This is a genomic window from Moritella sp. PE36 (assembly GCF_000170855.1).
GTDB lineage: Bacteria > Pseudomonadota > Gammaproteobacteria > Enterobacterales > Moritellaceae > Moritella.
In genome coordinates, this window is sequence record NZ_ABCQ01000001.1 from 57,672 (window position 1) to 288,357 (window position 230,686).

Annotated in this window: 189 protein-coding genes, 14 tRNA genes, 6 rRNA genes and 1 riboswitch (1 of these 210 running past the window's edge); of the genes, 89 read left to right on the top strand and 120 right to left on the bottom strand. The window is 41.9% G+C overall.

Annotated features, from left to right (window positions below; genetic code table 11):
- Positions 1 to 91: 91 nt before the first annotated feature.
- Together mpl and PE36_RS00270 are read right to left on the bottom strand one after the other, a co-directional pair.
- Positions 92 to 1,507 carry a UDP-N-acetylmuramate:L-alanyl-gamma-D-glutamyl-meso-diaminopimelate ligase gene (mpl, locus tag PE36_RS00265; RefSeq protein ID WP_043993532.1) on the bottom strand — a complete coding sequence of 472 codons (1,416 nt, stop codon included), beginning with the start codon at positions 1,505 to 1,507 and terminating at the stop codon, positions 92 to 94.
- A 4-nt stretch (positions 1,508 to 1,511) separates the two neighbouring features.
- Positions 1,512 to 2,225 carry a hypothetical protein gene (locus tag PE36_RS00270; protein ID WP_006029932.1) on the bottom strand — a complete coding sequence of 238 codons (714 nt, stop codon included), beginning with the start codon at positions 2,223 to 2,225 and terminating at the stop codon, positions 1,512 to 1,514.
- A 102-nt stretch (positions 2,226 to 2,327) separates the two neighbouring features.
- On the opposite strand from PE36_RS00270, the gene serB reads away from it, so the two are divergent.
- Positions 2,328 to 3,512 (top strand): phosphoserine phosphatase SerB, encoded by a 1,185-nt coding sequence (gene serB, locus PE36_RS00275; RefSeq protein ID WP_006029933.1) that lies wholly within the window; start codon positions 2,328 to 2,330, stop codon positions 3,510 to 3,512.
- A 166-nt stretch (positions 3,513 to 3,678) separates the two neighbouring features.
- Here serB and PE36_RS00280 read toward each other — a convergent pair whose 3' ends face one another.
- The 10 genes from PE36_RS00280 to PE36_RS00325 all read right to left on the bottom strand — a co-directional run bounded on the left by PE36_RS00280 (position 3,679) and on the right by PE36_RS00325 (position 19,151).
- Complete coding sequence (locus PE36_RS00280; RefSeq protein ID WP_006029934.1) at positions 3,679 to 6,036, bottom strand: PilZ domain-containing protein; 2,358 nt, start codon at positions 6,034 to 6,036, stop codon at positions 3,679 to 3,681.
- Between the two features lie 122 nt (positions 6,037 to 6,158).
- Positions 6,159 to 7,778 carry a GGDEF domain-containing protein gene (locus PE36_RS00285; protein ID WP_006029935.1) on the bottom strand — a complete coding sequence of 540 codons (1,620 nt, stop codon included), beginning with the start codon at positions 7,776 to 7,778 and terminating at the stop codon, positions 6,159 to 6,161.
- A gap of 265 nt (positions 7,779 to 8,043) precedes the next feature.
- Positions 8,044 to 9,714 (bottom strand): energy-dependent translational throttle protein EttA, encoded by a 1,671-nt coding sequence (ettA, locus tag PE36_RS00290; RefSeq protein ID WP_006029936.1) that lies wholly within the window; start codon positions 9,712 to 9,714, stop codon positions 8,044 to 8,046.
- A gap of 198 nt (positions 9,715 to 9,912) precedes the next feature.
- Positions 9,913 to 10,626: a purine-nucleoside phosphorylase gene (deoD, locus tag PE36_RS00295; RefSeq protein WP_006029937.1), complete on the bottom strand. Its 714-nt coding sequence runs from the start codon at positions 10,624 to 10,626 to the stop codon at positions 9,913 to 9,915.
- Between the two features lie 95 nt (positions 10,627 to 10,721).
- The gene (locus PE36_RS00300; RefSeq protein WP_006029938.1) at positions 10,722 to 11,936 is read right to left on the bottom strand and encodes a phosphopentomutase; all 1,215 of its coding nucleotides are present in this window, start codon (positions 11,934 to 11,936) and stop codon (positions 10,722 to 10,724) included.
- 117 nt (positions 11,937 to 12,053) lie between these two features.
- A complete protein-coding gene (deoA, locus tag PE36_RS00305) occupies positions 12,054 to 13,385 on the bottom strand; it encodes a thymidine phosphorylase (RefSeq protein WP_006029939.1) in 1,332 nt (443 codons plus the stop codon).
- A 171-nt stretch (positions 13,386 to 13,556) separates the two neighbouring features.
- Complete coding sequence (gene deoC, locus PE36_RS00310; RefSeq protein ID WP_006029940.1) at positions 13,557 to 14,330, bottom strand: deoxyribose-phosphate aldolase; 774 nt, start codon at positions 14,328 to 14,330, stop codon at positions 13,557 to 13,559.
- A gap of 677 nt (positions 14,331 to 15,007) precedes the next feature.
- Entirely contained in the window at positions 15,008 to 16,231 is a 1,224-nt protein-coding gene (locus tag PE36_RS00315; protein ID WP_006029942.1) for a NupC/NupG family nucleoside CNT transporter, read from the bottom strand.
- Between the two features lie 709 nt (positions 16,232 to 16,940).
- Positions 16,941 to 18,164 (bottom strand): NupC/NupG family nucleoside CNT transporter, encoded by a 1,224-nt coding sequence (locus tag PE36_RS00320; RefSeq protein WP_006029943.1) that lies wholly within the window; start codon positions 18,162 to 18,164, stop codon positions 16,941 to 16,943.
- A gap of 219 nt (positions 18,165 to 18,383) precedes the next feature.
- The gene (locus PE36_RS00325; protein ID WP_043993535.1) at positions 18,384 to 19,151 is read right to left on the bottom strand and encodes a TatD family hydrolase; all 768 of its coding nucleotides are present in this window, start codon (positions 19,149 to 19,151) and stop codon (positions 18,384 to 18,386) included.
- Between the two features lie 125 nt (positions 19,152 to 19,276).
- Here PE36_RS00325 and PE36_RS00330 point away from each other — a divergent pair, with 125 nt between their 5' ends.
- A complete protein-coding gene (locus PE36_RS00330) occupies positions 19,277 to 20,308 on the top strand; it encodes a GGDEF domain-containing protein (protein WP_043993537.1) in 1,032 nt (343 codons plus the stop codon).
- 82 nt (positions 20,309 to 20,390) lie between these two features.
- Here the strand turns inward: PE36_RS00330 and PE36_RS00335 are convergent, their stop codons facing one another.
- The 6 genes from PE36_RS00335 to dauA all read right to left on the bottom strand — a co-directional run bounded on the left by PE36_RS00335 (position 20,391) and on the right by dauA (position 32,569).
- Positions 20,391 to 23,465 carry an efflux RND transporter permease subunit gene (locus tag PE36_RS00335; protein WP_006029946.1) on the bottom strand — a complete coding sequence of 1,025 codons (3,075 nt, stop codon included), beginning with the start codon at positions 23,463 to 23,465 and terminating at the stop codon, positions 20,391 to 20,393.
- A 9-nt stretch (positions 23,466 to 23,474) separates the two neighbouring features.
- On the bottom strand, positions 23,475 to 24,566 hold the full coding sequence (locus PE36_RS00340) for an efflux RND transporter periplasmic adaptor subunit (protein ID WP_006029947.1): 1,092 nt from the start codon (positions 24,564 to 24,566) through the stop codon (positions 23,475 to 23,477).
- A 232-nt stretch (positions 24,567 to 24,798) separates the two neighbouring features.
- Entirely contained in the window at positions 24,799 to 26,868 is a 2,070-nt protein-coding gene (locus PE36_RS00345) for an oligopeptidase B (RefSeq protein ID WP_006029948.1), read from the bottom strand.
- Between the two features lie 115 nt (positions 26,869 to 26,983).
- Positions 26,984 to 28,831 (bottom strand): DEAD/DEAH box helicase, encoded by a 1,848-nt coding sequence (locus tag PE36_RS00350; RefSeq protein ID WP_006029949.1) that lies wholly within the window; start codon positions 28,829 to 28,831, stop codon positions 26,984 to 26,986.
- A gap of 346 nt (positions 28,832 to 29,177) precedes the next feature.
- A complete protein-coding gene (prfC, locus tag PE36_RS00355) occupies positions 29,178 to 30,764 on the bottom strand; it encodes a peptide chain release factor 3 (RefSeq protein ID WP_006029950.1) in 1,587 nt (528 codons plus the stop codon).
- A gap of 80 nt (positions 30,765 to 30,844) precedes the next feature.
- Positions 30,845 to 32,569 (bottom strand): C4-dicarboxylic acid transporter DauA, encoded by a 1,725-nt coding sequence (dauA, locus tag PE36_RS00360; RefSeq protein ID WP_006029951.1) that lies wholly within the window; start codon positions 32,567 to 32,569, stop codon positions 30,845 to 30,847.
- Positions 32,570 to 32,886: 317 nt separating this feature from the next.
- Between dauA and PE36_RS00365 the strand changes: the two genes are divergently transcribed.
- Complete coding sequence (locus PE36_RS00365; RefSeq protein WP_043993539.1) at positions 32,887 to 33,804, top strand: manganese-dependent inorganic pyrophosphatase; 918 nt, start codon at positions 32,887 to 32,889, stop codon at positions 33,802 to 33,804.
- Positions 33,805 to 33,913: 109 nt separating this feature from the next.
- On the opposite strand, the gene PE36_RS00370 is transcribed toward PE36_RS00365, so the two are convergent.
- The 9 genes from PE36_RS00370 to PE36_RS00410 form a co-directional block, all read right to left on the bottom strand.
- The gene (locus PE36_RS00370) at positions 33,914 to 35,701 is read right to left on the bottom strand and encodes a long-chain fatty acid--CoA ligase (protein WP_006029953.1); all 1,788 of its coding nucleotides are present in this window, start codon (positions 35,699 to 35,701) and stop codon (positions 33,914 to 33,916) included.
- Between the two features lie 163 nt (positions 35,702 to 35,864).
- On the bottom strand, positions 35,865 to 36,305 hold the full coding sequence (rimI, locus tag PE36_RS00375) for a ribosomal protein S18-alanine N-acetyltransferase (RefSeq protein ID WP_006029954.1): 441 nt from the start codon (positions 36,303 to 36,305) through the stop codon (positions 35,865 to 35,867).
- Between the two features lie 10 nt (positions 36,306 to 36,315).
- Complete coding sequence (locus PE36_RS00380) at positions 36,316 to 36,717, bottom strand: DNA polymerase III subunit psi (protein ID WP_006029955.1); 402 nt, start codon at positions 36,715 to 36,717, stop codon at positions 36,316 to 36,318.
- A 35-nt stretch (positions 36,718 to 36,752) separates the two neighbouring features.
- Positions 36,753 to 36,828, bottom strand: a tRNA-Trp gene (locus PE36_RS00385).
- Positions 36,829 to 36,905: 77 nt separating this feature from the next.
- Positions 36,906 to 36,981 (bottom strand) — tRNA-Trp (locus tag PE36_RS00390).
- Positions 36,982 to 37,052: 71 nt separating this feature from the next.
- A 5S ribosomal RNA gene (gene rrf, locus PE36_RS00395) occupies positions 37,053 to 37,168 on the bottom strand.
- Positions 37,169 to 37,303: 135 nt separating this feature from the next.
- Positions 37,304 to 40,198, bottom strand: a 23S ribosomal RNA gene (locus PE36_RS00400).
- 221 nt (positions 40,199 to 40,419) lie between these two features.
- Positions 40,420 to 40,495 (bottom strand) — tRNA-Glu (locus PE36_RS00405).
- A gap of 120 nt (positions 40,496 to 40,615) precedes the next feature.
- Positions 40,616 to 42,160, bottom strand: a 16S ribosomal RNA gene (locus PE36_RS00410).
- The 16S, 23S and 5S rRNA genes sit together here with 3 tRNA genes alongside, the layout of an rRNA operon.
- Positions 42,161 to 42,717: 557 nt before the next feature.
- Here PE36_RS00410 and rapA point away from each other — a divergent pair.
- The 3 genes from rapA (at position 42,718) to PE36_RS00425 (ending at position 47,277) form a co-directional block, all read left to right on the top strand.
- A complete protein-coding gene (gene rapA / locus PE36_RS00415) occupies positions 42,718 to 45,630 on the top strand; it encodes an RNA polymerase-associated protein RapA (protein ID WP_006029956.1) in 2,913 nt (970 codons plus the stop codon).
- A gap of 132 nt (positions 45,631 to 45,762) precedes the next feature.
- Complete coding sequence (locus PE36_RS00420; protein ID WP_006029957.1) at positions 45,763 to 46,452, top strand: pseudouridine synthase; 690 nt, start codon at positions 45,763 to 45,765, stop codon at positions 46,450 to 46,452.
- A 27-nt stretch (positions 46,453 to 46,479) separates the two neighbouring features.
- Entirely contained in the window at positions 46,480 to 47,277 is a 798-nt protein-coding gene (locus tag PE36_RS00425) for a DUF3530 family protein (protein ID WP_006029958.1), read from the top strand.
- Here PE36_RS00425 and djlA read toward each other — a convergent pair.
- The gene (gene djlA, locus PE36_RS00430) at positions 47,274 to 48,065 is read right to left on the bottom strand and encodes a co-chaperone DjlA (RefSeq protein WP_006029959.1); all 792 of its coding nucleotides are present in this window, start codon (positions 48,063 to 48,065) and stop codon (positions 47,274 to 47,276) included. The two genes, PE36_RS00425 and djlA, sit on opposite strands and share 4 nt — an antisense overlap.
- Positions 48,066 to 48,255: 190 nt before the next feature.
- Between djlA and lptD the strand changes: the two genes are divergently transcribed.
- From lptD to putP, 7 genes are all read left to right on the top strand, one after another.
- Positions 48,256 to 50,655, top strand: a complete 2,400-nt coding sequence (gene lptD / locus PE36_RS00435; protein ID WP_232286507.1) for an LPS assembly protein LptD — start codon at positions 48,256 to 48,258, stop codon at positions 50,653 to 50,655.
- 309 nt (positions 50,656 to 50,964) lie between these two features.
- Positions 50,965 to 52,251, top strand: a complete 1,287-nt coding sequence (surA, locus tag PE36_RS00440; RefSeq protein ID WP_006029961.1) for a peptidylprolyl isomerase SurA — start codon at positions 50,965 to 50,967, stop codon at positions 52,249 to 52,251.
- A 12-nt stretch (positions 52,252 to 52,263) separates the two neighbouring features.
- Positions 52,264 to 53,247: a 4-hydroxythreonine-4-phosphate dehydrogenase PdxA gene (pdxA, locus tag PE36_RS00445; protein WP_006029962.1), complete on the top strand. Its 984-nt coding sequence runs from the start codon at positions 52,264 to 52,266 to the stop codon at positions 53,245 to 53,247.
- Complete coding sequence (gene rsmA, locus PE36_RS00450; protein WP_006029963.1) at positions 53,244 to 54,062, top strand: 16S rRNA (adenine(1518)-N(6)/adenine(1519)-N(6))-dimethyltransferase RsmA; 819 nt, start codon at positions 53,244 to 53,246, stop codon at positions 54,060 to 54,062. Before pdxA ends, rsmA begins: the two co-directional genes overlap by 4 nt.
- 14 nt (positions 54,063 to 54,076) lie before the next feature.
- On the top strand, positions 54,077 to 54,454 hold the full coding sequence (locus PE36_RS00455) for an ApaG domain (protein WP_006029964.1): 378 nt from the start codon (positions 54,077 to 54,079) through the stop codon (positions 54,452 to 54,454).
- A 59-nt stretch (positions 54,455 to 54,513) separates the two neighbouring features.
- The gene (locus PE36_RS00460; protein WP_006029965.1) at positions 54,514 to 55,338 is read left to right on the top strand and encodes a symmetrical bis(5'-nucleosyl)-tetraphosphatase; all 825 of its coding nucleotides are present in this window, start codon (positions 54,514 to 54,516) and stop codon (positions 55,336 to 55,338) included.
- Between the two features lie 209 nt (positions 55,339 to 55,547).
- A complete protein-coding gene (gene putP, locus PE36_RS00465) occupies positions 55,548 to 57,038 on the top strand; it encodes a sodium/proline symporter PutP (RefSeq protein ID WP_006029966.1) in 1,491 nt (496 codons plus the stop codon).
- Positions 57,039 to 57,171: 133 nt separating this feature from the next.
- Here putP and folA read toward each other — a convergent pair whose 3' ends face one another.
- From folA to PE36_RS00495, 6 genes are all read right to left on the bottom strand, one after another.
- Entirely contained in the window at positions 57,172 to 57,660 is a 489-nt protein-coding gene (folA, locus tag PE36_RS00470) for a type 3 dihydrofolate reductase (RefSeq protein ID WP_043993544.1), read from the bottom strand.
- 13 nt (positions 57,661 to 57,673) lie between these two features.
- Positions 57,674 to 58,141 carry a threonine/serine exporter family protein gene (locus tag PE36_RS00475; protein WP_006029968.1) on the bottom strand — a complete coding sequence of 156 codons (468 nt, stop codon included), beginning with the start codon at positions 58,139 to 58,141 and terminating at the stop codon, positions 57,674 to 57,676.
- Positions 58,138 to 58,950 (bottom strand): threonine/serine exporter ThrE family protein, encoded by an 813-nt coding sequence (locus PE36_RS00480; RefSeq protein WP_006029969.1) that lies wholly within the window; start codon positions 58,948 to 58,950, stop codon positions 58,138 to 58,140. Before PE36_RS00480 ends, PE36_RS00475 begins: the two co-directional genes overlap by 4 nt.
- Before the next feature lie 69 nt (positions 58,951 to 59,019).
- The gene (locus PE36_RS00485; protein ID WP_232286508.1) at positions 59,020 to 59,799 is read right to left on the bottom strand and encodes a heme ABC transporter ATP-binding protein; all 780 of its coding nucleotides are present in this window, start codon (positions 59,797 to 59,799) and stop codon (positions 59,020 to 59,022) included.
- Between the two features lie 13 nt (positions 59,800 to 59,812).
- Positions 59,813 to 60,865 carry an iron ABC transporter permease gene (locus PE36_RS00490; RefSeq protein WP_006029971.1) on the bottom strand — a complete coding sequence of 351 codons (1,053 nt, stop codon included), beginning with the start codon at positions 60,863 to 60,865 and terminating at the stop codon, positions 59,813 to 59,815.
- 8 nt (positions 60,866 to 60,873) lie between these two features.
- Positions 60,874 to 61,740 carry a hemin ABC transporter substrate-binding protein gene (locus PE36_RS00495; RefSeq protein WP_006029972.1) on the bottom strand — a complete coding sequence of 289 codons (867 nt, stop codon included), beginning with the start codon at positions 61,738 to 61,740 and terminating at the stop codon, positions 60,874 to 60,876.
- 215 nt (positions 61,741 to 61,955) lie between these two features.
- On the opposite strand from PE36_RS00495, the gene hutX reads away from it, so the two are divergent.
- Together hutX and hutZ are read left to right on the top strand one after the other, a co-directional pair.
- Positions 61,956 to 62,513 carry a heme utilization cystosolic carrier protein HutX gene (gene hutX / locus PE36_RS00500; protein ID WP_006029973.1) on the top strand — a complete coding sequence of 186 codons (558 nt, stop codon included), beginning with the start codon at positions 61,956 to 61,958 and terminating at the stop codon, positions 62,511 to 62,513.
- A 24-nt stretch (positions 62,514 to 62,537) separates the two neighbouring features.
- Positions 62,538 to 63,077: a heme utilization protein HutZ gene (hutZ, locus tag PE36_RS00505; RefSeq protein ID WP_006029974.1), complete on the top strand. Its 540-nt coding sequence runs from the start codon at positions 62,538 to 62,540 to the stop codon at positions 63,075 to 63,077.
- A gap of 137 nt (positions 63,078 to 63,214) precedes the next feature.
- Here the strand turns inward: hutZ and tilS are convergent, their stop codons facing one another.
- The 18 genes from tilS to rpsB all read right to left on the bottom strand — a co-directional run bounded on the left by tilS (position 63,215) and on the right by rpsB (position 84,183).
- A complete protein-coding gene (gene tilS / locus PE36_RS00510) occupies positions 63,215 to 64,639 on the bottom strand; it encodes a tRNA lysidine(34) synthetase TilS (RefSeq protein WP_006029975.1) in 1,425 nt (474 codons plus the stop codon).
- A gap of 128 nt (positions 64,640 to 64,767) precedes the next feature.
- A complete protein-coding gene (gene accA / locus PE36_RS00515) occupies positions 64,768 to 65,718 on the bottom strand; it encodes an acetyl-CoA carboxylase carboxyl transferase subunit alpha (protein WP_006029976.1) in 951 nt (316 codons plus the stop codon).
- A gap of 66 nt (positions 65,719 to 65,784) precedes the next feature.
- A complete protein-coding gene (dnaE, locus tag PE36_RS00520) occupies positions 65,785 to 69,264 on the bottom strand; it encodes a DNA polymerase III subunit alpha (protein ID WP_006029977.1) in 3,480 nt (1,159 codons plus the stop codon).
- Between the two features lie 81 nt (positions 69,265 to 69,345).
- Positions 69,346 to 69,945: a ribonuclease HII gene (gene rnhB, locus PE36_RS00525; protein WP_006029978.1), complete on the bottom strand. Its 600-nt coding sequence runs from the start codon at positions 69,943 to 69,945 to the stop codon at positions 69,346 to 69,348.
- A 1-nt stretch (position 69,946) separates the two neighbouring features.
- Complete coding sequence (gene lpxB / locus PE36_RS00530) at positions 69,947 to 71,122, bottom strand: lipid-A-disaccharide synthase (protein WP_006029979.1); 1,176 nt, start codon at positions 71,120 to 71,122, stop codon at positions 69,947 to 69,949.
- 25 nt (positions 71,123 to 71,147) lie between these two features.
- Entirely contained in the window at positions 71,148 to 71,918 is a 771-nt protein-coding gene (gene lpxA / locus PE36_RS00535; protein ID WP_006029980.1) for an acyl-ACP--UDP-N-acetylglucosamine O-acyltransferase, read from the bottom strand.
- Positions 71,918 to 72,373 carry a 3-hydroxyacyl-ACP dehydratase FabZ gene (fabZ, locus tag PE36_RS00540; protein ID WP_006029981.1) on the bottom strand — a complete coding sequence of 152 codons (456 nt, stop codon included), beginning with the start codon at positions 72,371 to 72,373 and terminating at the stop codon, positions 71,918 to 71,920. Before fabZ ends, lpxA begins: the two co-directional genes overlap by 1 nt.
- Positions 72,374 to 72,403: 30 nt before the next feature.
- The gene (gene lpxD, locus PE36_RS00545) at positions 72,404 to 73,414 is read right to left on the bottom strand and encodes a UDP-3-O-(3-hydroxymyristoyl)glucosamine N-acyltransferase (protein ID WP_006029982.1); all 1,011 of its coding nucleotides are present in this window, start codon (positions 73,412 to 73,414) and stop codon (positions 72,404 to 72,406) included.
- 108 nt (positions 73,415 to 73,522) lie between these two features.
- Positions 73,523 to 74,020, bottom strand: a complete 498-nt coding sequence (locus tag PE36_RS00550) for an OmpH family outer membrane protein (RefSeq protein WP_006029983.1) — start codon at positions 74,018 to 74,020, stop codon at positions 73,523 to 73,525.
- Positions 74,021 to 74,096: 76 nt separating this feature from the next.
- Positions 74,097 to 76,550 (bottom strand): outer membrane protein assembly factor BamA, encoded by a 2,454-nt coding sequence (gene bamA / locus PE36_RS00555; RefSeq protein ID WP_006029984.1) that lies wholly within the window; start codon positions 76,548 to 76,550, stop codon positions 74,097 to 74,099.
- A gap of 36 nt (positions 76,551 to 76,586) precedes the next feature.
- The gene (gene rseP / locus PE36_RS00560) at positions 76,587 to 77,942 is read right to left on the bottom strand and encodes a sigma E protease regulator RseP (protein ID WP_006029985.1); all 1,356 of its coding nucleotides are present in this window, start codon (positions 77,940 to 77,942) and stop codon (positions 76,587 to 76,589) included.
- Positions 77,939 to 79,135: a 1-deoxy-D-xylulose-5-phosphate reductoisomerase gene (gene ispC / locus PE36_RS00565; RefSeq protein ID WP_006029986.1), complete on the bottom strand. Its 1,197-nt coding sequence runs from the start codon at positions 79,133 to 79,135 to the stop codon at positions 77,939 to 77,941. Before ispC ends, rseP begins: the two co-directional genes overlap by 4 nt.
- Before the next feature lie 12 nt (positions 79,136 to 79,147).
- Positions 79,148 to 80,044 carry a CDP-archaeol synthase gene (locus PE36_RS00570; RefSeq protein ID WP_006029987.1) on the bottom strand — a complete coding sequence of 299 codons (897 nt, stop codon included), beginning with the start codon at positions 80,042 to 80,044 and terminating at the stop codon, positions 79,148 to 79,150.
- A gap of 58 nt (positions 80,045 to 80,102) precedes the next feature.
- A complete protein-coding gene (uppS, locus tag PE36_RS00575; RefSeq protein WP_043993547.1) occupies positions 80,103 to 80,873 on the bottom strand; it encodes a polyprenyl diphosphate synthase in 771 nt (256 codons plus the stop codon).
- Between the two features lie 69 nt (positions 80,874 to 80,942).
- Positions 80,943 to 81,500, bottom strand: coding sequence for a ribosome recycling factor (gene frr, locus PE36_RS00580; RefSeq protein WP_006029989.1), 558 nt, complete (start codon positions 81,498 to 81,500; stop codon positions 80,943 to 80,945).
- A 153-nt stretch (positions 81,501 to 81,653) separates the two neighbouring features.
- Positions 81,654 to 82,391 (bottom strand): UMP kinase, encoded by a 738-nt coding sequence (gene pyrH, locus PE36_RS00585; protein ID WP_006029990.1) that lies wholly within the window; start codon positions 82,389 to 82,391, stop codon positions 81,654 to 81,656.
- A 77-nt stretch (positions 82,392 to 82,468) separates the two neighbouring features.
- Entirely contained in the window at positions 82,469 to 83,347 is an 879-nt protein-coding gene (tsf, locus tag PE36_RS00590; protein ID WP_006029991.1) for a translation elongation factor Ts, read from the bottom strand.
- Between the two features lie 107 nt (positions 83,348 to 83,454).
- Positions 83,455 to 84,183 (bottom strand): 30S ribosomal protein S2, encoded by a 729-nt coding sequence (gene rpsB, locus PE36_RS00595; RefSeq protein WP_006029992.1) that lies wholly within the window; start codon positions 84,181 to 84,183, stop codon positions 83,455 to 83,457.
- A gap of 481 nt (positions 84,184 to 84,664) precedes the next feature.
- On the opposite strand from rpsB, the gene map reads away from it, so the two are divergent.
- From map to PE36_RS00615, 4 genes are all read left to right on the top strand, one after another.
- Entirely contained in the window at positions 84,665 to 85,504 is an 840-nt protein-coding gene (gene map, locus PE36_RS00600) for a type I methionyl aminopeptidase (protein ID WP_006029993.1), read from the top strand.
- Positions 85,505 to 85,616: 112 nt separating this feature from the next.
- Positions 85,617 to 88,232 carry a bifunctional uridylyltransferase/uridylyl-removing protein GlnD gene (gene glnD, locus PE36_RS00605; RefSeq protein ID WP_006029994.1) on the top strand — a complete coding sequence of 872 codons (2,616 nt, stop codon included), beginning with the start codon at positions 85,617 to 85,619 and terminating at the stop codon, positions 88,230 to 88,232.
- 134 nt (positions 88,233 to 88,366) lie between these two features.
- Positions 88,367 to 89,398: a 2,3,4,5-tetrahydropyridine-2,6-dicarboxylate N-succinyltransferase gene (gene dapD / locus PE36_RS00610; RefSeq protein ID WP_006029995.1), complete on the top strand. Its 1,032-nt coding sequence runs from the start codon at positions 88,367 to 88,369 to the stop codon at positions 89,396 to 89,398.
- 223 nt (positions 89,399 to 89,621) lie between these two features.
- Positions 89,622 to 90,725, top strand: coding sequence for a Fic family protein (locus PE36_RS00615; RefSeq protein WP_006029996.1), 1,104 nt, complete (start codon positions 89,622 to 89,624; stop codon positions 90,723 to 90,725).
- 147 nt (positions 90,726 to 90,872) lie between these two features.
- Here PE36_RS00615 and ptsG read toward each other — a convergent pair whose 3' ends face one another.
- From ptsG to PE36_RS00630, 3 genes are all read right to left on the bottom strand, one after another.
- Positions 90,873 to 92,333: a PTS glucose transporter subunit IIBC gene (gene ptsG / locus PE36_RS00620; RefSeq protein WP_006029997.1), complete on the bottom strand. Its 1,461-nt coding sequence runs from the start codon at positions 92,331 to 92,333 to the stop codon at positions 90,873 to 90,875.
- Between the two features lie 441 nt (positions 92,334 to 92,774).
- Positions 92,775 to 93,530, bottom strand: a complete 756-nt coding sequence (gene truC, locus PE36_RS00625; RefSeq protein WP_006029998.1) for a tRNA pseudouridine(65) synthase TruC — start codon at positions 93,528 to 93,530, stop codon at positions 92,775 to 92,777.
- Positions 93,531 to 93,571: 41 nt separating this feature from the next.
- Positions 93,572 to 93,901 carry a YqcC family protein gene (locus PE36_RS00630; RefSeq protein WP_006029999.1) on the bottom strand — a complete coding sequence of 110 codons (330 nt, stop codon included), beginning with the start codon at positions 93,899 to 93,901 and terminating at the stop codon, positions 93,572 to 93,574.
- Between the two features lie 191 nt (positions 93,902 to 94,092).
- Between PE36_RS00630 and PE36_RS00635 the strand changes: the two genes are divergently transcribed.
- The 5 genes from PE36_RS00635 (at position 94,093) to PE36_RS00655 (ending at position 96,960) form a co-directional block, all read left to right on the top strand.
- Positions 94,093 to 95,154: a DUF3549 family protein gene (locus tag PE36_RS00635; RefSeq protein WP_006030000.1), complete on the top strand. Its 1,062-nt coding sequence runs from the start codon at positions 94,093 to 94,095 to the stop codon at positions 95,152 to 95,154.
- A 31-nt stretch (positions 95,155 to 95,185) separates the two neighbouring features.
- Positions 95,186 to 95,482 (top strand): DUF3301 domain-containing protein, encoded by a 297-nt coding sequence (locus PE36_RS00640; RefSeq protein ID WP_006030001.1) that lies wholly within the window; start codon positions 95,186 to 95,188, stop codon positions 95,480 to 95,482.
- Positions 95,483 to 95,543: 61 nt separating this feature from the next.
- Positions 95,544 to 95,774, top strand: a complete 231-nt coding sequence (locus PE36_RS00645; protein WP_006030002.1) for a DUF2789 domain-containing protein — start codon at positions 95,544 to 95,546, stop codon at positions 95,772 to 95,774.
- A 64-nt stretch (positions 95,775 to 95,838) separates the two neighbouring features.
- Positions 95,839 to 96,168, top strand: coding sequence for a hypothetical protein (locus PE36_RS00650; RefSeq protein WP_006030003.1), 330 nt, complete (start codon positions 95,839 to 95,841; stop codon positions 96,166 to 96,168).
- An 18-nt stretch (positions 96,169 to 96,186) separates the two neighbouring features.
- Positions 96,187 to 96,960, top strand: a complete 774-nt coding sequence (locus tag PE36_RS00655) for a Zn-ribbon-containing protein (protein WP_006030004.1) — start codon at positions 96,187 to 96,189, stop codon at positions 96,958 to 96,960.
- 108 nt (positions 96,961 to 97,068) lie between these two features.
- Here the strand turns inward: PE36_RS00655 and syd are convergent, their stop codons facing one another.
- The gene (syd, locus tag PE36_RS00660) at positions 97,069 to 97,638 is read right to left on the bottom strand and encodes a SecY-interacting protein (RefSeq protein WP_006030005.1); all 570 of its coding nucleotides are present in this window, start codon (positions 97,636 to 97,638) and stop codon (positions 97,069 to 97,071) included.
- Between the two features lie 111 nt (positions 97,639 to 97,749).
- On the opposite strand from syd, the gene queF reads away from it, so the two are divergent.
- From queF to PE36_RS00695, 7 genes are all read left to right on the top strand, one after another.
- Positions 97,750 to 98,604 (top strand): NADPH-dependent 7-cyano-7-deazaguanine reductase QueF, encoded by an 855-nt coding sequence (gene queF / locus PE36_RS00665; protein ID WP_006030006.1) that lies wholly within the window; start codon positions 97,750 to 97,752, stop codon positions 98,602 to 98,604.
- 461 nt (positions 98,605 to 99,065) lie between these two features.
- Positions 99,066 to 101,315 (top strand): lipopolysaccharide assembly protein LapB, encoded by a 2,250-nt coding sequence (locus tag PE36_RS00670; RefSeq protein ID WP_006030007.1) that lies wholly within the window; start codon positions 99,066 to 99,068, stop codon positions 101,313 to 101,315.
- 89 nt (positions 101,316 to 101,404) lie between these two features.
- Positions 101,405 to 102,922 (top strand): diguanylate cyclase, encoded by a 1,518-nt coding sequence (locus PE36_RS00675; RefSeq protein WP_006030008.1) that lies wholly within the window; start codon positions 101,405 to 101,407, stop codon positions 102,920 to 102,922.
- Between the two features lie 97 nt (positions 102,923 to 103,019).
- Positions 103,020 to 104,381 carry a nucleotide 5'-monophosphate nucleosidase PpnN gene (ppnN, locus tag PE36_RS00680; RefSeq protein WP_006030009.1) on the top strand — a complete coding sequence of 454 codons (1,362 nt, stop codon included), beginning with the start codon at positions 103,020 to 103,022 and terminating at the stop codon, positions 104,379 to 104,381.
- A gap of 18 nt (positions 104,382 to 104,399) precedes the next feature.
- Entirely contained in the window at positions 104,400 to 105,179 is a 780-nt protein-coding gene (gene xni, locus PE36_RS00685) for a flap endonuclease Xni (protein WP_006030010.1), read from the top strand.
- Positions 105,180 to 105,411: 232 nt separating this feature from the next.
- Positions 105,412 to 106,419, top strand: coding sequence for an isocitrate dehydrogenase (locus tag PE36_RS00690; protein WP_006030011.1), 1,008 nt, complete (start codon positions 105,412 to 105,414; stop codon positions 106,417 to 106,419).
- Between the two features lie 227 nt (positions 106,420 to 106,646).
- The gene (locus PE36_RS00695; RefSeq protein WP_006030012.1) at positions 106,647 to 107,150 is read left to right on the top strand and encodes a hypothetical protein; all 504 of its coding nucleotides are present in this window, start codon (positions 106,647 to 106,649) and stop codon (positions 107,148 to 107,150) included.
- Positions 107,151 to 107,245: 95 nt separating this feature from the next.
- Here the strand turns inward: PE36_RS00695 and rlmM are convergent, their stop codons facing one another.
- The 8 genes from rlmM to hemA form a co-directional block, all read right to left on the bottom strand.
- Positions 107,246 to 108,382 (bottom strand): 23S rRNA (cytidine(2498)-2'-O)-methyltransferase RlmM, encoded by a 1,137-nt coding sequence (gene rlmM, locus PE36_RS00700; protein ID WP_006030013.1) that lies wholly within the window; start codon positions 108,380 to 108,382, stop codon positions 107,246 to 107,248.
- Positions 108,383 to 108,612: 230 nt separating this feature from the next.
- Positions 108,613 to 109,521, bottom strand: a complete 909-nt coding sequence (locus PE36_RS00705) for a transcriptional regulator GcvA (protein ID WP_006030014.1) — start codon at positions 109,519 to 109,521, stop codon at positions 108,613 to 108,615.
- Positions 109,522 to 109,849: 328 nt separating this feature from the next.
- Positions 109,850 to 110,704: a 3-deoxy-8-phosphooctulonate synthase gene (gene kdsA / locus PE36_RS00710; RefSeq protein ID WP_006030015.1), complete on the bottom strand. Its 855-nt coding sequence runs from the start codon at positions 110,702 to 110,704 to the stop codon at positions 109,850 to 109,852.
- A gap of 39 nt (positions 110,705 to 110,743) precedes the next feature.
- Complete coding sequence (locus PE36_RS00715) at positions 110,744 to 111,655, bottom strand: SirB1 family protein (protein WP_006030016.1); 912 nt, start codon at positions 111,653 to 111,655, stop codon at positions 110,744 to 110,746.
- Positions 111,656 to 111,657: 2 nt separating this feature from the next.
- Positions 111,658 to 112,032, bottom strand: coding sequence for a SirB2 family protein (locus PE36_RS00720; RefSeq protein WP_006030017.1), 375 nt, complete (start codon positions 112,030 to 112,032; stop codon positions 111,658 to 111,660).
- A 2-nt stretch (positions 112,033 to 112,034) separates the two neighbouring features.
- Positions 112,035 to 112,874, bottom strand: a complete 840-nt coding sequence (gene prmC / locus PE36_RS00725) for a peptide chain release factor N(5)-glutamine methyltransferase (protein ID WP_006030018.1) — start codon at positions 112,872 to 112,874, stop codon at positions 112,035 to 112,037.
- Positions 112,875 to 112,888: 14 nt separating this feature from the next.
- Positions 112,889 to 113,977 (bottom strand): peptide chain release factor 1, encoded by a 1,089-nt coding sequence (prfA, locus tag PE36_RS00730; protein ID WP_006030019.1) that lies wholly within the window; start codon positions 113,975 to 113,977, stop codon positions 112,889 to 112,891.
- A 321-nt stretch (positions 113,978 to 114,298) separates the two neighbouring features.
- A complete protein-coding gene (gene hemA, locus PE36_RS00735; protein WP_006030020.1) occupies positions 114,299 to 115,552 on the bottom strand; it encodes a glutamyl-tRNA reductase in 1,254 nt (417 codons plus the stop codon).
- 151 nt (positions 115,553 to 115,703) lie between these two features.
- On the opposite strand from hemA, the gene lolB reads away from it, so the two are divergent.
- The 15 genes from lolB to PE36_RS00810 all read left to right on the top strand — a co-directional run bounded on the left by lolB (position 115,704) and on the right by PE36_RS00810 (position 123,813).
- A complete protein-coding gene (gene lolB, locus PE36_RS00740; protein WP_006030021.1) occupies positions 115,704 to 116,315 on the top strand; it encodes a lipoprotein insertase outer membrane protein LolB in 612 nt (203 codons plus the stop codon).
- Entirely contained in the window at positions 116,299 to 117,159 is an 861-nt protein-coding gene (ispE, locus tag PE36_RS00745) for a 4-(cytidine 5'-diphospho)-2-C-methyl-D-erythritol kinase (protein WP_006030022.1), read from the top strand. Before lolB ends, ispE begins: the two co-directional genes overlap by 17 nt.
- Positions 117,160 to 117,316: 157 nt before the next feature.
- Positions 117,317 to 118,261 (top strand): ribose-phosphate pyrophosphokinase, encoded by a 945-nt coding sequence (locus PE36_RS00750; protein WP_043993555.1) that lies wholly within the window; start codon positions 117,317 to 117,319, stop codon positions 118,259 to 118,261.
- Positions 118,262 to 118,507: 246 nt separating this feature from the next.
- The gene (gene pth / locus PE36_RS00755) at positions 118,508 to 119,098 is read left to right on the top strand and encodes an aminoacyl-tRNA hydrolase (RefSeq protein ID WP_006030024.1); all 591 of its coding nucleotides are present in this window, start codon (positions 118,508 to 118,510) and stop codon (positions 119,096 to 119,098) included.
- An 88-nt stretch (positions 119,099 to 119,186) separates the two neighbouring features.
- Positions 119,187 to 120,278 (top strand): redox-regulated ATPase YchF, encoded by a 1,092-nt coding sequence (gene ychF, locus PE36_RS00760; RefSeq protein WP_006030025.1) that lies wholly within the window; start codon positions 119,187 to 119,189, stop codon positions 120,276 to 120,278.
- A gap of 406 nt (positions 120,279 to 120,684) precedes the next feature.
- A tRNA-Met gene (locus tag PE36_RS00765) sits at positions 120,685 to 120,761 on the top strand.
- A 16-nt stretch (positions 120,762 to 120,777) separates the two neighbouring features.
- A tRNA-Gln gene (locus PE36_RS00770) sits at positions 120,778 to 120,852 on the top strand.
- 103 nt (positions 120,853 to 120,955) lie between these two features.
- Positions 120,956 to 121,040, top strand: a tRNA-Leu gene (locus PE36_RS00775).
- A gap of 53 nt (positions 121,041 to 121,093) precedes the next feature.
- Positions 121,094 to 121,168, top strand: a tRNA-Gln gene (locus tag PE36_RS00780).
- Between the two features lie 96 nt (positions 121,169 to 121,264).
- Positions 121,265 to 121,349 (top strand) — tRNA-Leu (locus tag PE36_RS00785).
- A gap of 48 nt (positions 121,350 to 121,397) precedes the next feature.
- Positions 121,398 to 121,472 (top strand) — tRNA-Gln (locus PE36_RS00790).
- Between the two features lie 48 nt (positions 121,473 to 121,520).
- Positions 121,521 to 121,597: transfer RNA gene (locus PE36_RS00795), tRNA-Met, on the top strand.
- Between the two features lie 23 nt (positions 121,598 to 121,620).
- Positions 121,621 to 121,705 (top strand) — tRNA-Leu (locus tag PE36_RS00800).
- A 41-nt stretch (positions 121,706 to 121,746) separates the two neighbouring features.
- Positions 121,747 to 121,821 (top strand) — tRNA-Gln (locus PE36_RS00805).
- Between the two features lie 381 nt (positions 121,822 to 122,202).
- On the top strand, positions 122,203 to 123,813 hold the full coding sequence (locus PE36_RS00810; protein WP_006030027.1) for a methyl-accepting chemotaxis protein: 1,611 nt from the start codon (positions 122,203 to 122,205) through the stop codon (positions 123,811 to 123,813).
- Between the two features lie 20 nt (positions 123,814 to 123,833).
- Here the strand turns inward: PE36_RS00810 and PE36_RS00815 are convergent, their stop codons facing one another.
- The gene (locus PE36_RS00815; protein ID WP_006030028.1) at positions 123,834 to 125,006 is read right to left on the bottom strand and encodes an FAD-dependent oxidoreductase; all 1,173 of its coding nucleotides are present in this window, start codon (positions 125,004 to 125,006) and stop codon (positions 123,834 to 123,836) included.
- Between the two features lie 224 nt (positions 125,007 to 125,230).
- Here PE36_RS00815 and miaB point away from each other — a divergent pair, with 224 nt between their 5' ends.
- The 5 genes from miaB (at position 125,231) to lnt (ending at position 130,720) form a co-directional block, all read left to right on the top strand.
- On the top strand, positions 125,231 to 126,658 hold the full coding sequence (gene miaB / locus PE36_RS00820) for a tRNA (N6-isopentenyl adenosine(37)-C2)-methylthiotransferase MiaB (RefSeq protein WP_006030029.1): 1,428 nt from the start codon (positions 125,231 to 125,233) through the stop codon (positions 126,656 to 126,658).
- Between the two features lie 55 nt (positions 126,659 to 126,713).
- Positions 126,714 to 127,733 (top strand): PhoH family protein, encoded by a 1,020-nt coding sequence (locus tag PE36_RS00825; protein ID WP_198138565.1) that lies wholly within the window; start codon positions 126,714 to 126,716, stop codon positions 127,731 to 127,733.
- The gene (gene ybeY / locus PE36_RS00830; RefSeq protein WP_006030031.1) at positions 127,730 to 128,191 is read left to right on the top strand and encodes an rRNA maturation RNase YbeY; all 462 of its coding nucleotides are present in this window, start codon (positions 127,730 to 127,732) and stop codon (positions 128,189 to 128,191) included. The genes PE36_RS00825 and ybeY overlap by 4 nt, the downstream gene beginning before the upstream one ends.
- 41 nt (positions 128,192 to 128,232) lie before the next feature.
- Positions 128,233 to 129,117 carry a CNNM family magnesium/cobalt transport protein CorC gene (gene corC, locus PE36_RS00835; protein WP_006030032.1) on the top strand — a complete coding sequence of 295 codons (885 nt, stop codon included), beginning with the start codon at positions 128,233 to 128,235 and terminating at the stop codon, positions 129,115 to 129,117.
- Positions 129,118 to 129,208: 91 nt separating this feature from the next.
- The gene (gene lnt / locus PE36_RS00840; protein WP_255348854.1) at positions 129,209 to 130,720 is read left to right on the top strand and encodes an apolipoprotein N-acyltransferase; all 1,512 of its coding nucleotides are present in this window, start codon (positions 129,209 to 129,211) and stop codon (positions 130,718 to 130,720) included.
- A 92-nt stretch (positions 130,721 to 130,812) separates the two neighbouring features.
- Here lnt and PE36_RS00845 read toward each other — a convergent pair whose 3' ends face one another.
- On the bottom strand, positions 130,813 to 131,187 hold the full coding sequence (locus PE36_RS00845; RefSeq protein ID WP_157517729.1) for a SirB2 family protein: 375 nt from the start codon (positions 131,185 to 131,187) through the stop codon (positions 130,813 to 130,815).
- Positions 131,188 to 131,400: 213 nt separating this feature from the next.
- On the opposite strand from PE36_RS00845, the gene PE36_RS00850 reads away from it, so the two are divergent.
- Together PE36_RS00850 and PE36_RS00855 are read left to right on the top strand one after the other, a co-directional pair.
- Positions 131,401 to 132,030, top strand: a complete 630-nt coding sequence (locus tag PE36_RS00850) for an MBL fold metallo-hydrolase (protein ID WP_006030035.1) — start codon at positions 131,401 to 131,403, stop codon at positions 132,028 to 132,030.
- 27 nt (positions 132,031 to 132,057) lie between these two features.
- Positions 132,058 to 132,432 (top strand): hypothetical protein, encoded by a 375-nt coding sequence (locus PE36_RS00855; protein WP_006030036.1) that lies wholly within the window; start codon positions 132,058 to 132,060, stop codon positions 132,430 to 132,432.
- A 131-nt stretch (positions 132,433 to 132,563) separates the two neighbouring features.
- On the opposite strand, the gene PE36_RS00860 is transcribed toward PE36_RS00855, so the two are convergent.
- The 5 genes from PE36_RS00860 to PE36_RS00880 form a co-directional block, all read right to left on the bottom strand.
- Positions 132,564 to 132,640 (bottom strand) — tRNA-Asp (locus PE36_RS00860).
- A 58-nt stretch (positions 132,641 to 132,698) separates the two neighbouring features.
- Positions 132,699 to 132,814: ribosomal RNA gene (rrf, locus tag PE36_RS00865) — 5S ribosomal RNA — on the bottom strand.
- A 135-nt stretch (positions 132,815 to 132,949) separates the two neighbouring features.
- Positions 132,950 to 135,843: ribosomal RNA gene (locus PE36_RS00870) — 23S ribosomal RNA — on the bottom strand.
- A 221-nt stretch (positions 135,844 to 136,064) separates the two neighbouring features.
- Positions 136,065 to 136,140, bottom strand: a tRNA-Glu gene (locus PE36_RS00875).
- Between the two features lie 120 nt (positions 136,141 to 136,260).
- A 16S ribosomal RNA gene (locus tag PE36_RS00880) occupies positions 136,261 to 137,801 on the bottom strand.
- Between the two features lie 671 nt (positions 137,802 to 138,472).
- Here PE36_RS00880 and PE36_RS00885 point away from each other — a divergent pair.
- Positions 138,473 to 140,269 (top strand): methyl-accepting chemotaxis protein, encoded by a 1,797-nt coding sequence (locus PE36_RS00885; protein ID WP_006030038.1) that lies wholly within the window; start codon positions 138,473 to 138,475, stop codon positions 140,267 to 140,269.
- 20 nt (positions 140,270 to 140,289) lie between these two features.
- On the opposite strand, the gene PE36_RS00890 is transcribed toward PE36_RS00885, so the two are convergent.
- The 3 genes from PE36_RS00890 to PE36_RS00900 all read right to left on the bottom strand — a co-directional run bounded on the left by PE36_RS00890 (position 140,290) and on the right by PE36_RS00900 (position 142,554).
- On the bottom strand, positions 140,290 to 140,826 hold the full coding sequence (locus PE36_RS00890) for a DUF924 family protein (protein ID WP_006030039.1): 537 nt from the start codon (positions 140,824 to 140,826) through the stop codon (positions 140,290 to 140,292).
- A gap of 217 nt (positions 140,827 to 141,043) precedes the next feature.
- On the bottom strand, positions 141,044 to 142,267 hold the full coding sequence (locus PE36_RS00895; protein ID WP_006030040.1) for an HlyD family secretion protein: 1,224 nt from the start codon (positions 142,265 to 142,267) through the stop codon (positions 141,044 to 141,046).
- Positions 142,261 to 142,554, bottom strand: a complete 294-nt coding sequence (locus tag PE36_RS00900; protein ID WP_006030041.1) for a hypothetical protein — start codon at positions 142,552 to 142,554, stop codon at positions 142,261 to 142,263. The genes PE36_RS00895 and PE36_RS00900 overlap by 7 nt, the downstream gene beginning before the upstream one ends.
- Before the next feature lie 233 nt (positions 142,555 to 142,787).
- On the opposite strand from PE36_RS00900, the gene PE36_RS00905 reads away from it, so the two are divergent.
- Positions 142,788 to 143,990, top strand: coding sequence for an ATP-binding protein (locus tag PE36_RS00905; protein WP_043993560.1), 1,203 nt, complete (start codon positions 142,788 to 142,790; stop codon positions 143,988 to 143,990).
- Positions 143,983 to 144,576 carry a response regulator transcription factor gene (locus PE36_RS00910; protein WP_006030043.1) on the top strand — a complete coding sequence of 198 codons (594 nt, stop codon included), beginning with the start codon at positions 143,983 to 143,985 and terminating at the stop codon, positions 144,574 to 144,576. The genes PE36_RS00905 and PE36_RS00910 overlap by 8 nt, the downstream gene beginning before the upstream one ends.
- A 254-nt stretch (positions 144,577 to 144,830) precedes the next feature.
- Here the strand turns inward: PE36_RS00910 and PE36_RS00915 are convergent, their stop codons facing one another.
- From PE36_RS00915 to rluD, 4 genes are all read right to left on the bottom strand, one after another.
- On the bottom strand, positions 144,831 to 146,306 hold the full coding sequence (locus PE36_RS00915; protein ID WP_006030044.1) for a sodium:alanine symporter family protein: 1,476 nt from the start codon (positions 146,304 to 146,306) through the stop codon (positions 144,831 to 144,833).
- A 125-nt stretch (positions 146,307 to 146,431) separates the two neighbouring features.
- Positions 146,432 to 146,527: riboswitch (glycine riboswitch) on the bottom strand.
- Positions 146,528 to 146,805: 278 nt separating this feature from the next.
- On the bottom strand, positions 146,806 to 149,379 hold the full coding sequence (clpB, locus tag PE36_RS00920; protein ID WP_006030045.1) for an ATP-dependent chaperone ClpB: 2,574 nt from the start codon (positions 149,377 to 149,379) through the stop codon (positions 146,806 to 146,808).
- 99 nt (positions 149,380 to 149,478) lie between these two features.
- A complete protein-coding gene (gene pgeF, locus PE36_RS00925; RefSeq protein WP_006030046.1) occupies positions 149,479 to 150,234 on the bottom strand; it encodes a peptidoglycan editing factor PgeF in 756 nt (251 codons plus the stop codon).
- 6 nt (positions 150,235 to 150,240) lie between these two features.
- A complete protein-coding gene (rluD, locus tag PE36_RS00930; RefSeq protein WP_006030047.1) occupies positions 150,241 to 151,221 on the bottom strand; it encodes a 23S rRNA pseudouridine(1911/1915/1917) synthase RluD in 981 nt (326 codons plus the stop codon).
- A 137-nt stretch (positions 151,222 to 151,358) separates the two neighbouring features.
- On the opposite strand from rluD, the gene bamD reads away from it, so the two are divergent.
- A complete protein-coding gene (bamD, locus tag PE36_RS00935) occupies positions 151,359 to 152,096 on the top strand; it encodes an outer membrane protein assembly factor BamD (RefSeq protein WP_006030048.1) in 738 nt (245 codons plus the stop codon).
- Between the two features lie 130 nt (positions 152,097 to 152,226).
- On the opposite strand, the gene hemE is transcribed toward bamD, so the two are convergent.
- Positions 152,227 to 153,291, bottom strand: coding sequence for a uroporphyrinogen decarboxylase (gene hemE, locus PE36_RS00940; RefSeq protein ID WP_006030049.1), 1,065 nt, complete (start codon positions 153,289 to 153,291; stop codon positions 152,227 to 152,229).
- A gap of 506 nt (positions 153,292 to 153,797) precedes the next feature.
- Between hemE and PE36_RS00945 the strand changes: the two genes are divergently transcribed.
- Positions 153,798 to 154,286: an Rsd/AlgQ family anti-sigma factor gene (locus tag PE36_RS00945; RefSeq protein ID WP_006030050.1), complete on the top strand. Its 489-nt coding sequence runs from the start codon at positions 153,798 to 153,800 to the stop codon at positions 154,284 to 154,286.
- Between the two features lie 147 nt (positions 154,287 to 154,433).
- Here the strand turns inward: PE36_RS00945 and PE36_RS00950 are convergent, their stop codons facing one another.
- Complete coding sequence (locus PE36_RS00950) at positions 154,434 to 155,186, bottom strand: FKBP-type peptidyl-prolyl cis-trans isomerase (RefSeq protein ID WP_006030051.1); 753 nt, start codon at positions 155,184 to 155,186, stop codon at positions 154,434 to 154,436.
- Positions 155,187 to 155,439: 253 nt separating this feature from the next.
- Between PE36_RS00950 and PE36_RS00955 the strand changes: the two genes are divergently transcribed.
- On the top strand, positions 155,440 to 155,661 hold the full coding sequence (locus PE36_RS00955) for a SlyX family protein (RefSeq protein WP_006030052.1): 222 nt from the start codon (positions 155,440 to 155,442) through the stop codon (positions 155,659 to 155,661).
- 164 nt (positions 155,662 to 155,825) lie between these two features.
- On the opposite strand, the gene slyD is transcribed toward PE36_RS00955, so the two are convergent.
- Together slyD and PE36_RS00965 are read right to left on the bottom strand one after the other, a co-directional pair.
- Positions 155,826 to 156,434 (bottom strand): peptidylprolyl isomerase, encoded by a 609-nt coding sequence (gene slyD, locus PE36_RS00960; protein ID WP_006030053.1) that lies wholly within the window; start codon positions 156,432 to 156,434, stop codon positions 155,826 to 155,828.
- 56 nt (positions 156,435 to 156,490) lie between these two features.
- Positions 156,491 to 156,694 (bottom strand): YheV family putative zinc ribbon protein, encoded by a 204-nt coding sequence (locus PE36_RS00965; RefSeq protein WP_006030054.1) that lies wholly within the window; start codon positions 156,692 to 156,694, stop codon positions 156,491 to 156,493.
- Positions 156,695 to 156,883: 189 nt separating this feature from the next.
- On the opposite strand from PE36_RS00965, the gene PE36_RS00970 reads away from it, so the two are divergent.
- Positions 156,884 to 158,797 carry an ABC transporter ATP-binding protein gene (locus PE36_RS00970; protein WP_006030055.1) on the top strand — a complete coding sequence of 638 codons (1,914 nt, stop codon included), beginning with the start codon at positions 156,884 to 156,886 and terminating at the stop codon, positions 158,795 to 158,797.
- A gap of 96 nt (positions 158,798 to 158,893) precedes the next feature.
- On the opposite strand, the gene PE36_RS00975 is transcribed toward PE36_RS00970, so the two are convergent.
- From PE36_RS00975 to PE36_RS01005, 7 genes are all read right to left on the bottom strand, one after another.
- The gene (locus tag PE36_RS00975; protein WP_006030056.1) at positions 158,894 to 159,253 is read right to left on the bottom strand and encodes a nuclear transport factor 2 family protein; all 360 of its coding nucleotides are present in this window, start codon (positions 159,251 to 159,253) and stop codon (positions 158,894 to 158,896) included.
- Positions 159,254 to 159,527: 274 nt separating this feature from the next.
- Positions 159,528 to 160,919 carry a M48 family metallopeptidase gene (locus PE36_RS00980; RefSeq protein ID WP_006030057.1) on the bottom strand — a complete coding sequence of 464 codons (1,392 nt, stop codon included), beginning with the start codon at positions 160,917 to 160,919 and terminating at the stop codon, positions 159,528 to 159,530.
- Positions 160,906 to 161,610 carry an energy transducer TonB gene (locus PE36_RS00985; RefSeq protein ID WP_006030058.1) on the bottom strand — a complete coding sequence of 235 codons (705 nt, stop codon included), beginning with the start codon at positions 161,608 to 161,610 and terminating at the stop codon, positions 160,906 to 160,908. The genes PE36_RS00980 and PE36_RS00985 overlap by 14 nt, the downstream gene beginning before the upstream one ends.
- Positions 161,582 to 161,980 carry a biopolymer transporter ExbD gene (locus tag PE36_RS00990; protein WP_006030059.1) on the bottom strand — a complete coding sequence of 133 codons (399 nt, stop codon included), beginning with the start codon at positions 161,978 to 161,980 and terminating at the stop codon, positions 161,582 to 161,584. Before PE36_RS00990 ends, PE36_RS00985 begins: the two co-directional genes overlap by 29 nt.
- Positions 161,981 to 162,487: a MotA/TolQ/ExbB proton channel family protein gene (locus tag PE36_RS00995; protein WP_006030060.1), complete on the bottom strand. Its 507-nt coding sequence runs from the start codon at positions 162,485 to 162,487 to the stop codon at positions 161,981 to 161,983.
- On the bottom strand, positions 162,488 to 163,930 hold the full coding sequence (locus PE36_RS01000; RefSeq protein WP_006030061.1) for a MotA/TolQ/ExbB proton channel family protein: 1,443 nt from the start codon (positions 163,928 to 163,930) through the stop codon (positions 162,488 to 162,490).
- On the bottom strand, positions 163,930 to 164,724 hold the full coding sequence (locus tag PE36_RS01005) for a DUF3450 domain-containing protein (protein ID WP_006030062.1): 795 nt from the start codon (positions 164,722 to 164,724) through the stop codon (positions 163,930 to 163,932). The genes PE36_RS01000 and PE36_RS01005 overlap by 1 nt, the downstream gene beginning before the upstream one ends.
- Positions 164,725 to 164,912: 188 nt before the next feature.
- On the opposite strand from PE36_RS01005, the gene PE36_RS01010 reads away from it, so the two are divergent.
- Positions 164,913 to 165,140 (top strand): YheU family protein, encoded by a 228-nt coding sequence (locus PE36_RS01010; protein WP_043993617.1) that lies wholly within the window; start codon positions 164,913 to 164,915, stop codon positions 165,138 to 165,140.
- Between the two features lie 85 nt (positions 165,141 to 165,225).
- Positions 165,226 to 166,095, top strand: coding sequence for a phosphoribulokinase (locus PE36_RS01015; protein ID WP_006030064.1), 870 nt, complete (start codon positions 165,226 to 165,228; stop codon positions 166,093 to 166,095).
- A 100-nt stretch (positions 166,096 to 166,195) separates the two neighbouring features.
- Here PE36_RS01015 and PE36_RS01020 read toward each other — a convergent pair whose 3' ends face one another.
- Complete coding sequence (locus PE36_RS01020; RefSeq protein ID WP_006030065.1) at positions 166,196 to 167,095, bottom strand: lysine exporter LysO family protein; 900 nt, start codon at positions 167,093 to 167,095, stop codon at positions 166,196 to 166,198.
- Positions 167,096 to 167,116: 21 nt separating this feature from the next.
- On the bottom strand, positions 167,117 to 168,061 hold the full coding sequence (locus tag PE36_RS01025; protein ID WP_043993564.1) for a bifunctional precorrin-2 dehydrogenase/sirohydrochlorin ferrochelatase: 945 nt from the start codon (positions 168,059 to 168,061) through the stop codon (positions 167,117 to 167,119).
- Positions 168,062 to 168,257: 196 nt separating this feature from the next.
- Between PE36_RS01025 and PE36_RS01030 the strand changes: the two genes are divergently transcribed.
- Positions 168,258 to 168,845, top strand: a complete 588-nt coding sequence (locus PE36_RS01030) for a super-infection exclusion protein B (RefSeq protein ID WP_006030067.1) — start codon at positions 168,258 to 168,260, stop codon at positions 168,843 to 168,845.
- A 217-nt stretch (positions 168,846 to 169,062) separates the two neighbouring features.
- On the top strand, positions 169,063 to 169,671 hold the full coding sequence (gene ribA, locus PE36_RS01035) for a GTP cyclohydrolase II (protein WP_006030068.1): 609 nt from the start codon (positions 169,063 to 169,065) through the stop codon (positions 169,669 to 169,671).
- Positions 169,672 to 169,788: 117 nt separating this feature from the next.
- Here the strand turns inward: ribA and PE36_RS01040 are convergent, their stop codons facing one another.
- The 13 genes from PE36_RS01040 to PE36_RS01100 form a co-directional block, all read right to left on the bottom strand.
- On the bottom strand, positions 169,789 to 170,253 hold the full coding sequence (locus tag PE36_RS01040) for a methylglyoxal synthase (RefSeq protein ID WP_006030069.1): 465 nt from the start codon (positions 170,251 to 170,253) through the stop codon (positions 169,789 to 169,791).
- A gap of 196 nt (positions 170,254 to 170,449) precedes the next feature.
- Positions 170,450 to 171,187 carry an aldehyde dehydrogenase family protein gene (locus tag PE36_RS01045; RefSeq protein WP_006030070.1) on the bottom strand — a complete coding sequence of 246 codons (738 nt, stop codon included), beginning with the start codon at positions 171,185 to 171,187 and terminating at the stop codon, positions 170,450 to 170,452.
- A 31-nt stretch (positions 171,188 to 171,218) separates the two neighbouring features.
- Positions 171,219 to 174,335, bottom strand: a complete 3,117-nt coding sequence (putA, locus tag PE36_RS01050) for a bifunctional proline dehydrogenase/L-glutamate gamma-semialdehyde dehydrogenase PutA (protein WP_006030071.1) — start codon at positions 174,333 to 174,335, stop codon at positions 171,219 to 171,221.
- 185 nt (positions 174,336 to 174,520) lie between these two features.
- Positions 174,521 to 174,973 (bottom strand): YbaN family protein, encoded by a 453-nt coding sequence (locus PE36_RS01055; protein WP_006030072.1) that lies wholly within the window; start codon positions 174,971 to 174,973, stop codon positions 174,521 to 174,523.
- 246 nt (positions 174,974 to 175,219) lie between these two features.
- A complete protein-coding gene (locus tag PE36_RS01060; RefSeq protein WP_006030073.1) occupies positions 175,220 to 176,524 on the bottom strand; it encodes a TRAP transporter large permease in 1,305 nt (434 codons plus the stop codon).
- A 4-nt stretch (positions 176,525 to 176,528) separates the two neighbouring features.
- On the bottom strand, positions 176,529 to 177,137 hold the full coding sequence (locus tag PE36_RS01065; RefSeq protein WP_006030074.1) for a TRAP transporter small permease: 609 nt from the start codon (positions 177,135 to 177,137) through the stop codon (positions 176,529 to 176,531).
- An 85-nt stretch (positions 177,138 to 177,222) separates the two neighbouring features.
- A complete protein-coding gene (gene dctP / locus PE36_RS01070; protein ID WP_006030075.1) occupies positions 177,223 to 178,245 on the bottom strand; it encodes a TRAP transporter substrate-binding protein DctP in 1,023 nt (340 codons plus the stop codon).
- Positions 178,246 to 178,609: 364 nt separating this feature from the next.
- On the bottom strand, positions 178,610 to 179,536 hold the full coding sequence (locus PE36_RS01075) for a LysR family transcriptional regulator (RefSeq protein WP_006030076.1): 927 nt from the start codon (positions 179,534 to 179,536) through the stop codon (positions 178,610 to 178,612).
- 250 nt (positions 179,537 to 179,786) lie between these two features.
- Complete coding sequence (locus tag PE36_RS01080) at positions 179,787 to 181,289, bottom strand: CoA-acylating methylmalonate-semialdehyde dehydrogenase (RefSeq protein ID WP_006030077.1); 1,503 nt, start codon at positions 181,287 to 181,289, stop codon at positions 179,787 to 179,789.
- A 44-nt stretch (positions 181,290 to 181,333) separates the two neighbouring features.
- A complete protein-coding gene (locus tag PE36_RS01085; protein ID WP_006030078.1) occupies positions 181,334 to 182,668 on the bottom strand; it encodes an aspartate aminotransferase family protein in 1,335 nt (444 codons plus the stop codon).
- Between the two features lie 340 nt (positions 182,669 to 183,008).
- Positions 183,009 to 183,644 carry a trimeric intracellular cation channel family protein gene (locus tag PE36_RS01090; RefSeq protein WP_043993567.1) on the bottom strand — a complete coding sequence of 212 codons (636 nt, stop codon included), beginning with the start codon at positions 183,642 to 183,644 and terminating at the stop codon, positions 183,009 to 183,011.
- Positions 183,645 to 183,909: 265 nt separating this feature from the next.
- Entirely contained in the window at positions 183,910 to 185,310 is a 1,401-nt protein-coding gene (locus PE36_RS01095) for a hypothetical protein (RefSeq protein WP_043993569.1), read from the bottom strand.
- Between the two features lie 208 nt (positions 185,311 to 185,518).
- Positions 185,519 to 186,103 carry a cache domain-containing protein gene (locus PE36_RS01100; protein ID WP_006030082.1) on the bottom strand — a complete coding sequence of 195 codons (585 nt, stop codon included), beginning with the start codon at positions 186,101 to 186,103 and terminating at the stop codon, positions 185,519 to 185,521.
- A 310-nt stretch (positions 186,104 to 186,413) separates the two neighbouring features.
- Here PE36_RS01100 and PE36_RS01105 point away from each other — a divergent pair, with 310 nt between their 5' ends.
- From PE36_RS01105 to PE36_RS01130, 6 genes are read left to right on the top strand one after another with little or no spacing between them, the layout of a single operon-like run.
- On the top strand, positions 186,414 to 187,463 hold the full coding sequence (locus tag PE36_RS01105; RefSeq protein WP_006030083.1) for an ABC transporter substrate-binding protein: 1,050 nt from the start codon (positions 186,414 to 186,416) through the stop codon (positions 187,461 to 187,463).
- A gap of 31 nt (positions 187,464 to 187,494) precedes the next feature.
- Positions 187,495 to 188,361: an alkaline phosphatase family protein gene (locus PE36_RS01110; RefSeq protein WP_006030084.1), complete on the top strand. Its 867-nt coding sequence runs from the start codon at positions 187,495 to 187,497 to the stop codon at positions 188,359 to 188,361.
- 8 nt (positions 188,362 to 188,369) lie between these two features.
- Entirely contained in the window at positions 188,370 to 189,263 is an 894-nt protein-coding gene (locus PE36_RS01115) for an ABC transporter permease subunit (protein WP_006030085.1), read from the top strand.
- Positions 189,250 to 190,041 (top strand): ABC transporter permease, encoded by a 792-nt coding sequence (locus PE36_RS01120; RefSeq protein ID WP_006030086.1) that lies wholly within the window; start codon positions 189,250 to 189,252, stop codon positions 190,039 to 190,041. Before PE36_RS01115 ends, PE36_RS01120 begins: the two co-directional genes overlap by 14 nt.
- The gene (locus PE36_RS01125; protein ID WP_006030087.1) at positions 190,038 to 191,054 is read left to right on the top strand and encodes an ABC transporter ATP-binding protein; all 1,017 of its coding nucleotides are present in this window, start codon (positions 190,038 to 190,040) and stop codon (positions 191,052 to 191,054) included. The genes PE36_RS01120 and PE36_RS01125 overlap by 4 nt, the downstream gene beginning before the upstream one ends.
- Before the next feature lie 13 nt (positions 191,055 to 191,067).
- On the top strand, positions 191,068 to 191,742 hold the full coding sequence (locus tag PE36_RS01130; RefSeq protein ID WP_043993570.1) for an HAD family phosphatase: 675 nt from the start codon (positions 191,068 to 191,070) through the stop codon (positions 191,740 to 191,742).
- 152 nt (positions 191,743 to 191,894) lie between these two features.
- Here the strand turns inward: PE36_RS01130 and PE36_RS01135 are convergent, their stop codons facing one another.
- The gene (locus PE36_RS01135; RefSeq protein WP_006030089.1) at positions 191,895 to 193,001 is read right to left on the bottom strand and encodes an acyl-CoA desaturase; all 1,107 of its coding nucleotides are present in this window, start codon (positions 192,999 to 193,001) and stop codon (positions 191,895 to 191,897) included.
- A 10-nt stretch (positions 193,002 to 193,011) separates the two neighbouring features.
- Positions 193,012 to 194,136 carry a ferredoxin reductase gene (locus PE36_RS01140; protein WP_006030090.1) on the bottom strand — a complete coding sequence of 375 codons (1,125 nt, stop codon included), beginning with the start codon at positions 194,134 to 194,136 and terminating at the stop codon, positions 193,012 to 193,014.
- 412 nt (positions 194,137 to 194,548) lie between these two features.
- Between PE36_RS01140 and PE36_RS01145 the strand changes: the two genes are divergently transcribed.
- From PE36_RS01145 to PE36_RS01180, 8 genes are all read left to right on the top strand, one after another.
- Positions 194,549 to 194,902, top strand: a complete 354-nt coding sequence (locus tag PE36_RS01145; RefSeq protein WP_006030091.1) for a multidrug efflux SMR transporter — start codon at positions 194,549 to 194,551, stop codon at positions 194,900 to 194,902.
- 121 nt (positions 194,903 to 195,023) lie between these two features.
- Positions 195,024 to 195,920 carry a LysR substrate-binding domain-containing protein gene (locus PE36_RS01150; RefSeq protein ID WP_006030092.1) on the top strand — a complete coding sequence of 299 codons (897 nt, stop codon included), beginning with the start codon at positions 195,024 to 195,026 and terminating at the stop codon, positions 195,918 to 195,920.
- An 85-nt stretch (positions 195,921 to 196,005) separates the two neighbouring features.
- A complete protein-coding gene (locus tag PE36_RS01155) occupies positions 196,006 to 196,902 on the top strand; it encodes a carbohydrate ABC transporter permease (RefSeq protein ID WP_043993572.1) in 897 nt (298 codons plus the stop codon).
- A gap of 11 nt (positions 196,903 to 196,913) precedes the next feature.
- Positions 196,914 to 197,852 (top strand): carbohydrate ABC transporter permease, encoded by a 939-nt coding sequence (locus PE36_RS01160; protein ID WP_006030094.1) that lies wholly within the window; start codon positions 196,914 to 196,916, stop codon positions 197,850 to 197,852.
- Positions 197,853 to 197,858: 6 nt separating this feature from the next.
- On the top strand, positions 197,859 to 199,139 hold the full coding sequence (locus tag PE36_RS01165; RefSeq protein ID WP_006030095.1) for an extracellular solute-binding protein: 1,281 nt from the start codon (positions 197,859 to 197,861) through the stop codon (positions 199,137 to 199,139).
- Positions 199,140 to 199,207: 68 nt separating this feature from the next.
- Positions 199,208 to 200,689, top strand: a complete 1,482-nt coding sequence (locus PE36_RS01170) for a CehA/McbA family metallohydrolase (protein WP_043993573.1) — start codon at positions 199,208 to 199,210, stop codon at positions 200,687 to 200,689.
- Positions 200,679 to 201,416: an HAD family hydrolase gene (locus tag PE36_RS01175; protein WP_006030097.1), complete on the top strand. Its 738-nt coding sequence runs from the start codon at positions 200,679 to 200,681 to the stop codon at positions 201,414 to 201,416. Before PE36_RS01170 ends, PE36_RS01175 begins: the two co-directional genes overlap by 11 nt.
- A 36-nt stretch (positions 201,417 to 201,452) precedes the next feature.
- On the top strand, positions 201,453 to 202,598 hold the full coding sequence (locus PE36_RS01180; protein ID WP_006030098.1) for an ABC transporter ATP-binding protein: 1,146 nt from the start codon (positions 201,453 to 201,455) through the stop codon (positions 202,596 to 202,598).
- 99 nt (positions 202,599 to 202,697) lie between these two features.
- Here PE36_RS01180 and PE36_RS01185 read toward each other — a convergent pair whose 3' ends face one another.
- The 4 genes from PE36_RS01185 to PE36_RS01200 all read right to left on the bottom strand — a co-directional run bounded on the left by PE36_RS01185 (position 202,698) and on the right by PE36_RS01200 (position 207,180).
- The gene (locus PE36_RS01185) at positions 202,698 to 203,516 is read right to left on the bottom strand and encodes a TauD/TfdA family dioxygenase (RefSeq protein WP_006030099.1); all 819 of its coding nucleotides are present in this window, start codon (positions 203,514 to 203,516) and stop codon (positions 202,698 to 202,700) included.
- Complete coding sequence (locus PE36_RS01190; protein ID WP_006030100.1) at positions 203,516 to 204,613, bottom strand: hypothetical protein; 1,098 nt, start codon at positions 204,611 to 204,613, stop codon at positions 203,516 to 203,518. The genes PE36_RS01185 and PE36_RS01190 overlap by 1 nt, the downstream gene beginning before the upstream one ends.
- A 521-nt stretch (positions 204,614 to 205,134) precedes the next feature.
- Positions 205,135 to 205,383: a DUF3297 family protein gene (locus tag PE36_RS01195; protein WP_006030101.1), complete on the bottom strand. Its 249-nt coding sequence runs from the start codon at positions 205,381 to 205,383 to the stop codon at positions 205,135 to 205,137.
- A gap of 240 nt (positions 205,384 to 205,623) precedes the next feature.
- Entirely contained in the window at positions 205,624 to 207,180 is a 1,557-nt protein-coding gene (locus PE36_RS01200; RefSeq protein ID WP_006030103.1) for a diguanylate cyclase domain-containing protein, read from the bottom strand.
- A gap of 450 nt (positions 207,181 to 207,630) precedes the next feature.
- Between PE36_RS01200 and PE36_RS01205 the strand changes: the two genes are divergently transcribed.
- The 3 genes from PE36_RS01205 to PE36_RS01215 all read left to right on the top strand — a co-directional run bounded on the left by PE36_RS01205 (position 207,631) and on the right by PE36_RS01215 (position 210,653).
- Positions 207,631 to 208,788 (top strand): DUF1611 domain-containing protein, encoded by a 1,158-nt coding sequence (locus PE36_RS01205; protein ID WP_006030104.1) that lies wholly within the window; start codon positions 207,631 to 207,633, stop codon positions 208,786 to 208,788.
- Positions 208,785 to 209,864, top strand: coding sequence for an alanine/ornithine racemase family PLP-dependent enzyme (locus PE36_RS01210; RefSeq protein WP_043993576.1), 1,080 nt, complete (start codon positions 208,785 to 208,787; stop codon positions 209,862 to 209,864). Before PE36_RS01205 ends, PE36_RS01210 begins: the two co-directional genes overlap by 4 nt.
- Before the next feature lie 303 nt (positions 209,865 to 210,167).
- Positions 210,168 to 210,653, top strand: coding sequence for a hypothetical protein (locus PE36_RS01215; protein ID WP_006030106.1), 486 nt, complete (start codon positions 210,168 to 210,170; stop codon positions 210,651 to 210,653).
- A 213-nt stretch (positions 210,654 to 210,866) separates the two neighbouring features.
- Here the strand turns inward: PE36_RS01215 and PE36_RS01220 are convergent, their stop codons facing one another.
- Positions 210,867 to 211,178: an AzlD family protein gene (locus tag PE36_RS01220; RefSeq protein WP_006030107.1), complete on the bottom strand. Its 312-nt coding sequence runs from the start codon at positions 211,176 to 211,178 to the stop codon at positions 210,867 to 210,869.
- Positions 211,168 to 211,881: an AzlC family ABC transporter permease gene (locus PE36_RS01225; protein ID WP_157517730.1), complete on the bottom strand. Its 714-nt coding sequence runs from the start codon at positions 211,879 to 211,881 to the stop codon at positions 211,168 to 211,170. Before PE36_RS01225 ends, PE36_RS01220 begins: the two co-directional genes overlap by 11 nt.
- A gap of 107 nt (positions 211,882 to 211,988) precedes the next feature.
- Between PE36_RS01225 and PE36_RS24505 the strand changes: the two genes are divergently transcribed.
- Entirely contained in the window at positions 211,989 to 212,510 is a 522-nt protein-coding gene (locus PE36_RS24505) for a LysR family transcriptional regulator (RefSeq protein WP_006030109.1), read from the top strand.
- 876 nt (positions 212,511 to 213,386) lie between these two features.
- Positions 213,387 to 215,357: a methyl-accepting chemotaxis protein gene (locus PE36_RS01235; RefSeq protein WP_006030111.1), complete on the top strand. Its 1,971-nt coding sequence runs from the start codon at positions 213,387 to 213,389 to the stop codon at positions 215,355 to 215,357.
- Between the two features lie 348 nt (positions 215,358 to 215,705).
- Here the strand turns inward: PE36_RS01235 and ykgO are convergent, their stop codons facing one another.
- Positions 215,706 to 215,849, bottom strand: a complete 144-nt coding sequence (gene ykgO / locus PE36_RS01240) for a type B 50S ribosomal protein L36 (RefSeq protein WP_006030112.1) — start codon at positions 215,847 to 215,849, stop codon at positions 215,706 to 215,708.
- Between the two features lies 1 nt (position 215,850).
- A complete protein-coding gene (locus tag PE36_RS01245) occupies positions 215,851 to 216,111 on the bottom strand; it encodes a type B 50S ribosomal protein L31 (RefSeq protein WP_006030113.1) in 261 nt (86 codons plus the stop codon).
- 258 nt (positions 216,112 to 216,369) lie between these two features.
- On the opposite strand from PE36_RS01245, the gene PE36_RS01250 reads away from it, so the two are divergent.
- Positions 216,370 to 217,407, top strand: coding sequence for an alpha/beta fold hydrolase (locus PE36_RS01250; RefSeq protein WP_006030114.1), 1,038 nt, complete (start codon positions 216,370 to 216,372; stop codon positions 217,405 to 217,407).
- A 53-nt stretch (positions 217,408 to 217,460) separates the two neighbouring features.
- Here the strand turns inward: PE36_RS01250 and PE36_RS01255 are convergent, their stop codons facing one another.
- Both PE36_RS01255 and PE36_RS01260 read right to left on the bottom strand, forming a co-directional pair.
- Positions 217,461 to 218,516 (bottom strand): AraC family transcriptional regulator, encoded by a 1,056-nt coding sequence (locus PE36_RS01255; protein WP_006030115.1) that lies wholly within the window; start codon positions 218,514 to 218,516, stop codon positions 217,461 to 217,463.
- A gap of 871 nt (positions 218,517 to 219,387) precedes the next feature.
- Positions 219,388 to 219,783, bottom strand: coding sequence for a hypothetical protein (locus PE36_RS01260; RefSeq protein WP_043993578.1), 396 nt, complete (start codon positions 219,781 to 219,783; stop codon positions 219,388 to 219,390).
- A gap of 210 nt (positions 219,784 to 219,993) precedes the next feature.
- On the opposite strand from PE36_RS01260, the gene PE36_RS01265 reads away from it, so the two are divergent.
- The 5 genes from PE36_RS01265 (at position 219,994) to PE36_RS01285 (ending at position 224,791) form a co-directional block, all read left to right on the top strand.
- Positions 219,994 to 220,752, top strand: a complete 759-nt coding sequence (locus tag PE36_RS01265) for a helix-hairpin-helix domain-containing protein (protein WP_006030116.1) — start codon at positions 219,994 to 219,996, stop codon at positions 220,750 to 220,752.
- A gap of 1,216 nt (positions 220,753 to 221,968) precedes the next feature.
- On the top strand, positions 221,969 to 222,268 hold the full coding sequence (locus PE36_RS01270) for a hypothetical protein (RefSeq protein WP_006030117.1): 300 nt from the start codon (positions 221,969 to 221,971) through the stop codon (positions 222,266 to 222,268).
- Between the two features lie 5 nt (positions 222,269 to 222,273).
- Complete coding sequence (locus PE36_RS01275; protein ID WP_006030118.1) at positions 222,274 to 222,870, top strand: hypothetical protein; 597 nt, start codon at positions 222,274 to 222,276, stop codon at positions 222,868 to 222,870.
- Positions 222,867 to 223,103 (top strand): ABC-three component system middle component 6, encoded by a 237-nt coding sequence (locus PE36_RS24945; protein WP_006030119.1) that lies wholly within the window; start codon positions 222,867 to 222,869, stop codon positions 223,101 to 223,103. The genes PE36_RS01275 and PE36_RS24945 overlap by 4 nt, the downstream gene beginning before the upstream one ends.
- Positions 223,094 to 224,791 (top strand): DUF2326 domain-containing protein, encoded by a 1,698-nt coding sequence (locus tag PE36_RS01285; RefSeq protein ID WP_006030120.1) that lies wholly within the window; start codon positions 223,094 to 223,096, stop codon positions 224,789 to 224,791. Before PE36_RS24945 ends, PE36_RS01285 begins: the two co-directional genes overlap by 10 nt.
- Positions 224,792 to 225,011: 220 nt before the next feature.
- Here PE36_RS01285 and PE36_RS01290 read toward each other — a convergent pair whose 3' ends face one another.
- The 4 genes from PE36_RS01290 to PE36_RS01305 form a co-directional block, all read right to left on the bottom strand.
- Positions 225,012 to 226,574: a hypothetical protein gene (locus PE36_RS01290; RefSeq protein WP_006030121.1), complete on the bottom strand. Its 1,563-nt coding sequence runs from the start codon at positions 226,572 to 226,574 to the stop codon at positions 225,012 to 225,014.
- Positions 226,575 to 226,855: 281 nt separating this feature from the next.
- Positions 226,856 to 227,458 carry a hypothetical protein gene (locus tag PE36_RS01295; RefSeq protein ID WP_006030122.1) on the bottom strand — a complete coding sequence of 201 codons (603 nt, stop codon included), beginning with the start codon at positions 227,456 to 227,458 and terminating at the stop codon, positions 226,856 to 226,858.
- A 97-nt stretch (positions 227,459 to 227,555) separates the two neighbouring features.
- On the bottom strand, positions 227,556 to 228,242 hold the full coding sequence (locus PE36_RS01300; protein ID WP_006030123.1) for a hypothetical protein: 687 nt from the start codon (positions 228,240 to 228,242) through the stop codon (positions 227,556 to 227,558).
- A 172-nt stretch (positions 228,243 to 228,414) separates the two neighbouring features.
- Positions 228,415 to 230,686: the 3' portion of a hypothetical protein gene (locus tag PE36_RS01305; RefSeq protein ID WP_006030124.1), read on the bottom strand. Its footprint extends 407 nt past the window's final position; only the last 2,272 of its 2,679 coding nucleotides appear in the window; its start codon lies beyond the right edge, outside the window — the gene reads right to left on this strand; its stop codon occupies positions 228,415 to 228,417.

Genomic DNA, 230,686 nt, shown 5'->3' on the forward strand with positions numbered 1-230,686 from the left:
TAATTATCTAATTATCTAATTATCTAATTATCTAATTATCTAATTATCTAATTATCTAATTATCTTTTTATTTTTTTAACTAGCATTCAAGTTATAGCGTTGCTAACAATTTATCATGAATACCGGCAAAACTACCATTACTCATAATTAATACATGGCAAGGTTCATTCCGTGCATGCGCGCGCTTGCTGATCTCGCTAATCAATGTATCAATCTGCGAATGAATAACCGCTTTATCACGGTTATCAACACCCTGTCTCAAACTATGCTCAGCACACAATTCGTCAGCAACAGGCTGTAGATCCCAATCTAACCCTTCAGGTTGATATAGTAATACATCATCAGCTAGTGTTAACGATTGTGCTAACGCTTGTTGATGCGTGCCCATACGCATGGTATTCGAACGGGGCTCTAATACCGCAATAATACGTTCATTACCGACAGCTGCACGTAATCCCGCTAATGTAGTAGCGATCGCCGTTGGGTGATGAGCAAAGTCATCATAAACACGGATACCCTGCACTTCACCTTTGACTTCCATACGACGTTTTGGGGTTTTGAACTCCCCTAACCCAGTAATTGCTTGGCTTAATTCAACGCCCGCATAATGTGCAGCGGCGATCGCCATCATGCCATTTTGTAAATTATGCTCGCCAATCAAATTCCACTTAACCACACCCGCTAATTCACCTTTACAGTAAACTTCAAATTGACTGGCATCGGCACGTAATTTCTTCGCTTGCCAATGACTGCCATCAACACCACGATATTCGGCACCTAAGCATTGCACAGGCGTCCAGCAACCTTGGGCTTTGACTTCATCCAATGCAGGTACATTGTCTGGCATTAAGATCAGGCCATTACTCGGCACCGTTCTTACTACGTGATGGAATTGACGCTGGATCGCGGCTAAATCAGGGAAGATATCGGCGTGATCATATTCAAGGTTATTCATGATCAAGGTATTTGGCTGATAATGCACAAACTTAGACCGCTTATCAAAAAAGGCGGTATCGTATTCATCCGCTTCGATAACAAAGAAGTAACCACCGCCCAAACGAGCCGATTCAGTAAAGTTCTGTGGCACTCCGCCAATTAAGAAACCCGGCTCTAACCCGGCATATTCTAAGATCCACGCCACCATAGCCGCAGTCGTGGTTTTGCCATGGGTACCAGAAGCCGCGATCACATAGCGATGTTGTAATAAATGTGTCGATAACCACTGTGGTCCAGAGGTATACGCTAACTTGCGGTTTAACATGTATTCGACACAAGGATTACCGCGTGACATGGCATTACCGACAATCACCATATCTGGCGCCGGATCAAGCTGGCTGGGATCATAACCTTCTATCAGTTCGATACCTTGCGCTGCTAACTGGGTGCTCATTGGCGGATACACATTGGCATCTGACCCCGTGACTTTATAGCCAAGCTGTTTAGCCAGTACCGCTATGCCACCCATGAAAGTGCCACAAATCCCGAGAATATGTATATGTTTAGACATCAGATCACCTTTTTGAACGAAATTTATGATGCACGCGGTTGATCGTCACACCGATAATGACACCAAACAGCAATAACAACAGAAACAAGATTAAAATAGATTTAGTGGCATCAAACTGGAAAATAGTGAAGGTTTTAAGCATTTGTTGATAACCAAAATGCAACTGTAAAAAACCCACTGGTTTGTTGTCCGCTAATATCGGCTTTAAATATACCCGTACACCCGCTGGCGCAACATAGTGTTTGTTCGCCATTAACGCTTCGACATAATCGTCTTGTGAAGAACTTAATAATTTACCATTTTCAGCAAAAATGTGCAGGCTAGTCACATATTGATTTTCGCTAACCTCATCCACCAGCTGTTGCAGCTGTTTTTTACTGTTAATACGGATAATACGATCAGTCGAGCTGCGCGCTACAATCAGATTAGCCGCCATTTTAGTCGGATAATCCAATAATGAATGCACCAACATATCGACTTGTTGATAACGAGAAGCCGTGACATTGTTATATAACGAGATAGCAATGAAAATGAAAAATGTGCTCAGACTTAATGCGATCAGTAATGAGGTTTGACCTTTCAGAAATTTATTCCGGCGATTAGACTTATTATCCTCAGTGTCGGGACTGTCTTTGCTCATCTGATGCGTTGCTAAGTGCGGTTCATGCCCAGCGAGCGCTGTGTCTGTAGGCTTGTCATTATTCTTACTTTTAACCACAACGAACTCCTTCCTGAATAGCGTAATTACGAATCGCAATTTTAAGTCGAATGCGTTATCTTTGCTAGTAGTAACCTATCGATTACAAGGATTAGTAGCAAAATGACTCAACTCGCTGAGACTTTATTTAGTAATACCCCGCCAATAGCATGGCCACAATTGTTAACCTTGCACTGTTCTCAAAAAAATACCCAAATCAAACAAGTCACTTACTGTCAGGGTCAATTTAATATTTCTGCGCAAGAACGGCAAGTCATGAATGAGAGTAATAGTCATTATCTCACCTTAATCGGCCCGACTATAGCAAGTGATGCCTTACTCAATTTATTGTCAGCATTAAGTCAGCTACAAGTATCCGCGCAAAGCAGCGGTGATATTATCATTTATCCACCAGCGACCTATTCATTAGAAAATAGCCCATTAACCCACGATGCTTCGGCGGACACTCAAGCCTGTACGCAGGGCGATATCGTTGTTTTAGGCTTTGCTGAGTTATTCACCGAACGCTCAGCTGAACTCTCAGCTAAGCTCTTAAATAAACAGCGCCAGCAATTTAACGATACACTAGCGAGCTGGAGTAACGATTACCACATTGATTATGCACTTAGTCAAACATTACCGAGTTTAAAGCAACCCGGCGTGGTATTAATGGATATGGATTCAACCACCATTCAGATTGAATGTATTGATGAGATCGCCAAGCTAGCTGGTGTCGGCGAGCAAGTTGCAGCAGTGACCGCAAAGGCCATGAATGGCGAGTTAGATTTTTCAGAAAGCTTACGTTCACGTGTTGCCACACTGACTAACTGCCCAGAAGCGGTATTAACGCAAGTTGCAGATGCGATGCCTCTGATGCCAGGGCTAGAGTTATTGATTGCCACCTTACACCAAGCCAATTGGAAAGTGGCGATTGCGTCAGGTGGTTTTACTTACTTTGCTAAGCGTCTACAGGATGATTTAGGTTTTGATGCCGTTTATGCGAATGAACTAGAGATAGTCGATGGCATCTTAACGGGTAAGGTCATTGGCGATATTGTCGATGCACAGGTAAAAGCCGATACGCTGCAAGCATTAGCACAACAATATCAGATAGCGCCACAACAAACTGTGGCAATTGGCGATGGTGCCAATGATTTAATCATGCTTAAGAGTGCGGCATTAGGGGTAGCCATTCATGCTAAACCGATTGTCCAGCAACAAGCTCAAGTGGCATTGAATTATCACGATTTAGAAGGTTTGGTCGGGTTATTACAGGCGGCAAACTGTGTGGAAGCCAGTTGGTCTTAGTACTGTTAATAACTTGCTTTTAGTTCTACTAATAAATCGACCTTAGTACTATTCATGACTTGAGCCTAGTACTAATAGCAAATGGTGTACGCCCACGTTAATGATACTTAAATTACGCTAAGTACAACGTGGGCCTTGTTTAACATGAACCAGTTATCACAACGCCTTAACGCATGCGCCGCAGACCAAGTCGATACAATAACTCCTCTGACACGTCAATCAAGTCAACCACACCCCGTACGCTCCACAGTTCATCTTCCAGTTTTTGCGCTCTGTGCACGGCATAATGACTGACATAGTTAAGTTCTTTTTCAATGTATTCCATATCCGGTCGTCCAGTACGTGACAACATCAATTGAATAGCAAAAAAAGCGCCTTTTTGTAAACTATGGCTAATAAATTGGCGGCGTTCATGGTCATCACTAAAGTCTTTTTCAAATCGGGTGTTAACCTCACTGTCACTTGCCGCAACGGTGATATAAAGTACCTGCTGCCAAGGCCGATAAGTAGACTCTAAACTTGATAATGCCTCATCAAAAACCTGCTTAATACTGCTGTCAGCAAACAAAGGATAAAGGTTATAGGGCGCTTCGGGTTGGCCAAATAGTTCAAATAATGGTAATAAGCTATTTTTATTCTGACTAATGCCGATCCTATCTACCTGATAGCTGTTGTTTACCTTATGGATATACAGGGGCACGGTCGCCAAATTATGGCAATACATATTCCGTAATACCGCAGTGACACCCGGTGATTGACTCGGCTCTGGCATACTTTTTAACTTATCTTTATTACTGCTAATTAACAAATTAAAAAACTGACAACCAATATGATTGTCTTTATCACCGGCGATCTGCAGGTGCAACACGGTGTTGGCTTTATTACAACCAACCACACTGTAGGGTAAATCAACCAGAGCCACTTTCTTGGATAGTTTTTGCAGCATAGGTAATTCAAGGTAAATACGATGGCCTATCTGTACATCCAGAGGTTCTTCTAACTCGATCTGTAAGCCTTCGGTAGAAAAATCATTGCTCCAGCCTTTCATACTACGCTCGGAATTACTGGCTATAATCGCGGTTTTATAACTGAATCGTGCTTCTTTGCGTAATTGTACAAATTTGAACTGGGATAATACTGCGCTTTGCTTTGCGACAGGCAGGCGATATTGGTGCAGTTGATTAAAGTCACTGCCCTGCTGCGTATACGCCTTATAGTCATTCAAAATGTTTTCATTGGTAATATCTTGCAGTAACCCAACCCAACGAATATGTTGTAATGCCTCGATCGTTCTTGTGCCGAGTGGCTGCTGACTTTCTGCTGCGAGCAAATGTTTTTTTTCATCAAATACAGACGGGTTTAACGATAGTTTAAATACCCGAAAGTTAGGACGTTGACAGGCAAACGATAAAAACAAGGCTTTTGAACCGGATTTGGCCAGACTAAACGCATCTGCCGCATAAAAAAACAGGCGGCCATTTTGGCTATAATAAAAGCTGTAGATCGTCGTTTCAATACGTTGCTTCGCTTGTAGCAAGGCTTGCATCCAAGGGGTTTGCCAACATGCTTCTAACTGACTCTTAGACTCTTCATTGACCCAATAATCATACACACCACGGTTATTTTCATTCACTAATAAATGACTCAACACTGGTTTATCATCATTTGCTACATATAACGGCAAACCAGACATACGCGGTAAAAAGAATTGTTCATAGCCTTTAACAACAACATTCTCTTCCTGATAACGCACATTAACTTTATATTTACTCTTATTTTGCGCGATCAACTTACTAATAAAAACATTCAATTCGTTGTTATCATCAATACGCATTAAGCGTAAATAATCAAATTTATCTTCTTCGTCTACCCCCATCAACTTGTAAGCAAAAAAGTCGCGCAGCAAGTGATTGGCATATTCTTGGCGTAAACTAAAAAAGTTCACACTGATTAAACTACCAGCAGCAATATTATGGTCTTTCTCAATTTTAACTTTAATGCCACTAGTTGATATATCTGACGTCATTGCATCGACAAGGCGATCACCAAACCGTAGTTTGATCCCCGAGCTATAATGCATACGTTCTTCATTACGGATAAAATAAGACGCATACTGGACGGGTTCAACGGTAAATGGGGCGGCTGGGTCCATCACTGCAACATCACGTTCAGCGGCGGGTTTACTGCGTTCACTTTGGTGGTAAGCTAATACTTGTTCGTAGATGCCTAAGGTATAATGACCTTGGTGCTGACCTAGCAGGGTTTCTAATAATTTAATTTCGGTCGGGGTCATGTGATGTAAAATACCATCGCATTCATAACCGATCACATCACTATTAACACGTTGGCGAAAATCAAGAATACGTCGTGTGGGCACAGAAAGACGCTTGACCTCCATCTTGATCAAAAAACGGGTACTTTTAGTTTCACCTTCCGTCAACTGTTCCAACAAACGGTTAAAGTCAGGTTCATAATACAAGGTTGCTAATTTTTTAATTACGTCGGCGTAATTAGATAATTCCATGCGGTTGATCACTGCTCAAATTTGAAAATGGATACAATTACGGTTAGCGATAGTACGATAAAGTGCATAGCCAAACCGTCAATAAATAGATAATAACGTTAACCAAGCAAAATAAGTGCCATTTAACAGACTATTTTCTTTCTTTTTTGATGGTGCTCACTTTTTATCGCGTACATTTCATTATCCGCCCCCGTCAATAGCTCATCAGCACTCATATTGGAGTGATAAACACTATAACCAATGCTAATACCGATAGATACATTACACACGGATAAGGCAAATGATTGCAATAAAGTGCGTTCAATTTTGTCACTTAGCTGGGCAGCATACTGCAGATCCGCATTCGGCAGTAAGATCACAAACTCATCACCGCCTAAACGTGTTAGTAGCTCACCAGGCGCACCGAGTAAACGAGAAATACGCAGCGCAACGGCAATTAATAGTTCATCCCCTGCCGCATGACCATAGCGATCGTTGACCTGTTTAAAGCGATCCAGATCCATAAACAATAATACCGGACTAATCTTACCTTTTTTAGCCAAAGGCAAAATATGCTCTAGGGTATCCATGAGTAGCGCTCGGTTCGCTAACCCAGTTAAATTATCATGCATTGCCGCATACCGTACATGTTGCTCCGCGCGTTTTCTTTCCAGTACCTCGCGTTTTAAGCGTTGATTAATCATCAATAAATAACATAACCATAAGCCATTAAATAGCAACGCCGCGACAATCACCTTTGCCCAGACACCCCACACCTGCCAGTCTATTTTCGCCCGTGGTGGAATATAAATAAATTGACTAAAATCACTGCCTTTGGCAATTAAATCGAAATCAATCAACTGCTGTTGCATATCCCGTAAATGCTGCTGATTGATATACCCTAGCGGCACAAAATCTGGCAAGATAAAATCCCGCATGGTAATTAATTGGTATTTCATTTTATTACGCGATGACGAGGACGGTAACTGACTTAACCCGAGCAGCACATCGAGCGTCTCTTCAGTATGGGTTAAGGCATATTCCCAGCCTTGTAATACCGCCGCTCGCACCGCAGCAACACGCTCAGGATTGGCGTTGGCTTCTTGTTCGTTGGTAAATAAGAAACCACTATAAAAATCGATGCCATACTCTTTGGGCATAAAAATAATCGGATCAACCCCCTGACGAACAGCATTATAAGGTCCACGGGTTAAATTAATGCTTAAAGCGTCGAATTGATTATTCACCAAGGTGGTCATATCCCGCGTCACCGAAGGCGATGAGATATTAATGGATTGGATATGGTATTTACGTAATAAACTGATCACTTCAATATCTTGAAATTCGGGTAATAACAATACCCGTTTATCATTTAAGTCCGCTAACTTATTAATACCCTTGTTTTTTAGTACCAATAGCGCCGCCGGAGAATGCTGAAATAGCACCGCAACTGCAACCAATGCTCGACCTTTGGCTTTTTCAATCAATACATCGGCATTGCTGACACCGTATTCAGCGTCACCGTCATCCACGGCTTGGGTGATTGATTGGCGAGAGCGCGAGGAACGTAAATCAACGTCGAGTCCTTGCTGCTTAAAAAAACCTTTATGCAGAGCCATATAATAACCAGCCGATTGGACCATCGTGGTCGATGGCAACAAAATACGAACATGCTCAACATTATGCTCGGCTCGCACTGCAAAAGAGATGATCCCGAAATACAGCGGCAGGATGATAAAAATAGCGTATTTAATTAAAGTCACTGGGAATAAAACAATCCATTGTTTATAGTGTGTCGCTATTTTGCCAACTTGTTAAATCGAAAGCAAAATTTCATTGCGAACAATGACCTAGCAACAACTAATTAACGACTTCTACCCAGAGTAATGATGACATTTTGTCGCACTTTAAAGACAAAGCCATTATCGGTGGTAATGAAACAAGCAAAAAAAAGCCTGTAATATCATAATTACAGGCTTTTAACCTTAATTTGTCTGGTCTGGAATGTGTATCCCATTTAGGACAATATTAGCTAATGCGTTTGTATTTAATACGGTGTGGTTGCATCGCTTCAGGCCCTAGCGTTTTCTTCAACCATGCTTCGTAATCTGTGTAGTTACCTTCGTAGAAGTTCACTTGACCTTCATCACGGTAATCTAAGATATGGGTAGCGATACGATCAAGGAACCAACGGTCATGGGAAATAACCATGGCACAACCAGGGAACTCGAGAATGGCTTCTTCAAGTGCTCGTAATGTCTCGATATCCAAGTCATTGGTTGGCTCATCCAGCAGTAATACGTTACCACCAGCCTGTAGCAATTTAGCTAAATGTAAACGACCACGTTCACCACCAGAGAGCTGACCGACACGTTTTTGCTGATCGGTGCCTTTGAAGTTAAAACGGCTACAATAAGCGCGTGATGACATTTCAAAGTTACCGATCTTGATCGTATCCAGGCCATCGGATAATTCTTGCCAAACGGTGTTATCGCCGTTCATGTGATCACGGAACTGATCAACACTGGCAAGTTTCACACTTTCACCCACAGAGATAGACCCTGAGTCTGGTGATTCGCTGCCATCTAGCATTTTGAATAGCGTTGATTTACCGGCACCATTGGGACCAATAATACCGACGATCGCGCCTTTTGGCATCGAGAATGATAAGTTATCAATTAACACCCGGCCATCATAGGCTTTACATAAGTTTTCAACTTCAATCACTTTGTCGCCTAAACGCTCACCCGGTGGGATGTACAGTTCATTGGTTTCGTTACGACGTTGATAATCTGATTGGTTAAGTTCTTCAAAACGCGCCATACGCGCTTTGCTTTTCGCTTGACGACCCTTTGGATTTGAACGTACCCATTCCAATTCTTTTTCAATCGATTTTTTGCGGGCACTTTCTTTTGATGATTCTTGCGCTAAGCGGGCATCTTTTTGCTCTAACCATGAAGAATAGTTACCTTCCCATGGAATACCTTCACCACGGTCAAGCTCTAAGATCCAACCGGCGACATTATCCAGGAAGTATCTATCATGGGTAATAGCAACAACAGTGCCTTCATAATCATGGAGGAAGCGTTCTAACCAAGCCACAGATTCTGCATCCAAATGGTTGGTTGGTTCATCAAGGAGTAACATGTCTGGTTTTTCAAGCAACAAACGACAGATAGCCACACGGCGACGTTCACCACCCGATAGCAGTTTAATTTTTTTGTCCCAGTCTGGTAAACGTAATGCATCCGCAGCACGCTCAAGTTGGTTTTCGATGTTGTGACCATCGTGTGCTTGAATGATAGCTTCGAATTTTTCTTGTTTCTTCGCTAGCTTATCAAAATCTGCATCCGGTTCTGCGTAGTCAGCGTAAACTTGGTCAAGACCGGCCATTGCATCTTTAAGTTCTGAAATCGCTTCTTCAACGACTTCACGTACTGTCTTTTCTAGATCCAATACTGGTTCTTGCGGCAAGTAACCGATTTTAGTACCGGCGAGTGGACGCGCTTCACCTTCAAAATCTTGATCTACGCCAGCCATAATACGTAACAGGCTTGATTTACCAGAGCCGTTTAGACCCAATACGCCGATCTTGGCACCAGGATAAAAACTAAGTGAGATATCTTTAAGAATGTGACGCTTCGGGGGCACAATTTTGCCAACACGATGCATCGAATAAATAAACTGAGGACCAGCCATTATGTTCTCTTTTAACAAGGAATAAGGAATGTGGGATTAGTGTAAACCTTGCATGCGGTTGATACAAGTATTCATCAGCACCACACAGGAGAGCAGTGATATTCAGCACTATATGTAGAACACAAAGTACAGAGTAAAGCAGAGATAAAAATGCCCACCAATTTACATTAGTGGGCATTGTTCAACAATAAGTTTGTATTAATCTTCGATTAACACAGACTCTAATGCCATGATGATCATGTCATTGAAGGTTAATTGACGTTCTTCAGCTGTTGTAACTTCACCAGTACGGATGTGATCAGATACAGTACAGATACAGATAGCATTTGCGCCGAATTCAGCAGCAACGCCGTATAGACCAGCCGCTTCCATTTCTACGCCAAGTATGCCTAATTTTTCCATTGAATCAAATAATTCTGGTTTTGGTGTATAGAATAAATCTGCAGAGAAGATGTTACCTACTTTCACATCGATTTTACAGGCTTTAGCAGCACGGGTTACTTTGCTTAGCAGTTCCCATGATGCGATTGCTGCGAAATCATAACCGTCAAAACGTGCACGGTTAACAGCAGAATCGGTACATGCACCCATGCCGATCACGACGTCACGTACTTTAACGTCAGTGCTGATTGCGCCACAGCTACCAATACGGATAAGGTTTTTAACACCGTATTCAGTAATTAATTCTTTGGCATAGATAGAGCAAGATGGGATACCCATACCTGAACCCATCACAGAGATACGTTTACCTTTGTAAGTGCCAGTGAAACCTAACATGTTACGCACGTCATTGACTTGTTTCACGTCTTCTAAAAATGTTTCTGCGATGTATTTAGCACGTAGTGGATCGCCTGGGAATAATACCGTTTCAGCGAAATCACCTTTTTCTGCATTAATATGTGGAGTTGCCATTATTTTTACCTTCTTATTTGTTTGTAATGCTCAACATTAAGTAGCTGAGCAACGTTATTTATCGATATGTTCGAGCGCTTAAATATACACTCAATTTATAAAAAGCTGGTACCGTAATCGAGTTTTGGTAACCCGTGATACGCCGCAATTGATTGACCAATATCGGCAAATGTTTCACGTAAACCCAGTGGACCTTTTGGTACATTCTGACCATAAAAGATGACAGGGATATGTTCACGGGTATGGTCCGTACCTGGCGCTGTTGGATCACAACCGTGATCGGCGGTTAATACCAGCACATCACCTTCATCTAGAATGGCTAATAACTCAGGTAAACGCGTATCAAAATACTCTAAGCCTCTTGCATAACCAGCGACGTCGCGACGGTGACCCCATGATGAGTCAAAATCAACAAAGTTAGTGAATACGATAGTCTGATCACCCGCTTGTTTGACTTGCTCTAACGTCAAGTCAAACAGCGCTTCCAGACCCGTTGCTTTGACTTTTTTAGTAATACCTTGGTGAGCATAAATGTCAGCAATTTTACCGACACTCACCACTTCACCACCCGACTCAGCCATACGATCAAGTAAGGTTGGTGCTGGCGGTAACACTGAATAATCTCGACGATTACCAGTACGGGCGAAATCACTCTTATCATTACCGATAAATGGACGCGCAATAACACGACCAATATTGTACGGTTCTAATAGTTCACGGGCTAATTCGCATAACTTAAGTAAACGCTCAAGACCAAAGCTCTCTTCGTGACAAGCAATTTGGAATACACTGTCTGCCGAGGTATAGAAAATTGGTTTGCCAGACGCCATGTGCTCTGCGCCCAACAGATCTAAGATCTCAGTACCAGAAGAATGGCAGTTACCTAAATAACCTGGTAAGTCTGCTTGCTCAACTAATTGATCAAGTAATTCTTGTGGGAAGCTGTTTTCCTTATCAGAAAAATAACCCCAATCAAATAGTACTGGTACACCCGCTATTTCCCAGTGACCACTTGGCGTATCTTTACCACTTGAGATCTCTTGTGCGTAACCGTATGCGCCAATAACCTCTGCACTTTCATCTAAGCCTGCTGGGAATGAACCCACACTATCGGCACATGCATGCGCAAGCCCAAGTTTAGTTAAATTAGGAATATGCAGCGGGCCTTCACGACCGTCATTAGCTTTACCCTCTGCACACCACTGGGCGATGTGACCAAAGGTATTGCTGCCTACATCACCAAATTTATCCGCATCGGCCGAAGCACCAATGCCCAATGAATCCAGCATTAATATAATTGTACGTTTCATCATTCTGACCTATTTCAATTACTATTCGTTATAAACAGTACTATTCGTTATAAACCGTACTGTTCGTTATCGATTTCTATCTATTCGCCATTAACTCAGTTAGCTATTCACTAAACGTTAGACATCAGAAAGTCGAATTTGTTGATAAACATCTGCACTTACTGCAGGTTGTGTATCGCCGATATGGATTGCTTTCAAGATCTCTGCTTGTGCGGCATCAAATTGTGCTTCACTGCGAGCATGCACCATAGCAACTGGGGTATGTGCATCTAAACGCTGGCCCAGTGCAGCAATAGCAGATAAACCCACCGCATAATCGATTTGATCTGTCGCCACCCGACGGCCACCACCCATAGCAACCACCGCCATACCGAAACCACGGGTATCCATTGCGGTTAGATAGCCACTTTGCGTTGCAAATACTGGGCGAATAATATCTGTTTTTGGTAAGTGTAGGTCATAGTTGTCAACAAAATCTGCTGGACCGCCTAAACCTGTCACCATAGAGCCAAATAATTCTGCGGCTTTACCGTTATCTAATACCGCTTGTAATTTATGACGGGCATCATCCGCATTTGTCGCCAGATTTGCTGACACTAACATTTCAACACACAGCGCCATCGTTACAGCAAGCAAACGTGGGTTACGGTATTCACCCGTTAAGAATCGCACCGCTTCACGCACTTCAACTGCATTACCGGCACTGCTTGCCAATACTTGATTCATATCGGTAATCAATGCCGATGTTTTACAACCTGCACCATTAGCAACAGAAACAATGCTCTTAGCAAGTTCAACGGATTGCTCGTGAGTAGGCATGAAAGCGCCACTGCCCGATTTAACATCCATCACTAATGCATCAAGACCAGCAGCGAGTTTCTTCGATAAAATTGACGCGGTGATCAGCGAGATAGACTCTACCGTCGCAGTAATATCGCGAATACCGTAGAAGCGTTTATCTGCAGGGGCTAAGTTTGCCGATTGACCGACAATCGCCACCCCACTGTCTTTTACTACTTGACGGAATTGCGCATTATCAACGGTTGTTTGATAACCCGGGATCGCATCCAGTTTATCTAATGTACCACCGGTATGACCTAGGCCACGGCCTGAGATCATCGGCACAAAACCACCACATGCCGCAACCATAGGACCAAGCATCAGTGAAATAACATCACCAACGCCACCCGTTGAATGTTTATCAACGATTGGGCCATTAAGTTGCATTGCATCCCAATTTAATACTTCACCTGAATCACGCATTGCCGTGGTGATCGCAATACGTTCATCCATGGTCATATCATTAAAATACGTTGCCATCGCAAAGGCGGCAATTTGTCCTTCCGAGATACTGTTATCAGCAATACCATTAACAAAATATTCAATTTCAGCACGACTTAATTCTTCACCATTACGTTTACGGCGAATAATTTCTTGCGGTATAAACATAATTATCTAATCCTTTAATTGGGGAAATCTTAGCTTTAAATACAGAAAGTTAGGATCGAATAAGCACATGTTGTATTGATTAAACCTATCAGTTATTACCAATATGGGTCTTAATCAATAGCAAACACTTTGTTTGTGGATATTGCTATGTCGAGCCTGATAACTAGATAATTAGTAACCGCTGCTATCTGCAGGTTTGTCCGCTAATTCAAGTTCAGCTAATAAGTTAGCAAGTAAACTTGAAGCACCGAAACGGAATTTTGCTGGAGAAACCCAGTCTTGACCTAGAATTGATTCTGCGAGTGCAAGGTATTCACCTGCTTGCTCAGCATTTTTAACACCACCAGCTGGTTTGAAACCAACATCGGTATTTTTCTCGCTGATCACAGTAAGCATGATCTTAGCAAATTCGAGAGTGGCATTAACAGGCACTTTACCTGTTGATGTTTTAATGAAGTCTGCACCGGCATCAATCGAGATCTCACTCGCTTGACGGATGAGTGCTTCAGTCTTAAGTTCACCAGTTTCAACGATCACTTTAAGTTGTACGTTAGCAGGACATGCGGCTTTACAGGCTTTAACAAGTTCAAAGCCAACTTCGGCATTACCAGCCATCAGGGCGCGGTATGGGAATACTACGTCAACTTCATCTGCGCCGTAGGCAACAGCGGCTTTGGTTTCTGCCACTGCGATAGCAACATCGTCGTTACCGTGTGGGAAATTGGTTACTGTGGCTATTTTTACGGTTTCAGCACCAATTGCATTAAGCGTTTTACGGGCGATAGGAACAAAGCGAGGATAAATACAAACAGCAGCAGTATTACCCGCTGCACTCTTTGCTTTATGACACAGTTCAATGACTTTTGCATCGGTATCATCATCATTAAGTGTAGTTAGGTCCATCATGCTTAATGCACGTTGCGCTGCTACTTTAAAGTTACTCATATTAAGTCTCCAAACTCATTAATTTTTTTATAAACCAATAGTAAATCATAGCAATGAATGTCATTGCTAGCGGTAGCTATTCTGGAATAATTTTAATAAAGATGTGTTTAACCTAAGGTAACGACCTAAGCTAAAGGGATGACGTATAATGAGTAAGACTTACTATTACCGTAAAAAAACAGTATTAACTATTACTCTAACTATCAACATAACTATCTTTATGACAAATATCCATGAAGAATAACTATGCGGACTTGGTTCCGTGAAGACTTGATATGACTATCAATTAACATCCTTGTAACCGCGCTAATACAACTAACCAATGCTATATCTAAGCTTAAAGGTCAGTAGTATTTAACGAAAAACACCAAAAGTACATCATGTACGATTAGTTAAAACTACATAATCAAAGTTACGCTAAGTGACAAATAAATCAAGCAATAAATGCCATCATAACCGACCTAGTTCTCACAACGTGTAAATAAACAACAATAAAACAATATATTAAATGTATGGCTATTTAAGCTTATCTTTTATTGAATCTAAGGTTATAAAAATGATCTTTTATTCTATCCAAAAAATGCCCCCAGCTGTCAGTAAAATCACCTGGAGGCTGCTATTATTTTATAACCGTCATGACAACGGTTACAAATTATCACTATTTTAAACGAAGCCTATTAAGCCAAGAACAGACCCGCTAGTGCAGCACTCATTAAGTTAGCGAGAGAAGCCGCAAGTACCGCTTTTATACCCATGCTGGCAATATCGGCACGACGTGAAGGTGCTAAGCTACCTAAACCACCCAGTAAAATGGCAATCGATGAGAAGTTAGCAAAACCACACAGTGCAAATGAGATGATGATTTGGGTATGCTCAGATAGTTCGTTGTTTTTAATGTAGCTAACGAAGTCTAGGAAAGCAACAAACTCATTCACCACCAGTTTTTGACCGATGAAACTACCCGCAGCAACCGCTTCATGCCATGGCACACCGATGACGAATGCTAATGGTGAGAAGATCCAACCTAAGATCATTTGAATCGTTAATTCAGGCATATCGAACCAAGCACCGATACCACCTGTGATACCATTTGCTAATGCAATCAAACCAACGAATGCAATTAACATGGCACCTACGTTAAGCGCTAACATCATACCTGAAGAAGCACCCGCAGCTGCAGCGTCTAGTACGTTTGCTGGTTTGTCTTCATCACTATCATCAAGATCATCAAGCGATACTTTTGGTGTTTCTGTTTCTGGTTTAATGATTTTAGCCATTAATAAACCACCCGGAGCAGCCATGAATGACGCTGCTACCAAGTACTCAATTTTAATACCCAAACCAGCGTAACCCGCTAATACTGAACCAGCAATTGAAGCCAGACCACCCACCATCACCGCAAATAGCTCTGATTTAGTCATTGATTTAATGAACGGACGCACAACCAATGGCGCTTCAGTTTGACCAACAAAGATATTTGCTGTTGCAGAAAGTGATTCTGAGCGGCTCGTACCGAGAAATTTTTGTAGACCGCCACCAACGAAGTTGATCACTACGCTCATCACACCGATATAATATAATACCGCAATCAATGAAGAGAAGAACACGATAACGGGCAATACGTTAATCGCAAAGATGAAACCAAGTTTGAATCTGGCTAAGTCACCAAATAAGAATTGAATACCTTCATTACCATAAGCAATGACGTTTGCTACACCCGTTGATAGACCTTGCAGTAACTCTTTACCGAAAGGAACGTACAAAATAAAGGCACCAATAACGACCTGGATAGCAAATGCGCCACCAACAGTGCGAAGGTTAATTGCTTTTCTGTTATCAGATAACAGTACCGCCAAACCGAGTAGGACAAATACGCCTACAATACCCATAATAAAATTCATTAGGAACAATCTCCAATTTTCGCTGTTAAAGCGTTCTTCAATAGTAAAATCATAGCAATTAATGTTAATTGCTAGCGGTAGCTATTCTGGAATTATTCTAATAAATAGAAGTGCGTAATTGCAGGTAATTGGTGATGAATCTAATGATTAATACAACAATTAATCTAACTATCAACATAACTATTTTTAAGGCAATATCCATTAAGAATAACTATGCGGACTTGGTTCCGTGAAGACTTGATATATACCCAAATTACTTCAAGATGCTATATCAGAAGTAGCTTGGGTATAACTATCAATTAACATCCCTATAACCGCGCTAATAGCACTTATCTATCACCTCTATCCTAGGTCAAAGAGTCCGTGGTATCGAACGAAAAACACCAAAAGTACGTCGTGTACAATTAGTCTAAATACTCAATTAAGGTTACGCCCAACGACAATAAAATCAAGCAATAACCCCCCAGCAGAAACGACCTACCTCTCACAACGAGAATATATATAACAACAAAGCAACTTATTAACGATAGGTATGTCTGAGCATCCTATTTATGACGTTCTGGAGAATAAGCGGATGATAAAAAATAATGATTTATGCCGCTCAAAAAAAATGCCCCCAAACTGTCTATTAAACAATTTGGAGGCATCTATTATTTTATAACCGTCATGACAACAGTGTATAAATTATCACTATTTTAAACTAAGCACATTAAGCCAAGAACAGACCAGCTAATGCAGCACTCATTAAGTTAGCAAGAGAAGCAGCAAGTACCGCTTTCAGACCCATGCTTGCAATATCTGCACGGCGTGTAGGCGCTAAGCTACCTAAACCACCCAGTAAGATTGCAATCGATGAGAAGTTAGCAAAACCACACAGTGCAAATGAGATGATGATTTGTGTATGCTCAGACAATTCGTTATTTTTAATGTAGTTAACGAAGTCTAGGAAAGCAACAAACTCATTCACAACCAGTTTTTGACCGATGAAGCTACCAGCCGCAACCGCTTCGTGCCATGGCACACCGATTACGAATGCTAATGGTGAGAAAACCCAACCTAAGATCATTTGGATTGTTAGCTCTGGCATATCGAACCAAGCACCGATACCACCTGTGATACCATTTGCTAATGCGATTAGACCAACGAATGCGATTAACATTGCACCAACGTTAAGTGCTAACATCATACCCGAAGATGCACCTGCAGCAGCAGCGTCTAGTACGTTTGCTGGTTTTTCTTCATCTGAATCATCAAGATCATCTAACGTCGATTTTGGTGTTTCTGTTTCTGGTTTAATGATTTTAGCCATTAATAGACCACCCGGGGCCGCCATGAATGACGCAGCAACCAAGTACTCAATTTTAATACCAAGACCAGCATAACCCGCTAGCACTGAACCAGCGATAGAAGCAAGACCACCCACCATCACAGCGAATAGCTCTGATTTAGTCATTGATTTAATAAACGGACGCACAACAAGTGGTGCTTCAGTTTGACCAACAAAGATATTTGCTGTTGCAGAAAGTGATTCAGAACGACTTGTTCCTAATAATTTCTGTAAGCCACCACCGATAAAGTTAATTACCACACTCATTACACCGATATAGTATAAAACAGCGATTAATGATGAGAAGAACACGATTACTGGTAATACGTTGATTGCAAAAATGAAACCAAGTTTGAATTTCGCCAAGTCACCAAATAAGAATTGAATACCTTCATTACCATAAGCAATGACGTTAGCAACACCAGTAGAAAGACCTTGCAGTAACTCTTTACCGACAGGAACGTATAAAATAAAGGCACCAATAGCAACCTGGATAGCAAATGCGCCACCAACAGTGCGAAGGTTAATTGCTTTTCTGTTATCAGATAACAGTACAGCTAAGCCGAGTAGAACGAAAACGCCTACAATACCCATTACAAAATTCATCAGGAATAATCTCCAAGTTTCGCTTCAGAAGTGTTTTTGTGTATTTATGTCACAATCAAAATAGTAGATAGAATTGTAATGAATAGTAAATTTACGATTTTATCATTGATTATAATAATTGGCGCGATTATAACTGTTATTAGCCACTTGTTAAATACTTGAGATCAGACCTCCAAAAAAAGTTTCAAAAAATTACGCTTTATTACAGATTGAATCAATTTAAGACAAAAACAGCTCAACAAATGAACTAAGATTGGCTTTTGCAATTAATTCTTCCGGCTCTTGCCGTAGTTTTGTCAACGTCTGTAACACTTTTGTAATGTTAGCGGGTTCATTTCGACCTCCTTGATAACCCGATATAGGCATATCTGGCGAGTCTGTTTCTAGCAATAATGAGGATAACGGTAATTCACTGACCGCTTGCCGCGTTTTTGCCGCTCTTGGGTAGGTAATCACCCCGCCAATCCCCAATTTAAAACCGAGTTTTATATATTGCATACCCAATTGACTGCTGCCACTAAAACCATGGAGCACGCCACCACGGGGTAATTTCACCTGCTGTAATAATTGAATCAATTCGTTATGAGCTTTACGGCAATGTAAAATAACCGGTAAATCATATTGCTTAGCTAACAATAGTTGCTGCTTACAAATTTGCAATTGTTGTTCGAACGGAAAATCGACCGCTTTATCGAGCCCAAACTCACCAACAGCAACAATATCTTTCTCTGTTGCTAAATATTCATCAAGTAATTGCAAATGATTGACGTCGAAGTCAGCAAGAAAATACGGATGGATACCTAACGCTGGATAAACGCCCTCATGCTGATTGGCCAGCGCCAAGACAGCCTGCCAATTATGCGCGCCAATACCAGGCACCAAAAAGTGTTGAACCCCCTTATCCCTCGCTCGGTCTAAGACCTCTATTAGATCGGTATTAAAGTCGGCGAAATCTAAATGGCAGTGACTGTCGATTAGCTCTTTCACGATATATTCAGCCCTTCTTTAATAGTTCATTAAAAATTGTGACATAAAGAGATAGTGTAACTTGGTGCATAATTTGATTTAATAGCAGGGTTAATCATTCGTTAAGAACCTCTATGGAAAGTTGCATGTCGAAAAAACTCTTTGCTTTATCTGCTCAATATTTCAAAAAAGCCATGCCGCTGATGATCCAGTATCAGATTCCAACGACGCCAACAAACTACGCGCTGTGGTATCACTATGTTTCTGATAATAATAGTGCATTAAAAAAGCAGCTCGATGAGAAAATTGCCCGACACGGCACTTGTACACCGGCAGCGAGTGAAGAACTGTACCAACGCTTTATTGTTGATAAACGTGAACAAGAGCTCACCCAATTACGCAGTGAACTCGATTCGATGACCAATGAATTGAGTAGCTCGTTACACGATACCCTGAATGATACCAATGAATTTGATCGAATGTTGAACAAATGTTTGAACGAATTATCTTGTGTTGAAGAAGATGGATTTTCGATCGAAAAAACATTATCTGCAGTCCGTGAGCTAGTAAAAGAATCCCATGATGTACGCTCATCAACACGCCATTTCAAAAGCCAATTACACGAAGCCCAAGCCGAAATTGCACAATTACGTGAAACCTTATTAGAAACGCAACATGATGCCATGCACGATAGCCTAACAGGGCTGCTTAATCGCCGGGTATTTAGTAAAGAAATTGAAACGTTTTGCAGCAACCCAACTTTAAACCGTAATTTTTCGATCTTAATGGTCGATATCGATAACTTTAAAGCCTTTAACGATGATTTCGGCCACCAGCTCGGAGATCAAGTATTAAAAGCCATCGCCAAACGTATTGCCGACAGTTGCCAAGAAGGTGAGCAAGTGTTCCGCTATGGTGGCGAAGAGTTTGTACTTATCTTGCCAAATAAAACCTTTACCATTGCCCGTCAGAATGCCGAATCTATTCGCCGTGCGATTGAACGTTTAAGTATTCGAGATAAAAGAACGGGTAAAGTAATTGATAACATTACTGTTTCTATCGGGGTAAGTGAGAATAAACCGCGCGATACCAGTCATGAGATCCTAACGCGTGCCGATCTGCAGCTATATGAAGCAAAACGTCTTGGCCGTAATCGGGTCATGCCAATGCCACGTTAGTTTTATTGATTAAACATCATATAATAGCAATGCCCCTCTCAATTTGAAGAGGCATTACGAAGTGTTAACGCGTTGCTATTACCTAAATATTTATCACCAATTTCGCTTGCTGCTGAATATCTTGTGAACGATAGAATAAACTGTACAACACAGGTACCACACCTAAAGTGAGCACGGTTCCCACCGCCATACCAAAGGTCATCACAATCGCCATCGAATACCAGAATTCGCCACCCCAAATAGCCAATGGAATAAGACCAAGGATAGTGGTTAATGTGGTCATTAAAATCGGTCGTAAACGCGCTTTACCCGCTTCAATCAGCGCATCATTAACCAACATGTTGGCCTTACGATTAGTTTCTATCTGATCGATAAGCACAATACCATTATTAATGATCACCCCAGCTAAACTAAACATCCCCAACATCGCCGGGAAAGTGAAGTACGCCCCTGTCACTGTCAAACCCAATACCGCACCAATCAAGGACAGTGGGATCGTCATTAAGATAATAGCGGGACGGCGGAATGAATTTAACTGCAGTACCAATAGCAAGGTTATCAACGCAAAACAATGGGGCATATAGGCAAATAATGCACTGCTCGCTTCATCTGCACCACGTAACTCACCACCTAAACGTAAACGGTAGCCACTTGGTAAATTAAGCTGCGCTAATTCTGGTTGCATCAATTGATGTAGCTCACTGGCCTGTAACTGTCGGTGCTTCGCACTTATCACTAAAGTACGCTGTTGATCCTCACGACGGATAATAGCAGGCTCGCTTTCACCGCCAAAATCCGCAACCTGGATCAAGGGTACCGTCACGCCAGTCTGCCCTGAGGTCACTTCCACACTCCGTAACTTATCAAAATCATTACGTGATTGATTACCCCTTAACAACACAGGAATAACCCGGTCACCGTCACGGAAATCAGTCACCTTGTAACCATCAAAGAAACCATTTAACGACAACGCAATATCACGACTGCTAATACCAGCACGGCGGGCTCGATCTTGATCCACTTCCACCAAGATCTTCGGAATGTTATTTTCCCAATCATTAGTGATACCAACAACACCATCAATCTCTGCAAAAGCAGCTATTAACAGCTTGGCTTTTTGCTGTAATAGCGCACCATCTGGGCCTTGCAGTTTATATTCAACCAAGCCTAACTCACTGCCGCCTAGCCACATACGTTTAGCTTGACCTGACGCTTCGGGTAGTTGTTGCTGAATATAATTGTTGGTTTTTTCTATCATCACCAAGGCAGAATCAAGATCACGGGTATTCACCACCACAAAAGATTTATTCGATGCCCGATCTACCGGCGCTAATGCGAGGAAGAAACGGGGGCCACCATCACCGATATAAGTAATATGGCTGGTAACATCCGGGTTTTCAGTCTCGTCATTTAACCAAGTTAAAAAGCGTTGGGTGACTTTAGCGGTTTCCGAGGTAGGTGTGCCTGTGGGTAGATTGAGATAAACGAGATACTGATTACGCTCTGAGCCCGGCATAAATTGCACGGTAATAAACTTAAAGCCATACACCGCCAGCATTAATAGCACTAACATCATCGCCATAAAGCTAACACGATAATTAAGTAATATTTTTAACACACGGCCGTACCATTGATTAACCACAATTACCCAAGTTGGCATTGCGGTTTGCTGCGTGGCTTTGGCTGAAAAAAACCACACACACATTAACGGGGTGACTAATAAACTTAACAACCAAGATGACATCAACGCAATAATAATAACTTGTGATAATGAACGTAAATACTCACCCGCGACATCCTGCGCTAGCATTAACGGCATAAAGGCTAGAATGGTGGTTAATGAAGAGGTTAACAATGGAATAGCTAATGTTTTACTGGCCGCAAGCGCAGCCGCTTCGCGTTTCATGCCTTGGATAATACGGGTATTAATATTCTCTGCGATCACAATACCGTTATCGACCAACAAACCCAGCGAGACAATAATCGCGGCGATCGACATACGCTGTAATGATACATCCCATATTTGCATACCAATAAACGACAACATCATGGTTAGCGGTACAATCGTGCCCACGATCATGCCCATACGGAAACCTAAAAACAGCATCACCACAGTTAATACAATGGCAACCGTTTGAAATAAGTTTGACGTCGCCGATGAAATTGCCGCCGCGACTTTATCCGGTTGGAAGGTTGCCAGCTCAAAGTGCAATCCTGCCGGTAATAATTGTTGTTCTAGACGCACAAATTCACTGATATCAGCGCCGAAACTATCACTGGTGATCCCTGATAGCATAGACACAGCTAACACGACACTGGGTTTACCATTATAGTAAACTGGCGTATTTTGTGGTTCCACATAACCGCGACGCACAGAGAGTAAATCACCTAGGTAGATATTCTGCCCGCTTTCAGGCTCTAATATGACCAAGTTTTCAATATCCGCTAGCGTTTCAAAATTACCACTTGGTTCAATAGTAAGTTCTAACTTACCGGTATTAATTTTACCCCCAGGCAAGACGATATTTTGATTTTGTAACGCCGCGACTAACACTCCTGGCGAAACCCCTAATCGACTCATTGCGTCGGTATCTGGCTCTAACCAAATACGTTCATCTTGAACGCCGTAGATATCCACCTGTGATACTGTCGACAAGGCACTAATGCGGTCTTGAATTGACTCCGAAACCAGGTCCAGTTCACGCAACGAATAATCATCACCATAAAGCGCAATCGTTGCAGACGCCACGCGGCCGAATTCATCATTGACGATAGGACCAATCGTGCCCTCTGGTAATGATGACTGCAGATCATTCATGCGATTACGCAGATTATCCCAGATCGGCTGTAAGTTAAAATGCTTATCAGCAACCGTCACTTTAATCTGGGTATAACCAGTACGGACTAATGATTTTAGTTCACTGACCTCTGGGATCTGTTTTGCTTCACGCTCTATGGGTTTTGTTAATAAACGTTCGATACGCTCAGGTGACATGCCTGGGAGCTGTGCCACAATAACCGCGGTTCGCACCAAGATCTCAGGATCTTCTTTACTCGGTGCATTTAAAAATGATGCACTGCCGATAATGATAATCAGCACTAATAATAACTGAGTAAAGCGATTATTTCTTAATGCAAATAGGGTTAACTTATCCATATCGAATTCCTAATTTGCTTGCCATAAAGTAACTGCCATACCATCGCGTAAAAATGGAATACCAGCGACGACGATCGCTTCATTCTCAGAGATACCGGAATACACTTCGATGCGATTAGCACGGATATGACCCACTTTCACTTTACGCCGCTCTAATAACATCGTTTGCTCATTAATCACGTATAGCGACGCAGCTTGGACTGATTCGGCCGTTGCAGAATAGGTAAAGTCTAAGGCTGTTAAAGGGACTAAATAAGCGGGGATACTGCTGTTGTTTACCGTGAACTTAACCGAACCAGACATGCCATTGCGTAACTTGTCACTGCTTTGATGCAAACGGATGGTAACGGGAAAAGCATTACCATTTTCAACTCGAGAGCCAATTTCACTGACTTCCCCAGCAAACACTAGATCTCGCAGTGCCGAGACTGTCACCGTTACCGCTTGTTGGTAATTAATGTTACCTATCATAGATTCAGGTAATAACACTTCAACTTCATAAGCATCGCCATCAATCAGTTCTATTATCTCTTGACCATTAGCCACTTTAGAGAAATTATCCACATTAACCGCGGCAATTTGACCGTCAAATGGAGAACGTAAGATCGTGCGTTGTAATTCCAGTTTAGCGCGGGCTAAATCAGCTTCAAACACTTTCACTTGTTGCAGTGCGGATTCAGCGTTATTACTGAGTTGTTCCAGCTCAGCCAACGAGATGATGCCCTCAGGTAAACGAGTCGCACGTTGCAATTGATCGTTCGCGGCTTTTGCTGAAGCACGAGATGAACCTAATGAAGCTTGAGTTTTGTTTAATGCCACCGAGAAGTCTGAATCATCGAGTTGGGCCAGCGGTTGTCCAGTCACAACACGGTCACCTTTATTGACATAGATATCTTGCAGTACGCCATTAACACGAAAACTTAGACTCGATTGTTCTGCGCTGCGGATCTGCCCCGATATTTCGCGAAAGATAGAGCCAGTAGATTCATTAACACGTTGGAATTTAACTGCTTTAGGGTGCTCAACAGAGACTGTATCTAGTTCTTTATTACAACCAGACAAGAGTAATACAGCTGCCAGTAACAGCGTTAATTTAGACATAATTCAACCTCAGGACATAATACAAAAAGCTTTAAATAAACTATTTTATTAAATATACACATTACAATTAAATGTTTTAATTCAATAATTTAACTATAAAGTCAAGGCTGCAATATACCCTTGGTTGATAATGAAGAGCAAGTGTAAAAGCCACGAATAGCGGCTTAGATCACTTACCCATTATTTATTTTACAACGTTATACTCTTTACTAAATCAACTCAGTACTCTTTACTAAATCAACTCAGTACTCTTAGCAAGATCCAGCATGAAAGCATATTCTTTCGCGGTATCATGGTAATGCTGGAAGCGACCTGATTTACCGCCATGGCCAGTATCCATATCAGTATGCAGCAACAATACATTGGCATCAGTTTTTAATTCACGTAGTTTAGCAACCCACTTAGCCGGCTCCCAATATTGCACTTGAGAATCATGTAACCCTGTTGTCACCAGCAGGTGGGGATAAGCTTGTGCGATGACCTGATCATAAGGACTGTATGACAACATATAATGGTAATACTCCGCTTCATTGGGATTACCCCATTCATCATATTCGCCGGTAGTCAGTGGTATTGATTCATCAAGCATAGTGCTGACTACGTCAACAAAGGGTACAGCAGCAATAACACCATGATATAACTCAGGTGCTATGTTGATGACTGTCCCCATCAATAGACCGCCAGCCGAACCGCCCATCGCATAGACTCGCTTAGGATCGGCATAACCTTGTGCGATTAAACCTTTGGTTACCGCGGTAAAATCCGTGAAGGTATTCATTTTCTTCAGTAGTTTACCGTTTTCATACCAATCACGACCTAACTCTTCACCACCACGGATATGGGCAATAGCATAAACAAAACCACGGTCGAGTAAACTCAGTAGCGACGCGCTAAAGTACGGGTCAATACTTGAGCCATAAGAGCCATAAGCGTATTGCAGTATTGGATTGGCGTTGGTTTTCGAAAATAACGCAGTTTTATATACTAAAGATACTGGGATCTTAACGCCATCGTCAGCCGTTATCCAAACGCGTTCACTCTGGTACTCTTGCGCACAAAAATCACCAACAACCGTTTGCTGTTTTAATACTTCGCGTTCATCGCTATCGAGGTTTAATTGATAGGTTGTAGCTGGTGTGGTTAGGCTTGAATAACCATAACGTAGTTTATCGGTATCTGGATCCGGGTTTGTGCCTAACCAAGCGGTATAGGTAGGATCATCAAACTTAATGATTTTCTCTGCATTGCTTTGCCAGTTAATTTGACGTAAAAACGTTAAACCTTGCTCACGCTCTTCAACGACTAGCCAGTCACGAAATAATTCATAACTTTCTAATAATGTTTCATCACGTGCAGGAATAATGGTTTGCCATTGCTGCGTATCCGCTATCGTCGCTAATGTTGCAGACATCAAGGCAAAGTTTTTACCGGTTTTATTACTGCGAATATAAAATTGCTGACGATAATGATCAACACTATATTCATGTCCGCGCTCACGACCACGTAATAATGAAAATGCCTCAGTGGGCTTATCTGCAGATAATGCGTGCACCTCTGTCGTCATGGTACTACTTAGCGACAACATGATGTAATCATCGGAGGTTGATTTATAGATGTCTGTATAAAAGGTATCGTCAGACTCTTCGTATATCAATACATCAGTACTGATATCGGTACCCAGTTGATGACGATAAACCTGATAAGGTAATAAGGTTGTTGGGTGCTTTTTTACATAAAAGAACGTTTTGCTGTCATTCGCCCACACCACAGATTCAGTATCTTCGATTTCTTCCGGGTACGCTTTACCGGTATCAAGATTAAGGAAACGTAAACGATATTGGCGACGACTCACGGTATCTTCAGAAAAAGCCAATACTTGATGGTTTGGGCTTATGGCTAATTCACCTAACTGATAATACTCATGGCCTTTAGCACGTTCGTTAGCATCGAGTAATACCTGCCACTCGGCATCGGTATTATCCTTACGCCAACTATATACTGGATATTCCTTACCTTCTGAAAAGCTGGTTTGATACCAATAACCTTTCTTCAAATACGGCACTGACGCATCTTCTTGTTTTACCCGCGCCACCATTTCATCATAAAGTTCGGTTTGTAATGACACTAACGGTGATAATACCGCTTGTGTATAGTTATTTTCTTGCTCTAAATAGCTTAAAACTTGCTTGTTTTTACGTTCATCGTCGCGTAACCAAAAATAGTCATCTTGACGTGTATGCTGATGAATAGTCATTGAATGCGTTTGTTTCATCGCGACGGGCGCAGTGGTAGAGAGGTCCATTTTCACAAGAAGAAGTCCTATAAATTAACTGAATTATGATGAGTACTAATATCCCAGATGCAAAAAAGGAGCGCAAGCGCTCCTTTTCATATATTTAACTATTAACTAGCTAAAATTAGTCACGACGTGGACGACGTGGACGACGTTCTTCGCCACCAGTCGATTCACGACGTTGACCGCGATGTCCGCGATCATTGTCACGTGCTGGACGATCGTTATCACGTGCTGGACGGCTACGCTCTTGACGACCTTCAGCTGCAACACCTTCAAGTTTGCTCATGCGTAATGCTTTGTTACAAACATAAACTTGTTGTAGTTGTTGTAACTGCTCGCTTGGCATACCTTTTGGTAATTCAATTGTTGAGTAGTCATCATGTAGACGGATACCGCCGATGTTACGGCTGTTGATATTCGCTTCATTAGCAATAGCGCCAACGATGTTCTTAACTTGAACACCATCTGCACGACCAACTTCAATACGGAAAACTTCCATTTCTGCAGCTGGACGACGCTCACCACGTTCGCCACGTTCAGGACGGTCACCACGATCACGGCGTTCGCCACGGTCGTTGCGATCACGGCCACGATCACCACGGTCATCATCACGGAAGCTACGTTCACGACGTGGCGCTTCTGGTGGTAATACTAATGGTTTTTCTTTCTGGGCCATAAATAATAACGCAGATGCAAGATCCAATTCGCTTAGTTCTAACTCTTCAGAAAGTTGACCAACTAAGTTTTTGTAGAAATCTAGATTTTCTTTACCAGAAGAAAGTGCAGATAACTGATCACGGAATGATGAAATACGTTTTTTCGTCACATCATCACGTGAAGGTAGATCCATCATAGTTAATGGCTGACGTGTAGCACGTTCAATCGCTTTTAATAAACGACGTTCGCGTGGTGCTGCAAATAAGATTGCAGTACCTTTACGTCCAGCACGGCCTGTACGGCCAATACGGTGAACGTATGATTCTGTATCAGTTGGGATATCGTAGTTAATAACTAGGTCAATACGAGGAACGTCAAGACCACGTGCCGCAACGTCAGTTGCGATAACAATATCTAACTGGCCACTTTTCAGACGACTTACAGTGCGTTCACGCATTGCTTGGTTTAAGTCACCGTTTAGTGCAGCAGCAGAATAACCGCGCGCTTCTAATTTCTCAGCAAGTTCAACAGTCATTGTTTTAGTACGAGCAAAGATGATCACGCCATCGTAGTCTTCAGTTTCAAGAATACGTGTTAGGCCGTCAAGTTTTGCTTGTAAACCACCAATGATTAAACATTTTTGTTCAATGTTTTCAACAGTTGATGTTTTATTTGCAATTTTAACCGAAGTTGGGTTAGTCATAAAACGTTTCGTAATACGACGAATTTCTTCAGGCATAGTTGCAGAGAACAACGCCATTTGACGTTCTGCAGGTGTTTTAGACAGAATTGATTCTACATCGTCAATAAAGCCCATGCGTAGCATTTCATCAGCTTCATCAAGTACTAACGCTTTAATACCAGAAAGATCAAGCGTACCACGGTTAATGTGATCAATCACACGGCCAGGAGTACCAACAATCACTTGTGGGTTGCGTTTAAGTGCTTTTAGCTGAATAGGGTAGCTTTGACCACCGTAGATAGGTAGCACATGGAATCCACGCATATGACGTGAGTATGTTTGGAACGCTTCAGCAACTTGAATCGCTAACTCACGAGTTGGTGCTAGCACCAATATCTGTGGTTTAGTCAATGCAGTATCAATGTTACTCAATAATGGTAGTGCAAACGCAGCAGTTTTACCCGTACCAGTCTGTGCCATACCTAGCACATCACCACCGTTCTGTAGTAACGGAATACATTCAGCTTGAATTGGTGTAGGTGCTTCATAACCTAGATCATTCAACACTTGCAAAATTGGTTCAGGTAAATTTAAATCAGTAAATTGTACTACGGGTGATGTATCAGACATTCACGGGCCTCAGGTAGACGGGTCTTTGAATAAAGCTATATCAATTATAGCTCCACATATTGTATTTCGTGCGCAAAATTAGTGGTCTTTTGCTCAAACTCTTTTAAGAGCGAAGCCACATAAAAAGGCCGACGTAGTATACTACAGTTAAAATTTAAAATCAGAATTTATGCGATCTAAATCACATAAAAAGCAAAAAATATCTAGTTGTTAAAAAAGAACAAATGAAAATCAACAACTTAAAACTTGAGAATGAAGGCGAGTTAATATTATAAATATGTTATTCAAAAAAAACCTCACCTCCAAAGAGGTAAGGTTTATTGCTAAATTCAGTGAAATTTGTCGTTTAGTGCTCGCGAGTCTCACGGAAAATAATATCAGGATAACGCTCTTGTGCAAGGCGTAAATTAACCATAGTCGGCGCGATATAGGTTAAGTTATTACCACCATCTAGGGCTATATTGTCCCAGGCTTTCTTTTTGAACTCTTCTAACTTACGCGGATCTTCACAATCAACCCAACGTGCAGTCGCCACGCTGATGCCTTCATAAATCGCATCCACTTTATATTCAGAACGTAAGCGATGCACAACCACGTCAAACTGCAGCACACCAACTGCGCCTACGATCAAATCGTTAGAGCGTTGAGGACGGAACACCTGCACGGCACCTTCTTCAGACAGCTGGATCAGACCTTTTTGCAATTGCTTTTGCTTTAGTGGATCTTTCAAACGAATACGACGGAACATTTCGGGCGCAAAGTTAGGGATTCCGGTAAATTTCAATAACTCACCTTGGGTAAACGTATCACCAATTTGGATCGTACCATGGTTGTGTAGACCAATAATATCACCCGGATATGCTTCTTCGGTTTGAGTACGATCACCCGCCATAAAGGTGACCGCATCGGAAATGCTGACATCTTTATTTAAACGTACATGCTTCATTTTCATGCCTTTGCTGTATTTGCCAGAGCAAACACGCATGAAAGCAATACGGTCACGGTGTTTTGGATCCATATTCGCTTGGATCTTAAAGATGAAACCAGAGAAGTTATCTTCATTTGGCTTGACTGTACGCAGATCTGTTACACGAGATTGCGGCTTAGGTGCCCACTCGATTAAACCATCAAGTACATGATCAACACCAAAGTTACCGAGCGCGGTACCAAAGTATACCGGCGTTAATTCGCCCGCCATAAATAATTCATAATCGAATTTATTTGCCGCGCCTTGAACAAGCTCCATCTCTTCACGTAATTGCTCAGCGTAATCGCCGAGTGCTTCGTCAAGTTCTGGGTTGTTAATGCCTTTAATCACACGACTGTCTTGAATCATATGACCCTGACCAGAGTTATACAGGATCACTTCATCACGTAAAATGTGGTAAACACCTTTTAGTTCTTTACCCATGCCGATCGGCCAAGTAATGGGTGCACATGCAATTTTTAATACTTCTTCAACTTCATCCATCAAATCAATTGGATCGCGAATATCACGGTCAATTTTATTCATGAAGGTAATAATTGGCGTATCACGCAAGCGTGTTACTTCCATTAATTTTACGGTACGTGTTTCTACGCCTTTGGCCGAGTCAATGACCATTAAGCATGAGTCGACAGCGGTTAAGGTACGGTAAGTATCTTCCGAGAAATCTTCATGTCCAGGCGTATCCAGTAAGTTAATCAGGCAGTCACGGTATGGGAACTGCATTACCGATGTTGTTACCGAAATACCACGTTCTTTTTCCATTTCCATCCAGTCAGATTTAGCGTGCTGACCCGATTTCTTACCTTTCACAGTACCGGCTTTTTGTAATGCGTTGCCGAATAATAATACTTTTTCGGTAATCGTTGTTTTACCAGCATCGGGATGCGAGATAATCGCAAAAGTACGTCTTTTCGACACCTCTTGCTCAAGAATGCTATTTGACATGAATGAGTCTTCTCATTGGGTTAGATCTAATGGGCGCTATTTTCGCTGAAATCACAGTAAGACACAAGGTCGAGCTGCAATTAATAATTGGCAATTTCAGTTAATGCTTCATGTAATGTCGGACTAAAAGAGGTCACGCCGCCAATAGGCTGCACACCCGCTCTGGCTAACGTTTTTAATGGTTGAAATTGCAGATCACAAAATATCACTTGGGTATTGTAGATCTTACACTGATTAATGAATTGCTCCATAGCGGCTAGCCCGCCAGCATCGAGTAATGGCACCGCATCTAAATACAGCACAAAACCATCAACCTCATTGGTTTTATCCGCTAACTCTGAAAATACGCGATCAGCAGCCGCAAAAAATAATGGTCCGTTAATTTTAAATACCCGCCAACCAGCCGGAATTTTAGTGGTTATAAGCCGTTTATTATCGGTAATATCGGTGACTTTAACCATTTCTGCAATTTCTTTCATGAACAATACCGCTGCTAACAAGATGCCCGCTGTAATTGCTAATACCATATCAAACACAATAGTAAACGAAAAACAAATGGCGAAAACCCAAAGGTCACTCTTCGGCGCGGTCTTTAATAAGTGTAATGCTTTGCCCGCTTCACTCATATTCCAAGCCACAACGAGTAATAACGCGGCCATCGAAGACATAGGTAAATAAGCCAATAATGGTGCCAGTAACACTAAACTCGCCAACACCACTAAACCGTGAATAACAGCCGATATCGGTGTTTGCGCGCCGGCTTTTACATTCGCAGCAGAGCGAGCAATCGCGGCAGTCGCGGTAATGCCACCAAAAAATGGCACCACAATATTACCAATACCTTGACCGAGTAATTCACTATTCGCACTATGGCGTTTACCTGTCATGCCATCCAGCACCACTGCACACAGTAATGATTCGATTGCGCCTAACATGGCAATCGCAAATGCCGCAGGTAATAGATCAGAAATTAACTTCCAGCTCAGTTCTAGTGGTTGTCCATTCACACCGGCTTGTAACCACGGCCACTCGAAAGTAGGTAAATATGGTGGAATACCCGCACCTTGAGTACCATCAGGTAATAAATAATGGAAGCGACTACCAATAGTAGCAATATCCATCCCCCAGTCATTTAATACCATAGCCAATAAACTGCCGAGGATAATTGCAGGTAAATGAGCCGGTACCACGGTTTTTAATTTAGGCCAAACCAGCATGATAACAAGCGTAAACGCCGCGACTGCAAAACTCGGTAAATGTAAATAAGGCAATGCATTGGCTAATACAGCCAGTTTATCCCAATAATGTTCCGGTAAAGATTCGATAGGAAGACCAAAAAAATCTTTAAACTGCAATGTTGCAATAACCACCGCAATACCACCGGTAAAACCGAGGGTTACAGCATCTGGGATATACTCAATAAAACGACCAAGACGTAATACCGCCATGATGACTAAGATCAACCCCGACATTATCGTTGCTAATAATAAACCGCCAAAACCATACTGCTGAACAATGGGATAGAGAATCACAACAAAAGCGGCAGTGGGTCCTGAAATGCTATAACGACTACCACCCGATATTGCAATCACAATACCACCGATAATTGCCGTATAAAGCCCATATTGAGGTGCAACACCACTCGCAATAGCAAGCGCCATCGCTAAAGGAATAGCAATGATACCAACTGTGATACCTGCTAATAAATCTTTTCCGAATTTAGCCGAGTTATAATCAGAACGACTAAACGACTCACGTAAAGCATGGGCAATACGTAACGAAAAAAGATGAGCCCTGTGCTGCATTATACCGCCTTAAAGTGTTAATTAGATCACGCAATTATAATCGTCTTAGTAACAGATACAATCAAGGTCACGTCATTTCACGACAAAATAGTCGTTTGCTTGATTCACATCAGAATTACCGACTAATTGCCTCAATACGTGCTCATGATCACATTAAAGATTCGATGTTATACTTAAATATTGAATAATAGTCGATAGAAAAATGTAAATAATCCGTGGAAATAATGCCGTGATCGAGCAGATAAGGTTGCACAGCTTAACTGAGATCACTATTATGTTCGTTAATCCATAAACCTATAATTAATTTGGAAGCAATGATGTTAGTACTAGGACACACAAACCCTGATTGTGACAGCTTAGCAGGCTCAATCTCTCTATCTGCATTTTTAACAAAACGCGATGGCAAAACAGTAACACCTATTATGCAAGGCGAACCGAATGCAGAAGGTCTTTTCCTGCTTGAACAAGCTGGTTTAGCGTGCCCTGAAATCCGTACATCAATTGCTGGTGAGGAAGTTTGGATCATTGATTACTCTGACTTCAACCAAGCACCAAAAGATGCTCGCCAAGCTACAATTCGCGGTATCGTTGATCACCACAAACTTGGTGACTTCGAAACAGATGAGCAACTTGAAGCATGGATCTGGCCTTGCGGCTGTTCAAATACGATTGTTTACAACATGTACAAGATCAACAACATCGACATCGACCAGAAAGTTGCTGTGATGATGTTAGGTGCAATCTTAAGTGACACGGTACACTTCAACTCTCCGACCTGTACACAAATCGATATTGATGCAGCACACGAACTGGCTAAAATTGCTGGTATTGATGATATTGATGCATTCGTTACCGCACAATTTGCAGCGAAATCAGACATTGCAGCAGTGCCTTCTGAAGAGTTAATCTTACGTGACCTTAAAGTTTACACAATTGGTAACAAAGACTTCTCAATTGCACAAATAGAGATCACTAACATTGATCTCGCACTGTCACGCAAAGCAGAATTACAAAGTGAACTTGTTAAATATAAAGCTGAGCACGGTTACCACACCGCGTTAGTATTATTAACCGATATTACTAACCTAAACTCTGTCGCTTTAATCGAAAGTGAAGAAAGTGCGTTAGTAGCAGAAACACTTGGCGGTACCTTCGTTGACGAACTTATCGACTTACCAAATGTTGTAAGCCGTAAAAAACAAGTATTACCACCGCTACAAACACAGTTTAAGTAAGCCTGCATAGATAGCTGCTAGCATAATGCAGTAGCGTGAATACTAAAAAGGGAGCTAATTAGCTCCCTTTTCTATTTCTATTTCTATTTCTATTTCATATTAACAGTTATTACTTTTTATCACTGTTATACATTTCATCAATGTCTTTCTTGTATTCACTTTCAATGACTTTACGACGTAACTTCAGTGTCGGTGTGATCTCACCTTTTTTCATACAAAATTCACGATTAAGTAGTTTGAATTTTTTTACTTTTTCAAAGTTAGCCAATTCACTTTGTAGGTCTTGTAAACGTTTCTCAAACATAGTAACGATATGACTATGACGCAGCAGTTCGGCTTTGCTTGAAAACTGTAAATTAATCGAGTTGGCGTATTCTTCTAATGCATCAAATGATGGCACGATTAACGCACTCACAAAATGACGAGAATCAGCAAAAATCGCGACCTGATCAATAAAGTGATCTTTATTTAATGTGCCTTCAACCAGCTGTGGTGCGATATATTTACCGTTTGATGTTTTCATTAGCTCTTTAATACGTTCCGTCATCACGACTTCACCATTAGCTAAGATCTTACCTGCATCACCGGTTTTCAGCCAACCATCGATAAAGTTCTTTTCGGTTTCTTCAGGCATTTTATAATAACCCTTCATTACCGTATCACTGCGTACTAATATCTCGTTATCATCACCGATTTTCACTTCCATATCAGGTAGTGGTAAGCCAATTGAACCAAAATCATAACCTGTACCACGATGACAACATACTGTCGCCGTTGTTTCTGTCATACCATAACCAGCTTGTATTTGAATGCCTATGGACTGAAAGAACTGGTTTATATCTGGATCAACTTTCGCGCCACCACAAGGTAAAAAGCGTGTATTACCACCAAGAATGCCGCGTAGTTTAGAGAAGATAAGTCGGTCAGCGAGTTTATGCTGGCTAGCTAACCAAAAAGATGGCTGTTGGTTACTATGAACAAGTTTGAAATGTGCTAAGCCGACTTTAGTAGCCCAGCCAAACAGCGCCTTTTTAACTGCTGATGCAGATTCTAAGCGTGTATGAATAGTGCTGTATATTTTTTCATATAAACGCGGCACAGCAACAAGTAGTGTGGGTTTAACTTCAGCAATAACATCGATAATCAATTTAGGATTTTCGAGATGCACATTTTTCGCGCCACTATGCATCAGATAAAAAGACCAAGTACGCTCGAGCACATGGCTTAACGGCAAGAAGGCGATTGAAGTATCCGTTTCTGATACATCAATCATCTTATCATGACTCGCGAAGGCTGCAGCAAAGTTAGTATAATCGAGCATGACACCTTTTGGTTGTCCTGTGGTACCAGATGTATAAATAAGGGTAACCAGATCGTCCATATTCGCATCAGTCAATCGTTGTTCAAATTCTGCATCGGATGCTTGATTGCCTTGCTGGATGAAAGCAGAAAAGTGCATTGCATTTGATTCGCCTTTTAAGTCTATAACATCCGTCAGCGCAATGATCAGCTTTAAGTCATCCGTTGCTAATAGTTCAAGGGCTTTATCGAACTGTTCTTGACCACCGACAAATAGATAATCGATATCAGCGTTTTTAACAATATAGCGAGTTTGCTCTGTGGTATTGGTAGGATAGATAGGGACAGTAACACAACGCGCAGCTAAAATACCTAAATCAGCAAAGCTCCATTCCGGACGATTATTTGCCAAGATACCGACTTTAGCTTGCACTTCACAGCCAAGAAACAACAATGCTTTAGCTACGCGATCTGAGTTATCGAGTAACGTAGACCAGGTGATATCTTGCCATTCACCGTGTTCTTTAAAACGAATTGCGGTTGTTGTTTTACGTGCTGAAAATTTAGATCTGAAACTGTTTACTAAATGTTGGGTCATTAGCTTCCCTGATTATCCATAAGTAGAATTAACGCATGATATACCCAAACGACTTCAAGATGCGGGGTATATAATCACGGATAGTAATCATTAATCAGGAATAAGTATACAAGCAATAGACGTTCCCTATTACAAAAACACTAAAGAATCACCTTGTCTTGTTCTAGACTATGTAGCACATCATAATGGCATCTTCTCTGCCTTTCGCCGCTGGATAATAGTTAATACGGCGATCGACCTCATTAAAGCCAGTGTTTAAATAAAGTTGGTAAGCACCGTGATTAGATTCTCGCACTTCTAACCATAATTGAAACAATTCTTGCTGTTGGCATTCTTTAATTAGGTGGTTAATAAGCAGCTTACCGTAACCCTTACCTTGATGCTCAGGCGCAACGGCGATATTAAGCAGACTTGCTTCTCCAGCCACTTGGTTAGCAAAGTAATAACCTAGTATTTGCTCATCTTTAACTAATAGAAAATTAAAGTATCGGGCACCAAAATTACTGGCTAAGATCTTATCTGACCAAGGAAATGCATGGCTCGCAGTTTCAACTTTTTGGACTAAGGGTAAATGTTCAAGTGTTAGCGGAATGATTTTTGGCATTAAAGACTCGTTATTGCATATAACTGACGATTTGTTGCCAAAGCTGCTTTTTCGCTTGAGCAGAATGCAACAGTACATCTAAATGAGGTGATGATAGTTGCTGTTTTGCAGCAAGATCTGATTGTTTACAACCAATAGTCCAAATCCATTTCGGCGTTTGGTAATAATACTTTAGCTCTTCTTCGGTGATGATATGGCTTTGATTTAGTTCAAGCTGTAACGTACGTAAAATTTGTTTAATAAATTGGCTATGTGGGGCAAGTTTATCGTTCGCGATAATTAAAATTTGGCAATGTTTTGGTAATGCTATTTTCTCAGCTTGACTAGCGAGATGAGGAAATTGTTCAGGCTTATGACATTGCCACAATGTGATACCCATTTGCTGCAAGTAATAACGTGAAAAATTACTCATTGGATAACCATATCATGAAGATTAACAGAAGAAATTGGCAGGGGTGGAGAGATTCGAACTCCCATCACGCGGATTTGGAATCCGCTGCTCTGCCGTTGGAGCTACACCCCTACAAGATGAACAGGATTATAACTTAATTTATCATTAAAGTTAAATCTGTTTCTTTGATTTGATAGTACTAATAAAATTGGCAGGGGTGGAGAGATTCGAACTCCCATCACGCGGATTTGGAATCCGCTGCTCTGCCGTTGGAGCTACACCCCTAAAACTTTCTATTTAAGACTACGTCTTAAATAATACTTACTCAGACTAGGTCTAAATAAATAGGAATTGGCGCTTGGCGATGCCCTACTCTCACATGGGGAAACCCCACACTACCATCGGCGTTATTACGTTTCACTACTGAGTTCGGAATGGAGTCAGGTGGTACCGCAACACTATGGTCACCAAGCAAATCTGGTTTGCTTTCTATAAGAAAATTAATTTCTATTGTAAATCTGAAAAGCTATAAATAAAGAAGTCTTTAAAACCTAAAGTGTTCTGTCTATTCTTAAGTCGTATTTCAATTAATCATACTTTAATTTGTATGGTTAAGCCTCACGGGTAATTAGTACAAGTTAGCTCAATGCCTCACAGCACTTACACACCTTGCCTATCAACGTTGTAGTCTCCAACGGCCCTTCAGGGAGCTTAAAGCTCCAGTGAGAACTCATCTCGAGGCCTGCTTCCCGCTTAGATGCTTTCAGCGGTTATCAGTTCCGAACTTAGCTACCGGGCAATGCCATTGGCATGACAACCCGAACACCAGTGGTTCGTCCACTCCGGTCCTCTCGTACTAGGAGCAGCTCCTCTCAATTCTCAAACGCCCACGGCAGATAGGGACCGAACTGTCTCACGACGTTCTAAACCCAGCTCGCGTACCACTTTAAATGGCGAACAGCCATACCCTTGGGACCAACTTCAGCCCCAGGATGTGATGAGCCGACATCGAGGTGCCAAACACCGCCGTCGATATGAACTCTTGGGCGGTATCAGCCTGTTATCCCCGGAGTACCTTTTATCCGTTGAGCGATGGCCCTTCCATTCAGAACCACCGGATCACTAAGACCTACTTTCGTACCTGCTCGACGTGTCTGTCTCGCAGTTAAGCTGGCTTATGCCTTTGCACTAACCACATGATGTCCAACCATGTTTAGCCAACCTTCGTGCTCCTCCGTTACTCTTTGGGAGGAGACCGCCCCAGTCAAACTACCCACCAGACACTGTCCGCAATCCCGATAAGGGACCTACGTTAGAACATCAAACGTACAAGGGTGGTATTTCAAGGTTGACTCCACATCATCTAGCGACAATGCTTCATAGTCTCCCACCTATCCTACACATGTAGGTTCAATGTTCAGTGCCAAGCTATAGTAAAGGTTCACGGGGTCTTTCCGTCTAGCCGCGGGTACACTGCATCTTAACAGCGATTTCAATTTCACTGAGTCTCGGGTGGAGACAGCGTGGCCATCATTACGCCATTCGTGCAGGTCGGAACTTACCCGACAAGGAATTTCGCTACCTTAGGACCGTTATAGTTACGGCCGCCGTTTACCGGGGCTTCGATCATGAGCTTCGACCTAAGTCTAACCCAATCAATTAACCTTCCGGCACCGGGCAGGCGTCACACCGTATACGTCATCTTTCGATTTTGCACAGTGCTGTGTTTTTAATAAACAGTTGCAGCCACCATTTCTCTGCGACCAACAATAGCTTACGGAGCAAGTCCTTCACCATCATTGGCGTACCTTCTCCCGAAGTTACGGTACCATTTTGCCTAGTTCCTTCACCCGAGTTCTCTCAAGCGCCTTAGTATTCTCTACCTAACCACCTGTGTCGGTTTGGGGTACGATTCTCTTATATCTGAAGCTTAGAGGTTTTTCCTGGAAGCCGGGTATCAACTACTTCATCTCCGTAGAGACTCGTCATCAGTCCTCAGCCTTAATGTGCGCCCGGATTTACCTAAGCACACAGCCTACAACCTTAAACATGGACAACCATCGCCATGCTAGCCTAACCTTCTCCGTCACCCCATCGCAATATAAGTGAGTACAGGAATATTAACCTGTTTCCCATCGACTACGCCTTTCGGCCTCGCCTTAGGAGTCGACTCACCCTGCCCCGATTAACGTTGGACAGGAACCCTTGGTCTTTCGGCGTGGAGGTTTTTCACCCCCATTATCGTTACTCATGTCAACATTCGCACTTCTGATACCTCCAGCAAGCTTCTCAACTCACCTTCGACGGCTTACAGAACGCTCCTCTACCATGCAAAGAACAAGTCTTTGCATCCGTAGCTTCGGTGGTATGTTTAGCCCCGTTAAATCTTCCGCGCAGACCGACTCGACCAGTGAGCTATTACGCTTTCTTTAAAAGATGGCTGCTTCTAAGCCAACTTCCTGGCTGTCTGAGCCTTTCCACATCGTTTCCCACTTAACATACACTTTGGGACCTTAGCTGACGGTCTGGGTTGTTTCCCTTTCCACGACGGACGTTAGCACCCGCCGTGTGTCTCCCGCGATTGAACTTATTGGTATTCGGAGTTTGCAAAGGGTTGGTAAGTCGGGATGACCCCCTAGCCTTAACAGTGCTCTACCCCCAATAGTTAGACGCGAGGCGCTACCTAAATAGCTTTCGAGGAGAACCAGCTATCTCCCGGTTTGATTGGCCTTTCACCCCCAGCCACAAGTCATCCGCTAATTTTTCAACATTAGTCGGTTCGGTCCTCCAGTTGATGTTACTCAACCTTCAACCTGCCCATGGCTAGATCACCGGGTTTCGGGTCTAATCCCAGCAACTATTCGCGCAGTTAACACTCGGTTTCCCTACGGCTCCGCTATTCGCTTAACCTTGCTACTGAAATTAAGTCGTTGACCCATTATACAAAAGGTACGCAGTCACCCAACAAAGTAGGCTCCCACTGCTTGTACGTATACGGTTTCAGGTTCTATTTCACTCCCCTCACAGGGGTTCTTTTCGCCTTTCCCTCACGGTACTGGTTCACTATCGGTCAGTCAGTAGTATTTAGCCTTGGAAGATGGTCCTCCCATATTCAAACAGCATATCACGTGTGCCGTCCTACTCGATTTCACAATAAGGTCGTTTTCATGTACGGGACTATCACCCTGTATCGTGGCACTTTCCAGAGCCTTCCATTAACTTCCAAACTGCTTAAGGGCTAGACCCCGTTCGCTCGCCGCTACTAAGGGTATCTCTATTGATTTCTTTTCCTCGGGGTACTTAGATGTTTCAGTTCTCCCGGTTCGCTTCGCAACGCTATGTATTCACGTTACGATACTCTACAAAGTAGAGTGGGTTCCCCCATTCGGAAATCTGTGGATTAACGCTTTTTATCAACTCCCCACAGCTTAACGCAGATTAACACGTCCTTCATCGCCTCTGACTGCCTAGGCATCCACCGTATACGCTTAGTCACTTAACCATACAATCTAAAGTCGACCGTACAATTGAAATAACTAGGTATTATCTAGTTTTTTTCGCCTCAAGAATACTCAAGAACACTATATTGTTACGAACTTAATCGTAACGTGTTTTAAGAACTTCTTTATTTATTCAGCTTTCCAAATTTTTAAAGAGCAATTTGCTAAAAAGCAAAGATAAACATTAAGCTGCTTAGCTTTGATTTTTAATCAGAAAGAAAAGTGGTATCCCGTACGAGATTTGAACTCGTGTTACCGCCGTGAAAGGGCGGTGTCCTAGGCCTCTAGACGAACAGGACACTATTTACTTTCTACGTTTGGATTTCATCCCAACCGTTGTCTTATTTACATAAGACGTGCAATTTAATTTTCTATTCAAGCAATTTGTGTGGGCACTTACAAAAATTAACAACTTTACGTAAGGAGGTGATCCAGCCCCAGGTTCCCCTAGGGCTACCTTGTTACGACTTCACCCCAGTCATGAACCACACCGTGGTCATCGCCCTCCCGAAGGTTAAGCTAATGACTTCTGGTGCAGCCCACTCCCATGGTGTGACGGGCGGTGTGTACAAGGCCCGGGAACGTATTCACCGTGACATTCTGATTCACGATTACTAGCGATTCCGACTTCATGGGGTCGAGTTGCAGACCCCAATCCGGACTACGACGCACTTTATGGGATTCGCTTACCATTGCTGGTTTGCAGCCCTTTGTATGCGCCATTGTAGCACGTGTGTAGCCCTACTCGTAAGGGCCATGATGACTTGACGTCGTCCCCACCTTCCTCCGGTTTATCACCGGCAGTCTCCTTAGAGTTCCCACCATTACGTGCTGGCAAATAAGGATAAGGGTTGCGCTCGTTGCGGGACTTAACCCAACATTTCACAACACGAGCTGACGACAGCCATGCAGCACCTGTCTCACAGTTCCCGAAGGCACTGAGGTATCTCTACCAGATTCTGTGGATGTCAAGAGTAGGTAAGGTTCTTCGCGTTGCATCGAATTAAACCACATGCTCCACCGCTTGTGCGGGCCCCCGTCAATTCATTTGAGTTTTAACCTTGCGGCCGTACTCCCCAGGCGGTCTACTTAATGCGTTAGCTTAAGAGCCCAGTTCTCAAGGAACCAAACTCCGAGTAGACATCGTTTACGGCGTGGACTACCGGGGTATCTAATCCCGTTTGCTACCCACGCTTTCGCATCTGAGCGTCAGTTACTTGCCAGGTGGCCGCCTTCGCCACTGGTATTCCTTCAGATCTCTACGCATTTCACCGCTACACCTGAAATTCTACCACCCTCTCAAGAACTCTAGTTTGCCAGTTCGAAATGCAGTTCCCAGGTTGAGCCCGGGGCTTTCACATCTCGCTTAACAAACCGCCTGCATGCGCTTTACGCCCAGTAATTCCGATTAACGCTTGCACCCTCCGTATTACCGCGGCTGCTGGCACGGAGTTAGCCGGTGCTTCTTCTGCGAGTAACGTCACAGTGATAAAGTATTAATTTACCACCTTTCCTCCTCGCTGAAAGTACTTTACAACCCTAAGGCCTTCTTCATACACGCGGTATGGCTGCATCAGAGTTTCCTCCATTGTGCAATATTCCCCACTGCTGCCTCCCGTAGGAGTCTGGACCGTGTCTCAGTTCCAGTGTGGCTGATCATCCTCTCAGACCAGCTAGGGATCGTCGCCTTGGTGAGCTCTTACCTCACCAACAAGCTAATCCCACTTGGGCTCATCTAGTCGCGAGAGCTTTCAAGAAGAGGCCCCCTTTCACCCGTAGGTCGTATGCGGTATTAGCAGTCGTTTCCAACTGTTGTCCCCCTCGACTAGGCAGATTCCCAAGCATTACTCACCCGTCCGCCGCTCGACGCCAGAATAGCAAGCTATTCTTCGTTTCCGCTCGACTTGCATGTGTTAAGCCTACCGCCAGCGTTCAATCTGAGCCATGATCAAACTCTTCAATTAAAAGTTTTTGACTAATTGCCTAAGCAATTAAGTCGGCTCAATGAATTCTGTACTTCAACAACAAACCGAAGTTTGTTGTTTATAAAACCAAATCTTTCGATTTAATTTAATGTTCACAATTACATTGATATAATATTTGGTCATTATATCTCTGCAAGTGCTCACACAGATTGCTTGAATAAATTGTTAAAGAGCATACTGAACGACTGTTGCCGTGTCAGTGGGAGCGATTATAGAGATCTGGGTTACATTGGCAAGTAATTTTATAAATTTCATTCCATTTTAAAGATAAACCTTAAAAACCGAACATAATTCAAACAAAACAAATTAAAAATAAACGATAGTTCATCTAACCCATCTATTTTCGCCTAACTCTTCGGTGATTTATCATGATTTCAGGTTTTAATTATTCAATATTTCTATTTTCATCTACTTATATAGGTAGAATTTACTTACTGGGTCAATTTAAACTATTATTTAATTTGTCTTTATACGTGACCTAACTCTCTGGTTTAGGTAACATGCGCCCTTTTTACGGTTTTGGAGTTTGAATATACATGCCCTTCCAACTTGGTCAGCGCTGGATCAGCGATACGGAATCAGAATTAGGATTAGGAACGATAGTTGCCATAGAAGGCAGAATGTTAACGCTATTATTTCCTGCAAGTGGTGAAAACCGTTTATATGCTCGTAACGAAGCGCCAATCACGCGTGTCATGTTTAATGTCGGTGATCAGGTACTGTCTCATGAAGACTGGAGTTTAACCGTTACTGAAGTAACAGAAAGCTCAGGTATCATTACTTATATGGGTATTCATCAAGACACCGGTGAAGAAGTTTCATTACGTGAAACATTCCTGAACAATTTCATCAAGTTTAATAAACCACAAGATCGCCTATTTGCAGGCCAAATCGATCGCATGGATCGCTTTGTTTTACGCCATCAAACATTACAGCATCAGTTTTCTCAACAACAATCTGCATTAAATGGCATTCAAGGTCCACGTGTCAGTCTGATCCCACATCAATTACATATTGCCACCGAAGTGGGTCAACGCCATGCTCCTCGCGTTTTACTTGCTGATGAAGTAGGTTTAGGTAAAACCATTGAAGCGGGTTTGATCATCCATCAGCAGCTGACAGCAGGCCTTGCCAATCGTGTGTTAATTTTGGTACCCGAAACATTACAACACCAATGGTTAGTAGAAATGATGCGTCGTTTCAATCTACACTTTAGTATCTTTGATGAAGAGCGTTGCATCGAATCACTCGCTGAAGCAGATAACCCATTTGAAACTGAACAATTGATCTTATGTAGCCTGGACTTCTTACGCAAAAAACGTCGTCGTTTTGAGCAAGCGGTGGGTGCCGATTGGGACTTATTGGTTGTTGATGAAGCGCATCACCTTAGATGGAGCGAAACAGAACCAAGTCGTGAATACCAGGTTGTAGAAGCATTAGCGCAAAAGTCGCCAGGTGTACTACTACTCACTGCAACACCGGATCAGCTTGGCCATGAAAGTCACTTTGCCCGTTTACGGTTATTAGATCCAAACCGTTTCTATGATTATGCCGCATTCGTTGCTGAAGAAAATAGTTATTCTGTCATTGCACAAGCAGCACAAGAACTATTAGATTCACCCATCATGTCACCAGAGACTGCAGCATCATTAACTAAATTATTAAGTGAAGCTGATATATCAGACAAGCTGGCTTTAATCCAGACTTCACCCGGTTCAGAAGACGCCGAGAAAGCAAAACAATCAATAATTAGTCAATTATTAGATCGCCATGGCACAGGGCGTTTATTATTCCGTAATACACGTTCGGCAATTAAAGGTTTCCCAACCCGCTACTACAAACCGATTCCATTAGCGCTACCAGACCAATATAAAACGTCATTAAAAGTCGCACAAATGATGAATGGCTCGGCAAGTTATGCAGAAGCTGCGCGTCGAGGTTTATACCCAGAAGAAATCTTTTTACAATTCGAAGGCAAAGACGCATCTTGGTGTAGTTTTGATCCACGTGTTGAATGGTTACAAGACTTCTTACTTGCCAATAAAAATGAAAAAGTATTAGTGATCGCAGCCAATGCTGAAACAGCGATGTCGATCGAAGAGTCACTACGTGTGAGTGAAGGTATTCGGGGCACAGTATTCCATGAAGGCATGTCGATAATTGCGCGAGATAAAGCCGGTGCTTACTTCGCCCAAGAGGATGCGGGAGCACAAGTTCTACTTTGTTCTGAAATCGGCTCAGAGGGTCGTAACTTCCAATTTGCACAACATCTGGTATTATTTGATTTACCATTAAACCCAGATTTACTTGAGCAACGTATTGGTCGTTTAGACCGTATCGGTCAGAAAAATGACATCAGTATTCACGTCCCTTTCTTTACCAATACCGCACAGGATGTATTACAAAACTGGTATCAAAATGGCTTAAATGCGTTTGAGTATACTTGCCCTATCGGTGGCGATATTTTTGCAGAAGTAAAAGATGAATTACTGACTCAGCTAGCCGCAAAAGAAATTGATCTCGCCGCAACAGACGCATTAATCACTGATACACGTAGTCAATACGATGCATTAAAAGCAAAAATGGAAAGTGGCCGCGACCGTTTACTGGAGTTAAACTCTAACGGTTTGGGTAAATCAGACGACATTATTGCACAGCTAAAAGCCAATGATGATAGTCCTACGTTACCTATTTTTGCGATACGCTTATTCGATGTTATTGGTATAAACCAAGAAGATCGTGGCGAGAACATGCTCATATTAAAACCGACAGATCAGATGTTAATACCAAGTTTGCCACATCTATCTGAAGACGGCATTACAGTTACCTTCGATCGTGACACCGCATTGTCTCGTGACGACGTACACTTCCTGACTTGGGAACACCCATTAATACGCGCATGCATTGAATTAATCATGACGTCTGATACGGGCTCAACCGCCGTTTCACTATTAAAAAATCCAGCGCTACCTGCTGGCACTATTTTATTAGAACTACTTTATGTGGTTGAAACATCGGCACCGCCTTATTGTCAAATTAATCGTTTCTTACCGGCAACACCAATTCGTTTATTACTGGATAAAAACAGTAATAACTTAGCCGGGAAAGTAGATTTTGATAGTTTCAATCGTCAGCTTAATGCGATTAACCGCCATGTAGCGACGAAACTGGTTTCAGCATCTCAAACGATTATCCATGATCTTATTGGTAAATCAACCGCGGTAGCTGAAGATCAAAAGCAAGCGATCACTAACGCTGCACTGGCAAAAATGCAGCAAAATATGAGTGTCGAGCTTGAACGTCTACAAGCATTGCAGAAGATTAACCCTAATGTACGTGATGAAGAACTGGCGTTTATTGAAAAACAAACAGCAGAACTCACCACGCACATTAATAACGCTCAGCTTAAATTAGATGCAGTACGCTTTATTGTGGTTACTCCAAGCTAACTAAAAGCACGTTTTAATGACGAGCAACAAAGGGGTTAATTTCGGTTAACCCCTTTGTTATTAGTTGTTATTATTAACAAGCGATAATTTAAAGCTTACCTTCTAAAAACTTCACTATATTGTATATGCCCTATGTCCGATTTTATTTATGCTCCACCGCAACACCCTAGATTAGATATTATTTATCAAGACGATGCCATTATTGTGTTAAACAAACCGAGTGGATTATTAAGCGTTCCGGGGCGATTACCCGAGCATACCGACAGTATTGCCAGTCGGGTCCAAGAACGGTTTCCCACTGCGACAATTGTGCACCGGTTGGATATGTGTACCTCAGGTGTGATCTTAATGGCACTGAGCAAAGCCGCGCAAAGCCACATCAGCAGACAATTTCAACAACGCTCAACCGCAAAGTACTACTATGCACGTTTAGAGGGGATCCCAACGGCCAAGTCTGGCAGCATTGATTTACCTTTACGTTGTGATTGGCCCAATAGGCCAAGGCAAATGATTGACTTTATCGACGGAAAACCCGCGTTGACACATTGGCAAGTCATTGCAGAGCAACCTGCCAATAACAATAACAACCAGCAAGCGAGCGCAACAGTATTGCTTAAACCTGTGACCGGTCGATCGCACCAATTGCGAGTACATATGTTAGCATTGGGTACGCCCATTTTAGGTGATGAATTATATGCGTCAGCACAAGGCGTTGCAGCCGCTGAACATTTACAACTGCATGCTGCTATGTTAGAAATTGACCATCCCCTAACGTCTGAAAGAATAGAATTTAAGGTTAAACCACCTTTTTCAATTGATTAAGCACAACGAGTTATGTAGGAATCATGAATGTTTAAGGCCCTGGTATTATTACTATTAGTTAGCTTATCATCTCAAGCAATAGAACAATCTGCAGTGGATAAAGAGTCGGATAAGCCAACAATAACCTTCCCCATTTCTCAACAACGCGTGTTTGATCAAGACTTAACCAAGTATAGCGATAGCAACGAAGTGGCCTGGTTAGGTGATATCGATAACCGTTTTTTAACTTTATGGCGTGAACAAACTACGGGTAAAGTCATCGGTACAAGTTGGATATTTGCCGATACCTATACCTCAGCTAATAATCCAAATATAATTCAAACGCTGCGCTATCAACTCAGTGATAAAGGCTTACATACCTATTCTGTATCACCATTAAGTCAGCCCTTAAAATCAGAGCATGCCGAGCAACGTTTACAAGCCCAACTACTCACGTTACAAGATAAATTCGCCAGCCAAAGTGGTAAGCGTTTACTTATCCTACAAGGCGTAAACTGCCAAGCGATAATAAATATACTCGTGAATAACCCGGATATTTACGTCGATGCGATTGTATTACTCAGCGCCCATAGTCCAACGTCCGAGTTAGCCAAACAGTTCATTAGTCAAATGCACCAACTCAACGCGCCGATATTAGATTTATATGCGCAGACCGATAGCTTAGCGGTTATTGATGAAGCAAAAAAAAGGCATACCGCAGCAAAGCGTATTAACAAGGGAAATTATAGACAAATAGAAATGATTGGCTTACCGGGGCAAGTAGAAACTCAGATTGCAACCAGCCAAATGATTTATGGCTGGTTGGTCAAACTAGGCTGGTATTAACGCATTTTTCTCGATTCTTTTACTACGTCATAAGCACCTTGAATATCTTGGGCTTTTTCTTTAGCAATAATCATCATTTCTTCTGGTAAACCTTTTGATACTAACTTATCTGGATGGTGTTCATTCATTAATTTACGATAAGCACGTTTAATGGTTTTATCATCATCGTCCTCACTTACACCAAGCTGTTGATAAGCATTAATTAATGCTTCTTCACTACTCACTTTACTGCCATGACGGTGAGAGCGGATCTCAGCTTCCATCATCTGCAATAAATTGTCCATATCTTGGCTGTTCACCCCTAAGATCGCACCGATACGATGAAGAATATCACGCTCAGAATTTGATAATTCGTGATCAGCAAACGCGGCCTGAATTTGTATTTCCAGGAACATTTTAATCAGATCACGACGTAACACACTCACACGACGAAAATCGCGCACAGTTTGCTCTAACGGAAAATCAGCTTCTTTACCTTGATTAAATGACGCTTGTGCTGCACGACGAGTTTCCCCCGTCAGTTTCATGCGGTCCATTAACTGCGTCGCCACATGAATTTCCGCTTCGGTCACATGACCGTCCGCTTTTGCCATGTGCCCCATCACCGAAAATGACGTGTGCAAGAAAATATCCTGACGCTTATGTGCGGCAGGTCGAGTATCAATACCGAGTCGAGGACCAAATTGGCGCTTTAATATCGAGCCAACCCAGACCATGAAAATCGCCCCAAAAAACCCACCAAATTTCATACCAATGGCGAATAATAAAATGTAAAACAACATATTCATAACAGTAGCTACCAAGCAAAAATGACATATATTTATATAAGAATCGTATTATGGCTGTTTAAAATGTAACAAATCAATCAATCTCATCATCTTTTTACAGGTTTACCGGATAAAACCAGTCATTAAATGGTCTATCGCTGTAATATGCATTATTATATTTAACTATTTTTTAATTTTAATGAAATTATCGATGACAAAATGGATTGTTAAAATGCGCCTTTTCACCTTATTTTCAACACTCAGCGGTGTCGTATTCTCAGCTAGCGCAGCCACCATTATCACTAACGAAGATGGTACATCAAGGACCGTTGACGATTCTATCGCTACGTCTGAATTAGCAGAGTTAACACTTTTTAAACAGTGCTACCCTTATGTACCCGCTATAAAACCGCCGATTGAAGATAGCAAAGCCAATAACGAGATCCAGCTACTATCAAACAGTGCAAAAGTGACCCAAGGTAGCAAAGCCATTTTTCAAGGTGATGTGAACTTTACTCAAGGTAATAGAATATTATCTGCTGATGAAATTATTCTCTATCAACTCACTAATATTCTAACGGCTGAAGGCAACGTTATATTAGAAGACAGTACATCGACAATTAAAGGCAAAACATTAAAAGCGAATTTAGATACCAAAGATGCTGAGCTAACACATGTCAATTACCTACTGCACGGTCAAGCGGCTAATGGTGAAGCTAAAAAGGTCTATATTACCAATAGCGGCGATAATATTTTAATGCAACGTTCCACTTATAGTGAATGTCCCTTTGGCGATAATAGCTGGGTATTGCGTGCATCATCGATCAACATTGATAATATTGATGAATCCGCCGAGGCTTATAACGCAACCTTGTACTTTAAAGACGTACCTATTTTTTATATGCCATATTTTACTTATCCAACCACAGATAAACGTAGGACCGGTTTATTATTCCCGTCATTTGAAAATTCATTAGAAAATGGTGTCACGTTTTCGCAACCAATTTATTGGAATATTGCTCCAAACTATGACATGGAAATCATCCCCACTTACATGTCAGAGCGTGGCACAGAGTTAACCACTAAATTCCGTTATTTAGTCGATGGTCAGAGTGGTAAGATTAATGTTGAATACCTCGCTAACGATAAGAAAACCAACACCGATCGTAGTCTGTACCACTGGAGCCATAACGGTAACTTCAATGACAACCTAAGTCTGTCAGCGGACTACACCCAAGTAAGTGATAATGACTATTTTTCTGATCTTGATGCCTCAGCAGGTTCTAGAGACAGCAATACGCTACTACGAACCGCGGCCTTGACTTACAATACGGATATGACGTCGTCACAATTTGAAGTGCGTGATTTTCAAATTCTAAATGATTACTCCGATTCAACACCACATAAAGTATTACCGAAAATTTCTTTTACCGGTTACCAACAATTTGATAATAATCCCATTGAACTGTCAGTTTATAGCGAGATGACTAATTTCTCTCATTCTAACAGCAACATGTACAGTGGCATTAGAACCCATATAGAACCAGAGATTAGTTTCCCTTACAAACGCCCAGCAGGTTTTGCGGTCGCCGAATTTAAATTACCGATGACTTATTACAGCCAAACATTCAATGAGTCAGATAACAAAAACTTTGCTAATGGCTACAAAGGTGAACTAGAAGAACAAGTATTTCGAGTGATACCAACAGCCAGATTACACGCAGGTTTAAATTTTGAACGGCCTACATCTTGGTTTGGAAATGCCATTACGCAAACGTTAGAGCCACAAGTACAGTATTTATATATCCCTTATAAAAACCAAGACAATATTGGTATTTACGATTCATCAACGATCCAACAAGATTTCCTCGGTTTATACCGCGACCGTATTTATAGCGGTTTAGATCGCATTGCCGATACCAATCAATTCACCATAGGTTTAACAAGTCGTGTATTTGATGACATAGGCAGTGAGCGATTTCGTTTTGCGCTTGGCCAAATCGTTTACTTTGGTGAGAGCCAAGTTGGTATCGCACCAGAAAGCAATCCGGACACCGACAACACGGACGTAACAACATCCAGTATCGTGATGGAAGCAGACGTCAAAATAAGCCGTAATTTATTCATCAATAACAGTATTGAATATGCCATTCAAGATGACTTAGTACGCCGTGCAGATGCGGCTATCGAATACCGTTTTGACAGTGGTCAAAAAATACAACTTAACTATCGCTACATTGATGATACGTCTTCGATATTAGAAACGAAAAATGAGAACATTAACTCACGAATAAACCAGATGGGGTCCAAATTTATCTTACCGATCAATAATCAGTGGGATATGGGCGCGAGTTATTATTATGATGTCGAAAATAAAATAACCCAAGATGCCTTTGTGGGGATTAAATATGAATCATGTTGTTGGGCAATTCGCCTTGATTATGGTTATCGTTTAAAAAATCATAATATAAATACCAATGAAACAACCTTTGATCGCGGCCCAACATTAATGTTTGAACTAAAAGGTCTTGGCGGCATTGGTACCGATATGAATAACATCGGTACTTCAAGTCTATTTTCATACGGTGAACCATTCCAGTTACGTGAATAACATCGATTGACCAACGCGTTTAAATAAATATCTCGAATATATACCCAAGTGACTTCAAGATGCTTGGGTATAATAACGGCTATAAATAACTCAGTTAAAGCTAGCCGTTATTAATCAAACAGGGATTTACAGCCCATGATGATTGCATTGAAGGTCTGACAAGGTATACTTCCGCTTACTTTTTCACCTCGGTTTTCAGCAAATTAGACAATCCTCATATTTCCCGTGGTAAAAAATTGATAATTTTCAGCCTACTGCTGTCTCACTTATAGTCGATATTGAATAGGAATTCATAAAGTGATAAAAAAAATGCTTAAGACTCTGTTATCTGGAGTAATAGTTGTAACGAGTTGGCAAGCGCAGGCCGAACTCACCAAACTTGATGAAGTGATTGCCATTGTTAATGAAGAAGTCATTCTCGCTAGTGATGTGAATACATTAACTAGATCAGTAACAGCGCGGGCAACCAAAGCAGGCCAAACGTTACCATCGCAAGAGGTGCTGACTCAGCAGGCATTAGATAAACTTATTATTGATAGTTTACAGCTGCAAATGGCCAAGAAAATGGGCATGCGTATTAGCAATGCTCAGCTTGAAGATACGTTAAATAATATCGCAAAAGGTGATAACCAAACTGTAGAACAACTGCGTCAAAGTGTGGTTGCTGATGGTGGTGATTTTAATGATTACAAAGAAGAAATTCGAACCCAAATATTAACCAACGAAGTACAACGTATGCAAATGCGTCGTCGAATTACCATTTCCGATCAAGATGTTGACAACTTAATTGCAATAATTGATGAGCAAGGGCAGAAAAACCGACAATACCGTGTTAACCATATTATGCTGCGAGTTCCTAACGAGGCAGATAATGCCACGATGGAAGCACTACAAACTAAAATTGCCGATATACAAACGCAACTGAATGCGGGTGAACCATTCGCAAATCTTGCATTAGCGCTCTCTGCTGGTCCCAAAGCGCTGGATGGCGGCGATTGGGGTTGGATGAATATCAATGAAATGCCGACATTATTTGCAGAAGCGGTAACCAATGCTAAAAAAGGCGATATTATCGGTCCAATTCGTAGTGGTGCTGGTTTACATATCATTCAAGTTAGCGATATGCGTGGTGTAGAAACAGTATTAACCAAAGAAGTTAATGCCCGTCATATTCTGATTAAACCATCCGTTATCTTAAGTGATGACAAAGCACAATCATTACTCAATGAATACTTAACCCGTATTAAATCAGGCGACGCAGAATTTGCCGAGCTTGCTAAAGCCTATTCAGATGATACCGGCTCAGCCGTCAAAGGTGGTGAGCTTGGTTGGGCAGATCCAAACATCTATGTACCCGCATTTAAGTTAGCATTGCAAGACTTGAAAAAAGGCGAAATTAGTCCGACATTTCGTTCTAGCCATGGTTGGCATATAGTGCAACTTATTGATAGACGTACACAAGATACGACAGATAAAGCAAATCGCCAAAAAGCATGGCAATTACTGTATAATCGTCGTGCAGCCGAAGAAAGCCAATCTTGGTTGAATGAATTAAAACAAGAAGCTTATATTCGTATTTTAAATAATGAATCGTAAACAGGTGAAAATGTGACTCATCGTATAGCAATTACTCCAGGTGAGCCTGCTGGTATTGGCCCAGACCTAGTTCTGGAATTAGCGAAGCAAGACTGGCCAGTAGAATTGGTGCTTTGTGCCGATCCTGAGCTGATTTTATCTCGAGCAAAAATGCTTGGTAAAACAATTAAATTAATCAACTATGATCCAAGTCTACCAGCACAACCACAACGTGCTGGTACGTTAACTATCGCCCCTATGAAAATGGCGGTATCCGCAGAACCCGGTAAGCTTGATGTAGCGAATGGTCGCTATGTATTAGATACACTGCAATTTGCATGTGAAGGGAATATGTCTGCAGAATTTAGCGCAGTCGTCACAGGCCCTGTTAACAAAGGCATTATTAATAAAGCCGGCGTATCTTTTAGCGGTCACACTGAGTTTTTTGCGCAGCAATCAGAAACCGCTGACGTAGTTATGCTGCTGGCAACAACGGGGCTACGTGTTGCGTTAGTAACCACGCATATTCCACTGGCGTATGTCGCCAAAGCGATAACAGAAGAGCGATTAAGTAATATTATTCGCATCCTTCACGCTGAAATGAAAACGAAGTTTGGTATTGAACGACCAAAAATTTATGTATGTGGACTCAATCCACATGCAGGTGAAGATGGACATCTAGGTCGCGAAGAGATTGAGATCATCTCTCCAACGTTAATGAAACTTCGCGATGAGGGTATGGATTTGACAGGCCCCCTCCCTGCAGATACCTTGTTCCAACCTAAGTATCTTGATGATGCTGACGTTGTATTAGCAATGTATCATGACCAAGGATTGCCGGTATTAAAATCGGTTGGTTTTGGCAACTCAGTAAATATTACCCTGGGCTTGCCTTTTATCCGTACATCAGTTGATCACGGTACTGCAATTGAACTTGCAGGTACTGGAACAGCCGACGCCGGCAGTATGTTTACAGCCGTAAACCAAGCAATAGAAATGATAGAGAAACACGCATGAACGACAAGGTCCATTTAGGTCACACCGCGAAAAAACGTTTTGGTCAAAACTTCTTACATGATGCTTATGTAATTGGTCAAATCGTGGCATCAATTAACCCGAGAAAAGGTGAAAACCTAATTGAAATTGGTCCCGGTTTAGGCGCCTTAACCGAGCCTGTAGCAGATTGTCTCGATAAGATGACAGTCGTAGAGCTGGATAGAGATCTTGCTGAACGCCTAGAGCAACACCCGGTACTATCTAAAAAATTAGAAATTCACCAAGCAGATGCAATGCGTTTTGATTTTAAGCAGTTAATCAAACCGAACATGAAAATGCGTATTTTTGGTAATTTACCTTACAATATTTCAACGCCGTTAATGTTCCACTTATTTGAGTTCCATGAAGATATCCAAGATATGCACTTCATGTTACAGAAAGAAGTGGTACAACGTTTAGCCGCTAGCCATAACACTAAAAGTTACGGTCGCTTAACAGTAATGACGCAATACTACTGCAGAGTAACACCGGTACTTGAAGTCGGCCCTGAAGCATTCAGACCGGCACCAAAAGTAGATTCAGCGGTTGTTCGCTTAGAACCACATACGGTATTACCGCACCCTGCGAAAAGTTTAAAAGTACTTAACCATGTAGTGAGAAATGCCTTTAATCAACGCCGTAAAACAATTCGTAATAGCCTGAAAAAGGTGATTTCGGTTGATGACATTGCAGCGCTAGGTATTAACGTTTCTCTACGTCCAGAGAACTTAACGCTTGAAAACTATGTTACGATTGCTAACTTCGTAACCGATAATCCAATGCAAGTAGCGGATTAAGACGGTCCGTATCAATGGTAAGTGTCGCGGATTCATTCACTCTTATCATTGACACCGAATATGTCGAAGAAGTATCTGTACCAGCACAACACAGGTACTTCTTTACTTATACTATTACGTTAACCAATCCATTAAGCCAGTCTGTTAATTTATCAAGTATTCAGCTATTACTCACTGACAGCGACGGCACGGTTTCCGAATTAAACAATCCTTTTCAAGATAATGATTATCTTATCTCTTCACAGCAAGATTTTTGCTATAGCAATGATATAATTACCCATTCTCCATTGAGTATCGTGCAAGGCAAGATCGAACTACAACTCAATGCCAGTGAATTAGTGGTGATCACGGTCGAACCATTTCGTCTTGTCACACCGAATCTGTTGCACTGATCGATTAAACACATTCACTCACATACTTCATCCAGCTCAGCTAGAAAGGTAACTTATATATGGCAACTTATTTTGTTGGTGATATTCAAGGTTGTTTCGACGATCTACAACACCTGCTACAACAAGCTAATTTTGATCCACGCCAAGATCAACTTTGGTTAACCGGAGATCTTGTTGCCCGCGGCCCAAAATCACTAGAAACGTTACGCTTTGTGAAACAACTTGGCTCAGCAGCCGTCACTGTACTTGGCAATCATGACTTACATTTACTCGCAATTGATGCAGGATTAGCTAAGCTAAACTCTAAGGATAAGACTCAGGCTATATTTGCTGCTGAAGATAAAGACGAATTGCTACTCTGGCTACGTCAGCAGCCACTACTGGCGCACCATAAGGCATTTAATATTATTATGGTGCATGCTGGTATTAGCCCTCAGTGGAGCCAACAACAAGCAAAGCTATATGCCGAAGAAGTTAATGAACAACTGCGTGGTGATAACTACCTGGCATTACTCGAGAATATGTACGGCGCACAACCCGACTATTGGCAAGAAGAGTTACAAGGCTTTGACCGCCTACGTTTTATTATTAATGCATTTACGCGAATGCGTTTTTGCGCACCAGATGGACAGTTGGAGTTTCATAATAAGCATTCACCAGCAACGAATAACAATATCCAGCATATTCCTTGGTATGAAGTTGCAGGCACTCACCTTGATGGCGCCCATGTTATTTTTGGTCACTGGGCTGCATTAGAAGGCAATTGTAGTCATAAAAATGCGACAACACTTGATACTGGTTGCGTGTGGGGCAACAGCCTGACCATGTTGCGCTGGGAAGATAAGGCAGTATTTTCCGTTCCCTGCCCCATGCATGCGACATAATTGACTAGAATAAGATTAAATAATAAGCGGGTTATCACAGTGTTGCTCTAATGTTAAGTAATAACATAGTTGTTCGTATATACTGCACGCTAATTTTAGCCAACCCACATCAATATCACCGCAAACAAGTATATTGACGTGGTTTGGTTGAGTATAACTATAAAAATAGAAAATAAAGAATAACAACTTTACAACTAAGGCTTATATACATGATTGAAAATAATTTCATTATTACAGCTACATTCCTTGTTTACCTTGCTATTATGCTTGGTATCGGTGTGTATGCTTATCGACAAACCAAGAGTTCAACGGACTACTTTTTAGGTGGTCGTAACTTAGGTCCTTGGCCAGCAGCGTTATCTGCAGGTGCTTCAGACATGAGTGGTTGGTTATTACTTGGCCTACCTGGTTACGCGTATGCAGCAGGCATGGAAGCGATCTGGTTAGCAGGTGGTTTATTAATTGGTACTTGGTTAAACTGGCTAATTGTCGCAAAACGTTTACGTACCTACAGTATCGTCACCAAATCAATTACCCTGCCAGAATTCCTATCGCGTCGTTTTAAAGACAACTCAAAAGCAATTCAAATTTGTTCGGCATTCTTTATCCTGATGTTCTTCTTGTTCTATACCAGTTCAGGCTTAGTGGCTGGCGGTAAATTATTTGAAACAGTATTTGGTCTAGATTATCAAGTCGCAGTTGTACTCGGTACTGTATGTGTGGTTTCTTATACGCTATTCGGTGGTTTCCTTGCTGTTTCTTGGACTGATTTAGTACAAGGTCTATTAATGTCAGCAGCACTATTAATCGTGCCACTCAGCGCGATGGACGGTAGCTTTAGCGATCTAGCAGCTGCCATGCGCGACATAAATCCAGAACTACTGACGATCTGGCAGAACAGCAAAGGTGAAGACCTTAGCGCTATTGCTATCATCTCATTAGCCGCTTGGGGCCTAGGTTACTTCGGTCAGCCACATATTCTTGCGCGTTTCAAAGCAACACGTAGCAATAAAGATCTTGTTAAAGCACGCCGTATTGCGGTTGTTTGGACTTCATTATCTATGTTTGGTGCAATGTTAGTCGGTCTCGTTGGTCTGGTTTACACTAATACTAACAATATCACTATCGCTGATGCTGAAACTATCTTCATGTTATTAGTGAACAGCATCTTCCACCCTGTTATTGCTGGTATTCTGCTTGCTGCGATCTTAGCTGCAATCATGAGTACTGCGGATTCACAACTACTTGTATCATCATCGGCACTGGCTGAAGATTTCTACAAACAGTTAATTCGTCCACAAGCAACAAGTGAAGAACTTGTTACTGTTGGTCGTTTTGGTGTTGTTGGTCTGTCTATCATTGCATTGTTACTTGCACTTAACCCTGATAGTTCGGTACTTGGTTTAGTATCTTATGCATGGGCTGGTTTTGGTGCTGCATTTGGTCCAGCATTAATTATCTCACTATACTGGCGTGGTATGACGCGTAACGGCGCACTTGCGGGTATTATTATTGGTGCGGTAACGGTTGTAGTATGGAAACAATTAAGTGGCGGTATCTTCGATCTGTATGAGATCGTACCGGGTATCATCTTTGCTTCTCTAGCGATTGTTATCATTTCACTGATTGGTAAACAAGAAGACCAAAGTATCCACGCTCAATTCGACGAATTCGAGTCTGGTTTAGATACAATGGAGTAACAGCCAGCAGCAATAACTAAATTAACGGTATAAAGTTAACTTAGTTATTCACTATAAAAAATGCCGCGCTATCACTAGCGCGGCATTTTTTTCCAGTTCAGTTCAGAGTATGCACTCGTCAGTTAACACATGACTACTTCACTCGCTCGAGTAAACTAAAATGGTAATCATGCGGGTTTTTATCATCTGCCGCATAAGACTCATGTTCAATTTCTTGCCAATTATACTGCTCATAATCAGGGAACCAAGTATCCCCTTCGGTGGTTAATTCAATATGCGTCAAATACAAACGATCAGCAGCGGCTAAGCACTGGTTATAAATCGTCGCACCACCAATGATCATTAACTCTTCCACATCACCAGCAGCCACAACAGCATCTTCTAAGGTCGCAACAACAGTCACACCTTCTGGTTGATAATCTGCTTGTCGACTTAATACGATATTTAAACGACCCGGTAATGGACGACCAATTGATTCAAAGGTATTACGCCCCATTACAATAGGCTTACCTAACGTTGCGCGTTTAAACAGTTGTAACTCAGCAGGTAAATGCCACGGCATCTTATTATCTAAACCAATGACTCGGTTATTTGCCAGTGCGGCAATCATGGAAACAATCACAACAGCTCCTTAATCAAACAATAGGCTTGTTACGGTACACCAGCACAGGCGCAATCGCCAGACCAAAGCTTAAGCCAATCAAAATAAAAATAGTCAGTAAACCATTTTCAACAACTTGCTGCTGTAACGCAGCACTATAACCTTGATGGTGTAACGTCATCAACCCGGTCATGGTTTTATACGCATACACGCCAGGGATCATCGGAATAATGGCTGCAACCGTCACCACAGGGCGTGGGATCAGCACTTTCCGAGACCAAGGCACCGTTGCCAGCCCCAGTAAGGTCGCAGCAATGAATGATGCCCACTCAATCGGCACGTTTACGTGTAATAATAGTGAGCGTACCGCATGGGCACTGGCAGCAAATAACACACAGGCCAGCAGTGCTTGCCTAGGGACATTGAATAACAGTGCAAAGCCGAATGCAGCGATACCTGCAAACACCGCATCATCCACCAGCATCAGTAATAGTTCACTCATAGCCAGCCTCCTTGTTGCGCTAACTGCACAGCCAAGACAATACCGAGTGTAGAAGCAAGTGTTAACAGGGTTGCCGTCATCCATCGTGCCATACCGATGGTGACATGGCCTTTCACCATATCTGATACCGCATTAATTAATGGAAAACCAGGCACGAGTTGTAGCACACTGGTGACCATGATCAGCTCAGGTTCATTACCCCAACCAAAGCCGCTGGCGAAACTACCAATAAAGGTTGCAGTGAATGCAGTTATAAAAAACACGGTGAGTAAGTTATGGTGTAATTGAGTTAACCATTGGCGAATACGCATGGCAATGAAGCTCGTTAACCAAGTGCAGATAAATATAATGCTATCGCCACCAAATAAGTGACTAAAGCAGGCACAGGATAAAGCCACAAAACAAGCGACGATGACGGAATCGTATTTAGGCACAGCCAAGTTATCTAAGCGCTGCTTAATCTGCTCTAAATCATAAATTTGCTTTTCGGCAAGGATACAAATGCGTTGTACTTCACACACTATCCCCATATCAATACCATGCGCTTTCATCGTACGCGTGGTCGTTATGCAGTGGTCGCCAAATCGAGAGGTAAGAATGATGGCTTTAGAGGTCAGTGCAATTTCGACGCTTTCTAGCCCAAATGCCATACCAAGACGTTCAGTTGTCTGTTCTATGATTCGGCTTTCAGCGTTATATGCCTGTAATAACTGCCCGGCACGCGCGATCACACGCGTAATTAATGCTTGCTGTTCATGGCTAATATTTACGTGGTGATTAACCCTATATTCATTACATCCACTATTCATGACTACATCTTGCTATCTATCACTTATTGAATAGTCGATTGTAGCCGTAAAGCGTACAAACAAACAGCACTACATGATAATCGGATGTGAAAACTCGGCATGATTAATCACCGTGCTTTCATAACCATAAACGTGACGAATATTATCAGTGGTCACCACTTGCTTGGCACAGCCATTAGCGCAGATATTACCGTCCTTCAATAAAATGATCCGGTCAGCATACTTAGCCGCCAAATTAAGATCATGTAATACTGTAATAACCGCCACCCCTGTCTGTGCTAAATGCTTGGCACTCTTTAATAATTGATGTTGATAATTTATATCCAAAGCCGCCGTGGGCTCATCCAATAATAGTATCTGTGGTTTGTTCTTATTACCCACAGCTAACTGTAATAATACCCGGGAAAAATGCACACGCTGTTTCTCACCACCCGATAATGTCGGGTAAGCACGTGCTCTTAAATGGTCGATCTCTTGTTCAGCTAAGATCGTATCAGCGAGTGCTTGTACTTTAGCTTGACCACAATCGGCCTGTAAGCCGCCCATCAGCACCACGTCAATCACTTGAAATGAGAAACTTAAGCTGGCGCTTTGTGGCAATACTGCCAGCGTCCTGGCTATCTCACTCCGATTAATATTGCTCCGCATTTCACCGTTTAAGAAAATTTTCCCAGAGGAGGGTTGCAACTCACCGGTGATGGCTTTGAACAACGAACTTTTACCCGCACCATTAGGGCCAAGCACAGCCAAAAACTCTCCTTCATCTAACGTCAAATTGAGATCATTAAAAATACATTTACCTGCGATGCTATAATTCAACTGCTGGCAATGCAGAACCGGTGTTGTCATGTTTAACATCCGCTTATATCCCCAACTTAGATCGTTGTTGTAAAAGTAAAATAATAAAGAAAGGACTGCCTAATAACGCCGTAATAATACCCACAGGTACTTCGCTCGGTGCCATGATCGTACGTGCTAATATATCGGCAAGTAATAATAACAATGCCCCTAACATCGCCGATAATGGTAATAAACGCTGATGGTTCGGCCCCACTAACAAGCGAACCAGATGCGGAATAATCAAACCAATAAACCCAATCATACCTGCGATTGATACCGCAACTCCGAGTCCGATTGCACAGCAAAATATTAACCGACGTTTTATACGCACAATATCGATACCAAGGTGCACCGCTTCCGCATCCCCCAGCAATAAAATATTCAATGCTTTCGCTGATGACATAAATACCACCAGCAAAAATACCAGGGTGATACTACTGATGGTAATACTGATCCAATTACTGCCCGCCATTGAGCCCATTTGCCACAAACTCAAATCACGTAAACTTTGATCATCGGCAATATACGTGAGCATGCCCATCCCCGCGCCGGCAATAGCACTGATAGCCACACCCGCAAGCAGCATCACCACCACCGAGCTGCCTTGGCTACTTGTCCCGACTTTATAGACAAGTAAACAAACCGCTAATGCAAAGGTAAACGCAAAAAAAGACACCGTACTCAATTGTAACCAATCTGGTAAATCAACCATCAAGTCAGCAAAAATAACAATACCTAAACCCGCACCCAGTGCCGCACCACTGCTTACCCCAATAATACCGGGATCAGCTAACGGATTACGAAACACACCTTGCATCACCGCGCCAGTTAATCCTAAAATCCCGCCTATGGATAAACAAAGTAACGTGCGAGGCAAGCGAATATTACTCACCACGATGACGTTTTGAGTGCTTACTGGCGATTGCCAATTAACCCAATTCACCAATAATGCTTTGATACTGTCAGCAAACGAGATCGCCATCGGACCCACAGAAACAGATAACACCACCATAGAAGCAAGAAAAAATAACACAACACTCGGTAACAACAATGGCCAGCGGCTATTAACAAACATATACGCCCCTAATACTCTAATTCAAGCTCTAAATTAGCAGATAACTGAGGGTATAACTTAACCTGTAACTGTTTTGCTTGTTTGATACTATTCAGTCCCAGACCACCGATTAGCGCGCTGCCATCAATGACATAAATCGCTTTATTACGACCTGCAGGCGTTTGTGCTAATAATGGCATTGCCGCAATTAAGGTATCGATATCTTGATATTTCTGCCAATGACGGCCACTGACTAAAATACTTTCTGGCGCCATTGCCAAGAACGCTTCTGCTGATAATGCTTGGTAAGAATTAAGCGCTGCAGCAGGGTTAACCGCGCCCGCTAATGTCATCACCGAATGTGCTGTGGTATTACTCCCAGCAGCAGTATAAGTACCTTTATCATTCAACAGTAAGAACAGCATTTTTTTAGGTGTGTTGATTTGTTGCTTATTTGCTTCTAACTGGTTAATGTCACGTTCAAGCTTGATAATTAATTGTTTGGCTTGTGATTTTCTATCTAATTTATCACCCAGTAAGGTAATGGTATCAAGTAGGTTTGTCGTCGTTGTTTCGGTCGGTAATACCATTACTTCAACACCACTTTGTACTAACAGATCAAGTGTTGATTGCGGGCCCATTTCACTGCTACCAATCAGGGTATCTGGTGCTAGAGATAATAATCCTTCAGCAGACAATTGACGGTGATAACCAACCACAGGTAATTTAGCTACAGCCGGGTAGCGACTGGTCAAATCGACAGCAACCAAATCATCTTGTTTGTCCAAGGCGATTAATAACTCAGTAACACCCGCGCCCGCACTAATGATACGTTCTCCGGCCACACTACCGAATGACAATAATAAACAACAAACGCTAACCCAAACCTTATTCATTTCAATTCCACCCAGCAATAAATTTAATAATGTTTATAGTTAAATAAAGAACTGTATTTAGATGCAAAGCCAGTTCTTAAATTAAACTAATATTTGTTCGCTAGTGTAAATAACAAACCCTTATAATGCAAATGAGAATTGGTTGCATTATCATTACAACTATATTAATCTGCAATCACTACCTCAATCATAGGGTCACTTAAAGGCTTAACAGTATGCAAGAAAACACTACCCGTAATGCTATTCATCAGCTAATGGCAGATAAACCTCGATTAAGAAGCATTGAAGTTGCACTTGAATTAAATTGCAGTGAACTTGAGGTGATCCAAGCATTGCCAGAACAAGAAGTGAATATGTTGCCAGCTGAGCAAGCACAACGCTTATTAACCGATATAGCTGACTGGGGTAACGTAACTTGTATTATTGAAGTATCTGGCTTTGTCTTTGAAGTGAAAGCGCCGTTACCAAAAGGAAAAAATGCTTACGGTTATTACAACTTATCGCATGACAGTGACGGTTTACAAGGCCACCTCAAGCTTGATAATCTATCTGCAATGGCCTTACTTACCCGTAAAGTACGCGGTAAATTAAGCTACTACGTGCAGTTTTTTGATCATAAAGGTAACAGCGTATTTAAGATTTACCTCGGTCGCGATAAAGATGGCCAAGTGATCCCTGCACAAATTACTCGCTTTAATGCGCTAGCCACACAAACCACAAGCGATGACGCTAATATAGTCAGTGACGAAACTATTGCTATCGTAACTAATTAAACACAAATAACGGACACTCAGATCATGATGATGAACAAACAAGAACGCTTAGAGAATCGCTTACAACCAAAAATTGCAGAATTTAGAGAAGAGCGCCAAACGTTAGTTTTATCAACATTAAGCGCAGATGGATTTCCACATATTAGTTACGCACCCTTTGTTCGTTTAGCAGATGGTTACTACATTTTAATCAGTGAGATTGCTGAACATACGCAGAACTTATTGGTAAATCCAAATCTGTCTTTCATGCTATTAGAAGATGAGCAAGGCGCTAAACAAATCTTTGCCCGCCATCGTCTAACATACAAAGCCAACGCTGAAGTGATTGATCGTGAAAGTGATACATGGGCACAGGCTATCCCAGCATTAGAAGCGCGTTTTGGTGAAATTATTACGAACCTAAGTGGTTTAAGTGATTTCCGTCTATTCCGTATCGAACCACAAACAGGTCGCTACGTGAGAGGCTTCGGTAAAGCGTATACTGTTAACGGTAATGACGATATTGACTTCGTGCACCTAGAAAAAGGTCATCAGCAGGTCAAAGAAGAAGTTGAAGCTGAATAACCCGTTCAATATAAGATAAAAATATAGCTTTAAATAGAAATAGAAGCAGAAGCAGATGGATTTATTCATCTGCTTTTTTGTGACTAACTCAAATTATTCCATACTCTCATCATATACTTTCATACTTTCCTACTTTCCTATCGCTCACGAGTGACATGCCAACATAAGCCTTCTTGCGCTTCGTAACCTTTGCAAATCCAAAGTCCAACCGCACAGACTAATTCATCGCCATAATAGACTAATGGGATACGATCACGTAACCAAGGTGCTATCTGATATTCTTGGTATAACTTTTTAATACTGCGCGAGCCACTACGTCCAACAGGATGACACTTACCCTCACCCCGGAAACGGATAGTTACCTTGTCATGTGCGAGGGGCTCTTTCACACAGTAACCGCTATCATTATCGTCAATAGCATTGCTGCTATCAACGCCACTTTTTCCTTGTATAGAGTCTTGTGTCGTGTCTTGTATCGAGTCCTGTAAATGCAAGGTACCGATATTGTCAGGTAATGCAATACGTTGAGATTGGGTATGTTCAAGCGTTATCACTACGTCTTTTAGCTCCGCGTATTTCTGCTGGTTATAAAGCACCCCTTGATAACGGCGAAACTCACCAGCCTGCCAGCTCAATTGTGGATTGGCATCATCAGCGGCATTCACCACCTCTAACCATACTTTATCTAAATGGTGACGGCTTGGCATCGGTAGCTGTTGACCAGCAAGCCAAAAACGAATGACATTGTTACGGCGAATTTTTGATAATTTATCTAACTCCGCAATATTTAATCCACTAAAAGAATGCGCACAAGTCACCAAATCTATTTCTGCAATTTCATCTGATAATGCCTGCTGCTCGGCGCAGAGCTCGGCGCTGCGATGCACGGCATGAGCAATACCCGGCCAACGCTGTTTTAAACTAGGAATAATTTGATGACGTAAGAAGTTACGATCATAACTCTGGTTATTATTGCTTTCGTCTTCGACCCAAGATAATTGTGCTTGGCTGGCATAATCCACCAGCGCTTGTTGCGGATGTATCAATAAAGGACGGACTATTTGGCAGTTCGCTTGTAATGAAAAAGGCATCTGTGCAGCCATTGCCGACAAACCTTTTACACCAGCACCACGCTTAAGCTGCAACAAAAATGTTTCAAGCTGATCATCAAGATGTTGGCCAAGTAATAATAACGATCCATCATTGAGATGTTTTGCTATCGCTTGATAACGGGCGGTGCGCGCTTGTGCTTCTAAACTTTCTCGACTGCCAACATTAAGCACAACCTTTTCAGCGATAAAGTTAATGCCTAACGCCGCAGCAGTTTGCTGGCAATGGTCTAACCAAGTATCCGCATTGTCACTTAAGCCATGGTGCACATGTACCGCAAGATAAGCGTGTTGTGGATATCGCTGTTGATAACGAGCCAGTAAATGCAATAACACATGAGAATCAAGACCACCGCTATAGGCAAGTACGATCTGCATCGGTTTTGTCGTTAACGATTGTAACGCGTGCTGAAATGTTGAGAAGAGATCGACGTTAGTAACCACAGTTATCATCACGGTAAGAATAGACCAGAACAGTATATACCGAAAAGTGATGGATATAAAAAAACCGCTAATAAAGCTATTAGCGGTTTTATCAATATTATTCGATTATCGTTATAACAATGTAGCGTTATAGCCGCTTACATGCCAAATGACATTAGACGCTCATAACGTTGTTCTAACAATGTTTCATGCCCAAGCGGTGTAAGCTCAGCAAGATCCGCTTTAATGCGCTCTTTCAAGTTAGCAGCCATTAAAGGTATATCTCGGTGTGCGCCACCGAGTGGTTCTGAGATAACGGTATTAATCAAATCTAAGCTCTTAAGTCGCTCAGCAGTGATGCCCATCGCTTCCGCAGCTAAAGGTGCTTTATCAGCAGACTTCCATAAGATTGACGCACAACCTTCAGGCGAGATCACCGAATAAGTACTGTATTGCAACATGTTAACGCGATCACCAACACCAATCGCTAATGCACCACCCGAACCACCTTCGCCAATCACAGTACAAACAATTGGTACTGTAAGCTCAGCCATTTCTTTTAAGTTACGCGCAATCGCTTCACTTTGACCACGTTCTTCGGCACCAACACCAGGATAAGCACCTGGGGTATCAATAAAGGTAATGATTGGCATATTGAATTTTTCAGCCATTTTCATCAAACGTAAGGCTTTACGGTAACCCTCTGGACGCGGCATACCAAAGTTACGTCTTAATTTTTCCTTGGTATCACGGCCTTTTTGCTGACCAATGATCATTACCGGCATACCATCTAAACGCGCGGTACCGCCAACAATTGCTTTATCATCCGCAAACGCACGATCGCCAGCAAGTTCATCGAAATCGGTAAACACATGCTCGATATAATCAAGGGTATAAGGACGCTGTGGATGACGCGCCATCTTAGCGACATCCCAAGGTTTCAAATTACTGAATATTTTTGTGGTTAGTTCTGCATTCTTCTTTTCTAAACGAAATATTTCATCTTGTAGATCAACATCATCAGTATTGTTAGTCACAAGTTTTAATTCATTGATCTGAGCCTGCAATTCTGCAATCGGCTGTTCAAAATCTAAAAAATTTATGGCCATGAGGCGCTGCTTCCTTATCTAATATTATTGCTAATGGCTAATGACGACAATCTTGTAACGTCAGCACTAATCAAATTCAAGATCAACATTTCCCGACCCTAGCATCAGCTCTAATCCATATAAGAGCTCATCGGTGGGCGATACTCGCCATTCGACACCTAAAGTTAATTTAGCCTTCGCGTCGGCGCGTTGATAAACTATATTTATGGGACAAGTACCGGCACGATAAGGTTCAAGTGTTTCCATAAACTTACCCATAAACGTATCATTTATTTTTTCTGCATTTAACTGCAATGTGATACCACGCGCATAACGTTCTCGCGCAGTTTCAATATCCATAACTTCTCTGGCGGTCATCTTATACCCACCATTGAAATCGTCAAAGCTGACCTCTCCAGTAATCACTAAAATGCGATCTTTGGCGATATATTCTTCATAACGTTCAAACGCTTCTGAGAAGAACATCACACTTAGGCGGCCACTTTTATCATCAATCTCTAAGATCCCCATGCGGGTACCTTTCTTCGTCACTTTAACTTGTGCCGAAATAACTAACCCAACCGCGGTAACGACTTTACCACGTTCGGTCGGTTTTACATCTTTCAAGCGATTAGTCGAATAACGCTTAACTTCTTTAATATACTGATTAATTGGATGACCTGTAAGGTAAAGACCTAAGGTTTCTCGCTCCCCTTCCAGCCATACTTTATCAGGCCATTCAGGTACATCAGCAAATTTGCTTTCAATTTCTTCCGGTTCGGTGGTTAAGATACCAAACAAGTCACTTTGACCATATGCTTCGGCCATCGCGTGTTGTGCCGCAGCTTTCATTGCTTCAGGTAATGTAGCATGTAAGGCGGCGCGATGAGGACCTAATTTATCTAATGCGCCGGCGTAAATCAGTTTTTCCATGATACGTTTACTGATCTTTTTCAAATTAACACGGTTACAGAAATCAAACAGATCGGTGAATTCGCCCCCACTTTCACGGGCGGCAATAATGGCATCAATAGGGCCTTCACCCACGCCTTTAATCGCACCGATACCATAAATAATCGTATGGTCTTCCTGCACGTTAAACTTGAATAGACCTTTGTTCACATCAGGCGGTAACAATGTTAGCCCCATGCGTTCCACTTCATCAACCAAGGTTACCACTTTCTCGGTATTATCCATATCAGCAGACATAACGGCCGCCATGAAGTAAGAAGGATAATGGGTCTTCATCCACAGCGTTTGATACGATACCAGTGCATAAGCCGCGGAGTGGGATTTATTGAAACCGTAACCCGCGAACTTTTCTACCAAATCGAAGATCTTCATCGACAGGTCACCGTCGACACCGTTATTTATCGCACCTTCTTTGAAAGTACCACGCTGTTTTTCCATCTCTTCGGGCTTTTTCTTACCCATAGCACGACGTAACATGTCAGCGCCACCGAGGGTATAACCAGATAAGACTTGGGCAATCTGCATGACTTGTTCTTGATACAAGATAATGCCGTAAGTCGGATCGAGGATTTCTTTCAACGATTCATGTTGATATTGGGCATCAGGGTAAGAAACTTCTTCTCGACCATGCTTACGGTCAATAAAGTTATCTACCATGCCTGATTGCAATGGACCGGGACGGAACAAGGCCACCAGCGCGATCATATCTTCAAAGCTATCGGGTTTAAGACGACGGATCAGATCCTTCATACCACGCGATTCTAACTGGAATACCGCGGTAGTTTCTGAGCGCTGTAGTAAGTCAAAACACCTTCGGTCGGTAATATCAATCGACTCAATACGGATTTCTTTTTTACCTTGCTTCACTAGATGCGGATTCGCCATATCCAGTGCCCACTGAATAATGGTTAAGGTGCGTAGACCCAAGAAATCGAATTTAACCAGTCCGGCTTCTTCCACGTCGTTCTTGTCAAACTGGGTAACCGGGTTATTACCAGAATCATCACAATACAGTGGTGCAAAATCGGTGATCACGGTAGGTGAAATAACCACACCACCGGCATGTTTACCCGCGTTACGTATTACACCTTCCAGAATACGCGCCATATCAACCAACGCGCGTACTTCTTCATCACCTTGATACATTTCATCCAAACGTGGTTCAACATCCCACGCTTTGGCTAAGGTCATGCCCGGATCGCCCGGGATCAGCTTAGAAATACGATCAACAAACCCAAACGGATGACCCAGTACCCGACCAACATCACGGATAACCGCTTTTGCCGCCATGGTACCAAAGGTAATGATCTGACTTACTGCATCGCGGCCATACAATTCGGCCACGTGATCAATCACCTCGTCACGACGATCCATACAGAAATCGACATCGAAATCGGGCATGGAGACACGTTCTGGATTCAAGAAACGTTCGAACAGTAATTCGTATTCCAGTGGATCAAGATCGGTAATCTTCAGTGCATAAGCCACTAATGAACCGGCACCGGACCCTCGACCTGGGCCAACTGGAATATTGTTGTCCTTACTCCATTGGATGAACTCCATTACGATCAGGAAATAACCCGGGAAACCCATGTCGTTAATTACTTTTAATTCAATCTCGAGTCGATCTTCATACGCCGGACGTTGGCGTTCACGCTCTGCGGGATCGGGGAATAAGAAATCTAAACGTTCGACTAAGCCATCTTCGGATACTTTGACTAAGAAATCTGCAGTCGACAGTTCACCGGTTGGAAAGTTAGGCAGGAAATATTCACCTAAGCGTACCGTGGCATTACAACGCTTGGCAATTTCAACTGAGTTAGCCAGCGCTTCTGGAATATCAGCAAATAACTCACACATTTCATCTTCACTGCGTAAGTATTGTTCTTTGCTGTATAACCTAGGGCGACGCTTGTCTTCTAACGTATAACCATCATGGATCGACACCCTAATTTCATGAGCATCAAATTCATCTGCATGTAAGAACACCACATCATTGGTAGCAACAACAGGTAACTGATGCTGGCTGGCAAAATCAACAGCCATGTGCAGATAGGCTTCTTCATCTTGACGACCAGTACGGATCAACTCAAGATAATAACTATCGGGGAAGTGTGCTTGGTAAAATGTTAAACACTGTCGCGCTAATGCATCATTACCTTTTAATAGGGCTTTACCTATATCACCATTACGCGCACCAGATAATAAGATAACGCCTTCGGCATGCTCAGCTAACCAGGCTTTATCAATAATGGCACGACCATCAACATGGCCACGGCTGTATGCTTTGGAGATCAACACCGTAATGTTGTTATAGCCTTTGTTATCTTTGGCTAATACGGTTAGCTTAAACTGCTCTTCTGGATACTCTTCACTCTGCACCCAAAAGTCCGCACCAATAATGGGTTTAACCCCTGCCCTTTGCATCGCACCATAGAATTTAACCAAGGCACACATATTGGTTTGATCAGTTAATGCGATCGCCGGCATATTGAGTTCTTGTAAACGGGGCGCTAGACGTTTCATACGTACTAAGCTGTCCACCATCGAGAATTCAGAGTGTAAATGCAGGTGAATAAAACGAGGTTCTGCCATAATTAAGACTTTCTGCTAATTGGAGTAGATAAAAATAAAATGAAAAACAATATCGGTAAAGTGGCGCTAGGCCACCAGACCTTATTTTAATAGACCTAGCGCACGTTGCACAGGTTTAAAACTTTTACGGTATTCTTCTGTTGGTCCAAGTTCCGCTAACTTTTCCATGTGTGCTTTGGTTGGGTAACCTTTATGCTGGGCAAAACCATATTCAGGGTAACGTTCATGCAGTTCATCCATTTCAGCATCTCGTACTACTTTTGCTAAGATCGACGCAGCACTTATTTCTGCCACGCGCAAATCACCTTTGACAATGGCTTCTGCAGGCATCGGTAATGCAGGGCAACGGTTACCGTCAATAAACACATGCTCTGGTTGCAGAGTAAGTCCAGCAACCGCACGCTGCATTGCGACCATGGTTGCTTGTAAGATATTGAGTTCATCAATCTCACTTGGGCTGCAACGACCAATACTCCACGCTAATGCTTTTTCTTTAATCTCAGGAAAGAGCAATTGACGCTTCTTATCACTTAATTTTTTTGAGTCCGTAAGCCCCACAATTGGGTTGTTCGGATCTAATATCACCGCAGCGGTAACAACATCACCGACTAATGGGCCTCGACCCACTTCGTCAACACCAGCAACAAGTTTACCCTCAGGGTAAATTACTTCATCATACATATTATTTACCTGTCTTTAGCGTTGCACTTTTTTTATCATTAATCAATTCAAGCACGGCATCCGCGGCTTGCTTATCCGCATCACAACGGATCAATTTATGTAGCTCGGTAAAGTGTGCAATCAGTTTAGCATTGTCTGTTTCTAATAGTTTGGCCATTTCGTCTGCCAATATCTCGGGTTGGCAATCATCTTGTAAACGCTCGGCGACAATTTCTTTTTTTGCCAACAAGTTTGGTAATGACACAAACGGTGCTTTCATCAAGCGCAGCATGATCTTATACGTAATCGGCTTAACACGATAACCCACCACCATCGCACGCTTCATCAGCATAGTTTCGAGCGCGGCAGTACCTGATGCTAAGAGTACCGCATCTGCAACCGCCATTGCTTCACGCGCATGGCCATCTAAAACGATCACATCGAGATCAGGGGCTACTTCTTGCTTAATCGCGAGAAACTGTGCTTTACGTTGTTCATTCACCATCGGCACAACGAAATGCAAGTCACTAAAACGTTGTTTTAATAAAATCGCTGTTTCTAAAAAACTTGCCGACAATAACCCGACTTCACCAGCACGGCTACCCGGTAAGATAGCCACATAACGTTGCTTAGGATCGAGTTTTAATTGCGTAATGGCCGCTTGCTTGTCCGCACCTTCCAATGGAATGGAGTCGGCCATAGTATGGCCAATGAAACGGCAAGGTACATCGTATTCATCATAGAACGCTTTTTCAAATGGCAGAAAGGCGAGCACCATATCAACGGCTTTTTTAATCTTGAATACACGTTTTTGACGCCATGCCCACACAGAAGGGCTGACATAATGTACGGTTTTTATACCGTTTGATTTTAAGTTTAATTCAATGGGAATATTAAAATCGGGTGCATCAACACCAATGAAGATATCGGGCGGATTTTGTTTAAAATGGGCAAGAACTTCCCGTTTTACTTTAAACAATCGTGGTAATCGACCCAGTACTTCCACTAGACCAAATACAGATAGCTCTTCCATTTCAAACAGTGTATTAAAACCAAGCGCTTGCATGCGAGGTCCAGCAATACCTTCGAAAATGGCATCAGGGTGGCGGGATTTAATTTCTTTGATCAGGGCGGCAGCTAGAATATCGCCGGAGACTTCTCCGGCGATAATACCAATACGTAATGGTTTCGTTGTCATTGTAAGCTATCTATAAAGAATACGATTAACGAATAATACCACGTTCACTGGTTTTTAAAAATTCTGTAAACAAAGCAACACTGGGTTGTTCATTGGCACTTTCTTCTAATGCAACTAATGCTTCGGTTACGGTATTACCTTGACGGAATAATACCCGGTAAGCACGCTTAACCGCTTTAATTGCCTCAGCATCAAATCCACGGCGCTTAAGACCTTCAGAGTTGATACCAAAAGGCTTAGCATGGTGACCCGATGCCATCACATAAGGAGGGATATCTTTAATAATAACTGAACCGCCAGCAATGAAAGCATGAGAACCTACTTTACCAAACTGGTGGATCGCAGCGTGACCACCAAAAATAACGAAATCACCAATATGTACATGACCCGCTAATGTCGCGTTGTTAGCAAAAATACAGTTATCACCGATGATCACATCGTGTGCCACGTGCGCATTCACCATAAACAAGCTATTGCTACCAATTTTGGTTAAACCTTGATCTTGTACTGTACCACGGTGAATAGTAACGCCTTCACGGAACACGTTATTATCACCGATCTCAAGACGGGTATTTTCACCCGCATATTTAAGATCTTGGCACTCTTCACCAATTGAACCAAATTGGAAAAAGCGATTACCTTTACCAACTTTACAAGGACCATTGATAACCACATGAGAGGCGATCACACAGTCATCACCAATCTCAACGTTTTCGCCAATGGTAGTCCAAGGACCAATTTTTACATTTTTGCCAATTTTTGCGCTTTCATGCACAATAGCTGTTTCATGGATCACTAGTTAGCCTCTCGTCTTGCGCACATGATTTCAGCATCACAAACTACTTTACCGTCAACTTTTGCAATCGCAGTAAAAAAGCCAATACCACGGCGTTCTTTAATTAATTCAATATGTAGATGCATTACATCACCAGGCACCACAGGTTTACGAAAACGCGCCTTATCGATACCGGCAAAATAATACAGTTCATTATCACCAGGGCCGCCATCTGTCTTATACCCTAACAAACCCGATGCTTGCGCTAACGCTTCTAAAATCAGTACACCTGGAAAAATAGGATTCGTTGGGAAGTGGCCGGTAAATTGTGGCTCATTTACCGATACATTTTTAATCGCATGTATCGACTTGCCCGGTACATAATCCAATACCCGGTCAACAAGTAAAAATGGATACCGGTGTGGTAAAAGACTCATGATTTCTTGTATTTCAATTGTATTTTTTTGTTCGCTCAAAATTTTCATTCCTGTAGCAACGAAGCTTTGTTATTTAGCTTTTTCTAATTTAGATAGTCGTTTATGCATATCATCAATTTTCATTACGCGGGCAGTTTGACGACGCCATTCACGATTGGCTTGTGCCGGAATACCCGATGAATAAAGACCCGCTTTATCAATCGGACGCATTACCATCGACATACCTGTGATATTTACGTTATCAGTTATTTCCATATGACCATTGATAACACAACCACCACCAATCATGCATTGTTTACCTAGTTTTAAGCTTCCTGCTAACAGAGTACCACCTGAGATCGCGGTGTTTTCACCTATTTCTACATTATGCCCGACTTGACATTGATTATCTAAAATCACGCCATCAGCAATAATGGTATTATCTAATGCGCCACGATCGATCGTAGTGCACGCACCAATCTCAACGCGATCACCAATGATAACGCGACCGAGTTGTGGGATCTTGATCCAGCGGCCACCATCATTGGCATAACCAAAACCATCTGCACCGATTACTGTGCCGCTTTGGAACAAGCAATCGCTGCCGATTTCGATATCATGATAAATAGTAACATTTGCCCACAATTTAGTGCTCTGACCAATGCGGCTATTTTTACCAATAAAACAGCCCGCACCAATTATCACGTTATCCGCAAGAGTGACGCCAGTTTCAATAACCGCATTAGCACCAATAGCCACATTATCACCCAGAACCACATCATCAGCAATCACCGCACTCGGGGCGATATCTGTTGCTGGTGCTGGTGTGGTATCAAGTAACTGTGCAACTAAAGCAAAACCAACATAGGGGTTTTTCATGACTAATGCATTGGTATTACATGCGGCAAGATCATCAGGTTTAACAATAACTGCAGACGCTGCAACGGTCGCTAATTGGGCACTGTATTTACTATCACTTAAAAAAGTAATACTACCTGGCTGTGCATTTTGCATCGAATTAATGCCACTAATCTCGATACTGCCATCGCCGTGTAACTCAGCTTGAATTGCCGTTGCTATTTGTTGTAACGTCATTGCCATGTGAAACCTTTCTATTCTATAAAAAATTTTATGCTATTTTACTACATTTTTTTTGCCGTAAAATACATTTTGCCGTAAAATATTGTTACTTAATGTTGTAAAATATTGTTACTTGCTTAATTCTTGTATTATTTTGTCAGAGATATCTAATTTTGGATCGACAAATAACACTGCTTGTTTAGTGAACACAAGATCATAACCTTCACGCTTAGAAACTGTTTCGATCGCGCTTTGTAATAATACTAACAGCTTATTATTTTCTTCTTGACCACGACGCTGCTGATCTTCTTTAAATGCTCTACCTTTTAATTTTAGCTGTGCATCTAACTCTTCTAATTTACGAACCAGTTTAGTTTGTTCTTGTGGGGTCATTAATGCCGCATCACGCTGACGTTTTTCGTTTAATGATACTAACTCTTTTTGTAATTTATTCAGTTCGATAGCACGCGTTTGGAACTCTTCGTTTAAACGTTTACCTATCGCTTCACGTTGTGGTAGTTGTTGTAAGATCTTACCGGCATCAACAACCGCATATCCCGCTGCACTTGCAGTAAATGATGCACCTAGAGTCAGTGCCAATGCCGTTGCTTTAATAAATTTTTTCATTTTAGTCCCTAGTGAGTTTTCAACTTAAAGCGTACTTCCAGTGCTGAAAGTACGCATTTAATCAATATGATTTAGCTTAGAAAGTGGTACCGATATTAAAAGTAAAGACTTCAGTTCGATCACCTTCGTATTCTTTCAATGGCGTGGCCAGTGAGAATACTAACGGCCCCATTGGCGATAACCACTGCAAGCTCACGCCCGCAGAAGCACGTAATCGCGCAGGGTCAGAGTAGTCGCCAAAGTATTTACAGCCGCTAAGACAACTTCCTGCTGGATAATCGCTTGAATTGAATTCAGTATCCCATACCGAACCGGCATCAACAAATACCGTAGTACGTACTAGATTGGCATACTCTTCACTTAAGAAGGGCGTTGGGAAAATAAGTTCCAAACTGGCTGTCGCTAAGGCATTACCACCAACGGAAGAATCAGTCGCTACATAACCTTTATTACCTGGGCTACTAGGATCTATACTTTTCTGGATTCCTTTTGGACTAATGGTATTGCTGTTAAAACCACGCACCGAGTAGAAACCACCAGCATAATAGTTTTCATAAAACGGTAAGATATGATCGCTGCCACCGTCTGTTGTACCATAACCATTACCGTAAGCTACGCGGCCACGCATCAATATTGACCAACGGTGATTGCTTGATAACGGTACATAATATTTGTTATCAAAACTCATCTTAAAATACTGTACATCCGAACCCGGTACCGTCATGGTAAAGTTAGCTTTTTGTTCTGAACCCGATGTCGCAAATACTCCGCGGTTTAAGGTACGGCGGCGCCAAGACGCTGACACATCAAACCCCTGGAATACCACAAAGTTACCATCCGTATCGCGCTGCTTATCATAAATGTTCCAAAAGAGCTCTGTTTGGGCATACGTCGTGGTTTGCGAGATCTTATTCCACTCATAACCTAAGCTAAAACTTAAGGTATTATTTTCGTTGACCGGGAAACCTAAGGTCCCCGATATACCATAAGTACGGTTGTTATAATCGACAATATCCGCTTCTGATGCTTCAAAGTCAGTGAAGTAAACCTTACCGCCGAAGCTCACGCCATCGACCGTAAAGTACGGGTCGGTATAATTTAAGCTGGCGTTTGTCGAGTAGTCATTGGTACTGACACTAATACCCGCTTTGTTACCTGTACCAAAGAAGTTATCCTGTTGAATACCGGCATTTAAACTTAAACCCGACTCTGAACCATAACCAATACCCGCATTAAATGAACCGGCAGGCTGTTCTTTCACTTGCACATTAACGTCAACCACGTCCATATTACCGGGTACTCGTACCGTATTGGTGTTTACAGTTTCAAAGAAACCAAGCTGGTTAAGACGGACTTTAGAACGGTCAATTAAGCGGTTAGATAACCAAGTACCTTCCATTTGACGCATTTCGCGACGTAATACTTCATCTTTAGTGACGTCATTACCGGCAAAGTTAATACGACGTACATAAATTCGTGGACCCGGCTCTACAGCAATAGTGAGGTTAACGGTATGGTCTTCGTCATTGATTTCTGGATAAGTAGATACTTTTGGATAAGCGTAACCAAAACGACTTAAATAACGACTCAGACTTTCTTCCGTTGCCGTGACACTTGCACCACTGTATAACTCACCAGAGTTAAGTGCTAATAAACCGCGTAACTCTTGTTCTTTGTCTAATAGGTCACCCGTTAAGGTAATATTACCCAGCTTATATTGCGCACCTTCATTCACTTTAAGGGTGATATAAATACCTTGTTTATCTGGCGTCATTGATACTTGTGTCGACTCCGTTTTAAAGCGGATATAACCCTTATCAACATAATGACTACGTAGTTTCTCTAAATCACCGGCGAGCAGCTGTTTTTGATACTGCTGATCAGCCATAAAATTCCACCACGGCACAACATCACTCAATTCAAATAATCGCTTCAATTCTGTCGTAGAATAAACTGTGTTACCTAAGATATTAAGTTGTTTAATTTCAGCTGACTTACCTTCAACAAAACTAAATTTAATGTCAATACGGTTACGTGGTAATGGGGTAATAATGGTATTAATTTGCGCACTGTAACGACCCGCGCCATAATAGAATTCTTGCAAACCCTGCTCGACAGAACGAATAATAGTACGATCGATAGGCTCACCAACACGAATACCTGATGAATTAAGGCTTTCTTGTAATTGTTCTTCTGGGATCGCTTCATTACCCACAAACTCAATGCTACTAATAGTCGGTAATTCAGTGACTTTAAAGACGAGCGTCGCACCGTCACGGTACAATTCAATATCATCAAAATTACCTGATGCGTATAGTTTCTTTACGGCTAACGCGGTATCACGGCTACTGACGCTATCGCCTTCTCGCAGTGGAATATTCAATAATGCCGCACCTAGCGTTACACGTTGCAAGCCCTCGACTTGAATATCTTCAACAATGAAGCTATTTGCAGCTGCAGTTGCTGCCGTACTGGTAAATAAGCAAGCACTTGAAAGTAGTACGCCAGCTAAATATTTATTTATTATCATTCTGAGTAAATAATCCCTAAAACAAAATTCAATGACTTATAAACGAGCAAAGTCATTAAATAAGGCAATTCCCGTTAATAGCATAATCATGACTGAACCAATTTTAAATCCGACTTCTTGGATCTTTTCAGATACAGGTCGACCGGTGATCAATTCAAATGTGTAATACACTAGATGGCCACCATCCAGTACAGGCAGTGGCATTAAATTCATTAAGCCTAAATTAATACTAATCAAGGCAAGGAAACCTAAGAAATAAACCAAGCCATAATCAGCACTGGCGCCAGCACTTTTGGCAATAGAAATCGGTCCACTTAAGTTATTCAGCGAAATGTCGCCAGTCACTAAACGGCCAATCATCTTAAATGTCAGCGCTGTAAGCTGCCAAGTTCGCGCAACAGACTGTTGTACCGAATCTAGAATACCATATTGAATATCAACAAGATAATCTTCAGGGTAACTGGCAACAACAGGCGCAACACCTAAATAACCTTTTAATTCGCCATCTGGGCCAGCTTTGCCTGTCGGTATCACATTTAATGCTAACTGTTGACCGTTGCGAAGAACGGTGACCGCCAAGACTTGATCTGGGCTTTGCTGGATTATGGCAACTAATACAGACCAATCATCAATAGGCTGCTGCTCAACAACAATAATTTTATCACCAGCCAATAGACCAGCTTTCTCGCCTGCACTGCCCTTAATGACTTCAGCCAGTTCTAGACTCACGGCTGGTCGATAAGGCGTTAGCCCCATACTACTAATCGGTGATTCACGTTCAGGATCAAATTGCCATTCACGTAAATCAACTTGTCGAGACACGGTATAGTTAGTGTCCTCAAGATATAACTGCATCGCCATCGAAGGCTCGCCCATGTGTTCGATTAATTTAAGGCTAACATCATTCCAATCTTGAACTGCTTGTCCATCAATCGCGGTGATAATCGCTTTGTTGGTCACACCCGCCTCTGCCATAACAGAATGCGGAGCAACCTCACCAATAACCGGTTTTACACTCGGCACGCCGATCATGAACATAAACCAAAACGCCACAATCGCTAACGCGAAGTTTGCTAAAGGCCCTGCGGCAACAATAGCGATCCTCGCGAGCACAGGTTTACCATTAAATGATTGTGATTTTAATTCTTCAGGTACGTCATCAACGCGCGAATCGAGCATCTTAACAAAGCCACCAAGCGGGATCATTGCTATCACATATTCGGTGCCATCTTTACCCGTGCGCATCCATATCGTTTTACCAAAACCAATCGAGAAGCGTAATACTTTAACGCCACAGCGACGCGCTACCCAAAAGTGACCAAATTCGTGTATAGCAACTAAAATGCCCAGTGCAACAATAAATGCACCTAAATTCCATAAAGACGATATCATTTTGCTACTCTGTTTATTGTTTGTTGTACGTTGATTCGCGCCATTGCATCGATATCAACCAATGCATCAATATTATCAGGTTCAGAAACAGTCATCCCATCTAAGACGGTACCGTTTACACGGGCAATATCGGTGAAACCAATCTGCCCAGTTAAAAAAGCGTCTACCGCCATTTCATTTGCTGCATTTAATGTTGTCGTGGCCGCTTGACCTTGATGACAAGCATCAATTGCTAATTTCAAACAAGGGTAACGCGCATAATCAGGTTTCAAGAAGGTCAACTCACCCATTTCGAAAAAATCGAGAGGTTTAACGCCGGAAGGAATACGCTGCGGATAAGCCATAGCATGGGCAATTGGGGTGCACATATTTGGTTCACCCATTTGTGCGACTACCGAACCATCAGTATATTGCACCATAGAGTGGATAACAGACTGAGGATGAATAACAACTTGGATCTGCGCTTCGTCAGCATTAAATAACCACTTAGCTTCAATATATTCTAAACCTTTATTCATCATGGTGGCGGAGTCAACGGAGATCTTCTGACCCATAGACCAGTTAGGATGTGCACAAGCTTGTGCAGGTGTAACCGCAGCTAAATCAGCAATTTTGCTATAACGGAATGGTCCACCAGAACCGGTTAATAAGATCTTACTGACGCCCTCAGCAACCAAATCACAAAAACCAAGGTTAGTTTGTACCGCCAGCGGCATAGCTTGGAAAATAGCATTGTGTTCGCTATCGATCGGTAATAGTTCAGCACCACTGGCTTTTACTTCTTCCATAAATAACGCGCCAGACATCACTAACGCTTCTTTATTGGCAAGCAGAATACGCTTCCCAGCACGAACAGCGGCTAAGGTTGGCATAAGCCCAGCGGCACCAACAATAGCAGCCATCACCATGTCCGTATCATCAAGAGCCGCAACCTGACATAACGCGTCCATGCCAGACAGCACTTCAGTAGAACAGTTAAGTGATTTTAGTTGTTGCGCTAACGCAGCTGCCGCAACGTCATTGAGCATCACTGCATAGCAAGGCTTAAATTCTAAACATTGGGCCAGCATCTCAGTAACATTGCTATTAGCGGTTAAAGCCTGGATCCGAAAGCGCTCAGGATTTTGACGAATAACTGCAAGGGTACTTTTACCAATTGAGCCGGTTGCACCCAGTATCGTTAATCCAATCACAATAACGCTCCTTTAAAAAAATACTAAGTAAATAACAGCAAATACCGGTAATGCAGCCGTTAAGCTATCAATGCGGTCAAGAATACCACCGTGACCAGGTAATAGGGTACCACTGTCTTTTACACCCGCTTCACGTTTGAACATACTCTCGTTAAGATCACCTAATGTTGATGAAATTGACGTGACAAAACACGTGAACAGGATTATGACAAGCTTACTGCTATCAAGTTCCCCTGAAGGTAAAACGGCCATCACAACTGCAGCAATTAGCGCAATAATCATTGATACCACAATACCACCAAAAAAGCCTTCGCGAGTTTTACCTGGGCTCACCTTTGGCGCCAGTTTGTTCTTGCCGAATTTTTTACCGATAAAGTAAGCACCCGAATCAGCGCCCCATACTAAGAACATCACTAGCATTACTAACCATGCACCCGACAGCTGGTCGTGGGCATAATCATAAGAACGTAGTGCTAGCATTGCCCAAAAAAACGGCACCAAGGTCACCAGACCAAGAACAACTTTCACCAAGGTATTTTTAGTCCATACTTTGGCACTGTTTGGATATGTTGCCACTAACGCAGCACAAATTAACCACCACACCGCACCAACGACTAAAATACCACTGACTAACGGTACCAATACTATTTCGCCGTTACTGACGTGCCAGATATTACGCACATCGGGTGGGATAACTAATAATGTTGCACCCAAAATAAGTGAGTAGCCAACGATGAGCGCATTCGGTAATTTACTGTTATTCTTATCGACCAATACCGCCCACTCTTTGGTGGCTAAGATAAACACACCCGCGATTGCAAGCGCGAACCACTGTAAAGGTAACAGAAAGATAGCGGCAAGCGCTAATGGCGCTAAAATTAATGCGGTGGTAATTCGTTGCTTAAGCAAAAGTTGTGCTCCTATTAAAAAACGCCCAGAATTTATCTAAGCGTTTATTTATATGTATTTATTGCTGCTTTATTAAAATAGCTCTGACCTGTTCGCCAGTGCCGCCAAAACGACGTTCTCGATTTACAAAATTAAAAATAGCATCTTCAAAGGCAATATTGTCGAAATCTGGCCATAGGGTGTCAGTGAAATATAATTCCGCATAAGCTAACTGCCACAGCAAAAAGTTACTAATTCGGTGATCGCCACCAGTACGGATCATCAAATCGACGGCTGGCTGTTCTGCCATAGCAATATGTTGCCCCAACATTTTATCATCAATTTGATCTAAGCTTATTTCACCGGTTTTAACCGCGATAGCAATCTGTTTAGCGGCATTTGCTATATCAGATTGACCGCCATAGTTGGCCGCGATATTGAGCGTTAGTTTGGTGTTATTACACGTTAATGCTTCAGCTTCAGCAATCTTGGTTTGAATGGCAGGACTAAATGCAGAAATATCACCAATAATTTTTAGGCGAATTTGATTCTTATGAAGTTTTTTAACTTCTCGCGTTAACACTGTCATGAATAATTTCATTAACATACTAACTTCCGCTTCCGGGCGACGCCAGTTTTCGCTACTAAACGCAAATAACGTTAACGACTCAATCCCGATAGCTAATGCACTACTCACAACTTGACGAACAGACTTAACACCTTCATGGTGGCCCTTAACACGCATTTTGCCACGCTGCTGCGCCCAACGACCATTGCCATCCATGATGATAGCAACGTGCTTAGGTTTAGAGTCATTCACTAAGGTTTCGAGTTCAGTTGAGTTTACCATTACGATCATTATCCATTAAAAATTAAAACGCCGTATCGAAACACGGCGTCTTAAAAAGCGTAAGGTAAATTACACTTCCATTAGGTCTTTTTCTTTGTCTGATAATATAGTATCAATTTGCTTGATACAGGTATCAGTCATTTTTTGGATCTCATCTTGTGCACGGCGATCATCATCTTCACCGATTTCTTTTTCTTTTAGTAGTGCTTTGATATCACCGTTGGCATCACGACGGATGTTACGGATCGCAACACGGCCTTGTTCAGCATCAGCACGCACAACTTTAATTAAGCTCTTACGACGTTCTTCAGTAAGTGCAGGTAATGGAATACGAATATTAGTACCAGCAGACTGTGGGTTAAGACCCAAATCAGACATCATGATTGCTTTTTCTACGGCTTTAACCATTGTTGCATCAAATACAGTAATGCTTAATGTACGTGAATCTTCAGTACCAACGTTACCAACTTGGTTAAGTGGTGTATTAGTACCGTAGTAAGAAACGGTAATACCGTTTAGGATACTTGGGTGTGCACGGCCAGTTCGAACTTTAGATAGTTGACTTTTCAATGCGTCGATACTTTTGCCCATACGGGCCTGAGCGTCATCTTTAATTTCGTTGATCACAACGTCTTCCTTAAATTTGTCGAGCAATGGTCAGCATTGCTTTATCGATGAGAATTTACTTATTTAGTGTAAATCAATTCAATTTAGAGGTCTTGTTATAATCCCCCTAAACTTTAAACTAGTGTATTTATTTACTGAATTTGAGATCCAGTTTTATTTCTTTGCTTGATTTGAAATCAATGTGCCTTCAGCTTCACCCATAATAACACGACGTAAAGCACCTGGTTTAGTCATGTTAAATACACGCATCGGTAAATTATGGTCTCGCGCCATAGTAAATGCAGATAAATCCATGATTTTAAGTTCTTTTTCTACAACTTCACGATAATCAAGAGTAGGATAAAATTCAGCATCAGGGTTTTTCACTGGATCTTCAGAGTATACACCGTCAACTTTTGTTGCTTTCAATACAATGTCAGCTTCAATTTCGATACCACGTAAACACGCAGCAGAATCCGTTGTACAGAATGGGTTACCCGTACCCGCAGCGAAAATTACTACTCGGCCCGTTTTTAACAAGCTAATTGCTTCAGCCCAGTTATAGCTGTCACATACGCCACGTAATTCAATTGCAGACATTAAACGAGCATTCACATAAGCACGGTGAAGTGCATCACGCATTGCTAAGCCATTCATCACAGTTGCTAACATGCCCATGTGATCGCCCACTACACGGTTCATCCCCGCTTCAGCCAGACCTGCACCACGGAATAGGTTTCCGCCACCAATAACCAAACCAACTTGAACACCTAACTCAACAATTTCTTTGATTTCTTGTGCCATGCGATCCAGCACTTTAGGATCAATACCAAAATTCTCGTCTCCCATCAGCGCTTCACCGCTAAGCTTTAATAAAATACGACGATATGCAGGTTTCGGGTTGGTAGTCATAATGATCTCTTTATCCTAATTGTGGAAAAACCGCAGCCTGAGCCGCGGTCTGTATTAAATCTTCAGCAATAATTAAATTATGCTTTTTTCGCTGCTGCTACTGTAGCTGCAACTTCAGCGGCGAAATCATCTTCCGCTTTCTCGATACCTTCACCCACTTCGATGCGGATAAATGTTACAACTTCTGCGCCTTCTTCTTTAAGAAGTTGACCAACAGTTTTTGACGGCTCCATGATGAAAGCTTGACCAGTAAGGCTAACTTCACCAGTGAATTTCTTCATACGGCCAACAACCATTTTTTCAGCGATTTCTTGAGGTTTACCACTGTTGATCGCGATTTCAACTTGAATAGCGCGTTCTTTTTCAACTACAGATGCAGGTACATCTTCAGGTGTAACGAATTCAGGCTTAGCTGCTGCTACGTGCATAGCAATTTTCTTAGCTAATGCTTCATCGCCACCTTTAAGTACAGTAACAACACCGATAGTGCCGCCATGTATGTAAGAAGCCATGTTATCACCTTTAACTATAACTGAACGACGAACATTGATGTTCTCGCCAATTTTAGAAATTAGGTTAGCACGCGCTTCTTCAACTGTTAATTCAGCGTCATATTTAGCAGCTAGTAGTGCTTCAGCAGTGTTAAATTCACCCGCGTGAGCAACGTCAACAACTTGGTTAGCAAATGCTAGGAAGCTTGCATCTTTTGCTACGAAATCTGTTTCTGAGTTGATTTCAACTAGAACAGCAACGCCGTTAGCAATTTTAGTTTTTACAACGCCTTCAGCAGCAATACGGCCTGCTTTTTTAGCCGCTTTTACAGCGCCTGATTTACGCATGTTTTCGATTGCAAGTTCCATATCGCCTTCAGCTTCAACTAAAGCTTTCTTACAATCCATCATACCTGCAGCTGTACGTTCGCGCAGTTCTTTAACCATTGCAGCAGTAATTGCCATGGGTAATTTCCTCAATTTCTTATACAAAAAAAAACAGGAGCCATACGGCTCCTGTTAACTAAATAGTGCACTTAGTTAATAAGAGCATCGATTAAATCGAAAAGCTATTATTTAGCTTCTTCGATGAAGTCGCTTTCAGCTTGTGCAGCGATGTCTTGATTACGGCCTTCATTTACGCATGCAGCTACTGCACCAGCGTAAAGTTTGATAGCACGGATCGCATCATCGTTACCAGGTACAACGAAATCAATGTTGTCTGGGTTTGAGTTAGTATCAACGATAGCTACTACTGGGATACCTAGGTTGTTAGCTTCTTTAATAGCGATGTGCTCATGGTCAGCATCGATTACGAAAAGAACATCAGGTAAACCGCCCATAGTTTTAATACCACCAAGGCTTTTCTCTAGTTTGATCATTTCACGAGTGTTCATTAGAGCTTCTTTCTTAGTAAGTTGCTCGAATGTACCGTCTTGTGCTTGTGCTTCTAGAGTAGTAAGACGTTTGATTGATTGACGAACTGTTTTCCAGTTAGTCAACATTCCGCCTAACCAGCGGTGATCAACGTAGAACTGGTCACATGAAAGTGCAGCTTCTTTGATTGTTTCACCAGCAGCTTTTTTAGTACCAACGAAAAGAACTTTACCTTTTTTGTCAGCAACGTTCTTGATAAAAGCAAGAGCGTCGTTGAATAGAGGAACAGTTTGCTCTAGGTTGATGATATGTACTTTACTACGAGCGCCGAAGATGTATTGCTTCATCTTAGGGTTCCAGTAACGAGTTTGGTGACCGAAATGAACACCGGCTTGTAGCATATCGCGCATTGATACTGTAGACATTTTAAATTCCTTAAATTTGTATGGGGTTAGGCCTCCACACATCCCATTTTTTCGACCTTTATTTCTAACTAAAAGCGAGCAAAAGCAAGCGATTAACAAACAAAATAAAAGCACCCCGACAAATGTGACGATGTGTGTGTGATTTATATAAATTTATGTGTATGAGATTTAGTAAATAACCAGTTACTGACATTTACTAAATTCATTGCGCGCTTTATACCATATTTAGATAAATAGCACAAATTTTGCGGTGCTATTTTTACCGCAAAAATCGAGATGTAACGTAACACGCATTCTTCATTCTAGCGGGTTATAGCAATATTTCTCGTCATAAAATTAATTATGTCTCTGTCTTAAATACCTATAAATAGTAATAACGTGAATAAGCACCCGAGTATCACAGAAAAAATTTATGCTTATCACTCGCATTAGCGTTACAATCATAGCTATAAAACAAAACACCTATATTGAAGAGTGAAAAATGAGCGTAATCATTAAAACTGAAGATCAAATCGAAAAAATGCGCGTTGCAGGCCGTTTAGCTGCACAAGTACTAGAAATGATAGAACCGTTTGTAGTTGCTGGGGTGACCACTCAGGAGTTAAATGATCGTTGCCATGAATTCACTTTAGCAAACGACGCATTATCAGCACCGTTATTTTACCCAAGCTACGATGAAAATGATGATACTGCATTTCCAAAGTCGATCTGCACATCAATTAACAGCGTTGTTTGCCATGGTGTACCAAGTGATCGTCCATTAGTCGATGGCGACATTATTAACTTGGATATTACCGTGATCAAAGATGGCCTACATGGCGATACCTCAAAGATGTTTTTAATTGGAGAAGTGTCACCACGTGATAAGCAATTATGCCGCATTTCACAAGAAGCGTTATACGAAGGTTTACGTCAAGTAAAACCGGGTACACGTTTAAGCCGCATTGGCGAGATCATTGAGAAAAAAATCAAGTCTCACAATAAAGCCAACCCAACACGCAAGTATTCCATCGTAGAAGAGTATTGTGGTCACGGCATTGGTGAAAAATTCCATGAAGAACCACAAGTATTACATTACAAATCACGCTTCAACGAAAGCAACCAGAACCTAGTGCTTAAAGAAGGTATGTGCTTCACGATTGAACCTATGATCAATGCGGGTAAAAAACACAACCACGTTGCCGATGATCACTGGACTGTATTAACCAAAGACAATAAAAATTCAGCACAATGGGAACATACCATCGTTGTCACTAAAGACGGTTGTGAAATTATGACATTACGTGATGAAGAAACAATCCCACGTATCTTGAAAAACTAGCACACGAACCTTAAAAACTAGTCGTAAATAAACGCTATTTTTTATCATAAGTTAATATGGGAACAGCACCCTGCGGTTCCCATTTTTCTATCGAACTCCAGGAAGGCGTCGCATGGATCCAACTCAATATGTTCCCGCATTACTCTCAGATGAAGAGTTAACACTTTGTCATTGTAAATCACACATGCAAGAATTTCAGTCCTGGCTTGAACAACGCTTCTTTGATGGTGATGATATTATTGCGTTAGTATCTTGCCGTGCAGAATACATGGATCAATTACTCAATCGACTTTGGCAAAAATTCAGCCTCTCGACTCATCCGGCATTAGCACTCGTCGCGGTTGGTGGTTATGGTCGTGGCGAATTGCATCCTAAGTCAGACATAGACTTGCTCATCACCACTACATCCGTCTTAACACCAGAGCAAGAGCAAGCAATATCACTCTTTATCACCATGTTATGGGATCTGCGTTTAGAGGTGGGACATAGCGTACGCACCATTGATGAATGCTTAGAGCAAGGGCTAGCGGATATCACGATTGCGACCAACCTCTTAGAGTCGCGCTTGATCACGGGTTCTGAAGACACTTACGCACAATTACAAGATATTATTGATCCTGAGACATTTTGGCCAAGCCAAGATTTTTTCCAAGCCAAACATGAAGAGCAGCTCGCGCGTCATCACCAGTTCAAAGGCTCATCATATAATTTAGAACCCGACCTTAAAAGCAGCCCTGGTGGATTACGCGATTTACAAACTATTTTGTGGATCACCCGTCGCCATTTTGGCTCAAGCAGTTTCTTAGAGTTAACCAATCATGGTTTTTTAACCAAAGGTGAATACCACGAGCTGGAAGATTGCCAGAATTTCTTATGGCGAGTGCGCTTTGCGCTGCACCTTGGTTTAAAACGCTGTGATAACCGCCTGCTTTTCGACAGACAAACAACAGTCGCAAAAGCACTCGGTTATAGCGGTGAAGGCAATCAAGCTGTTGAAACCATGATGAAGCAGTTCTACCAAACAATTCGTCGAGTCACCGAACTCAATGAAATGCTGTTACAGCTATTTAACCAAGCGATCCTCGGACACGTGGGGATGGATGTGCGAAATATCACCGCGGACTTTCAGCTTCGCGGCAGCTTAATTGATACCACCAGCACCGATCTATTTACTAGGCGTCCCAGTGCCATTATTGAGTTGTTTTATCATATTGCCGATAACGAACATATCACGGGTATTTATGCCGGTACTATACGTGAATTACGCGATGCAAGACGCAAGCTAACGATGTGGTTAGAAGATATTCCCGAATGTCGTGAACAATTTATGCAGCTACTTAAACACCCCCATGCGAGTGGTTTAGCACTTACCTTAATGCATAAGTATGGTGTCATCGCCGCCTATATACCGCAGTGGAGTCGCATTCTCGGGCAGATGCAGTTTGATTTATTCCACAACTATACTGTTGATGAACACACCCATCGTTTAGTCAAAATCATTGATTCCTTTAAACGCGACGAAACCAAAGTAACTCACCCATTATGCTGTGAGATATACCCGCGTTTAGAAAAACCAGAATTATTACTCATCGCGGCTATTTTCCATGATATCGGTAAAGGCCAAAAAGGTAATCACTCCGAAATCGGGGCCATAGACGCACGTGCATTCTGTAAGAAGCACGGGATCAACAAGGCTGACCGAAAAATGGTCTCCCGATTGGTCAAATACCATTTATTAATGTCGGTCACCGCGCAACGCCGTGATATTCATGATCCCGAGATCATTACCGAATTTGCCCGTACAATTGGTGATCAAGAACATTTAAACTACCTCTACTGCCTCACTGTTGCGGATATTTGTGCCACTAATGATAGCTTATGGAATAATTGGAAAGGTTCACTGATACGTGAATTGTACTTCTTAACTCAGCAAGCTTTACGCCGCGGTTTAGAAAACCCGCTGGATGCTAAATTCAGGATCCGCAATAATAAAGATACTGCGCTGGCCTTTTTAGAAAACAGCCGCTTTAGTCTCGAGCAGATCCAAGCATTGTGGAGCACATTCCGTTCTGAATACTTTTTGCGTAATGATCCGAGTCAGATCTGTTGGCATACCACAGGTATCCTCAATCATGAGGACCCGACACTGCCTTTGGTGCTAATCAGTCAAAATAGTACCCGCGGTGGTAATGAAGTGTTTATCTATGCCAAAGACAATAAGCATTTGTTCGCTTCGGCCGTCTCTACCTTAGGTAATAAAAACTTAAACATTCATGATGCGAAAATCACCTCAAGCCGTAATGGTTATGTACTCGATAGTTTCGTGATCTTGGATCAAACCGGTGATTTCCTCGCCCCGGATCGTGTTTATGCATTGCAAGCAGCATTAGAGGCGGTGTTAAAGACGGGTGAAGCGCCGATATTAAGAAAACAGCGTATCCCACGACAAATTAAACCGTTCTCGGTAAAAACCCAAGTGACGTTTTTAGCCACCAAGAAAAAACGTACCTTTGTCGAGATCATCACCTTAGATACCCCAGGATTACTGGCCCGGATCAGTGCTATTTTGAGCTCAGAAAATATTGTGCTGCATAATGCCAAAATTTCAACGATTGGTGAACGTGCAGAAGATTTCTTTATTATTTCGGGTAATAACAATCAACCGTTATCACCAGAACAGCAAGCAGAATTACGCCATAATCTGATCACCGAATTGGCAGATAATTAGTTGCGCTGAAAATAACAATGACAATTTTCTTTGAAACAACAAAGACAAATGTGATAGAACTAACAGTAATATATAAAAATCTGGCGTGATGTATGAATATCACGCCCTTAATTCTAAATGGAGATTTTTCAGCTATGGCCACTTTCTCACTCGCTTTCGGTAGTGCTACTAAAAACACTGCAGGTAAAATTATCGAAGCTTTTTTCCCGAATCCGCTGCTAAACCCAAGTGATAAACTGGTTGCCGATATTAGCGAAGTCGTTAATTATCAAGGCCAGAATAAAGTTATTGAAGTAACGCCTGCACAAGCAGCGCAACTTGCAACAGCATTCACCGCAAATGATGATGCAGCTAATGCTAAATTTGCAACGGCAGCAGCAAACAGTAAGCAACCGCTAGTGCTTGTTGTGCTTGCAACTGACGAAAAACCAGCATCTGTTGCAGAAGGTTATCTAAAGCTACAACTGATTTCACACCGCCTAGTTAAGCCGCACTGCACTGTACTTGACGGTATCTTTGGTCTATTACATAACATCGCATGGACTAACCAAGGTCCGATTGATTTACCCGAGCTTGCTGAGCGTCAAATTGCAGCACGTCTTGCCGGTGAAGTATTAACAGTAAGCAGTGTTGATAAGTTCCCTAAAATGACGGATTACGTGGTACCAACAGGTGTACGTATCGCACACACTGCACGTGTACGTTTAGGCGCTCACGTTGGTGAAGGCACAACGATCATGCATGAAGGCTTTGTTAACTTTAATGCTGGTACAGAAGGTGTGAGCATGGTTGAAGGCCGTATCTCTGCCGGTGTTATGGTTGGTAACGGTTCTGACATCGGTGGCGGCGCTTCTATCATGGGTACATTAAGTGGCGGTGGCCAATTAGTTATTTCTATGGGTGAAAACTGCTTACTTGGCGCCAACGCTGGTTTAGGTATTCCACTGGGTAACCGTTGTACTATCGAGTCTGGTCTATACATTACTGCAGGGTCTAAAGTACAAATATTAGATGCGAGTAATCAAGCGGTTGAAATTGTTAAAGCACGTGATTTAGCGGGTAAAGATGACTTGTTATTCCGTCGTAATTCAATCTCAGGCACGATTGAATGTTTAACCAATAAATCAGCGGTTGAACTAAACGCAGAACTACACTCAAACAACTAGTTTACTTTTATATAATAGCGATTAGTTTTGTGTAAATAACTATCCGCTTTATATAAATAGCTAGCCCAGTAATGCTGGGCTTTTTTGTCCCTGAAAATCACGCTGATGTATTTTATGAGTCCAACAATTTCCTATTAGGCTCATAAAATGAGTTGAATAATCCCCTATTCGGCTCATAATGTGAGTCGAATAGCTTGATTAATTGACTCAGTGTGAGGTGACTATGTGGATATGGGAACAAGGTGAATGGCCTAACTTTACCTGGAGTGAAGCTGACATATCGCCAATTTTGCGCCAAGCACACTTTAACCAAGGTTTATTACTTGGCAAAGTTAAAGCTCAGAATAACAATGAACAACAAGTTGCGCTCGATACTCTGCTCGCTAATATCGTCTACTCTAGTGCGATTGAAGATGAAAAGCTTAATGCCTTTTCAATACGTTCATCGCTAGCGAATAAATTAGGCATCAGCGAAGAAAAACCGTATCCGACATCAGAAAAGACCGATGGTCTTGCCGAGATCATGCTCGACGCGATTACTAATTTAGATGACGAACTTACCCTTGAGCGCATCCTAAATTGGCACACATTATTATTTCCAGAAGGTTATACCCTATTCAATCCGGTACAAGGTGGCGTATTACGCGGTGATACTCCTATGCAAGTGGTATCAGGTCGATTAGACCGTCCTACTGTTCACTTTGAAGCACCACCAAGGCATGTTTTAGATAATGAGTTAACCGCCTTTATCACTTGGTTTAATCAATCAAAAACAAACAACATATTAGACCCTTTGATACGCGCAGCCATCACCCACTTATGGTTTGTGACATTGCATCCTCTCGATGACGGTAATGGTCGTATCACACGTCTACTGACAGACCTTGCCTTAGCGCAAGCGGAAAACCAATCAATTCGTTTTTATGCTATGTCAGTGAGTATCTTGGCCAGACGTAAAGGTTATTACGAGATATTAGAACAAACTCAGAAAGGTGAAACAGATATTACCGCTTGGTTAACCTGGTTTTTTGATACGTTAAATCACACGTTATTATCCACATTGCAGGATATTGAACAAACGGTATTGAAAACCAATTACTGGCTTCGCATTGATCAGACTCAACTAACAGCAGAACAAGTAAAAGTAATCAATCGCTTATTAGATGGTGACTTTGACCAAGGTATTAACTCGAGTCAATATCAAAAAGTCGCCAAGGTAAGTAAAGCTACAGCCACTCGACATTTAAATACTTTAATCGAACTTGGCTGCTTGAACAAAACTGGCGCAGGTGGACGTAGCACGCGTTATTTAATTAATTATATCTAATTAATCTATTCGGCTCATAACATGAGTCGAATAGCATGGTTAATCGCATCATTAGCCTCCATTTGATCACAACCCGCTCGGTTTACTTTATCCCAGGCACAAAAAAGCCACTGCAACTGCAGTGGCTTAAATCAATCAGGTGAGTGATTATAGCGTATTGATATACTCTTCCATATCAGTACGTAGGTTATCAGACTTAGTACCGAAGATAGCTTGGATACCAGAGCCAACCACAACGACAGCTCGTGCACCTAACGCTTTCAGTTTATCTTGGTCAACATCATCGATAGAGTTAACGCTGATACGTAAACGAGTAATACATGCGTCTAGGTTAGTGATGTTGTCTTTACCACCGAATGCAGCCACTAATTCAGCCGCCATTGCATCCGTTGATACTGGCGCAGCAGCAACTTCTTCACTTTCATCTTCACGTCCTGGTGTTTTAAGATCTAACATCTTAATCACTACGCGGAATACAGTGTAGTAAATAACAGCATAAACAAGACCAACAACCGGTAACCACCAGCCATTCGTTGACTGACTGAACAATACAGTGAAATCAATAAAACCGTGTGAGAATGTAGTACCGTGTTTAATGCCCAGTAAGATCATTACAACAAACGCAGAACCCGCTAGTAAAGCATGGATCACATACAGTACAGGTGCAACGAATAGGAATGCGAATTCGATTGGTTCAGTAATACCGGTTAAGAATGAAGTCAGCGCAGCAGATGCCATGATGCCCATTACTTTAGCGCGATTTTCAGGCTTAGCTGAGTGCGCAATAGCGATTGCAGCAGCAGGTAGACCGAACATCTTAAACATATAACCACCAGCCATGTTGCCGGCAGTTGGGTCGCCTGCTACATAACGTGAGATCTCACCCGTAAACCACTCGCCATTGGCGGCAGTACAAAGTGTTTCAGTCGCAGCTGCGATAGCAGAACCATCAACCGATTTACAATATGCGCCCGCTTCGAAGAAGAAAGGTACATTCCAGATATGGTGTAAACCAAATGGAATTAAGGCACGTTCAACAACGCCATAGATACCAAATGCCATTGCTGGATTTTGGTAAGCAGCCCAATCAGAGAATGTAGAGATTGCGCCGCCGATTGGAGGCCAAACAACAGAAAGAACCAGACCAAGTGCAATAGCAGCAAAACCGGTAATGATTGGCACCGCACGTTTACCGGCGAAGAAACCTAGATATTCAGGTAATTGAATACGGTAGAAGCGATTAAACACCCAACCAGCCAAAGCACCAACTAGAATACCACCCAGAACACCAGTATCGATGTTATCAACACCCATCACGCCAGCCATAACACCTAGCGTTGCTGTCATGATGCCATAACCAACAATCGCAGCCAGACCCGCTACACCGTCATTTTTAGTAAAACCAAGTGCGACACCAATGGCAAATAGCAATGCCATTTGACCGAACACAGAGCCACCAGCTTGTTCCATGATGCTAGATAAGACATCAGGCATCCAACTAAATTTAGCGGCACCAACACCTAATAAAATACCTGCAACCGGTAACACCGATACGGGTAACATTAATGACTTACCTACTTTCTGTAGATTTGCAAATGCGTTACTCATCTCTCACTCCTAATAGTGGACAAACTAAATAGTACTGCAACAGCAACCTGATACAGTTGAAATTTGTTAAGGATGCATGGTTAGCTTCCTTTGTTGGATTAACTATAGCCTGCTCAAAACAATACTCATAACAATTAGCGGATCGGCTGTTTAGATTTGAATAGCCACTCACAATGGTACAAAACGGTACAATTGGAGCAACTTTTTAATGCCGGAGTCAGTACATAAACAACCAAGGTGATTGCATAGCTGGTTTTTGTTTTAGGAAATGCGCTACAAAGCGGATATTTAGCCCAGAACACAGTAAAACGATAGGGATTGGCGTATTAGTGCAGGTTTTATGAAATAAAATGCAACCAGTAATCATATCAGCTTTACAGATAAACTTACGTAACAAAGTGTAACCTAAGTTTATCTGTACGTTATCAGCCTAAAAACGCGCTATTTTACGGGTGTCTTCGGATGATAGTCACTTTCTTGTGCTGGCCAGCCAAATTGCTCGAATAACCCTAATACTTCGTCACCAACAGCGGCTTCGATATGCACTGGTTGCGCTGTTACCGGATGGATAAAAGATAATGATTTTGCAATAAGTAACAGACGTGGCAATTCAAAATGCTCACGATAAAACACATTATGACGACCATCACCATGGGTAGTATCGCCCACGATAGGGTGGAATAAATGCTTCATGTGACGACGCAATTGATGCTTACGACCTGTTTGTGGCTCAAGCTCCATTAAACAATAACGACTCGTCGGGTGATTTTTACTTATCGGATACGGGATTTCAACCTGATGTAAGGGTTTATAATGCGTTACCGCTTCTTGCGCTTCTTTATCTTGCGTTGCTTGTTTATCGGCAATCTTATCCAGCTCTACTTTTAGGGCGTAATCTAACGTCCCCGCCTCATTGATCCAACCACGCACCACAGCAAGGTAACGTTTGGTTAACGCATGCGCCTGAAATATCTCGCTCATCTGTCTTGCTACTTCGCTTGATAATGCAAATAACAACACGCCTGATGTGGGTCTATCTAAACGATGCACAGTATAAACATGCTGACCAATCTGATCTCGCACCATCTGCATGGCAAACTGCGTTTCATGACTGTCTAACCAACTGCGATGCACCAACAAACCAGCCGGTTTATCAATCGCCACCAAGTATTCATCTTGATATAAAATATCTAACATTGTGTTTTATTACCTAATTCGCTTTATTTAACTATTTTTATTTAGTTTTTTTTATTTAACAGCTGATCAAACGATAAGATCAGGGCCAATAACTCACGCGTATCCGCAGTTACTGCTTTAAAGGCTTCTTCCGCCATTGGCTGTATCGCCATATTCTCAGGTAACGGCATTTGCATAACCACCCGCTGTGTCATCTTCGCTAAAAAGATAAACTGTAACCAATTTGTAAAAGGCATAGTATCAATACAAAATGGCGTGGTACTCGCAAGCGCTTCTACACTTGGCGGGATCTCATTCCACAACGCGGCATTTTTTAATTCCACTTCAATCGCCGCTAATAGCTGTTGAGCCTGCAGATAGATCGTCATCATAGTGTCTCGATTTAGGGTTCGCGACACCAAATCCGTACCGCGACCAAACAAATTTAGCCGCATTATACGTCAGCAACGGTCAGATACAAAAGCGCATCGTAATCTCAATTCGCATCTTGATAGGGTTTGGGTATAATACGCAGATACTTAGGCTCCATTCGACACCACTTTTAACTTGGACACATTAGATCATGGCAACTATGCATACCCTCAACACGCTATCGGAATTTCTGTTACAAGCAAAGACACAATTTCGCGTGTATGACATGGGTCGTAAGATCAGCAAAATTTCAACCGACGACTTTATGCAGTTTGAATCCGCTCAACTACCTTACCCGGCACCGTTGCAACGCCATGCTCAATTTGCGATCACCTTCTGGAATAAAAATGAGAATAACCAACACTATCTTTGGTTTCTTAAGTTCCCATTAGATGAGCAAGGCCTACTGATCCAAGGGACGCGTCATGTCTTCCTTAACATGGTAGTTGAATCGCTTGGTCTAATGTTAGAAAAGACCCCAAGTGAAGAACAGCAAGAACAACTCGCAACAAACCCGTATGTATTTAAACCAAGCACAGATAAAGTGGCGATGTTAAATGCCGTTATCAACCGTGATTTCATTCGCCCAGAAAGTAAATACTATCCAACGGCGCATAACTACTTTGCCAATAAGCTTGGCTTTGAGCAGTGGCAAGAAGTGGGTGTACAAGGTATTTGCGATATCGCTGCGCGCTTAGATCGTGATAATAATGCGCAGCACGTCGCCGCGGCATTACCAAAATTACCAACAGAGCCATTATATTCACTTTGCCTGGCACTTGAGCACGAAGCCCTGCCAACCGCCATAAGTGAAGCAATAGCAACATTAATTAGTCAAGAAGCCGCATTAGCGACACCAAATGATGTACGCCTATCTATGCTAATCCGTGCATTATCAAGCGCACCTGCACAGGGACTACGCACAGACCTTTACCCTGCGTTGTTTAAACATAACGATATTAGCCAAACGATTGTCGCATTAGCTGGTCGCTGCTGGCATGACTTTGATGACGAAGCACGACTATTGGCATTCTTTGAAGCGGCGGTACAACAACAGCAAGGTCAAGAACTGTTTATTTATCTGTTCTCCGACTTAGTGGCAATACCAAGTCTACGTCATAAAGTGTTAGCCATGTTGCGTAATCCAAACCGCACCAATACCCTTGGCAGCGCAATTGGCCTGCTGTTTCGTCAACAACGCATTAAAGCATAATAATAAACCGCTATCACGGAGTGATTAAAATATGGGAAGTTTGTTAGCCATCGTCGTTGGATTTATCGGGGTTGTGATCTTTTCACACCTGCGTAAACAAGCAGAATTAGCCAATGCGCTAATCAAGCAATATTGCCAACAGCAACAACTACAATGGTTATCAACGGCCCAAGCGGGTATCGCTTGGCATCCGCACAAAGGCAGTTTATTTCGTTATAAATTTAACTTCGAGTTTAGTAGCAATGGTGAAAATGCCTATCAAGCTTGCCTTGTGATGGCCGGACCAACTGTCTTAGAGTTTATCGTCCCGCCTTATGCAATAGATTAACCGTGATAAACTAACGTTGTTGCTCATCTCTGGCTATACTGAAAAAAAACACTGGAGCCAGATGATGCTGTTAGCCACGCAAACCTTAGAACTGTTATTTGCGCAACTTGGGTTAGATAATGATGAATTAAGCATGAAACGCTTTATTAGTCAGCATAAACTCGACGCAGGCGTATTACTATTTGAAGCCCCTTTTTGGAACAACTCGCAAGCGATGTTCCTCAAAGAATCGATTTACGAAGATGCCGACTGGGCAGAAGTCATTGACCACCTTGATGCCATGCTGCGTTAATAATCCGCCAAGCCATCACGTCAATAACCTAAATACACAACCGAGAGACTAAGGAAGGAATACCATGAGCCTACAACATATTGTTGATGCCGCAAACCGAGTGGCTCAAGAAGGGAAGCAACCCTCTGTTGCACTGATAAAATCGCGACTCACACAGCCAGCCAACTTACGCGATATTATTGAAACACTGAAAACATGGAAATTTGATCCGATGGCCAGCATTCCGACCGCCAATACCCCGGTAGCAACCACCACAGAAACGACAGATCCAATGTCCGCGCTGATTGCCAAAGAAATAGCCGCGGTGCGAGAAGAGTTCGCCCCACTACGCCAAGAAGTCATTGAACTAAGAGCTGAAATAGCGGCGTTAAAAAAAGCATTATTAACACAATAACTGGACAGAGAGAATACCTTGTTTACTGCAGAACTGACTTTTGAATGTTACCAAGACAGCACCATTGAAGCTGTTGATGGCGCCATAACCCAACTTATTGATGCCTTACGTTACAACGGCCAAATATTGGGTCGTGAATTCCCAACCAGTATCGATGACGGCGTCTTTATTACCCGTGTTGTTTGTCCTGAAGAAGAAAGTCTACATCCAAGGCATCATTCAAGTCTTGTAGAAAAACGCTTACAGGCCTTGAGTGAGGCCGGTTTACTCGCGCCTAAAATCCGCCTGACAGGCATGGATTTACATTCAGATAATACCGACCCTTGTCAGCAGCCAGAATGGCAAGTGCTGTACACCCATTACCTAAGCACTTGTTCACCTTTGCGTTGCGGTGAACATCTTGCGCCGATCCCACTTTACAAATTACCAACACCGGAAACAGACGATCATCAAGCGCTGTTACGCTGGCAAGTGGATTGGAGCTCGACTGATGAATTACAAATGCACGGTACGACGCTACAACAAGCATGTAGCGACGTATTGACGGATATAAACAGTCCGTTAAATAATACCGGTTGGCAATTGGCGAAAGATATTGAACAACAAACCAATACACCCACGTATTATTATCTTTATCATTTAGCGGATGGCATAGAGAACGATAATGAAGTACAAGCGCAGCAACGCCCTTGCCCAAGTTGTAATGGCGAATGGAAACTAACAACACCATTACACGGTATCTTTGATTTTAAATGCGACCCTTGCCGCCTATTATCCAACTTACCTTGGTAATATGCCACATGTAATAACAATGATACGTGAGCAATAACAGCAGCAATAGACTGACAAAAAATAGCGCGAATTAATACCTGCGCTATTTCACTGTCAGTAAACCGCTATTTACGGCTCGAGTAACACAGGTGTCAATTGACTAATAAAGCTAGCCAAATCTGGGGCTAATACCGCGGTAATACCTTTACCTAAGGTTTCACGCACCACTTCGCCACTGACATTGTCTAGTGCAATAATCTGCATCTCATCGACGCAGCTAGCAATGAACAGTGTTGGCGGCTGCTTTAATGTTTTTTTCATCATCAAATGCGCAATCATATTTTCTTGTAAGCGGTCAAAATCATCTGCACTCCACACCTGTACCAATTCAATGATCTCATCATTAAAACTAGCTGGCATGTGATCACTAAAATAAGCACCAAAGAAATCAGCGATCTGCGGGTCTAGCTCAATATTTAGCGCTGACTCAATATTACTAAATGACGTTATCTCATCACGTTTCACTGGCAACCAAGCTTTGTGATCAGCACGTAACTGTGCACTATTCGACGCTTCAATAAAGCACGGTGAATCCCACTCTGGATCAAACTCTTGTTGTGGTAAGTAGTCTTGTGCTTGCCAGAGTTGTTCACAGCGTGCATAAAAAGCAATAAGCGCATCGGTTACAGCTACAGTCATTATATTCCCCATAAAAATGATTAAATCCGCTATAGCATATCACTCCGCAGTAAAATTTATTACAATCTCGCTATTGATAAGTGAATTATCTGCAACCGACGAGAATTAACCATGACACCAGCAAACCGTTACCAAGATTCAACGGCACTAGATAAGTTAAATTTAGGGCAAAAAACGGAGTATATCTCTCAATATCAACCAAGCTTGTTACAACCAGTACCAAGACAATTGAATCGTGATGATCTGGCACTATCCGATCAACTGCCGTTCACCGGGTGTGATCTATGGAATTTATATGAGCTGTCTTGGTTAAATAGCAAAGGTAAGCCTATTGTTGCTGTTGCTGAAGTGAAAGTTTGTGCCACCTCAGTAAACTTGATCGAATCAAAATCATTTAAACTGTACTTAAATAGCTTCAACCAAACGCGTTTTAGTTCCACAGATGAAGTCACTGACACCCTACAACGCGACCTAGCAGCATGCGCGCAAGGTCCCGTTGAAGTGCTGGTGTTTGATGACTTAGATAAGGCGCCAAGCCAAATTACCAAGATCACAGGTAGCTGTATTGATCACCTTGATATCGATGTCGAGGATTATGAGTTTAATGCCGAGTTATTAAACTCTGCAGCAGACAACAATGATAACGTTGATGAAGTGCTTTACAGCCATTTATTAAAATCGAATTGTCTCGTGACTAATCAACCCGATTGGGGCAGTGTTTATATTGCCTATCAAGGTAATAAAATCGACCCAGAAGCATTATTACGTTATTTAATCTCATTCCGTCAGCATAATGAATTTCACGAACAGTGCGTAGAACGTATTTTCACCGATATCATGCACTTCTGTAAACCAGAGCAATTAACTGTATATGCACGCTACACCCGCAGAGGTGGCTTGGATATCAATCCATTTAGAACCAATTGTGATGCTAAAATAGATAATATTCGCTTAATCCGTCAGTAACATGACATGACTGGGTGTTTTTTTAAATACCCAGTCATTAACAAAAGCAGCAAAATAGTTTAGTATTTAACAGTTGCAATCAATTGGGTTTATAAATCCCCTTATTGATCATATATACCCAAGCTACTTCAAGATGCACAATCAGCAAACCGAATGAAGAGTATATTCAAGGCGTGAAGTCGAGGATTTAGTTATTCTAAATCAAGACTTCATAACGCCGAAGATGCCTTCGGTCGGCTTGCCCTACGGGAGATGAGCAGAAATAACAGCACAGCGTTACAATATTTAAAAATGGAATAACCATTCTCTACATATTGCGCCTTGTGCTGATATCCCTGCTCGTCTCTGATATAGCATCTTGAAGTAACTTGGGTATAGCAACTTCGACCTCACTCAGACCGAGGCCTCAATTAGCAAAGGAAAGCTAATATTTAATAAGGACATGTAATCATAAGAATGTGATGGCTGCCTTTCTAGTCGATATTAAACACATGATCTTACGTTTTTTTTATGCTCTTGCATTTATTCTATTTAGCACCACAGCAGCCGCAAGCTTATTTAACCAGCTGATATTGCCTAATGAGCTAAAACGCAGTCAAGTAGTACAATACAGCCAACCTTATCAATGCATTCAAATTATTGATGAGTACCTGCAAATACAAAAAAAAGACGTGATCAGCGCAGTTTCACGTGTGAGTCAAATCAGAGAAAAATCGGTCACCCCTTCTGACCTCGTACTGATTAAACAACAAAAAGCCTTATGTTATTTCTATGCCAACAATATCGATCAAGCCGTCGTTATCCTTGATAAAATGCTCGTCAACAAAACACATAATGTACCCTTACATTTAAGACAGCAAAGTTTATTAATAAAAAGCCATATTCTAGCGCAATCAACGACCTTGGCTAATTTTCAGCTTGCCCAAGAAACCATTGAGCAAGTACTCAGCAGTATTGCTGACAATACTTATAATCCGACAGCAAATGGTTATTTTGCCCTCAAGATTATTGCTGGTGAAATCGCACTAAACCTCAACAATTACGAAGAATCAATGGCGCTATTTCGTGAAGCTCAAACGTTCGCAGCCAAAACACCATTAACAAATAATGCGGCTTGGGCTGCTTATGCTATTGGTTATAATTACCAGCAACAAAATAAATTAACTTTAGCAATAAATTTTTACAATAAAGCCCTACAAAAATTGCTTGATAATAACGATATACTCAATGGCCTGCTCACTAAAAAAATGAGTCAGGCGTATATTGCTCAAGATAATTTTAAATTGGCAATCAACTTTGCCAATCAATCCGCGCAATATTATCAAAACCTAGGTAACAAACTGCAATTGTCTGATTCTTTATTAGCCCTTGCCAGTATGCACCGCAAAATTAAAGAATATAACTTATCGTTAGTTTATTATTTTAACGCCTTAGATTTACTGAAAATTTTTGATGACAAGAACAGATTAAACGCCGTTTATTTTGAAGTTGGCAAGACCTACCTGCAAATGGGTAACTTTAGCTTGGCCGAGCAGTATTTATCAAATGCTGAGCAACTGTTTTACACTAATGGTCAAAGGACGTTATTACTTGAATCGCTCGTACATCTGGCTAATTTAGCGATCCAGCAGCAACATTACGACACGGCATTAACACGTTTAAATAAAGCGTTAGTGATAGCCCGGAAACTTAACAATAGTAAACAATTCGAAACCGTCTATCTTTATCTCGCCACCGCCTATGAAGAAACGGACCAATACGCCAAAGCACTTGATAGCTATAAACAGTTCGTGCGTTACAATAAACTGTCTAACTTTGACGCAAAAAAGGCATTGCCCGTCTCTAATCAACACAAAGAAAATAATGAAATAAAATCGCAAAAAATAGACCAGCTGCAAAAACAAGTCACCAAACTTAAACAAGCAAAGCATAATTTGATGATTAACGTGTTTTTACTTGCTGCAATTATGCTGATTATTCTTTATTTTTACTACGTCAATAATCAAAAAATGAAATCACAACGACGAGATGTCGAACAGCTCGAGAATAACTACAACATTCATCCAAATACTGGCCTGAATAATATCAACAGTCTGAAACAATATATCCCGACACCACTACAAGAAGCACGATTTTACTCTGATTGGGAATATACCGATAAGCAAAATAGCGTCCATAGCTGTGCCATTATCAGCCTTGATTTTTTGCAGCCTTTACGTCAGAAACATAGCCTTTCACTCGTCAATAAAATTGAAACCGAATTAGGTGCCTATTTATTACAACAACTTCATGATTCAGAACGTTTATTTCAGTTAAATGATACGCAGTTATTATTGGTTAGAAAAGTAAACAAAAATTACGACCCTGCGATCATTGCTAACTATATTTTAGACTGGTTCGAGCAGTTTGATTGCCAGCTTAATTTTAACAAAGATATTTCGATAGGGATGGTTTCCCACCCTTTCTTATTCAAATACCCTACCGCAATAGACAGCAAAAAATTGTTAAATATTGCAACCTTAGCCTTATCAGGTGCAACGCAATTAAGTCGTAAAAATAAACAAAATAGTTGGGTGCAATTAAGCGCACTAACCTATACACAGCCAGCATTTTTCCATGGTGATATTTGGAATAGATCAAAGCAGGCAATCGAAAAAGGCTTAGTAAAAGTAATATCATCAACTGACAAAAATGATATTAATTGGCTGTAAGCTTACATTTTAGGGCCAAACTATTTTATAGATGTATATATAATGGTAAGCTAATCTTCATCTTGATTTAACCAATGTGAAGAGTTTTCATGCAGATATCACAAGATACGCATTCAGCAACACGACAAAGTGATGCCAACGGCTACACAAAAATTAACACCGCAATGTTATTAGCATTTATTAATCGTTTGCTTGGTGCAACACGAGGCATCGATAACGAGCTAAACATTGAAGTGAGCAAACTGAAAGCAACTCTTGAACGCAGCGCTTCTGACGATGAGCTAATCACCCAAATCAAGCAGGTTGAACGTCAGGTAATGCTACAACCTAACGTATTATCTGATACCTTAAAAATTGCTGATAGTGCCGTATCTCAAGCAGCTACATCATTAATTAATTTATTACAACACGATCCTAAGCTCACTGCAGAACTGCAATTAGTGTTAGCTGAGCCAAAAGCAACGGCCGTGGCCGTATTGCAAACTAAGGTTCAATCACTTTTCTGCATTTATCATAGTGCGATCAAAAATTTAAAAGAGACCAACAACGATAATAATATTGCAGCAACAGTCCATAAAAAGATATGTGATGATTTACAACGTTTAATCAATGAACTTGATTTCGCCGGTGGCTTTGGTTCAAATCTAAAGAAAATTCGTCAGCGTTTATTAGAAGGGATTGACGGTCATGAACTGGTTAATATCTGTTTGCAGATCATCAACAACATCATTGAGGGTGCACGTGAAGAGCGCATGGCGTCTAAAACCTTCTTGAATAGTATTGTTGAAGAACTCAATAACATTGCTTATAAGTTTGATAACTCATTAATTGATAGCAACAATATCAATAAAAAACAGATCAGTTTATTGGCAAACCTGAAAGAACGCATTGATATTTTAGAACTGGATATCAGCACCAGTGACAACTTAGCAGAAACTAAATTACATGTGCAACAGGGGTTAGAGATAATTTCCAGCAGTATCCAACAACAACAACAATTGCTACAAGAAAAGCTCCTGCTAGAACAACAAATTCAAGCTGTTCAAGCCCAGCTTGAACAGCTTAAAAAAGAAACCTTACTGCATACTCAGCGACTCGAAGCACAACAGCATAAACTCTACCTAGATTCGTTAACGCAAGTCTATAATCGTACCGCATTAGATGAACGCTTTAAGCTTGAATTCAAACGTTGGCAGCGTTATAAAACCAATACCACCATCGCGATGGTCGATATTGATCACTTTAAAAATATCAATGATAGCTTCGGTCATATCGCCGGTGATAAAGCACTTAAGATAGTGGCTCGCGCATTACAAAAATCAATTAAAAGCTCAGATTTTATCGCCCGATTTGGTGGCGAAGAATTCGTGTTATTACTGGCCGACGTAGCGCCAAGTGAAATACAGGTTATGTTAGATAAACTACGTAATACTATCAAAAACATACCGTTTAGATTCAAAGGTAAACAGATCTCAATTACCATCTCAATTGGGGTCACGCAATTCTCACTCGATGATAACGAAATTGTTGACCCTTTCGAGCGTGCAGATAAAGCGTTATATGAAGCAAAAAGCTCGGGGCGAGATAAAGTTATCATTAGGATCTAAACTTAATGAGACCTGCGGTGATAAGGTTAGCCATAATCATTCTCTCACTATCGATTATACCAGCTTATCACCAACGTCTCTGACAGGAGTTTAGCTTATGATCACACACATCAAACCTGTGGGTAGTATGGACCTACTATCACAGCTTGAAGTCGACCGATTACAACAAAAAGCCACCAGCGATTTATACTTACTCTTCCGTAATTGTTCGCTGGCGGTATTAAATTCCGGCTCTCGTACTGATTCAAGTAGTGAAATTTTACAAGCATTCCGAAATTTTGATATCAGTGTTGTGCAACAGGAACGTGGCGTCACACTCGAACTGCACAACGCACCAGAACAGGCCTTTGTCGATGGTGAGATCATCCGGGGTATTCAGGAACATCTATTTTCAGTGTTACGCGACATTCTTTATGTACATAGCTACATTGAGAAAGTCCCGGTACCAAAAAAAGAATTATCCTCTTTTTTAACCAACCAAGTATTTTCCATTTTACGTAACGCGCGCGTGATCAAATCAGATTCAGATCCGAATATGGTGGTTTGCTGGGGTGGTCACTCCATTCGTTCACCTGAATATGAATATGCCAAAGCTGTGGGTCATGAACTCGGTTTGCGCGAGATGAATATATGTACGGGTTGTGGACCCGGCGCTATGGAAGGACCAATGAAGGGCGCGACCGTAGGTCATGCAAAACAACGCGTGAAAGAACGTCGTTACCTTGGTTTAACAGAGCCAAGCATCATTGCAGCAGAACCACCAAACCCTATCGTCAACGAATTAGTGATCTTACCGGATATCGAGAAACGCTTAGAAGCCTTTGTTCGCCTTTCACACGGTATCATCATCTTTCCAGGTGGCGCAGGCACCGCTGAAGAATTGTTGTATTTACTTGGCATCATGATGCACCCCGAAAATAAACGCCAACCTCTGCCTATCGTGCTGACGGGTCCCAAAGAAAGTGAAGATTATTTTACCACGATTGATCAATTTATCGGTGCGACGCTTGGTTTTGAAGCACAAAAATATTATCAAATCATTATTGATGATGCGCCAAGTGCCGCGCAGATCATGAAAAAAGCCATGCAAAAAACCTACGAGTACCGCCGTGCGATTGGCGATGCCTACTCTTATAATTGGAGTCTGAAAGTTGAGTTAGATTTTCAGATGCCGTTTATCCCCGACCATCAACACATGGCAGCCTTAAATTTGAACCTTGAACAAGCACCAGAAGTGCTGGCAATGAACCTGCGTAAAGCCTTTTCAGGTATTGTCGCCGGTAATGTGAAAGACTCAGGGATCAAAGCAATTGAAAAAAAAGGACCGTTTAAGCTGCATGGTGATCCTAAATTGATGCAATTAATGGACAATTTATTAAAAAACTTCATAAAACAGAACAGAATGAAGCTTCCTGGTAGTAAATATGAGCCTTGTTATGAAATAATTAAACCTAGCTAACTTTGACGAAACACGGATATGACCCAAAATCACTTATTAATTATCGATGCGTTAAACCTGATCCGTCGAGTACATGCAGTACAACTTAATCAAAGTAATGATCCTGTTGCGCAAATTAGCGCAACCCGTGAAACAATTAAGCACGCAGTGAGAAAACTGCTATCAATCACCGCACCTACTCACGTGGTCGCCGTGTTTGATGCAGAACAAACCGGTTGGCGTCATGACATCTATCCCGAATACAAAGCCAACCGCAAACCGATGCCAGAAAGCTTACAACAAGCACTCACACTCATCCAAGACGACCTGTGGGAATTAAATGTTGACTCGTTATTAACAGAACAAGATGAAGCGGATGACTTAATCGCCACCCTCGCCATTAAAATGTCCGCACAACAACAGCAAGTGACCATTATCTCTACGGATAAAGGTTACTGCCAATTGTTAACACCTTATATTCAAATTCGTGATTATTTTAACAAACGTTGGTTAGACCAAGCGTTTATTAATGATAAGTTTGGCGTCCAACCACTGCAACTTGTCGATTATTGGGCATTGGTGGGTATCAGTGGTAGTCACTTGGCTGGTGTCGCTGGTATTGGCCCGAAAACGGCAACCCAGTTATTAACACAACATGTAAATTTAGATGCTATTTATGCCAGTGAAGAGTTAAAACCCAAACTGCGTGAAAAACTCGACACCCACAAAGAGATGGCTTACATTACTCAGCAATTAGCCCAGTTGAAAATTGATATTCCCCTCGGCTTTAATTTAAAAGACTTAAGATATCAACCTTAATCATAGATAGTAACGCTTACTGTTAGAAATCGAGGGATCACACTAAGCGTTAATAGTATAAAAAAAGTTAAAATCTGGATCTATCTCTAACAAATGCGTTATCCACCCTGTAAAACTCTTTATTTAGCCAAATTACAGCAGCCACCGGATTAACAATCGAGTAATACTTTGTTACCATACGGCAACAAAGTATTTTCATTTGAAAGTAAGCTCAATTAAATAAGGAATATGTATGACACAAACAAGAATTACAGTGATCCCGGGTGATGGTATTGGTCCGGATATTATTGAGTCTGCAATTCAAATTTTAGATAAAGCTGGCTGTAACTTCGCATATGACTTTGCTGATGCAGGTCTTGCTGCGCTACAAACTTCAGGTGAGCTACTACCAAAAGCAACATTAGATTTAATTGAAAAAAATAAAGTCGCGTTAAAAGGTCCGTTAACGACACCTGTCGGCGCTGGCTTCACTTCAATCAATGTGTCATTACGTAAGCATTTTAATTTATACGCTAACTTACGCCCAGTGATCTCTTTTAAAGGCACGCGTAGCCGCTACGAAAATATCGATATTATTACCGTGCGTGAAAATACCGAAGGTATGTACTCTGGCGCAGGTCAAATTATTGCCGATGACGGAAGCTCAGCTGAAGCAAAAAGTATCATCACACGTGCCGGTGCTGAGCGTATTTGTGTTGCCGCATACGAACTTGCTAAAGCAGAAAATAGAAAAAAAGTAACGGCGATCCATAAAGCCAATATTCTAAAAACAACATCAGGTCTATTTCTTGAAGTAGCGCGTGAAGTAGCTAAGCGTTACCCAGAGATCGAATCAGAAGAGATGATCGTTGATGCCGCTTGCATGAACTTGGTTATGTACCCTGAACGTTTCGACGTGATCGTGACCACTAACTTGTTCGGTGATATCTTATCTGACTTATGTGCGGGTCTTGTGGGTGGTCTAGGTATGGCACCAGGCGCAAATATCGGTGAAGACACCGCTATTTTCGAGGCTGTGCATGGCAGTGCACCTGACATAGCTGGTAAAAACCTAGCGAACCCAACATCTGTGATCTTAGCGTCTATTCAAATGTTAGAATACCTAGACATGAAAACTGAAGCGGAAAATATTCGTAACGCGGTACGTGATGTCATTGAATCAGGTGATAGAACGACACGTGATCTGGGCGGTACGCACGGTACTACAGACTTCACTCAAGCGATTTTAGAACGCCTATAACGGTTTTAAAACGCAAGATGAGTCTGATCTTAACTAATCTACTCATTGAATAACTCAGTTGCTTAACGTTCATATTTCGACATGTTGAGCAGCTGATATTCAGCTTTATCATCCCCCAGCCTCTTCAAGCTACACGTTCAACCGAGTCTTCATACAGCCTATTGCCTTCCTAGTAATTTATTCATATCGAGCTATAGTTAAGTTTTCATCAGCAACTTTGGTGATATATGACATCTAACTTTCTTTTTTTGATACTGTTAATCGGTTTATTAAGCAGGGTTACATTAGCCACGGAAAGTCAGTTAGGGACAGCAATAACAAGACAGCATTTCTCTGCCTATCAGCAGCAAACTCAATTGGCCGCTTTAACACAGCCCAAACCGCAGTTTGAATTCAAACAGTCGTTATTGGTTATCAAAAAAAGTAACCATAAACGCAAACGAACCGCGCAACTTCAGCTTCTCAATATGTGGATTGATCCCGATATCACCCGGCTTTTTATTCCCCGGCTTAAAAACATAGGTAGACTGAGTTTAAATTTACACTACAGCTTGAAACGCAGCCCTTATCTACGGCTCGATTATGAGCGGCTGACAATCAAAACGAAAGTGAGATCCAACGGCATGTTACAACACGAAGCTTATTATAATATGGGAATTAAAGGGGCGATTATTGGGATTAAAGTACGTGGCGAAGACCCACAGCTTTATTTTCGCTACCGGTTTAAATAACAAAGCCATTAAACATTCACGGGCGTGATATTTAATGGCTTAAAGCATGAATTATTCAGCGCTAAGGACCATCGATTAAAATGGTCCTTACTGTCTTATTTATCTTCCGGAATGAAGTTTGACCAAGCTACATGTACAGTCACTTCATCACGATCATGATAAAGGTGCTTAGCTTGGATAACAAAGCGATCATCAAGTTGCTTATCTAAGATAGCCAAACAGTCTTCCAATGTATGGTAACGACGCTTTAATGGTAGCTTAAGATTAAAGATAGCTTCTTTACACCATGCGTTTAATAACCATTTACACATCAGACGGGTAACACGCTCTGGTTTTTCAAGCATGTCACATACCAGCATATCAACAGGTGGATTTTCAGGAACCTTCACCTTATTACCGTTTAATTTACGGTTGGTCCACGCAATCGTGGTTTTAGCCGGCTCATATTTGAAACCATCTTCTTCATAGTGCTTCACTTGGCCGGTTTCCATCAGGTTATCCGCCATCGCACCGTTATCAACCGCCACAACAAACATACTACGTTGGACTAACTGATACGTCCAACCGCCAGGACAAGCGCCTAAGTCAACCGCGCGCATTGCACCGCCGATACGTCTATCCCACTGGTCCGCAGGGATGAAAGTATGGAATGCTTCTTCCAGTTTCAGCGTCGAGCGACTTGGTGCTTTCGATGGAAACTTAAGACGCATGATACCCATAGGTAACGGCGAGTTGTTAAAGCTGTATGAGTAACCAATATACACACTGGTATTGGTAATGAAAAACACGTGCAGTACTGGACGGTTTTTATTTTCTTTAGGTAATAAGTGATTACCTTTACGCAACGACTGACGTAGTGGCACAGTATACTTACGGCAGAATTTAGATAACTCTTTGCCTTCATTGGTATCTGGCATTTCCACACGGAGTTCACCCATCAATTCGATACCCTCACAGGCAGCAACAACAGGGTTAACACGGTCATAAAGTGGCATATCATCAACACGTGCATGTAGTGCGATCATTTGACGGGCAAAGATCAATGATGAAAGTGGTAATTTTTTCGCTATTGAATCTACATCTTCAGCAGAATGACATTCAAACACAACATAACCCGAATTCAGCGTTACTTTAGCAAAACCATACGCCTCCATGGCAGTCGCTCGTACTTGAATTTCAGCGGCACATTCTTTTTCATAACCAGGGCGGCAATATAATAAAATACCATTCATTTTCTAATAACCTCATTTTCGTCATCAACATGGCTGACGATATATACTCAGTATAGATACAATACCGAGACTACTAATACATAACAAATAACCAAGGTACTTGACGCTGCTTGGGTATATACGCAAACCAGTACAGAATACGGCATATCTTGCACTGGTTTGCATACAAAAGCCGCACAGTCTAAACCCTTGACGATATAACGCCAAGGATTTAGTGACTTCAGTGCAAATTAATTCTCCACAAAGTCTTGTTGTTCTTCCTCGACCAAAGACAGCATCCAATCACGGAATGCCACAATTTTACCAAGTTCATCTTGCTCTTCGCGGCAGACCACGTAATACGCGTTCTTACTCACTAATACTTCGGTAAAAGGACGCACAAGACGACCCGCATCAATCTCAGGTTGCGCTAATACACTGTGCCCTAACGCGACGCCTTGGCCATGTATTGCGGCTTGTAATACCATCGAAGTATGACTAAAAATAGGCCCTTGGTTAACATTAATATCGGTAATATTGCCTTGCTTAAACCAAGCCGTCCAATCGCGACGAGAGCTATCATGCAATAACGTATGGAGCTTAAGATCACCAGGGGTTTTTAGTGGTTTTACCCCGTTGAGTAAACGCGGTGAACATACCGGCACTAAATATTCGGTATGTAATTTCTGCGCGTTTAAATCTTTCCACTTGCCGCGGCCATAATAAATCGCCACATCGACATCATCAGTCAGTGAACCGTCATCCATATCAACCGCTTTAATACGTACATCAATATCAGGGTGCAGCTCAGAGAACAAAGATAATCGAGGCACTAACCATTGGATCGCAAAGCTCGGCTGTAAACTAACCGTCAACGAACCTTTCGCGCCTCTGGCTAATAAACGCTCAGTCGCATCCACTAATGAAGAAAAGGTATCTTTAATATCCAGGAAATAACTTTGGCCTTCTTCCGTTAAAAATAACGCCCGGTTTTGACGACGAAACAGTTTAATTCCAAGGTACTCTTCCAACGCTTTAATCTGATGGCTGACAGCGGCTTGCGTCACATAGAGCTCTTCAGAGGCGCGGGTGAAGCTAGAATGTCTGGCGGCAGCTTCGAAAACACGTAGCGAATTTAATGGCGGCAGTCTGCGTGACATAGTGGCGTCCAGTTAGATGAGAAAAACTAATGCGAAACATTATAATTTGTCAATTGTCATATGGCTAAAAAATTACTATAGTGCGCGTATGTATATAGGACATAATACTTATTTTACTTATTCTCGATGTTTTCGATAATTAGTATTATTTATATAAGTTAGTCTTTGTTATGTAATGTTGTGTTTGTTTGCTTAAACTTTTTGGTTTAGGCCTTTAAGTAGAAACTACTTATTTTTAAACCTTTGCTCATATTCTTAATACATTTGTATTGTCGGGTCAAAGGTTGTTTAGCGCTGTATCATTACAGCGCTTTTTTTATGCCTGAAATTAATCGATATCAATCGCAGTAAAACTCTTCACTACATCATCAATCGCTTTTGCTTGTGCTAAAAATGCTTCTAACTTAGCAAACGGTAATGCAGAAGGACCATCACAGCGTGCTTGTGCTGGATTTTCATGCGCTTCAATAAATAGACCTGCGATACCTGTCGCTAGCCCTGCATAACTTAATTCAGGCACTTGTTTACGACGGCCACCCGACGCAGCACTACCGGCATCACGCTGTTGCGTTGCATGAGTACTGTCTAGGATGATTGGCGTACCTTGAGTAAGCTCTTTCATTACCCCAAATGCTAATGGATCGACAATCAGGTTATCGTAACCATGGCAATGGCCACGTTCACATATAATCACTTGTTCATTACCACATTCAGCAAACTTATCAACGATGTTGCCGACTTGATGCGGTGACATAAACTGTGGTTTTTTAATATTAATCACAGCGCCAGTTGCAGCCATTGCTTGCACTAAATCAGTTTGACGCGCAAGGAAAGCCGGTAATTGGATCACATCAACAACATCAGCAACCGGCTGGCATTGTGCTTCAGTATGCACATCTGTAATAATTGGCACATTAAATTCGGCTTTCACCCGTTGAAAAATGTGTAAGCCTTTTTCCAAGCCAACACCACGGAAAGAGTGGATACTAGAACGGTTAGCTTTATCGAAAGACGCTTTAAATATAAACGGGATACCCAGTTTATCAGTCACTGTTTTATACGCTTCGACAGCACGTAACGTCGTCAGTTCGTCTTCTAATACATTGATACCACCAAATAACACAAATGGTAGATTGTTGGCACAAACAATATCGTTACCAATTTTTACTATTTTTGCATTCATAATTGTTACCTTAAAAGGTCCATTTTAAGTCAGTTAATTTTAATGAATCGTATCATCAGTCGCAGCAAGCTCATCTATTTGTGCTTTTAAAACCCGGGTGATCGGATCGTCTGGACATTGTTCAATAAAATAAGCAAAGTCTTCGCTCGCGAGTTTCTTGCAATCAAGCTGTTGCAGCAAAAAGCCGCGATCGCGAATTTCATACGGTTCATCAGGTTCAAGTTCTAAAATTAAATCAATACAACGCAGTGCATAGGAAAAATGTTCATCACGAATTAACGCTGCTTTGAGTACTTGTAATAAGCGCAGATAATGCATTTCATTATTGGCGGCTAACAAATCATCGTCAGATAACAAGGCATGGTTACCTTCGATACCGCGTAATAGAACCTGCAGTTTATGCCGACTCAGTACTTGTCCATCTGCAGGATCAACGTACATTCCGTCTTGCTCACTACCAAAACGTAATACAAATTGACCAGGGAATATGATCCCTGTTACATCCACTTCAAAATGCTCTGCAAAGTACATGAATACCGTACCGAGTGACAAAGGAACGCCGTTACGGCTGCTAATGACTTTATGGAGTAATACACTGTCTAGCTCTAACCACTTACGCCAATCGCCTGCAAAACCAAGTTGCTGATAAAACAAATACAATAACTGGTCACGCTTTTCAACGTCACAGGTAAAGCCTTGCATATCAACTTCGATAAGTGCAATTAACTCATCCAATTCAACTATCGCCTGCTCGAGCAACGGTTTCTCCGTTATCACCTCGATGGCAGATAGTGTGGCGAGCATGACGTTATCAATCATCAGTACTTCTTCTGCTAGCTCATCATCGTATTCTTCAAGCTGCTCACTATCACTATCAACAGCCTTATTATCTACTGCTACATCTTCTGCCAGTTCTGTTTCTGTCAGCGCAGCATTTGCATCTAATTCCATCTCTACCTCAGCAAATATGCTTCGCCGTAAACGGCTAACGAAAATACATAAAATAACCAGCCGATACTACCAGCAAACGCAACACAGCGGAAAAATAGATTTTTACCTTGCTGTAATGACATAAACACCATAAAGGTGATGGCCAGTGTCGACACTAATTTTTCTGTCATCACCGTATCAACAAACGGTACTTGACCTGAAACCATACACACTAACGCAATCATCATCACGGTGATCATATCGATCACCTTACGTGATTTAATAAAACCAGCGTGTTCAAGATACGGTGATTGCTTCACTGAGAAAGCAAAGTTTACAAAATACATCAACACGCTTAATAATAGCGTCGCAATGTGCAGCGGAATGACAATATTCATGATTAAGCTTCTTTTCGTTGTCCGACAGTAATACGATCGTTATTACCATAATCTTTATGCGTAACAACCTGATGATAATTTGATGCGGTAAAGAGTGCGCGCACTGCAGCACCTTGCTCAAACCCATGTTCAACTAACAACCAGCCGTCCACGGTTAAAAACTGATAACCTTGGCTAATAATATGCTTTAAGTCAGCAAGCCCATTATCAGCAGCAACTAACGCAGTTAACGGCTCAAAACGCACGTCGCCCATCGCCAAGTGTGGATCATGCGCGTCGATATAAGGTGGATTACTGACGATCACATCAAAGCGTTGACTGGCTTTTAAAGGTTCAAACCAACTACCTTGCAATACCGTCACATCAAAACCACAGCGTTTGACATTACGGCGTGCTAATGCGGCCGCGCCTTGCTGATATTCAATTGCTGTCACTGTCGCTTGTGGTGATTCAGAGGCTAAAGCCAGTGCGATAGCGCCCGTACCCGTGCCTAAATCTAATACTTGGCAAGCGTGAGTCGGCATACAAGCCAGTGCTTGTTCGACTAATATTTCAGTATCCGGTCTTGGAATGAGGGTATCAGCAGATACTTCTAATTCTAATGACCAAAATTCACGGTAACCAAGAATATGAGCGACAGGTTCACCCGCCTGACGGCGCATGATAAGAGCAGTAAAACGGCGAATAATGTCATCATCCATGACTTTGTCATCCCAAGTAAAAAGATAACTGCGATCTTTTTCTAACAGGAAACAAAGAATGACTTCAGCATCCAGTTTAGGACTTTCGCTGGCAGTGAGCTGCTTGGCAGCCCCCTGCAGTAATTGTGCAATTGTTTTCACAGTTCGCGATACACCTAGTTAGCTTCAGCAAGCGCCGCTAACAGATCAGCTTGATGTTCGTGGATGATAGGTTGGATCAATACATCTAACTCACCTTCCATCACTTCGTTTAGACGGTAAAGTGTTAGATTGATACGGTGATCACTAACGCGACCTTGTGGATAATTATAAGTCCGAATACGTTCAGAGCGATCGCCACTTGCTACTAGGCTACGACGAGTACTTTCCTCTTCAAGACGTGCTTTTTCATCTTCAGCTGCTTGAATACGTGCTTGCAGAATTGACATCGCACGTGCACGGTTTTTATGCTGTGAACGTTCGTCTTGACACTCAACGACTGTACCCGTTGGAATGTGGGTAATACGTACTGCAGAATCGGTTTTATTGACGTGCTGACCACCCGCACCCGATGCGCGGAACGTATCGACTTTAAGATCGGCAGTATTAATGACGATCGCGTCTACCTCAGGGACCTCTGGCATAACCACCACAGTACAGGCTGACGTATGGATACGACCTTGCGATTCAGTTTCTGGTACACGTTGTACACGGTGACCACCTGATTCAAACTTCATGGTGCCGAATACCGCCTCACCTTCCATCTTAACGATAACTTCTTTGTAACCGCCTTGATCACTGTTGCTTAAGTTCATGATTGTTAAACGCCAGCCTTTTTTCTCCGCATACCTGCTGTACATGCGGTACAGGTCGCCAGCAAAGATTGCGGCTTCGTCACCACCAGCACCGGCACGGATCTCTAAGAAACAGTTATTGCTGTCATTTGGATCACGAGGTAACAATAAAACTTCTAATTCATCGCTGACACGCGCCACCGTGGCTTTACTTTCTTTATATTCTTCAACAGCCATTTCCCGCATGTCAGGATCTTCATCCTTTAACATCTCTTCAGCTGATTCAAAATCTTCTTTTGCGTCTTGGTATTCTTTAAAACAAGAAACTAACTCTTCTAATTGCGAGTATTCTTTTGTTAGTGCACGGTAACGGTCTTGATCACTGATGATCTCTGGCTCACCTAATAATGCTTGAACTTCTTCGTGACGTTCAATTAAGGCTTCTAATTTTGTAATGATCGATGCTTTCATCTTTACTCTCGTATTACCGTTAAATAGATCGCTGAAGTCTGACATAGGCTGCTTCAGCAATTGAATATGGATTATTTCGTTGTTGTGATCGGCAAGGATACCTACATGTAAGGAAATAGTCGATTGCTTTCCGATAATTTACCTTGGATTTAGCGAATATATACCCAAGCTACTTCCAAGATGCACAATCAGCACGCCGAACGAAGGTGAGCAGGAATAACAGCACAGCGTTACAATATTTGAAATAGACTGAGCAGTTGCTAATGGATGCAGCTGCTAATAGATAAGGATAATTAACAACGGCTTATTTTAAAGACGTGATTACGACTCAAGCCCCACCACACGACGCACTAATAATAGTTCGTCATCTTGACTGCGTTTACCCGCACTCACTAAGGCTTGTGTCGGCGCATGGATCAACTTGTTGGTTAATTTATTCGCTAACTCGGTAAGCACGCGCTCACCATCCGAGCCATTTTTCATCGCTGCGATGGCTCTTTCGAGTAATATGTCTTTTTCAATCATCGCCGAATTACGATATTCTTTAATAGAATCAACACTTGATAATGACGCTATCCATTCAGAAAACAGCTGCGTTTCTTCAGTAATAATGTGCTCAGCTTGCTCAGCCGCATCTTGGCGCGCTTCTTTATTCTGCTCGATAATACCTTGCAGATCATCGACGGTATAAAGATAAGCATTACCTAACTCACCCACTTCTTCTTCAATATCCCGTGGTACGGCGATATCAACTAAAAAAATCGGTTTTTGTTTACGCTGCTTCAATGCACTTTCAATCATACCTTTACCAATAATAGGTAAGGGACTGGCCGTCGAACTGATAACAATATCGGCATTATGTAAATGATGCGGTATCTCTTCGAGCGTCATCGTACGAGCACCAAACTTGTCACCCAGCACTTGCGCACGAGATAAAGTACGGTTCGCCACCATCATCTCACTGACATTCTGCTCGGCAAGGTGCGTCGCAACCAGATCAATGGTTTCACCTGCGCCAATCAGTAATACCCGTGTTTTAGATAAATCATCAAAGATATGCTTACTTAAACTCACCGCCGCGAATGCCACTGATACCGCATTCGCACCAATTTCAGTCTCGGTGCGCACGCGCTTAGCTGCTGTAAAGGTTTTTTGAAATAGCTTATCCAAGGTTTGAGCAACCGCATTTAACTGTTTTGCTTTCGCAAAAGCTTGTTTTATCTGCCCTAAAATTTGCGGTTCACCTAATACCAGTGAATCTAATCCGCCAGCCACGCGCATTAAATGACGCACCGCATCGCCGTCGTAGTAACGATAAGTACAATCCGCTAATTCATTAGCAGGTAGCCGATGAAAATCAACTAACCACTGAGTCACGCGTTCAGGTAAGCCTTGCTCAATTTTGCAATATATTTCCGTACGATTACAGGTTGAAACAATCACCGCTTCCGAGGCTACCCCATTCGCCACAATGCTGGCAAAGGCATCCTCAATATTGTCAGGTGAAAAAGCTACCTTTTCACGAAGTGATACAGGTGCCGAATTATGATTTATACCAAGTGCTAACAGAGTCATGTATTACTTACAGTGAATGATTGTAAAAATAGATAGGGATACTATTCTACGCAAAAAGTATGAATTTTTAAAGTGACAAAACCAACCATATCTGTTTTTATAAGCTCATGCTTGCTCTTTATCATCATTACTTTATTTTTTTGAGTATCTTATGACATTTCAGCGTTCTATTTACATTTTTATTGTTAGTGTATTACTGAGTGCCTGTAGCACGACGACACAGCGACAACCTCCAGCAGGTAACCCGCAACAATTATGGCAGCAACATCAACTTCAATTACAAACGATTCGGACTTGGCAACTGCAAGGACAAATTGCGTTCATCAGTCCTGATTCACGTAACTCGGCGACGTTAAACTGGCAGCAATTTGTCAATGATTTCAATATTAACCTCACTGGTCCCTTTGGTATTCATGTCCTCACCATTAAACGCAGTGATAACATTTCAACATTAATTCTCGATGATGACCGCCAATACCAAGGCCGTAATACGCAAACACTGATTAACCAACTCAGTCCAATCCCCATCCCGGTGAATGAATTACGTGCTTGGATCATTGGCGACCCATTAACAGACGATGTGCAACTCGATAATTACGGCCGAGTAACCCAAGCTAACCATCCACTCGGCTGGCACATCAGTTATACTAAATATCAACGAGTCGATAATATTTGGTTACCAAAAAATATCATCATCAAGCAAGCCGATATGCGCATAAAAATCACCACTCGAAACTGGAAGTTAAATGCAACACAAGATTAGTCATTGGTCAGCACCAGCAAAGTTAAACCTTTTTCTATACATTAATGGTCGCCGCAATGATGGTTACCACGAACTACAAACCTTATTTCAGTTTGTTGATATCGGTGATGAATTAGCGATGTCTCCAAACCTGAGTGATCGCATCACCATTACACCGGCGATCCCTGGTGTAGCGCTGGCCGACAATATCATCTATCAAGCGGCCATGGTTTTGAAAACCCATTCATCATTACCGCTAGGTGTCGATATTTCCTTGACTAAGAATCTACCGATGGGCGGTGGTTTAGGTGGCGGTTCTTCAGACGCTGCAACAACCTTAGTCGCGTTAAATCATCTTTGGCAATTAAACCTCGATGAAGAACAACTGGCTGCTATTGGTCTTAAGTTAGGTGCCGACGTACCAGTGTTTGTTCGTGGCCATGCCGCATTTGCCGAAGGTATTGGCGAACAACTTACCTCCATAGAGGTGGATGAGCACTATTATCTTATTGCAATACCTGACACACAGGTCAATACTGCGAAATTATTTTCCGATCCAGAGTTAATCCGCAATACGCCAAAACGCCCGCTGAATCAGTTGTTACGAGAAGAATGGAAAAATGACTTTGAACCAACTGTAAAAAAACGTCATCCCGAGGTTGCAAAAGCATTAGAGTGGTTGCTAAAATATGCGCCATCTCGACTGACAGGTTCCGGTTGCTGTGTTTTCTCTGAATTTAAAACTAAGTCTGACGCATTAGCAGTATTAGCTAAAGCGCCTAAAGGCATGCAAATTTATCTTGCGAAGGGCTTAAATAAATCGCCACTATTGTACGATTTAGCAAGAGAGAATTGCATGACTTAGTAAGACAGGTTTAAATTTTAGTTCAGCACCGAACATATGTTACATAAGTTGTTACCGAATTCTAAGAGATTAATGCTGGGGATCTCTACTAAACAGTTCGCTGTTTAGGAGTATAATTATATCCCAGCCAAATACATCGATTACCTGAGGTTACACCGTGCCCGACATGAAACTCTTTGCTGGTAACGCTACACCAGAACTAGCACAAAAAGTTGCAGAGCGTCTATTTATCCAACTTGGTAAAGCTAAAGTTGGTCGCTTTAGCGATGGCGAAATTAGCGTTGAAATTGAAGAAAATGTACGTGGTGGAGATATCTTCATCCTACAATCGACTTGTGCGCCAACGAACGACAACTTAATGGAACTTATCGTTATGGTTGATGCGATGCGTCGTGCATCTGCTGGCCGTATCACTGCTGTGATCCCTTACTTTGGTTATGCGCGTCAAGATCGTCGTGTACGTTCTTCTCGTGTGCCAATTACAGCAAAAGTTGTAGCTGATTTCCTTTCAAGTGTTGGTGTTGACCGTGTATTAACGGTTGATCTACATGCTGAGCAAATCCAAGGCTTCTTCGATGTACCTGTTGATAATGTATTTGGTACGCCGGTATTATTAGCCGACATGCAAAAAATGAACCTTGAAAACCCAGTTATTGTATCTCCAGATATCGGTGGTGTTGTACGTGCACGTGCTAACGCTAAATTACTTGACGAAGCTGACCTTGCGATTATCGACAAACGTCGTCCAAAAGCAAACGTAGCACAAGTAATGCACATTATTGGTGACGTTAAAGACCGTGATTGCATCCTTGTTGATGACATGATCGATACTGGCGGTACATTATGTGCAGCAGCAATCGCACTGAAGAAAAATGGCGCGAAACGTGTATTTGCTTACGCGACTCACCCTGTTTTCTCTGGTAACGCGGCACAGAACCTACGTGACTCTTGCATTGATGAAATCGTGGTAACAGACTCAATTCCACTGTCTCCAGAAGTAGCAGCACTTGCGAACGTACGCGTATTAAGCCTTAGCCCTATGCTAGCCGAGGCAATTCGTCGCGTTAACAACGAAGAATCTATCTCAGCAATGTTTAACTAATTAACTTAGCCAATAATTTAATTTAAGCAGTGCAATAAAAACCGAGTTTGGTGTTACCAGACTCGGTTTTTTGTGTCTCTAAGCAGCAAATACCGCAATCATAAACACGCTAGCATCCAACTTGGTGAATACGTCAGTTGAGCTTTGCACTGACACAAGGTAAAATAGCGCGTTTTTTATCCAATGAGTAAGGTTCGACTGGCTCGAACATTCATTAAGCAATCATTACAGTAATATAGGTATACCATGAGCAACGACATTCGTTTAATTGTCGGCCTGGCTAATCCAGGACAAGAATACAGCCGCACCCGTCATAACGCGGGTGCTTGGTTTATTAACGAATTAGCAAAATGGCACAACACACAATTACGTGAAGAAGCGAAATATTTTGGTTACACTGCCCGTATTGATGTGGCAGGCCAAGATGTGCGCTTGCTGGTCCCAACCACATTCATGAATTTAAGTGGTAAATCAGTATCCGCCTTAGCCAAATTTTATCGCATTGATGTAACGCAAATATTAGTGGTCCACGATGAGTTAGATTTACCACCAGGTGTGGCTAAATTCAAGCAAGGTGGCAGCCATGGTGGTCATAATGGTCTGAAAGACATTATTAGTAAAATGGCCAACAGCAAAGAATTCTACCGTTTACGTATTGGCATTGGTCACCCTGGCCATAAAGACAAAGTAACCGGTTACGTACTTGGCAAAGCACAAGCTAAAGAACAAGAACAAATGGATGCGGCAATTGATGAAGCAGTGCGCTGTATCGATATTTTAGCTAAAGACGGCATGACCAAAGCGATGACTCGTTTACATACGTTTAAAGCGCAATGATTAATAAAAAAAGACATAATTAAACACACACAGGTAAATAATTAACTGTGTGAACCAATTTTAGTACATAGCAAAGAAGGTAAAAATCATGGGTTTTAAATGCGGTATCGTAGGCTTACCAAACGTAGGTAAATCAACACTATTTAATGCATTAACACAAGCTGGTATCGAAGCTGCCAATTTCCCATTCTGCACAATCGAGCCGAATACCGGTGTCGTTCCAGTGCCAGATAAGCGTTTAGATGCACTATCTGCGATCGTAAACCCAGAACGCGTATTGCCAACTACAATGGAATTCGTTGATATCGCAGGCTTAGTGGCGGGCGCATCAAAAGGTGAAGGTCTGGGTAATAAATTCCTAGCAAACATCCGTGAAACAGATGCAATCGGTCATGTTGTACGTTGCTTTGAAAACGAAAACATTATTCACGTTAACAATAAAATTTCACCATTAGATGATATCGAAATTATCAACACTGAATTAGCACTTGCCGATCTAGATAGTTGTGAAAAGGTCGTCGTACGTTTAGCTAAAAAAGCCAAAGGCGGCGATAAAGACGCTAAATTTGAACTACCCGTAATCGAAAAGATCCTTGCGCACCTTGCTGAAGGTGAAATGGTCCGTTCTTTAGAATTAACTAAAGACGAAAAAGCCGCAATTGATTACATGAACTTCCTCACGCTAAAACCAACCATGTACATTGCTAATGTTGACGAAGAGGGTTTTGAAAATAACCCACACTTAGATCAAGTACGTGAACTTGCGGCAACAGAGAATGCCGTAGTCGTGGCTATCTGTGCTTCAATGGAATCAGACATTGCTGAACTTGAAGACGACGAGCGTGCAGAGTTCATGGAAGATATGGGCATTGAAGAACCCGGTCTTAACCGTGTAATTAGAGCAGGTTACGAACTACTAACACTGCAGACTTATTTCACTGCGGGTGTTAAAGAAGTGCGCGCATGGACTATCCCAGTAAACGCAACAGCACCACAAGCGGCGGGTAAGATCCATACTGATTTCGAAAAAGGTTTCATCCGTGCAGAAGTTGTCGGTTATGACTCTTTCATCGAATACAATGGTGAAGCAGGCGCTAAAACAGCAGGTCAATGGCGTCTAGAAGGTAAAGACTACATCGTTAAAGATGGTGATGTGGTACATTTCCGTTTCAACGTATAGCTTGAGTTAAGCTAGGAGCCTTATGCTAAACGCCTTTAGTTATATCTGAACTATATCTGAAGTAGCACAATCAAACGCTGGCAATTGCCGGCGTTTTTTGTTTTAGCACTCTTTACGACCCTATTTCAATAACACCACTTAGTATTGATTAACAGAAGCAAATATCGAATAAATCATGAAACTCAATTACAATAATAATGATTGGCTATACACGCTTTAAATTATCAACAATTGCAGTTTTGCTACAAATAGCATAGAGTGAGAACAGGATTCGTACAGAATTTCAACAGGCGTAGATAAAAATGTTTTTAAACTAAAAAATAGTTGACGAACTTGGCTGTAATTAGCATAATGCGCCCCGTTCCAACGAAACAGTTAACTGCTAGTTCGGAGCAAGATTTAAGATGGCCATGTAGCTCAGCTGGTTAGAGCACAGCATTCATAATGCTGGGGTCACAGGTTCAAGTCCCGTCATGGCCACCATCTTAATTCTAATTGTAGGGATATCGCCAAGCGGTAAGGCACCGGGTTTTGATCTCGGGATTCTGAGGTTCAAATCCTCATATCCCTGCCATTATATAAATGATTGGCTATTTATAGCGGATTGTTAAATTTATAAACGCTGTTTGTCATTAATTTGATTAACACTACCAAGTTTATAAATATAAAGAATATGTGCGGAAGTGGCGGAATTGGTAGACGCGCTAGATTTAGGTTCTAGTATTGCAAAGTGTGAGAGTTCAAGTCTCTCCTTCCGCACCATGTTTTAACATGACATTGCTTAGTTAATAAGTATTGTTCATGGAACAGATTGTAGGGATATCGCCAAGCGGTAAGGCACCGGGTTTTGATCTCGGGATTCTGAGGTTCAAATCCTCATATCCCTGCCATATACCAACACAGGCTTAGGTCAGTGTTAACTTTATAAAGTTTATTGAACTCTAACCATTCAATACTACCAACTTTGTAAAGATAAAAAATGTTGTGCGGAAGTGGCGGAATTGGTAGACGCGCTAGATTTAGGTTCTAGTATTGCAAAGTGTGAGAGTTCAAGTCTCTCCTTCCGCACCATGCTTTAACATGACTTACTGAATAAGTAATGTTCATGAAACAGATTGTAGGGATATCGCCAAGCGGTAAGGCACCGGGTTTTGATCTCGGGATTCTGAGGTTCAAATCCTCATATCCCTGCCACTTTATTTTGCACGTATTTATACGGACAAAATGAAAAAAAGTAAGAATGGCCATGTAGCTCAGCTGGTTAGAGCACAGCATTCATAATGCTGGGGTCACAGGTTCAAGTCCCGTCATGGCCACCATTCTTATTTTAAAATAAAACATTGCGGAAGTGGCGGAATTGGTAGACGCGCTAGATTTAGGTTCTAGTATTGCAAAGTGTGAGAGTTCAAGTCTCTCCTTCCGCACCATGTTTTATTACACAATACAGCAATGCTGTAGAAAGATTTGTAGGGATATCGCCAAGCGGTAAGGCACCGGGTTTTGATCTCGGGATTCTGAGGTTCAAATCCTCATATCCCTGCCACTTTTTCTAAATTATTCTTCCCCATTAATACCTCCTCTAATTTCTAATTTCTAATTTCTAATTTCTAATTTCTAATTTCTAATTTCTAATTTCTAATTTCTAATTTCTAATTTCTAATTTCAGCATTTTAAATCTTCATATTATCACTATGCAAATTTTAATGCGTGTAATGTCACCACCACTTAATCATATCCTTACATCCTGCTTAAATAACATATTGTTCACATTTAGCACTAAAAAAATACCTCTTTCGGCCGATATCCTATTTGTACCAACATTAATTTGTTACGATTAACCCTACTAATAACAGTAGAATTAAAAGACCAATAGCGTTCAGTAAGTGCTTGATCTCTTTTGGTTGGTTTCAGATGGGAAGAAACAATGTTAAAAAATGTCTCTATAGCTAAAAAAATAAATCTCGCACTGAGCAGTCTGTTTATCCTGATCCTCGCTATTTCTGCGTTATCACAAAGTAAGCAAGAAACAGCCTTGGTATTATCTATTTTAGAACAGCAAGCACATGAACAAGCCGATACTTATTTCGACAGTTTAAATACCATGATGCTGACAGGCAGCATTGGCCAACGTGAAACCTTACGTCACAAAATGCTAGAGAACGATAACATTACCGATATCCGCGTCGTCCGAGGCGATAAGGTTAATCAACTTTATGGTCCCGGATTAGCGAGCGAGCAAATCAAAGATGATTTTGACCGACGCGCACTTGCGGGTGAAGAGATCACCCAAGTCATTAGCACGCTACAAGGCGAAACCTTATTAATCACCAAACCACTTATTGCCTCAAAAAATTACCGCGGTACAGATTGCACCGCTTGTCACAATGCCAAAGAAGGCGAGGTGTTGGGTGCGGTCAGACTTGAATACTCCCTGACCCACTTCTATCAACAAGTACAACAAAACATTTTACGCTCAACCGCGATCTTAGCCGTGGTATTATTTGCCGGCTTGCTGCTAACATTATTCATCATTCGTAAACTCATCCTAAAACCCATCAGCGAACTAACCGATAGCATGGAACTCGCCAGTGATACTCAAGATGTGACCACCCTCATTGAAGTGAAAAATCAGGATGAAATAGGCCGTATGGTCACCGCCTTTAATTACATGATGAGTAATTTTCATTACAGCCTTACACATGTACTCAATACCGCCGAACAATTAGAAGATATTTCGACAAAGCTAAGTACCGCGTCAACGCAAACCTATAACTCAGCACATCAACAGAAACAAGAAGCGGCCACAATTAACGCCAGTATCGCGACCATGCAGACTCAGGTTGAGGATATTAAGGCCAAAGCCAGTATGACGACGGCTGCATCAACACAAGCAGCACTACAAACGGATAAAGGCAATGCCTTAGCCAGTGCCACAATTGATGAGATCAGCATGCTGACCACACAACTTGATCACGTGGTCGATAAAATGCATCTACTGGGTGAGCAAACCAATAACGTGACGAAAATTTTAGGGGTGATTAATTCCATTTCAGAGCAGACCAATCTACTCGCGCTAAATGCCGCCATCGAAGCAGCACGCGCAGGTGAAAGCGGTCGCGGTTTTGCCGTCGTAGCAGAAGAAGTACGGGCATTAGCGATTAAGACTAATAATTCAACCAAAGAAATACAAACCATTGTCAGCTCATTGATTGAAACATCAAACAGTTCGTTTGCGGCGATGGATACAGCCAAAGTCACAGCGGCGGAAGGCGCGATCAAAGTATCACAATTGGCCGATATGCTAAATGAGATAGCCCGAGAAATGGAAGAGATTAATAAATTGAATGATTCTGTCGCCGAGTCATCTGCAACGCAGCAAACGCTAACCACAGATATTCAGCGCAACATCGAAACGATTGCCCTGCACTCGGATGAAACCACGGTAGTCGCAACACATGCCAGCACTATCAGCCAAGAACTACTAAGCCACTCAACTGAACTGCTGGCGAAAGTAAAAGAATTTAAGTTAAGCTAGGACGTTTATGTAAGTTATAGCTAACTTAACCCAATTGCATAACGTAGCGCCTGACGCTTTAACGGTCCGGCGCGCTGTGCGACAGCAAGGCCAAGATTACGTACGATCTTAGCTGGCAGCGAATTATTACTGAATACCGAATAAAACAGATCCATACTCGTTTGCATTAATAGATTATCAGGTTTTCTCGTGCGCTGGTATTGTGTTAATAGCGCCTCACTGTCCCATGCTTCACCTTCAATCACCGCACTGCGAATTAACTCACATATTACATTCACATCTTTAAAACCGATATTAACACCCTGCCCCGCTAATGGGTTGATGGTATGTGCAGCATCACCAAGCAGTACCACACGGCCGTTATAATACTGCTGTGCATGACGTCGGGTCAGTGGAAATGAACCGTGATTAGTGATCTCAAATTCACCAATCAGGTCGGGAAAATGTTGTTGTACTTCGACTTTCAGTTCGGCATTAGACAGTTTACTTAAATAATTGATTTGCGCCGTCTGATGATACCAAACCAACGAGGCTTTATGCCCAGGTAACGGTAATAACGCCATTGGCCCCGTCGGTGAAAACTCCTGCCAAGTCACGTCTTGTTGGGCTTGGTCAGTATCAATATTAATTAACATGCAACTTTGACGGTAATCCCAACTGCTGATACCAATATTACTCTGCTGACGAATAATCGAGTTAGCACCATCGGCGGCCAGCACTAACTTAGCGCGTAATTTAGCGCCAGATGTTAATCTGATTTCAGCGTAGTCACTGTATTGCTCTAGTGTAGCAACTTTCTCAGGACACATTAACTGGACATTGTGGTGGCGTTTCATTGCTTCGAGCAAACCTAATTGGATCACCCGGTTTTCAATGATGTAACCTAACTTGTCGTAACCAATATCGTTAGCATGGAATTTGATTTCGCAGCCACCTTGATCCCAGGTTTCTAAACGACGATAAGGGCAAAGACGCATTTCTCTGATGTTAGTCCAAGCACCTGTCGCAACAAGTAACTGCTGAGAGGCCAAACTGATCGCCGATACACGCAGATCCATTGGTTGCTCAAATGAAAAAGGAGATGGCATTTGCGCTTCAATTACCGCAATTTTAAGTCCCGAAGGGGCGAGTAAATTAGCGGTACTCGCACCGACCATCCCACCACCAACAATAATTACATCAAATTCCTGCATCGTGCTTCCTGAACCGTTTAAGGATAAATTCTTATCTGAATCAGAATTCTACCAAGCTTTACGTCGAAATGATTGCTTTGTGCAATGAAAATTACAGTAAATTTATGCATAGAAGCAGTGATCACGTCTAGTCAACGGACTATTAAGGCAGTAGAATACGCGATCTTCTGTGTGTTCTCACACAACCCGAATATAGCAATAAATAATAAAGAGCAACGTGGATAATGAGTAAAAAACTGCACATTAAAACCTGGGGCTGCCAGATGAACGAATACGATTCATCAAAAATGGCAGATTTGTTAAATGCCGAAAATGGTTTTGAACTGACTGACAACCCAGAGGAAGCGGATGTGCTTCTATTAAACACCTGTTCTATCAGAGAAAAAGCGCAAGAAAAAGTATTCCACCAACTTGGTCGCTGGAAAAAGCTAAAGAAACGCAATCCGAAATTAATCATTGGTGTGGGTGGCTGCGTAGCATCACAAGAAGGTGCCGCCATTCAGAAACGTGCACCCATTGTAAACCTGGTATTTGGTCCACAGACTTTACACCGCTTACCTGAAATGATCGTCGATGCACAAGCCGGTAAAAAAGGCCTTGTGGATGTCAGTTTCCCTGAAATCGAAAAATTTGATCGCTTACCAGAGCCACGCGCCGACGGTGTATCAGCATTTGTATCGATTATGGAAGGCTGTTCAAAATACTGCTCATTCTGCGTAGTACCTTATACGCGTGGTGAAGAAGTAAGTCGTCCACTTGACGATGTCTTATACGAAATTGCCCAACTGGCAGAACAAGGGGTACGTGAAGTAAACCTACTTGGTCAAAATGCCAATGCTTTCCGTGGCGACATGCATGACGGTGATATATGCTCATTCGCTGACTTATTACGTTATGTGGCTGCGATTGATGGTATCGACCGTATCCGTTATACCACCAGTCACCCGATTGAATTCACCAGCGATATTATTGAAGTATATAAAGATACACCGGAGCTGGTATCACACTTACACCTGCCAGTACAGTCAGGTTCAGATCGTATCTTAACCTTGATGAAACGAGCACACACAACGTTAGAATATAAATCATTGATCCGTAAACTGCGTAAAGCACGTCCGGGTCTGGTGATGAGTTCAGATTTCATTATCGGTTTCCCAGGTGAAAGCAAACAAGATTTTGCGGATACCATGAAATTGATTGAAGACATTGAATACGATATTAGCTTCAGCTTTATCTACAGCGCACGTCCAGGTACACCTGCTGCAGACTTACCGGATGACGTATCGCTAGAAGAAAAGAAAGAACGTTTGAAAATTCTACAAACGCGTATTAGCCAAATGTCACAAAAAATTGGCCGCGATATGGTGAATACCACACAACGTATTTTAGTTGAAGGTCCATCGAAGAAAAACATCATGGAACTGACTGGCCGTACCGAAAACAACCGTGTTGTTAACTTCGAAGGTTCGCCAGATCTAATCGGTACCTTTGTCGATGTCGACATTGTGGATGTATTCCCTAACTCTATCCGCGGTGTGTTCATCCGCGGTGAAAATGAGATGGGTCTACGTTGTGACGTTAAACCAAGCGAGATCTTGGCGCGTGCTACCAATCAACCTAATGAGCTAGGTGTTGCTAAGTTCAACCCATAAGAGATAGACTAAGAGCCATTAATGACCCTTAATGGCTCTGCCTAATGAGATTATTTTGAATAAAAATACGACAACACTCGATATATTCTTAGAACCCGCAGACGGAGCCCGGCTCGCTCATTTATGTGGCCCATTTGATGACAATCTTAAACAACTTGAACGTCGTTTAGAAGTCGACATTACTTATCAAAATAATCAGTTCCATATTACTGGTAATCCAGTTAATGCGCACAGTTGTATGGATATTCTTCGGGAACTTTATGTTGAGACCCAAGCTGTTAAAGGCCAAGTAATCGACATTGACCCAGAGAAAGTTCACCTTGCGATACAAGCATGTCGATTACTCGAACCAGAACCCACACCAACACCAACACCCAAAATTGCCAGTTTTAATACTGTGATTAAAACCAAACGCGGTATGATTAAACCGCGCGGTGACAATCAAGCCAATTACATTGCTAATATTTTAACCCATGATATTACCTTTGGTATTGGGCCTGCTGGTACCGGTAAAACTTATTTAGCCGTCGCCGCAGCCGTTGATGCCCTAGAGCGTCAAGAGGTGCGTCGTATTCTATTAACACGCCCAGCGGTTGAAGCTGGTGAGAAATTAGGTTTTCTACCCGGTGATTTAAGTCAAAAAGTAGATCCTTATTTACGCCCACTTTATGATGCGTTATTTGAGATGCTTGGTTTTGAAAAAGTGGAACGTTTAATTGAGCGCAATGTCATAGAAATTGCACCACTTGCATATATGCGTGGTCGTACACTCAATGATGCGTTTATTATCTTAGATGAAGGGCAAAATACCACCATTGAACAAATGAAAATGTTTTTAACCCGTATTGGTTTTAACTCCAAAGCGGTGATTACTGGCGATATTACCCAAGTAGATTTACCTAAGCACATCACATCTGGCTTGCGCCATGCGATGGATGTCCTAGAGCCAATAACAGACATTAGTTTTAACCTTTTCATATCCAATGATGTGGTTCGCCATCCTGTTGTAGCAAAAATTGTCGATGCCTATGAACACTTTGAAAATGGCATTGCCCGTAAGGATAAAGACCAATGAATACCACGTTAGATTTACAAATTGCGACGGAAAATGAACAGAAATTACCAACCGAAGCACAACTGAACGCTTGGCTAAATGCAGTTGTTAAACGCTTTCAAGACAGTGCTGAAGTAACGATCCGTATCGTTGATAATACAGAAAGCCAACAATTGAATAACGATTACCGTGGTAAAGACAAACCCACCAACGTACTGTCGTTTCCGTTCGAAGTACCTGAAGGCATTGAATTAGACTTGCTTGGTGATTTAATTATCTGCAAGCAAGTGGTCGAACGCGAAGCAAAAGAGCAACAAAAACCACTGACCGCACATTGGGCGCACATGGTTATTCATGGAACTTTACATTTACTCGGCTATGATCATATTATCGATGAAGAAGCCGAAGAGATGGAAGGTCTGGAAACCGAAATCATGCTAGAGCTAGAATTTGAAGACCCCTATATTACTGAAAAGTAATATTGATACCATTAACGTATATAACTTAGGTACAACAAACTATGAACGACGACAAACCTCACTCGACAAACGGTTCATCAAAAAAAGGTTTTTTTGAAAAATTTTCTCAATTATTCCAAGGTGAGCCGAAAAACAGAGAAGAGCTTGTAGAAGTCATTCAGGATGCAGGAAATCGCGAACTGATCGATCAAGACACCAAGGATATGATTGAAGGTGTGCTCGAAGTCTCAGGACTGAAAGTACGCGACATTATGATCCCACGCTCACAGATGATTACTATCGATAAGAGTCAAAGTGTCGAAGAATTTTTACCTATCATGATTGACTCTGCGCACTCGCGCTTCCCTGTTGTCAATGAAGATAAAGATCATATCGAAGGGATCTTGTTAGCCAAAGATCTGCTTAAATTTGTGTTTACTGGCGCGCCAGATAGCTTTGAGCTGTCTTCTGTTTTACGCCCAGCAGTTGTTGTACCAGAAAGTAAACGTGTTGATAAACTCCTTAAAGAGTTTCGTTCTAAACGCTATCACATGGCCGTTGTGGTTGATGAATTTGGTGGTGTGTCAGGCCTTGTGACCATTGAAGATATCCTTGAAGAGATCGTCGGTAATATTGAAGACGAATTCGATGAAGATGAGTCGGCACAAGAAGATATCCGCCGTATTAATAAAAGTGTGTTCTCAGTGCAAGCATTAACACCCATTGATGATTTCAATGACTACTTCTCATCAACCTTTAACGATGATGAAGTGGATACCATTGGGGGGATGATTGCGCATGCATTTGGTCATTTACCAGAGCAAGGTGAGATAATTACTGTCGATGACTTCCAATTTAAAGTCATTTCAGCTGACCGCCGTCGTATCATTCAGCTACAAGTGAAGATACCAGAAGCACAACAGGATCGCTTAGCGGAATCAGCTTAACCGTCTCGGTGACAGGTTACTTCGCTTGTCGCTGTAGATCGCCACAAAGGAATAACCTATCAAATCTCTGATCCATAAAATAGGTGCGCCACTGGCTGGCGCGCTTAGCGTGTTTGCTTTTGCCCCGTTTGATTACACCATTAGCTTATACGTTTCATTATTTGCCCTACTCTTTGTTATTGACAATAAATCAGCAAAACACGCAGCCGGATATGGTTTCTTGTGGGGACTCGGATTCTTTGTCGCAGGTCTTCATTGGATTTCAGTGAGCATCTTAGATTTTGGCGGGTTACCAGTGCCTGTTGCTGCGCTATTAGTCGTATTATTGTGTGCTTACCTCGCTATTTATCCAGCGCTTTGTGCTTACCTAGTTAATCGGTTTGCCTCACACTCAAGCTTACTGCGCTACTTTATTGCCTTCCCGGCAATCTGGTTAATCACCGACTGGTTACGCGGTTGGGTAATGACAGGTTTTCCTTGGTTACAATTTGGCTATAGTCAAATGGATACCCCGCTGGTTAACTACGCGCCAATACTCGGGGTTGAGGGCATTACCGCTGCCGTTTGTTTGCTCACCGCCAGTGTGTATTATGTTTATCGCGAACGTAAATTCGTCATGCCTGCAGTCGTTATTTCAGTTATCCTATTTTCGGCAATGGCATCAAAAGGCCAACAATGGACAATTCCACAACCATCAAAATCAATTGCACTCGTGCAGGGCAATACCGATCAAGCTGAAAAATGGCTACCAGAAAAACGCACCGATATCCTCAATACATATTTAACATTGAGTTTAGATAATACCGATGCCGATATTATTATATGGCCAGAATCAGCGATCCCAGCATTGGAGTTTCAAGTTAAAAGTTATTTAGACTATGTCAGTGACTTAATGCGTCAAAGTAATACCACCCTTATCACCGGGATCATTAATTACCAACGTGTTGACGATATTGATGAGTATTACAATGCCGTGATCGTACTCGGTCAACCCGAGCAAGAGAAGAACCATTCTCCAGTGAATGACCGTTATTACAAAAATAAGCTGTTACCAATTGGTGAGTTCGTGCCGTTTGAAGATCTGCTAAGACCGATTGCACCGCTATTTAATTTGCCTATGTCATCATTTCAACGTGGTGGTGAACAACAGTTAAATTTAGCCGCGAGTAACGTCCACATTGCCACCGCGATTTGTTATGAAATTGCCTTTAACCAAACCTTAGTAAAGACGGTTACGCCAGATACCGGCTTCATTTTAACCGTGAGTAACGATGCTTGGTTTGGGACTTCAATTGGCCCCGATCAACATTTAGAAATAGCCCGGATGCGTGCCTTTGAATTTCAACGTCCGGTCATTCGTAGTACCAATACCGGTATCACCGCAATTTATGATGCCCAAGGGCAAGAGGTGGGCCGGATAGCCCAATTCGAAAAAGCGGTGTTACGTGCACAAGTAACGCCTTACGAAGGGACAACGCCTTTTAATCGTTATGGCAATACACCGTTATTGATATTGGCGTTTTTATTATCAGCAAGTGTAGTAGGTCATTATTTATTCACCAAGAAAACACATGCTAACAATCAGGTTAAAACCTCGCTATAAATAACAGAAAAAATAACCAAGCAATAAAAATGGCACTTTTAAAGTGCCATTTTTATAATTCAAATTTATCGCTATGCTCGTCTATGCAATATTTAGATAAACAATGCGACTTTTGTTTTCGCAATGTAGAAGATAGTAACAAAAAATACCATGGTGACAGCGATACAGAATTGCCGTACTTTTAAATTCATCTGCGGCTTAAACGCTAACATCGCAAAACCGACATAAACAAATAACAGCACAAATTTCTCGGTTACCCAAGCATCAACAAATGGATATTGATTGATCGTCACACACAACGCGAAACCAGATAAAATCAGCACTAAGTTCAACACCTTGTGGATCTTAAACAGGATCACATTATTGATATATTCAGAACCTTTAATCGCCCAAAATGTACGTAATGCAAAACTTAACAAGCTAATCAACAATAAAGCTAAATGCGCTTTCAGCAATAATGGATACATAATAATTCCGTTAAAAGAATATAAATAAGGCTTGTTATCATAACTGGCAATGAAAACGCTGTGTTGATACAGATCATCAATTAACAATAGCGTAACAATTTAGACTATATACTCTTGCTCCGCAAACCATATACTCTTACCCTACAAATCGGTAAACTAACGAAACTATATATAGCTAAACAAACACGACTATCTAGCCAAGAGAGATGAGCAATGCAAGTTAAAGTCATTCCAGTTACGCCTTTTGAACAAAACTGCAGTTTATTAATCTGCCCTGAAACCAACAAAGCCGCGATTGTTGATCCCGGTGGTGACATTGACAAGATTATTAGCCAAGTAAAGCAACACGGTGTAGAAGTAGAAAAGATCTTTCTAACTCATGCTCATATTGATCACGTTGGCGGCACTGAAGCGCTTGCAGCTGCATTAAACGTAACGATTGAAGGCCCACATATTGCAGATAAGTTTTGGTTAGACAAACTACCCATGCAAGGTCAGATGTTCGGCTTTCCAGAAGTACCACCGTTTGAACCACAACGCTGGTTAGAACACGGCGATATCATTACATTTGGTAATCAACAATTAACCGCGCTACATACTCCAGGGCATACACCGGGGCACGTGGTATTTAATCACGTAGCAACGAAACAAGTGATTGTTGGGGATGTATTATTCAATGGCTCTGTTGGTCGCACTGACTTCCCACAAGGGTGCTTTAATACGTTGATGACAGCGATCAAAGGCCAGTTGTGGACATTACCAGAAGAAACCGTATTCTTCCCGGGTCACGGACCTACGTCGACTATCGGTCATGAAAAAAGAACCAATCCGCACGTGAGATAGTGGATTGACTGAAGGCACCTATAGCCTTTGAACACGATATTTAAGCCCAACTATATTCAAATATACTTGGGCTTTTTTCTATCTCAAATTTCAGGCACAAAAAAAACCTCTATTTCTAATAAAAAGTTTTCGATTCAGGCTTTCGTTGTTGTTGGCAAAGAGAAAGAGCGGACCGCTATCTATAAAGCACAACCCGCGGCACCAGGCGTGACAGACCGCTTGTCTTTATATAAAGAGTCTAACCAACTGAACTACCGCTCCACGCAATCTGTTCGGTACTTTATCACTGAATTTCAGGCACAAAAAAAGCCTGAATCTTTCGATTCAGGCTTTCGTTGTTTGTTGGCAAAGAGAAAGAGCGGACGGCTATCTATAAACCACAACCCGCGACACCAGGCGTGACAGACCGCTTGTCTTTATATAAAGAGTCTAACCAACTGAACTACCGCTCCACGCAATCTGTTCGGTACTTTATCACTGAATTTCAGGCACAAAAAAAGCCTGAATCTTTCGATTCAGGCTTTCGTTGTTGTTGGCGGAGTGGACGGGACTCGAACCCGCGACCCCCGGCGTGACAGGCCGGTATTCTAACCAACTGAACTACCACTCCGCACAATCTGTGCTGATAAATATCAGTCTAAATTTTGTGTCTTTCGACATTGTTTGGCGCTTGGCGATGCCCTACTCTCACATGGGGAAACCCCACACTACCATCGGCGTTATTACGTTTCACTACTGAGTTCGGAATGGAGTCAGGTGGTACCGCAACACTATGGTCACCAAGCAAATCTGGTTTGCTTTCTATATAGAAACTTACGTTTCATTTTAATTTGAAAAGCTATAAATAAAGAAGTCTTTAAAACATAAAGTGTTCAATCAATTCTTAAGTCAAATTTCAATTAATCATACTTTAATTTGTATGGTTAAGCCTCACGGGTAATTAGTACAAGTTAGCTCAATGCCTCACAGCACTTACACACCTTGCCTATCAACGTTGTAGTCTCCAACGGCCCTTCAGGGAGCTTAAAGCTCCAGTGAGAACTCATCTCGAGGCCTGCTTCCCGCTTAGATGCTTCAGCGGTTATCAGTTCCGAACTTAGCTACCGGGCAATGCCATTGGCATGACAACCCGAACACCAGTGGTTCGTCCACTCCGGTCCTCTCGTACTAGGAGCAGCTCCTCTCAATTCTCAAACGCCCACGGCAGATAGGGACCGAACTGTCTCACGACGTTCTAAACCCAGCTCGCGTACCACTTTAAATGGCGAACAGCCATACCCTTGGGACCAACTTCAGCCCCAGGATGTGATGAGCCGACATCGAGGTGCCAAACACCGCCGTCGATATGAACTCTTGGGCGGTATCAGCCTGTTATCCCCGGAGTACCTTTTATCCGTTGAGCGATGGCCCTTCCATTCAGAACCACCGGATCACTAAGACCTACTTTCGTACCTGCTCGACGTGTCTGTCTCGCAGTTAAGCTGGCTTATGCCTTTGCACTAACCACATGATGTCCAACCATGTTTAGCCAACCTTCGTGCTCCTCCGTTACTCTTTGGGAGGAGACCGCCCCAGTCAAACTACCCACCAGACACTGTCCGCAATCCCGATAAGGGACCTACGTTAGAACATCAAACGTACAAGGGTGGTATTTCAAGGTTGACTCCACATCATCTAGCGACAATGCTTCATAGTCTCCCACCTATCCTACACATGTAGGTTCAATGTTCAGTGCCAAGCTATAGTAAAGGTTCACGGGGTCTTTCCGTCTAGCCGCGGGTACACTGCATCTTAACAGCGATTTCAATTTCACTGAGTCTCGGGTGGAGACAGCGTGGCCATCATTACGCCATTCGTGCAGGTCGGAACTTACCCGACAAGGAATTTCGCTACCTTAGGACCGTTATAGTTACGGCCGCCGTTTACCGGGGCTTCGATCATGAGCTTCGACCTAAGTCTAACCCAATCAATTAACCTTCCGGCACCGGGCAGGCGTCACACCGTATACGTCATCTTTCGATTTTGCACAGTGCTGTGTTTTTAATAAACAGTTGCAGCCACCATTTCTCTGCGACCAACAATAGCTTACGGAGCAAGTCCTTCACCATCATTGGCGTACCTTCTCCCGAAGTTACGGTACCATTTTGCCTAGTTCCTTCACCCGAGTTCTCTCAAGCGCCTTAGTATTCTCTACCTAACCACCTGTGTCGGTTTGGGGTACGATTCTCTTATATCTGAAGCTTAGAGGTTTTTCCTGGAAGCCGGGTATCAACTACTTCATCTCCGTAGAGACTCGTCATCAGTCCTCAGCCTTAATGTGCGCCCGGATTTACCTAAGCACACAGCCTACAACCTTAAACATGGACAACCATCGCCATGCTAGCCTAACCTTCTCCGTCACCCCATCGCAATATAAGTGAGTACAGGAATATTAACCTGTTTCCCATCGACTACGCCTTTCGGCCTCGCCTTAGGAGTCGACTCACCCTGCCCCGATTAACGTTGGACAGGAACCCTTGGTCTTTCGGCGTGGAGGTTTTTCACCCCCATTATCGTTACTCATGTCAACATTCGCACTTCTGATACCTCCAGCAAGCTTCTCAACTCACCTTCGACGGCTTACAGAACGCTCCTCTACCATGCAAAGAACAAGTCTTTGCATCCGTAGCTTCGGTGGTATGTTTAGCCCCGTTAAATCTTCCGCGCAGACCGACTCGACCAGTGAGCTATTACGCTTTCTTTAAAAGATGGCTGCTTCTAAGCCAACTTCCTGGCTGTCTGAGCCTTTCCACATCGTTTCCCACTTAACATACACTTTGGGACCTTAGCTGACGGTCTGGGTTGTTTCCCTTTCCACGACGGACGTTAGCACCCGCCGTGTGTCTCCCGCGATTGAACTTATTGGTATTCGGAGTTTGCAAAGGGTTGGTAAGTCGGGATGACCCCCTAGCCTTAACAGTGCTCTACCCCCAATAGTTAGACGCGAGGCGCTACCTAAATAGCTTTCGAGGAGAACCAGCTATCTCCCGGTTTGATTGGCCTTTCACCCCCAGCCACAAGTCATCCGCTAATTTTTCAACATTAGTCGGTTCGGTCCTCCAGTTGATGTTACTCAACCTTCAACCTGCCCATGGCTAGATCACCGGGTTTCGGGTCTAATCCCAGCAACTATTCGCGCAGTTAACACTCGGTTTCCCTACGGCTCCGCTATTCGCTTAACCTTGCTACTGAAATTAAGTCGTTGACCCATTATACAAAAGGTACGCAGTCACCCAACAAAGTAGGCTCCCACTGCTTGTACGTATACGGTTTCAGGTTCTATTTCACTCCCCTCACAGGGGTTCTTTTCGCCTTTCCCTCACGGTACTGGTTCACTATCGGTCAGTCAGTAGTATTTAGCCTTGGAAGATGGTCCTCCCATATTCAAACAGCATATCACGTGTGCCGTCCTACTCGATTTCACAATAAGGTCGTTTTCATGTACGGGACTATCACCCTGTATCGTGGCACTTTCCAGAGCCTTCCATTAACTTCCAAACTGCTTAAGGGCTAGACCCCGTTCGCTCGCCGCTACTAAGGGTATCTCTATTGATTTCTTTTCCTCGGGGTACTTAGATGTTTCAGTTCTCCCGGTTCGCTTCGTAACGCTATGTATTCACGTTACGATACTCTACAAAGTAGAGTGGGTTCCCCCATTCGGAAATCTGTGGATTAACGCTTTTTATCAACTCCCCACAGCTTAACGCAGATTAACACGTCCTTCATCGCCTCTGACTGCCTAGGCATCCACCGTATACGCTTAGTCACTTAACCATACAATCTAAAGTCGACCGTACAATTGAAATAACTAGGTATTATCTAGTTTTTTTCGCCTCAAGAATACTCAAGAACACTCTATTGTTATTACCAAAGTAATAACGTGTTTTAAGAACTTCTTTATTTATTCAGCTTTCCAAATTTTTAAAGAGCAATTTGCTAAAAAGCAAAGATAAGCATTAAGCTGCTTAGCTTTGATTTTTAATCAGAAAGAAAAGTGGTATCCCGTACGAGATTTGAACTCGTGTTACCGCCGTGAAAGGGCGGTGTCCTAGGCCTCTAGACGAACAGGACACTATTTACTTTCTACGTTTGGATTTCATCCCAACCGTTGTCTTATTTACATAAGACGTGCAATTTAATTTTCTATTCAAGCAATTTGTGTGGGCACTTACAAAAATTAACAACTTTACGTAAGGAGGTGATCCAGCCCCAGGTTCCCCTAGGGCTACCTTGTTACGACTTCACCCCAGTCATGAACCACACCGTGGTCATCGCCCTCCCGAAGGTTAAGCTAATGACTTCTGGTGCAGCCCACTCCCATGGTGTGACGGGCGGTGTGTACAAGGCCCGGGAACGTATTCACCGTGACATTCTGATTCACGATTACTAGCGATTCCGACTTCATGGGGTCGAGTTGCAGACCCCAATCCGGACTACGACGCACTTTATGGGATTCGCTTACCATTGCTGGTTTGCAGCCCTTTGTATGCGCCATTGTAGCACGTGTGTAGCCCTACTCGTAAGGGCCATGATGACTTGACGTCGTCCCCACCTTCCTCCGGTTTATCACCGGCAGTCTCCTTAGAGTTCCCACCATTACGTGCTGGCAAATAAGGATAAGGGTTGCGCTCGTTGCGGGACTTAACCCAACATTTCACAACACGAGCTGACGACAGCCATGCAGCACCTGTCTCACAGTTCCCGAAGGCACTGAGGTATCTCTACCAGATTCTGTGGATGTCAAGAGTAGGTAAGGTTCTTCGCGTTGCATCGAATTAAACCACATGCTCCACCGCTTGTGCGGGCCCCCGTCAATTCATTTGAGTTTTAACCTTGCGGCCGTACTCCCCAGGCGGTCTACTTAATGCGTTAGCTTAAGAGCCCAGTTCTCAAGGAACCAAACTCCGAGTAGACATCGTTTACGGCGTGGACTACCGGGGTATCTAATCCCGTTTGCTACCCACGCTTTCGCATCTGAGCGTCAGTTACTTGCCAGGTGGCCGCCTTCGCCACTGGTATTCCTTCAGATCTCTACGCATTTCACCGCTACACCTGAAATTCTACCACCCTCTCAAGAACTCTAGTTTGCCAGTTCGAAATGCAGTTCCCAGGTTGAGCCCGGGGCTTTCACATCTCGCTTAACAAACCGCCTGCATGCGCTTTACGCCCAGTAATTCCGATTAACGCTTGCACCCTCCGTATTACCGCGGCTGCTGGCACGGAGTTAGCCGGTGCTTCTTCTGCGAGTAACGTCACAGTAGCAAAGTATTAATTTACTACCTTTCCTCCTCGCTGAAAGTACTTTACAACCCTAAGGCCTTCTTCATACACGCGGTATGGCTGCATCAGAGTTTCCTCCATTGTGCAATATTCCCCACTGCTGCCTCCCGTAGGAGTCTGGACCGTGTCTCAGTTCCAGTGTGGCTGATCATCCTCTCAGACCAGCTAGGGATCGTCGCCTTGGTGAGCTCTTACCTCACCAACAAGCTAATCCCACTTGGGCTCATCTAGTCGCGAGAGCTTTCAAGAAGAGGCCCCTTTCACCGTAGGTCGTATGCGGTATTAGCAGTCGTTTCCAACTGTGTCCCCCTCGACTAGGCAGATTCCCAAGCATACTCACCCGTCCGCCGCTCGACGCCAGAATAGCAAGCTATTCTTCGTTTCCGCTCGACTTGCATGTGTTAAGCCTACCGCCAGCGTTCAATCTGAGCCATGATCAAACTCTTCAATTAAAAGTTTTTGACTAATTGCCTAAGCAATTAAGTCGGCTCAATGAATTCTGTACTTCAACAATAAAACCGAAGTTCTATTGTTTATAAAACCAAATCTTTCGATTTAATTTAATGTTCACAATTACATTGATATAATATTTGGTCATTATATCTCTGCAAGTGCTCACACAGATTGCTTGAATAAATTGTTAAAGAGCATACTGAGCGGCTGTTGCCGTGTCAGTGGGAGCGATTATAGAGATCTAGGTTATATTGGCAAGCGTTTCACTAAAATTGATGACAGTTTTATTAAATTCGACTAAAAAACGTTCAAAAAGCGCTATTTTAAGACTTTTAGCTAGTGAATAATGGCAATAACCGTCTTTATAAGGAACACAATCCCCGTTCATCACCGAATACAGCGCCATATAATGGTAGATATAATGCTTAATCTACGTAATTACTCCAAACAGAGAGAAACAACATCAGATTCATATAACTGTCATCTTATCCTTTTACACTGCAGTGCATTAACAGCTCAGCTTATCAGGATGATGACCTTGCGTATCACTACCTTTTCTCGGATCAGTTCACTTACTTTAATCTGCCTATCGCTCTTAATGACTTATACCCTTTATAGGAGCCACCAGCAGCTCAATCACCTTGATCAACAAAATTCCAGGTTTGCGAAAATGAAAGAGCAAGTCACCATTAAGCTCAATCATTCAATCTCAGATTATTTACAACAAGGTAATGCCGCTGATTTACAACAAGCCGAACACGTCATCACCCAACTTATCAATTCTCTCGAGCAACTTGCCAGCGCCATTGATACCAATGCATTAAGCAACGAGCTCAATCAATTTGCCACCCTGGTTGAAGGGCCATTGCGGTCATCAGGTAAATTTGCGTCCGACAATTTTCAACTTCTGAATTTCAATGAAAAAGAGCTTGCTGATAACTTATCGCTATTAAAGCGCCAGTTATTACAAAATGACATACCATTGCGCCAACAAGATTTAATTCTGATCAGTGATATCCAAGCCAGCCTTGCGCATTTAACTAACCAACGCCAGCGCTACTTTAACCAATTACAAGCATCACAATGGCAAGAGCTGTTATTAGTAGTAAAAGAAACAGCACTGCTTATGACAAAGCTTGCGCAATTTACGCACTATGACAGCAGTCACGAACTTGTGATTGAAGATGATAACTTTTTAAACGACGAAGAAGATGAAGAGACTATTTTGATTGTTGATATCACTAATGAGCTCAGCAACCTTATTAGTCGCTATCCAAAAGAATTACTCAATACCAAAACAGTGCTTTCTAAACAAAGTGATAATCAACAACGGGTATTAACCGCAATCAGTAATATTCAAGCTGCTATCTTAGCACTCGAAAAACCCGTTAATGATTATGCCAAAAGCCAAAGACAAAATACCTATTTATATCTTGCCGCTATCGCACTGTGCTTGATCTTATTTGGCATCGGATTATTTTATGCCGAGAAGTATTGGGTCGTAAAGCCGCTAAACAAATTAGACAAAGCCCTCGCCTCTTTAGTTGAAACGAATACGCGTGAACGCCTCACCTTTGCCGACAACAAAAGTGAAATTGGTTTAATCGCTCTGCACTTTAATCAACTACTCGATAACGTAAAGCAAGAACAGCTCACCAAACTGACGCAAGTCGAACAAGTCACCCAAGCGTTAAACTTACTGCAAGATGATTTTCAATCCATTAGCCAATACTCACAAGCAAGCAGTGGTACCATCGATGATATTAGCCATGGTGTATCGGCGATTAATGCCTTAGCACAACAAATCGACACCGAAACTCAGTCGGTACATGACTTAACGCAGCAAACTAATCAACAAATGCATAAAGCCGCGACTCAGATCACCGACTTCAGCTTAGCAACTGAGCAGACCAAACAAGCAGGCGCCGACAGCTTAAAAGCCATTAAAACCTTAAATACCAACATGGAAAATGTCGAAACCATTGTGGCCTCTATCCATCATATCGCCGATCAAACCAATTTATTGGCACTTAACGCGGCCATTGAAGCGGCACGAGCAGGTGAAAAAGGCCGTGGTTTTGCAGTCGTCGCGGATGAAGTACGCAATTTATCGAAAAAGACGCAACAGGCGCTTGAACAAATCAGTAACTTTCTCACTCAGCTAAATAGTTCAAGTAAATCACTAGAACAAGAAATTGATCATATCGCCGAGCGTTGCCAACAGCAGCTCGACAATGCGCAAGAGATGCACAAACAAATTAATAGCGTCATTCAACAATCAGAGCAATCACAACAAAACGCGGCAAATAGTAGTCACAATACTCGCCAGCAAGTCGGTTATATTAAAGTGGTTAATGATCAAATGCAGGCGCTGCAAAATCACAGTGAAGATACCCGCCATAAAACCCAATCAGCACAACAACAGGTATCCACACAAGTGCAGCAAATATTAACTATCTTTGCCTAAACTAGACCTAAACCTAAAAATTAGAAACTTGAGCTAGGAGTATCGAGAAATGCCAGTTCTTCGACTGTCGATTCTCGACCTAAAATAGTATTACGATGCGGATAACGGCCAAACTGTTCGATAATCGCTTGATGTTGCAATTCAAAATCCAGGTTAGTTTGAATATCATTTCCTTGATATAAAAATACCGCTTGCTGATGGATTACTGCCGATTCGCTGTGCATAAAAGGCAAATAAAGAAAACTACATTGCAGCTGCGAGAGTTCTTTATCTGCACCAAAAGCTATCGCCTCCAGGGCAAGTACTAACGCCATATTGTCATAAAAAAATGCGCGCGGTGTATCACGGAACATGTTTCGCGAAAATTGATCCAAAATGATAATTTCAGCTAACCGCCCTTCCGCACTGCGACGCCAATGGAATAATTCCCCCGCAACAGCACGCTGATGTAATTCACTAAAACGAGTGATAATTGTCTGATCAAACTCGCTATCTTTAATCCACCACTTGGCTGGGTTAATGTCTTCAAACCAAAACTTAATCACGTCTTTATACATAGCTAAAATCCATCTCCTATGATCTCACCAATTGAGTATAGGTTAACGTGAAACACAGAGCCCACTCTATAATTTAACGCAGATCTCAAATTTCATATTTATGTGCAATATTCTTATGTCTTTGTAGCGAATTATACAGTGCAGGTCTAAAGACTACATTGACGAAAAAAACCGTGAACCCAAGGCACACAGTTTTTATACGCATTAAGCAGGTTCACTACATGGCGTAGAAGTAGTAAATTTGCGATTTCATCCGAATAATAATACCGCGAATAACATCTAAGAAACCAAGGAATGCAACAGGTTTTGCACCGCTGATCCAGGCTAAACCAACAGCACCGACCGGCATATCATACCCTTCAGTTTCTATTAGCTTTAAGCGAACAAAGTGATGTTTGTTCTGCACATTTTGCCCCGTCGTAGCTCGAACAGGGGTTTCTTTTGCTAATAATGAACCCTGTGCTTCACCTGTCGCTTCAACGATACCCTCAACTTCAGCAGAGAAGATATGTCCCGGATAAACAGCAGAAGCAAATTCCGCCGCTTGACCAACTTCAATATTACGAATTGCTTGATGATTAACACGCATTAATACATATTTTTCATTGGTATACATTTGAATACGTGGCATCGCTCCTATGTATTGACCTTCGCGAATAATAAAGTTAGTTAAGTAACCATCAGCAGGTGCATATATCAGCGTATTATCTAGATTCCACTGAGCCTGGGCATAGACTTCGGTTTGGTTGGCTAAATCCGCTTTACGGCTATTAACAGCATGTTCAGTTTTACTGGTATTAAGCAGTGCTTGCTGGGCGTTAAGTATGAGTTTTTCAGCTTGTGATTGCAGGACGGTTAATTTTGCTTTAGCAATTTGCACAGCCGTTTTCTGTTCATCTAACTTACTTTCGGTAATAGTAAATGCAGCGACTTTATTTTGATCAATATAACGCTGTAACGTCGTACTCTTCCAACTCAAGTCCGCTTTTATTTCAGCTTGTTGATCGACATTAATGGCGATGTCTTGATTGGCAATTGCATATTTAGACTCATTAATCCGCACATCATCTAATGCTGATGCGAGTGCAACTTCGGCACTCTGTACTTGTGCAGCCGACTTATTTAATGCGATCTGATAAACCTGATCCTCTAGTTCATAAATAAGCTGACCTTTGGTGACAGTTTGATTAGGTTTAACATGGAGCGTTTTAATATTACCAGTCACCTGCGTTGAACCGGGACGTAACTGAATATGTGGCGACTGCACTAATGAGCCACCGGATAAATCCATTGGCGTATAAGTAATTAGACCAACCCAAACAAACAGTAACCACGCAGAGCCACCGATATAGGCAAAACCCTTAGAATATTTATTCCACGGCATACCCACTAAACGCAGTAAATAAATAAGGAATGCCCAGACTGCTAACCCTTCTAACATGCGCTATCCCCCTCTGACTTCCAAATATCACGTACTTTGGCAATGGCTTGTTCTGCGTCCACAAACGCAATAATCACCGCAATAACCCACACCCAATGCCAAATAAATCCGACCCAAGTTAAGGTGGTGATCAAGGTTAATTGTTGATGGCTATTTTTATGGGCTTGGTGAATAGGAACCTCATGAAACTTCCAAAAAGCAATCCCTGCCGCTGCTACAGTTGCGATAAGCACTACAACAGCAACAATATGTAATCCCGTATCAAAGCCAGTGCCCACAAAAGGCATAGTTATTAAACTCACAGGTTAACTCCTCGCTGAATTATTCCTAAATTAAACTATTAGGAACGAATTTTAAGAATTTGATTTTAATCAAGTAAGGAAGCGAAAGGTACTCGTAGAATTGCTAGATTTAACCCTATTTACTAATTTTTAATAGCCAAATCACATGCATCAGGCTAATAATATATTGTGGAAATGAAGCAGTGACGAATAACTAACATCCTATGAGGACTATGCCTATGCGAGAACGGCCAAAGATAAATGAGGCTGGCTTGAGTATCGAACAATTTACCATTGAGGTATCAAATTGGTTATTGGAAAGCGATACCGCCGACTTACTGAATGCTATTGAGTCTTCACTAACTGCTTTTTTACCTTATATCCAAGCTCAGCGCATGTCGTTGGTTCGCTTAACTGTAGATAACCGTTTTGAAGGTGCACTTGCTGTTGCGGCGCCCGGTTACCAGCCCATTTCGTTACCGGCCCAAGGACTCTACTCACCTTATCTGGAGCAGATCAGCAAAGGCGAACCCATTATTGCCGAAGGTAATCTGCTCGATGTTATCAATCATGATGAATTTATAATCCAAAAAATGGAAGGGATCATTGCGCATATTGTCATTCCCTTTCGTGTACGCGGGCGTATTTGGGGCGGCATTACTGCGAGCCGTTATCTCGAACCAGTCCATTGGCAAGCAGAAACCATCATCCGCGTCCGGAGTTTTGGGCAGATCCTCGCGGCCACTTACGAGCGTTATGCCTATTGGGAAAAGCTACAACATAAAAATGAGAAACTCGAATTATTATCACGACATTTAATGGATAGCCAAGAAACCGAACGCCGTATGTTATCCCGTGAACTGCATGACAATTTTTCACAACGCATGGCACTATTAACCATCAAAGCCTCATCGCTAACCAATCGTTTGACCGATGCCGACGATAAAAAATCAGCCTGCGTATTACATCACGAGATCCAAGATCTTGCCAAAGATATGCAAGCCTTATCACGCTCGTTACACCCGGCGATATTAGAAGATTTAGGGCTACTCGTCGCACTTAAAGCCGAATGCCGACGCTTATCTGCCATCAAAGATATTGATATTCAAACCTTGTTCGACCCTATTCCAGCGGTTAACAAAGAGCTATCCCTAAATCTGTATCGCATATTACAAGAAGCATTAAACAACGTTGCCAAGCATGCGCAAGCCTCTGCAGTCTTTGTCTTATTACAAGAAGAGCAAGGCAATTTACACTTTCAAATTATCGATGATGGCATTGGCTGTGATCTCACCCTTACAGAGAATATAGGCAGTCTCGGTTTAATCAGTATTCAAGAACGTGCCCAATTATTTAATGGTACTGCCACGTTCACCTCTCCTGAAGATGGCGGTTTTATCGTCGATATAATGATCCCTACCATAAAGGAATATTATGAGTAATATAATTTTAGCCGACGATCACCTGATTGTGGCACAAGGCATTGCCAGTATTTTACAACCTGAACATCAGATTTTAGCGATTGCCAAAGATGGCTTAGAATTGGTGGAACTGGTCAAACAGCATCAACCGGATTTAGTGATCACCGATATTAGCATGCCAGACATGACAGGTATTGCAGCCATAGCGGCATTAAAGCGGATTAATAAACATTTAAAAATCATCTGTCTCACCATGCATGATGAACAAGAATATGCCGAAGGTGCGATAGCCGCGGGCGCAAAAGGTTATGTATTAAAACATGAAGCCAGCGAAAGCCTCATCGAAGCAGTAAACCAAGTACTAAATGGTGGGACATATATTTCTACTTCGATCACGGTGGATCCCGACAAACCCAAGTTGTCTTCTCGTCAAATCAGTGTATTACAGTTATTAGCGCAAGGTAAATCAGCCCGCCAAGTCGCAGATGAACTGTTTATTTCCCCGCGCACTGTCGAATTTCATAAATATTCAATCATGAAATTAGTCAATGCAAAAACCAGTGCCGAATTGATCCAATATGCACTTAATCATGGATTAATGGATTAATGGATTAAATCAATTTCTCTTGGTTATCGTTGTCATCAATAACTGTAATAAAATTACAACAAGAATGTAATTTTATTACGTTAATTTATTACAACAACAATGACAGCTTAAGATTTAATGTAAAATCAATGCCTTATAATTAAAAACCCAGCGTACATAATTGCAACATCTTCATTACTTAGTCCAGCAGCCAGCTATCGATAGACCGACGAGAGACAATAAAAAAACAACATCTTATTGTCTCTACATCATCGCTATACGGTTTTCTGTTCTAGCATTAGTTTATCAAAGAATAATTTGGTTTCTGCAATTACCACATGACGTAGGCCAATCAAACCAATTAAGTTCGGGATCGCCATTAAGCCATTAACAATATCCGCCAGGATCCAAATCAGATCCAAGTGTAGGAATGCGCCACCAGCCACCAGCAAGATATAAAAATACTTGTACGGTTTAATGCCTTTCTGACCAAACAGATATTGCACACAACGTTCGCCATAATAGTTCCAGCCGAGAATAGTGGTAAAGGCGAAAAATACGAGGCCTAAGGTGATCACGTATTGGCCGATTAGCGGTGACAAACCTTGCTCAAATGCTAACGTCGTCATTGCTGCACCGGATGTTTCACCACTCCATACACCCGTTAACACTAAGGTCAGACCGGTCATGGTACAAATAATGATGGTATCGAAGAAGGTACCCGTCATTGAAATCAGTCCCTGTTTTACACAAGAATCTGTTTTTGCTGCCGCAGCGGCAATCGGCGCACTGCCCAAGCCTGACTCATTAGAAAACACACCACGCGCCACACCACTTTGGATTGCGAGCATCACCGTCGCGCCTAAGAAACCACCGGTTGCCGCGGTTGGGGTAAAGGCACTACTGATCACTAAGGCGATGGCATCTGGTACCGCCTCGATATTAAATAATAGAACCAACAAGGATGCCAAGACATAACCTACCGCCATAAATGGCACGGTACGCTGGGCAATCGCTGAAATAGAACGAATACCACCTAAGGTCACCATAGCGACTAATACCGTCAGTATTGCCGCAGATAACCACACCGGAATATTAAACGAGATCTGCACGGCGTCAGTAATGGCATTCACTTGTGGGAAAGTACCAATACCAAAACACGCCACACCAATACCAAACAAGGCAAAAGCTTTCGCTAACCAACGACTACCCAAACCATGTTCGAGATAATACATAGGGCCGCCCGCCATTTGGCCGTTTTCATCAACCACGCGGTATTTCACCGCTAACAAACATTCGGCATATTTGGTCGCCATGCCAAAAAAGGCCGCCACCCACATCCAGAATAAAGCACCGGGACCACCCATTTTAATGGCCGTGGCAACACCAACGATATTACCGGTACCGATAGTGGCAGAAAGTGCGGTACATAACGCCGCAAAGCTACTGATATCACCTTGCTTTTTATTACCTAGATTGTTGTCGTCCTTGTCACCTGAAAACAGGTACTTTAGCGCTAACGGTAATTTGGTGATTTGTAAAAAGCCTAAACGTAAAGTGAGATACATACCGGTACCGACCAAAAGTAATAATAATGGCGGACCCCAAATGAAATGATCGATGCTTTGCAGGATATTTTGCAATGGTTGTGATAAAAAATTGACTATCGATTGCAGTAAAGAAGACTGTAGTGGTAAATCGACGGGGTCTGGTAGTGCAGATTGTAGTACTGTTAATTGTAAATAGTGCATTAAAAATCATTCCTCAAGAATGTGAATCTGAGGAGGATGTAATTATTCAAGATGGCCAAACGAAGCAAAAAAGCCACAGCAAAAGCCACAGCAAAAAGCAGACGTGAAAGTACGCAAAAAAAATAATCCTATCCTCTGTCCTTTGTACCTGAGAGTTTCAACGACATTGTCGATTTGCTCCTTCGGCGTCCAATTTAATGGATCTCTCCAGAGGCTCGTCCAGTAACAGTCCATGCTTTTTCTTGCGAAATAAAGCGCCTGAAAGATTTACTTCTTCGGCGGGCACATTGGCCACTCTCCTGCTACCTTCATCCGAACTTAGTATGGATATATCACAGCATCAAACACTGTGAACCAACAAATACTAGCACGGTTAACTGCAACGGAACCAACAAGGCAGTTCGAATGATTAACAATTAATCTCTAGACGAAAAAAAGCCCTGTCACTTCATCATGCAGGGCTGCTTCATTATTAATACGTTATTCATCTAGCCAATTATTATTGAGTCACGCTTAACTCATCATCAACCACACTTATCTTAATCTGTTTACCCGGGACCACATCACCTGCCAAAATAGCATTGGCTAAGCGGTTTTCGACTTGTTTCTGTAATACCCGTTTTAGCGGTCTGGCACCAAATAACGGATCAAACCCCGCATCGGCTAATTTTGCTAAGGCACCGGCGGTGATCGATAAGCTATAACCCAGTTGTTTTAACCGCGCTTCTAACGATTTTAACTGGATCACCGCAATTTTCTCGATGTGACTACGCCCGAGTGGATGGAACACCACGGTATCATCGATACGGTTAATAAACTCGGGACGGAAGCTTTGTCCAAGCAACTCTAACAAACGTAATTTCACCGTATTATAGTCATGCTTCCCATACTCTTCTTGAATGATATCCGAGCCCAAGTTAGATGTCATAATGATCACCGTATTGCGGAAGTTAACGGTTCGTCCCTGACCATCCGTTAAGCGACCATCATCCAACACTTGTAATAAAATATTGAAAATATCAGGATGCGCTTTTTCAATCTCATCGAGTAAGATAACTGAGTAAGGTTTTCGACGTACCGCTTCGGTCAGGTAACCGCCTTCTTCATAACCCACATAACCAGGAGGCGCACCAATCAGACGAGCAACAGAATGCTTCTCCATAAATTCAGACATATCAAGGCGGATCATGGCCTGGTCTGAATCAAAGATAAAATCAGCTAAGGCTTTGCATACTTCAGTTTTACCGACACCCGTTGGCCCCATGAATAAAAAAGATCCCATCGGACGGTTTGGATCAGCAAGACCGGCACGGCTACGGCGTATCGCATTGGATACCACGCTGATCGCTTCTGCTTGACCAATCACCCGTTGATGTAAGTTATCTTCCATCGCCAGCAGCTTTTCTTTTTCCCCTTCCAGCATACGGTGTACCGGGATCCCCGTCCAACGCGATAAAATATCGGCGATCTCGGCTTCTCCCACCTTATGCTTTAACAAGGTCATGTCTTGCATTTCAGCTTGGGCGGCTAAATCCAATTGTTTTTCTAACATTGGAATAGTGCCGTATTGCAGTTCTGACATTTTATTTAAATCGCTCGCGCGTCGAGCCATATCCAATTCAACACGGGCTTTATCTAACGCTGATTTAATGTGTTTAGTACCAGAAAGCGCGGCTTTTTCAGTCCGCCAGATCTCATCTAGCTCGTTAAACTTATCTTGCTTCTCAGCCAATTCCTCAGCAATCGTCGATAAACGTTTAATACTGGCCGAGTCATCTTCTTTTTCTAGCGCTTGTCGTTCAATTTTAAGTTGAATAATACGACGTTCTAATTTATCTAACGCTTCTGGTTTTGAGTCCATTTGTAAGCGAATAGACGATGCAGCTTCATCGATCAGATCAATGGCTTTATCGGGCAATTGACGATCGGAAATATAACGGTGCGATAAGGTCGCTGCCGCAACAATGGCGGGATCGGTAATATCAACATTATGATGTAGTTCATAGCGTGATTTTAAACCACGTAAGATAGCAATAGTGTCTTCAACATTTGGCTCTTCAATCAATACTTTTTGAAAACGACGTTCAAGTGCCGCATCTTTTTCAATATATTTACGGTATTCATCAAGGGTGGTCGCGCCCATGCAATGTAATTCACCACGGGCTAATGCCGGTTTTAGCATGTTGCCGGCATCCATCGCGCCCTCACCTTTACCGGCGCCGACCATGGTATGTAGTTCATCAATAAACAGAATCGTTTGGCCTTCGGTTTGCGCCAGTTCTTTGATCACTGATTTTAACCGTTCTTCAAATTCACCACGGTATTTAGCCCCCGCAATCAAGGCCCCCATATCCAGTGATAACACGCGTTTATTCTTTAAACCTTCCGGTACTTCGCCATTCACAATACGCTGTGCCAAACCTTCGGCAATCGCAGTTTTACCTACCCCGGGCTCACCAATTAATACCGGGTTATTCTTAGTCCGGCGTTGTAATACCTGGATAACACGGCGGATCTCGTCATCCCGGCCAATCACAGGATCAAGCTTACCGACTTCAGCACGTTCGGTCAGATCTAAGGTATATTTGGCTAACGCTTCACGTTGCTCTTCCGCGCCTTGGTCATTCACTTTGTCACCACCACGGATCACGTCAATCGCTTCTTCGACTAGCTTACGCGACCCTCCGGCTTTGCGTAATAATTGCCCTAAACGGCCTTTATCTTCAACCGCTGCAAGGACAAACATCTCGGAAGCAATAAATTTATCTTTACGTTTTTGGGCAAACTTATCACACAAGTTTAATAGCATATTCAAGGCTGACGATAATTGGAGATCGCCTTGGGTACCTTGCACTTGTGGTAAGCGGTCTAACTCATCCGCTAATTGCCAGCGCAATGCATTGGCATCAATCGCGGCAGCGGTCAGTAATGGGCGAATAGAGCTGTGGTCTTGGTTTAATAACGCGGTCATCAAGTGAATGGGTTCGATAAATTGATTATCTTTACCCAGTGCAAGTGACTGCGCATCAGAAATAGCCATTTGGAATTTGGTGGTAAGTTGATCTAAGCGCATAACGATGTCCTATCGGTCGTGGCTATAATTATAGTCATGTAATTTAGTTGGGTATGCTTAGCAAGGCACTAAAACCCATAGTTATTATCTGGGGATTAATTATTGAATTTCAAGGTAAATCAAACTAGCCTGGCGACCTGTTTGGTGATCTCGTCGATAAGAATAGAATAACTCAGTTTCACGGTAAGTACAGTGGTCACCACCGTAAATATCAGCCGCCTTAACGGTTAGCGCTTGGAGACGTTGACGCGCTAATACATATAAATCAGCGAGCCATTTATCACCGTTGGCAATAAAAGCGCAGCTTGCTTGCGGATCATGTGCCATAAAGGCATCACGTACTTCACTACCCACTTGAAAATGCGCTTGGCTAATTGCTGGACCTAACCAGACTAATAAATCATCGGGTGGTGCGGTCAGTTTAGCAAGGGTGTTCTCAATAATACCATCGAGTAAACCACGCCAACCGGCATGAATAGCGGCGACTTGCGTGCCCGCTTTATCGCAAATTAAGAGCGGTAAACAGTCCGCCGTCATCACTAAACAAACTTGCCCCGTCATGTGAGTTACAGACGCATCAGCAGCGGTAAGTTGCTCGCCATTGTGGGATTGCCCCACCAGACTAACAACTGTCGTACTGTGCGTTTGATTCAACCAATAAGGTTGTTGTGGCAAATTAGCCGCTGTCATTAACAACTGCCGATTTTGCCATACCAACTGCTCGTCATCTTGCACATGCAGGCCTAAATTTAGCCCTGCATAGGGCACATGACTGACACCACCCTCACGAGTCGTGCTTAGCGCCTTAACATTACTTGGCGCTGGCCAGTTGGGTTGAATCAAACGAGGCATCATCAATGCTTAGCTAATGTAATCATCAACCATGTTTAACGCAGTATCTTCACGTAGGATATGAATTAAAGTATTCATATCAGACGGACGTTCTGCGCGCCACATCATCATTTCGCCTGTTACTGGGTGCTCTAACTTCAGCATACGTGCATGTAGTGCCTGACGACCGAAACCACGCAGTGCTAAGATCAATGTATCCGTTGCATTGCTTGGTGGCTTTGGACGACCAGCATACACAGTATCACCAACGATAGGATGCATAATATGCGTCATGTGTACACGAATTTGGTGAGTACGACCTGATTCAAGACGCAGTCTTAATAACGAATGCGCACGGTATTTCTCAGCAACACGGTAATGTGTTTTTGCGGGTTTACCCAATGGACGAACAGCCATTTGCGTACGTTTAGTGGCGTGACGACCGATTGGCTCATCAACAAAACCACCCGCAGTCATAGTACCTGATACAACCGCTTCGTATTCACGCGTAATACGACGAGCCTGTAGCGCAGTGACTAAATGCGTTTGTGCTGGAATTGTTTTTGCAATCACCATCAAACCCGTTGTGTCTTTATCGAGACGGTGAACAATACCAGCACGTGGCACGTCAATAATGTCTGGATAATGGAATAACAATGCATTAAGCACTGTGCCATCTGGGTTACCTGCACCTGGATGCACAACAAAACCAGCTGGTTTGTTGATAACAAGAATGTCATCATCTTCATACACGATAACAAGTGGCAGATCTTGTGGCTCGTAACGCACTTCTTCGTCAACTTCTGCGTTTAAGATAATTTTATCGCCGTATTGCATTTTTTCACGTGCTTTAACGACAACGTTGCCATTTAAGTTAACAAATCCTGCAAGAATCCATTCTTTCAGACGTGTACGAGAATAATCTGGGAACATCTCGGCTAAAACTTGGTCTAAACGTTGACCGACTTGGTGTTCTGCAACAACGGCAGAAAGTTCGATATGTTGGCTCATAGGTAGCAGGGACCCTCTTCGGTCCTAATTTTCAGTATAATTACAGGATTCAGGCTATTTTAGCCTTTTATTTTGCTGTAGCATATTAGCTACATAACTATTTTTCGCATTAAGCAATTTGGAATAAATCCAACCTAATGAAAAAATCAATAAAATTAGCAATAAGTTTATCGCTCGCACTGGTTATGGCAACCGGTTGCTCTTCAAAAACAGAGCCAAACGTACCAGATAAACCAGCCATTGAGCTGTACAGCATAGCTCAACAATCGTTACAAGCGGGTAATTTTGTGTCCGCAATTGAAACGCTTGAAGCGCTTGATACACGTTACCCATTTGGCCCGCACACAGTGCAAGTGCAACTAGACTTGATCTATGCTTACTACAAGAATAGTGACACTGCACAGGCATTGGCCAATATAGATCGCTTTATTCGCTTAAACCCAAGCCATAAAGACATAGATTATGTCTACTATATGCGTGGACTTACCAATATGGGCGCGGATTATAACCTATTTCATGACCTATTTAATATAGATCGTTCAGATCGAGACCCAAGTTATGCAAATGCGGCCTTCAATGACTTCACTCGCTTAATCAAACGCTACCCACAAAGTGAGTATGTGGCTGATGCGCAGAAACGTGCGATTGCGATTAAAAGTCGCCTAGCGCGTTATGAGTTATCTGCCGCTGAATATTACATGAAACGTAAGGCTTACATCGCTGCGATCCAACGTGCACAACACATTATCGATAATTTTGCGGATACAGAATCACGTACCGGTGCATTAAAAGTAATGATTAAAGCGTACGACATTTTAGAGCAACCAACGCTGAAAGCCAATGCTAAAAAGATCTTAGCGGCTAACGCCAGTTAATGCATAGTACATCTCACGATGATTATTAACGCTAAAAATAAAATATAAAAAAACGGCGTCTATGCAAATAGACGCCGTTTTTATTGGTATTTATACTACTAAGCTTATCGCTACCGTACTAAGCTTACACCTATTTATGGTATTGCTTACTCAATTCACCAACTGCTTCGATGAATACGCCTGCTTTTTCAGGTTCAACATCTAAGTGAATGCCGTGACCTAAGTTCATCACATGGCCATTGCCTGTACCAAAACCAGCTAAGATCGTGCTTACTTCTTCACGAATGCGTTCTGGCGATGCATACAGCATTGAAGGGTCCATGTTACCTTGCAGCGCAACTTTATCACCAACACGAGCTTTCGCTTCAGCAATATCAATGGTCCAATCTAAACCAATCGCATCACAACCTGTTGCCGCGATCTGCTCGATCCATTGACCACCGTTCTTGGTAAACAAAGTAACCGGTACTTTACGGCCGTCGTTGAAACGCGTTAAGCCATCAACAATTTTGTGCATGTACTGTAGTGAGAAGTCTTTGTAATCACGTGGTGACAATACGCCACCCCAAGTATCAAATACCATCACAGATTGTGCACCCGCAGCAATTTGCGCATTCAGGTAAGAGATAACAGAATCGGCTAACTTATCTAATAATAAGTGTAACGTTTGTGGTTCAGAAAATGCCATTTTCTTAATTTTCGTGAAAGTTTTAGTACCGCTACCTTCAACCATATAAGTTGCTAACGTCCACGGGCTACCAGAAAAACCAATTAACGGCACTGAACCATTAAGATTTTTACGGATAGTACGCACCGCGTTCATCACATATTGTAATTCGCCTTCTGGATCTGGCATGCCGATTTTATCAACGTCTGCTTTACACGTGATCGGACGCTCAAATTTAGGGCCTTCACCTTCTGAAAAATACAAACCTAACCCCATCGCATCGGGGATAGTTAAGATATCAGAAAACAGAATAGCCGCATCAAGTGGAAAACGGCGTAATGGTTGTAATGTTACTTCACAAGCAAGTTCTGCATTTTTACATAGCGACATAAAGTCACCCGCTTCAGCGCGCGTTGCTTTATATTCTGGTAAATAACGGCCTGCTTGGCGCATCATCCATACTGGTGTTTGGTCTACCGATTCTTTGGCTAACGCACGTAAATAACGATCATTCTTTAACTCGCTCATATCCTTTCCTGAATTGCGGCTCTAATATGACGTGATTGTAACATTATTCAACAATTGACAAAATATCTGACGCCACTTTCATGGTTAATTTAACCACAAGTTGATCCCAACACGGCATTCGTCGCCAAAATACAAAATAACACACCAGAATTGACATTTAAGCGGAGAAAAAAACAACAAATTTGCAACGTCAGTAACACGTCAATCTCAGACCATTTGTATTTAGGTAACTAATTTGCACAATTATCAGTAACTGAATCAGAGACATCAATCACAATTACTTAACAAGCATAACGAACAAAATCAAAAATCAGTCATAACAAACACTTATGTGCTATTATTAGACCTACAACAGTTTTCAATTCGTAGCCGTGCTTTAGCAGACATATCTGTTATTGCGGCACTAATTAATCAGGTTTGACCAGATAAAATAGTGTTGACGTTTTACGGTAAAAAATTTAGTAATAGGACACCTTAGTTTTTTAAGGGTACATGGAGTAAGTCATATGTTAACCAAATTAGAACAAGCGCAACAAGCTTGGGGCGGTACGCACAACGCCATTGATCACTGGCTCGAAGAGCGACAAGAACTGATTGTCGATTATTGCAAACTCGAAGGCTTACCCCCATTTAAAAAAACCGCCGCACTACCCAGTAAAGATGAACTACAAGCCTTCTGCCAAATTTTAATCGATTATCTATCGACAGGTCATTTTGAAGTTTACGATCAAATCGTCTCTCAATGTGCCGAGTACAGCACCCAAAGTCTGAAACTTGCGCAAGACATCCAACCGCGGATCGTATTAACAACCGAAGCACTGGTTGAGTTCAACGATAAATATGCTGAAGGCAATCAAGATGACGATGCATTAATCATGTCTTTAGATAATGATATGTCGAAAGTAGGCGAACTATTAGAACAGCGTTTTGAATTAGAAGATCAACTGCTATATACCCTAGCAACCTATCACCGCGAAGTTGTCGGCGCAGAATAACGACCAGAATAGAATAACTATCCATGTGCAAATAAATGACGACTAATAAAAAACCCATTCACACGATTAATATGAATGGGTTTTGACAAAAAACGCATAAAATAGCAGTAACCGAATGACTCGGCTACTGGATTTTAAAACGTCTAATTATTTTTCTTGTCCAGCAATTTCGATCAATTCAACTTCAAATACTAATGTTGAATTTGGTGGGATATCTGCACCCGCACCTTGTGCGCCATAACCTAGCTCAGATGGGATGTATAATTTATACTTACTGCCCACGTTCATTAGTGAAACACCTTCAGTCCAACCAGGGATCACACGATTAAGTGCAAATGTTGCTGGTTCGCCACGTTCGACAGAACTATCAAATACCGAACCGTCTAATAGTGAACCGGTGTAATGCACAGTGACGGTATCATCTGGCGATGCAAGTTCACCTTCACCAGCCGTTAGCACTTCATATTGAAGACCTGAATCGGTAGTGGTAATGCCTTCTTTTTTGCCGTTTTCAGCAAAGAAACTAGCAGCTTCAGCTTCCAGTTTCTCACCTTCAATACGTGCAGCTTCCGTTGAAAGCGTATTCATTTTTTCGTCATACGCTTTTAATACAGCTTGTAGCTCTTCGTCAGATAATTGCGTTGATTCATTTAACGCATCAGTAATACCTTGAACAATGATTTCTTTATCCAATGGTGCACCTAGCTCTTCTTGACGCTTAAGGGGTGCAACCAAGTTGCGTGCAACGATTGAACCGATTGCATAAGCCGCTTGTTGATCTTCGCTGTAAGTCTTAATGTCTGTTATTTTTTCTGCTGGCGCTTCTGGTGCTTCTTGACCACATGCCGCTAACAGAGATACTGCTGAAGCGAGTACCGTTACTTTAAAAAATTTTTTCATCGAAATACCTAATTAAAATAATGCCGTGTAATTCCACAACTACGTGCTAAGTTACTTATACCTAAACTACATTAGTATTATCATAACTATTTGATGCTTCCATACAAGATATTAACCACTATAAATACAAAAAATGATAGTTCACTCTACTTTACTTAGTTTTACATCCTATCTCGGCTAGTATTTCAGCTCAAATAAATCGACATTACATGTTAAACTTAATTCAGTAGATTATAGTCATAGCGGAAAAAACATGGAAATTCAGCAATTAGAAGAGCGTGTTGAAAACTTAGAGATGAAACTGAGTTTTCAGGACGACACTATCGAACAATTAAATAATGCCATTATTGAGCAGCAAAAAATACTGGAAGATCAGAAAGTACAGCTGACTTTTTTAATTAGTCGCATCAAAACAATGCAAGTGGGCAGTGGCCTAGCAAGTGAAGCGGATGAGACACCACCACCGCATTATTAATACGTGAATGGCTGTGGTTTCCTAGAGTAAAAATAGCAGATTATTTACTGTAAACAATAAAATGCCAGTCAAGTGACTGGCATTTTTCTTTTAATTAAACCTAAATTTAATCGTTACTGTGAGTCATCGACTATCAATAACCAACCACCCAACATCACTAATGATTAGTGACCGCCGCAGCAACCGTCTTTTTTCTCTTCTTTTGATTCGTTAGAACCACAACAACCGGTATCTTCTTTTGCTTCGTCAGCACCACAACAGCCACCTTCATGATCATGCTCGTGTCCGTGATCATGACCACAACCGCCAGCGCCATGGATATGACCGTGCTCTAGCTCTTCTTCAGTTGCTTCACGAATACCGATAACTTCACCGTTGAATTGCAGTGTACGACCCGCAAATGGGTGGTTAGCATCAACAACAATAATGTCGTCTTCAACAGCAGTAACGATAACCGTACGGTGACCTGCATCAGTATCAGCACTGAATGCCATACCCGGTTCAACGCCTTCAACACCGTCGAATAACTCAGCAGGTACTTCTTGAACGAGTTCAGGATCGTAGATGCCGTAGCCTTGTTCAGGTTGGATAGTTACGTCAAATTCATTACCTACTGCTAGGCCTTCTAATTCAGCTTCAAGACCAGGAACCAGGTAACCAGAACCCATTAAGAATTCCAGTGGTGATGAATCACGCGTATCATCGATAAGTTCGCCTTTATCGTCTGTTACTGCGAAGTGTAGTACTACTACTGAGTTTGCTTCAATAAACATATTTATTCTCTTAATGCTAATTAACTGTCTTTGATGCGCCTTAAACCAATCTAAAATTATGGTTTAAAGACACCTATCATTTGTTCAAAATCGCGGGTGGCGGTACTCACCTCTCCATCGGCTTGCGCTTGCGTATAGCCACAACTGACACATTCAATTGTTTCTACCTCATTCACTTGAAATAGCTGGATCACATCTATTTCATTGCACGTCGGGCACTTAGCACCGGCGACAAAGCGTTTTTTCTTCCGTTCAACCACTGCAACCTCCCAGTCATTTACGATGTAAGTAAACTTAAATCATCGGCATATCATTGCCAATCTTTGGCCTCTTACCATCGTTTAACCATGAGTGTACTTTATTCTTGGTACAAATTTCAAAGTTTAACATTTTAAACTGCGCGTAAATCGGCTAAAATCGCCGCAATTATAGTTACTAATAGCCCTCATATGATCATAGCTAGCGATATTGAACTTCTGCGTGGTGGCAAGCCACTTATTACGAACACCAGTGCCAAAATCAACCCAGGTCAAAAGGTAGGTTTAGTCGGTAAAAATGGTTGTGGTAAATCCAGCCTATTTGCCCTTATTCGCCATGAAATTAGTTTGGATAATGGCAGCCTTACCTATCCAAGCAGCTGGCAAGTATCGAGCGTGAAACAGGAAACACCTGCTCTCGATCGCAGCGCCCATGATTATGTACTGGATGGCGATACCGGATTCCGTCAACTAGAAGCAGACCTTGCACAAGCTGAAGCGGCGGATAACGGCAATAAAATTGCAGAGATCCACGGCAAACTTGATGCGATTGGCGCTTATAGCATTAACGCGCGTTGTTCTGAGTTATTATCAGGTTTAGGTTTTAGCGAAGACAAACAGCAACTGTCAGTACAAAGTTTCTCGGGTGGTTGGCGTATGCGCTTAAACCTAGCCCAAGCACTATTATGTCGTTCTGACTTATTGCTACTTGATGAACCAACCAACCACTTGGATTTAGATGCGGTTATTTGGTTAGAAAAATGGTTAAAACAGTATGACGGTACCTTAATGCTGATCTCACATGATCGTGATTTCCTCGATGCCATTATTACCAAGATCATTCACGTTGAAGACCAAAAGCTCAATGAATACACAGGTGACTACACCTCGTTCGAAAAACAACGTGCCGAAAAACTATCACAACAGCAATCTATGTATGAGAAACAACAGCGTGAAGTTGCCCACATGCAAAGTTACATTGACCGTTTCCGTTATAAAGCCTCAAAAGCCAAACAAGCGCAGAGTCGTATTAAAGCGATGGAGCGTATGGAGCTTATTTCAGCGGCCAATGCCGATTCGCAATTTAGCTTTCGTTTCTTAACACCTGACGCCCTGCCACTGCCATTATTAACCATGGAAAACGTGTGCGCAGGTTATGACGATAACTTAATTCTAGATAACATTAAGTTGAATCTGGTTCCGGGTAGTCGTATCGGTTTATTAGGGCGCAATGGCGCAGGTAAATCAACACTGATCAAATTACTCGCCGGTGAGATCGAGCCGTTAACGGGTAAACTCGAAGTTAATCCCAATTCGAAAGTGGGTTATTTTGCCCAGCACCAATTAGAATTTTTACGCTTAGACGATACGCCATTGCAACATTTAGTACGTTTAGCGCCGGATAAAACAGAGTTAGAACTGCGTAAATACTTAGGTGGTTTTGGTTTCATTGGTGAAAAAGCGTTAGATATTGTACGTCCCTTCTCGGGTGGTGAAAAAGCCCGTTTGGTACTAGCGCTGATCGTATGGCAAAAACCCAACCTATTATTGCTTGATGAACCAACCAACCATTTGGATTTAGAAATGCGTCACGCGCTGTCAGTCGCCCTACAAGGCTTTGAAGGCGCAATGGTTGTAATATCACATGATCGTCATTTATTACGCTCTACCACCGATGAGCTGTATTTGGTACACGATAAGAAGGTATTACCGTTTGACGGTGACTTAGATGATTATCACAGCTGGTTAAGCGAACAACAAAAAGTTGAAAAGCAAGCCACACAAGTGATCAATACCGGTGCGAACAGTGCCCAAGCGAAGAAAGATCAAAAGCGTAAAGCGGCTGAATTACGTAAGCTAACGCAGCCAGTACGCAAGCACATTGAAAAAGTCGACAAGCAGCTAGAAACTTTAGGTGACAAGCTGACAGCCCTTGAAACACAACTCAGTGAAACCAGTATTTATGAAGATCAAAACAAAGCTAAGCTAAAAACCGCATTAAGCGAGCAAGCGAAGTTTGTTGTGGCGATTGAAGGCGCTGAAACCACCTGGATGGAGTTGAACGAACAACTTGAAGAAATGATAGAAGAAAGCGAACAAGCTTAAACGAGATTATGAGTAGAGGTTGAACTGGTATCAGCCTCTACTTATTTTTAGCATTCCCCCCACAACCTGCTTTACACCATTATATTTGTTAAATACTCAGAATAAACGTTTCCATTGCTCGGTATCGACGAACCAGCGTTCCTCATAGATTTTGTCGCCTTCAAATCTGAACAAGACGGTTAATGCGGAGAACTCTATGTTATTGGCTTTCCACTCAACGATTGAAACAACTTCATTTTCGCCTTCAAGCTGACGCAGCTCAGTAATTTCGAAACCAGGTGGCAGCATACCGCCAAGATTATTTAGCGCCTTACGAAATGTCCGCCGCCCCCTGAGAATATCCTCCTGTCCCGGCATGATGAATGTCATATCATCCGTGTAATCATTGATTAAGGTATCGAAATCACCTGCACCAACGGCATCCCAACCACGTTGTACTATATTAGATAGTTTCATTACGGTTGCCTTCTACAATTTTTTATCATTTAACTATAGAGGCTATTCAATCATCCTGCCCTAGCCATTATTAGGCAAATACTCGATGATAAGTCACTTAACCAACCGATATCACTGCTTTATCGTCATGCAATGATTTAATTAAAAAGTATTATGCTAGTACATCGGCTAAGGCGAGATTGGTATGCGCTTTAAAACCAAAACGGCTGTAATACTCAGGCTCGCCAAGCAATACGATACCCTCTAGCGCCTAGGATCCTAAACGCCAACAAGCCTACAGCTGCGCTAACCACCCCTTACTATAACCTTGATATTGCTTGGTCTGTAATAGCAGTAAATTATCTTTCGCTTGTGCTTTTTTACCTTGCTCAATCTGGCTTACGGCTAATAAAAAGCGCCATTTATCCGTCATCAATAAGGTCTTTTGATCTTTGTTTTCAACACGGCGATCCAACAACGCGATATAAGCTGATTCAGCTTCTGACCAACGCGCTTCTAAATACAATAACTGCGCTTGTTGTTGATCATGTTTGGCTAATTTGATGCCTGCGGATGTAGCCTGTGAAAAAACAGCCAATGCCTTGCTGCGTTCACGCGCCATTAACCAGGCATTACTCAAGCCTTTAAAATAAGCTTGGTCTAGTAATAATAATTTATTCTCTGCACCTTCCAGATACACCGCAGCAGCTAACCGAGGTTGTTGCTGTTGTAAATATAACGAGGCTAATACCCGATAACCTTGTGCGGTGAGTAAACCTTGATTACGAGTGATCGCCAGTGTCGATAACGCCGATTTATTCTGCTCTAAAGCCAGGTAGCTATACGCCAAACGTTCCCAATAATCTCTTGATTTTGGGAAATCGACCACGGCAATTGCAAGGTGTTTATTAAGCTGTTGATCCTGCTCCAAACGCTGTAATAACGCTAACAATAATTTAAGGTAAGATTCATTCTTTGGCACAAGTTTGTAAGCGCGTTTTGATGGCGCTAATGCAGCGGTTAACTTGTCTTGTAAATAATATGCTTGCGCTAATAACGCGGCATTACTGGCTTGTTGCGCATTGGTGATCTTATAAGTTTCACGTTGTTTAACATCAAGTTTGTCCACCAGCTTAAACCAAGCATTAAGGTGTTGAGTAACCAACGCCCATGACTTGATATTTGGGGTTTTATTAGCATCCGTTGATGAGGTTAACGATGCGGCTAGCTGCGCTGCCAACTGCTGGAATGTCAGTTGCTGCTCAAGCTCTAGCGACAAACTTAATAGCTGATTCACTACTTGGTAACTTTGCTCATAACCTTGCAAAGAGTCCTGCTGACTTAGCAAGACTTGCAGATACAAATTACTCGCCAGCAATTGCCGTTCTGTCGAGTGTTCACGCTGCTGCTGGTAAAAGTCAGCGATGTTGTCAATCAAGATCTTATTCGATTCAGCCTTGGCTTTAAGTTGCTCATCGTCCTGTGCAGACAACTTCGCAAAAGCCGTTGTTAAGGTAACATAACGGCTATACACAGCGGCTGGTACTTGCTGCGCTTGTGCTGATGGCAAAGATAGCAGTATCGATAACAGCAGTCCCAGTAACAACAGTCCCGATAACCGTATTGAACCCAACACTGAGCCCGACAACAGTGATGAACTAGGCTGCTTGACGTTAATTAAGTTCAAAGACCATTCTCCATTTTTTCCATACTTCCGTCCCTGCTGGGGCTTTTTCAAACTGCCAGCGACGCACTGATTTACGTGATACTTTGCCAAAGTAACCGCGGGGTTTTTCTTCGATAATGTTGATCTCTTCTGCACGGCCATCATCATTCACCAAGATATGTAATAACACATAACCTTCAATTTTCAGGCGTTTAGCTTTGTACGGATATTGCGGGTTGGTTTTGCGTAATACTTTGGCAAAACCAATCTCTGGCTCACCAACCGTCGCTTGTTCGACATTCGCTACCACCACAGGCGCAACGTCAACTTGCGGCTGAATATGACTGGTCACATCGACAAGTTGCGGTGAGACATCAAAGGTCGGCACCGACAATACAGGTAAGGTGATGCTGCTGTTTAAATTAATGTTCTGCACATCAAAACTCGGCTGCACCGGCTGCGGCAATGTCACCATTTCTTGTTGTGGTTTTGGCTCTGGGATCACCTCTAGCTCAGGGGTGATCTCCTGCTCTTCCACGCTCGAATCAGTGAACTGACGAAAATTTATCGAAATAGGATCCCGCACAGGGGCTTTATTACTGCCAATGGTTAGCGAATAAATTAATCCCGCTAGACTGATATTAATCAGCACTGCCAGCGTGAACGCCAGCAGCCAATAGCCCTTACTGCTTCGCTGTGGCGACTGCAACATTGTCCACCCCAGCTAATCTAACTTGATCTAATACTTCAATTAAACGCCCGGTATCAACGGTTCGATCGGCATTCAACATCACCGAAGTATGAGCACCACTTAAAGTTTTAACCCGGCTACGCAATTTTCGAATATCAACCGGTTCACCTTCGATCCAAACACCGTTTTCAGCATCAATAGAGATCACTAAACTCACCGCCCCTTGCATATCGTTAGTCGCACCATCGGGACGTTGGATATCAATGGCATTCATCTTGTTAAACGATGCAGTCACTAAAAAGAAGATAAGTAAAATAAACACCATATCAATCATAGGTGTTAAATCGACAGTGAGCGCGTCACTGTTATTTCGACTAAATCGTGTTCTCATTTATATCCCTTTAACCACTAATTTTTGCGCCAAATCCAAGGTCAATAAATTAGCGCGTTTGTTTAAGCTATGACAAAAGAATAACCCAGATGACCCCGTTACCAATCCGGCTAACGTGGTTAATAATGCTTGCGCAATACCACTGCTAAATAACTCAGATACCCCGAGGCTGTCCGACAATACCGAGAAATTATCAATCATGCCATCAACCGTGCCCAGCAAGCCTAACAAGGGTAAAACACCGGTTAAGGTTTTAATAAAAATGAGCTTACGGGTGAGCTGGCTCTGTAATTCAGAAATAAAACCATCACGCACCGCGATCGCCAATAAATGTGATTGATCTTGCCACTGTGCCCATTCAGCTTGGTAATGCTTAGACAGCAGTGGATATTGCAAAGCATACTGTAAATAACAGCGCGCAATCGTCCACCACATCACCACAGATAGCAGCATGATGACCCAGAAGATCAGCGATGCATTACCTAGGAACTCAAGAAACCCAGACATTTATACGTTACCTGCCACTTGCTGTTGATCCACAGCAGTTGGTGCTGACGGTCCATCATTCACACATAGGTTCAAACGCTGTTGACGTTGTGCTAATAGACCGGCACTTTGATGCTCGATCACATGCACGATACTGTCACTTTTGCTGGTTAATAAGCTGTGTAATAACATCAATGGCACTGCGGCAATCAAACCAAATTTAGTCGTTAATAACGCTTTTGAAATACCGCTGGATAATACTTGCGGATCACTGTTGCCGTAAGCAGTGATCGCTTGGAATGTTTCAATCATCCCCGCTACCGTACCTAATAACCCCAGCATTGGTGCAATAGTCGCCAGTACCGCTATCGAGCCCAATCCTTTACGACATTCTGGTAATTCCGCCAAAATTGCTTCGTCGAGAAAACGCGCTAATTCGTCCGCGTTACTGTTTTCATGACGGTCAGCGACACCAATAATACGACCGAGTGAGTTATCGGTTAAGGTATTTAATTGCTGTTTTTGTACTTTAATCTTCTTCGCTTCACGGCCTAATACCCACAAGCGGAATAAACCAATACCCATGCCGATAACACCTACCGCGACAATAACGCCACCGACAATACCCGCGTCAGAAAATACCTGCCACCAAGCTTTAGCCTCTGTTGCACGTTTAAGTAATGCACCCGCAGAAGGATCGATTAAGGTACTGACAAAGCCGTCTTGTGGCTGTGAGAATCCGGCAATGCGGGCGCTGATATCCGCCGAATTTGACGGTAATAACTGATAGCTTTCACTCGCGGGTTGATACAGCAAAGGTCCTTGCGCAGTAAAGGCGGTAAAGCCTGCAATTTGGGTCACAGCTAAAGTCTCTTTACTGCCATCTGCCATCGTGACTGGAATATCTGTGGTAGTGACTTTACTGCTTGCCACCATTTGCTGAGTAAACAATAACCATAAGTTTTTAATCGCACCAAGATCCGGTTCATAATTCGCTTCACTGTAAGGTGACAATTGCGTTGCACGTCCAGATAGCATGGCACTTAATGGGCTTTTATTTAATTGCCCGCGTAGATCCTGACTGGCACCGCGGAATTCACTGAACACTTTATCCAAATCGGATTTTTCACTGTTGGCGAGTTTTTGCTTGGCTAAGATCAGTTTATTGTTGGCAGCAATCGAATCTTGCAACTGGGTCATTTTTTGCTGCAAGGCTTGGTTACGTTGTGCTTGTTTGGCCAAATTAGCTTTTTGGCTGACGAGATTAGCTTTAAATCGGCTTAATGCGCCATTGTCTATCTTGGTTTCTGCGACATTACTTTGTTGCACTTGCTTTAATAGCTCATCTAATGGCGTCGCATTAGCGTTAAACATCAATAAGCTAGTAGCAATGATAATCACGGCGTTGCAACGTATAGCCAGCGTTTTGAGCGTAGGTGATATGTTAAATAGAGGGTTAGTCATTATCGCGCCTCCTGCGGTTGCGTGGTTGAAACAGCATGCGCAGCTTCTAACAAAGGTAATGCGAGTAAGGTCGGTACGGTTTTATTATCCGCCACCTCATAGGCTTGTTTCACTTTCGGCAACCAAGTTGCCGGTAAGTCTAACCAAGTGCGGCTACTGTTATCCCAATAACCAGCCTGGTTATGATCTGGCGTCAGATAATACAACGCCACCCGACCAACACGAACAAGTTGTACGGTTTTGTCGGTATCGCTTAAGGGTAATTGTGCTTGCCATGTTTCGATGGTGTCGCCATATTCAGTTTCAATTTGATAGGCTTCTAAGATACGGCGGTATTTATCTGCAACACTGATATTAGGATTATCTAACAAGCGATTGAGCTCCGCTAAACGCAGTTGGCGTTCTTGCCATAAGAAAGGGATATCTTGTTCGACAAACAACGTCAGTACTTGCACCATTTGTTGCATTAACGGCGTCAGCTCCATCCGCGTTTCACGGACGTTGGCCATGTTTTTTTCTAAACTAATTAATAACTGCTGCTGTTGCGCTACCTGCTTTTCAAGTTGGCTGGTATACGTGGTAAGCACCGCATTTTCACGTAATAAGGCCCGATACTCAGCCACCGTTTCACTGGTTTTTTCATCTAATTCTGCAATGTTGTTTTGAGTACGTTGCGCTTGCGCCTGTGATTGCTGCTTACTGCCGATAATATTATCAAGCTCGCTCGTCGCTTGAACAGGCATGATTAACGAGCCTGCAAGTAACCCGATAGACCAAATTGCTGAATAGTTCATGTTCTTCCACTGTTTATGCCGTGATAATTAAATATGGTGATTAAATGTGATGTTCTGGGTTAACGATTACATCATCCGCCAAGCTAAATGAGAATCATTGTATTTAAGCTAAGCGTATTTAGCAATGAAATCAAAAAAATATGTTAATATTGTACCCATTATTGGTAAACACACTGCAGAGCGCAATTATGATCATTCCCTATAAGCAACTCGATAACGATACACTAAATACCCTAATAGAACACTTCGTGTTACGAGAAGGCACTGATTATGGCACTCTAGATATGTCGATGTCAGAAAAAGTATGTCAGGTAATCAAACAACTTGAATGTGGTGATGTGGTTATCGTTTACTCAGAATTACATGACAGTGTGAACATCCTGCCAAAGAGCGAAGTTCTTAAAAACCCACAATAATCGTGCACATTTTATACTTGATCTCCGTTCATTTAACTCGTATAACATAGCACCACTCCTTTAACTCAACTAGTTGGTCGATCAAATGTCAGCAAAACATCCTATTATTGCTGTGACAGGTTCATCAGGCGCCGGTACTTCTACCACTAGCTTGGCCTTTGCACACATGTTCCAGCAAGAAAACATCAAAGCGTCTTTTATCGAAGGCGACAGTTTTCATCGTTATACCCGTCCCGAAATGGACGTGGCGATCCGCAAAGCCCGTGAACAAGGTCGACATATCAGCTATTTTGGCCCTGAAGCCAATGATTTTGAGTTACTGGAAAATTTCTTTCAAGACTATGGCCGTGATGGCAGCGGTAAATACCGTCGTTACCTACACTCGTTTGACGAAGCCGTACCGTATAACTTAATGCCGGGTACCTTTACCCCTTGGCAAGATATCGATGCGGGTACTGATCTTTTGTTTTATGAAGGTCTACACGGCGGTGTCGCAACCAAAGATAATAACGTAGCGAAACATGTTGATCTGCTGATTGGCATGGTGCCAATCGTCAACTTAGAATGGATCCAAAAGTTAGTCCGTGACACAGAAGACCGTGGTCACTCTCGTGAAGCGGTAACAGATTCGATCGTCCGTTCAATGGATGATTACATTAACTTTATTACCCCACAGTTTTCACGTACCCACATTAACTTTCAGCGCGTACCGTTAGTCGATACCTCGAATCCATTTAGTGCGACAGCGATCCCAACGTTAGATGAAAGTTTGGTGGTGATCCGTTTCCAAAGCGTGAAAAATATAGATTTCCCTTATTTGCTAACCATGATCGATGGCTCGTTTATTTCTGGTATCAATACCTTGGTTGTACCTGGCGGAAAAATGGCACTGGCGATGGAGCTTATCTGTGCGCCGCTTATTCGTCAGTTATTAGTCGAAGGCAAGATTAGCTAACGAATAGTGAGTTAACGACTCAGTTTATAGATACAAAAAGGGAGAGGCTGACTAACAGCATCTCCCTTTTGCTTATCTAAACATCATGATTTATAAAAAATCATAGCGCCAAGAACAAACTGATAAATAACGGTGACGCTAGGCTTAAAATAAAGCCACTGACAATCGCCAACGGTACATAACCATTACCACCGGATTTCTGGATCATCGGTAATGTAAAGTCCATGGCCGTCGCGCCAGCATAACCAATCGCGGTGGATGGGTATAAGCGGATCAATGATGGAATAATCAGAATAGCCACCAGCTCGCGGCCTAAATCAATAATAAACGCCGCGCCACCAAATACCGGTGATAAACCATCGGTAATTAAGATGCCTGATAACGAATACCAACCAAACCCAGACGCCAGCGCCAGACCATTGCTTAACGGTATATCAAGTAACAAGGCGGCAACCAACCCGCCAATCCAAGAACTCGTCATCATTACTAGCGCTATCTTAATGCCCCAGCTATTGAGTAATATTTCCCGTAACTGCATGCCACTGTTCCGTAACTGGCAACCAATAAACAGCAGTAATAATACCAACGCACCTTCACTGATAGTATCAATATCAATCAGCTCTGGCGAAATGAACAGACCAGTAATAAAGCCAGCGGCAATCACAAAGATTAACTGTATTGACTCTAAAATAAGATGCCATTTACTCAATGACTCACCTTCACCTTCGACTATTTTTGATAAACGTTTATCCAGTCCCCATAAGGCAAGCAAGTTAGCGGCAGACACACAAGCCAACACCGTAAAACTGTATAAGCCGATGTTCTGAATATTTTGAGCAAGGTTGTCCAGATGTGACAAGCTAATGCCCATTAAGAATAAGATCACGTACACCATTTTACTGGTGGCGACGTTGACCCAATGAATATGTTTCTGCTGCTTTAGCGCAATAAGGTAACCTAATACCAGAGGTACAATTACAATCAAAAATCCTGAATACATCTAACGTTAGTCCTACAATGATTAAGCGACGACACTTATCGCGTCAAGCGTATTAGTGAGTGTCTCAAACTGTGCAGTGCTATTAATCAATACACATACACGATCACCTTGCTGCTTACGCATTTGTGCTTGCGTAGAAAAATCAGCACTTAATAGCGGATAACGCTCGGCATCACGGCGACATAATTCAACAAAATCGGCGATACGTTCATTACAGTCATCACCGTCTTCAACGTATAAGATCACATCAGCTTGTTGCATTAAACGTAAGGATCTTAGTCGTAACAGGTCTGTTTCGTCAGGTAATTTAATTAAATAAATATCACCGTCAACATCGCCATGTGGTGTCGTTAATTGCAGGTCAAACTCTTGTTGCAATTGTTCTTTGTCGGTTGCTAGGCTCACCGCTTTAGAACTGAAGAAACGCTCCCAAAAACGACGTCGCTCTGTCACGCTACTAAATTGTTGTTTTACCCGCTCACGTTGTTCACCCGCAAAGGCACCGAGTGCTCCCAGCGTTTCGGGTAACAAAGCTTCGAGTTTTTCACGTAAATAACGGATCAATACCGGCGACAAACCACCACTGGATATCGCGATTTGTAATGGTGAACGATCGATAATAGAAGGGGTGATAAATTCACACAGTTCAGGTTGATCTGCAACATTGACTAATAAGTTACGTTCGCAGCAGTCTTGCCATACTTGTTTATTAAGCAGGGTATTGTCAGTGGTCACCCATACCATCACGTAATCACCAAGGTAATCGCGATGATAACCGTCGATGATCGCCGTAATTTTGGCATCATCACGATAACGTTGCAGCGTATCATTTAAACGCGGAGATAAAACCGTCACCTTGGCACCCGCACTCAATAACAAGTCAACTTTTCGACTTGCCACTTCACCGCCACCGACTACCAGCACGCTTTTATCATTTACATCCATAAAAATTGGCAAATACTGCATGTTACATCCATTTAAAAGTGCATAAACAGCGCTTAGTATACGGCGCAAGCTGCTGATAGTCATCAACATCACGACTATAGAAAATAATTAATTTAGTGGCATAGAAAATGCTTGTATTGGAATCTAAGAGGAATTACAGAAATAATGTCCCCCGTCAGACAATTTTTTGACAGCAGTTATTAGTAGAGGCTTTATCATGCACGAACTTAAGCAATATATTCAAAATTACAAACAGATAAACATTGCCACCACTTGGTTACTGCTTGCAGCAGCATTGGTATTGCTATTACCAAGCACGGCTCTGTCGGTATCAGGCTTAGATCTATGGGTCACGGAATACCGTGGTTATATCTCTATTATTGTCATCTCAGCGGTTGCCTATTTTATCGCATTATTGCTTGTAAAAACCGGGCAAGCGGTACTTGAGAAGCAAACCGAAACCGGCACCATGAACAAGATCCATAAAATGGTGAAGGTGATGAATACCTCTGAGCAAGCGGTGATCCGTGAATTTATTATTCAAAAGAAAGATATCATTTCACTGCCATTAGAAGCCGCAGCCGTGGCTAATTTAGTGGATAACTGTATTTTGGTACCGGCATTAAACAGTCAAGAGATCATTGGCACCGGCAGCAAAATTAAACTTTGCATTAATATTAAAGCGCGTCCGTTACTTGATCATAAAGCATTAGGCTTTCCAGCAGGTAAAATGACCGAACAGCAAGCGCTGGCATTAAAATCAGCACGCCCTGCATTTGCCAAAGAGTTTTACATTCGTCACTAAGCCGCCGCAGATATCGGCGCTCGCTAACCGATAGACACCAATACAACAAAGTACATAATTTAATGTACTTTGCTGTGTTCATGACAACGAATGATAATTATCCCGTCTTTTTACAATTGTCTATTCAGATTGCCGCCATAAACGCGTAAACTAGCCCAAAGTAATTTTATTTGACGTTCATCACTAATCATAAGCGATGAATAGTAAGAGGTAATCCGTGTCTATTAAATTTATCGCATCTTCAAAACTACCAACACCTTTTGGTACTTTCACTATGCACGGCTTCGAAGACTCAGAAACAGGCAAAGAACATGTGGCGCTAACGTATGGTGAGTTAGCGACAGACAAAGTCATATTAGGTCGTATACATTCAGAATGTTTAACCGGTGATGCCTTGTTTAGTTTACGTTGTGATTGTGGCTTTCAACTTGAAACCGCAATGAAAAATATCACCGAAGCAGGTTCTGGCTTTATTCTGTATTTACGTCAAGAAGGTCGTGGTATTGGTCTGTTAAATAAGATCCGTGCATATAATTTACAAGACTCTGGTGCCAATACGGTTGAAGCGAACGAAAAATTAGGCTTTGCTGCAGACTTACGTAATTATGCCATGTGCAAACCTATGTTAGACCACCTCGGTATTAGCAAAGTGAGGCTCATGACCAATAACCCGAAAAAATTAGCGGCGATGGAAGAATGCGGCGTTAATGTGGTGGCACGTCAGCCATTACAAGTGGGTAAGAATATGCACAATGAACATTATTTGAGAACCAAAGCTGACAAGCTTGGGCATATGATGACTGAAGAGCATTTCAAAGAAGATTAACACGACTCACATCAATAAATAATAACAGCAGACACGCGCTGCTGTTATTACCTTTCATACTGTTATTTCAAAATAATCGTTATTTTCTGTTATGCCAAAAAATCGTTATTTACTACGTTATAGTTCGCTAATACGCTCTGCTAAATAACCTTCGTAATCAGGCACTGCATATTCGTATTTACTACTGGTATGAATAGAATCAATAATGAAATCAGCCGTGGCTGGATTGGTTGCCACCGGAATATTCCACACTGCTGCTAAACGTAATAACGCTTTTACATCCGGATCGTGTGGCACTGCATTCATAGGGTCCCAGAAGAAGATCATCATATCAATCTCGCCTTCTGCAATCATAGCGCCAAGCTGTTGATCGCCCCCCATAGGTCCGCTCAACAATGCTTTAACAGGTAATTCAACGTGTTTAGTCAATAATGTGGCTGTGGTGCCAGTACCGAATAAATGGTGTTTTTGGAGAATATCAGCACGTGCTTTTGACCAAGCAATCAGATCTGACTTCATGTGATCATGGGCTACAAGCGCAATACGTTTGTTCGTTGCCATGCAACGGGTAGTTTTTTGCATCAGAGACCTACTTTTAATTTACAAATAATAACTTAAGACACAAGTTTATAAATGATAACTCAAGACAATGAGGCTGATGATACTACTAAATAAAGGAACTTACACTGATAGGAGTCCCATATCAGGTACTCAAATGCGTACCTGATATGGGGTATTCATATTACACGATCAATTTTACAGTGAATCGCGCTAGCAATTAATGGTCACCGCCACCGAGCTCTAACAAGATTGCATTACCACCCACAGCCGTAATATTAATAGTACGGGTACGCTCGGTAATAAAACGTAGGATAAAGTGGTCATCGGTGACATAAGCCAGGGCACTGCCACTCACTTCAGCAACCAGTTGTGCCAATAAACCATCTCGTGTAGACAAGGTACGGTTAAGTGTTTGCGCGGTTTTTGCATCACCGGTAAACGCCACACCCGCTACTTGCGGTGATTCAATCAGTGCCGTTAACTCTGTTTCCTCAGCGCCCTGTACCACAAGCTCCGGGATACCTGCAGCATGCAGTGTATTAAGTAACACAAACTGTAATGCCTGCTGTGCTTGCGGCAATGCTAATACCAAGGTATTACCGGCTAACAACGCCGCACTGATATGGCCAACAATGGCATTAATCGTGCTGCTTTGATCAGCATCTGTTGCGGCGACAATAAATAAACCACGTCCGGCACTGTAAAGCTCGTTCACTTCACCTGTCGGCCCTGGCATTAATTTTTCATCGCCCAATAACGTAATGGCTTGGTGTTTTTGGTATTTCGCCATTTCACCAGCCAGTTTACCTAATGCTGCTTCTTGGCTAATAATCTCAACCCATTTAGCAATCAGTTCGGCACGGGCAATTACACCCAGATCATTCCAACTCTGCCACGCACAAAGGCCAGTTTCAATCAGCTGCTGCGTCTGGACTACTTTATTTTCTACAACCATGGTTTAACTCCTTAATTTACAATGACGCAGCTTAAGCGCTAACAACTTGCTTAGTGAAACGATAAAGATAATGTGGACCACCCGCTTTTGGACCCGTACCAGATAAACCTTGGCCACCGAAAGGTTGCACACCAACAACAGCGCCAACTTGGTCACGGTTAATGTAGCAGTTACCCACTCTTATTTGACGTTCGATATCGGTATAGGTACGTTCATTACGACTGTGGATCCCCATGGTCAAACCAAAACCAGTGGCATTAATCTCGGCAATCACCTTATTTAAATCAGCGGCTTTATAACGCACGATATGTAAAATAGGACCAAACTGTTCATCTTCAAGCTGGCTAATACTGTCAATTTCAAAGGCAATAGGCGCAATAAAGTCACCAAAATTACATTCGTCACTCAAGCTAACTTCACCAACCAACTTACTTGTCTCACGCATTTTATCGATGTGCGCTTGCAGCTTTTTCTTCGCCAGTAAATCAATCACAGGGCCGACATCGGTATGATGCAGCTGTGGAGAACCAACGTGTAATTCTTGCATTGCACCTTGGATCAAAGTGGTAATTCGGTCGGCAACATCTTCTTGTAAAAACAGTACGCGCAGTGCGCTGCAACGTTGACCCGCAGACGCAAACGCAGAACGCATGACATCACGTACAACTTGCTCAGGTAGCGCAGTACTGTCAACGATCATGGTATTTTGACCACCGGTTTCAGCGATCAGCGTCGCGACGTTCGTATCTCGTTTCGCTAATGCACGGTTAATGACTTGTGCCGTTGCTGTTGAACCCGTGAATACCACACCCGCAATACGCTCGTCAGCGGTCAGTAGTGAACCAACCGCAGCACCGCCACCAGGCAGGAGATGTACCGCTTCTTTAGGCACGCCTGCTTCTAACAGTAATTCCATGGTACGCGCCGCAATCAAACTGGTTTGCTCTGCAGGTTTCGCGATAACGGTATTACCGCTGACTAATGCCGCTGCAACTTGACCAAGGAAGATCGCTAACGGGAAGTTCCAAGGACTGATACAAACAAACACACCTTGTCCCTGACGCGTTACTTGCTGAGCGATACCATCAAAACGTACTTGGTTTTTTGCTACCGAGAAGTTTTCAGTGGCTTGCATCGCGTAGTAACGACAGAAATCAACCGCTTCACGCACTTCATCTAGACTGTCGTGAATCGTTTTACCGGCTTCTTTATGGCATAACGCCACTAATTCAGCTAAGTTCGCTTCCAGTAAATCGGCAACCTTATTTAAACATGCCGCACGCTCTGCCACTGGTACTGCAGACCATGTTGGGAAGTAATCCGCCGCGGTATCTAACGCTGTTGTTACTTCTGCAGGTGTTGACCACAATACTTGACCCACGTGAATACGACGATCGTAAGGGGCACTGACTGGTTTAGCGTTGGCTAATTCAGTGGTGATCACTTGCCCATTTACCACCGGCGCAGCTTGCCAGGTTTTTTGCATCTGTAAGCTTAGCTCGGTATTAAACGGCGTGATCTCACTGATGATATCAACATTGATGTTGCATGAGTTTTTACGCCCGGCAAAGATCTTAGTCGGTAATGGAATTAAACTGTTATGTAATGTCGGACGACTATCTAGGGTATCAACCGGATGTTCTGTTAATTCCGTAATCGGACAATCGGCATCAACCAAACGATGTACAAACGAGCTGTTGGCACCATTTTCTAATAAACGGCGAACCAAGTATGGCAGCAAGTCTTTATGGCTACCCACTGGCGCGTAAATACGGACATTTATCCCATAGATCGCTAATGCGTGGTTATACAGCGCATCACCCATGCCGTGTAAACGTTGGAATTCAAATTCTTTATGCTCTGCCATGGTCGCAATTGCTGATACGGTGTGCGCATTGTGACTGGCAAACTGTGGATAGATACAACCGCGGATTTGTTCACTTAACAAGAAGCGCGCACACGCAAGATAGGCAACATCAGTTGCTTCTTTGCGGGTATAAACCGGGTAAGCATCATAACCATTTTGCTGTGATAGTTTAAGTTCAGTATCCCAATAAGCACCTTTCACTAAGCGCAGCGGAATCACATCACCCTGCTCTTTTGCTAATGCCGCAAGCCAAACTAGTGTCGGCAAGGCACGCTTAGAATAAGCTTGTACCACGATACCGAATTGACCCCAACCTTGCAGTTTCGGATGACGGTAGAGTTTTTCAAATAATGCGAGAGATAACTCTAAACGATCTGCTTCTTCCGCATCGATAGTAATGCCAACATCTAAATCACGTGCACGTAATAGTAGTTCTAATACCGTGTCGTGCAGTTCTGTCATCACGCGCGCTTCGTTAGCCACTTCATAACGCGGGTGCAATGCAGATAACTTAATTGAAACCGTTGGCGAAGGCGTTTTGTCGTTGCCGTAAGTATTCTTACCCACCGATTCGACGGCTTTGATGTAATCATTAAAATATTTTTTCGCATCGGCGGTGGTTAATGCCGATTCACCCAACATATCAAACGAATAGGTAAAACCTTTATCGCGAAATGAACGGCTATTTTTTTGCGCTTCAACAATGTTACGACCCAATACAAATTGGTGTCCCATGATCTTCATGGCTTGGTTCATTGCTTGACGAATGATCGGTTCAGACACTTTATTCACTAAACGGCTAATGGTGCTGCTCACCGATTTAGTGTCTTTGCGATCCATGCTGACCACTTTACCGGTCAGTAATAATCCCCAAGTGGATGCATTCACAAATGTTGAATCAGAATTCTTTAGGTGTGATTTCCAATCTGCGACGCTTAATTTGTCACGAATTAAAGCATCTGCAGTGGCCGCATCCGGAATACGCATCAATGCTTCAGCAAGACACATCAACAAGATACCTTCTTTGGTATCTAGGCTATATTCCAATAACAAGGCATCAATCATTTGGATGGCTTGTTTATCAGCGCGCACGCGTTCAATTAACACAGTGGCATTGGTGGTGATCTGAGATTTTTCTTCTGCAGATGGGCGTGCCATTGGTAGCAATTCTGCTAACCATTTTGACTCATCAACCATATACAAAGGAGATATTAACTGCCAAAGTTCATCCAGTGGACGATCTATAAACGACGGAGAAAGTGCATCTAACGCTTTAAACATACCAGGGTCCTCTTAACTTACGAAATTTAATGCTGCGAGAGTGTTACATTAAAGATACGAAAATAATATGAGTTAGTTAGCAGAAATAGAAAGAAAATGCGCTTTATATAAAATAATTAGTACTTCACTTCAGTTTATGCGGCAATTTAAGACCAAATGCCGCATAAAAATCAGAAAACTAGTCTTTATGGTAAGCGTTGTAAGGATAGAAGGTGGCGGCTAACAAGACAAGCTGTGACCAGCAATAGTATTTTTATAGTCCAGATAGGCGCAAAATAGATGGCTAATAACATCGCCAACCACATACTAGAAAGTGAACTCCAGAGTTGTTTTTTACTGATGCCTTTACGTAATAGGTAATTGGTTAAGTATGGTCCGAGATAGCGATGATTAAACAGCCACAACTGTAATTTTCGTGAAGAACGACTAAAACACGCCGCCGCCAACAATAAAAATGGCACCGTCGGTAATAAAGGTAAAAAAATACCCAGCACACCAAGCGTAACAGCAAGACAGCCAGCACACAGCAATAATGCCCGCCATGGCTGCGACACTAAAAAGTTTTCAGCAATGATAGGTTCACTAGCCATACCGTCAAACTCAGTTGTACTTGGTTTGGTCGAAGATTTATTCATCATCGTTTTGTCACCTCTTTATTAGCAATAAACAGCTGTATTGTTATGCACCATACCTCATCATAAAGCAGCGCAGGCATTGAATACTAGTTTAGTTACTATTTTAATACTGGCGAGTCCCCACTAAATTGAGGAATATTAATATTAAGGAGGGATTTCACCGCAGTTCGAGAACAAATGATGCAGTCAAAAAATCTGGGCCATCAGACTTAAATCAAAACCTGATAGCCCAGCAAACACAAATGTAAATTACTCAATTCCCATCAATAATCGCGGTAAAAATAGTGCGAGGTCAGGAACAAAAGTCACCAGTATAACCATAGGTAAATGACCAAAGAACAATAGCTTAACTGTAGGTACAATATATTTATTAAGTGGTAATTTCGCGACGCCTCCAGCCATATAGAGCATGGGGGCGCAAGGGGGAGAAACATTACCCAGTCCAAGGTTTACGCCAACGATAGCAGCAAAATGAATAGGGTGAATACCAAGGGCCTCCACGACCGGCAAGAAAATAATCGCCGCTAATACACCACCAGAAATATCATCGACAATCATCCCAATAAGCAATAGTAATAAATTGATAATCAATAGAATAACGAGCTTGTTATCCGATATTGTTAACAAGGCTTCGGCAAGCTGTTTGGGAATTTGCTCAAGGATCATTGCTCGACTCATAATAAACAAGAAGAACAGCACCGCCATAATGGATCCTGTCATAGTAACAGCCCTCACAGTGGCACTGCCTAAGGTTTTAAATGTCAGTCCCTTGTAGACCATCAAACTTACCGGTATCGCATAAATAACCGCAATTGCGGCTGCCTCAGTTGGCGTAGCAATGCCACTGTAAATAGCACCTAAAATAATGATTGGCATCAGCAATGCAAAGAATGCATTGTATCCCGACTTAGCTACACCGCGAACCGCTTGGGCAAAAGGGAGAGCAGGTTCGACTTTTATAGAGGTATCATTACGTAAAAACCAGAAATTCAAGCCGCAGTATATTAGCGTTAGCATGATGCCAGGAATAATCGTCGATAAAAAAGCAGCGCCGACAGACAGTCCTCCGGTAATCGAAAAAATAATCATCGGGATACTTGGCGGAATTAACAACGCAAGTACCGAAGAACAGGCAACCAAAGCCGTCGCATGTCCCTCTGGATAACCCTCTCTAACCATCCGCGGGATCATGATTTGTCCGATCGCGGCAATCGCCGCCGATGAACTGCCTGAGATCGCGCCAAAAAGCGCACAGGTCAACACGGTTACAGCACCCAGACCACCCTTAAGGCGACCAACGATTGAATTAACAAAATCAAGTAAACGTTCTGAGATCCCGCCTTCAGCCATTAGGATCCCAGCTAAAATAAACAGTGGCAACGCTAACAGCGCAAAACCACTCGCGGTATTAAAGCCATGGGTGACTAAAAATGAAATATCATTACCGGTAGCATAGGTAAATAAAATAGCGCCAATACCAAATGAAAATGCTACCGGAATTTCAGCTAATAACAAAATAACTATGACTAGCATAGATAAAAAGAAGATAACCATAATGCTAGTCCTTACCGTTGATTAAAGATTGATGCATAGGAGCTTTCGGTTGGCGTTTAGCCGCTAACATAGCGCGGAAATCTGTCACTGCATGCAGTAAGAAATAGCTCGCCATCATCAAAAAACCAAAGATCATGCTGCCACTCCAGAGTCCTTTAGGCCATTGTAAATACAGACTCATGCGTCCTTTTTCAATCATATATAATCCGTATTTAGTCGCGTAATAACCAAAAATACAGGCGGCAAAGGCACAAATAACCGAGCCGATAAAGCGGATCATTTCAATTTTAAACGGGTCGCTAACAACGAGGCTAACGATACCGCCGTGAATGTGTGACCGCTGCTTAGTGGCATAGCCCATACCGAGAAAGTATATCCATACCGCCATTAAAATTGCAGCTTCTTCTATTCCCGCAAAAGGAGAATCAAACGCATAACGCATGATGACTTGGGCGAACATTAATATGGCGAGTCCGAGACCGCTAAAGATCATCGCCACTTTGAGACAGGAATCGAGCAAAAATTCAAACCGCTGCAGCACTGATTTTTTTACTTTACCTGGGGAGTCAACCTGCGGTGGTAGACTAGCGGATGCTAATTTGCTGGGATTCATAAAAATATCCTCTTACATCTGGAGGTTTTTGGGCCAGGTCATGTGATTACGGACCTGAACCCAGATTAGGCATAATAAGGAATTACTAAATACCAGCTATCTCACGCATCATGTTCATGATATCGCTACCGACTTTTTTCTCCATGTATGGCCATTCTTTTGCGTACAGGATATCTTTAGCTTTAGTCAGCTCTTGGTCTGATAATTCAATAACTTTAATCCCATTATCGCGAACCTTGTCTAAGAATCCGTTATCGAGCGATTCCGCTTCCTGCCAAGCCCATTTGAGTGTTGCATCCGCTGCCGCTTGCATTTTATTTCTCTCGGCCGCTGGAAGATCTTCCCACCAATCTTTATTGACTAACCAGAAAGCATGCTCAAAATAATCTCGGGTTAAAATGTAAGCTTCTAACACATCACGCATCTGGTAGATTTCAACTGCCGGACCAAACGCTCGACCATCTACCGTACCGAGTTGCAGAGCTGTATACAGCTCAGAATATGGCATAGGAACCGCAGCAAAACCCCAGTTTTTAAAACGTTCAATCGCGAGTGGAGATGGGATCACCCGCATTTTTATGCCTTTTGCATCTTCAGGAAAGTTGGTCGGAATTTTGTCGACACCTTTGCGGATAGTAATAGAACCAAAACCGGTTGGAATAGTACCGAGGGCCACGAGATCCAAATCGGCAAAAATATCATTGTACACATCTAACATCGGGCCACCTGGGCCGTAAACTTTACGTGCACTTTCCCAGTCATCAACCACATAACCTAGCCAAGTCAGATCGAGTCGGCCATCAAATTCAGACGCGCCATAAGTAATCGTCATGGGAATAACACCCATCATCGTTTGCTCAAACTGCGAGGTCCAGTCACCTAAATCACCGCCAGGATGATAATCGGCTGTATAAGCAGAGCCTTGTTCTTTCATTTGTTCGATAAATTTTTGGGAAGTCTGGTGAAAGATATGCTCGGTGTTATAAGCCTGGGCAAAAATAAACTCATCACCAGCGATAGCAGTATTGGCTGCCGACACACTCAACACAGCGGCAAAGCTACAAGCAGTAATAAGTTTATTTTTAGTGATTTTTGTTTTATTCAACATAATATCAATCCTCTATTTTAGGTTTTATAAGCCTTACTTTAGAATGATTGTCATTCCAACTTAGGCGAGGTCAAACTGATTCTGCTCCGCTTTATAGTTTATATAAATCCAAGAGATCTTATCTAAAGTTAACCATTTGTTAACCTAATGAGGCCGATATGTTTATTGGTTGTTTAACCACCTGAAATTAACCTAATAAACTTAATTATGATTAACATGTAGATTTTTACATCTAAATTAAAGCTTCCAGCAAACTATTACTCTGACACGATTGAAGTCACAAGAATGAAAAAGCGCCTGACGTGCGCTTTATACTCATCAATTTTGAATATGCTTGGATATAACAATAGGATTTTGGAAGGGGTTATTTCACCGCAGTATTATCGAGTAGCTCCATAAAAGTATCTAAAATAATATTTGAACGGCTACTTTTTCTGGTCACTGCCGAGTAGCTGCTGGTGATGCGAAATCTATCCGGTTTTATTGCTCGAACCTTGCGATCTGTCACCCATTGCCGAGCCAAGTGATCGGGTAAATAACCGATGTAACGTCCAGTAAGAATCAAAAAAGCGATACCTTCACGATCAGTGGCGCTTGCCGTGCTATTGAGCTTCTGTAGCGACTGCTTAATTTCAGGTGTCTGTTGATAAGACAGTACCACCGCATCAGACTTTGAGATCATCGCGTTGGTAAGCTGTGTATCGTCGAGATTAAAAAATGGATGATCTTTACTGCAATAGAGGAACGATTCTTCCTGATATAACGGATAGTAATTGAGACCAGGTAATAATCGTAGTTCAGGAACCGCACCGACATGTAACCGACCATCAAGCACATTGATCTCAATTTGATCCGGCGGCATCATCTTAATGTTAATGTGTATTTCAGGCCCCAAATCTTTTAGCGCCATAAGCGCATCAGTCAGTCTCATGTGTTCGATGGTGGTCAGATTATCGGTAATACCGATATTAAGTTCGCCTTTAAGTTGCTCATTAATCGCGTTGACCTGAGTCCGGAATGTTTCTAATGCGATCAGTAACTCAAGCACCGACTGATAAACCTCAGCGCCTTCTTCGGTCAAAGAAAAACCGGTACGACCACGCTGACAAAGTTTTAAATTAAGTCGTTGTTCAAGATCAGAAATAGCAATGCTGATTGCGGGACGACTAATATTTAATTCGACCTCAGCGGCTGAAAACCCGCCACAATCCACCACGGTTTTGAATATCCGTAATGTCCGTAGATCTATATTACTGACTTGGCCTGTGAAACCTCGCTTTTTAATCGTCATATCTCACCAATAGGTAAATAAATGCTTAATAAAAATTAATCACGTTAAGATTTATTAAAGTTATCAGTCGATAAAGTTGGAGTCAATATCTACTCAGGGTAACCAGTAAGCGGATGTGATATCGGTAATAAAAGCGGTTTAATGAGGATGTTATTGAAAGATGAAAGTGTAGCCAAAACATGAATTAACATGTCGTTAGAATGCGGCTTAACATTGATTAAGCCGCGCTGATGCTGTTGCAAGTAATTAACTAAGCAAACGCGAAACTTGCGCCTTCGCGAACGCCACTTGACGGCCAGCGTTGAGTGATCGTTTTACGTTTAGTGTAAAAACGTACACCATCGGGACCGTAGGCATGTAGATCACCAAACAATGAGCGTTTCCAGCCACCGAAACTATGATAAGCAACTGGCACTGGTAATGGAACGTTAATGCCAACCATACCCACCTGGATATTATCCGAGAAATAACGCGCAGCCTCACCATCACGGGTAAAGATACAGGTACCATTACCATACTCATGATCGTTAATTAACTGCATCGCCTCTTGCATGGTTTTAACCCGCATCACCTGCAATACCGGACCAAATATTTCAGCCTCGTAACTGTCCATTTCAGGAGTAACACCATCAATTAAGGTGGCACCAACAAAGAAGCCATTTTCATAACCTTTAACCACAGGCTGGCGACCATCAACAACAATCTTTGCACCCTGATTTTCGGCGCTGGTGATATAACCCTCTACTTTGTCTTTATGTGCCTGAGTAATTACCGGGCCAAAATCATTGCTCGCGTTGTCATAAGCGCCAACACGAAGATCTTTCATCGCTACAGCCATTTTTGCCACTAACGAATCAGCTGCTGCATCACCGACGGCGACAGCGACTGATAGCGCCATGCAACGCTCTCCTGATGAACCAAATGCCGCACCGAGCAATTGATTTACCGCGTTATCCATATCGGCATCGGGCATAATGATGGCGTGATTTTTAGCGCCACCGAGGGCCTGACAGCGTTTACCATTGGCACTCGCTGTGCTGTAAATATACTCGGCAATCGGCGTTGAACCCACAAAACTGACCGCTTTGACTCGCTCGTCATTTAATAAAGCATCGACGGCTTCTTTATCGCCGTTAACCACATTCATCACACCATCAGGTAGGCCTGCTTCTTTTAACAGTTGGGCGATGAATAGGGTTGAACTTGGATCTCGTTCTGATGGTTTCAGGATAAAACAGTTACCACAAACAATCGCCAGCGGGAACATCCACATTGGTACCATTGCTGGGAAATTAAATGGCGTAATACCGGCAACGACACCTAAAGGCTGAAACTCACTCCAGCAATCGATATTAGGGCCAACATTTTTGCTATGTTCACCTTTAAGTAACTCAGGTGCACCACAGGCGTACTCGACGTTTTCAATTCCGCGTTGCAGTTCACCTGCCGCGTCGTGAGATATCTTGCCGTGCTCTTCACCGATTAATCTACAAATAGTATCGGCATTTTTTTCTAATAATTCTTTGAAGCGAAACATAACCCGTGCACGTTTTATTGCTGGGGTATTTCGCCATTGTGGGAAGGCGGCTTCAGCTGCCGAAATTGCCTGTTCAACCGTTTGTTTTGACGCTAAAGCAACTTTTTTTTCTGCTTGGCCTGTTGCAGGGTTAAAGATATCTTGAGTACGGGTATTATCACTAATATTAGTTTCTACCATTTCACCATTGATTAAATGACCAATTACGTTATTCATATAAATTCTCCACTCGAGGTTATTAAGCCTCACAATTAAATTGTTTAAACTATTTCGTTAAAGGTCTCGCCAAGGGCATTAATCAACGAATCAATTTCTTCACGTTCACTGGTAAATGGCAGGCCAAGCTGAATAGTTGCACCGCCATAACGTACATAAAATCCTTTCTGCCACATTTTCATCGCGATTTGATAAGGACGTAATCCTGGTTCTCCCGCTATTGGAGCGATAGTAAAACCAGCGGCAAAACCATAATTACGAATATCGGTAACGTGTTTACAACCTCTAAGGCTATGGACCATTTCTTCAAAATAAGAACTATGATCCTTAACACGTTCAATTAATTTATCTTTTTGTAAAATTTCTAACGCAGCAAGCCCCGCAGCACAGGCAACTGGATGGGCGGAATAGGTATAACCATGCGGGAATTCCAGCATGTATTCAGGACCGCCGTGTTCCATAAAGGTGTCATAAATTTCTTGCTTGGCGATAACTGCGCCCATTGGAATGGTGCCATTTGTCATCTGCTTCGCGACATTAATAATATCAGGAGTGACACCGAAGGCTTCCGCACCGGTATTTGCCCCCATGCGACCAAAGGCGCAAATAACTTCGTCAAAAATCAATAGAATATTGTGCTGGTCGCAAATTTCACGTAAGCGGTTCAAATAACCCACTGGCGGCGGAATAACCCCGGCAGACCCAGCCATTGGCTCTACGATAACCGCCGCAATATTCGAGGCATCGTGCAAAGCAACTAAATCGAGTAAGTCATTGGCAAGCTCATACCCGGTTTTCGGCTGGCCTTTGACAAAAGTATTTTCGCTTTGCATTGTATGACGTAAATGATCAGCCTCTACCGCGGGGCCATATAACGAACGGTTAGCAGCGATACCGCCGACAGAGATCCCACCAAAGTTAACACCGTGATAACCCAAGCCTCGACCTATTAATTTGGTCTTGCTGCCCATGCCCTTTTTACGCCAGTATGCACGCGCCATTTTTAACGAGGTTTCAACTGCTTCAGAGCCAGAGCCGGTATAAAAAACGCGATTTAGCCCTTTTGGCATAAATTCGACGATTTTCTCCGCCAGTTCAAATGACTTTGGATGTCCAAATTGAAATGCAGGTGCATAATCCAATTGTTTTATTTGTTTACTCACCGCTTCAGTAATTTCCGGACGGCTATGACCAACACCACAACACCATAGGCCAGATAAACCGTCAAAAATTTTCCGACCGTCGGCATCAGTATAATAATTCCCCTCTGCTGAGACGATTATGCGTGGATCTTTTTTAAACTCACGGTTTCCAGTGAAGGCCATCCAGTGGGCATCGAGTTGTGCTTGGCTGATGCCATGCGTCGCTTGGTTGTTCATCTTTCACCTCAGCATATATAAGAGTTAGACTTAAGAATCAAACTTAAGATGTTGTTATTATCAACACTGGGTCAGATTAATAAATCTATAATTATTGAACCTTGATTAAGTAAATGGTTAAGTAAATGGTTACCTTATTGAGCTGAGTTGATATTGGAGTTAACTCAAGACTACGAGCATAGTGAGGTGAAACAACTTTTCATGACCAAAAAGTCTGGTGATTAAATCGATTTTCAATTTAGAATAAGCGGGATATTTTCAATAACCTGATGCGGGAAATACTTAAAAATATAAGCATGTAGAATATGGTGTGAAGTCGCGGTCCTAATATTAAGACACCTCAATTTCGTGGGGAACCGTCCGATTTTAATAATAAAAAAGCAGGAAAACTTAGCTTTTTCACGACGATAAAGAAGCGCATAGATACAATCAACACCATACAGATAAGTGCCGCTAGTGTTATATCAATATTTAAGTTAACCAATACAATATACAGGCAACAACCTAAAATAATCGGAGTTGCATACAGCTCAGTATTATTAAACAAGGTTTGGCGATGCGCGAGAATATCCCGTAATACTCCACCAAATATGGCTGTAACCAACCCCATAGAGACTGACACATAAGCCGCGTAACCGCCGCTGTATAATTGTTGCGTAACTAATATCGAGAATAGCGATACGCCGATGGTATCAAACATAATAATAAGTTTGTTGAGGCGATTTTTACGGATGTGAGTAATCGTGAAAAAGCCAATGACCGCACTGATCAATGCAGTCCAAAAATAACTGGGATCACGGATCCAAAAGATGGTCTCGGCAGACAAAATAAGATCGCGTAAGGTGCCACCGCCTAATGCAGTGATCCAACCGAGCATCATGATACTGACTATATCTTTACCGCGATTAGACTCGACCAATACCCCACTGAGCGCAAACGCAACAATGCATACCATTTCTAGGCTATAGACCAACATTTGCAACTCCTTGTCGCGCCAAACTCACTATGTGCATACAAACTCACTACCTGAATATAAGTACCAGACAAGCTAGCAGTCTACCCAGTGACTCCATTCATTAGCAACCATAACGACAACTATTTTAGTCAAATTGCGCGCTCTGTTCATGCTGTCAGTCAACGGTTCTGATGGCCAAAACAACAAAACCCCAGCAAGCTGAGGTTTTATTATCATTAATATTTACAAGCGGCTTTGTAAATAACCTATATTTACATGATGCGTATTAACGATTGAGCAAAGTATAAGCGTCCGTGTATTTGGTTTTATTATTTTGCACCGTATCCGCGGGTGACAACACAACAGAAACCAAATCTGAAGCTGCATGTTCATACATGAAGAATGTTTGTAAATCAGCCGTTAGTGTATCAGCCGATAATACCGCGATAGTTAGATTAGTCGCATCCAGCTCCGGGTTGTCTAAGTTAGCCAATGCAAGATCTGGAATGATCACATCACCACCGCTTGTTACTTCACTGTAAATAACATGATTTAATGTATTCGAACTGTCATAAAGAATGTCATATTCACTTCTTTGTAAGCGCGTTAATGTAGAATCAATACCCTGTGCTTGAAACATAAAATTGGACGCTACGTTATTAATGACAGGATCGTCATTACTGAGCGTTAACTCTGTTGGTAGGTTAACGTCTAATGAGACAGGTAGTAATTCATCATTGTGTCTGAAGTTCCAATTTGAGGTTGTTATACCTGCAGCGTTATAGCTCCAATTCGTTTCCGTATCTACGTAAACAAAACCAGTCGTCACCCCCGTGGCCGCAACAAATGTTGCATCAATCCATGGGTAACTGTAATTACCTCGATTTAATCGTACCGATAACGTATTAAGCTCATTAGGATTTAATCCGATGGTCCAATTATGAGTAGAGAAAGTTACACCAGATAAAGGCGTTGGATCCTTATACTGAACAGAGGTTAGCGTTGAGACAAACGCATAGTCAACTAATAAACCGTTATTATAAGCGCGTACTAGTACATCTTCATTATTTAATACACTGACTTCTTTACTCGTAGAAATATCGGCAGCAAGTTCACTCTGCGATGAGTTAAAAGCATAAGCATTCGCGGGAATAGCCGTAGTATGCACCGAAGCATAGCCTGAATCTGACGTTGCTTTTTTGTTCGCGGTATAACAAGAAACATCACCTTGATTTCGGTTCACGTCAATAATAAGATCACCCAGTAATGATTTCTGGATTGATAATACTTTGTAGAACGTATCTGTATCACTCGGCGAATCAATAACGGATATATAACCACCATCAGCTACGTTATTTTCAGCAATACTTAATATACCTGCAGCTGTAATTGCAGATGATAAATCTTCGACGAACTCGCCATTTTCATCATACATTTTAACAGTGACATCGGTTGCTAATTTTGCATATGTTTCTTTGCCTACCGTCTGACCGTCAACATCAAACAGAGTACAACTAGCAGAACCTGTACCTTCATCTCGTTCTACTAATTGCACAAACTGAAACGTATATTTAGTGATTGGTGTAGAACCGGAACCTGAACCAGAGTTACTACTATCACTGCCACCGCTGCCGCAGCCTGATAGCAGTACACTTGCCAACACTGAAGTTATTATTGATTTTCTCATTTTCGATTCCTTGATCACACCGTCAAAATATTGGTTATTTCGTTTTTAATGCAATAAAAATGCCAATTTTAATACTAACGGGGGCCAGATGTTGAGGTCGATTGATATTGATTAATTCATAATAAAAGTCTGTATTGAAAACAATAAAACCCCAGCAAGCTGAGGTTTAAATATTTAGTCAATCAGAGCATAAACGAGAATTGTATGACTAATTAGACGTCAGCATATTGAGAATAGACGCATCGACATCATTGATATAAACACCTTCACCATAGATCCAGCCCCAAGGAGAAAAATACTGCGTATAGGAGATCTTTTCCTGCTCTTCACGTATGGCATTAACGTTAGAGTAATAATAATAACGAGAATAACCACCATTCGCTCTGGTCACCGCTTCGATATGTAAAAGCTGATAGAGCTTTACACCATTAATGTCCATGATCTCTTTGACATTCTGATAACGCAATACAGAATTATTAATGGATTCAAGTAAGATATAATGATCCGTAAACACAAAAATGTAATTATCATTGTTTTTATTAATTTGATGTATTCTTTCAATAGCCAGCGACTGCGCGTCTAATAATGCTAACTCACCGTCAAGATATTGTTGATAATAACCGGTGATAATAGAGCCGATAAACTTAATGCGGGGTTCCAATGCACATCGACGTTGTTCGATAACATTATTACGGACATACAAAAAATAACTGGTACTTAACGCGATAAATAGCAAAGACAGTGTCCCTGCGACCAATAGCAATTTTTTTTCTAGTGATATTGTTTTTAACATTAATTAACTTAATGAACATTCACATCCCTATTAGTTCAACCTTCTGTTGAGAATAATAACGCAATCATACAGGACAAATATATAAATCTAAATAGTAAACACATGAAAGATACAACCTACCTACAAACCTTTACATAACAGTATATTACTCTAAATTTCGAGCCAGTTAATATAACGTTCATTATGCTTAAAACCACGATCTATTGTCATCTCGCTTTCATTAAACTGTCATAAATAACAACCATAGCTGTCACAAAACAGACATAACATACACAACGAACTTACTCACCTGTCTAGGAAGATAGAGATAATGAAAACGTTGCTAACCAGTACTACATTAATCGCAAGTTTGATGACAACGGCCGTTAATGCCAATGACAATCTTGATTCAATTATTGTCGCTGCAAAAAAAGAAGGCGCTGTATACAGTGTCGGCATGCCAGATAGCTGGGCGAACTGGAAAGATACTTGGGTTGATCTGAGTAATATCTATGGTTTAAAACACCAAGATACTGATATGAGTTCAGCACAAGAAGTGGCTAAATTTGCAGCCGAAAAACACCATGCAACCGCAGATATCGGTGACGTTGGTTTTGCTTTTGCACGTGTAGCCGTGAAACAAGGTGTAACACAAGCATATAAACCAAGTACCTGGGACAGCATTCCAAATTGGGCTAAAGATCAAGACGGCCACTGGGCACTTGCTTATACCGGCACCATCTCATTTATCTCGAATAATAATTTAGTCAAAAATCCGCCAAAATCATGGGACGACATTCTAACAGGTGATTATAGAGTCACTGTTGGTGATGTGGGCATCGCATCACAGGCGAATAATGCCGTGCTTGCGGCTGCATTTGCCCACGGTGGTAGTGAAAAAAATCTGAAACCAGCAATTAAGTTTTTCGCCGAATTGGCCAAACAAGGTCGCCTATCCCTTAATGATCCCGGTTTAGCTAATCTTGAAAAGGGCGAAGTTGAAGTCGCTATCCTTTGGGACTTTAATGCCCTGAGCTATCGCGATAAAATTGATCGTAATCGTTTCACGGTATCGATACCACAAGACGGTTCGGTTATTTCAGGTTACACCACCATCATTAATAAATATGCCCAAAACCCCAATGCCGCAAAGCTGGCGCGTGAATACATCTTCAGTGATCAAGGCCAAATCAATTTAGCCAAAGGTTACGCGCGTCCAATTCGTGACAATGTGACTTTACCAGCGTCAATCCAAGCGAAGTTATTACCGGCTGAGCAATATAGCAATGTGCACCCGGTAACAAATTTTAAAGCATGGGAAAAAAGCACCCGTAAGCTACCTCGTCAGTGGCAAGAAAACGTACTGATCCATATTAAATAGCAAAACATCCATATCAAATAACGAGAATTCAATGAACAATAAAGTCATACTTGTTGTTCTCGATGGTCTTAATCATCAAGTAGCCCGTGATTGCATGGGTTACTTGAATGCATTAATCGAACAAGATCGAGCGACACTTTATCCGGTTATCAGTGAACTACCATCCCTGTCGCGCCCGCTGTACGAGTGTTTATTAACGGGCGTAACACCAGCACAAAGTGGCATAGTGAATAATGATATTGTTCGTCTATCTCACCATAGCAGTATATTTAGTCTAGCCAAACAAGCCTCACTCACCACGGCAGCGGCTGCTTACCATTGGATGAGCGAGCTATATAACATCGCCCCTTACAATGCCGTGCGTGATCGCTTTACCCAAGATCCAAGCTTGAATATTCAACATGGTTGTTTCTATCACCTAGACCATTACCCTGATGAAATGTTGTTTTTGGACGCAGAGAATATACGCCAACAGCACCAGCCAGATTTCTTACTGATCCACCCGATGAACATCGATGATGCTGGGCATAAATTTGGATTGGATTCGAGCCAATACCGTAATTCCGCGCGTCGTGCCGATATCATCTTGTCTAACTATGTGGATGTTTGGTTACAAGCGGGCTATCAGATCATGATCACCAGTGATCACGGCATGAATAATGATAAGTCACATGGCGGCATCTTACCTGAAGAACGCGCGGTGCCTTTATTTGTGATTGGTGACGGTTTTAGCCACCAGCCTGCAACAATGAAACAAACGGATATTTGCGGCAACGTTTGCCAATTATTGGGGTTAACCAGCCATGATAAATCCTACAATCGGGATCTATTAATAAACAAGCCAGATCGATTGATCAAACAATCCAGATCGATTAATCAAGTTGTTGAAAGAGCGTAAATAAAGCTATGAACACTGTTTCTGTCCCTGTTACTCAAGTAACAACCACAAAGCCAAACCATAAGCGTTTGGCATTAACGAAGTTCAAACCAGCATTAATCTTACTGCCGTTTGCGCTGCTATTTTTTATGTTCCAAATTGCCCCTATGTTATGGGTGTTGGTCAACAGTTTCATTTATGAAGAAGCATTCAGCTTCGAAAATTATCAAGAGATCTTTGATTCAGCGTTTATCTTACAAGGATTTACCAACAGCCTGTGGTTAGCGATTACCTCTAGCTTAGTGGGTATTATCATTGCCGCATGTTTCGTTTCATCGCTGCGCCGCTTTGATTCAGGATTACGCGATTGGATCATTTCGTTTACCAATATGACCGCCAACTTTAGCGGTGTTCCTCTGGCCTTTGCGTTTATTATTATTCTTGGTTTTAACGGCGCGCTGACATTACTGCTGAAAAAATACGGCATTATTGACGACTTTAATTTATATGGTCAATGGGGACTGCTGGCCATTTATATCTATTTTCAAGTACCACTCGCCGTGCTACTGCTGTATCCGGCATTTGATGCGTTAAGTGACGATTGGCAAGCGGCATCCGCATTGCTGGGCGCGAAAACCTGGCAGTTCTGGCGCTACATAGCCCTGCCAGTCTTATCACCCGCCTTACTCGGTACCTTTATTATTTTGATTGCAAATGCCATGGGGGCATACGCCAGTGTTTATGCGTTAACGTCAGGTAACTACAATGTCATCACCGTGCGTATTGCCAGTTTAGTATCGGGCGATATTTTTCTAGAGCCTAATCTAGCCGCTGCCATTTCGGTGTTACTCATCTTATTGCTGGCGTTTATTACCATCATTAACCAAATGCTTATTGGCCGGAGTTATCATGCAAAACGCTAATGCTGCGTCGATCCATAAATTCGTTGTCTATGGCACCGTGACGTTATTATTCATCCCTATCCTCGCGACGTTTATTTATTCGATATCCTCTAGTTGGGGCGCGACGATTTTACCCAATGGTTTCACTGCCGGTTGGTATAGTCAGTTATGGCAAGACCCGCGGTTTATTGCCGCATTTGGTCGCTCACTGTTTGTTTGTATCTGCGCATTGATATTAAGTAGTGTGTTGATCATTCCTGCGATCTTTGTGGTGTTTTATTATTTCCCTAAATTAAATGGGCTGATGAATGTACTAATCTTACTGCCCTTTGCCGTGCCGCCTGTGGTGTCATCCGTGGGTTTACTGCAAATATATGCCGATAGTTCCATTCAAATTGTCGGTACACCATGGATCTTAATCGGCACCTATTTCACCATTGCCCTGCCATTTATGTATCGTGCCATCGCCAACAGCTTTGAAGCGATTAATTTAGCCGACCTGATGGATGCAGCACACTTACTGGGTGCCAGCACCGCGCAAGCATTCTTTATGGTTGTGTTACCTAATTTGAAGAAAGGGTTATTTGCCTCACTGTTTTTATCTTTCTCGTTCTTATTGGGTGAATTTGTATTTTCGAACATCTTGGTGGGTACGCGTTATGAAACCCTGCAAATCTATTTATATAATATGCGCCAGACCAGTGGTCACTTCACCTCAGCGTTAGTAATGACTTACTTCGCATTTATTTTTATTTTCACTTGGTTGGCCAGCCGTATTAGCCGAGGAGCTCCATCATGAGTTTTGTTACTGTAAAAAACCTGCAAAAAAGCTTTGGTAGTAATACCGTATTTTCAGATATTAACTTCAGCATCAAAGAAGGTGAATTTGTTACCTTACTCGGCCCCAGTGGTTGTGGTAAATCAACCTTGTTACGCAGCCTTGCCGGTCTGAATAACGTCGAAGCAGGCGAAATATGGGTGGGAGACCAAAATATTACTCATTTAGCGCCACAAAAAAGAGACATAGGTATGGTGTTTCAATCTTATGCTTTATTCCCAAATATGACGGTGGTAAATAACATCGCCTTCGGTTTAAAAATGAAGAAACTGAGCAAAGATGAAATAAACAAACAAGTGGCTCGCGTTATCGAATTGGTCGAACTAAAAGGCAAAGAACACCAGTATCCGCATCAATTATCAGGCGGCCAAAAACAGCGTGTGGCGTTGGCGAGAGCATTAGTGGTACAGCCAAAAATATTATTACTTGATGAACCACTGTCAGCATTGGATGCCCGTATTCGTAAGCACTTACGCCAACAAATTTGTGATATTCAAAAAGAACTTAACCTCACTACGGTATTTGTGACTCATGATCAAGAAGAAGCCATGACCATGTCTGATCGTATCTTTTTAATGAATGAAGGGTCGATAGTACAACAAGGCAGTGCGGAGCAAATATACACCCAACCACACAATGAATTTGTAGCCGGGTTCATGGGTAATTATAATTTATTGTCGCCGCAACAAGCGCAAGATGTGCTTAATATGCAAATCAATGGCAAACTGGCGATTCGCCCAGAATCAATTTATGTACGTGAAGCAGGTCGTACTTATGGTGAGCATATTTCTGCTCCGACCCAAGGCATCATTAAAAGTCATCAGTTATTGGGCAATGTGATCCGCTATCAAGTATCAGTCAAAGGCTGTGATATTACCGTGGATTTACTTAATCGTTCATCAGAGCGGTTATTCGAGGCTGGCACTCCGCTAGAGCTGCTGTTTAATTTAAATGAATTACAACAAGTGAGTTAAGGAAATGAATGACATGAGCCAACCACTGTATATTTTTGATCTGGACGAAACCCTGATTAGTGCTGATAGCGCGATATTATGGCATCAGTTTTTAGTGACTAAAGGCATCATTACCGATCCCGAATTTCTCACTGAAGATCAACGTTTAATGACGCTGTATTCTGCGGGTAAATTGGATATGCCTGAATACCTTAATTTTTCCATGGCACCGCTTGCGCAGATTCCTAAAGAACAAGTCGATAGCTTGGTGGATGAATGTGTCGAAAAATACATTATGCCAATGGTATTTCCGCAAGCACTGCAGCTATTAGCACAGCTTAAACAAGACAATATCACCACGGTATTGATCTCGGCGACGGTCAGCTTCATTGTGAAAAAAGTAGCCAAGCAACTCGGTATCGACCATGCGATGGGTATCGATATGTTAGTTGAGGATGGTTGTTATTCGGCCAACATTCTCGGCGTGGCCAGTTATCGAGAAGGCAAAGTAACCCGCTTAGAATCTTGGTTAGCAGAGCAAACCGAGATCTTTACTGATACTTATTTTTATACGGATTCAATTAACGATCTGCCTTTGTGTGAATTTAGTCAATATCCCCATGTTGTTAACCCTTGCCCACAGTTAGCCCGCCATGCGCAAGCGCAGCACTGGCCGCAATTAGCTTGGTCACCGTTAACTGAGCAATAACAATTAGCTTACTAACAGCACAAGCCTGCATAAATAGCGTATAGCCGCACTCATATTGGACGCACAAAAAAGCCTGACTATTCACCTAGTCAGGCTTTTTAATATTTACTTATTGCCAGTTAACGAGTCAGTATCACTGATTTTAATAAGCGTTACAATCGAGGGTAAAGTGCCGCATTCTTACCAGTGACTTTACCGACTGGGAATGAGAAATAAATAACCCGTCGCAATACAGAAGTATACTGGCTAAAGAAGTTACCTGTGTTGTACGCGATACCGTATTTAGCGGTAATAGCTTGCACTTCTTTCGACATAGCGACATAACGATGCGCAGGCACCTCTGGGAATAAATGATGCTCTACCTGACAGCTCAAATGACCCGTTAAAATATGAAACCATTTAGGCCCTGTTAAGTTTGCCGAGCCTAAGATCTGACGATAATACCAATGACCACGGGATTCATTTTCACATTCTTTTTCGGTAAAGCTATATACCTCAGTTGGAAAGTGCCCACAGAAAATAACCGTTGAAGTCCAAAAATTACGAATTAGATTAGCCGCTATATTGCCCAATAATACCATCACAAAAAATGGGCCGGCAAGCGCAGGAAAAATAACGTAATCTTTTAATATTTGGCGTGTTGATTTACGGTAGAACACTTTTTTTAAATGTTCGATATCAACATGTGACTCACGACTGGCTTTTCTTTTACCAAAGAATACCCGTTCGCCCGCCATTTCATGAAAGGCGATACCCCATTGAAATAAAGCACTTAACACAAGATAAGTACCAAATTGCCACAAGTTACGTAGACGCCAAGAAAAATCATCACTTAAGCGTAATAATCCGTAACCAAAATCACGATCCTTACCGACAATATTAGTGTAGGTATGATGTTCATAATTATGCACACGCTTCCAGGACTCCGAACTACAGGCAATATCCCATTCAAACGTTTGTGAATTAAGCGTTGGATCGTTCATCCAATCATATTGACCATGCAATACGTTATGACCAATTTCCATATTATCTAAAATCTTCGACGCGCTTAATAGCAGCACACCTACACCCCAAAAATACAATGAAAGAAAGCCCAGTACGAGACAAATACGCCCAGAGATTTCTAACGTACGTTGCAAGCGAATAATTTTTTTGATGTAACGCTCATCAACACTGCCGACTTCTTTCATTGCCCTTGCTTTCACAGCATCAAGGTCTATCGCCAGTTGTTCTAACTGTTGTTCATTTAACTTTGCCATTACGCTCTCCCTATAAATTAATCACGACGTCCGTCACTGGAACACTGATACAAATCTGAATATCTTCTTCACCGGTATCGGAATAGGTTTTGGTTTGACTGTTATAAACCACGCCACTTACCTTCTTACACTTACACTCTTGGCAAATACCTATACGGCAACCATATTTAGCCGGTACATAATTGTCCTCAGCCAAGGTTAATAATGTTTGCTGGTTGTCTTCACTCACAACAACATTTCTGTTGGTCGTGGTAAATGAAACGTTACGTACGGCAGTGACATCGACATTACTGAAACTCGCCAGACCGAATTGTTCGAGGTGAATAGCGTCCTGTGCTAAGCCCATATCAAGTAATAATGTTTGCGTACTATCCATCATGCTATTTGGACCACAGATATATACAGCACAGTCATTTAACTCACTGGTGATCGCGTTTATATGCGCTTTAGAGCAATAACCATCACGTTCACTGTGTAATAACTTCAAGGTGAAATTTGCGTGTTCTAGCTCTAAAGCAACCAAGGTATCGCTCAACACATGTTGATTAGCGCGTACAAAATACAGCAACGTAAAATTAATCGTCGGATTATTAGCGACATGTGACATTAACAAGCTGTGGAAGGGGGTAATACCACTGCCACCAGCAATAAATATAACGTCTTTGTTTTCCTGTTTATTTGCGCTATGCAATAAAGCAGCACTCAGTAAAAAATCACCTTTTGCGGGTGAAATACCGAATAGATCACCCTTCTCAACAGCATCTGCTAACCAGGGCGTGATTCGCCCTTTAGATTGCTTTTTAATGGTTAAGGTGATGGTCTTATCTTGTTGTAACTGCGCTAGCGGCGATGAAATAGTAAAAGGGCGTTTAACGTAACTGCCATTTTTCTTTACCTGCAGTTCCACATATTGACCAGGCTGGAAAGAAAATGACTGCGCATTGACCTTGCCAGAAACCGCTAATGTTAATGAATACATATCATTATTTTCAGGTTTTATTGCAACAACCTTCGCGGCGAACATGTCACCCATAAGTACAGCAACAGGTTTGGTTGAAAATGGTGAAAAATAAGCCTTAAACGTATCGTTATTAAATAACGTCAATGACAATTTATTAGTTAAATCATTAAACATGTCGCGTTCTCCCTAAAAGTTAAAAAGAGCTTACACGTGTACACTAGAATGATCCATCAGTATTTATATTTTATTGAAAACATAAATATAAAAAGTTAAACTTTGTAAATACATAAGCTTACATTAAATAAAGTAAATACAAAAAATAACATTAAGTGCACAGCTGTTTACCAAAATTATTTACAATGACGTTTTAGTTACATATTTATAACAGATTTATGAAAAATAAGTCGCTAGACGAACCAAGTCGACACTACCCTGCTAAATAGGCAATTAATTAACCTATCAAGACTAAGTTGTTAATTTAAATTAATGGCAACATCATTAAATCTAATGCTTGTACTATAGATACTGTCATCTTATTCAGGTATGGTGGCGCGCTGACTAATGTTGACATAAATGATAAGAAACCATGCTAAAAATACTCACGGCCCTGCCACCTAATTTACTGCTGCTGCTTGCCATTGTTTTTGAGGTAATCGCGACTTCCCTGCTACCAAAAACGCAACAATTTAGTCAGCCCTTAATGAGTGCGGTCGTGCTTATCTGCTATGCAGTGGCATTTTTCTTACTGTCTATCACCATTAAATCAGTACCAATTGGTGTCGCGTATGCGATCTGGTGTGGTGCAGGTATCGTACTGGTGACGATGATCAGTTGGTTATGGTATGGCCAACAACTGGATTGGGTCGCCATTCTGGGGATCAGTCTCATCTTACTTGGCAGCGTCATCATTAATGTATTTTCTACTACCATAAGCCACTGATTAAGGTTATTACCTTAAATAAAATCAGGATTAACAGTAATATTAATTTCATATTGCCGATTTTTTAATATTACTGTCATAACAATCCATTACTTTAACAATTTACTTGTTAAGGCAATGCATGCTTCCTCCACAACGTGCACTTTTGGCTTTCGAAGCCGTATCTCGATTAGGCTCAATTGGTGCTGCATCGCGTGAACTCCACGTGACACAAGCGGCGGTAAGCCAACAACTAAAAAGCCTTGAGCAATTTCTCAATTGCACTTTATTTATTCGCAATCAGCGTGGTGTTACTTTAACCCAGGCAGCACAACAGTATTTGCCAGTGGTAGCCGGATCGCTGCAACATCTTAAACTACAAACACAAATTTTATTCGGAAAGCAACAATCCGATGTGTTACGCATTAAGGCCAACACCTCTATTGGTCATAATTGGTTAATTCCCAAACTGGCCGATTTCAGCAATAAGTTTTCTTTCATCAAATTAGATTTGACCTTAGTCGACTGGCCATCGCGGCAACCTTGTAGCGAAGCTGATATTGAGATCACCAATGGTTTTATTGACAGCGAGGACACCCAAGCCGAACGCCTATGCCAAGAGCAATGGTTGATGGTGTGCAGCCCCGCATTCAAACAGCTGCATCTTGATGCACTCACCAACAAAGACATTTCCCAACTACCAGCCATTCAAGTGAAGGGCTATGAAGAAAGCTGGATGCAATGGCTTTGTCACCATGATATCGCCCCCGTGCCACCCAGTATCCAACTCGAAATAAGTAATTCATTGCATGGTCTAGAAGCGGCGAAACAAGGTATTGGATTAATGCTGGTGCGTTCTTTAGTGGCAAACAAAGCACTCACTTCTGGCGAACTAGCCTTAGCACTGAATGGCAGCATGCCGTCTGATTCAAGCCATTACATCATCACCGCCAATAAACGCAGCGCCAAGGTTAATTTTTTTTGTGATTGGTTGCACCAACAAGATACCAATAACGCCATCAGTTTTTCTTATGGCTAACCATGGAAAATATGATGATGACACAAGCCAATTTGTCACAGTGCCAACCTATGATGTTCACATACAGTTAAGGACAAACTTTATCATGAAGATTAATTCGCACGCACTCTCGCACTCAATCTCGGAAAAACTAAAGGTACTGTTATTTATCACACCTTTGTTGATCCCGCTACTGACCTTTTGGATTGTGCCATTTGGCTGGAGCATCTATATCAGCTTTACAGACTGGGATTACATTTCGCCAAAATATAGCTATGTCGGTTTAGAAAACTATCAATACATGTTTGAAGATAGTTATTTTATGGATGCGTTAAATAATACTTTCGTGTTTGCACTGGGTGTTGTGATCCCAACGATAATGCTAGGTTTAGTGTTTGCTTTATTACTGCATAAAAACTTCCGAGGCAGCCAACTTTACCGCGCGGTTATCTTCTCACCTTGGATCACGCCAACCGTGGCCGTATCAATTGTCTGGTCATGGGTATTCGAAACTAAATCCGGGTTAGCAAACTTACTGCTGGGTAAATTAGGCTTTGAACCTATTCCTTGGTTAGAAAGTGGTGATACCGCCATGATCGTGGTGATTATTGTTACCGTGTGGCAAGCCGTTGGTTGGACTATGTTATTTTTCATCAGTGCGTTAAATAAGATCCCTGAATCACTCTATGAAGCTTCATTAATTGATGGCTGTAGCCCGTGGACACGCTTTATAAAGATCACCTTACCGTTAATTTCGCCAACCACTTTCTTCCTGATCATTGTCAATATGATCACTGCGATACAAGCGTTTGATCAATTCCAGATCCTGACGCAAGGCGGTCCAAGTGGCAGTACTCGAACCTTATTATATTTGTTCTATCAACAAGCATTTGAGCAATACGATATGGGCCCTGCGGCAGCAACCTCATTAATCATTTTACTGATCACGGGTGTATTAACACTGGTTAACACCGAGATGGGTAAACGTTGGATATATTACTAAGGAAAAGACGGATGACAACTCAATCCATCGATTTACCCTTGGCTAACAGCCAAACAGGTAAACATAAAAACACCATAGCAACACAAGTAACCGTCACTAATATACCGGCTAAAGCAGTATTAAAACCCACCGGTTTAGCACTGCTCAAACATGGTTTTTTAACAATTTCGGGTTTAATTATGGTGTTCCCATTTGTGTGGATGCTGTCAGGCTCGATGAAGTCCAATGATGAAATATTCAGTAATCCACTGAATATTTTACCAGAACAATTTCGTTGGGAAACCTTTGTAGAAACATTCAACAGTGCGCCGTTTGGTTTGTACATCATGAACAGTTTTACGGTGGCGTTATTCACCACACTTATCGTGATGATTAACTCAGCAATGTTTGCTTATGCCATCACCCAACTTAAATTTAAGTCACGAACCGCACTCTATTTTGTGGTCATGGCCTGTTACATGCTACCGGGTGCGGTGACGTATATTCCGTCGTATATCACCTTGGCCAATATGGGCCTACTCGATAGTCATACTGGTTTGATTATTTCCAATGCAGCGAGTGTGTTCGGGGTGTTTTATCTGCGCCAAGTATTTTTAAAAGTGCATCCATCACTGATTGAAGCTGCGCGAATTGATGGTGCCGGAGAAGTTAAAATTCTCTGGGCGATCGTGCTGCCCCAGTGCAAATCAGCATTAGCGACCTTGTTCCTGATTACCTTTATTACTAACTACAACAGTTACATGTGGCCAAGCCTGTTGATCACCTCGCAAGATCTTAATTTGATTGCGACCGGTATTAGACAGTTCTTTATTGCCGAAGGTAACTACGGCTTAAATTGGTCACAGATAATGGCAGCAAGCACCATCGCTGTATTACCGCTGTTGATTTTATTCATTATTTGTCAAAAAACAATTTTGTCCGGCATAGCCGATAACGGTGTAAAAGAGTAAATAAATATGAAACTGAAAACATTAGCAATTGTATGTTCTAGCTACGCAGTGGGCGCATTCGCTTTCGCTGGTAGCGCAATGGCGAAAACCGAAGTGGACTTTTGGTATTCTGGTGGCACAAAACCACAAAAATTAATGACAAAACTGATCACTGAATTTAATAACAGTCAGGATGAGTATGTGATTAAGAGTGCCTTGCAAGGCAATTACACTGAGACTTATCAGAAGTTACAAGCTGGGTTAGCGTCAAAAACAGCGCCCGAATTTGTACTACTCGATTCGACTCAAGCACAAATGATGGCAGAACGTAATCTGGTTCGAGATGTCCGGCCTTATATGGACAGTGAATTTAATTTCAATGATTTTCTCGGAGCCTTCCGCCAGCAAGTAACCACGCCAGATGGCATCGTATATGGTTTACCCGCTTACGGTACTACGCAGATATTTTACTACAACAAACACGTATTGGCTGCTCACGGATTTACTGAAAAAGACTTAAGCACTTGGCAGGGCGTCGCGAAAGTATCAGCGGCAGTAACCCAAAAAGATGCTAAAGGTAACACCACATTTTATGGTTGGGAGCCAATGTGGGGCAGAAATAACCTCATGGATGCGGCGTTCTCTAACGGCGCTAAAGTGATCAGTGATGACGGTAAAACCATTCTTATTGATTCACCAGAATGGATCACAGTTTGGGATAGTTTCCGTAAATGGATCCATGAAGATGAAACCATGCGTATTCATCACGGTGGTCAAGGTTGGGAATACTGGTACAAAACTATTGATGACGTAGTGAAAGATCGCGCATTGGGTTATACCGGTTCATCGGGTGATCAAGGCGATCTCGACTTCACAAAACTCGCTGCGACCACACAACCAGGTTGGGATAACAACCCGGCAGCACCGCAAGCGGGAGCAGTGACCTTTGTCATGCCCAAAGGCACCGACGATAAAGCATCACGAGGCGCGTTTGAGTTTATGGCATTTTATACCAATGCAAAGAATACCGCTCGTTGGTCAATGTTAACAGGTTATATCCCGGTACGTGAAAGTGTCAGACAAGTGCCTGAATATCAAGCTTATACGGCGAAAAACCCACAAGCCTTGATCCCGTTAAAACAAGCTGGGTTTGCCAGTAAAGACTTTTTCGATCCGACCAAAGGTAAGATCCTTGATGCGCTCGGTATCGCCGCGGATCAGGTGCAAATCGAAAATATACCCGCAGAGAAAGCGCTTAAACAAGCGGCAAAACGTGCACAACGTGCATTAGATCGCGCAAATCGTTAAGTCTGATAAAGCCGGTGATGAGTGCACCGCATTCATCACCAAAATTACTACTGCAACAAGGATTTACCATGTTGAACTTTACCGGTGAGTTGGTCTTTGGCCATCGCGTTTTGAATTTTAATGTTAACGCCAATATTAATACCCTCACCCTTACTGGAACGACCGTAAAGAAAGGCTTTTTATATGCCTATCTGTATGACAGTAAGCAACAGTTACGTGCAAATTTGTTATTTGAAAAAGCCAAAAAAACCTTAATTTTAACGTCAAAATCGGCTTCATTTGGTGGTATTTCGGGTCATTTACCTCCTGGCGATTGGCAATTACACCTGTATAATCTTGAAGGTGAAAACAGAAGCCCAAAAGCCATGCACTATGCGATTGATGTTGAATTAAGTGAGCATATCAATCCCGAATATAGCAGTAATGACAAATTGTTAGCCACGCAAACGCATGCTTGTTTAATGGCCGATGACGACGCTCCGCTTGATCACCGCATTCATTTTGATTACCACCACGTTAAAAACAATAACGCTGCTTGGTACCGTGGTGATTTACATGCCCATACGCAATTATCCGATGGCAATAATACCCTCGCCGCGGCAGCACAAATAGCCCAACAACAAGCGCTCGATTTCTTTTTTATCACCGAGCACAATATTTGCCACCCTGCACTGCCCGTTTGTGAACGGACATTAATGTTACCTGCAATCGAGATCACCACAGACCAAGGTCATTTTAATGTGCATGGCCCGCGCCGCACGCTCAATATGTTTAATGCCGCTTATTCCAGTGCCGCATTGATTGAACAGGGACTCAGTCTAGTTGCGCAAGATGAAGGCAATATCAGTATTAACCATCCAATGATGAAACCTTGGCCCTGGCGTTATGACCATATCGCGCTAGCAAAAGTAAATACCTTTGAAGTCTGCTGCGATCCAACCTGGTCAACATCCCCCAAAGCCACCGAAGATGCATTAATCCTATTAACGCACATATGGAACAGTGGCCATCGTATCGCTGCCGTTGGTGGCAGTGACTCACACTTAGAGCCCCATGAACGCAATGCCAAGGCCACAGAGCCATCTATCTATGGTGATCCAAGTACCTTTGTCTATGCCGATACCTTATCGGGGAACGGTATTTTACAAGGTCTACGCCAAGGACATGTTTATTTAGAACGTCAATGTGGGTTGGTTTTTCAACTTAATTCTGGTGCAGTCTTACCTGGCCAAGATGTCGGCAACAATGTAGTCGATTACAGTCTGGCAGTGACAGATAACAGCACAGACTATTATGCCGAATGTATCGCAGACGGTGAGGTGATAAAACGCATTAAACTCACGACCGAGGATACCCATTTTCGAGTGGATATGAGCACATATGCCTGGTTACGAATTGATATCCGCCGCGGTCAGTTAGATAACCCAACAGCATCTGAATTTGAAGGCGTCATCAACCCGATTTATAACGGTACACAAGCCATCTTTAGCCAGCCTTTAGTTGGAACTTGGGGCGAACTAATGGAGTTAATAAATAAGAATGGAAATTAAAGGTTTACTGTTCGATAAAGACGGTACATTACTGGAGTTTCATCAAATGTGGTTACACGTCGCACAAGGCGCGGCGGCAGATACATTAACGGCCTACGCCGCAGAAAATAACCATCACCTTGATGACGTCGCATTATTAGCGGCAATTGGGGTACACGGTAATGATGTTGATAATCATGGTTTACTTGCTTCAAATCCAGTCGAAGATACGGCTGACGCTTGGTATCAATTATTACAACTAAGCAGTGATAAGGCTCAGTTTAGCCGCACAGTAAAGCAGCTGTTTAATAAACAGGTTGAAGACAATCCAACCCTTATCCAAGCCTTACCCGGTATTAAAGCAAAACTGCTTAACCTAAAACAGCAAGGTTTTAGACTCGGCATTGCCACAGCAGACAGTAAAGACGCCACCCTCTACAGTTTAATGCTGGCTGAGTTGATCGATTTATTCGATTTTGTTGGTTATTCCGATGGCGATATTGCCCCGAAACCAGCACCCGCGTTATTGCATGCTTTTTGTGAACAGTGTGATTTAGTGCCACAACAAGTAATCATGTTTGGCGATACCGTTTCTGATATGAAATTTGGCCGTAATGCAGGCGCTAGCACCATCGGTGTTTTAACTGGTACAGCAACCGAAGACGAACTGCAGCCTTACGCTGATACCGTCCTCTATTCAGTTGCTGACTTTAATAGCGATTTATTGATGACGATTACTCACTGTTAATCTCGACTAATAACTAATAACTAATACGGAAATCACATGGCTGAAGTAATACTACGTCAGGTAGAAAAAGTTTACCCAAATGGGTTTAAAGCCGTTCACGGTATCGATCTCACCATTAATGAAGGTGAGTTTATGGTGTTTGTTGGCCCTTCTGGCTGTGCCAAGTCCACCACATTGCGCATGATTGCTGGGTTAGAAGAAATCAGCAATGGCGAGATCATGATTGGGAACAAGTGTGTAAATAATTTACCGCCCAAAGACCGTGGCATTTCGATGGTATTTCAAAATTACGCGTTATACCCGCATATGTCTGTTTATGAGAATATGGCCTTTGGTTTAAAACAACAAAAAATCAATAAACGCGAAATAGAACGTCGCATTAGTGACGCGGCAGAAACCTTAGAAATCACTCACTTACTCGACAGTAAACCCGGTGAAATGTCAGGAGGACAACGCCAACGAGTCGCCTTAGGCCGAGCGATGGTACGTAAGCCCGATGTATTTTTATTTGACGAACCCCTGTCAAATTTGGATGCAAAATTACGCGTGGCAACCCGCATTAGTATCGCCCAGTTACACCAGGATTTAAAAGCCGAGGGTCAAAATGCAACGATGATTTACGTGACCCATGATCAGGTCGAAGCTATGACGCTCGGTGATCGTATTTGCGTGCTAGACCAAGGGAAAATCATGCAAGTTGATACGCCAATGAACTTGTATCAGTATCCCGCCAATAAGTTTGTTGCTGGTTTTATTGGTTCGCCGGCGATGAACTTGATCCGCGCGACACTGATCCAAGAGAATACCCTCACGTATATTCAATTAGACAAAGGGTCAAGATTCGTATTACCCGCGGGAAAGGCCGAAAAAGTCGCGCATAAAATCGGTCAACCCGTGTGGTTTGGACTGCGTCCAGAACATATTTCAGTGGTTGCAAAAGGATCCGTTGATGACGCAACCTCAGAGCCACAACAGAATATTGAACTCGCTTACATTAAAGTCGTTGAGTCGATGGGGAATGAAGTTTATCTGTATTGTGTATTAGGCCAAGAGCAGATTATTTCTCGCTGCCACTTTGATCCAAAGAACAATATTCAACATAGTGAAAGTCATTATATGCATTTCGATATGGCACATTGCCATTTGTTTGATATTGATAGTGAATTGGCACTGCTTAATTAGCGTAGCGTTAATGTGCGATAGCATGCAGACAATAAAAGAGAAATACGACTCACGCATTTCTCTTTTTTTATCGATTAAATAGCGCTTTATTCGACTCAATCACACAACTGTGACACGGTGCAATTTACGTGGGTTATCGGCATAATCAATCACCGCATAATGTTGAGTACTGCGGTTATCCCAAATGGCTAATGAATTGGCCTGCCATTTAAACCGTACTTGATATTCAGGCTGTCTGGCCATAGCAAACAGCTTAGCAAGTAAGGCATTACTGTCATCTCGGTTCATACCAATAATATAACGGGTGAATTGTTCATTAATAAATAAGATTTCTTCACCTGTGTCTGGGTGACGCGTTATAACAGGGTGCGATACCGGTGGATTCGTTGCTGATACCGCAAGCACATCTTGTTGCCAATCTTCGGTTATTTCACTGCTTTCAATACCATCAAAAGCAAATAACGCATGCATAGCAGATAATCGACGTAACAATATTTTATCTTGTTCTGGCAACTGCCGAAATACCGCGGTCATCGAACACCACAAAGTATCACCACCGCAGTGGGGCACATGTTGGGCATGCAATACCGACGCTTTAGACGGTTGCTGACGCCAGGTTAAATCAGTATGCCAAAAACTTTCTAATGGCGGTTTACCTTTAACGGTTTCAATAATACTTACTTGTGGCGCTTGCGCGACATGAGGAAAAAAAGGATGGGTTGGTTCTAACTCCCCAAAACGCGCAGCAATGGTTAACTGTTGCTGCGGTGACAACACTTGCTCTCGAAAGAAAATAACTTGGTGCGTAAACCACGCTTGATAAACAGCTTCAAACGTAGTGTCATTACAATGAACAAGATCAACGTGATGGATCAAGGCGCCAATATGCGGAGTAAGCGGCTCAATCTGCATGGTCATTAGTCGGCAGCGACCGTATTAGTATTGCTAGTCTGAGTTACTGCTAAATTTTCAGTCTCAATCAATGCGTCTCTCACCTTTTCGGTTAGCGGGATGAGCAGCAGTGCTTGTTCCTCATTGAGCGCTTGTTGTTGGTCCAATTTATTACGCAGCGCATGATCAAAATACGCGATTTGTTCAATATAAGTTAAGCTCGAAATATCTTCTGCAAATAAATCAAATGCCACGGTCGCGATTGCATCACGATAACGTAACGCTATTTTTTCACTTTCCGAACGATCAATACGATTGATCCATTTAACTTCAGTCGTCACGTTAACAGCACGACGTAAATCATCTTCAACCTTAACGATAATGGTATCGATAATATGTTGATTTCGCGGCGCCAGCACAATCGCATCATTTAACTGCACTATACGTTGTTGGATCTGCGCATATGTTTGTGGGATCAAGTCTCGATCCAGCTTTTTCATTTTCTTGACAAGTGGCGTATAGAAATTACTTTTAACAATCCTAATTTCAAGTTGCAATAAGCGGTCTTGTACCCTTGCGCTACGCTTTGCATAACCGTCTGTTGAATCATCATCTTCAATATCAGCAATTAAGTCGGCGGTACTTTCGTTAATATCGTCTAATTCATTCTGCCATTGACCATGTACTTGGGGAGACAAGTAGGCAATATCGGCGAGTTGTTGCGTTAAAAACTCAGACACTAATATTTTGATACGCACGGCGTTATCTAACGCTTCCTGCGCGTCTTCAATTTTATCCATGACCTTACTTTCTGATGGTCCACCAAAAAACCCTTGATCGTTGGGATCAAAATTCGCCACCAGCGTCCGCATTGTTCTTACCGCAGAATTAATTCGTTTCCAACTATCAGGTGCAAAATAGACGTAATTTTCATCTTTGCCCGCGGCATATTGTTGTTCAACATGTTCAGCTAAGGCTTTGATTTTTTGTATTGCCAGCGCGGCTTCATCCATGACTTCAATATCATTGGTATTATGAACATTATCTTGCGTTGCTTCAGTCGACGCACAACCTGATAGTCCAGCAGCCGATAGTATAATCGCCGCACACAGGGTTTTCTTCATCTTGTTCATCCAATATAATATGCTATAGAAATACCGATACTACCGAACACACCACAAGCTCACAAGACTAAAATGTCAAATGTGGAGATAGAATGAACAGGTTCGGCTTTGGCATTTATACCGGTGGCCTAAGGATACATTTGTAAGACCATGACCTGTATCATGAATTAATAAAGCTACATTCAAGCTCAGCCGTTTCCTTGTTAATACCAACATGCCTAAAACAAATAAAGAAAACCAATAAATAGTGATATGAATAAAAAGGCATAATACAGAGAGGATATCTGGCGTATAAGCAACATACGTTAAGCGACCTTGATAATGGCGTCTTTATGGCTGAATGGTCATGCTCGTCATGTTTGCTGGGAAATTAATAATACAAAGGGCCTAAATCTCTCCAGGCCCTTTTGGCGATAACTTAGATTCAAATAATTAAGTAGCATTGCAAAATGACTTCACTATTACGCCAACACAGTAAGGGGATCACCGTTGACTAAACTATCGGTTTTCATTGAAACGTCTTAACGATAAAACGGTTCAACAGTCCCTTTAATCGTCATCATAAGTGGTTGTCCGCGACGATCTAATGCTTTGTGTGACGGTACTTTTACCCAACCTTCACTGATGCAATATTCCTCGACATCGAAACGCTCTTTGCCGTTAAGCTTAATACCAATGTCATGTTGGAAAACTTCTTCTACATGATGTGGGCTACGTGGATTACCCGCAAGGCGATCTGGTAAAGCTGGTTTCGATTTAGTGTCGTTCATGTTCGTGACCTGTAGTGAATAAAAGTGCGCTATTGTAGGCAATATAGGCCTAACGCTCAAGCGCTACCGTAATAAATGTTGCTAAAAATACCTTGTGTTGCAGATCACTCTGAAACAGTTTGTTGCGCGTATCGAAAAATTTAAAGCCAGCAGCCATTATAAATGGTTCCAGATATTCCAAATTACTCTCGAGTTTACAACGTCCTCAGCAATTAACCCTTAATAGTTTCTAGCTAAGTGTTATATCGTTTCAGTCAAATAGGGGGAGTGATTAGCGTCTGCGAACGCGTAATTATTTTTCCCTCGGCGTTTTATTTCGTACATCGCGAGATCGGCCTGCTTGACCAACGCCTGACTACTTTCAGCATCATCTGGATATAATGCAATACCAATACTAGCAGTAATGTTCATCTCCAATGAATCCAAGTTATATGGCGACGCGACAGCTTGAATCATCCGTTCAGCGATCTCTGCAATTGAATCATTATCGGCAAGGTTGGTCAGTAATATTAAGAATTCGTCGCCACCGATACGCGCGACGGTATCAACATCTCGAATACAGGCACACAAGCGTGCTGCCGTTTTCTTTAAAAGTAGATCCCCAGCATCATGCCCGAAAGTATCATTGACCTTCTTGAAACCATCCAGATCAACAAATAAAACCGCCACCCTAGTAGTATTGCGTCGTGCACCAGCCAACGCCTTTAAAAGATGTTCCATGAACAGTTTCCGCGTAGGCAGGCCAGTTAACGTATCATGGTAGACTAAATGATAGATGCGTTCCTTGGCTTCTTTTAGGGCGGTGATATCCTCCTTCACTGCGACAAAATGACTAATTTCTCCATTTCGTTGCTTAACTGGTGCTATCGACGCAATTTCCCAAAATAGCTCACCATTCTTTTTACGGTTATGAAACTCACCCCGCCATGTATTACCAGCTGCAAGCGATGACCAAAGAAAATCATAGTCCTCAGCAGGCATTTCACCCGCATGCAAAATACGAGGGTTTTTCCCAATAAGTTCCTCAGGAAGGTACCCCGTTTTTTCAGTTAAAGCAGGATTCACGTAGTTAATAGCGCCTGAGCTATCAGTAATAATTATCGATGAAGCGGATTGTTTTACTGCTTGCGATAAAATACGCAACTCTGATTCTAACACTGCGTAAGCCAGTAGAATTAAGGTGATAGCAATCCCGCCGATGATAAAGATCCCCCCCAGAAACACTACCGATGAGGTCATGTTTGAATACATAAAAGGGTGTTCTGACGGGTACAGCAAAGCGATAATACCCCGTGTACCATGGATAATACCGAATAAAGCGAAAATCGTCGCAACAGCAAATCCAGCAGATCGCCAAGGGGCATTTTTTTCACGCAGCAGGGTAAAAACAATAGCACCACAGATCATTGCAAACGCAATGGAAAGCACCATAATTCTAATATTTAGATTTGGGTCGATGTAGTTAAAATAGTAAAACAGCGAGGCTGTTAATGGGAAAAGGCCAAAATCAAATAACCACAGTGGAGGACGACCGGTAAAAACCCTAATTCCACGCAAGATAACTTGAAAACCAATCACATAGAGTGAATTAGCAACCACTAGAGAGAGGAAATCTGGAATACTGCCACGCCCAGAAATTAAGATACTGGCCGCCGCCACACAAGACATACCCGCAGCCCAGAAACCCACGCCGTTTCGCCGTAATTGCGCTCGCCATAGAGCAATCAACGCCACTGCGGAGCCAATCGAGATGAGGGCAGTCACGACAAGCAGTGTACGGTTATCTAGTACCAGCATTTTAGTACCATTCGAATAACAAATTCCATTGCATTAATGAGTCTATTTTTTATGACTCTGTTTCCATGTCCGATCTTTAAAAGCATTTGACTATTACAACTGATATTAAATACTTTAGAGTACTATAAAAATTAGATTAAGTATCTTCGGTGAATCACAAAATGATATTTTTATGTCTTCAGCTACCCTAAGTTTTTGCTTCAATCCTTACCCAATTTTGAATACCGGTAAGTTGGATTTAAACCCGCCATAGCAACAAATAAAAGTCAAATTATAAATATCAAATGTCAAACACCAAACTCAAAATGTTAAAATATCTACATAAATGTGTTAACTATGTTACCTTAAATCCCCCCCTCTACCGCTTAGTAGGGACTTATTATATTTTCCGACGTTATATCTCGGCACTTTTCAGTCGCCCTCCTAAGCCTTAAAGCACTAGGTAATATTATGTCTGATTCAACTCAGAATTTAACGAATATCTTTCCTTTTAATAACACCAAAAATACAGAAACGAACGATGCCGTAATACCGACTGCGATTATTTATTGCGAAGGTCAATTTGGAAAAATTGATGGAAAAACAGCAAATGGCCTTGTTAGGTATTCACACAATTATCGCATTCTCTCGGTGATTGATAGCAAAACGGCCGGTTTGAATTCGGGTGAAGTGCTAAATGAAGAAAAAAATGGCATCCCCATTTTGACCAACATGGAAGCAGCACTCACCCATGCAGGCACAGTTCCTGACTATTTCATTTTTGGGATCGCACCATCAAGTGGTTTGTTATCCGATATTGAAAAAACGATCATTTTAGATGCCATGTCATTAAAGATGAATATAGTGAATGGATTACATGAATTCTTGAGTGAGGATCCTACTTTTTTAGCCGCTAGTATAAAACACAACGTCACTATTTTAGATATCCGCAAACCTAAAAACAAAGAAGAATTACAGACATTTAGCGGTGAAATACACAATGTAAAATGTCCACGTATTGCGATCCTGGGTACCGATTGTGCCATCGGCAAACGGACAACAGCCACAATATTAGCTAAAGCACTACAAGACAAAGGGCTTAACGTGGTCATGATTGCCACAGGGCAAACGGGCATTATTCAAGGCGCACCTTATGGAGTTGCGTTAGATGCAGTACCATCGCAATTTTGTGCAGGTGAACTAGAAGCGATCATCGTCAAAGCATACGAACAAGAAAATCCTGACCTGATCATTATTGAAGGCCAAGGCTCATTGAGTCACCCCGCATTTTCGACCAGTTCTTTTATACTTCGCGGCAGCTGCCCAACAAGCGTCATTCTGCAACATGCGCCTAAACGTGTATACCGTGCTGATTTCCCTAAAGCACTGATGCCTACGGTCGCTTCAGAAATAAACCTGATTGAAACATTTGCGGATACCCGCGTGATTGGCTTAACCCTTAATCATGAAGATATGTCCTCGCAGGAAACACTGAGTGCAATTGATGACTTCGCAACTCAATTAAGGATACCGGTTACCGACGCCCTATCCCAACCAACAGACCACCTTGTACAAATCGTTTCTTCTGCTTACCCTCACCTAGAACGAAAAATGATGTTAACGTCTTGAGCTACCCCAGGGTAGACATCAACTGCACTAAAATTTACCATAATACTAAAACGTTGATAAACCGATTAAGTCATAAAGGCATATCAGTAACCCCCGTCACTAAAGTATGTTTAGGCCATCCGATCATTGCTAATACTTTGATTAGCGCAGGGGCCAATATGATTGCGGATTCCCGTGTCGAGAATATCGAAAAGATCAGGCAAGCAGGCATTTCATTACCGACTATGCTGATCCGCACTCCCATGTTAAGTCAAGCTGAAAGCGTTGTTAAGAATTGTAATATCAGCCTTAACAGTGAAATAGCGGTGATTGAACAACTGTCCCTCGTTGCGAGCCAAACAAATATTATCCATGGCATTATTATCATGGTTGAACTAGGGGATCTGCGGGAAGGTGTAATGCCTAACAACTTATTGGCATTTATCGGTAACATCATTAATTTACCGAATATTGTAATAAAAGGCATCGGGACAAATTTGGCCTGCCGCTATGGTATATCACCTGATAATGACAAAATGTCGCAACTTTCTGCACTTGCAGATGAAGTCGAACAAGCATTTTCTATTCAGTTAGACATTATCTCAGGCGGTAATTCCGCCTCGATTAATTGGGCACTTAATCATGAGGCAAGCAGCCGCATTAATAACCTACGAATAGGTGAAGCCATTTTCCTCGGTTGCGAGCCATTATATCAAGAGCCAATCGAAGGCTTATTTACCGATGCCATCACGCTCACAGCCGAAGTTATTGAGTCGAAAGTAAAACCGTCGTTACCTTGGGGGGAGCGAGGAAGAAATGCGTTTGGAGAAAAACCAGCACTCCCAAATAGAGGGGATGTTTCACAAGCGCTGCTCGCATTAGGTCGCCTAGATGTGCATGTTGCAGGACTCAAACCGCCAGCAGGCATAACAATTGTGTCATCAACCAGTGATCATCTGGTTATTGAAACATCTGGAGAAGCCTTGCTCGTCGGCCAAAAGATACAGTTCAACTTAGACTATGGTGCGGTCTTACTTGCTATGTCCTCGCCTTATATACATAAATCATTCAGCCATCAAGATTTTGATAAAGAATAGATAAACGTAAGGAAAGGTAGCTTAACTTATTTTGAATCAGAAATAAGATAGTGCCAAATACAACAAAGCCTCAACGTACGTTGAGGCTTTGTCATTTAAAGATGGTGCCCGAGTGCGAACTTGAGATGGAATACTGAAGTAATAAAGTTAATTCACCTTATTTAGGTGTCCAATTTTATAAAACCACAGCAAAGATGATAATCTTGTTTTCATTGTGGGCCAGGATTGTCGGTGCACAATAATTTTTTGGGTTGGCTATTAAATTATAAATCTTAAGGAACCGTCGACAAGGTGATTAAAAAGATGTTTTTGGCTTTATTCCTATTGATGTTTGTTGCTGTGCTACTAGCCTTAGCTGGTGTTGGCCGCTACGTAAATTTCAATACTCAGCAAGGTCCAGCGGTTGATCGTGCGTATATTGATGGTCTAGTGACGAGTCGGCATAGCGACAACAGTGTAGAATTATTTTTTCGTTCTAATACGCCGACGAATAGACATCAAAATTTTATTATTTTTCATCTTAGCGAAAAACAGTATGCGTTGTGGCGAGCAGGTAAACTGCAACCAATAGCGAATTTTAATACCGACTTTGATCAGAGCTACGGGATTTTTGCACAATCCTATGGTGGCATAAGAAAATGGGTAAGCTATGTCGATGCACAATATTTAGTGTTAGCCGTACCGACCCGTTATGTTGCGTTTATAGACTATTATTTACGTTGGTATCGGCCAACTGAAGCAAAAAAACGGCTTGATGCCAGTAATTATTATTTACAGCCTGTCGATTAAATAGTGCTAATCAGCGGAATGTCATATACCACCAATCTCGTTACACATATCCAATCACCACTGATGGCACGACTGATGTGTTATCAGCGTTAATAGATAACCACCAGAAAAACTAACAATCTTCAAAGTACCGGATACAACAAAGCCCCAACATACGTTTAGATCCTGATTATAAAGCTAAACATTATTAATCGAATGTATTCGACGAGACCATCACCCTAGGTTTCTGATCAACGCAGCCATAACAATGCCAGCAGTGATGGCAATTAAAGGTCTTTTTATGATTAACGTGCCAAACACTGTCACCAATAGTGCTACTTTGGCGCCCATGTCTCCCCTGATAAACATTGGAGCAATGATTGCCACAAGCACAGACCCCGACATTGCAGCGATAAACTGTTGAACACGATAGTTGATGGGAATATACGACATCACAAAGATACCACCCCAGCGCGTCAATACCGTCACTGCGACCATTATCAGTACGATAGTCAGGACCCCAAAATCTGAAGTATCAATCATCATTATTTTTCTCCCCGATTAAAATTCCTATCACGCCACCTGTTAATGCCCCGACAATGATATGACTGTTTTCGAGTAAATATAAATAGGCAGCAATGGATGATGCCGCGGCTCCCATCCATATCAAAAATGTCTTACTCTCCTTTTTCCCTTCCAACACCATTGTTAAGAGAAAACACCCCATCACCATATCAACACCAAAGACCGACGGATTATGTATCGCATTGCCAAAATAGAAGCCAATCCAGGTGCCGATAATCCAAAATAACCAAAGTGCAATGCCTCCTCCTAAAAGAAGACCAAGTCCTTTGGAAGAATCATTAAGACTAAAAGCACGCATGGATATTGCCCAATTAGCATCTGAAGCAACTAACATAACGCCATAACGTGTCGCAGGTTTCAGATGTTGAATATAGGGGTAAAGCGTTGCCCCAATAAGCAAATGTCTCGCATTGATTGCAAATACGGTGATCGCTAGTGGAAGCACCGGGACTTGAGTCCCCCAGAGTTCTAAAACCCCAAACTGTGATGCCCCCGCAAAGACAAACGTACTCATTAATATCGCTGCTGATTGATTCAGTCCTGCTTGCGAAGCCGCTAAGCCAAAAGCCACACCAAATACCAATACAAACAGAGATATAGGAATTAAACTGATAAAACCTGCTTTTACTGCATTCAATTCAAATTTCAATTCGTTTGTGTGCATCTTAAAAACCATAACCTCTCATTATTAAATCCTATCGAGATAATGGACTAGAATCACAATCTCGAAAAGCGCATAATTCAGAACCACCCCATGCGAAAATCAAATACATGAGTAATCAGGACTTTCAGATTGATTGGTTAAAAAGTTTTGTCGCTATCGTTGATACTGGCTCTTTATCGAACGCGACGATGTCCGTTCATCGTTCACAGTCCGCCGTTAGTATGCAGCTGAAAAAGCTAGAGAATGCTGCCGGATGCAAATTACTGGTTAGAGGAAGTCGACACAGTGAATTGACATCAGAAGGACAAAAATTTTTGGGTTATGCCAGACGAATTCTCGACTTACACTCTGAAGCGCAAGCGGCGTTTCATGGGGAAGAGTTGGTCGGTCAGGTCAAGTTAGGGGTTCCCGACGACTATGCAGCCAAGTACCTGACACCGGTACTGAAAAACTTCGCCCCAAGATTTGGTGGTGTTGAAATAGAATTGTATTGTGAACAGTCCACTTCTCTCATTCCTCGAATCGAGAGTAATGACCTAGATTTAGTCTTAGTATCCAGAGATAACGCCAATCGGGGAACGTTACTCTTTCATGAGCCGATGGTCTGGGTCGGAGCCTCACAATTTTAAACCTGGAGGCGGGATCCTCTTCCCATCGCTGTGTATGAAAGTACCAGTCTTGCGAAGAAAAGTGCAATTAACTCACTCGCTTTACAGGGAAGACGATATAAGGTTGTGTACAACAGCTCCAGCCTTGCAGGTCAGATCGCAGCGGTTGAAAGCGGACTGGCGATAGCGGTATTGACTCAGTGCAGTGTTCCCCCGCACCTCGATATATTGGGGAAAGAACATGGACTCGGGCCGTTAGAACCGATGGAGGTAGCCGTGTATCGGAGCAAAAAATCTCAGGGCTCAAAAGCGGTCGATTACCTTCATGACTTATTAATCAAGACTCTCAGAATTTCGCCTTTATAACGGCAGATAAGCACAAGACTTGGCGCGGTGACATGGTTAGGCCTCGTGAGTACTCAATGAGAACGTAATAATAAACATTTATTACCCGTCTTACCTGATAGACATTTTAAACCGATGATTTCTGTATCGGATGCTTCTAATTTTGTTGATGATAAATTTATTGGGTTAACGGGAAAGTATTTTAAATTGGCATTGATTAATTTTAATCTTAATTTATTGGTAATAATGGCAGTGAGATTAGTAATATGTTCTTGAAGATGAGTTAGATACGTTTAGTTATATCGTGAATACCCAATCCAAAGCCCCCCCTGTACGTGCATTTTCCTTTGGTTGTACCTAAAGATGTGTATTTTAAAATATTTTAAAATACATTAAAGTTCGAGTGAAAAGACGCCATATAAACCAAAAATACCTCGTAATTCGTTGTAATACACAGCAAATACACTATAAATACGTCAGTTAGACTGAAAGTATATTGCGGATAATTTTAGGCTCGGCACCGATTGGGACTGTTATTAAAGGAATTCATTAATGTTAAACCTAGAGAATCGCTCGATCTTTAATGTTCGCTATTGGAGCTTAAAAACCAAATTAACGTTAGCTTTCTTATTTGTGGGCCTGTTACCCGCATTGATTGTTACTACGATTAGCACGTTGAAATCTTCAACCAATATTGAGTATCAAGTATCGCAATCCCTGCAAGCGATTAACCAAATCAAACGCGCTCAACTTGAAACTTTTTTTAGTGAACGCCACGCTGATATTCAGATACTCGCCAATACGGTTCCGAACTTAGATGAGCATAGTTACGATGTCTATTTCACTGATTACATCAAGCTGTATGGTTACTACGACCTATTTTTGATTGATGCACAGGGCCTAATTTATTACACCCAAGCAAAAGAGGCCGATTATCAGACCAATATTTTAACTGGTCAATATGCCAGTTCTAATTTAGGCACGCTGATTCAACAAGTTAAACAGTCAGGCAGCTATGGCATCATTGATTACCAACCTTATGCGCCAAGTAATGACGAACCCGCTGCATTTATCGCTATCCCCATCCAGGGCAGCGACATAATATTAGCACTGCAAATTTCCAGCGAAGGTACCAATAAGATAATGGGTTTACGTGATGGCATGGGTGAAACAGGCGAAAGTTATCTGGTTGGTGAAGATAAATTGATGCGTTCTGATTCATATCTGGATCCAACCAGCCACTCCCTAAAGGCAAGCTTTGCCGGAAACGTCACAAATAATGGTGTTGATACCGACGCGGTTAACCGTGCCTTAAATGGCGAGAAAGGTGTAGCGACGATTAAAGATTACAACGGCAATCTGGTTCTATCTGCTTATGACAGTATTACAATCGGCGATTTTCGTTGGGTTATTATCAGTGAAATGGACGACGCAGAAGCACTCGCTTCGGTTAAACAAGGCACATTACTTTCTGTATTGCTTATTGCAGGCTCTGCAGTCATTGTCGCCTTGATTGGATTTTTCTTTGCCCAAAAAATAGCGAACCCTATCATTGCTGCCGCCTCGATTGCGGATAAAGTGGCCGCAGGCGATCTTACTGCTAATATCACAGTACATGCGCATGATGAAGTTGGCACACTGCAAACCGCTTTACATACCATGATCAACAATCTACGAGCAATGATTTTAGAATTGTCGAATGTGGCAGTGCAACAAGGTACGACAGCCACAGAACTCGCATCAGTAACCGAAGAAACCAGCGCTGCGGTTACAGAGCAGCAGTCACAAACAATGCAAGTTGTCGCCGCTACAACAGAAATGAGCGCGACGATCAGAGAAATTGCCAGCACCACAGCCACGGCCTCTAATATTTGCGAAGAGATTCAGCGTAAATCGAAACAAGGCGCAGCGCATATAGAGAGCACCTATAGTGCATTAGTTGCCCTCGGTGAAACAACGCAAACCACTGCCGAGCAGGTGGCCACACTACGTCAAGACTCAGACAGGATTGTTAATGTGTTGGGGGTGATTAAGCAAATAGCCGATCAAACTAATCTGTTAGCGTTAAATGCAGCGATTGAAGCGGCTCGAGCGGGAGAGCAAGGCCGTGGGTTTGCCGTGGTTGCCGATGAAGTGCGTAATCTTGCACAATCGACACAGAAATCGACAATAGAAATAGACGTTATTATCGAAGCCATTGTGAAGAGTAGTAATGCCGCTGTAGAAACAATGACAGCCAATGTTGAACAGACCACCAGAGTGCAAGAAATTGCCAATCAAGCAAATCAGATCAATAGTGAGGTCGCGGCCGAGGTCAATGGTATCTTTGATATAGTGGTCCAGATTGCCACCGCAACCGAACAACAAACCATGACCATTGATGAGATAGCGCAAAACATTGAAGCGATCAATACAGGCACTACTGAAACAGAACTAGCGGTCAGACATATTGCTGAATCGAGCCATGAGTTATCACGCATGGCGAACGTTTTAAATGATGAAGCACAAAAATTCACATTGTAAGGGTCGTATAAGTTACAACATAAATGCTTATACTCTGAATTTAACCATCATACCGTAGTATACAGCGGCTTGAAAGGTCGCATTGATGCGACCTTTCAGCACTCCTTCCCCTAACCTAACACCATGCTAATACTGCAACAGACAACCACCAGCAAAACTAACAATCTTCAAAGTACAGGATACAACAAAGCCCCAACATATGTTGAGGCTTCATCACTTAAATATGGTGCCCGAGGACGGACTTGACCGTCACTCCTTTCGGAAGCGGATTTTAAATTCCTCGAGACACCTTTCAGTAATTATAAATCTTTGGATCCGGTTAGATTACTCGCTACATGATGTTAAAACTTAAGCACGTTTTTTCGTTCCTCCCTGAACCGCTTTGAATCTCGGGTTAGCTTTGCAAATAACATAAACACGACCACGACGTTTCACAATCTGGCAATCAGGGTGTCTCTGCTTGGCGCTTTTAAGTGAGCTTAAAACCTTCATATCAAACCTCCTTTTGACTCTTTAATCCACCAAAGCGGCGATTAAACTGTGCCACACGACCATCACTTTGGATCGTTTTTTGTTTGCCCGTATAAAAAGGATGCGATTCGCTGGATACATCCAGTGGTACATATGGATATGTAATGCCCTCAATTTCTACAGTTCGATTAGTTTTCAACGTAGAACCGACAATAAAATATTTATCTACTGCTATATCGTGAAAAGCGACTTTTTGATAATCCGGGTGTATACCTTGTTTCATTACGACCTTCAAGCGTTATGTTATAACATAACACCCAGTCTACCCGGTTATTAATGAGAATCAATAGCAATTATAATTAATCTATATTTACGGCCATTGAATTTACCGTTAAAAATTACCGTATAACTTCTTGCGAAATAATAATCAATAAAGTACTAAAACCTGTTTTAGGTCGTCCTAAATCCTGTTTTAGGGCGTTTGTAATCATGATTATTGACATACTGGTGCCTCTTTTAGTCTAAATCAGGAGTTATTCAAGTGAAATTATCCGCCGTACTTATTATCATATTTCTATGTATTATTAAGGTAGCCTCTGCCTGCTCTGTTGGGTTTCAGCAGTTCCAGTTAAGTGATAATGTGAGTCGTCCGTTAGATGTCACTATCTGGTACCCCACCTCACAAAATTCAGCATCAATATCAGTATCCGAAAATATTGCTTTTGTAGGTACTAAAGTAATCAAGAATGCCTCGCTCCCCCCAAAAAAACACCCCCTTGTATTGCTATCGCATGGGTATCGCGGCAGCTGGCGAAATCTAAACTGGCTAGCAAATGAATTGGCAATAAAAGGTTTTGTGGTTGCAGCTCCCAACCATCCTGGCACCACAACGTTTGACCATTCTGCATTGCAAGCATCGCAGTGGTGGCAACGTCCTCACGATTTGGTGCGTGTATTAGATCACCTACTGGAAGATACTGCTTGGCGCACCGTGATTGATACGGAAAGCGTGTCTGCTATCGGTCACTCGATGGGAGGCTGGAGCGTCATGCAGTTAGTCGGCGCAAAATTTGACCGCAACACGTTTCAAAAGCAGTGTCGGCTGTATCCCAATCCCAGAACCTGTGGCCTAGGAAACGAGCTTGGACTAACTTCACCACAGCCTGGAGAGCCCAAATCCTTTAACTTCTATGATCCTAGAATCAAAAAAGCAATAATTTTAGATCTAGGTCTAGCACGAAGCTTCTCTATAGAAAGTATGAGTAAGGTGAATACACCTGTACTGATTTTAGGTGCGGGGATCGATATAGGGGATTTACCCCAAACAATGGAATCCGGTTATCTGGCCGAACATCTACCATTATTTAACCGCCACTATAAGGTGTATGAACAGGCAATGCATTTCAGCTTCATGCAATTATGCAAACCTAATGCAATAGCTCTCATCGAAGAGGAAACACCAGGTGATGGAATTGTGTGTAAGGACGGTGCAGGTATAAAAAGACAAGAGCTACATACTCAGATCTTTAAGGATATTTTAGGATTCATAACTTATTCACAACAAATTAACCACATGTAATATATAGGGTACTATCGTCACTCTGGATAGTACCCTGTATGAATCTAATATCATTATTTTCCGCAAAGCACTGCTGTATCATACCTATATACGCTGGGTGTTTTCCCTGTGATACGCACAAATTCACGGTTAAAGTTCGACTTTGTTTGAAAACCAGAACTAAGATAGATATCAGTTATACTGTCTTCACTACTAACAAGTAGCTTTTTAGCATATGTAATACGGTACTCATTGAGCACTTTAGAGATATTCATAGCGCAAACTTGATTAACGGCCATTGAAACTTGCCGCGCAGGAGTACCGATTTTTCGCGATAAACGACCCAAGGTTAAATTCGGATCGCGGAACGCTTCTTTCTCCTTCATCAGTGCATCAATTTTGCGCACAATGCTCTTAGCATCCTGCTCTGACAGTTGAACACTTTTCAGGGGCGAATCAATTCGACCATCTGTCGGATAATGTGGTTGTGAATCTGATAATGTCTCAGGCTCTGTTCTAAATGTGCTGAAACCGACAATGATGACACCAACAACCACAGTTGGAATAAGAAAAAGATAACTAAGCGACAAGATGTATAGCGCATGCTCTCCTCCGTAAACAAGAAAATCAAACGACAGCACGCCATCAATGCAAGCAGACACAAGTAACATAATACCTACAATACGCTCCGCAAGGACCACACGTTCAGCATAACAAAGCTGAACGTCTTCCGGTATCGAGAATGAGTAACGAATTAGTAAAGCACCATAGCCAAAATAGAGCGTAGTCAAAATGACATCTATCGCGTCAATCCAGTATTGGAACCAAAATGAACATACCGTGATGACAATAGGTCCTGACAAGTGCAGCAACGAAATACGCCCTCTGTAGTGTGCTTTAGCAAAAAAACACCAAGCTGTAACTGGCAGAAACGACGCAAAAATCGGTTGTAGAAACCTGAAAATTGCCACATCAAACGTCCAGCGTAGTCCAACCACTAGCGTACTTACTGCACACAAGATAATGAACAAAGAAGGCATTTTTCCCTCAATGGGCAGTTTGGTGAATAGAAGTATGGCGATAATCACAAGTAGCAGTGACATGACAAAAGGTAGTGGTATGGCAAGCATTAAGATTCCATTATGATATTAAGGTCTGCGATAAGATGATGCGTTTAACAACCGTATAAACAGTGTGATCTTATCGTTAAGCAATCACCCTGCTAGCAGTTATAAACTATAACATCATGTATCGTAAGTTAAAATAAACAAAATATGGATGATCATTTATTTGAAGTAGGTAATATGTATATTTAATTAGTCTCCGTAAGACCTCGTAAAAACCAATCTTGAACCACACTACAAACAGCATATATCTACTTAAAAGAAAGAACTGGACCGTAAAGTAGCGGAATCTCCCCCTAACCTATTCCCATGCTAATACTGCCATCAATACCCACCAGCAAAACTAACAATCTTCAAAGTACATGACAGTGTTGGATCCAGTCTGATCCCCTTCCGCACAGATTCTGCACGTGAAAGTACCGGATATGGACAGGGGCAAATTATCTAAGAGTAATAACGTGAGTTAACTAGAGAGTATTTTCAGGGATATAACGTAAGGAAAGAGAATCGAAGCTTTTCATTGTGCCAGATACAACAAAGCCCCAGCGTTAGCTGAGGCTCTATTACTTAAATATGGTGCCCGAGGGCGGACTTGAACCGCCACTCCTTTCGGAAAAGGATTTTGAATTCCTTGAGACGCCTTTGCTGTAGTGATAAATACTAGGATCTTGTTGGATATTCTTGTCCATTATTTGGGATTGTGTTGGATCTAGTTAGCTGCTGATGCGTACAGGAATAACATTTTCCAAATGTACTATTCAATTTAAATCATACTCATTTTAGACAAAAAACTTAGAGCAAAGATTTCAATAATCATTCCTAAATTACAGGAAATATAGGGAGTTAAGATTGATATATCTTGTTAGTTATTGCCTAGTTAAAATGACTTATAGTAAAGACGTATTCCATGGCTAAAGCCAACATTAGTCGTAGGATTAACCTCCTTAGGGTATAAAACTGTTAATTCGTTATGAGAATCCCATTTCAAATCCATTTTAGTGCTAGTTGTATAAATTGCATCGAAAACAAGAGTTGAAGACCCGTCTCCATCAATTTCTGTTAACCAAATGTTCATTACACTAGGGCTACCTTCACAAGAAGTATATGTTCCATAGGCATTCAATTTACTATCTGGCGAGGTGAATGATGGACCATCATAAGTAATGCAATTATCAGTAAAAAAATTAACATATAGCGTTGTCACTAATACAGTTCCACCTAATACACAAAGCAACACAACACATATTCTCAAAATAACTTTAAAGATAAACATGTAATACACCTACAAATGCAACTAATTTCAGACAATTATAAAATTCAAAGTAACACCTTAAACTATATTTAAAATCAATGCATTACACTTTCTAAAAGTAAATCAGAAGTCACAGTATTAGTTAAAGTATCTCAAACATACCCTTAATCCTCTGATATTATGGTTATATTACAAACATTCCAATACAAATACATATCTGCGGAGTAAAACATGGGGTTTTTCGACTTTTTCTTTGGAAAAAAATCTGAAATGAAAGTAACTAAAAACAAAAGCATAGAACCTCAAGCACCAGCTCATTTTGTTGACCTAGCAAAACAAAATAGCGATATCGTAGATGGCTTAATATTTAGTGCTACCTGTCAGGTCAGGACTCCCCTTAATGTGCTTTTAAAACACGGTGAAATCTATCAAGGCAACGACGCTCCACCCACTTATGGCAGAGGTGCTAAAGACGGTATTTGGCTTCCTAAAGTTCGATCTGATTATAGTTATGACAACGACGGTAATAAAGCTGCTAGCGATGCTGGACATGTCCTTTCTGACGATTATATTAAATTTGCAATCGGATTAAGAACTATTTTCGAGAGCAACCTACCCACTATTGATAAAATGGAAAAAATTATCAACTATGGCGATAACCTTGATGATAAAATCAAATACATTGCCAAAAATGTCATTTTAAATCGCGGTGGAAGTAAAGGAGAGGAAAAAGATAACCTTGCCGACGTAATGGCTAATCACCTATCAGATACTGAAAGGAAAATATGGTATTTCGACAAACCAAATCATCTAAATATAATAGATGGCGTTAATAAAAAAGTAGCTGAATCATTGGAAAATAATGGTTTTACGACAATGCAAAAAATCGCCGAATTAAAGGTCGAAGAACTGGTTATATTAGATGGTATTGGTAAGGTATCAGCAAAAAAGATTGCTGAAGATTGTTTGAACATCAAAGAACTGCGATAGTACTAATTATGAATTGAAATACCTCACCAACATAGAAGCTCTCTGACACTTTAAAGTAACTAAATAAGCACATGAATAGTTTAACTATCATTCGTTACTCACCTAAAAATCAGCCACTTACACTAAATCTCAAACCTGTATTATAGCAATGGATACATTGCCGTTATTATCAATTTAATTATGGCTGCGACCCTGCGCGTAATGACAGAGACAATATCAATGTGGGAATATCAGCAACACTTCTAGATTGCTACTATCAAGGTTTGAAATTTAACTATGAATCCATCTATAACAGTAACTTAATGATTACCATCAATACGACTCTGCATTAATTATCGTGAGTGATGTGTGTTACTTGTTATCTATCCCCTACGTGCTAATCACACACATGCCACAACCCCATATGAGACAGGCACTTTCAACGAAATCCAATTACGAAATAATAACGCAACAGTCTACACCATCAGTAAATCAACCGAATTACACATCGCAATCCCAAAGGACAAGACTAAGACCGGAAGAGGACCGTAAAGTACTGGAACTCTCCCGACCCTAATCCCATGCTAATACTGCAACCGACAACCACCCGCAAAACTAACAATCTTCAAAGTACAGGACAGCCTTGGATTTAGTGAGATTGCCTTGCGCACAGATTCTGCATGCGAAAGTACCGGATATGGACAGGAGTACAATGTCAAGGGAGATAACGTGAGTTTATTGCTGAGTATTTTTAGGGATATGACTTAAAGGAAAATAACGTAAGCTTTTCATTGTATCAGATACAACAAAGCCCCAACTTTCGTTGAGGCTTCATGACTTAAATATGGTGCCCGAGGGCGGACTTGAACCGCCACTCCTTTCGGAAGAGGATTTTGAATTCCTTGAGACGCCTTTACTGTAGTGATAGATACTAGGATCTTGTTGGATATTCTTGTCCATTATTTGGGATTGTATTGGATCCTTTTAGCCATGGATGCGCACAGGAACAGCATTTACCAAAATACCGTTGATGTAAATCTTAATTGCAATTTTTTAGGCATTTTGTCTAAAGTCGATTGAGGGAGGGTAATATTTGTTTTTAACGTTTGTTGAGCAATAAAACTATCTAATTATTCAATCTAAACTTATCAAAATCAGATGTAAGACAATGAAACAAAGTAACTTTTAATAAAAAAATCAGTATACTAATGCTAACTCTTAGCTAAAAGGAACTGAAATGCTTAACTTTCTAAAATTAACACTCAAGGCAGGTTGCATACTTCCATCTATTGCTGCGGCTTTACTTTATTCTATAAACCAACAATGGATGACAATATCTATATTTTCCACTTTAACTAGTGAACAAACATATGATGCATACATCTATAGTTTAAGTATTGCATTTGCAAGCTTTGTTTTATTAATCCTAGTCTACGCTAGCTCTAAAAGTTCAAGCAAGACAATTACAGCTTCTGGTAACGGTAATGCTATCGACAGCTCTGGAACAAATAGCCCAATCACTATACATAAAAAGTAATAGCCATGATATTTCCTAGTAGTCCAAGTACTACCGCCTCTGAAAGTGGTATTGCGATTAATAGCGCGGGCACCAACAGCCCGATTAATGTTTCATTCCAAAAAGCTTTAGGTTCTCTGCCCTCAATCCTAAATCCATTGCTAGACGAAATTATTGCAGTATATGAGCCACAGTACGAAGAAGTTGAAGGCGTGTTTATTGACCCTGATATTGATATAAAGATTAATTACAACTCTGTACGTGTATACGCTGAAGAAATCAGAGACCAAAGCGGCTATATGTCACTGATTGAAGAGATTTTAGACTGTATAGACAATGAAACTCCTAAAGCAAAGAATAAATTTTTGTGGGCTATCAACAAAAAATACAAAGATTGTAAAAAGAAGCTCTTCATCGAGATGAATATAGATACCTCAGATAAAGCTGCTGTTAGAGAAGCAATATGCGCCAACGCAGACAAAATAATCACTGACGTGTCAAAAGACATCATTAAACACTCAGTAGGCCATATAAATTCAACAATAGAGTTAATAGAAGCAGCCCAAGAACTTATAGTGTGTTATGGATTCATAAACTGCCAAATTCTGGAAAAGCCTGAATGATTATCACTAGCTCCCAATCCCCTCAAAAGAGTCTTCTAATAATTGGCGCTAATATTTTAACAATATTGCGTAATTATCCATTCGAATCAGTTAATCCATTGATAATAATGAATAAGTACAGCGAACTGTACAATGAAATTTCTTTTTCTTATCTAATGTTCGGTCTTGATTGGTTGTTCTTGATAGATACAATAAAATTAACTGAATCAGGAGATGTACAGCTATGCAATTAATCGACTTAAAGGTATTTAACGGAGATCAGATTATTCGTGAAATTACTTTTCAGGACGGAATAAATATAATCACCAGTGAAGGGAGTAATGGAAATCAAATCGGAAAAAGCACCACTTTGCGGGTTATCAACTTCTGCCTAGGTTCAGATGGAGATCGTATTTGGAAAGATCCAGATTCAGGCGTTACCAATACAAAGATATACGATCTTGTGACTAGCGGCTTAGTTACATTCTTTCTAAATTTAAAAATCAATGGCGTTAACTATTCAATAAAAAGGAAATTTGAACAAAAAATAACACCTAAACGCACCATATTAAAAAGATATAGCTGGGTTAATGGTGAAGACTACCATTCCACTGAAAAATTTAAAAATAAAATAGCTAGCTTGTTTGGCTACAACACTGAAAAACCAACATATAACACTGTAAAAAATAGGTTTATACGCTTAAACAAAGGAACTTCAGGGAATATATTTAAGTTCAACAATGCATTTACAAGTGATGACGAGTACACCTTAATTTACTCACATATCTTTGGTTTTCAAGGTCATACTGAATTGACACTTGAATACGACCTTAAACAGAAAGTTGGATCATTAAAGTCCCGAATTAATTCACTGCTAAATGGGAGTTGTGAATTAGATTTTCACAATAAACTCGGTTCAATAAATGATGAAATTAGTGGTTTAGAATCCAAAGCAAGTTCTTATGATATTACAGGTGTACAGAACCAAGCTATTGATGATCTTCGAAAAAACAGAGCTACTGTTGCATCACTATCAAGTAGAATTGCAGGCCTAGAAACCAAAGAAATTTATAACCAAAGAACAATAAAAAATTACAAAAATAAAATAACTCAAATTGATACTCAAACTATAATGGCTATTTATAATGAAGCCACATCATTAATACCTGAAATAACAACGTCGCTAAAAGAAACGATTGATTTTCATAATTCGATATTCGTAAGAAAAGCAGAATATGTTGAAAAGCAGGCTGAAATACTTAGAAGTGAGCTAATCGCTTTAAAGGCTCAGCTAAATAAAGACCTTGAGAAAGAAACAAAATTATTTAAATCAATCTCAAACGAAAGTCATCTTAGTGGCTTTATTTTAATAGAGCAATCCATTCACACCAAAATGGAAGAACGTGGGCGTATCAGTTATATACTTGATGAAATAGCCTCTATGGAAGATGAGATAAGAGCTGTAAACACTCAGATTATCCAATTAAGAGGAACACTTGATCTTTACATGAGTGAACTAAATATAAACTTAAGATCATTTAACATTCCATTTAAAGCAATTAGCAAAAAAATATTTAAGTCATTCTCATTAGAGATGGAAGTGTGCAAATTATCAGACCATTCATTGAAGTTCTCAATTATTAATGAAGACAAAGTCTCAGGTGATGGAGCTCCGAGAGCAGCGTCTATGGCTTTCGATATGGCTATGGTTGAATATGTAAAAGCTAGTGGAGCAAAACTACCTGAATTTACATTACAAGATTATTTAGAACCAGCTGATGAAGACAAATTATTTGAATTAATTCAACTTGCAAACAATAGAAAAATTCAGACTGTAATATCCATTCTGAATGATAAAATACAGCTTCTAGAAGATGATTTTATTAGTGAAAATAGTATATTAACACTTTCTTCAAAAGATAAGTTTTTCAAAATATATTAATTTATCACATATAGAAAAGGCACAACAACCACACATCACATACGCTCAGTGCAGTCATCGTGCCTTTTCTAAATCATTTTAATCTCTATAGCATCACCAAGTCGATCATTAGCCATGTCCACCCAAACATCAAATGCATCCGTATACCGCAGCTTATCAAAGCCAATGTAATTAACGTTAATGTCAATTTTTACGATATCAGTACTGTATCTATCTGAATTTAAGTAACTAATGCTCTCTTAATTGGGAGCGTAAGCCACTCTTTCTCAAGTTTCTTCAAAGGATAATCAAGAAAGCACTTGAAGTAAGTTCTTAACATCTCCTTATCATTACAGCTTTTAACAACTTCTAGAAGCCCCTCAGCATCTAAAAAATCTAGCTCATACTTCCCAGTGCCGGATTTTGCTTGCGTTAATAACGCCAAAGATTCATCAGTGAATGACCCCGTTGTCCATAAAGAAAAACTAAGTTTTTTACGTTTCCACTCAGGATGTTCCAAGGCATATTTTCTAAGTGTTGGTACCCTTGTATGAAGCCATCTCTTCACTTCATCATGTGACACCGTTCCGTTCGGTTGGTGTCCTTTACATTCAATGAACAATATTGTGCCAGTGTTTAATTCAGCAACAATATCTGACTCAGCACTTAGCCCATCGCTAGTTTTGTAGATTTCATTCATTCTTACATTAAAAGTACGATAAGCTTTATCTACCACCGTAGCTGAAAAATACTCAAACAGGACACCTCTAAGATTACCAACAGCACCTTCTATCTTCCCGAGCTGATCAAATAACGTATTAAACCTCTCAGGCTCGATAATTATGGCTCGGGCAGCATTTTCTAATGTTTGAAGCAAGTTCGTTAAACCTTTAGCAACATCTTTACCAAATAAAGTTTCCACTGTTGCAGGCAATATTCCAGCTACTTTTGCTTGCTGAAACGCTTCAGGATGATAGTCGTTAGCAACAAACATTTGCATGCATCGACCTACCTTTGGAAGCCCCCTAAGAGTTCTACACTTCCTTAAAAAGGGCTGAATCCCGTCTTCGCTGATCTTTTTATTCAATAAAATATCGCAGGCAAAAAAACCAGGTTTAAGTTTCGAGTTTTCATCTTTCCCCCGTTCTACTAAAGGCGATATATATGATGGTCCGGCCATATCCCAAAGGGTTGTACTCACAACAGGAAGTTCATCACCATCTCTATCTTTGAAAATATTGTAGCTGACTAAACCTAGATTTCTAGCCCACTGCGATACTGCACTAATCAAGAGTTTTTCAACTACCAGCCTAGCTCTTAAATCCAGTAAAATAAATTGAAGTTCCTGTTCGCATTGAGTCAAAATAATACAACGACCAAAGCCATCAATGTTCTTTATTGACAATATTTCATGCATCTCGAGACGCTCTAAAATCTTTTCAGGTGGGATATGTTTCTGCTGCCTAAATGGCGAACCACACGCAATCAAGAAATGATCGTAAGGCATGATACCATCACGCTCCTTTAGTGCCGCAATCGCATACCAATAAGCTGAATTTGTATCTTTAAAAGCCTTATACAAAGCACTCCAAAAAAAAGGAGAGCGATAATCTTTCTTCAAATAAATAAATTTAACGTTTCGAGGAAGCGGTAACCCCTCTAATCGATGAATATTCTTGCCTGTCCGGGAGACTCGTTTTCGAGCAGCAGCATAAGATAAATTATGCTTATCAACCAACTCCTGCACTAAATCCGAACTAAGACAAGGACCATTTTTCTTCAAAAACTCTTCCAATAAATTCATAAATGTCACACTGCGCTATATATATTTCCATTTCATGGACAGTTAGCTTAAACAAACACTTAGTTGACGATACCTTATAATTAAAGTGTTGGCGAGGTATGAAAAACAGAAGAATGACGGTTAGTGTCACAGTTATCATTTTTTCATAACAAAATGATGGTTCAGCCCACTTATCAATCTAAAATCTATTTCATATAAAAAAGACACAACAACCACACCTCGCATACGCTCAGTGTAGTAATCGTGCCTTTTCAAAATAATTTTAAATACCTACAGTATTATTACTTATAACAATAAAACATCTCTAACATTCCGGCATCACCAACGCGGTCACGCACCGTATCAACCCAAGCACCAAATTCATCCATGTACCACAGCTTATCAACGCCGAGTTGCGCACTAACATCATCCAACGACAATCCCAACGTTTCACCTTTAATTTTAGCTCTACGGCCTTTCTGGCTCAATAGCGTAATCATCTTCTCAATATCACCACCAGCAACCATCTTAGGATTCGCCAGTAACAAGTGACGAGAAGATGGGTATAGCTTACCGTTATAGAACACTGGCTTTGACTGACCTTTCAGTTGCTCGCGTACTTCAGTGTTATTACCCGACTTAAGCTTCCTCGCTAATGTAGTTTTAGCCATTCCCAGTGCTTTAGCAGCTTCACTAACACTGCTATATTTAACGCCATTAATTTCAACAGGTTTACTATGCACTTTACTCGGTCGTGATTCAGCACCTACAGCTTGTGCTAATGACCAATTGAATTTAGTTACCCGTTCATTAACTAATTTAGGTTCAATACCATAATGACGGGCAGCAGCAGAACGACTATCGTATTCAACACTATCAACCATAAGTCGATTTTCAATATTCATTTGTAACTCCGAAATATAATAAAAATAAAGAAGATAATAAATAACCTCACAGCAGCTTCGGCAAGCTCAACAGCCATGAGGTTAGATAATGAGATGTTTAGAATGGTAAGTCGTCTGTATGGGCTGCTTTAGGCTGTTTAACGCCCAGTGTTACCTTTGCTTTGATTCGCCCATATAATGTGAATACTGATTGCACCAGCTCAAGATTAGCCGGAGATTTACCAGCAGAGTTCAGCCAATTGTTGGCTTTCCAATTGGGTGCGAAATTATTCAAGGTATTACCGACACTCGCATTCAGCCCGATAATTTCAACGGTATCAGCACCCTGTTTAATATGATAATCAGCCAGCTTTAATGCCGCATAACCAAACTCTAAATACATTTGCGCAGTTTTAGCACCAGTAGATGTTTCAATAATATGCGTATCGCAATCTAAACTCTTAATCGTTGAACCAAGACCACCAGTACCAAGCTTACAAGTTAAGGTGACAACTTTGGGCTGCTTAGGTGCGCTAACTTTAGCTAGATACGATAAGTCCTCTTTTGGTTTAGGTGGTAAATTAGTGTTACGACCACGCTTTGGCTTGTTTCTTTTCTGTCGTGCGGTACGTTCTTTAGTTATCTGCTTAAGATATTTCTCAGCTTCTTCAAGAGTAAAAGCACCTTTATTATCACCACCAGGTTTACCGATTGCGATAGCAGCACACTCAGCCCATGTAGTTACAATACGAGCTTCTTTATCGTTAATTGCAGCATAAAAATTATATTTTGGTTTTTTGGCCATGATATTGACTCTCTATATTTGAAGTTAAAATTCGCTACGGAATGTAGCTATTAATTGGTATTTGAAATGTGTGTGTTGATTGTTATTTATACCCCCACAGCCAAATCACACAGGGAAAGAAGCCCTTATGCGATAAGGGCTTCAATAGATAGGTATTTACGAAAAATATTATTTATTGCTTTAAAGCTTCACGTAATTGAGGTCGTGATGATGCTTCAAACAATCGCTCTGGGTTGAAGTTAGGGAACTTCGCAACCAACAATTTAGCAAACTTGATAGTCAACTCGGTTAAAGGTACTGCCCCCTCAACTAAATCGCTTCTTCCAGCCCCTCGAACGGCAGCGGCCTTAGTCGGATATCCTTGCTCTGTGAGCCATAGCGCCAATTGAGTAGCATTAATGTCTGATTTACGTATACCAGCATGCTCATACCCGTAAAAGCGCAAGAATAAACGAGCCATATATTCACCTGAAGTTTCATCTTTTTTTAAGTTCACAGACTTATTCTTTGATGCTTTAGCCATTGCTAGACGGTCATGCCAAGTGATCCAATCATCCATCGTTTTCAAACAGTTATTCTTACGCCAGCGATCAAATCGTAAGCGCGTAAATAACATATCGTCTAAAGAATGATGCGGTTTTGACTGCAAACTAATATGGCGTTGTCCTTTAACATCAATCATTACAGGATCAATAAGCTCCCTCTTATGGTCGTATTCCATATTTAACAAAATCTCCCTTTGCTCATTCATCATGTCTTTACGCCCAATAAACATTTCACGAGTAGATGTTAAATGTGATCCGTCTGTTAGCTGTCCAACGTGTCGATTTAAATAAAGGTCAACCATATAGGCACTTTGGTTCACAACACTTCGGGCAACCATTACGCCACCTTTAGCTAATATAGGCGCAAAGCCTTCACTTTCCAGCACTGTATATTGAGCTCTAGTCTTAGCCCCAATAAGCTGCTTAGCTTGGTGTTTCAATTCCAAAATCTCACCACCATTGGGATCAATGCGATGAAAATGTTCACGAAAGCGTTGGCAGATAGGTCCATTAAGATCAAACTCTTCTAAAGTTGCATTGGTAGCCATTCCATCTGTTGTAAGTGATACGACGGTTCTATGGTCAGGAATACTAGCTACCATTTCCCCCATTAGCGCACGAGCAAGTCCCGTGGTATAGGCAGCAAAGAAAGGATTAGTTAGTGTTGATGGTGGGAGCTGTTTAGAGTAACCAGCTTGTATATCAAATGCAGTTTTAGGACGTAGAGATTGTGAAAACTTGCCATAAAGCGTGTTACCGATTTCTTTAAATAAACGTTCTTCGAAGCCGCCTTTCACATTCGCTTGTCTGTTCTCCCTCACCCAACCCATAAAGTTTTCAAAGATACGAACATCATCAGCCCAAGGAATCACGAACGCTTGTTTGATGGTAATGATCGCACCTTGGTTAGATGCAACCTCAAGCTCGTGTCCAGTGCAGTGCGTTTCACCAGTAAGTGGGAATATCAAGCCTTTATCTGAGCGCACAGCTAAACTAGGGAAGCGAGTCGAGGCCGGAAATTCAAAGCGAACCCAAGCCAACGCACATTTATCACCGAATAAATCCTCCAGTTTTTTGGTCATAAACATACGGTCATAAGCTAACTTCCGTAGACCTAAACAAATAGCCGTATAACAGCTTGGGGCATCGAAATCATTCCACGTATCAATAGGTACACTACCTGCGATAAAGCTCTCGTTTCTACCACCGCTATATGCCTGTGTTGCGAAGTTTTCCAACGTCATTCTTGCCGTTACAGGAACATCTCTAGTTAGCGTCAGTGGCTTATTACGATCTTCAGGCCATACCTCTTTAGTTACCTTCATAAAACCGAATAACTGGCGATAACCTTTACTGTCGGCAAGTCCATTTACAAAAGCTTTAACCGCAATACCACCAATAGTGAATGGCACTGACTTCAAACCTATATCTTTGCAGAATTTAGAGATACGTTCAAAATGAAGCGATGTTACAAATCCATCGTTCATCGCATAAGCGGCATAACCTTCAGGATCAGCATCTCGATATTCATCCATCCGTGATATTGAATACGGTGCAGGAATATCAAGTTTAGGCAGACCAACTAATCGACCCACATCCGCTAATGATTTACCATTAGGAGATAGCAACATGCTGTCGTAGAAGGTAATGTATAAGGTGTGGTAATTGCGGGTTTTATCATAAACTTCCAACGGTTCTTTATCGATACGACGAGATAAGACCTCATCAAGATCAAGACCGTAAGGCTCATCAAGACTTGCTACAGTCTTCCTCAAACCTTTGACGTGAGTTTTCAACTGGTCAAAAGCGTTACTGAAGTTAAATAGATCAGCTTTGAGAAAGTGAGCCACCAAAATAATATCGGTAGGCCAGCAAGTTAATACATCTTCCGCCATTGCC

Excerpts from the sequence above, each read along its gene's own strand:
- mpl (WP_043993532.1), bottom strand. The coding sequence starts at position 1,507 with ATGTCTAAACATATACATATTCTCGGGATTTGTGGCACTTTCATGGGT.
- serB (WP_006029933.1), top strand. The coding sequence starts at position 2,328 with ATGACTCAACTCGCTGAGACTTTATTTAGTAATACCCCGCCAATAGCA.
- PE36_RS00280 (WP_006029934.1), bottom strand. The coding sequence starts at position 6,036 with ATGGAATTATCTAATTACGCCGACGTAATTAAAAAATTAGCAACCTTG.
- ettA (WP_006029936.1), bottom strand. The coding sequence starts at position 9,714 with ATGGCTGGTCCTCAGTTTATTTATTCGATGCATCGTGTTGGCAAAATT.
- deoD (WP_006029937.1), bottom strand. The coding sequence starts at position 10,626 with ATGGCAACTCCACATATTAATGCAGAAAAAGGTGATTTCGCTGAAACG.
- PE36_RS00300 (WP_006029938.1), bottom strand. The coding sequence starts at position 11,936 with ATGAAACGTACAATTATATTAATGCTGGATTCATTGGGCATTGGTGCT.
- deoA (WP_006029939.1), bottom strand. The coding sequence starts at position 13,385 with ATGTTTATACCGCAAGAAATTATTCGCCGTAAACGTAATGGTGAAGAA.
- deoC (WP_006029940.1), bottom strand. The coding sequence starts at position 14,330 with ATGAGTAACTTTAAAGTAGCAGCGCAACGTGCATTAAGCATGATGGAC.
- PE36_RS00315 (WP_006029942.1), bottom strand. The coding sequence starts at position 16,231 with ATGAATTTTATTATGGGTATTGTAGGCGTATTTGTCCTACTCGGTTTG.
- PE36_RS00320 (WP_006029943.1), bottom strand. The coding sequence starts at position 18,164 with ATGAATTTTGTAATGGGTATTGTAGGCGTTTTCGTTCTACTCGGCTTA.
- PE36_RS00330 (WP_043993537.1), top strand. The coding sequence starts at position 19,277 with ATGTCGAAAAAACTCTTTGCTTTATCTGCTCAATATTTCAAAAAAGCC.
- PE36_RS00335 (WP_006029946.1), bottom strand. The coding sequence starts at position 23,465 with ATGGATAAGTTAACCCTATTTGCATTAAGAAATAATCGCTTTACTCAG.
- PE36_RS00340 (WP_006029947.1), bottom strand. The coding sequence starts at position 24,566 with ATGTCTAAATTAACGCTGTTACTGGCAGCTGTATTACTCTTGTCTGGT.
- PE36_RS00345 (WP_006029948.1), bottom strand. The coding sequence starts at position 26,868 with ATGGACCTCTCTACCACTGCGCCCGTCGCGATGAAACAAACGCATTCA.
- PE36_RS00350 (WP_006029949.1), bottom strand. The coding sequence starts at position 28,831 with ATGTCTGATACATCACCCGTAGTACAATTTACTGATTTAAATTTACCT.
- prfC (WP_006029950.1), bottom strand. The coding sequence starts at position 30,764 with ATGTCAAATAGCATTCTTGAGCAAGAGGTGTCGAAAAGACGTACTTTT.
- dauA (WP_006029951.1), bottom strand. The coding sequence starts at position 32,569 with ATGCAGCACAGGGCTCATCTTTTTTCGTTACGTATTGCCCATGCTTTA.
- PE36_RS00365 (WP_043993539.1), top strand. The coding sequence starts at position 32,887 with ATGTTAGTACTAGGACACACAAACCCTGATTGTGACAGCTTAGCAGGC.
- PE36_RS00370 (WP_006029953.1), bottom strand. The coding sequence starts at position 35,701 with ATGACCCAACATTTAGTAAACAGTTTCAGATCTAAATTTTCAGCACGT.
- rimI (WP_006029954.1), bottom strand. The coding sequence starts at position 36,305 with ATGCCAAAAATCATTCCGCTAACACTTGAACATTTACCCTTAGTCCAA.
- PE36_RS00380 (WP_006029955.1), bottom strand. The coding sequence starts at position 36,717 with ATGAGTAATTTTTCACGTTATTACTTGCAGCAAATGGGTATCACATTG.
- rapA (WP_006029956.1), top strand. The coding sequence starts at position 42,718 with ATGCCCTTCCAACTTGGTCAGCGCTGGATCAGCGATACGGAATCAGAA.
- PE36_RS00420 (WP_006029957.1), top strand. The coding sequence starts at position 45,763 with ATGTCCGATTTTATTTATGCTCCACCGCAACACCCTAGATTAGATATT.
- PE36_RS00425 (WP_006029958.1), top strand. The coding sequence starts at position 46,480 with ATGTTTAAGGCCCTGGTATTATTACTATTAGTTAGCTTATCATCTCAA.
- djlA (WP_006029959.1), bottom strand. The coding sequence starts at position 48,065 with ATGAATATGTTGTTTTACATTTTATTATTCGCCATTGGTATGAAATTT.
- lptD (WP_232286507.1), top strand. The coding sequence starts at position 48,256 with ATGACAAAATGGATTGTTAAAATGCGCCTTTTCACCTTATTTTCAACA.
- surA (WP_006029961.1), top strand. The coding sequence starts at position 50,965 with ATGCTTAAGACTCTGTTATCTGGAGTAATAGTTGTAACGAGTTGGCAA.
- rsmA (WP_006029963.1), top strand. The coding sequence starts at position 53,244 with ATGAACGACAAGGTCCATTTAGGTCACACCGCGAAAAAACGTTTTGGT.
- PE36_RS00455 (WP_006029964.1), top strand. The coding sequence starts at position 54,077 with ATGGTAAGTGTCGCGGATTCATTCACTCTTATCATTGACACCGAATAT.
- PE36_RS00460 (WP_006029965.1), top strand. The coding sequence starts at position 54,514 with ATGGCAACTTATTTTGTTGGTGATATTCAAGGTTGTTTCGACGATCTA.
- putP (WP_006029966.1), top strand. The coding sequence starts at position 55,548 with ATGATTGAAAATAATTTCATTATTACAGCTACATTCCTTGTTTACCTT.
- PE36_RS00475 (WP_006029968.1), bottom strand. The coding sequence starts at position 58,141 with ATGAGTGAACTATTACTGATGCTGGTGGATGATGCGGTGTTTGCAGGT.
- PE36_RS00480 (WP_006029969.1), bottom strand. The coding sequence starts at position 58,950 with ATGAATAGTGGATGTAATGAATATAGGGTTAATCACCACGTAAATATT.
- PE36_RS00485 (WP_232286508.1), bottom strand. The coding sequence starts at position 59,799 with ATGACAACACCGGTTCTGCATTGCCAGCAGTTGAATTATAGCATCGCA.
- PE36_RS00490 (WP_006029971.1), bottom strand. The coding sequence starts at position 60,865 with ATGTTTGTTAATAGCCGCTGGCCATTGTTGTTACCGAGTGTTGTGTTA.
- PE36_RS00495 (WP_006029972.1), bottom strand. The coding sequence starts at position 61,740 with ATGAATAAGGTTTGGGTTAGCGTTTGTTGTTTATTATTGTCATTCGGT.
- hutX (WP_006029973.1), top strand. The coding sequence starts at position 61,956 with ATGCAAGAAAACACTACCCGTAATGCTATTCATCAGCTAATGGCAGAT.
- hutZ (WP_006029974.1), top strand. The coding sequence starts at position 62,538 with ATGATGATGAACAAACAAGAACGCTTAGAGAATCGCTTACAACCAAAA.
- tilS (WP_006029975.1), bottom strand. The coding sequence starts at position 64,639 with ATGATAACTGTGGTTACTAACGTCGATCTCTTCTCAACATTTCAGCAC.
- accA (WP_006029976.1), bottom strand. The coding sequence starts at position 65,718 with ATGGCCATAAATTTTTTAGATTTTGAACAGCCGATTGCAGAATTGCAG.
- dnaE (WP_006029977.1), bottom strand. The coding sequence starts at position 69,264 with ATGGCAGAACCTCGTTTTATTCACCTGCATTTACACTCTGAATTCTCG.
- rnhB (WP_006029978.1), bottom strand. The coding sequence starts at position 69,945 with ATGTATGATGAAGTAATTTACCCTGAGGGTAAACTTGTTGCTGGTGTT.
- lpxB (WP_006029979.1), bottom strand. The coding sequence starts at position 71,122 with ATGACAACGAAACCATTACGTATTGGTATTATCGCCGGAGAAGTCTCC.
- lpxD (WP_006029982.1), bottom strand. The coding sequence starts at position 73,414 with ATGGCAATGACGTTACAACAAATAGCAACGGCAATTCAAGCTGAGTTA.
- PE36_RS00550 (WP_006029983.1), bottom strand. The coding sequence starts at position 74,020 with ATGAAAAAATTTATTAAAGCAACGGCATTGGCACTGACTCTAGGTGCA.
- bamA (WP_006029984.1), bottom strand. The coding sequence starts at position 76,550 with ATGATAATAAATAAATATTTAGCTGGCGTACTACTTTCAAGTGCTTGC.
- rseP (WP_006029985.1), bottom strand. The coding sequence starts at position 77,942 with ATGATATCGTCTTTATGGAATTTAGGTGCATTTATTGTTGCACTGGGC.
- uppS (WP_043993547.1), bottom strand. The coding sequence starts at position 80,873 with ATGGTAAACTCAACTGAACTCGAAACCTTAGTGAATGACTCTAAACCT.
- pyrH (WP_006029990.1), bottom strand. The coding sequence starts at position 82,391 with ATGACTACCAACCCGAAACCTGCATATCGTCGTATTTTATTAAAGCTT.
- tsf (WP_006029991.1), bottom strand. The coding sequence starts at position 83,347 with ATGGCAATTACTGCTGCAATGGTTAAAGAACTGCGCGAACGTACAGCT.
- rpsB (WP_006029992.1), bottom strand. The coding sequence starts at position 84,183 with ATGTCTACAGTATCAATGCGCGATATGCTACAAGCCGGTGTTCATTTC.
- map (WP_006029993.1), top strand. The coding sequence starts at position 84,665 with ATGAGCGTAATCATTAAAACTGAAGATCAAATCGAAAAAATGCGCGTT.
- glnD (WP_006029994.1), top strand. The coding sequence starts at position 85,617 with ATGGATCCAACTCAATATGTTCCCGCATTACTCTCAGATGAAGAGTTA.
- dapD (WP_006029995.1), top strand. The coding sequence starts at position 88,367 with ATGGCCACTTTCTCACTCGCTTTCGGTAGTGCTACTAAAAACACTGCA.
- PE36_RS00615 (WP_006029996.1), top strand. The coding sequence starts at position 89,622 with ATGTGGATATGGGAACAAGGTGAATGGCCTAACTTTACCTGGAGTGAA.
- ptsG (WP_006029997.1), bottom strand. The coding sequence starts at position 92,333 with ATGAGTAACGCATTTGCAAATCTACAGAAAGTAGGTAAGTCATTAATG.
- truC (WP_006029998.1), bottom strand. The coding sequence starts at position 93,530 with ATGTTAGATATTTTATATCAAGATGAATACTTGGTGGCGATTGATAAA.
- PE36_RS00630 (WP_006029999.1), bottom strand. The coding sequence starts at position 93,901 with ATGATGACGATCTATCTGCAGGCTCAACAGCTATTAGCGGCGATTGAA.
- PE36_RS00635 (WP_006030000.1), top strand. The coding sequence starts at position 94,093 with ATGGCAACTATGCATACCCTCAACACGCTATCGGAATTTCTGTTACAA.
- PE36_RS00640 (WP_006030001.1), top strand. The coding sequence starts at position 95,186 with ATGGGAAGTTTGTTAGCCATCGTCGTTGGATTTATCGGGGTTGTGATC.
- PE36_RS00645 (WP_006030002.1), top strand. The coding sequence starts at position 95,544 with ATGATGCTGTTAGCCACGCAAACCTTAGAACTGTTATTTGCGCAACTT.
- PE36_RS00650 (WP_006030003.1), top strand. The coding sequence starts at position 95,839 with ATGAGCCTACAACATATTGTTGATGCCGCAAACCGAGTGGCTCAAGAA.
- syd (WP_006030005.1), bottom strand. The coding sequence starts at position 97,638 with ATGACTGTAGCTGTAACCGATGCGCTTATTGCTTTTTATGCACGCTGT.
- queF (WP_006030006.1), top strand. The coding sequence starts at position 97,750 with ATGACACCAGCAAACCGTTACCAAGATTCAACGGCACTAGATAAGTTA.
- PE36_RS00670 (WP_006030007.1), top strand. The coding sequence starts at position 99,066 with ATGGCTGCCTTTCTAGTCGATATTAAACACATGATCTTACGTTTTTTT.
- PE36_RS00675 (WP_006030008.1), top strand. The coding sequence starts at position 101,405 with ATGCAGATATCACAAGATACGCATTCAGCAACACGACAAAGTGATGCC.
- ppnN (WP_006030009.1), top strand. The coding sequence starts at position 103,020 with ATGATCACACACATCAAACCTGTGGGTAGTATGGACCTACTATCACAG.
- xni (WP_006030010.1), top strand. The coding sequence starts at position 104,400 with ATGACCCAAAATCACTTATTAATTATCGATGCGTTAAACCTGATCCGT.
- PE36_RS00690 (WP_006030011.1), top strand. The coding sequence starts at position 105,412 with ATGACACAAACAAGAATTACAGTGATCCCGGGTGATGGTATTGGTCCG.
- PE36_RS00695 (WP_006030012.1), top strand. The coding sequence starts at position 106,647 with ATGACATCTAACTTTCTTTTTTTGATACTGTTAATCGGTTTATTAAGC.
- rlmM (WP_006030013.1), bottom strand. The coding sequence starts at position 108,382 with ATGAATGGTATTTTATTATATTGCCGCCCTGGTTATGAAAAAGAATGT.
- PE36_RS00705 (WP_006030014.1), bottom strand. The coding sequence starts at position 109,521 with ATGTCACGCAGACTGCCGCCATTAAATTCGCTACGTGTTTTCGAAGCT.
- kdsA (WP_006030015.1), bottom strand. The coding sequence starts at position 110,704 with ATGAATGCAAAAATAGTAAAAATTGGTAACGATATTGTTTGTGCCAAC.
- PE36_RS00715 (WP_006030016.1), bottom strand. The coding sequence starts at position 111,655 with ATGGAATTAGATGCAAATGCTGCGCTGACAGAAACAGAACTGGCAGAA.
- PE36_RS00720 (WP_006030017.1), bottom strand. The coding sequence starts at position 112,032 with ATGAATATTGTCATTCCGCTGCACATTGCGACGCTATTATTAAGCGTG.
- prfA (WP_006030019.1), bottom strand. The coding sequence starts at position 113,977 with ATGAAAGCATCGATCATTACAAAATTAGAAGCCTTAATTGAACGTCAC.
- hemA (WP_006030020.1), bottom strand. The coding sequence starts at position 115,552 with ATGACTCTGTTAGCACTTGGTATAAATCATAATTCGGCACCTGTATCA.
- lolB (WP_006030021.1), top strand. The coding sequence starts at position 115,704 with ATGACATTTCAGCGTTCTATTTACATTTTTATTGTTAGTGTATTACTG.
- ispE (WP_006030022.1), top strand. The coding sequence starts at position 116,299 with ATGCAACACAAGATTAGTCATTGGTCAGCACCAGCAAAGTTAAACCTT.
- pth (WP_006030024.1), top strand. The coding sequence starts at position 118,508 with ATGAGCAACGACATTCGTTTAATTGTCGGCCTGGCTAATCCAGGACAA.
- ychF (WP_006030025.1), top strand. The coding sequence starts at position 119,187 with ATGGGTTTTAAATGCGGTATCGTAGGCTTACCAAACGTAGGTAAATCA.
- PE36_RS00810 (WP_006030027.1), top strand. The coding sequence starts at position 122,203 with ATGTTAAAAAATGTCTCTATAGCTAAAAAAATAAATCTCGCACTGAGC.
- PE36_RS00815 (WP_006030028.1), bottom strand. The coding sequence starts at position 125,006 with ATGCAGGAATTTGATGTAATTATTGTTGGTGGTGGGATGGTCGGTGCG.
- miaB (WP_006030029.1), top strand. The coding sequence starts at position 125,231 with ATGAGTAAAAAACTGCACATTAAAACCTGGGGCTGCCAGATGAACGAA.
- ybeY (WP_006030031.1), top strand. The coding sequence starts at position 127,730 with ATGAATACCACGTTAGATTTACAAATTGCGACGGAAAATGAACAGAAA.
- corC (WP_006030032.1), top strand. The coding sequence starts at position 128,233 with ATGAACGACGACAAACCTCACTCGACAAACGGTTCATCAAAAAAAGGT.
- PE36_RS00845 (WP_157517729.1), bottom strand. The coding sequence starts at position 131,187 with ATGTATCCATTATTGCTGAAAGCGCATTTAGCTTTATTGTTGATTAGC.
- PE36_RS00850 (WP_006030035.1), top strand. The coding sequence starts at position 131,401 with ATGCAAGTTAAAGTCATTCCAGTTACGCCTTTTGAACAAAACTGCAGT.
- PE36_RS00885 (WP_006030038.1), top strand. The coding sequence starts at position 138,473 with ATGAAAGAGCAAGTCACCATTAAGCTCAATCATTCAATCTCAGATTAT.
- PE36_RS00890 (WP_006030039.1), bottom strand. The coding sequence starts at position 140,826 with ATGTATAAAGACGTGATTAAGTTTTGGTTTGAAGACATTAACCCAGCC.
- PE36_RS00895 (WP_006030040.1), bottom strand. The coding sequence starts at position 142,267 with ATGTTAGAAGGGTTAGCAGTCTGGGCATTCCTTATTTATTTACTGCGT.
- PE36_RS00900 (WP_006030041.1), bottom strand. The coding sequence starts at position 142,554 with ATGCCTTTTGTGGGCACTGGCTTTGATACGGGATTACATATTGTTGCT.
- PE36_RS00905 (WP_043993560.1), top strand. The coding sequence starts at position 142,788 with ATGCGAGAACGGCCAAAGATAAATGAGGCTGGCTTGAGTATCGAACAA.
- PE36_RS00910 (WP_006030043.1), top strand. The coding sequence starts at position 143,983 with ATGAGTAATATAATTTTAGCCGACGATCACCTGATTGTGGCACAAGGC.
- PE36_RS00915 (WP_006030044.1), bottom strand. The coding sequence starts at position 146,306 with ATGCACTATTTACAATTAACAGTACTACAATCTGCACTACCAGACCCC.
- clpB (WP_006030045.1), bottom strand. The coding sequence starts at position 149,379 with ATGCGCTTAGATCAACTTACCACCAAATTCCAAATGGCTATTTCTGAT.
- pgeF (WP_006030046.1), bottom strand. The coding sequence starts at position 150,234 with ATGATGCCTCGTTTGATTCAACCCAACTGGCCAGCGCCAAGTAATGTT.
- rluD (WP_006030047.1), bottom strand. The coding sequence starts at position 151,221 with ATGAGCCAACATATCGAACTTTCTGCCGTTGTTGCAGAACACCAAGTC.
- bamD (WP_006030048.1), top strand. The coding sequence starts at position 151,359 with ATGAAAAAATCAATAAAATTAGCAATAAGTTTATCGCTCGCACTGGTT.
- hemE (WP_006030049.1), bottom strand. The coding sequence starts at position 153,291 with ATGAGCGAGTTAAAGAATGATCGTTATTTACGTGCGTTAGCCAAAGAA.
- PE36_RS00945 (WP_006030050.1), top strand. The coding sequence starts at position 153,798 with ATGTTAACCAAATTAGAACAAGCGCAACAAGCTTGGGGCGGTACGCAC.
- PE36_RS00950 (WP_006030051.1), bottom strand. The coding sequence starts at position 155,186 with ATGAAAAAATTTTTTAAAGTAACGGTACTCGCTTCAGCAGTATCTCTG.
- PE36_RS00955 (WP_006030052.1), top strand. The coding sequence starts at position 155,440 with ATGGAAATTCAGCAATTAGAAGAGCGTGTTGAAAACTTAGAGATGAAA.
- slyD (WP_006030053.1), bottom strand. The coding sequence starts at position 156,434 with ATGTTTATTGAAGCAAACTCAGTAGTAGTACTACACTTCGCAGTAACA.
- PE36_RS00970 (WP_006030055.1), top strand. The coding sequence starts at position 156,884 with ATGATCATAGCTAGCGATATTGAACTTCTGCGTGGTGGCAAGCCACTT.
- PE36_RS00975 (WP_006030056.1), bottom strand. The coding sequence starts at position 159,253 with ATGAAACTATCTAATATAGTACAACGTGGTTGGGATGCCGTTGGTGCA.
- PE36_RS00985 (WP_006030058.1), bottom strand. The coding sequence starts at position 161,610 with ATGTTGCAGTCGCCACAGCGAAGCAGTAAGGGCTATTGGCTGCTGGCG.
- PE36_RS00990 (WP_006030059.1), bottom strand. The coding sequence starts at position 161,980 with ATGAGAACACGATTTAGTCGAAATAACAGTGACGCGCTCACTGTCGAT.
- PE36_RS00995 (WP_006030060.1), bottom strand. The coding sequence starts at position 162,487 with ATGTCTGGGTTTCTTGAGTTCCTAGGTAATGCATCGCTGATCTTCTGG.
- PE36_RS01000 (WP_006030061.1), bottom strand. The coding sequence starts at position 163,930 with ATGACTAACCCTCTATTTAACATATCACCTACGCTCAAAACGCTGGCT.
- PE36_RS01005 (WP_006030062.1), bottom strand. The coding sequence starts at position 164,724 with ATGAACTATTCAGCAATTTGGTCTATCGGGTTACTTGCAGGCTCGTTA.
- PE36_RS01010 (WP_043993617.1), top strand. The coding sequence starts at position 164,913 with ATGATCATTCCCTATAAGCAACTCGATAACGATACACTAAATACCCTA.
- PE36_RS01015 (WP_006030064.1), top strand. The coding sequence starts at position 165,226 with ATGTCAGCAAAACATCCTATTATTGCTGTGACAGGTTCATCAGGCGCC.
- PE36_RS01020 (WP_006030065.1), bottom strand. The coding sequence starts at position 167,095 with ATGTATTCAGGATTTTTGATTGTAATTGTACCTCTGGTATTAGGTTAC.
- PE36_RS01025 (WP_043993564.1), bottom strand. The coding sequence starts at position 168,061 with ATGCAGTATTTGCCAATTTTTATGGATGTAAATGATAAAAGCGTGCTG.
- PE36_RS01030 (WP_006030067.1), top strand. The coding sequence starts at position 168,258 with ATGCACGAACTTAAGCAATATATTCAAAATTACAAACAGATAAACATT.
- PE36_RS01040 (WP_006030069.1), bottom strand. The coding sequence starts at position 170,253 with ATGCAAAAAACTACCCGTTGCATGGCAACGAACAAACGTATTGCGCTT.
- PE36_RS01045 (WP_006030070.1), bottom strand. The coding sequence starts at position 171,187 with ATGGTTGTAGAAAATAAAGTAGTCCAGACGCAGCAGCTGATTGAAACT.
- putA (WP_006030071.1), bottom strand. The coding sequence starts at position 174,335 with ATGTTTAAAGCGTTAGATGCACTTTCTCCGTCGTTTATAGATCGTCCA.
- PE36_RS01055 (WP_006030072.1), bottom strand. The coding sequence starts at position 174,973 with ATGATGAATAAATCTTCGACCAAACCAAGTACAACTGAGTTTGACGGT.
- PE36_RS01060 (WP_006030073.1), bottom strand. The coding sequence starts at position 176,524 with ATGGTTATCTTCTTTTTATCTATGCTAGTCATAGTTATTTTGTTATTA.
- PE36_RS01065 (WP_006030074.1), bottom strand. The coding sequence starts at position 177,137 with ATGAATCCCAGCAAATTAGCATCCGCTAGTCTACCACCGCAGGTTGAC.
- dctP (WP_006030075.1), bottom strand. The coding sequence starts at position 178,245 with ATGTTGAATAAAACAAAAATCACTAAAAATAAACTTATTACTGCTTGT.
- PE36_RS01075 (WP_006030076.1), bottom strand. The coding sequence starts at position 179,536 with ATGACGATTAAAAAGCGAGGTTTCACAGGCCAAGTCAGTAATATAGAT.
- PE36_RS01080 (WP_006030077.1), bottom strand. The coding sequence starts at position 181,289 with ATGAATAACGTAATTGGTCATTTAATCAATGGTGAAATGGTAGAAACT.
- PE36_RS01085 (WP_006030078.1), bottom strand. The coding sequence starts at position 182,668 with ATGAACAACCAAGCGACGCATGGCATCAGCCAAGCACAACTCGATGCC.
- PE36_RS01090 (WP_043993567.1), bottom strand. The coding sequence starts at position 183,644 with ATGTTGGTCTATAGCCTAGAAATGGTATGCATTGTTGCGTTTGCGCTC.
- PE36_RS01095 (WP_043993569.1), bottom strand. The coding sequence starts at position 185,310 with ATGAGAAAATCAATAATAACTTCAGTGTTGGCAAGTGTACTGCTATCA.
- PE36_RS01100 (WP_006030082.1), bottom strand. The coding sequence starts at position 186,103 with ATGTTAAAAACAATATCACTAGAAAAAAAATTGCTATTGGTCGCAGGG.
- PE36_RS01105 (WP_006030083.1), top strand. The coding sequence starts at position 186,414 with ATGAAAACGTTGCTAACCAGTACTACATTAATCGCAAGTTTGATGACA.
- PE36_RS01110 (WP_006030084.1), top strand. The coding sequence starts at position 187,495 with ATGAACAATAAAGTCATACTTGTTGTTCTCGATGGTCTTAATCATCAA.
- PE36_RS01115 (WP_006030085.1), top strand. The coding sequence starts at position 188,370 with ATGAACACTGTTTCTGTCCCTGTTACTCAAGTAACAACCACAAAGCCA.
- PE36_RS01120 (WP_006030086.1), top strand. The coding sequence starts at position 189,250 with ATGCAAAACGCTAATGCTGCGTCGATCCATAAATTCGTTGTCTATGGC.
- PE36_RS01125 (WP_006030087.1), top strand. The coding sequence starts at position 190,038 with ATGAGTTTTGTTACTGTAAAAAACCTGCAAAAAAGCTTTGGTAGTAAT.
- PE36_RS01130 (WP_043993570.1), top strand. The coding sequence starts at position 191,068 with ATGAGCCAACCACTGTATATTTTTGATCTGGACGAAACCCTGATTAGT.
- PE36_RS01135 (WP_006030089.1), bottom strand. The coding sequence starts at position 193,001 with ATGGCAAAGTTAAATGAACAACAGTTAGAACAACTGGCGATAGACCTT.
- PE36_RS01140 (WP_006030090.1), bottom strand. The coding sequence starts at position 194,136 with ATGTTTAATGATTTAACTAATAAATTGTCATTGACGTTATTTAATAAC.
- PE36_RS01145 (WP_006030091.1), top strand. The coding sequence starts at position 194,549 with ATGCTAAAAATACTCACGGCCCTGCCACCTAATTTACTGCTGCTGCTT.
- PE36_RS01150 (WP_006030092.1), top strand. The coding sequence starts at position 195,024 with ATGCTTCCTCCACAACGTGCACTTTTGGCTTTCGAAGCCGTATCTCGA.
- PE36_RS01155 (WP_043993572.1), top strand. The coding sequence starts at position 196,006 with ATGAAGATTAATTCGCACGCACTCTCGCACTCAATCTCGGAAAAACTA.
- PE36_RS01160 (WP_006030094.1), top strand. The coding sequence starts at position 196,914 with ATGACAACTCAATCCATCGATTTACCCTTGGCTAACAGCCAAACAGGT.
- PE36_RS01165 (WP_006030095.1), top strand. The coding sequence starts at position 197,859 with ATGAAACTGAAAACATTAGCAATTGTATGTTCTAGCTACGCAGTGGGC.
- PE36_RS01170 (WP_043993573.1), top strand. The coding sequence starts at position 199,208 with ATGTTGAACTTTACCGGTGAGTTGGTCTTTGGCCATCGCGTTTTGAAT.
- PE36_RS01175 (WP_006030097.1), top strand. The coding sequence starts at position 200,679 with ATGGAAATTAAAGGTTTACTGTTCGATAAAGACGGTACATTACTGGAG.
- PE36_RS01180 (WP_006030098.1), top strand. The coding sequence starts at position 201,453 with ATGGCTGAAGTAATACTACGTCAGGTAGAAAAAGTTTACCCAAATGGG.
- PE36_RS01185 (WP_006030099.1), bottom strand. The coding sequence starts at position 203,516 with ATGACCATGCAGATTGAGCCGCTTACTCCGCATATTGGCGCCTTGATC.
- PE36_RS01190 (WP_006030100.1), bottom strand. The coding sequence starts at position 204,613 with ATGAAGAAAACCCTGTGTGCGGCGATTATACTATCGGCTGCTGGACTA.
- PE36_RS01195 (WP_006030101.1), bottom strand. The coding sequence starts at position 205,383 with ATGAACGACACTAAATCGAAACCAGCTTTACCAGATCGCCTTGCGGGT.
- PE36_RS01200 (WP_006030103.1), bottom strand. The coding sequence starts at position 207,180 with ATGCTGGTACTAGATAACCGTACACTGCTTGTCGTGACTGCCCTCATC.
- PE36_RS01205 (WP_006030104.1), top strand. The coding sequence starts at position 207,631 with ATGTCTGATTCAACTCAGAATTTAACGAATATCTTTCCTTTTAATAAC.
- PE36_RS01215 (WP_006030106.1), top strand. The coding sequence starts at position 210,168 with ATGTTTTTGGCTTTATTCCTATTGATGTTTGTTGCTGTGCTACTAGCC.
- PE36_RS01220 (WP_006030107.1), bottom strand. The coding sequence starts at position 211,178 with ATGATGATTGATACTTCAGATTTTGGGGTCCTGACTATCGTACTGATA.
- PE36_RS01225 (WP_157517730.1), bottom strand. The coding sequence starts at position 211,881 with ATGCACACAAACGAATTGAAATTTGAATTGAATGCAGTAAAAGCAGGT.
- PE36_RS24505 (WP_006030109.1), top strand. The coding sequence starts at position 211,989 with ATGAGTAATCAGGACTTTCAGATTGATTGGTTAAAAAGTTTTGTCGCT.
- PE36_RS01235 (WP_006030111.1), top strand. The coding sequence starts at position 213,387 with ATGTTAAACCTAGAGAATCGCTCGATCTTTAATGTTCGCTATTGGAGC.
- ykgO (WP_006030112.1), bottom strand. The coding sequence starts at position 215,849 with ATGAAGGTTTTAAGCTCACTTAAAAGCGCCAAGCAGAGACACCCTGAT.
- PE36_RS01245 (WP_006030113.1), bottom strand. The coding sequence starts at position 216,111 with ATGAAACAAGGTATACACCCGGATTATCAAAAAGTCGCTTTTCACGAT.
- PE36_RS01255 (WP_006030115.1), bottom strand. The coding sequence starts at position 218,516 with ATGCTTGCCATACCACTACCTTTTGTCATGTCACTGCTACTTGTGATT.
- PE36_RS01260 (WP_043993578.1), bottom strand. The coding sequence starts at position 219,783 with ATGTTTATCTTTAAAGTTATTTTGAGAATATGTGTTGTGTTGCTTTGT.
- PE36_RS01265 (WP_006030116.1), top strand. The coding sequence starts at position 219,994 with ATGGGGTTTTTCGACTTTTTCTTTGGAAAAAAATCTGAAATGAAAGTA.
- PE36_RS01270 (WP_006030117.1), top strand. The coding sequence starts at position 221,969 with ATGCTTAACTTTCTAAAATTAACACTCAAGGCAGGTTGCATACTTCCA.
- PE36_RS01275 (WP_006030118.1), top strand. The coding sequence starts at position 222,274 with ATGATATTTCCTAGTAGTCCAAGTACTACCGCCTCTGAAAGTGGTATT.
- PE36_RS24945 (WP_006030119.1), top strand. The coding sequence starts at position 222,867 with ATGATTATCACTAGCTCCCAATCCCCTCAAAAGAGTCTTCTAATAATT.
- PE36_RS01285 (WP_006030120.1), top strand. The coding sequence starts at position 223,094 with ATGCAATTAATCGACTTAAAGGTATTTAACGGAGATCAGATTATTCGT.
- PE36_RS01290 (WP_006030121.1), bottom strand. The coding sequence starts at position 226,574 with ATGAATTTATTGGAAGAGTTTTTGAAGAAAAATGGTCCTTGTCTTAGT.
- PE36_RS01295 (WP_006030122.1), bottom strand. The coding sequence starts at position 227,458 with ATGAATATTGAAAATCGACTTATGGTTGATAGTGTTGAATACGATAGT.
- PE36_RS01300 (WP_006030123.1), bottom strand. The coding sequence starts at position 228,242 with ATGGCCAAAAAACCAAAATATAATTTTTATGCTGCAATTAACGATAAA.